Annotated in this window: 205 protein-coding genes and 9 tRNA genes (2 of these 214 running past the window's edge); 69 read left to right on the top strand and 145 right to left on the bottom strand. The window is 64.9% G+C overall.

Translation table 11 applies throughout. The annotated features are described in order from the left end of the window. From PNI01S_RS02615 to PNI01S_RS02645, 7 genes are all read right to left on the bottom strand, one after another. Positions 1-105 carry the beginning of a low molecular weight protein-tyrosine-phosphatase gene (locus tag PNI01S_RS02615; RefSeq protein WP_024766673.1) on the bottom strand. Its footprint begins 360 nt before the window's first position, so the window shows 105 of its 465 coding nt (coding positions 1-105); its start codon is at positions 103-105; its stop codon lies beyond the left edge, outside the window. Then, the gene (gene kdsB, locus PNI01S_RS02620; protein ID WP_084357379.1) at positions 105-869 is read right to left on the bottom strand and encodes a 3-deoxy-manno-octulosonate cytidylyltransferase; all 765 of its coding nucleotides are present in this window, start codon (positions 867-869) and stop codon (positions 105-107) included. Before kdsB ends, PNI01S_RS02615 begins: the two co-directional genes overlap by 1 nt. A 4-nt stretch (positions 870-873) precedes the next feature. Then, complete coding sequence (locus PNI01S_RS02625; protein WP_009621404.1) at positions 874-1059, bottom strand: Trm112 family protein; 186 nt, start codon at positions 1057-1059, stop codon at positions 874-876. Positions 1060-1117: 58 nt separating this feature from the next. Continuing rightward, the gene (gene lpxK, locus PNI01S_RS02630; protein WP_084357380.1) at positions 1118-2116 is read right to left on the bottom strand and encodes a tetraacyldisaccharide 4'-kinase; all 999 of its coding nucleotides are present in this window, start codon (positions 2114-2116) and stop codon (positions 1118-1120) included. Beyond that, positions 2116-2565 carry a flagellar polar localization protein PocB gene (gene pocB / locus PNI01S_RS02635; protein WP_024766674.1) on the bottom strand — a complete coding sequence of 150 codons (450 nt, stop codon included), beginning with the start codon at positions 2563-2565 and terminating at the stop codon, positions 2116-2118. The genes lpxK and pocB overlap by 1 nt, the downstream gene beginning before the upstream one ends. Next, on the bottom strand, positions 2562-3197 hold the full coding sequence (pocA, locus tag PNI01S_RS02640; RefSeq protein WP_024766675.1) for a flagellar polar localization protein PocA: 636 nt from the start codon (positions 3195-3197) through the stop codon (positions 2562-2564). Before pocA ends, pocB begins: the two co-directional genes overlap by 4 nt. Before the next feature lie 71 nt (positions 3198-3268). Next, complete coding sequence (locus PNI01S_RS02645) at positions 3269-5479, bottom strand: DNA internalization-related competence protein ComEC/Rec2 (RefSeq protein WP_084357381.1); 2211 nt, start codon at positions 5477-5479, stop codon at positions 3269-3271. A gap of 162 nt (positions 5480-5641) precedes the next feature. Between PNI01S_RS02645 and PNI01S_RS02650 the strand changes: the two genes are divergently transcribed. Then, entirely contained in the window at positions 5642-6172 is a 531-nt protein-coding gene (locus PNI01S_RS02650; RefSeq protein ID WP_024766677.1) for a DUF2062 domain-containing protein, read from the top strand. A gap of 148 nt (positions 6173-6320) precedes the next feature. Here PNI01S_RS02650 and PNI01S_RS02655 read toward each other — a convergent pair whose 3' ends face one another. From PNI01S_RS02655 to PNI01S_RS02665, 3 genes are read right to left on the bottom strand one after another with little or no spacing between them, the layout of a single operon-like run. Beyond that, complete coding sequence (locus PNI01S_RS02655; RefSeq protein WP_084357382.1) at positions 6321-7568, bottom strand: lipoprotein-releasing ABC transporter permease subunit; 1248 nt, start codon at positions 7566-7568, stop codon at positions 6321-6323. Positions 7569-7579: 11 nt separating this feature from the next. Further along, entirely contained in the window at positions 7580-8269 is a 690-nt protein-coding gene (lolD, locus tag PNI01S_RS02660) for a lipoprotein-releasing ABC transporter ATP-binding protein LolD (protein ID WP_024766679.1), read from the bottom strand. Further along, positions 8262-9515, bottom strand: a complete 1254-nt coding sequence (locus PNI01S_RS02665; RefSeq protein WP_065084897.1) for a lipoprotein-releasing ABC transporter permease subunit — start codon at positions 9513-9515, stop codon at positions 8262-8264. The genes lolD and PNI01S_RS02665 overlap by 8 nt, the downstream gene beginning before the upstream one ends. A 124-nt stretch (positions 9516-9639) precedes the next feature. Here PNI01S_RS02665 and PNI01S_RS02670 point away from each other — a divergent pair, with 124 nt between their 5' ends. Genes PNI01S_RS02670 through PNI01S_RS02680 form a run of 3 tightly spaced genes read left to right on the top strand, consistent with a single transcriptional unit; the run spans position 9640 to position 11263 of the window. Then, a complete protein-coding gene (locus PNI01S_RS02670; protein WP_024766681.1) occupies positions 9640-10215 on the top strand; it encodes a PilZ domain-containing protein in 576 nt (191 codons plus the stop codon). Between the two features lie 14 nt (positions 10216-10229). Continuing rightward, on the top strand, positions 10230-10544 hold the full coding sequence (locus PNI01S_RS02675) for a hypothetical protein (protein WP_024766682.1): 315 nt from the start codon (positions 10230-10232) through the stop codon (positions 10542-10544). Beyond that, entirely contained in the window at positions 10541-11263 is a 723-nt protein-coding gene (locus tag PNI01S_RS02680; protein WP_024766683.1) for a glycerophosphodiester phosphodiesterase, read from the top strand. The genes PNI01S_RS02675 and PNI01S_RS02680 overlap by 4 nt, the downstream gene beginning before the upstream one ends. A gap of 42 nt (positions 11264-11305) precedes the next feature. Here the strand turns inward: PNI01S_RS02680 and sthA are convergent, their stop codons facing one another. The 4 genes from sthA to PNI01S_RS02700 all read right to left on the bottom strand — a co-directional run bounded on the left by sthA (position 11306) and on the right by PNI01S_RS02700 (position 17028). Then, a complete protein-coding gene (gene sthA, locus PNI01S_RS02685) occupies positions 11306-12700 on the bottom strand; it encodes a Si-specific NAD(P)(+) transhydrogenase (protein ID WP_024766684.1) in 1395 nt (464 codons plus the stop codon). 211 nt (positions 12701-12911) lie between these two features. Continuing rightward, positions 12912-13931, bottom strand: a complete 1020-nt coding sequence (locus tag PNI01S_RS02690) for an FAD:protein FMN transferase (RefSeq protein ID WP_084357383.1) — start codon at positions 13929-13931, stop codon at positions 12912-12914. A gap of 121 nt (positions 13932-14052) precedes the next feature. Beyond that, positions 14053-15453 (bottom strand): amino acid permease, encoded by a 1401-nt coding sequence (locus PNI01S_RS02695; protein ID WP_084357384.1) that lies wholly within the window; start codon positions 15451-15453, stop codon positions 14053-14055. 108 nt (positions 15454-15561) lie between these two features. Continuing rightward, positions 15562-17028 (bottom strand): glyceraldehyde-3-phosphate dehydrogenase, encoded by a 1467-nt coding sequence (locus PNI01S_RS02700; RefSeq protein ID WP_037007634.1) that lies wholly within the window; start codon positions 17026-17028, stop codon positions 15562-15564. 140 nt (positions 17029-17168) lie between these two features. On the opposite strand from PNI01S_RS02700, the gene mfd reads away from it, so the two are divergent. Together mfd and PNI01S_RS02710 are read left to right on the top strand one after the other, a co-directional pair. Then, positions 17169-20633, top strand: coding sequence for a transcription-repair coupling factor (mfd, locus tag PNI01S_RS02705; protein WP_024766688.1), 3465 nt, complete (start codon positions 17169-17171; stop codon positions 20631-20633). A 12-nt stretch (positions 20634-20645) separates the two neighbouring features. Continuing rightward, positions 20646-21305, top strand: coding sequence for a CsiV family protein (locus PNI01S_RS02710; protein WP_038803716.1), 660 nt, complete (start codon positions 20646-20648; stop codon positions 21303-21305). 51 nt (positions 21306-21356) lie between these two features. Here PNI01S_RS02710 and PNI01S_RS02715 read toward each other — a convergent pair whose 3' ends face one another. The 4 genes from PNI01S_RS02715 to PNI01S_RS02730 are packed head-to-tail and all read right to left on the bottom strand — an operon-like array spanning position 21357 to position 24411. Next, on the bottom strand, positions 21357-22094 hold the full coding sequence (locus PNI01S_RS02715) for an S-methyl-5'-thioinosine phosphorylase (protein ID WP_037012652.1): 738 nt from the start codon (positions 22092-22094) through the stop codon (positions 21357-21359). Positions 22095-22103: 9 nt separating this feature from the next. Continuing rightward, positions 22104-23102, bottom strand: coding sequence for a beta-N-acetylhexosaminidase (gene nagZ, locus PNI01S_RS02720; protein ID WP_024766862.1), 999 nt, complete (start codon positions 23100-23102; stop codon positions 22104-22106). Positions 23103-23113: 11 nt separating this feature from the next. Beyond that, positions 23114-23638: a L,D-transpeptidase gene (locus PNI01S_RS02725; RefSeq protein WP_084357385.1), complete on the bottom strand. Its 525-nt coding sequence runs from the start codon at positions 23636-23638 to the stop codon at positions 23114-23116. A gap of 56 nt (positions 23639-23694) precedes the next feature. After that, positions 23695-24411, bottom strand: a complete 717-nt coding sequence (locus PNI01S_RS02730; RefSeq protein WP_024766860.1) for a TetR/AcrR family transcriptional regulator — start codon at positions 24409-24411, stop codon at positions 23695-23697. 251 nt (positions 24412-24662) lie between these two features. Here PNI01S_RS02730 and lexA point away from each other — a divergent pair, with 251 nt between their 5' ends. Further along, positions 24663-25277 carry a transcriptional repressor LexA gene (gene lexA, locus PNI01S_RS02735; RefSeq protein ID WP_024766859.1) on the top strand — a complete coding sequence of 205 codons (615 nt, stop codon included), beginning with the start codon at positions 24663-24665 and terminating at the stop codon, positions 25275-25277. Positions 25278-25290: 13 nt separating this feature from the next. Beyond that, positions 25291-25764, top strand: coding sequence for an SOS-induced cell division inhibitor SulA (gene sulA, locus PNI01S_RS02740; RefSeq protein ID WP_065084890.1), 474 nt, complete (start codon positions 25291-25293; stop codon positions 25762-25764). Positions 25765-25808: 44 nt separating this feature from the next. Here sulA and PNI01S_RS02745 read toward each other — a convergent pair whose 3' ends face one another. The 6 genes from PNI01S_RS02745 to fadB form a co-directional block, all read right to left on the bottom strand. After that, positions 25809-26048, bottom strand: a complete 240-nt coding sequence (locus PNI01S_RS02745) for a hypothetical protein (protein ID WP_024766857.1) — start codon at positions 26046-26048, stop codon at positions 25809-25811. Positions 26049-26155: 107 nt separating this feature from the next. Then, on the bottom strand, positions 26156-26677 hold the full coding sequence (locus PNI01S_RS02750; protein ID WP_024766856.1) for a DUF6586 family protein: 522 nt from the start codon (positions 26675-26677) through the stop codon (positions 26156-26158). Between the two features lie 67 nt (positions 26678-26744). Next, positions 26745-29351 carry a type I DNA topoisomerase gene (topA, locus tag PNI01S_RS02755; RefSeq protein WP_084357386.1) on the bottom strand — a complete coding sequence of 869 codons (2607 nt, stop codon included), beginning with the start codon at positions 29349-29351 and terminating at the stop codon, positions 26745-26747. 92 nt (positions 29352-29443) lie between these two features. After that, on the bottom strand, positions 29444-29707 hold the full coding sequence (locus PNI01S_RS02760; protein WP_024766854.1) for a DUF1653 domain-containing protein: 264 nt from the start codon (positions 29705-29707) through the stop codon (positions 29444-29446). Between the two features lie 123 nt (positions 29708-29830). Beyond that, entirely contained in the window at positions 29831-31006 is a 1176-nt protein-coding gene (gene fadA / locus PNI01S_RS02765; protein WP_065084888.1) for an acetyl-CoA C-acyltransferase FadA, read from the bottom strand. Between the two features lie 30 nt (positions 31007-31036). After that, positions 31037-33184, bottom strand: coding sequence for a fatty acid oxidation complex subunit alpha FadB (fadB, locus tag PNI01S_RS02770; RefSeq protein ID WP_024766852.1), 2148 nt, complete (start codon positions 33182-33184; stop codon positions 31037-31039). A 475-nt stretch (positions 33185-33659) separates the two neighbouring features. Here fadB and PNI01S_RS02775 point away from each other — a divergent pair, with 475 nt between their 5' ends. Beyond that, positions 33660-34466, top strand: a complete 807-nt coding sequence (locus tag PNI01S_RS02775) for a hypothetical protein (protein WP_084357387.1) — start codon at positions 33660-33662, stop codon at positions 34464-34466. 5 nt (positions 34467-34471) lie between these two features. On the opposite strand, the gene PNI01S_RS02780 is transcribed toward PNI01S_RS02775, so the two are convergent. Next, positions 34472-34906: a hypothetical protein gene (locus tag PNI01S_RS02780; RefSeq protein ID WP_065084885.1), complete on the bottom strand. Its 435-nt coding sequence runs from the start codon at positions 34904-34906 to the stop codon at positions 34472-34474. Between the two features lie 81 nt (positions 34907-34987). Here PNI01S_RS02780 and PNI01S_RS02785 point away from each other — a divergent pair, with 81 nt between their 5' ends. Continuing rightward, positions 34988-35428 (top strand): universal stress protein, encoded by a 441-nt coding sequence (locus tag PNI01S_RS02785; RefSeq protein ID WP_024766849.1) that lies wholly within the window; start codon positions 34988-34990, stop codon positions 35426-35428. 45 nt (positions 35429-35473) lie between these two features. On the opposite strand, the gene PNI01S_RS02790 is transcribed toward PNI01S_RS02785, so the two are convergent. Next, positions 35474-36160, bottom strand: a complete 687-nt coding sequence (locus tag PNI01S_RS02790; RefSeq protein WP_024766848.1) for a DUF6901 family protein — start codon at positions 36158-36160, stop codon at positions 35474-35476. 62 nt (positions 36161-36222) lie between these two features. Continuing rightward, on the bottom strand, positions 36223-38133 hold the full coding sequence (locus tag PNI01S_RS02795) for an ATP-binding cassette domain-containing protein (protein ID WP_084357388.1): 1911 nt from the start codon (positions 38131-38133) through the stop codon (positions 36223-36225). A gap of 207 nt (positions 38134-38340) precedes the next feature. On the opposite strand from PNI01S_RS02795, the gene PNI01S_RS02800 reads away from it, so the two are divergent. Together PNI01S_RS02800 and PNI01S_RS02805 are read left to right on the top strand one after the other, a co-directional pair. Further along, on the top strand, positions 38341-40266 hold the full coding sequence (locus PNI01S_RS02800; protein WP_024766846.1) for a transglycosylase SLT domain-containing protein: 1926 nt from the start codon (positions 38341-38343) through the stop codon (positions 40264-40266). 65 nt (positions 40267-40331) lie between these two features. Next, positions 40332-40712, top strand: a complete 381-nt coding sequence (locus tag PNI01S_RS02805; RefSeq protein ID WP_024766845.1) for a lysozyme inhibitor LprI family protein — start codon at positions 40332-40334, stop codon at positions 40710-40712. 171 nt (positions 40713-40883) lie between these two features. Here the strand turns inward: PNI01S_RS02805 and PNI01S_RS02810 are convergent, their stop codons facing one another. The 6 genes from PNI01S_RS02810 to PNI01S_RS02835 all read right to left on the bottom strand — a co-directional run bounded on the left by PNI01S_RS02810 (position 40884) and on the right by PNI01S_RS02835 (position 48705). Then, positions 40884-41693: an MOSC domain-containing protein gene (locus PNI01S_RS02810; RefSeq protein WP_024766844.1), complete on the bottom strand. Its 810-nt coding sequence runs from the start codon at positions 41691-41693 to the stop codon at positions 40884-40886. Between the two features lie 180 nt (positions 41694-41873). Further along, positions 41874-42803, bottom strand: coding sequence for a chemotaxis protein CheV (locus PNI01S_RS02815; RefSeq protein ID WP_024766843.1), 930 nt, complete (start codon positions 42801-42803; stop codon positions 41874-41876). Positions 42804-42916: 113 nt separating this feature from the next. Beyond that, the gene (gene yegS, locus PNI01S_RS02820) at positions 42917-43840 is read right to left on the bottom strand and encodes a lipid kinase YegS (RefSeq protein WP_084357389.1); all 924 of its coding nucleotides are present in this window, start codon (positions 43838-43840) and stop codon (positions 42917-42919) included. 102 nt (positions 43841-43942) lie between these two features. After that, the gene (locus PNI01S_RS02825; RefSeq protein ID WP_084357390.1) at positions 43943-45502 is read right to left on the bottom strand and encodes an FGGY-family carbohydrate kinase; all 1560 of its coding nucleotides are present in this window, start codon (positions 45500-45502) and stop codon (positions 43943-43945) included. A gap of 25 nt (positions 45503-45527) precedes the next feature. Beyond that, positions 45528-47105, bottom strand: a complete 1578-nt coding sequence (locus PNI01S_RS02830; RefSeq protein ID WP_084357391.1) for a glycerol-3-phosphate dehydrogenase/oxidase — start codon at positions 47103-47105, stop codon at positions 45528-45530. Between the two features lie 4 nt (positions 47106-47109). Next, on the bottom strand, positions 47110-48705 hold the full coding sequence (locus PNI01S_RS02835) for an FAD-binding oxidoreductase (RefSeq protein WP_084357392.1): 1596 nt from the start codon (positions 48703-48705) through the stop codon (positions 47110-47112). Positions 48706-48861: 156 nt separating this feature from the next. Between PNI01S_RS02835 and gliR the strand changes: the two genes are divergently transcribed. Further along, on the top strand, positions 48862-49890 hold the full coding sequence (gene gliR, locus PNI01S_RS02840) for an AraC family transcriptional regulator GliR (protein WP_084357393.1): 1029 nt from the start codon (positions 48862-48864) through the stop codon (positions 49888-49890). Between the two features lie 30 nt (positions 49891-49920). Here gliR and PNI01S_RS02845 read toward each other — a convergent pair whose 3' ends face one another. After that, entirely contained in the window at positions 49921-51135 is a 1215-nt protein-coding gene (locus PNI01S_RS02845; protein ID WP_084357394.1) for a molybdopterin molybdotransferase MoeA, read from the bottom strand. Continuing rightward, complete coding sequence (gene moaB, locus PNI01S_RS02850; RefSeq protein WP_024767350.1) at positions 51132-51671, bottom strand: molybdenum cofactor biosynthesis protein B; 540 nt, start codon at positions 51669-51671, stop codon at positions 51132-51134. Before moaB ends, PNI01S_RS02845 begins: the two co-directional genes overlap by 4 nt. 71 nt (positions 51672-51742) lie before the next feature. Between moaB and mobA the strand changes: the two genes are divergently transcribed. The 3 genes from mobA to PNI01S_RS02865 all read left to right on the top strand — a co-directional run bounded on the left by mobA (position 51743) and on the right by PNI01S_RS02865 (position 52854). After that, positions 51743-52330 (top strand): molybdenum cofactor guanylyltransferase MobA, encoded by a 588-nt coding sequence (gene mobA / locus PNI01S_RS02855; RefSeq protein ID WP_024767349.1) that lies wholly within the window; start codon positions 51743-51745, stop codon positions 52328-52330. Positions 52331-52421: 91 nt separating this feature from the next. Beyond that, positions 52422-52643, top strand: coding sequence for a YgdI/YgdR family lipoprotein (locus PNI01S_RS02860; protein ID WP_017519306.1), 222 nt, complete (start codon positions 52422-52424; stop codon positions 52641-52643). A gap of 134 nt (positions 52644-52777) precedes the next feature. Then, positions 52778-52854 (top strand) — tRNA-Pro (locus tag PNI01S_RS02865). Positions 52855-52968: 114 nt separating this feature from the next. Here PNI01S_RS02865 and PNI01S_RS02870 read toward each other — a convergent pair. From PNI01S_RS02870 to PNI01S_RS02880, 3 genes are read right to left on the bottom strand one after another with little or no spacing between them, the layout of a single operon-like run. Beyond that, positions 52969-53844: an NAD(P)-dependent oxidoreductase gene (locus PNI01S_RS02870; RefSeq protein ID WP_024765066.1), complete on the bottom strand. Its 876-nt coding sequence runs from the start codon at positions 53842-53844 to the stop codon at positions 52969-52971. Between the two features lie 52 nt (positions 53845-53896). Next, complete coding sequence (locus PNI01S_RS02875; RefSeq protein ID WP_024765067.1) at positions 53897-54136, bottom strand: glutaredoxin family protein; 240 nt, start codon at positions 54134-54136, stop codon at positions 53897-53899. Positions 54137-54164: 28 nt separating this feature from the next. Beyond that, complete coding sequence (locus tag PNI01S_RS02880) at positions 54165-54722, bottom strand: TetR/AcrR family transcriptional regulator (protein ID WP_024765068.1); 558 nt, start codon at positions 54720-54722, stop codon at positions 54165-54167. A gap of 177 nt (positions 54723-54899) precedes the next feature. Between PNI01S_RS02880 and PNI01S_RS02885 the strand changes: the two genes are divergently transcribed. The 3 genes from PNI01S_RS02885 (at position 54900) to PNI01S_RS02895 (ending at position 57870) form a co-directional block, all read left to right on the top strand. Further along, positions 54900-55496, top strand: coding sequence for a glutathione S-transferase family protein (locus tag PNI01S_RS02885; RefSeq protein WP_024765069.1), 597 nt, complete (start codon positions 54900-54902; stop codon positions 55494-55496). Between the two features lie 60 nt (positions 55497-55556). Then, positions 55557-56423, top strand: coding sequence for an MBL fold metallo-hydrolase (locus tag PNI01S_RS02890; protein WP_084357395.1), 867 nt, complete (start codon positions 55557-55559; stop codon positions 56421-56423). Between the two features lie 175 nt (positions 56424-56598). Then, complete coding sequence (locus tag PNI01S_RS02895; protein ID WP_084357396.1) at positions 56599-57870, top strand: OprD family porin; 1272 nt, start codon at positions 56599-56601, stop codon at positions 57868-57870. Positions 57871-57935: 65 nt separating this feature from the next. Here PNI01S_RS02895 and PNI01S_RS02900 read toward each other — a convergent pair whose 3' ends face one another. Beyond that, complete coding sequence (locus PNI01S_RS02900) at positions 57936-59144, bottom strand: ammonium transporter (protein WP_024765072.1); 1209 nt, start codon at positions 59142-59144, stop codon at positions 57936-57938. A gap of 404 nt (positions 59145-59548) precedes the next feature. Between PNI01S_RS02900 and PNI01S_RS02905 the strand changes: the two genes are divergently transcribed. The 5 genes from PNI01S_RS02905 to PNI01S_RS02925 all read left to right on the top strand — a co-directional run bounded on the left by PNI01S_RS02905 (position 59549) and on the right by PNI01S_RS02925 (position 63253). Further along, entirely contained in the window at positions 59549-59866 is a 318-nt protein-coding gene (locus tag PNI01S_RS02905; RefSeq protein ID WP_045211754.1) for an ElaB/YgaM/YqjD family protein, read from the top strand. A gap of 15 nt (positions 59867-59881) precedes the next feature. Further along, positions 59882-60262 carry a phage holin family protein gene (locus tag PNI01S_RS02910; protein WP_089285716.1) on the top strand — a complete coding sequence of 127 codons (381 nt, stop codon included), beginning with the start codon at positions 59882-59884 and terminating at the stop codon, positions 60260-60262. Next, positions 60259-60603 (top strand): hypothetical protein, encoded by a 345-nt coding sequence (locus tag PNI01S_RS02915; protein ID WP_024765075.1) that lies wholly within the window; start codon positions 60259-60261, stop codon positions 60601-60603. The genes PNI01S_RS02910 and PNI01S_RS02915 overlap by 4 nt, the downstream gene beginning before the upstream one ends. Positions 60604-60685: 82 nt before the next feature. Further along, positions 60686-61852, top strand: a complete 1167-nt coding sequence (locus PNI01S_RS02920) for an EAL domain-containing protein (protein WP_024765076.1) — start codon at positions 60686-60688, stop codon at positions 61850-61852. A 69-nt stretch (positions 61853-61921) separates the two neighbouring features. Beyond that, the gene (locus tag PNI01S_RS02925; RefSeq protein ID WP_084357397.1) at positions 61922-63253 is read left to right on the top strand and encodes a deoxyguanosinetriphosphate triphosphohydrolase; all 1332 of its coding nucleotides are present in this window, start codon (positions 61922-61924) and stop codon (positions 63251-63253) included. Positions 63254-63267: 14 nt separating this feature from the next. Here PNI01S_RS02925 and PNI01S_RS02930 read toward each other — a convergent pair whose 3' ends face one another. Both PNI01S_RS02930 and PNI01S_RS02935 read right to left on the bottom strand, forming a co-directional pair. Beyond that, positions 63268-66828, bottom strand: coding sequence for a transporter substrate-binding domain-containing protein (locus PNI01S_RS02930; protein WP_231387395.1), 3561 nt, complete (start codon positions 66826-66828; stop codon positions 63268-63270). A 92-nt stretch (positions 66829-66920) separates the two neighbouring features. Further along, positions 66921-67547 carry a response regulator transcription factor gene (locus tag PNI01S_RS02935; RefSeq protein WP_024765082.1) on the bottom strand — a complete coding sequence of 209 codons (627 nt, stop codon included), beginning with the start codon at positions 67545-67547 and terminating at the stop codon, positions 66921-66923. A gap of 829 nt (positions 67548-68376) precedes the next feature. Here PNI01S_RS02935 and PNI01S_RS02940 point away from each other — a divergent pair. Then, on the top strand, positions 68377-68793 hold the full coding sequence (locus PNI01S_RS02940; RefSeq protein ID WP_024765083.1) for a response regulator: 417 nt from the start codon (positions 68377-68379) through the stop codon (positions 68791-68793). Here the strand turns inward: PNI01S_RS02940 and PNI01S_RS02945 are convergent. After that, complete coding sequence (locus tag PNI01S_RS02945) at positions 68774-69121, bottom strand: YggL 50S ribosome-binding family protein (protein ID WP_024765084.1); 348 nt, start codon at positions 69119-69121, stop codon at positions 68774-68776. The genes PNI01S_RS02940 and PNI01S_RS02945 overlap by 20 nt on opposite strands. A gap of 254 nt (positions 69122-69375) precedes the next feature. Between PNI01S_RS02945 and dacB the strand changes: the two genes are divergently transcribed. Beyond that, complete coding sequence (dacB, locus tag PNI01S_RS02950) at positions 69376-70812, top strand: D-alanyl-D-alanine carboxypeptidase/D-alanyl-D-alanine endopeptidase (RefSeq protein ID WP_084357399.1); 1437 nt, start codon at positions 69376-69378, stop codon at positions 70810-70812. A 39-nt stretch (positions 70813-70851) separates the two neighbouring features. Here the strand turns inward: dacB and PNI01S_RS02955 are convergent, their stop codons facing one another. Further along, positions 70852-73263, bottom strand: coding sequence for a sensor domain-containing diguanylate cyclase (locus PNI01S_RS02955; RefSeq protein ID WP_084357400.1), 2412 nt, complete (start codon positions 73261-73263; stop codon positions 70852-70854). Positions 73264-73364: 101 nt separating this feature from the next. Further along, positions 73365-75548: a bifunctional 23S rRNA (guanine(2069)-N(7))-methyltransferase RlmK/23S rRNA (guanine(2445)-N(2))-methyltransferase RlmL gene (gene rlmKL / locus PNI01S_RS02960; RefSeq protein ID WP_084357401.1), complete on the bottom strand. Its 2184-nt coding sequence runs from the start codon at positions 75546-75548 to the stop codon at positions 73365-73367. A 474-nt stretch (positions 75549-76022) separates the two neighbouring features. On the opposite strand from rlmKL, the gene rmf reads away from it, so the two are divergent. Next, the gene (gene rmf, locus PNI01S_RS02965; RefSeq protein ID WP_081519407.1) at positions 76023-76241 is read left to right on the top strand and encodes a ribosome modulation factor; all 219 of its coding nucleotides are present in this window, start codon (positions 76023-76025) and stop codon (positions 76239-76241) included. Between the two features lie 103 nt (positions 76242-76344). Here rmf and PNI01S_RS02970 read toward each other — a convergent pair whose 3' ends face one another. Continuing rightward, positions 76345-77370: a quinone-dependent dihydroorotate dehydrogenase gene (locus PNI01S_RS02970; protein ID WP_084357402.1), complete on the bottom strand. Its 1026-nt coding sequence runs from the start codon at positions 77368-77370 to the stop codon at positions 76345-76347. Positions 77371-77423: 53 nt separating this feature from the next. Continuing rightward, positions 77424-77645, bottom strand: coding sequence for a DUF2835 domain-containing protein (locus PNI01S_RS02975; RefSeq protein ID WP_024765089.1), 222 nt, complete (start codon positions 77643-77645; stop codon positions 77424-77426). Positions 77646-77794: 149 nt separating this feature from the next. On the opposite strand from PNI01S_RS02975, the gene PNI01S_RS02980 reads away from it, so the two are divergent. Beyond that, positions 77795-78676 (top strand): DUF6685 family protein, encoded by an 882-nt coding sequence (locus PNI01S_RS02980; RefSeq protein WP_024765090.1) that lies wholly within the window; start codon positions 77795-77797, stop codon positions 78674-78676. A 9-nt stretch (positions 78677-78685) separates the two neighbouring features. On the opposite strand, the gene PNI01S_RS02985 is transcribed toward PNI01S_RS02980, so the two are convergent. Then, positions 78686-79099 carry a helix-turn-helix domain-containing protein gene (locus tag PNI01S_RS02985; RefSeq protein WP_024765091.1) on the bottom strand — a complete coding sequence of 138 codons (414 nt, stop codon included), beginning with the start codon at positions 79097-79099 and terminating at the stop codon, positions 78686-78688. A 121-nt stretch (positions 79100-79220) separates the two neighbouring features. Between PNI01S_RS02985 and PNI01S_RS02990 the strand changes: the two genes are divergently transcribed. Further along, positions 79221-79433, top strand: a complete 213-nt coding sequence (locus tag PNI01S_RS02990) for a helix-turn-helix domain-containing protein (protein ID WP_024765092.1) — start codon at positions 79221-79223, stop codon at positions 79431-79433. On the opposite strand, the gene PNI01S_RS02995 is transcribed toward PNI01S_RS02990, so the two are convergent. After that, on the bottom strand, positions 79424-79954 hold the full coding sequence (locus PNI01S_RS02995) for a hypothetical protein (RefSeq protein WP_024765093.1): 531 nt from the start codon (positions 79952-79954) through the stop codon (positions 79424-79426). The two genes, PNI01S_RS02990 and PNI01S_RS02995, sit on opposite strands and share 10 nt — an antisense overlap. A 199-nt stretch (positions 79955-80153) precedes the next feature. On the opposite strand from PNI01S_RS02995, the gene PNI01S_RS03000 reads away from it, so the two are divergent. After that, positions 80154-80369: a hypothetical protein gene (locus tag PNI01S_RS03000; RefSeq protein WP_037012057.1), complete on the top strand. Its 216-nt coding sequence runs from the start codon at positions 80154-80156 to the stop codon at positions 80367-80369. A gap of 472 nt (positions 80370-80841) precedes the next feature. On the opposite strand, the gene PNI01S_RS03005 is transcribed toward PNI01S_RS03000, so the two are convergent. Next, positions 80842-85704, bottom strand: a complete 4863-nt coding sequence (locus PNI01S_RS03005) for an NAD-glutamate dehydrogenase (protein WP_084357403.1) — start codon at positions 85702-85704, stop codon at positions 80842-80844. Positions 85705-86008: 304 nt separating this feature from the next. Here PNI01S_RS03005 and PNI01S_RS03010 point away from each other — a divergent pair, with 304 nt between their 5' ends. The 8 genes from PNI01S_RS03010 (at position 86009) to PNI01S_RS03045 (ending at position 94907) form a co-directional block, all read left to right on the top strand. Continuing rightward, positions 86009-86881 (top strand): DUF1353 domain-containing protein, encoded by an 873-nt coding sequence (locus PNI01S_RS03010; RefSeq protein ID WP_024765095.1) that lies wholly within the window; start codon positions 86009-86011, stop codon positions 86879-86881. A gap of 61 nt (positions 86882-86942) precedes the next feature. Further along, positions 86943-87902 carry an AAA family ATPase gene (locus PNI01S_RS03015; RefSeq protein ID WP_038803712.1) on the top strand — a complete coding sequence of 320 codons (960 nt, stop codon included), beginning with the start codon at positions 86943-86945 and terminating at the stop codon, positions 87900-87902. 1 nt (position 87903) lies between these two features. Beyond that, the gene (locus tag PNI01S_RS03020) at positions 87904-88848 is read left to right on the top strand and encodes a DUF58 domain-containing protein (protein ID WP_024765096.1); all 945 of its coding nucleotides are present in this window, start codon (positions 87904-87906) and stop codon (positions 88846-88848) included. Further along, entirely contained in the window at positions 88845-89342 is a 498-nt protein-coding gene (locus PNI01S_RS03025) for a DUF4381 domain-containing protein (RefSeq protein ID WP_084357404.1), read from the top strand. Before PNI01S_RS03020 ends, PNI01S_RS03025 begins: the two co-directional genes overlap by 4 nt. Further along, positions 89335-90369 (top strand): vWA domain-containing protein, encoded by a 1035-nt coding sequence (locus PNI01S_RS03030; protein WP_024765098.1) that lies wholly within the window; start codon positions 89335-89337, stop codon positions 90367-90369. The genes PNI01S_RS03025 and PNI01S_RS03030 overlap by 8 nt, the downstream gene beginning before the upstream one ends. Next, a complete protein-coding gene (locus PNI01S_RS03035) occupies positions 90366-92126 on the top strand; it encodes a vWA domain-containing protein (protein WP_084357405.1) in 1761 nt (586 codons plus the stop codon). Before PNI01S_RS03030 ends, PNI01S_RS03035 begins: the two co-directional genes overlap by 4 nt. Then, positions 92123-93769 carry a BatD family protein gene (locus tag PNI01S_RS03040; protein ID WP_084357406.1) on the top strand — a complete coding sequence of 549 codons (1647 nt, stop codon included), beginning with the start codon at positions 92123-92125 and terminating at the stop codon, positions 93767-93769. Before PNI01S_RS03035 ends, PNI01S_RS03040 begins: the two co-directional genes overlap by 4 nt. Positions 93770-93806: 37 nt before the next feature. Further along, a complete protein-coding gene (locus tag PNI01S_RS03045) occupies positions 93807-94907 on the top strand; it encodes an alpha/beta hydrolase fold domain-containing protein (RefSeq protein WP_084357407.1) in 1101 nt (366 codons plus the stop codon). Between the two features lie 91 nt (positions 94908-94998). Here the strand turns inward: PNI01S_RS03045 and PNI01S_RS03050 are convergent, their stop codons facing one another. Next, positions 94999-95415 carry a carboxymuconolactone decarboxylase family protein gene (locus tag PNI01S_RS03050; RefSeq protein ID WP_084357408.1) on the bottom strand — a complete coding sequence of 139 codons (417 nt, stop codon included), beginning with the start codon at positions 95413-95415 and terminating at the stop codon, positions 94999-95001. 112 nt (positions 95416-95527) lie between these two features. Between PNI01S_RS03050 and PNI01S_RS03055 the strand changes: the two genes are divergently transcribed. Next, complete coding sequence (locus PNI01S_RS03055; protein WP_169889669.1) at positions 95528-96334, top strand: cyclase family protein; 807 nt, start codon at positions 95528-95530, stop codon at positions 96332-96334. 69 nt (positions 96335-96403) lie between these two features. Here the strand turns inward: PNI01S_RS03055 and PNI01S_RS03060 are convergent, their stop codons facing one another. The 10 genes from PNI01S_RS03060 to PNI01S_RS03105 form a co-directional block, all read right to left on the bottom strand. Then, complete coding sequence (locus PNI01S_RS03060; protein WP_038803711.1) at positions 96404-98785, bottom strand: efflux RND transporter permease subunit; 2382 nt, start codon at positions 98783-98785, stop codon at positions 96404-96406. 14 nt (positions 98786-98799) lie between these two features. Then, positions 98800-99882, bottom strand: coding sequence for a WD40/YVTN/BNR-like repeat-containing protein (locus PNI01S_RS03065; protein WP_084357409.1), 1083 nt, complete (start codon positions 99880-99882; stop codon positions 98800-98802). A 270-nt stretch (positions 99883-100152) separates the two neighbouring features. Beyond that, complete coding sequence (locus PNI01S_RS03070; RefSeq protein ID WP_084357410.1) at positions 100153-101520, bottom strand: DUF1329 domain-containing protein; 1368 nt, start codon at positions 101518-101520, stop codon at positions 100153-100155. Between the two features lie 56 nt (positions 101521-101576). Further along, a complete protein-coding gene (locus tag PNI01S_RS03075) occupies positions 101577-103544 on the bottom strand; it encodes a DUF1302 domain-containing protein (RefSeq protein WP_024765106.1) in 1968 nt (655 codons plus the stop codon). 484 nt (positions 103545-104028) lie between these two features. Continuing rightward, positions 104029-106701: an aminopeptidase N gene (gene pepN, locus PNI01S_RS03080; RefSeq protein ID WP_024765107.1), complete on the bottom strand. Its 2673-nt coding sequence runs from the start codon at positions 106699-106701 to the stop codon at positions 104029-104031. A gap of 148 nt (positions 106702-106849) precedes the next feature. Next, positions 106850-107677, bottom strand: a complete 828-nt coding sequence (locus PNI01S_RS03085) for a DUF2797 domain-containing protein (RefSeq protein WP_024765108.1) — start codon at positions 107675-107677, stop codon at positions 106850-106852. Then, a complete protein-coding gene (locus PNI01S_RS03090; protein WP_024765109.1) occupies positions 107677-107937 on the bottom strand; it encodes a YeaC family protein in 261 nt (86 codons plus the stop codon). Before PNI01S_RS03090 ends, PNI01S_RS03085 begins: the two co-directional genes overlap by 1 nt. 165 nt (positions 107938-108102) lie before the next feature. After that, entirely contained in the window at positions 108103-108975 is an 873-nt protein-coding gene (locus tag PNI01S_RS03095; protein WP_024765110.1) for a rhomboid family intramembrane serine protease, read from the bottom strand. Continuing rightward, positions 108972-109952, bottom strand: a complete 981-nt coding sequence (locus PNI01S_RS03100; protein WP_024765111.1) for a metallophosphoesterase — start codon at positions 109950-109952, stop codon at positions 108972-108974. The genes PNI01S_RS03095 and PNI01S_RS03100 overlap by 4 nt, the downstream gene beginning before the upstream one ends. Then, positions 109952-110839, bottom strand: a complete 888-nt coding sequence (locus PNI01S_RS03105; RefSeq protein ID WP_017519352.1) for an NAD(+) kinase — start codon at positions 110837-110839, stop codon at positions 109952-109954. Before PNI01S_RS03105 ends, PNI01S_RS03100 begins: the two co-directional genes overlap by 1 nt. Positions 110840-110941: 102 nt before the next feature. Between PNI01S_RS03105 and PNI01S_RS03110 the strand changes: the two genes are divergently transcribed. Further along, positions 110942-111880, top strand: coding sequence for a DUF1853 family protein (locus PNI01S_RS03110; protein ID WP_024765112.1), 939 nt, complete (start codon positions 110942-110944; stop codon positions 111878-111880). Here PNI01S_RS03110 and PNI01S_RS03115 read toward each other — a convergent pair. The 3 genes from PNI01S_RS03115 to PNI01S_RS03125 form a co-directional block, all read right to left on the bottom strand. Then, positions 111868-112812, bottom strand: a complete 945-nt coding sequence (locus PNI01S_RS03115; protein WP_038803710.1) for a 1-aminocyclopropane-1-carboxylate deaminase/D-cysteine desulfhydrase — start codon at positions 112810-112812, stop codon at positions 111868-111870. The two genes, PNI01S_RS03110 and PNI01S_RS03115, sit on opposite strands and share 13 nt — an antisense overlap. A gap of 10 nt (positions 112813-112822) precedes the next feature. After that, entirely contained in the window at positions 112823-114283 is a 1461-nt protein-coding gene (locus PNI01S_RS03120; RefSeq protein ID WP_038803709.1) for a chromosome partitioning protein ParA, read from the bottom strand. 286 nt (positions 114284-114569) lie between these two features. Continuing rightward, positions 114570-116603 (bottom strand): NADPH-dependent 2,4-dienoyl-CoA reductase, encoded by a 2034-nt coding sequence (locus PNI01S_RS03125; RefSeq protein ID WP_038803708.1) that lies wholly within the window; start codon positions 116601-116603, stop codon positions 114570-114572. Positions 116604-116813: 210 nt separating this feature from the next. Between PNI01S_RS03125 and PNI01S_RS03130 the strand changes: the two genes are divergently transcribed. Both PNI01S_RS03130 and PNI01S_RS03135 read left to right on the top strand, forming a co-directional pair. After that, positions 116814-117932: a carbon-nitrogen hydrolase family protein gene (locus PNI01S_RS03130; protein WP_084357411.1), complete on the top strand. Its 1119-nt coding sequence runs from the start codon at positions 116814-116816 to the stop codon at positions 117930-117932. Further along, positions 117929-118966: an AraC family transcriptional regulator gene (locus PNI01S_RS03135; RefSeq protein WP_084357412.1), complete on the top strand. Its 1038-nt coding sequence runs from the start codon at positions 117929-117931 to the stop codon at positions 118964-118966. Before PNI01S_RS03130 ends, PNI01S_RS03135 begins: the two co-directional genes overlap by 4 nt. 252 nt (positions 118967-119218) lie before the next feature. On the opposite strand, the gene PNI01S_RS03140 is transcribed toward PNI01S_RS03135, so the two are convergent. The 20 genes from PNI01S_RS03140 to leuC form a co-directional block, all read right to left on the bottom strand. Beyond that, a tRNA-Asp gene (locus PNI01S_RS03140) sits at positions 119219-119295 on the bottom strand. 96 nt (positions 119296-119391) lie between these two features. Beyond that, positions 119392-119468 (bottom strand) — tRNA-Asp (locus tag PNI01S_RS03145). Between the two features lie 15 nt (positions 119469-119483). Continuing rightward, positions 119484-119559, bottom strand: a tRNA-Val gene (locus PNI01S_RS03150). A gap of 198 nt (positions 119560-119757) precedes the next feature. Next, positions 119758-120519: an SDR family oxidoreductase gene (locus PNI01S_RS03155; RefSeq protein WP_084357413.1), complete on the bottom strand. Its 762-nt coding sequence runs from the start codon at positions 120517-120519 to the stop codon at positions 119758-119760. Between the two features lie 2 nt (positions 120520-120521). Further along, entirely contained in the window at positions 120522-121733 is a 1212-nt protein-coding gene (locus PNI01S_RS03160; protein ID WP_084357414.1) for an O-succinylhomoserine sulfhydrylase, read from the bottom strand. 11 nt (positions 121734-121744) lie between these two features. After that, positions 121745-123250: an amidophosphoribosyltransferase gene (gene purF, locus PNI01S_RS03165; protein ID WP_037015408.1), complete on the bottom strand. Its 1506-nt coding sequence runs from the start codon at positions 123248-123250 to the stop codon at positions 121745-121747. 106 nt (positions 123251-123356) lie between these two features. Then, entirely contained in the window at positions 123357-123899 is a 543-nt protein-coding gene (locus PNI01S_RS03170) for a CvpA family protein (protein ID WP_024767274.1), read from the bottom strand. A gap of 104 nt (positions 123900-124003) precedes the next feature. Next, complete coding sequence (locus PNI01S_RS03175) at positions 124004-124672, bottom strand: SPOR domain-containing protein (RefSeq protein ID WP_024767273.1); 669 nt, start codon at positions 124670-124672, stop codon at positions 124004-124006. A gap of 24 nt (positions 124673-124696) precedes the next feature. Beyond that, the gene (gene folC / locus PNI01S_RS03180; protein WP_084357415.1) at positions 124697-125977 is read right to left on the bottom strand and encodes a bifunctional tetrahydrofolate synthase/dihydrofolate synthase; all 1281 of its coding nucleotides are present in this window, start codon (positions 125975-125977) and stop codon (positions 124697-124699) included. Next, positions 125974-126849 (bottom strand): acetyl-CoA carboxylase, carboxyltransferase subunit beta, encoded by an 876-nt coding sequence (accD, locus tag PNI01S_RS03185; protein WP_038803623.1) that lies wholly within the window; start codon positions 126847-126849, stop codon positions 125974-125976. The genes folC and accD overlap by 4 nt, the downstream gene beginning before the upstream one ends. Positions 126850-127087: 238 nt before the next feature. Continuing rightward, on the bottom strand, positions 127088-127711 hold the full coding sequence (locus PNI01S_RS03190; protein WP_065084952.1) for a phosphoribosylanthranilate isomerase: 624 nt from the start codon (positions 127709-127711) through the stop codon (positions 127088-127090). A gap of 57 nt (positions 127712-127768) precedes the next feature. Then, complete coding sequence (gene truA / locus PNI01S_RS03195) at positions 127769-128626, bottom strand: tRNA pseudouridine(38-40) synthase TruA (RefSeq protein ID WP_065084953.1); 858 nt, start codon at positions 128624-128626, stop codon at positions 127769-127771. 19 nt (positions 128627-128645) lie between these two features. Further along, the gene (locus PNI01S_RS03200; RefSeq protein WP_084357416.1) at positions 128646-131531 is read right to left on the bottom strand and encodes a motility hub landmark protein FimV; all 2886 of its coding nucleotides are present in this window, start codon (positions 131529-131531) and stop codon (positions 128646-128648) included. Positions 131532-131698: 167 nt separating this feature from the next. After that, entirely contained in the window at positions 131699-132709 is a 1011-nt protein-coding gene (locus tag PNI01S_RS03205) for an aspartate-semialdehyde dehydrogenase (RefSeq protein WP_084357417.1), read from the bottom strand. Between the two features lie 94 nt (positions 132710-132803). After that, complete coding sequence (locus tag PNI01S_RS03210) at positions 132804-133949, bottom strand: type IV pilus assembly protein FimV (RefSeq protein ID WP_226045366.1); 1146 nt, start codon at positions 133947-133949, stop codon at positions 132804-132806. A gap of 275 nt (positions 133950-134224) precedes the next feature. After that, positions 134225-135337, bottom strand: coding sequence for an aspartate-semialdehyde dehydrogenase (asd, locus tag PNI01S_RS03215; RefSeq protein WP_084357418.1), 1113 nt, complete (start codon positions 135335-135337; stop codon positions 134225-134227). Between the two features lie 80 nt (positions 135338-135417). Next, the gene (gene leuB, locus PNI01S_RS03220; RefSeq protein WP_024766915.1) at positions 135418-136500 is read right to left on the bottom strand and encodes a 3-isopropylmalate dehydrogenase; all 1083 of its coding nucleotides are present in this window, start codon (positions 136498-136500) and stop codon (positions 135418-135420) included. A gap of 87 nt (positions 136501-136587) precedes the next feature. Beyond that, on the bottom strand, positions 136588-137352 hold the full coding sequence (locus PNI01S_RS03225) for a class I SAM-dependent methyltransferase (protein WP_024766914.1): 765 nt from the start codon (positions 137350-137352) through the stop codon (positions 136588-136590). Between the two features lie 35 nt (positions 137353-137387). Further along, positions 137388-138032, bottom strand: coding sequence for a 3-isopropylmalate dehydratase small subunit (gene leuD / locus PNI01S_RS03230; RefSeq protein ID WP_024766913.1), 645 nt, complete (start codon positions 138030-138032; stop codon positions 137388-137390). Positions 138033-138043: 11 nt separating this feature from the next. Further along, the gene (leuC, locus tag PNI01S_RS03235) at positions 138044-139471 is read right to left on the bottom strand and encodes a 3-isopropylmalate dehydratase large subunit (RefSeq protein ID WP_024766912.1); all 1428 of its coding nucleotides are present in this window, start codon (positions 139469-139471) and stop codon (positions 138044-138046) included. Between the two features lie 166 nt (positions 139472-139637). Here leuC and PNI01S_RS03240 point away from each other — a divergent pair, with 166 nt between their 5' ends. Beyond that, complete coding sequence (locus tag PNI01S_RS03240; RefSeq protein ID WP_024766911.1) at positions 139638-140531, top strand: LysR family transcriptional regulator; 894 nt, start codon at positions 139638-139640, stop codon at positions 140529-140531. 112 nt (positions 140532-140643) lie between these two features. Next, a complete protein-coding gene (locus tag PNI01S_RS03245) occupies positions 140644-143517 on the top strand; it encodes a sensor domain-containing protein (RefSeq protein WP_084357419.1) in 2874 nt (957 codons plus the stop codon). A gap of 6 nt (positions 143518-143523) precedes the next feature. On the opposite strand, the gene PNI01S_RS03250 is transcribed toward PNI01S_RS03245, so the two are convergent. Continuing rightward, positions 143524-144147 carry a helix-turn-helix domain-containing protein gene (locus tag PNI01S_RS03250; RefSeq protein WP_037014620.1) on the bottom strand — a complete coding sequence of 208 codons (624 nt, stop codon included), beginning with the start codon at positions 144145-144147 and terminating at the stop codon, positions 143524-143526. A gap of 111 nt (positions 144148-144258) precedes the next feature. Between PNI01S_RS03250 and PNI01S_RS03255 the strand changes: the two genes are divergently transcribed. From PNI01S_RS03255 to PNI01S_RS03265, 3 genes are read left to right on the top strand one after another with little or no spacing between them, the layout of a single operon-like run. After that, complete coding sequence (locus PNI01S_RS03255; protein ID WP_084357420.1) at positions 144259-145371, top strand: NAD(P)/FAD-dependent oxidoreductase; 1113 nt, start codon at positions 144259-144261, stop codon at positions 145369-145371. Positions 145372-145391: 20 nt separating this feature from the next. Next, the gene (locus PNI01S_RS03260; protein WP_024766907.1) at positions 145392-145766 is read left to right on the top strand and encodes a RidA family protein; all 375 of its coding nucleotides are present in this window, start codon (positions 145392-145394) and stop codon (positions 145764-145766) included. 59 nt (positions 145767-145825) lie between these two features. Next, positions 145826-146887 carry a YkvI family membrane protein gene (locus PNI01S_RS03265; RefSeq protein ID WP_024766906.1) on the top strand — a complete coding sequence of 354 codons (1062 nt, stop codon included), beginning with the start codon at positions 145826-145828 and terminating at the stop codon, positions 146885-146887. An 84-nt stretch (positions 146888-146971) separates the two neighbouring features. On the opposite strand, the gene PNI01S_RS03270 is transcribed toward PNI01S_RS03265, so the two are convergent. Further along, a complete protein-coding gene (locus PNI01S_RS03270) occupies positions 146972-147418 on the bottom strand; it encodes an Hsp20 family protein (protein WP_024766905.1) in 447 nt (148 codons plus the stop codon). 147 nt (positions 147419-147565) lie between these two features. On the opposite strand from PNI01S_RS03270, the gene PNI01S_RS03275 reads away from it, so the two are divergent. After that, positions 147566-148312, top strand: coding sequence for an SDR family oxidoreductase (locus PNI01S_RS03275; protein ID WP_084357421.1), 747 nt, complete (start codon positions 147566-147568; stop codon positions 148310-148312). Positions 148313-148351: 39 nt separating this feature from the next. Here PNI01S_RS03275 and PNI01S_RS03280 read toward each other — a convergent pair whose 3' ends face one another. The 11 genes from PNI01S_RS03280 to PNI01S_RS03330 form a co-directional block, all read right to left on the bottom strand. Further along, positions 148352-149311 carry a tRNA dihydrouridine synthase gene (locus PNI01S_RS03280; RefSeq protein WP_084357422.1) on the bottom strand — a complete coding sequence of 320 codons (960 nt, stop codon included), beginning with the start codon at positions 149309-149311 and terminating at the stop codon, positions 148352-148354. A gap of 76 nt (positions 149312-149387) precedes the next feature. After that, positions 149388-149843 (bottom strand): acyl-CoA thioesterase, encoded by a 456-nt coding sequence (locus PNI01S_RS03285; protein WP_024766902.1) that lies wholly within the window; start codon positions 149841-149843, stop codon positions 149388-149390. Further along, on the bottom strand, positions 149840-150490 hold the full coding sequence (locus PNI01S_RS03290; protein ID WP_084357423.1) for a bifunctional 4-hydroxy-2-oxoglutarate aldolase/2-dehydro-3-deoxy-phosphogluconate aldolase: 651 nt from the start codon (positions 150488-150490) through the stop codon (positions 149840-149842). Before PNI01S_RS03290 ends, PNI01S_RS03285 begins: the two co-directional genes overlap by 4 nt. Before the next feature lie 168 nt (positions 150491-150658). Further along, positions 150659-151498 (bottom strand): alpha/beta fold hydrolase, encoded by an 840-nt coding sequence (locus tag PNI01S_RS03295; RefSeq protein ID WP_084357424.1) that lies wholly within the window; start codon positions 151496-151498, stop codon positions 150659-150661. Positions 151499-151512: 14 nt separating this feature from the next. Beyond that, positions 151513-152052, bottom strand: a complete 540-nt coding sequence (locus PNI01S_RS03300) for a TetR/AcrR family transcriptional regulator (protein WP_024766899.1) — start codon at positions 152050-152052, stop codon at positions 151513-151515. Positions 152053-152218: 166 nt separating this feature from the next. Continuing rightward, positions 152219-152294: transfer RNA gene (locus PNI01S_RS03305), tRNA-Glu, on the bottom strand. Between the two features lie 58 nt (positions 152295-152352). Next, positions 152353-152428, bottom strand: a tRNA-Ala gene (locus PNI01S_RS03310). A gap of 44 nt (positions 152429-152472) precedes the next feature. Further along, positions 152473-152548 (bottom strand) — tRNA-Glu (locus tag PNI01S_RS03315). Between the two features lie 52 nt (positions 152549-152600). Beyond that, positions 152601-152676 (bottom strand) — tRNA-Ala (locus tag PNI01S_RS03320). A gap of 281 nt (positions 152677-152957) precedes the next feature. Then, complete coding sequence (gltX, locus tag PNI01S_RS03325; RefSeq protein WP_024767344.1) at positions 152958-154442, bottom strand: glutamate--tRNA ligase; 1485 nt, start codon at positions 154440-154442, stop codon at positions 152958-152960. Positions 154443-154503: 61 nt separating this feature from the next. Beyond that, the gene (locus PNI01S_RS03330) at positions 154504-155424 is read right to left on the bottom strand and encodes a LysR family transcriptional regulator (RefSeq protein ID WP_024767345.1); all 921 of its coding nucleotides are present in this window, start codon (positions 155422-155424) and stop codon (positions 154504-154506) included. A 109-nt stretch (positions 155425-155533) separates the two neighbouring features. On the opposite strand from PNI01S_RS03330, the gene PNI01S_RS03335 reads away from it, so the two are divergent. After that, complete coding sequence (locus PNI01S_RS03335; protein ID WP_024767346.1) at positions 155534-156568, top strand: HlyD family secretion protein; 1035 nt, start codon at positions 155534-155536, stop codon at positions 156566-156568. Continuing rightward, positions 156558-158117: an MDR family MFS transporter gene (locus PNI01S_RS03340; protein ID WP_037017955.1), complete on the top strand. Its 1560-nt coding sequence runs from the start codon at positions 156558-156560 to the stop codon at positions 158115-158117. The genes PNI01S_RS03335 and PNI01S_RS03340 overlap by 11 nt, the downstream gene beginning before the upstream one ends. Before the next feature lie 30 nt (positions 158118-158147). Here PNI01S_RS03340 and uvrB read toward each other — a convergent pair whose 3' ends face one another. Next, positions 158148-160163 (bottom strand): excinuclease ABC subunit UvrB, encoded by a 2016-nt coding sequence (gene uvrB / locus PNI01S_RS03345; RefSeq protein ID WP_084357425.1) that lies wholly within the window; start codon positions 160161-160163, stop codon positions 158148-158150. Between the two features lie 184 nt (positions 160164-160347). Between uvrB and PNI01S_RS03350 the strand changes: the two genes are divergently transcribed. Together PNI01S_RS03350 and PNI01S_RS03355 are read left to right on the top strand one after the other, a co-directional pair. Beyond that, entirely contained in the window at positions 160348-161544 is a 1197-nt protein-coding gene (locus tag PNI01S_RS03350; protein ID WP_084357426.1) for an amino acid aminotransferase, read from the top strand. Positions 161545-161613: 69 nt separating this feature from the next. Next, a tRNA-Asn gene (locus PNI01S_RS03355) sits at positions 161614-161689 on the top strand. 246 nt (positions 161690-161935) lie between these two features. Here PNI01S_RS03355 and PNI01S_RS03360 read toward each other — a convergent pair. The 9 genes from PNI01S_RS03360 to PNI01S_RS03400 all read right to left on the bottom strand — a co-directional run bounded on the left by PNI01S_RS03360 (position 161936) and on the right by PNI01S_RS03400 (position 169605). Then, the gene (locus PNI01S_RS03360) at positions 161936-162283 is read right to left on the bottom strand and encodes a ComEA family DNA-binding protein (protein WP_084357427.1); all 348 of its coding nucleotides are present in this window, start codon (positions 162281-162283) and stop codon (positions 161936-161938) included. A gap of 196 nt (positions 162284-162479) precedes the next feature. Beyond that, positions 162480-164468: a polysaccharide biosynthesis protein gene (locus PNI01S_RS03365; RefSeq protein ID WP_037007446.1), complete on the bottom strand. Its 1989-nt coding sequence runs from the start codon at positions 164466-164468 to the stop codon at positions 162480-162482. 70 nt (positions 164469-164538) lie between these two features. After that, the gene (locus tag PNI01S_RS03370) at positions 164539-165564 is read right to left on the bottom strand and encodes an MraY family glycosyltransferase (RefSeq protein ID WP_084357428.1); all 1026 of its coding nucleotides are present in this window, start codon (positions 165562-165564) and stop codon (positions 164539-164541) included. Continuing rightward, the gene (locus PNI01S_RS03375) at positions 165561-166523 is read right to left on the bottom strand and encodes a UDP-glucose 4-epimerase family protein (RefSeq protein WP_065086060.1); all 963 of its coding nucleotides are present in this window, start codon (positions 166521-166523) and stop codon (positions 165561-165563) included. Before PNI01S_RS03375 ends, PNI01S_RS03370 begins: the two co-directional genes overlap by 4 nt. A gap of 55 nt (positions 166524-166578) precedes the next feature. Further along, positions 166579-167604, bottom strand: coding sequence for a tetratricopeptide repeat protein (locus tag PNI01S_RS03380; protein WP_256576510.1), 1026 nt, complete (start codon positions 167602-167604; stop codon positions 166579-166581). Positions 167605-167722: 118 nt separating this feature from the next. Then, positions 167723-168028 (bottom strand): lipopolysaccharide assembly protein LapA domain-containing protein, encoded by a 306-nt coding sequence (locus PNI01S_RS03385; RefSeq protein ID WP_024765972.1) that lies wholly within the window; start codon positions 168026-168028, stop codon positions 167723-167725. Between the two features lie 33 nt (positions 168029-168061). Continuing rightward, on the bottom strand, positions 168062-168346 hold the full coding sequence (ihfB, locus tag PNI01S_RS03390) for an integration host factor subunit beta (RefSeq protein WP_003091441.1): 285 nt from the start codon (positions 168344-168346) through the stop codon (positions 168062-168064). A gap of 197 nt (positions 168347-168543) precedes the next feature. Further along, on the bottom strand, positions 168544-169143 hold the full coding sequence (locus tag PNI01S_RS03395; RefSeq protein ID WP_037013416.1) for an FMN-dependent NADH-azoreductase: 600 nt from the start codon (positions 169141-169143) through the stop codon (positions 168544-168546). A gap of 147 nt (positions 169144-169290) precedes the next feature. After that, a complete protein-coding gene (locus tag PNI01S_RS03400) occupies positions 169291-169605 on the bottom strand; it encodes a hypothetical protein (protein WP_024765971.1) in 315 nt (104 codons plus the stop codon). A gap of 55 nt (positions 169606-169660) precedes the next feature. Here PNI01S_RS03400 and PNI01S_RS03405 point away from each other — a divergent pair, with 55 nt between their 5' ends. From PNI01S_RS03405 to PNI01S_RS03420, 4 genes are all read left to right on the top strand, one after another. Then, complete coding sequence (locus PNI01S_RS03405) at positions 169661-170587, top strand: PA3225 family LysR-type transcriptional regulator (protein WP_024765970.1); 927 nt, start codon at positions 169661-169663, stop codon at positions 170585-170587. A 31-nt stretch (positions 170588-170618) separates the two neighbouring features. Beyond that, the gene (locus tag PNI01S_RS03410) at positions 170619-171410 is read left to right on the top strand and encodes an alpha/beta fold hydrolase (protein WP_024765969.1); all 792 of its coding nucleotides are present in this window, start codon (positions 170619-170621) and stop codon (positions 171408-171410) included. Positions 171411-171438: 28 nt separating this feature from the next. Further along, positions 171439-171999: a peptidylprolyl isomerase gene (locus PNI01S_RS03415; protein ID WP_024765968.1), complete on the top strand. Its 561-nt coding sequence runs from the start codon at positions 171439-171441 to the stop codon at positions 171997-171999. Between the two features lie 75 nt (positions 172000-172074). Next, entirely contained in the window at positions 172075-173907 is a 1833-nt protein-coding gene (locus PNI01S_RS03420) for an ABC transporter ATP-binding protein (protein WP_084357429.1), read from the top strand. Between the two features lie 213 nt (positions 173908-174120). On the opposite strand, the gene PNI01S_RS03425 is transcribed toward PNI01S_RS03420, so the two are convergent. The 3 genes from PNI01S_RS03425 to zwf are packed head-to-tail and all read right to left on the bottom strand — an operon-like array spanning position 174121 to position 176958. Further along, entirely contained in the window at positions 174121-174768 is a 648-nt protein-coding gene (locus PNI01S_RS03425; RefSeq protein WP_084357430.1) for a bifunctional 4-hydroxy-2-oxoglutarate aldolase/2-dehydro-3-deoxy-phosphogluconate aldolase, read from the bottom strand. 17 nt (positions 174769-174785) lie between these two features. Next, the gene (pgl, locus tag PNI01S_RS03430) at positions 174786-175502 is read right to left on the bottom strand and encodes a 6-phosphogluconolactonase (protein ID WP_084357431.1); all 717 of its coding nucleotides are present in this window, start codon (positions 175500-175502) and stop codon (positions 174786-174788) included. Beyond that, positions 175489-176958, bottom strand: a complete 1470-nt coding sequence (gene zwf / locus PNI01S_RS03435; RefSeq protein WP_024765964.1) for a glucose-6-phosphate dehydrogenase — start codon at positions 176956-176958, stop codon at positions 175489-175491. Before zwf ends, pgl begins: the two co-directional genes overlap by 14 nt. A gap of 186 nt (positions 176959-177144) precedes the next feature. Here zwf and PNI01S_RS03440 point away from each other — a divergent pair, with 186 nt between their 5' ends. Further along, a complete protein-coding gene (locus PNI01S_RS03440) occupies positions 177145-178002 on the top strand; it encodes a MurR/RpiR family transcriptional regulator (RefSeq protein ID WP_024765963.1) in 858 nt (285 codons plus the stop codon). A 109-nt stretch (positions 178003-178111) separates the two neighbouring features. Here the strand turns inward: PNI01S_RS03440 and def are convergent, their stop codons facing one another. Continuing rightward, the gene (def, locus tag PNI01S_RS03445) at positions 178112-178651 is read right to left on the bottom strand and encodes a peptide deformylase (protein WP_084357597.1); all 540 of its coding nucleotides are present in this window, start codon (positions 178649-178651) and stop codon (positions 178112-178114) included. 219 nt (positions 178652-178870) lie between these two features. On the opposite strand from def, the gene PNI01S_RS03450 reads away from it, so the two are divergent. The 3 genes from PNI01S_RS03450 (at position 178871) to PNI01S_RS03460 (ending at position 181515) form a co-directional block, all read left to right on the top strand. Beyond that, positions 178871-179425, top strand: a complete 555-nt coding sequence (locus tag PNI01S_RS03450; RefSeq protein WP_054907316.1) for a hypothetical protein — start codon at positions 178871-178873, stop codon at positions 179423-179425. Between the two features lie 189 nt (positions 179426-179614). Beyond that, positions 179615-181045, top strand: coding sequence for an arginine-ornithine antiporter (gene arcD, locus PNI01S_RS03455; protein WP_084357432.1), 1431 nt, complete (start codon positions 179615-179617; stop codon positions 181043-181045). Positions 181046-181101: 56 nt separating this feature from the next. Beyond that, positions 181102-181515, top strand: coding sequence for a DUF5064 family protein (locus PNI01S_RS03460; RefSeq protein WP_054907314.1), 414 nt, complete (start codon positions 181102-181104; stop codon positions 181513-181515). Between the two features lie 4 nt (positions 181516-181519). Here the strand turns inward: PNI01S_RS03460 and PNI01S_RS03465 are convergent, their stop codons facing one another. Both PNI01S_RS03465 and PNI01S_RS03470 read right to left on the bottom strand, forming a co-directional pair. Continuing rightward, positions 181520-182356 carry a CvfB family protein gene (locus PNI01S_RS03465; protein WP_024765959.1) on the bottom strand — a complete coding sequence of 279 codons (837 nt, stop codon included), beginning with the start codon at positions 182354-182356 and terminating at the stop codon, positions 181520-181522. 170 nt (positions 182357-182526) lie between these two features. Then, positions 182527-184299, bottom strand: coding sequence for an ABC transporter transmembrane domain-containing protein (locus PNI01S_RS03470; protein ID WP_084357433.1), 1773 nt, complete (start codon positions 184297-184299; stop codon positions 182527-182529). 157 nt (positions 184300-184456) lie between these two features. Here PNI01S_RS03470 and PNI01S_RS03475 point away from each other — a divergent pair, with 157 nt between their 5' ends. The 3 genes from PNI01S_RS03475 to PNI01S_RS03485 all read left to right on the top strand — a co-directional run bounded on the left by PNI01S_RS03475 (position 184457) and on the right by PNI01S_RS03485 (position 186623). Then, entirely contained in the window at positions 184457-184657 is a 201-nt protein-coding gene (locus tag PNI01S_RS03475) for a PFL_1563 family small protein (protein ID WP_024765957.1), read from the top strand. A 191-nt stretch (positions 184658-184848) separates the two neighbouring features. Next, entirely contained in the window at positions 184849-185958 is a 1110-nt protein-coding gene (locus PNI01S_RS03480) for an AI-2E family transporter (RefSeq protein ID WP_024765956.1), read from the top strand. Positions 185959-186014: 56 nt separating this feature from the next. After that, positions 186015-186623, top strand: coding sequence for a DUF4893 domain-containing protein (locus tag PNI01S_RS03485; RefSeq protein ID WP_065086067.1), 609 nt, complete (start codon positions 186015-186017; stop codon positions 186621-186623). Positions 186624-186645: 22 nt separating this feature from the next. On the opposite strand, the gene PNI01S_RS03490 is transcribed toward PNI01S_RS03485, so the two are convergent. Beyond that, positions 186646-187269 (bottom strand): hypothetical protein, encoded by a 624-nt coding sequence (locus PNI01S_RS03490; RefSeq protein WP_024765954.1) that lies wholly within the window; start codon positions 187267-187269, stop codon positions 186646-186648. A 104-nt stretch (positions 187270-187373) separates the two neighbouring features. Here PNI01S_RS03490 and PNI01S_RS03495 point away from each other — a divergent pair, with 104 nt between their 5' ends. Further along, positions 187374-188096 carry an RNA pseudouridine synthase gene (locus PNI01S_RS03495; RefSeq protein ID WP_024765953.1) on the top strand — a complete coding sequence of 241 codons (723 nt, stop codon included), beginning with the start codon at positions 187374-187376 and terminating at the stop codon, positions 188094-188096. A gap of 248 nt (positions 188097-188344) precedes the next feature. Then, on the top strand, positions 188345-188611 hold the full coding sequence (locus PNI01S_RS03500; RefSeq protein WP_024765952.1) for a hypothetical protein: 267 nt from the start codon (positions 188345-188347) through the stop codon (positions 188609-188611). Positions 188612-188630: 19 nt separating this feature from the next. Here the strand turns inward: PNI01S_RS03500 and PNI01S_RS03505 are convergent, their stop codons facing one another. The 3 genes from PNI01S_RS03505 to PNI01S_RS03515 all read right to left on the bottom strand — a co-directional run bounded on the left by PNI01S_RS03505 (position 188631) and on the right by PNI01S_RS03515 (position 192125). Continuing rightward, the gene (locus PNI01S_RS03505; protein ID WP_024765951.1) at positions 188631-189455 is read right to left on the bottom strand and encodes an enoyl-CoA hydratase/isomerase family protein; all 825 of its coding nucleotides are present in this window, start codon (positions 189453-189455) and stop codon (positions 188631-188633) included. An 83-nt stretch (positions 189456-189538) separates the two neighbouring features. Then, on the bottom strand, positions 189539-191353 hold the full coding sequence (locus tag PNI01S_RS03510) for a monovalent cation:proton antiporter-2 (CPA2) family protein (protein WP_037007441.1): 1815 nt from the start codon (positions 191351-191353) through the stop codon (positions 189539-189541). A gap of 58 nt (positions 191354-191411) precedes the next feature. After that, positions 191412-192125, bottom strand: coding sequence for a lipoate--protein ligase family protein (locus PNI01S_RS03515; protein ID WP_037013476.1), 714 nt, complete (start codon positions 192123-192125; stop codon positions 191412-191414). A gap of 221 nt (positions 192126-192346) precedes the next feature. Between PNI01S_RS03515 and PNI01S_RS03520 the strand changes: the two genes are divergently transcribed. Next, positions 192347-193549: a GGDEF domain-containing protein gene (locus PNI01S_RS03520; protein WP_065086070.1), complete on the top strand. Its 1203-nt coding sequence runs from the start codon at positions 192347-192349 to the stop codon at positions 193547-193549. A 109-nt stretch (positions 193550-193658) separates the two neighbouring features. On the opposite strand, the gene PNI01S_RS03525 is transcribed toward PNI01S_RS03520, so the two are convergent. The 10 genes from PNI01S_RS03525 to ccmA form a co-directional block, all read right to left on the bottom strand. Continuing rightward, the gene (locus PNI01S_RS03525) at positions 193659-194063 is read right to left on the bottom strand and encodes a hypothetical protein (protein ID WP_037013473.1); all 405 of its coding nucleotides are present in this window, start codon (positions 194061-194063) and stop codon (positions 193659-193661) included. A 23-nt stretch (positions 194064-194086) separates the two neighbouring features. Continuing rightward, complete coding sequence (gene ccmI / locus PNI01S_RS03530) at positions 194087-195298, bottom strand: c-type cytochrome biogenesis protein CcmI (RefSeq protein WP_084357434.1); 1212 nt, start codon at positions 195296-195298, stop codon at positions 194087-194089. Beyond that, positions 195295-195765: a cytochrome c-type biogenesis protein gene (locus PNI01S_RS03535; protein WP_054907303.1), complete on the bottom strand. Its 471-nt coding sequence runs from the start codon at positions 195763-195765 to the stop codon at positions 195295-195297. Before PNI01S_RS03535 ends, ccmI begins: the two co-directional genes overlap by 4 nt. Next, on the bottom strand, positions 195762-196304 hold the full coding sequence (gene dsbE, locus PNI01S_RS03540; RefSeq protein ID WP_037013469.1) for a thiol:disulfide interchange protein DsbE: 543 nt from the start codon (positions 196302-196304) through the stop codon (positions 195762-195764). Before dsbE ends, PNI01S_RS03535 begins: the two co-directional genes overlap by 4 nt. A gap of 2 nt (positions 196305-196306) precedes the next feature. Next, the gene (locus PNI01S_RS03545; protein ID WP_065086074.1) at positions 196307-198280 is read right to left on the bottom strand and encodes a heme lyase CcmF/NrfE family subunit; all 1974 of its coding nucleotides are present in this window, start codon (positions 198278-198280) and stop codon (positions 196307-196309) included. Positions 198281-198282: 2 nt separating this feature from the next. After that, positions 198283-198768 carry a cytochrome c maturation protein CcmE gene (gene ccmE / locus PNI01S_RS03550; RefSeq protein WP_024765946.1) on the bottom strand — a complete coding sequence of 162 codons (486 nt, stop codon included), beginning with the start codon at positions 198766-198768 and terminating at the stop codon, positions 198283-198285. Continuing rightward, entirely contained in the window at positions 198765-198941 is a 177-nt protein-coding gene (ccmD, locus tag PNI01S_RS03555) for a heme exporter protein CcmD (RefSeq protein WP_024765945.1), read from the bottom strand. Before ccmD ends, ccmE begins: the two co-directional genes overlap by 4 nt. Beyond that, positions 198938-199684, bottom strand: a complete 747-nt coding sequence (locus tag PNI01S_RS03560; RefSeq protein WP_089285719.1) for a heme ABC transporter permease — start codon at positions 199682-199684, stop codon at positions 198938-198940. The genes ccmD and PNI01S_RS03560 overlap by 4 nt, the downstream gene beginning before the upstream one ends. A gap of 65 nt (positions 199685-199749) precedes the next feature. Beyond that, positions 199750-200421, bottom strand: coding sequence for a heme exporter protein CcmB (ccmB, locus tag PNI01S_RS03565; RefSeq protein ID WP_037007440.1), 672 nt, complete (start codon positions 200419-200421; stop codon positions 199750-199752). Next, the gene (gene ccmA / locus PNI01S_RS03570) at positions 200418-201071 is read right to left on the bottom strand and encodes a cytochrome c biogenesis heme-transporting ATPase CcmA (RefSeq protein ID WP_065086075.1); all 654 of its coding nucleotides are present in this window, start codon (positions 201069-201071) and stop codon (positions 200418-200420) included. Before ccmA ends, ccmB begins: the two co-directional genes overlap by 4 nt. A 260-nt stretch (positions 201072-201331) precedes the next feature. On the opposite strand from ccmA, the gene fliK reads away from it, so the two are divergent. Further along, positions 201332-202942, top strand: coding sequence for a flagellar hook-length control protein FliK (gene fliK / locus PNI01S_RS03575; protein WP_084357435.1), 1611 nt, complete (start codon positions 201332-201334; stop codon positions 202940-202942). Then, positions 202939-203280, top strand: coding sequence for an EscU/YscU/HrcU family type III secretion system export apparatus switch protein (locus tag PNI01S_RS03580; RefSeq protein ID WP_065086077.1), 342 nt, complete (start codon positions 202939-202941; stop codon positions 203278-203280). Before fliK ends, PNI01S_RS03580 begins: the two co-directional genes overlap by 4 nt. Before the next feature lie 6 nt (positions 203281-203286). Here PNI01S_RS03580 and PNI01S_RS03585 read toward each other — a convergent pair whose 3' ends face one another. Then, positions 203287-203784: a hypothetical protein gene (locus PNI01S_RS03585; protein WP_024765938.1), complete on the bottom strand. Its 498-nt coding sequence runs from the start codon at positions 203782-203784 to the stop codon at positions 203287-203289. A gap of 441 nt (positions 203785-204225) precedes the next feature. Between PNI01S_RS03585 and PNI01S_RS03590 the strand changes: the two genes are divergently transcribed. Next, positions 204226-205626, top strand: a complete 1401-nt coding sequence (locus PNI01S_RS03590; RefSeq protein WP_065086120.1) for an amino acid permease — start codon at positions 204226-204228, stop codon at positions 205624-205626. Positions 205627-205692: 66 nt separating this feature from the next. On the opposite strand, the gene PNI01S_RS03595 is transcribed toward PNI01S_RS03590, so the two are convergent. The 18 genes from PNI01S_RS03595 to flhB form a co-directional block, all read right to left on the bottom strand. Further along, positions 205693-206100, bottom strand: a complete 408-nt coding sequence (locus PNI01S_RS03595) for a DUF2802 domain-containing protein (RefSeq protein WP_084357436.1) — start codon at positions 206098-206100, stop codon at positions 205693-205695. 1 nt (position 206101) lies between these two features. Continuing rightward, the gene (locus PNI01S_RS03600; RefSeq protein WP_015476565.1) at positions 206102-206581 is read right to left on the bottom strand and encodes a chemotaxis protein CheW; all 480 of its coding nucleotides are present in this window, start codon (positions 206579-206581) and stop codon (positions 206102-206104) included. A 72-nt stretch (positions 206582-206653) separates the two neighbouring features. Further along, complete coding sequence (locus tag PNI01S_RS03605; RefSeq protein ID WP_024765936.1) at positions 206654-207598, bottom strand: CheW domain-containing protein; 945 nt, start codon at positions 207596-207598, stop codon at positions 206654-206656. A 97-nt stretch (positions 207599-207695) separates the two neighbouring features. Further along, positions 207696-208484: a ParA family protein gene (locus tag PNI01S_RS03610; RefSeq protein WP_084357437.1), complete on the bottom strand. Its 789-nt coding sequence runs from the start codon at positions 208482-208484 to the stop codon at positions 207696-207698. Positions 208485-208536: 52 nt separating this feature from the next. After that, on the bottom strand, positions 208537-209421 hold the full coding sequence (gene motD, locus PNI01S_RS03615) for a flagellar motor protein MotD (RefSeq protein WP_024765934.1): 885 nt from the start codon (positions 209419-209421) through the stop codon (positions 208537-208539). Positions 209422-209598: 177 nt separating this feature from the next. Further along, a complete protein-coding gene (locus PNI01S_RS03620; RefSeq protein WP_024765933.1) occupies positions 209599-210339 on the bottom strand; it encodes a flagellar motor protein in 741 nt (246 codons plus the stop codon). Next, a complete protein-coding gene (locus PNI01S_RS03625) occupies positions 210339-211457 on the bottom strand; it encodes a protein-glutamate methylesterase/protein-glutamine glutaminase (RefSeq protein ID WP_024765932.1) in 1119 nt (372 codons plus the stop codon). Before PNI01S_RS03625 ends, PNI01S_RS03620 begins: the two co-directional genes overlap by 1 nt. Positions 211458-211519: 62 nt before the next feature. Continuing rightward, entirely contained in the window at positions 211520-213739 is a 2220-nt protein-coding gene (locus tag PNI01S_RS03630) for a chemotaxis protein CheA (protein ID WP_038803629.1), read from the bottom strand. Positions 213740-213770: 31 nt separating this feature from the next. Further along, positions 213771-214553: a protein phosphatase CheZ gene (locus PNI01S_RS03635; protein WP_024764972.1), complete on the bottom strand. Its 783-nt coding sequence runs from the start codon at positions 214551-214553 to the stop codon at positions 213771-213773. A gap of 19 nt (positions 214554-214572) precedes the next feature. Continuing rightward, positions 214573-214947 (bottom strand): chemotaxis response regulator CheY, encoded by a 375-nt coding sequence (locus tag PNI01S_RS03640; protein ID WP_085988857.1) that lies wholly within the window; start codon positions 214945-214947, stop codon positions 214573-214575. Between the two features lie 197 nt (positions 214948-215144). Further along, positions 215145-215894 carry an RNA polymerase sigma factor FliA gene (gene fliA, locus PNI01S_RS03645; RefSeq protein WP_024764971.1) on the bottom strand — a complete coding sequence of 250 codons (750 nt, stop codon included), beginning with the start codon at positions 215892-215894 and terminating at the stop codon, positions 215145-215147. Further along, positions 215891-216718, bottom strand: a complete 828-nt coding sequence (gene fleN / locus PNI01S_RS03650) for a flagellar synthesis regulator FleN (protein ID WP_017520297.1) — start codon at positions 216716-216718, stop codon at positions 215891-215893. The genes fliA and fleN overlap by 4 nt, the downstream gene beginning before the upstream one ends. A 164-nt stretch (positions 216719-216882) precedes the next feature. Next, entirely contained in the window at positions 216883-218193 is a 1311-nt protein-coding gene (flhF, locus tag PNI01S_RS03655) for a flagellar biosynthesis GTPase FlhF (protein ID WP_024764970.1), read from the bottom strand. Positions 218194-218208: 15 nt separating this feature from the next. After that, the gene (flhA, locus tag PNI01S_RS03660) at positions 218209-220332 is read right to left on the bottom strand and encodes a flagellar biosynthesis protein FlhA (protein ID WP_084357438.1); all 2124 of its coding nucleotides are present in this window, start codon (positions 220330-220332) and stop codon (positions 218209-218211) included. Between the two features lie 141 nt (positions 220333-220473). After that, on the bottom strand, positions 220474-221748 hold the full coding sequence (locus PNI01S_RS03665) for a TPM domain-containing protein (protein ID WP_084357439.1): 1275 nt from the start codon (positions 221746-221748) through the stop codon (positions 220474-220476). Further along, positions 221748-222179: a hypothetical protein gene (locus tag PNI01S_RS03670; RefSeq protein ID WP_084357440.1), complete on the bottom strand. Its 432-nt coding sequence runs from the start codon at positions 222177-222179 to the stop codon at positions 221748-221750. Before PNI01S_RS03670 ends, PNI01S_RS03665 begins: the two co-directional genes overlap by 1 nt. 81 nt (positions 222180-222260) lie before the next feature. Continuing rightward, positions 222261-223472, bottom strand: a complete 1212-nt coding sequence (locus PNI01S_RS03675) for a TPM domain-containing protein (RefSeq protein WP_084357441.1) — start codon at positions 223470-223472, stop codon at positions 222261-222263. A 106-nt stretch (positions 223473-223578) separates the two neighbouring features. Further along, positions 223579-224406 carry the 3' portion of a flagellar biosynthesis protein FlhB gene (gene flhB / locus PNI01S_RS03680; protein ID WP_024764965.1) on the bottom strand. The gene runs 309 nt beyond the window's last position, so 828 of the gene's 1137 nt are visible here — the last part of the coding sequence; the start codon falls outside the window, past its right edge; its stop codon occupies positions 223579-223581.

Genomic DNA, 224406 nt, shown 5'->3' on the forward strand with positions numbered 1-224406 from the left:
CTCCACTCGATCCTCAAGGCCCGCCTCGCGGACCTTGTGGCGGAACACGCCTTCGGCGGTGGGAGAACGGCAGATATTGCCCAGGCAGACGAACAGGACCTTCATCAGGCCCCCAGGATGCGCCGCACGCGCTCCAGGTCTTCCGGGGTATCGACGCCGGCCTGCGGTGCTTCCAGGGCGTCCGCCACATGGATGCGCACGCCATGCCAGAGCGCCCGCAGCTGTTCCAGGCATTCGGTGTCTTCGAGCCAGCACGGACCCCAGGCCACGAAATCACGCAGGAAGCGCGCGCGATAGGCGTAGATGCCGATGTGGCGGCGGTAGGGCACATTGGCCGGCAGCGATTCGCGATCCACGGCAAAGGCATCGCGCGCCCAGGGCAGCGTGGCGCGGCTGAAGGTCAGTGCCAGGCCGTTCTTGTCGCTGACCACCTTGACGATGTTCGGGTTGAACAGCGCGGCCGGATCATGGATTTCCTCGCACAGGGTGGCGATGCCCGCTTCCGGGTGTGCCGCAAGATTGGCGGCCACCTGGTCGATGATCGACGGCGGCACCAGCGGCTCGTCGCCCTGCACGTTGACCACGATGGCGTCGTCGGCCAGGCCCAGCGCATCGGCCACTTCCGCCAGGCGGTCGGTGCCGGAGTTGTGGTCGGCGCGGGTCAGCACCACCTGGGCACTGAAGCCTTGGCAGGCATCGAAGATGCGCTGGTCGTCGGTGGCGACCACCACCTGGGTGGCAGAACTTTTGCCGGCCTGTGCCCAGACGTGCTGGATCATGGGTTTGCCGGCGATGTCCTGCAGTGGTTTGCCGGGCAGGCGGGTGGAGGCGTAGCGGGCGGGAATGACGACGGTGTAGGCCTGGCTCATGGGATTACTTGTCCAGACGCTCGTCGACGTTCAGGGTACGCGCCTCGCCTTCGAGCATCACCGGGATGCCGTCGCGCACCGGGTAGGCCAGGCCGTCGGCCTTGCAGATCAGCTCGGACTTGTCGTCGGTGAGCTTGAGCGGGCCCTTGCACAGCGGACAGGCGAGGATATCGAGGAGTTTCGGGTCCATGGTGCGTTCCTTGAGCTTGAAAGGATTGAAAGCTGGCAGCGCAGGTTACGACGGCGGATCAGCGGGCGACCAGGCGCTCGAGCTGGGCGTCGAACCAGGCAACGAAGGCCGGCGAGGGCTGCGCTTCGACGGCGAGGTACCACCAGTCGGGCGCGGCGAAGGACCGGCATTTCACCGCATCCTTCTCGGTCATGACCAGCGGCAGTTCCGGCGTGAAACGCAGCTGCTCGGCAGTGTAGGCCGCATGGTCGGGGAAGGGATGCGGAATCGGCCGCCAGTTTAGCGCCTCGAGCGTCGTGAAGAAACGCTGCGGGTTGCCGATGCCGGCCAGGGCATGGAGTGCCTGACCGGCGGGGAAATGCTCGACGCCACGGCGTTCGCCGCTGGCCAGGTTGATCAAGGCAGATGGTTGCAGGGTGAAGGAGAACGCCCCCGGCGGATCGCTGGGCGCGCCGTTGTACAGCACGGCGTCGACTTCACCCAGGCGCTCGACCGGCTCGCGCAGCGGCCCGGCGGGCAGGCAATGGCCGTTGCCGAGGCCGCGCGCAGCGTCGATCAGCACCAATTCCAGGTCACGGGCCAGGCGGTAATGCTGCAGGCCGTCATCGCAGAGGATCAGGTCCAGCGGTTCTTCGGCCAGCAGTACGCGCACTGCGCTGGAGCGATCCGGGTCGATCATCAGCGGCACGCCGCAACGGCGCACGATCATCAGCGGCTCGTCGCCCGCTTCCGCCGCCGATTGCTCGGCGCGCACGCGCCAGGGCGTCTGCGGCGGCTTGGCGCCATAGCCACGGCTGACCACGCCGACCTTCAGCCCGCGGGCGCGGCACTGCTCGATCAGCCAGAGGATCATCGGCGTCTTGCCGGTGCCGCCGACGGTGATGTTGCCGACCACGATGATCGGCACCGGCGCGCGATAGGCCGGCTTGGCGCCGGAGAGAAAGTCCTGCCGGCGGCCTTGGGCTACTCGCCGGTAGAGGAGTTCGAGCGGTCTGAGCAGGGCAAGGGCCGGGTGGCCCTTGTACCAGGCGTCGAGCAGGCGATCGGAGAACGCCATCAGGGGCTCTTCTTGTCCGCCCGGGACTCGATGGTGGTGATGCGCAGGTGGGTGAAGCCCAGCTTGCCGGCGGCATCCATCGCGGTGACCACGGACTGGTAGTCCACCTTGCCATCGGCGGTGATCACTACCGGCAGGCTGTTGTCGCCGGCGGATTCGCGCTGCATGGCGTTCATCAGGTTTTCCAGGTCGTCGCGCGCCAGGCTCTGACCGTTGAGCGCGTAGTGACCCTCGACGCTGATGGAGATTTCCAGCTGCTTGATCTCGGTGGCTTCGGGCGGCGTGCCGCTGACCGCCTCGGGCAGTTCAACCTTGAGCTGCGACGGCTTGGTGAACGAGGTGGCGACCACGAAGAACAGCAGCAGCACGAAGATCACGTCGATCAGCGACGCCAGGTTGATGAAGACGTCCTCGCGGGCCGCTCCGCCCGCTCTGCGGCGGAATTTCACGCTTTGCCTTCCTCGACGAAGTCGACTTCGCGGTCGCCCTGGGTCACTTCCACCAGCTTGATGGCTTCCTGCTCCATGGCGATGACCAGCTCATCGACGCGGCGCAGCAGGTAACGATGGAAGAATACTGCGGGGATCGCCACGATCAGGCCGGCCGCGGTGGTGATCAGGGCCTTGGAGATGCCGCCGGCGAGCATCGGCGCGTTGGCCATGCCATCGCCCATGAAGGCGCTGAAGATCTGGATCATGCCGAACACGGTGCCCAGCAGGCCGAGCAGCGGCGCCATGGCGGCGATGGTGCCCAGGGCGTTGAGGTAGCGCTCCAGCTCGTGGATCACGCGGGAAGCGGCTTCCTCGATGCACTCCTTCATGATTTCGCGGCCGTGCTTGGAGTTGGCCAGGCCGGCGGCGAGGATTTCACCCAGCGGGGAGGATGCGCGCAGGTCCTTGAGGGCCTGGCTGTTCATCTTCCTGTCCTTGATCTGCTTCCATACCTGGCCGAGCAACTGCGGCGGGGCCACGCGGCTCAAGCGCAAGGTCCAGAGACGTTCGGCGACGATCGCCATGGCAGCGACGGAGCTCAGCAAGATCGGCAGCATCATCCAGCCGCCAGCTTTGACCAGTTCCCACACAGTGGTGAATCCCCTGAAAAAAAGTGGCGCCACTCTAGCACAGGGGCCGTGACGAGCCGACCGCCCCAGGGTCAATTTTCCTGCCAGAAATGTGCGCCTTCCCGCACTCCCCGGAGCTCGCCATGGGCACCAAGCATCAGAGTCAGTGCGCCCTGCTCCGCCGTATCCTGAATCCGGATGCCCAGCGTGCGGAAGCGCTCGACGACCGACGGGTGCGGATGGCCGTAGGGGTTATTGGCACCGCGCGAGATGATCGCGGTGGATGGACGGATCGCCCGCAGGAAGGCCGGCCCGGAGGAACTACGGCTGCCGTGGTGCCCGGCCATCAACCAATCGATGCGCTCGGCCGGATGCGCCGCCAGCCAGGCCAGTTCGGCAGATTGTGGCAGGTCGCCAGTGAGCAGGATGCGCTCGCCATTGGCCTCGACTTCCAGCGCGCACGAGCGGTCGTTGCTTTCCCTGGCGCCTGCCCACGTCCAGCTGGACAGGCGTACGTCATCAACCCTCCATTCCTCGATTCGACAGGGGCTTGCCTGCAACTCTGGCGCCAGTCTTTCCGGCTCGCCACTGATAACCTGCGCAGGCCGGAGTGAATGCTTCACCGCCAACGCACCGCCGGCATGGTCATTGTCCGCATGGCTGAGCATCAGCAGATCGAGCTTGCCGACGCCAAGACTCCGCAAGGTCGGCACTACCACCCGCTCGCCGATATCAAAATCTCCGTTGCGCGCACCAGTGTCGTAGAGCCAGCTCTGACTGCGGGTACGGATCAGCACCGAAAGCCCCTGCCCCACGTCCAGTACGCGGATCTCGGCCATGCCCGACGCGGGCAGCGGAATGCTCGGCCAGAACACCGGCAGGAACATCGCCAGCCCGAGCGAGCGCAGCGGTACTCCCGCCGGCGCCAGCAGCAGGAGCGCACCGAGCATCGCCAGTATCAGCGTCCAGGTTGGCGCCGCCACCGGCTGCCAGGCGGGCGCCAGCTCGGCCATCCATCCGAGCAGACGAAACAGTATTTCCAGCAGGCCGCCGGACACCCAGAGCAGCAACTCCCCCACGCCGGGAACCCCCAGCGCCAGACTGCCCAACAGAGCGAGCGGAACCACGACCAGCTCCACCCAGGGCACCGCAATCAGGTTGGCGGCGACACCGGAAATGCTCAGCGGCAGGCCCAGCGCGATGGACGCCGGCAACAACCCGATCGCCATCAGCCACTGCGCACGCAGCCAGGTGCGCCAGGCCGTCCAGCGTCCCAGGCGGCCGGAGAAGCCGAAGATCAGCAAAGCCACCGCCGCGTAGGACAACCAGAACCCCGGCAGCAACACCACCAAGGGCTCAGCCACCAGCACGGCTAGCAAAGCGCCCAGCAGCGGCGTCCACAATCCCCGATGGCGATAGCGCAAACGCCACAGCAGGACGATGGAGACCATCACGCACGCGCGCTGCAACGGCACCTCGAAGCCCGCCATCAGGCTGTAGGCCCAGGCGCCGCTGGCAGCCAGCAGGCAGGCGCAGGGCAACCAGGGCAGACGGGATGGCCAGCAGCCCAGGCGCGCCAGTCCCGCCACGACGGCGTATAGCAGGCCCGCCAGCAGGGATATGTGTGAGCCGGAAATCACCATCAGGTGCAGGGTTCCGGTGTCCTGCAGGACCTGCCAGTCCGCCGTGGTCAACCCGGAAGCGTCGCCCAGCACCAGCGCGGCAAGCGCACCAGAGCGCCCCTGGGCGTCCACTGCCAGCAGGCGTTGCCTCCAGGCTTCGCGCCAGGCGCGCGGGCCGCTGGAAGCCTCCAGGCGCTGCCCGTCCTTCACGCTGCCGGTGGCGCCGATGCGCTGGGCAGTGAGCCAGGCCTCGTAATCGAAGCCCACGCCGTTGACCATGCCGTGGGGACGCTTGAGCTTCACTGCCAACCGCCAGCGCTCGCCACCTTCTACCGGCGGCCCGCCGAACCAGGACAGGCGCAGTGTTGCCGGAACCTGCGCGCGCGGGCTGGAAACCTCGGAGAGCACGAAGCGCACTGAAGGCCCCGAACGATCCGGCAAGCCCTCTACCCTGCCCTCCAGCCACAGCGTGCGGCCGTCCAGCTCCGGCGCCAGCCGGTCATCCAGCGCCCACTGGGCCGATTGGCAGGCCCAGGCGAAGCCGAGCAGGAACAGCCCGACGAAGTAGCCGCGAGTGAACAACAGAGGCAAAGCGCACAGTGCGAGAAGCAGCAGCACCCAACCAGATGGCAGCTCCGGCAGCCAGCGCAGCGCCAGCAGTCCCAGGGCCAGAGCGAACATCCCTGCAAGTGGCAACGACTTTATCCCCCAGCGCCACCGAGGCCTCGCACGACCACCGATCCGACAGGCCGACGGCGGTTACACACGGACATAGTTGGCAACGAATGACTGTCACCTAGCTAGGCATAATGTGGCGTCGTCCGTCTGCCAGAGATTTCCTTCATGCCGCGCCGAATCTTCAAGCGCTACATGCCGGATCCGGAGAGCATCAGGAACCACAAGGGCCTGCGCTTTCTCGGACCGCTGATCCAGTCGCCCAACCTCTGGCACCTGAATCGCCGCTCCGTGTCCCGCGCCATGGGCATGGGGCTGTTCGCCGCGTTCATCCCGATCCCGCTGCAGATGCTGCTGGCTGCCTCGTTGGCCGTGTGGGTACGGGCCAACCTGCCGATCTCGGTCGGGCTGGTCTGGCTGACCAACCCGATCACCATGCCGCCGGTGTTCTACTGCACCTACAAGATGGGCGCCTGGGTGATGGGCATCCCCGCGCGCGCCCTGCCCGAGCACCTGACCTGGGAATGGATCAGCGGCGAGTTGTCGCTGCTCTGGCAGCCCTTCCTGCTGGGCTCGGTGATCTGCGGCATCCTGGTCGGCCTCCTCGGTTACCTGCTCACCGAGGGGTACTGGCGCTGGTGGATCGGCCGCAGCTGGCGGCGTCGCCGGGCGCTGCGGAATCTGCAGCGCGGGCTTTAGGCACTTCCTTGCAGGAGCGAGCCTGCTCGCGAACCGCCAAGCCCCCGGAGCCGTGGACAGGTTTGTTCGCGAGCAAGCTCGCTCCTGCTGGGTGATCCCTGAAACGAAAAAGCCGCCCCGAGGGGCGGCTTTTTCGTGGGCCGATGAATCACTCGTAACGCAGCGATTCCGCCGGCTGGGTCGAGGCCGCGCGCCAGGCCGGGTACAGCGTGGCGAGGAAGCTCATCGACAGCGCGGCGACGCAGATCAGGACGATATCGCTGATCTGCGGGTCGGACGGCAGGTAGTTGATGAAGTAGATGTCCGAATTGAACACGTGGGTGCCGGCGATGCGCTCCAGGGTCGAGACGATGGCGGTGACGTTGTACGCCGCCAGCACGCCCAGCACGCAGCCGATGACGGTGCCGATCAGGCCGATCACCGTGCCCTGCACCATGAAGATCGCCATGATCTGCTTCGGCGTGGCGCCCAGGGTGCGCAGGATGGCGATATCCGCGCGCTTGTCGGCCACCACCATGATCAGTGTGGCGATGATGTTGAAGGCGGCGACCGCAACGATCAGCAACAGCAGTAGGCCGATCATGGTCTTTTCCATCTTCATCGCGCTGAACAGGCTGCCCTGGGTGTGGGTCCAGTCCACCGAGCGGTAGCCGTCGCCCAGTTGCTTGGCGATGGTCGCACCGACTTCCGGCGCCTGGAACAGGTCTTTCAGGGCGATGCGCACGCTCTGTACCTGGCCCGGTTGCCAGCGCAGCAGGCTGGCGGCGTCGTCCACATGGATCAGCGCCAGGGTGCTGTCCAACTCGGCGCCGACCTTGAAGATACCGACCACGTTCAGGCGCTGCATGCGCGGGGTGATTCCGCCGGGCGCCGTGCTCGGCTCCGGCACGATCAGCAGCAGGCTGTCGCCGACATTGACGTGGAAGCGCCGCGCGGTGATCTCGCCGATGACCACACCGAACTCGGTAGCCTTGAGGTCGTCCAGGCTGCCTCGAACCATGTGCTGGCCGATGATCGACACCTGGGTTTCCAGCGCCGGGTCGACGCCGTCCACCTCGATGGGCTGCATCATCCCCTTATAGGAGAGCATGCCGTCGACCTCGGTGTAGGGCACCGCGCCGACGATCTTCGGGTTCTGCTTCGCCACCTCGGCCACATGCTGCCAGTCATCCAGCGGACCGCTGGTCTTCTGCAACACGGCGTGGGGGACCATGCCGAGGATCCGCGAGCGCATTTCCTTCTGGAAGCCATTCATCACCGAGAGCACCACGATCATTGCCAGCACGCCCAGGGCGAGGCCGATCATCGAGGTCAGGGAAATGAACGAGATGTAGTGGTTGCGTCGCTTGGCCCGGGTGTAGCGGGTGCCGATGAAGACGGACAGGGGTCTGAACATTCCGGTATCCCTCAGGCGGCGACCAGCCGGCCCTCCTCCAGGCGCAGCACACGGTCCATCTGCTGGGCGAGGTGGGTGTCGTGGGTCACCACCAGGAAGGCGGTGCGCAGGGACTGCGACAGCTCCAGCATCAGCTCCTGGATACCGTGGGCGGTGTGCTGGTCGAGGTTGCCGGTAGGCTCGTCGAGCAGCACCAGCTTGGGCGTGTTCACCAGGGCGCGGGCGATGGCCACGCGCTGGCGCTCGCCGCCGGACAGCTCGGACGGTTTGTGGCTCAGGCGATGCCCCAGGCCCACGCGTTCCAGCAACGCCGTGGCGCGCTGACGCGCCTCGGGGATCGGCGTCTTGCCGATCAGCAGCGGCATGCAGACGTTCTCCAGCGCGGTGAACTCCGGCAGCAGGTGGTGGAACTGGTAGACGAAGCCCAGCGCGCGATTGCGCAGCAGGCCGCGCTGCTTCTCGTTGAGCGCCGACAGCTGTTCGCCGGCCAGCCAGACGCTGCCGGTGCTGGGCGTATCGAGGCCGCCGAGCATGTTCAGCAGGGTACTCTTGCCCGAGCCGGAGCTGCCGACGATGGCCACGCGCTCGCCGGGCAGCAGTTCCAGTTGCACGTTGGACAGCACTTCGACCGACTGCGGGCCTTCCTCGTAACGCTTGCCGAGGTCGCGGCAGCTCAGGACGGCCTGATCGTTGTTACTCATAACGCAATGCCTCCGCGGGCTGGGTGCGCGCCGCACGCCAGGCCGGATACAGGGTGGCGAAGAAACTCAGGATCAACGCGGCGCTGCACACCAGGATCACGTCCTCGCTCATCAGTTGCGAGGGCAGGTAATCGATGAAATACACGTCCGCGTTGAGGAATTTGTGGCCCAGCAGCCGCTCCAGCAGAGCGATGGCCGAGCTGACGTTGAGCGCCGCGAGGATGCCCAGCACGCCGCCGATGAAGGTGCCGATGACGCCGATCACCGTGCCCTGGACCATGAAGGTCGCCATGATCTGCCCCGGCGTGGCGCCCAGGGTGCGCAGGATGGCGATGTCGGCCTTCTTGTCGGTGACGACCATCACCAGGGTGGAAATGATGTTGAACGCGGCGACCGCGACGATCAGCAGTAACAAGAGGCCGATCATCGACTTCTCCATGCGGATGGCCTGGTACAGGTTGCCGTGGCTGCGGGTCCAGTCGCGGGCGAAGTAGTCGTTGCCCTTCAGGGTGCGGGCGATTTCCCAGGCGGTGCGCGGCGCCTGGAACAGGTCGTCGAGCTTCAGGCGCAGGCCTTCGACCTGGCCTTCCTTGAGGCGGCGCATGCGCGCCGCGTCGTCGATGTGGACCATGGCGACGTAGCCGTCCAGCTCGCCGGCGCCGACGTGGAAGGTGCCAACCACGGTGAAGCGCTTCATGCGCGGGAACATGCCTGCCGGCGTGACCGAGACTTCCGGAGCGATGAAGGTGACCTTGTCGCCCAGTTTCACGCCGAGGTTCTTCGCCGCCTTGTCGCCGATCAGGATGCCGAACTCGCCGGGTTTGAGGCTCTGCAGCGACCCTTCCTGGAAGAACTGGTCGATGATCGAAACCTTGCTCTCCTCGTTCGGGTCGACGGCGTTGATCAGCACCTTCTGCACCGTGCCGCCCGAGCTGAGCAGGCCCTGCATCTGGATGAAGGGCGCGACTTCCAGCACGTTGGGGTGCTGCGTCTTGATCTGCCCGGCGATGCCTTGCCAGTCGGAAATCGGCTGGTAGGACTCGACCGTGGCGTGGGGCACCATGCCCAGCACGCGGGTACGCATCTCGTGGTCGAAGCCGTTCATCACGGAAAGCACCACGATCATCACCACCACGCCCAGCGCGAGGCCGATCATGGAGGTGAGCGAAATGAAGGATACGAAGTGGCTGCGGCGTTTGGCGCGTGTGTAGCGCGTTCCGATGTAGACGGAAAGTGGTCTGAACATGAGGGGCCGATTGAGAAGATGAAGAGTGCGTCGAGCGTCAGATCCTTCTGGCGTGCGACTTCCGTGTGGCGAGGCCGGGCAGGCGGCTTTACACTCAGACCATCACTGCCGCCGTGGGTTCGCCATGTCCACTCCAGACGCGGATAACCGCCGCGAATACTATCGTATTGAAGATACGCTCGCATTGGAATTTCGCCCGCTGCGCGAGGACGAAATCCAGTCGCAAGAAGTGCTTCAGGATGATTCCGCGCTGTTCAATCTGCTCAGCGACCTGCACCTGGCCGACTTCGAGTCGCAGCACCTGCTGCGTCATATTCACGATCGCGACCGCCCCCTGGCCAGCTATCTCAAGGTGATGAACAAGCGCATCGACCTGATCGCCCAGGCGCTCACCCAGAGCCTGCTCAGCGAGATCGGCCCGGCGCGCCGGGTGACGCTGTCCGAAGGCGGCATCAACTTCCGCGATGCCCAGCCGCTCCCGGTCGGCCAGGACCTGGCGCTGAAGATCGTCCTGCTACCCCACGGCCTGGGCCTGCTGCTGCGCGCGAAGGTCACCCACTGCCAACAGCAAGCCGAGGGCGACTACGAGATCGGCACCGAATTCGAGATGCTCGGCGACGCCCCGCGTCAGCTGCTGGCTCGTCACATCCTCCAGCGCCAGGCACTGGAGCGCCGGCAGGCCAAGGCCCGCGAAGAATGAACAAACGCATCTGCTTGCGCCACCTGCTGCTCCTGTTGAGCCTTGTCACCCCGCTGCCACTGCCGGCCGATATCCTCTCGATACCCGTGGGTGACCAGGGCGATCCGCATATCGTGCTGCCGAACCGCGGCGACAGCCAGAAGGCCGTGCTGGAACGCTTCGGCTTGCCGGACGAGGAACACCCGGCAGTGGGCAAGCCACCGATCACCCGCTGGGACTACCGCGAATTCAGCGTCTATTTCGAGAGCGGGGTGGTGGTCGATGCTGTCCGCCAGCACCGCTCGCAGTACCTCAAGGACCTTTCACCGACTCCCAAGGAGCCCCAGTGACTCTGATCTATGGCCATCGCGGCGCCAAAGGCGAAGCACCGGAAAACACCCTGAACAGCTTCCTGCACTGCCTGGAGCACGGCGTGAAGCGCTGTGAGCTGGACCTGCACCTGTCCCGCGACGGCGAGCTGATGGTCATCCACGACCCGACGCTCAAGCGCACTACCGGTCGCCGCGGCAAGGTCTCCGAGCAACTGGCGGATGACCTGGTGACCATGGACGCCCGCGAAGGCGGCCCCGGCTGGTTGCGCCCCTGCCCTATCCCGCGCCTGGCGGAGCTGTTCGAGCGTTGCGAGTTCGAACACTGGCAGCTGGAAGTGAAAAGCGCGTCGAAGGATCGTGCCAGCCGCACGGTACAGGCCATCCACCAGTTGGTGGGCCGTTTCGGTCTGCGCGACCGGATTACCGTGACATCGAGCTCGCGCACCGTGCTGCGCGCGCTGGAGGAACTGGCGCCGGACCTGTCACGCGGGCTGGTGGCCGAATACGCCTGGCTCGACCCATTGAAGGTCGCCGCGCACTACGGCTGCGATCTGCTGGCGCTGAACTGGATGCTGTGCACCCCGGAGCGCCTGCTGAAAGCGCAGAAGCAGGGGCTGCATGTGTCGGTCTGGACGGTCAACGAGCCGGCCCTGATGCGCCGGCTCGCCGATTTTGGCGTGGATAGCCTGATCACAGACTTTCCCGGTTTGGCCACTGCCACGATCGGGAATCGCTGAGCAGGTTCCCCCCGACCGGCTCAGGCCGCCGGTCGGGGTATTTCAAAAAATCCGGTTCAGGCCGTCGAACGCCGCTACGCGGTAGGCTTCGGCCATGGTCGGATAGTTGAAGGTGGTGTTGACGAAATACTTCAGGGTGTTCAGCTCACCCGGCTGGTTCATGATCGCCTGGCCGATGTGGACGATCTCCGAAGCCTGGTCGCCGAAGCAATGCACGCCGAGGATTTCCAGGGTCTCGCGGTGGAACAGAATCTTCAGCATGCCCACCGGCTCGTTGGATATCTGCGCGCGGGCCATGCCCTTGAAGAAGGCCTTGCCTACCTCGTAGGGAATCTTCGCGACCGTCAGTTCCTGCTCGTTCTTGCCGATGGAGCTGATCTCCGGAATGGTATAGATGCCGGTCGGCACGTCATTCACGAAGCGCCAGCCATCGTGCTCGACGATGTTGCCGGCGGCGGAACGGCCCTGGTCGTAAGCGGCGCTGGCCAGGCTCGGCCAGCCGATCACGTCGCCCGCGGCATAGATGTTCGAGACCGAAGTACGGTAGTTCTCGTCCGTCTCGATCTGGCCGCGGCTGTTGACCTTGATGCCGATATTCTCCAGGCCCAGGCGATCGGTGTTGCCGGTACGGCCGTTGCACCACAGCAGGGCATCCGCCTTGATCTTCTTGCCGGACTTCAGGTGCAGGATCACCCCGTTGTCCAGGCCTTCCACGCGCTCGTATTCCTCGTTGTGACGGATCAGCACGTTGTTGTTGCGCAGGTGATAGCTCAGCGCATCGGAGATCTCGTCGTCGAGGAAGCTCAGCAACTGGTCACGGGTGTCGATCAGGTCAACCAGCACGCCCAGGCCACTGAAGATCGAGGCGTACTCGCAGCCGATCACGCCGGCTCCGTAGATGATCAGGCGGCGCGGGGTGTGGCTCAGCGAGAGGATGGTGTCGCTGTCGTAGACGCGCGGGTGATTGAAGTTGATGTCCGACGGGCGATACGGGCGCGAACCGGTGGCGATGACGAACTGGTCGGCCACCAGGCGCTCCACGGCGCCGCTGGGGGTGACGACTTCGACGGTGCGCTCATCGACGAAGCTGGCGGTGCCGTTGAACATGTCGATGCGGTTGCGCGCGTAGTAGCCGGTGCGCGAGGAAACCTGCTTGGAGATCACCCGCTCGGCGCTTTTCAGTACGTCCGGGAAGGAGAACCAGCGCGGCTCGCCGATCTGGCGGAACATCGGGTTGGTGTTGAACTCGATGATCTGCTTCACCGAGTGACGCAGCGCCTTGGACGGGATGGTGCCCAGGTGCGTGCAGTTGCCGCCGACCACGCGACGGCTGTCCACCACCGCCAGCTTGCGCCCGTACTTGGAGGCGTTCATCGCCGCCCCCTCGCCTGCCGGGCCCGTGCCGAGAATCACCACGTCGTAGTTGTAGACAGCCATGCGTACTCCTTCAGAACAGGCCGGGGCGCCCGCTTGGCGCTCCCGGCGAAGCCCCGGCACCACATGCGCCGAGGCGGATCGAAATCATTGGCGCAGCTTAGCCCTGCGGCAAAAGGCTGCACATTAGCGGTTGGTCGGCAGGTAGGCGAATTTTGCCGCCACTACAAGCCGTGCCCCTCACTGCGGGCCGCCATCATGCCCGCCGAAGCTTTCATTCAGGCGACGGGAACAGCGCTTCGAAGCGCGGCGTCGCGCGGGTCACGAAACCTTCGCCCTGGCGCACGATGAAGAAAGCTGCCAGCCCGTTGCGCTCGGCAAAGGTATAGCCGTCCTCCGGCCCCAGCACCATCAGCAGGGTCGACAGGCCATCGGCACGCAAGGCCTGGGCTTCCGCCACGGTCACCGACGCCAGCGCATGCCGGACCGGCGCGCCAGTGCGCGGGTCGAAGGTGTGCGAATAGCGCTGCCCACCTTCCTCGAAATAGTTGCGGTAGTCGCCCGAGGTGGACAGGCCGAAACCGTCCAGCGCCACCGAGCGCTCCACCTGCCGCTCGCGCTCGCCGCTGGGCACTTCCAGGGCAATGCGCCAGGGCGTGCCATCGGGCTTGTGGCCCACGGCCTTGAGCTCGCCGGTGATTTCCACCAGGTAATCCGTCAGGCCCAACTCCATCAGCCGTGCACTGACCTGATCCACCGCGTAACCGGCGACGATGCTGTCGAAGTCCAGCTGCGCGTCGACGTCCTTGCACAGCTGCTCGCCTTGCAGGCGCAGATGCTGATGGCCAACACGGGCGCGTTCACGCTGCAGATCGGCCGGCGCCGGTACCTGCTCGCGACGCGACTGCGGGCCGAAGCCCCACAGGTTCATCAGCGGCTCGACGCTCAGGTCGAAGGCACCTCCGCTCTGCTGCGACAATTCCTCGCCATAGCGCCAGAGCTTGAGCATGTCCGCCGGCAACGCCATGCAGGCGCCGGCCGGCAGCGCATTAAAACGGGAGACCACGGAATCGTCGCGGTAGGTCGAGAACTGCTCGTCGAGGCTGGCCAGAATCGTATCGACCTCCGCCTTGAGCTTCGCAGCGTCCGGCGCCTTGCCGGTCGGCACGTATTGCACCGTGTAGCTGCTGCCCATGGTCGGGCCACCGAAGCGTTCGATGGACTGCCCGCAGCCAGTCAAGGTCGCGACCAGTAGCACGATCAACAGGCTTGCACGGGACAAGGTCTTCTCCATCAGCCGGCAGGCGCGCGGCGCCGGGCATTCTACCGCAAGCACCCCGCTGCACTGTTTCCGCTGTGACAAAGGTGCATTACCAAAAGAAAACGGGAGCCGAAGCTCCCGTTTCCCGACCGGCTCAGGCGTCAGCCTTGGCCGGAGACTTGCGCTTGAACAGGAAATAGCAGGCGCCCATCAGCACGATCCACACCGGGATCGCATACACCGACACGTCGATGCCAGGGATCTGCAGCATGATGCCCAGGATGAACACCACGAAGGCCAGGCACAGCCAGTTGCCGAAGGGGTACCACAGCGCGCGGAAGAACGGCTGCACGCCCTTGGCCGCCATGGCCTTGCGGAACTTCATGTGAGCCAGGCTGATCATCGCCCAGTTGATCACCAGCGCGGCGACCACCAGGGACATCAGCAGCTCCAGCGCCTGGTGCGGGATCACGTAGTTGACCACGACGCACGCCAGGGTGATGAAGGCCGACACGCCAATGGCCAGCAGCGGTACGCCACGGTCATCGACCTTGGCGAAGGCGCGCGGGGCGTCGCCCTGCTCGGCCAGGCCGTAAAGCATGCGGCTGTTGCAGTACACGCAGCTGTTATAGACCGACAGCGCGGCGGTGAGCACCACGAAGTTCAGGATGTTCGCCGCGTACTCACTGCCCAGCAGCGAGAAGACCTTCACGAACGGGCTGCCGCTGTAGGGGTCGCCAGCGCTGTTGATGCTCTGCAGCAGGGCATCCCACGGGTACAGCGAGAGCAGCACGGCCAGGGCGCCGATGTAGAAGATCAGGATCCGGTAGATGACCTGGTTGATCGCCTTGGGGATCACTTTCTTCGGCTCGGAGGCTTCGGCGGCGGTGATACCGACCAGCTCCAGGCCACCGAAGGAGAACATGATGATCGCCAGGACCATGATCAGCCCCTTCCAGCCATTGGGGAAGAAGCCGCCATGGGCCCACAGGTTGCTCACCGAGGCCTGCGGGCCGCCGGCGCCGCTGACCAGCAGCCAGACGCCGAGCAGGATCATGCCGATGATGGCGACGACCTTGATGATCGCGAACCAGAACTCGGTTTCGCCGAAAGCCTTCACGTTGAACAGGTTGATGGCGTTGATCAGCACGAAGAACACCGCCGCCGTCGCCCAGGTCGGGAAGTCCGGCCACCAGAACTGGATGTACTTGCCGACCGCGGTCAGCTCCGACATGCCCACCAGGATGTACAGCACCCAGTAGTTCCAGCCCGACATGAAGCCGGCGAAGCCACCCCAGTACTTGTGCGCGAAGTGGCTGAAGGAACCGGCGACAGGCTCCTCGACGATCATCTCGCCCAGCTGGCGCATGATCAGGAACGCAATGAAGCCGCCGATGGCGTAGCCGAGGATCATCGACGGGCCGGCGGATTGCAGGACGCCGGCCGAGCCCAGGAACAGGCCGGTACCGATGGCGCCGCCGAGGGCGATCAGCTGGATGTGGCGGTTCTTCAGACCGCGCTTCAGCTCGCCTTCATGCAGATGTTGTCCATCCATTTGAAGTCTTTCCAGGTTCAGGAATTGGCAGATTTTATTGATGATTATGGTGGAGCCAGTAACGAAAAACGGGAGCCCGAGAGCTCCCGTTTATCTAGACCGCCTGGATCAGCGCGGGAAAGCCGGCGGGTTCACGCCAGCCATGTCTTCCATCACGCGGACGACCTGGCAGCTGTAGCCGAACTCGTTGTCGTACCACACGTACAGAACGACGCGGTTGTCGTTGGCGATAGTCGCTTCGGCATCGACGACGCCCGCATGGCGGGAGCCGACGAAGTCGGTGGAGACCACTTCCTGGGAAGCAACGAAGTCGATCTGCTTCTGCAGGTCCGAGTGCATGGCCATCTGGCGCAGGTACTCGTTGATCTCTTCGCGGGTAGTGGCTTTTTCCAGGTTCAGGTTCAGGATCGCCATGGAGACGTTCGGCGTCGGAACGCGGATGGCGTTGCCGGTCAGCTTGCCCTTCAGAACCGGCAGAGCCTTGGCGGCAGCGGTCGCGGCGCCAGTCTCGGTGATCACCATGTTCAGCGGCGCAGCGCGGCCACGGCGGCTGCCCTTGTGGAAGTTGTCGATCAGGTTCTGGTCGTTGGTGAACGAGTGAACGGTTTCGACGTGACCGTTGACGATGCCGTACTGGTCGTTGACGGCTTTCAGCACCGGCACGATGGCGTTGGTGGTGCAGGAAGCGGCGGAAACGATCTTGTCGTCAGCGGTGATATCGCCATGGTTGATGCCATGCACGACGTTCTTCAGCGCGCCCTTGCCCGGAGCGGTGAGGATCACGCGGTCGATACCCGGGCACTTCAGGTGCTGGCCCAGGCCTTCGGCGTCACGCCATTTGCCGGTGTTGTCGACCAGCAGGGCTTTCTTGATGCCGTACTGGGTGTAGTCGATCGACGCCGGGTCGTTGGAGTAGATCACCTGGATCAGGTTGCCGTTGGCAGTGATGGTGTTGTGTTCTTCGTCGATGGTGATGGTGCCATCGAACGGACCATGCACGGAGTCGCGACGCAGCAGGCTGGCGCGCTTGACCAGATCGTTCTCGGCGCCCTTGCGGACGACGATGGCGCGCAGGCGCAGGCCGTCGCCACCACCGGTCTTCTCGATGAGGATGCGCGCCAGCAGGCGGCCGATACGACCGAAGCCGTACAGGACGACATCGGTGCCTTCGCGAGCGCCGCCGTTCTGCTTGCCGACCACGTCGGCCAGCTCGTCCTTGGTGAACTGCTCGATGCTGCGACCGTTACCTTCGGCCTTGAACTTGGCAACCATCTTGCCCAGGTCGACGGAAGCGGCGCCCAGCTTGAGCTCGCTCATTGCCTTGAGGATCGGGAAAGTGTCGTGAACCGACAGCCCGCCTTCTTCGGCCAGGCGGTGACGGGCGAAACGGTGCGCTTTGAGGATCGCGATCACCGAACGGTTGATCAGGCCACGGCCGTAGATCGAGGTCACCACGTTGTTGTTACGGTAGAGTTGGCCGATCAGCGGAATCATGGCTTCCGCGAGGGCTTCACGATCGATCCACTCACCGAGACACTGGTCGGGCTTCTGGGTCACGGGCAATACCTTCCACATGTAGGAGAAGAAAAAAGGGGCTACATTATGACGGCGTGAACAATCGCCGGCAATCCGCAGCGGTCGTATGACTGACATCCGTCAATCGGGATAGTTACAATCCGACCGGTCAAATTCCTCGACCGGAGCCACGAACGCCCGTGTCCGTATTGCGTATCCCTACATTGCCGACAGCTGCCGGCAAGCAATCCTGGGGCAACCTCCCCGGGGCCGCCCTGAGCCTGGCCATCGCTGAAGCGGCCGGCCCAGCCAAACGTTTCACCCTGTTGCTGACCGCCGACAGCCAGAGCGCCGAGCGCCTGGAGCAGGAGCTGCGCTTCTTTGCGCCAGACCTGCCGGTTCTGCAGCTGCCGGACTGGGAAACCCTGCCCTACGACGTCTTCTCGCCGCACCAGGACATCATCTCCCAGCGCGTCGCCGCCCTTTATCAGCTACCCGAACTGCGCCGCGGCGTGCTGGTGGTGCCCATCACCACCGCCCTGCACCGTCTGGCGCCGGCCAAGTTCCTGCTTGGCAGCAGCCTGGTGCTGGACGTCGGCCAGAAGCTTGACGTCGAGCAGATGCGCAGCCGCTTCGAAGCCGCCGGCTATCGCTGTGTGGACACCGTCTACGAACACGGCGAGTTCGCCGTGCGCGGCGCATTGATCGACCTGTTCCCGATGGGCAGCGAACTGCCCTACCGCATCGACCTGTTCGACGACGAAATCGAGACGCTTCGTACCTTCGATCCGGAAACCCAGCGCTCCATCGATAAGGTGGAGAGCATCCGCCTGCTGCCGGCGCGCGAGTTCCCGCTGCGCAAGGAAGCGGTGACCGGCTTCCGCGGCCGCTTCCGCGAGCGTTTCGACGTCGACTACCGCCGTTGCCCGATCTACCAGGACCTGGCCAGCGGCCTGACACCTGCCGGCATCGAGTACTACATCCCGCTGTTCTTCGAAGATGGCGAGACATCGACGCTGTTCGATTACCTGCCCCAGGACACCCAGGTGTTCTCCCTGCCGGGCATCGAAACCGCCGCCGAGCAGTTCTGGACCGACGTACGCAACCGCTACGAAGACCGCCGCTACGACCCGGAGCGCCCGCTGCTGCCGCCCGCTGAAGTCTTCCTGCCGGTAGAGGACTGCTTCGCCCGCCTGAAGAACTGGCCGCGCGTGGTGGTCAGCCCCGAGCCCATCGAGACCGGCGTCGGACGCGAGCGTTTCCCTGCCGAGCCGCTGCCGGAGCTGGCCATCGAGGCCAAGGCCACCGAGCCGCTGGCACGCCTGCGCCAGTTCATCGAGCAGTTCGACGGACGCATCCTCTTCACCGCCGAGTCCGCCGGCCGCCGCGAGGTGCTGCTGGAACTGCTGGCGCGACTGAAGCTGCGCCCGGTCGAGGTCGAAGGCTGGCCGGGCTTCCTGGCGCACAAGGACCGCCTGGCGATCACCATCGCACCGATGGACGAAGGCCTGCTGCTGGACGCAGGCATTGGCCAACCGGGCATCGCCCTGGTGGCCGAGAGCCCGCTGTTCGGCCAGCGCGTCATGCAGCGTCGGCGCCGCGAGAAGACCCGCGACGGTGGCGAGAACGTCATCAAGAACCTCACCGAGCTGCGTGAAGGCGCGCCGGTGGTGCACATCGACCACGGCGTCGGCCGCTACATGGGCCTGATCACCCTGGAGATCGACGGTCAGAACGCCGAATTCCTCGCCCTGCAATACGCCGACGAAGCCAAGCTTTACGTGCCGGTGGCCAACCTGCACCTGATCGCCCGCTACACCGGCAGCGACGATGCCCTGGCGCCGTTGCACAAGCTGGGTTCGGAAACCTGGCAGAAGGCCAAGCGCAAGGCCGCCGAACAGGTCCGCGACGTCGCCGCCGAACTGCTCGATATCTATGCCCGCCGCGCCGCGCGCAAGGGCTACGCCTTCAAGGACCCGCAGGTCGACTACGCCACCTTCTCCGCCGGCTTCCCCTTCGAGGAAACCCCGGACCAGCAGACCGCCATCGAAGCGGTGGTCGCCGACATGCTCTCGGAAAAGCCGATGGACCGCCTGGTCTGCGGCGACGTGGGCTTCGGCAAGACCGAAGTGGCCATGCGCGCGGCCTTCGTCGCGGTGCACAGCGGCAAGCAGGTCGCCGTGCTGGTGCCCACCACCCTCCTCGCCCAACAGCACTACAACAGCTTCCGCGACCGTTTCGCCGACTGGCCGGTAACGGTCGAGGTGATGAGCCGCTTCAAGTCCGCCAAGGAAGTCGAAGGCGCCGTAGGTCAGCTCGCCGAGGGCAAGGTCGACATCGTCATCGGCACCCACAAACTGTTGCAGGACGATGTGAAGTTCAAGAACCTCGGCCTGGTCATCATCGACGAAGAGCACCGCTTCGGCGTGCGCCAGAAGGAGCAGCTCAAAGCGCTGCGCAGCGAGGTGGACATCCTCACCCTCACCGCCACGCCGATCCCGCGCACCCTGAACATGGCGGTCGCCGGCATGCGTGACCTGTCGATCATCGCCACGCCGCCGGCGCGCCGGTTGTCCGTGCGCACCTTCGTCATGGAAGAGCAGAAGTCGGTGATCAAGGAAGCCCTGCTGCGCGAACTGCTGCGCGGCGGCCAGGTGTACTTCCTGCACAACGAAGTGAAGACCATCGAGAAGTGCGCCCGCGACCTGGCGGAGCTGGTTCCCGAAGCGCGCATCGGCATCGGCCACGGGCAGATGAACGAGCGCGACCTGGAACGGGTGATGAGCGACTTCTACCACAAGCGCTTCAACGTGCTGGTGGCCTCGACCATCATCGAGACCGGCATCGACGTGCCCAGCGCCAACACCATCCTCATCGAGCGCGCCGACAAATTCGGCCTGGCCCAGTTGCACCAACTGCGCGGCCGGGTCGGCCGCAGCCACCACCAGGCCTACGCCTACCTGCTCACCCCGCCACGCAAGCAGATGACCCCGGACGCCGAGAAGCGCCTGGAAGCCATCGCCAACGCCCAGGACCTCGGCGCCGGCTTCGTGCTGGCCACCCATGACCTGGAGATCCGCGGCGCCGGCGAACTGCTCGGCGATGGCCAGAGCGGGCAGATCCAGGCGGTGGGCTTCACCCTCTATATGGAAATGCTCGAACGCGCGGTGAAGGCAATCCGCAAGGGCGAGCAGCCGAACCTGGAGCAGCCGCTGGGCGGCGGCCCGGACATCAACCTGCGCGTACCGGCGCTGATCCCGGAAGACTACCTGCCGGACGTTCACGCCCGCCTGATCCTCTACAAGCGCATCGCCAACGCCGCCGACGAAGACGGCCTGCGCGAACTGCAGGTGGAAATGATCGACCGATTCGGCCTGCTGCCAGAGCCGGCGAAGAACCTGATCCGTCTGACTTTGCTGAAACTGCAGGCGGAAAAGCTCGGGATAGTGAAGGTAGATGCCGGGCCCCAGGGAGGCCGGGTAGAATTCGCCGCCGATACCTGCGTCGACCCGCTGGTGCTGATCAAGATGATCCAGAGCCAGCCCAATCGGTACAAATTCGAAGGGGCCACCCTCTTCAAGTTCCAGGTGCCCATGGAGCGCCCGGAAGAACGGTTCAACACGCTGGAAGCGCTGCTCGAGCGCCTCACGCCACAGACTCACTAAGGATTCCGTGCAATGCGCCTGTTCCAACCCCTGCTGCTGTCGCTGGCACTGCTGTCGCCGGCGGCCTTTGCCGAGCCTTACCAGGTAGAGCTGATCCTCTTCCAGCAGTCCGGCGACGTCGTGCTCGCCAGTCGCCCCGCCCCGGATGACTGGGCCAAGGGTGCGCAACCGCCCGGCCCGGACAGCTCGCGCCCTACTGCCATGGACGCCCAGGTCGCCAAGCTCAAGCAGAACGAAGGCTTCCAGGTGCTGATGCACAAGGCCTGGCGCCAGGAGATCGATGCCAACCCGGTGAAGGTTTCCCTGACCGAGGGCGCCCAGCGTGACAGCCACTTCCCGGTGGAAGGTACCGTCACTCTCAGCCAGCAACGCTTCGTGAACACCCAGACCGACTTCTGGATCAACCAGTTCGGCCAGGACGGCCTGCTCGCCGCCAGCCAGCACATGGTCCAGGAAGCCAGCCTGAAGAACAGCGTGCTGACCTACCTCGACCACCCGAGCCTGGGCATGTTGATTAAAGTGACCCCGCTCAACGCCAAGCCGGCCGCCGCCCCGCCGCCGGGCATGGAAGACGAGGCGCCGACCGGCCCGGACGCGCCGCAGCAGCCTGCGCCGGCCGCTCCGGCAGACGGTGGCTTCGACGCCCCGCCGCCGGCCCAGCCCGCGCAATAAAGAAAAAGCCCGGCAATCGCCGGGCTTTTTTTCACCTGCAGGAGCGAAGCGTCAACTCACCAGCACGCGCCCCAGCACCTCGCGCACCTTGCCGATGCCGTCGTGCAGCGCCTGCTCGATCTCGGCCATGGTGATGATGCCGCTGGACTTGCCCGCCGCGGGATTCACCACCAGCGACAGGCAGGCATACGGCAAATCCAGCTCACGTGCCAGCGCGGCTTCGGGCATACCGGTCATGCCGACGATGTCGCAGCCGTCGCGCTCCAGCCTGGCGATCTCCGCCACGGTTTCCAGGCGCGGCCCCTGGGTAGCCGCGTAGACACCATGACTGCTGTACGCATATCCCAACGCCTGCAGTGCGGCGATCAGCTTCTGCCGCAGCGGCTCATCGTAGGGGTGGCTGAAGTCGATATGGGTGACATGGTCAATGTCACCGGCGAAATACGTGTGCTCACGGCCCCAGGTGTAATCGACGATCTGGTGCGGCACACACAGGTGACCACTCCCCATCGCAGCATGGATGCCGCCCACGGCGTTCACCGCAAGCACGGCCTGGGCGCCAGCCTGCTGCAGCGCCCAGAGGTTGGCGCGGTAGTTCACCTGATGCGGGGGGAAACGGTGCGGATGGCCGTGGCGAGCGAGGAACAGCACCTCGCGACCGGCGAACTCGCCGCGCTGAACGGTCGCCGAGGGGGCACCGTAGGGCGTCTCCAGCTCGATGGCATCCTTCAGGGTCAACCCTTCCAATTGGGTCAGGCCGGTACCGCCGATGATGGCGTAGACAGTCATGGCAAATCCTTAGTCGATCAGTTGTGCGGCACGCAATTCGCCGACGGCTTGTTGCCAACGCGGCAGTTGCTTGTATTCGGTGCCCGGCCAAGCTCTGGCACGCATGCGTTCAAGGCGCTGCGGCGCGCTGACCTTCAGGCGCTGCAGGGCACTCAGGGCCAGCTCGGCGGAGGCGCGGTCATTGCACACCAGCCCCATGTCGCAGCCGGCACTCAGGGCGGCCTCGATGCGGTTGGCGGCATCGCCGACCACATGGGCGCCGGCCATGGACAGGTCATCGCTGAAGATCACACCGTCGAAGCCCAGTTCGCCGCGCAGGATGTCCTGCAGCCAGCGACGGGAGAAGCCGGCTGGATTCGGGTCGACCTGCGGGTAGATCACGTGGGCCGGCATCAGCGCATCCAGCTCGCCGGAAAGACGCTGGAACGGCACCAGGTCCACGGCGCGGATCTGCTGCAGCGTGCGCTCGTCCTCGGGAATCCCCACATGGGAATCGACTTCCGCCCAACCATGGCCGGGGAAGTGCTTGCCGGTAGAGGCCATGCCGGCGGCGCGCATACCACGGATGAACGCACCAGCCAGCGCAACGGCACGCTCCGGATTGCCTTCGAAGGCGCGGCTGCCGACGACGGCGTTGCGCTGGTGGTCCAGATCCAGCACCGGAGCGAAGCTCAGGTCGAGCCCTACCGCCAGCACCTCGGTCGCCATCAGCCAGCCGCACTGCTCGGCCAGGCGCTCAGCGTTGGCGTTATCGGCGATGGCACGCATTGCCGGCAGACGCAGGAAGCCCTGGCGCAGGCGCTGCACGCGGCCACCTTCCTGGTCCACCGCGAGCAGCAAATCGGGGCGCACCGCGCGGATGGCGGCCATCAGCTCGCGCACCTGGCGCGGCGACTCGATGTTGCGGGCGAAGATGATCAGGCCACCCACTTCCGGGTGGCGCAGAATCTGGCGGTCCTCGGCGGTGAGCCAGGTGCCGCCGATGTCGAGCATCAGGGAGCCTTGCATATGCATTCCTTTCAATTCAATTGCGCTGCGTGCCACTCAGGGCATGCAGCCTCTTCGATTCGGACCCGGCAATGGAGGGGAACCCGCGGAAAGAGTTCCAGCAGGTCGTCATTGCGCAGGCGGATACAGCCGTGCGACAGCGGGACGGCCATGGGCTCGCAGTCGGGAGTGCCGTGCAGATAGATGTAGCGGCGAAAGGTGTCGACCTCGCCCATCCGGTTGCGGCCCTGTTCGCAGCCGCTGAGCCAGAGAATGCGCGAGAGGATCCAGTCGCGGCCGGGAAACTCTTCGTGCAGCGCAGGCGTCCAGGTTTCCCCGGTCCAGCGCCGCCCCTTCAGCACCGCTCCTTTGGGGAGCCCATCACCGACGCGTGCGCGTATCTGGTGCAGGCCACGCGGCGTGCAGCCGGACCCGTTGCGCTCCCCCGCGCCGTTGACAGCAGTGGATACCTGAACACGGACGACGAGACACCCCGCGGCAAAGCCGTAGAGCATCTGGTCAGCAAGGGAGATATGGAGAAGATCAAGATCGGCCATGGCCGGCTACTGTAGCCGATCGGACCGGCGCAGCCCAGCGCGAAGCCGGGCGCAAATCAGACTTTGGCGGGAGCCTGTGCGGCGCTCGACTTGGTGCGCGGCTTGAGCTGGGCGCCGGCCAGCGACGGATCGCTTACACCGCTATCGGCTCGCATGCCGGCAGCCAGGAACGGCACCATCAGGCGCATCACCTGCTCGATGGAGGTGTTCACGCCGAAATCGTTCTCGGCCATGGCGCGCAACGCCTTGATGCCGGACATGCTGAATACGGCAGTACCCAGCATGAAGTGCACACGCCAGAAGAGCTCCAGCGGCGGCAGACGCGGTGCGGACTCGTTCACCAGCAGCATGTAGCGGCGGAACACCTTGCCATAGACCTCTTCGAGGTACTTGCGCAGGTGCCCCTGGCTCTGGCTGAACGCCAGGCCCAGCAGGCGCATGAAGATGGACAGGTCATTGCCGCTGCGCGGCTTGACGGCCATGGCCTGGACCACGAGCAGTTCGAGCAGCTCTTCCAGCGTGGCACGCGGCGCATCGGGCTTGGCCTGGCGGCGATCCAGCTCCTTCTCGAGACTGGCGCAGAACGGACCGAGGAAGCGCGAGAAGACCGCCTGGATCAGCGCCTTCTTCGAGCCGAAGTGGTAGTTCACCGCCGCGAGGTTCACCCCCGCCTTGCTGGTGATCAGACGCAAGGAGGTTTCGGCGAAGCCTTTCTCCGCGAACAGCTGTTCCGCAGCATCCAGGATGCGTTCGACGGTTTCCGACTGGGCCATGGCTACTCCGCCTGACAAACACTTGTTTGAAACATACGTTTCAGCGTCTTCTATTGTCAAGCAAAGTGCGATGGATTGTTACCAATATCATGGCAATGCGACGAGAGACCGTATGTACAGCAAGACGCCTGCCAGCGTCCAAAGGTTACATGCACGAACGTTCCACCAACAGCCTCGCCCAATAAAAGCATTGCCAGCCCGCTATCACTGTATATAATTCCAGGAACTGTATAAAAAGCCAGAGTATGGACATGCTGAAGCTCACGCCGCGCCAAGCCGAGATCCTCGCCTTCATCAAACGCTGCTTGGAAGCCAACGGCTATCCGCCCACCCGCGCGGAGATCGCCCATGAACTCGGCTTCAAGTCGCCCAACGCCGCCGAGGAGCACCTGAAAGCCCTCGCCCGCAAAGGCGCCATCGAGATGACCCCGGGCGCCTCCCGCGGCATCCGCATCCCCGGCTTCGAACCCAAGGCCGCCGCCAATGACGACGAACTGCCGATCATCGGCCGCGTCGCTGCCGGCGCGCCGATCCTCGCCGAGCAGAACGTCGACGACACCTGCCGAATCAACCCCACCTTCTTCAACCCGCCGGCGGACTACCTGCTGCGCGTTCGCGGCCAGAGCATGAAGGATGTCGGCATCATGGACGGCGACCTGCTCGCCGTGCATGTCACCCGCGAGGCGCGCAACGGCCAGATCGTGGTCGCCCGCCTGGGTGAAGAGGTGACGGTCAAGCGCTTCAAGCGCGAAGGCAGCAAGGTCTGGCTGCTGGCCGAGAACCCGGAGTTCGCCCCCATCGAGGTCGATCTCAAGGAACAGGAACTGGTCATCGAAGGCTTGAGCGTCGGCGTTATCCGTCGCTGAACAGGAGACAACCATGCAGTACCCGCAGCCACAGAACCTGCCGCAACTCCCGCTGTTCCAGGAAGCACTCTGGGCGAGCGGTACTGCCCCCCTGCTCCCTGAACTGCTGGAAGACGAGCCGGTTGCCGACGAGAGTGCCTTCAGCGAGATTGCCCTGCGCGGGCTACCCGGCCAGTGCCTGACGCTGCTGGCGCCAATGCTCCGTGGGCTCAGCGAGGAAAGCGACTCCCGCTGGCTGACACTGATCGCCCCGCCCCCCAGCCTGACGCCGGACTGGTTGCGCAAGGCCGGCCTGAATCGCGAACGTATCCTCCTGCTGCCTGCCCGCGATCACGCCGCAGCACAGGCCCTGGCCTGCGAAGCATTGCGCCTGGGCAACAGCCATACGGTGGTGAGCTGGCTGAATCTCAGCGAAAGCGCGCGCAGGCAGCTTTCCCGCGCTGCCGTTGCCGGCCAGGCGCAGAGCCTGAATATTCGTCTGGGATGAACTGAACAAGAAGCCTCACCGCGAGCGCAGTGAGGCGGCAGAACTCAGTGCAGGACGCGCGGACCTTCGTCGTCCATGCCCATGTCACCACCTTCGGCGAGACGACCGGCCATCTGCACACCGACATTGAACATCGCCTTGGCGATCTCGATGTGCTGGCCCTGCAGGAAGCCCTTGGCATCGGCGGAGAACTCCAGGGTCACCAGCGCCTCCTCCTCGTCCGCGCGACGCAGCACAATGCGCCCGTCAGGCAGCTCGACAATTTCCAGAAATGAGGTTGGCATAGCGAAGTTCTCCACAGCAGAACGCGTAGTGTAACAGCCACACCCACTACGCCCTAGCCAAAGCGCGCATCGGCCGACCAGAAGGCCGGCACAGTGTGAAGCGGGAATCAGAGCTCGGTGAGCGAGGCGCGGAAACGCAGCACCAGATCCTTCAGGGCTTTGCGCCAGGCTTCCAGCTCTTCATTGCCCAGTTCCTCCGGCGTCTCGTCGTCGACATTCACCGCCTGGATCAACGGCTGGGTCGGATCGACCTTGGCTTTCTTCGGCTCGCTCGGGGGCTGGAACAGCGCAGCATAGGCGGCCAGCAGGCGACCCAGCCAGGCTTCGGGCGATTGCGCCAGCTCGACCATTTCGGCCAGCTCCGGGCTTGGAGCGGCGGCCAGCACCTCGGCATTCAGCAGCATATCGACGCGCGGCGCACCAGCCTGGGGCAGGCGGTAGTAACCGGCGATCTCATGGGCCACACCCAGCACGGCACCATAGAGATGGAACAACGCCGCTTCGCGCTCGGCCTGGATGCGCGCCTGGGCATTCATCGCACGCGCCGTTTCGGCGCTGCGCCAGGCTTCCAGAGCAAGGCCGGCGAAGAACAGCTTCTGGTTGGTGCGGGTATAGAGTTCGTTCGCCATGACCGGGCCCTCTGCAGTCGACTTCGGCAGTATAAGCACGCCCCGCCTCAGCGGGGCGCGCCTTCCATCAGCGCTTGTCTTCGACCTTCCACTTGCCGCCGTCGAAGAAGGCACGCCAGCCAGTGGGCTTGCCGTCGACCTCGGACTGCACGTACTGCTCCTTGGTCTTGCGGCTGAAGCGGATCACCGCCGGGCGGCCATCCGGATCTTTTGCCGGCGCGGCGAGCAGGAAGTGGTACTTCGGATCCAGCTCTTCCTTGTGCGGAATCAGCTCGGCCACCAGCGGAGCACGGGTCTCGCGATTCTTCGGGAACTGGCTGGCGGCCAGGAACAGGCCGGAAGCGCCGTCACGCAGTACGTAGATGTCGTCCACCTTCTCGCACTTGAGTTCCGGCATGCGGATGGCGTCCATCTTCGGCGGTGCAGGCTCGCCATTCTTCAGCAGCTTGCGGGTGTTCTTACAAGTCGGGTTGGTGCAGCCGAAGAACTTGCCGAAGCGGCCGGTCTTGAGCTGCATCTCGCTGCCGCACTTGTCGCATTCCAGGCTCGGGCCTTCGTAACCCTTGATGCGGTACTGCCCCTCTTCGATCTCGTAGCCGGCGCAATCCGGGTTGTTACCACAGATGTGCAGCTTGCGCTTCTCGTCGACCAGATAGGCATCCATCGCGGTGCTGCAGATCGGGCAGCGATGCTTGCCGCGCAGCACGCGGGACTCGGACTCGCCCTCGTCATCCGCGGCAATCTCGTCGCCTGGGATCAGGTTCACGGTCGCCTTGCAGCGCTCCTTGGGTGGCAGGCTGTAGCCGGAGCAGCCGAGGAACACACCGGTGGAGGCGGTACGGATCATCATCGGTCGGCCGCACTCGCGGCAGGGGATGTCGGTCAGTGTCGGCTGATTGGCGCGCATGCCGTCGTTGGCGGCCTCGGCCAGGTCGAGCTTCTTGCGGAAGTCGCCGTAGAACTCGTCCAGCACATTCTTCCAGTCGCGCTCGCCCTGGGCCACGTCATCGAGGTTCTCTTCCATGCCGGCGGTGAAGCCGTAGTCCATCAGGTTGGAGAAGCTCTCGTTGAGGCGGTCGGTGACGATGTCGCCCATCTTTTCCGCGTAGAAGCGGCGGTTATGGGTGGTGACGTAGCCGCGCTCCTGGATGGTGGAGATGATCGCCGCGTAGGTGGACGGGCGACCGATGCCGCGTTTTTCCAGTTCCTTGACCAGACTGGCTTCGGAGAAGCGCGCCGGCGGCTTGGTGAAGTGCTGGCTCGGGTCGAGCTTGAGCAGCTTCATCGCGTCGCCCTGGTTCATGACCGGCAGAACGTCGTCCTCGCCCGGCTTGCTCTGCTGCGGCAGCACCTTGGTGTAGCCATCGAACTTGAGGATGCGGCCCTTGGCACGCAGCTCGAAGTCACCGGCAGCGGCGCTGACGGTGGTGGACAGGTACTCGGCCGGCGGCATCTGGCAGGCCACGAACTGGCGCCAGATCAGGTCGTACAGGCGCTCGGCGTCGCGCTCCATGCCCGACAGCTGGGTCGGACGCAGGTTGACGTCGGAAGGACGAATCGCTTCGTGCGCTTCCTGGGCGCCTTCCTTGCTGGAGTAGAAGTTCGGCTTGGCCGGCAGGTACTTCTTGCCGAACTCGCTTTCGATGAAGCCGCGCACCATGTCGATGGCGTCGGCCGACAGGTTGGTCGAGTCGGTACGCATATAAGTGATGTAGCCGGCTTCGTAGAGACGCTGGGCCATCATCATGGTCTTCTTCACACCGAAGCCCAGGCGATTGCTCGCAGCCTGCTGCAGAGTGGAAGTGATGAACGGGGCCGAGGGCTTGCTGGAGGTCGGCTTGTCCTCGCGCTTGGCGATGCTGTAGCTGGAAGCCTTGAGCTTCTCCAGGGCGGCCATGGCCTGCGCTTCATTGAGCGGTTTGAAGGCTTCGCCCTTCTCGCGCACCACCTCGAAGCGGACCTTGTCGTTCTTCGGCGTGCCGAGGTCGGCATGCACTTCCCAGTACTCTTCCGGGACAAAGGCGCGGATCTCGCGCTCGCGCTCCACCACCAGCTTCACCGCCACCGACTGCACACGGCCGGCGGACAGGCCGCGGGCGATCTTCGCCCACAGCAGCGGAGAGACCATGTAGCCCACCACGCGGTCGAGGAAGCGGCGCGCCTGCTGGGCATTCACGCGGTTGATATCCAGCTCGCCGGGCTGGGAGAAGGCCTCCTGGATGGCCTTCTTGGTGATTTCGTTGAAGACCACGCGCTTGTAGCGCGAGTCGTCGCCGCCGATGGCCTCGCGCAGGTGCCAGGCAATGGCCTCCCCTTCGCGGTCCAAGTCGGTTGCGAGATAGATGGTGTCGGCGTCCTTGGCCAGGCGGCGCAGCTCCTCGATCACCTTTTCCTTGCCGGGCAGGATCTCGTACTTGGCCTTCCAGCCGTGCTCCGGGTCGACGCCCATGCGGGTGACGAGCTGGCGCTTGGCCTTCTCCTTCGGCGACAGGGCCGGCGCTTCGGAAGCGGTCTTGCGCGCTTTCGCCGCAGGCTCCTTCGACGCGGACGAGCCGCTGGTGGGCAGGTCGCGGATGTGGCCGATGCTCGACTTCACCACGTACTGGTTGCCCAGGTACTTGTTGATGGTCTTGGCCTTGGCCGGTGATTCCACGATGACCAGCGATTTACCCATGGATCGGAAGATTCCTGCGTCGAAAAGATGAATTTACAAGGAGGGAGGCGCTTGGAGCGGCACCGCTATATATAGTGGCGGTCGCGCCAAGGTCAAGCTTGGGTTTCGCCGGACGGGCCGGTCTGGAGACCCAACGGATCATCTTCGGCGCTGATCAGAGCGAATCGAGGAACCTTCTCGCCATCCACTTCCACCGCCTCGGTGAACATGCTCAGCGGGCGTACCCAGAGGCCGAATTCGCCGTACAGCGCCTGGTAGATCACCAGGTCTTCCTCGGTCTCCGAATGCCGGGCGACGCCGAGCACGCGGTACTGCTGTCCCTTGTAGTGTCGATACAATCCGGGCTGCAAGTGCATGTCGGTTCTCCCTCCGCCGGCCAAAAGGCGGCGATTGTGCTGATTGCGCGGCCGCCGGGCAATCCCCACCCGACAAAAACGAAAGCCGGGGCACAAGGCCCCGGCTCTCCCATCCACGAAAGCTTAGACGCGTTCGAAGACGGTGGTGATGCCCTGACCGAGGCCCACGCACATGGTGGACACACCCAGGGTGCCACTGTTCTGCTTCATCACGTTCAGCAGGGTGCCGGAGATACGCGCACCGGAGCAGCCGAATGGGTGACCCAGGGCGATGGCGCCGCCGTGCAGGTTGACCTTCTCTTCCATCTTGTCGAGGATCTTGAGGTCCTTCAGCACCGGCAGGGCCTGTGCGGCGAAGGCTTCGTTGAGCTCGAAGAAGTCGATGTCGTTGATGGTCAGGCCGGCGCGCTTGAGCGCCTTGTTGGTCGACGGAACCGGGCCGTAGCCCATGATCGCCGGATCAACGCCCGCCACGGCCATTGCGCGAACCACGGCCATCGGCTGCACACCCAGGTCCTGGGCGCGCTGGGCGCTCATGACGATCATGCAGGAAGCGCCGTCGGTGATCTGCGAGGAAGTACCGGCGGTCACGGTGCCGCCCTTGGGGTTGAACGCCGGTTTCAGGGCGGCCAAGCTTTCCAGGGTGGTTTCCGGACGGATGGTTTCGTCGAAGTCGAAGATCTTCAGGAAGCCGTTCTCGTCGTAGCCTTCCATCGGAATGATTTCGTCTTTGAACTTGCCTTCCTGGGTCGCTTTCCAGGCCAGCTGGTGCGAACGCACGCCGAACTTGTCCTGCGCCTCGCGGGTGATGCCGTGCATCTTGCCCAGCATCTCGGCGGTCAGGCCCATCATGCCCGACGCCTTGGCGGCGTACAGGGACATGTGCGGGTTCGGATCGACGCCGTGCATCATGCCTACATGGCCCATGTGCTCCACGCCGCCGATGACGAAGACGTCACCGTTGCCGGTCTGGATCGCCTGCACGGCGGTGTGCAGGGCGCTCATGGACGAACCGCACAGGCGGCTGACGGTCTGGCCGGCGCTGGTGTGCGGGATCTGGGTCATCAGCGACGCCATGCGCGCGATGTTCCAGCCCTGCTCCAGGGTCTGGTTCACGCAGCCCCAGATCACGTCCTCGACTTCCGCCGGGTCGATCTTCGGGTTGCGCGCAAGCACGCTGCTGATCAGGTGCGCGGACATGTTCTCCGCGCGGGTGTTGCGGTGCATGCCACCCTTCGAACGGCCCATCGGGGTGCGGCCGAAGTCGACAATGACGGCGTCTCTCGGATTCAGGCTCATAAATTCACTCTCGCTCTATTCGTTGCGCACTCAACCGAAGAACTTCTGGCCGTTCTTGGCCATTTCACGCAGCTTCGCGGTCGGGTGGTACAGCGCACCCAGGTCGGCGTATTTGTCGGCCAGTGCGACGAATTCGGCCACGCCTATGGAGTCGATGTAACGCAGGGCACCGCCACGGAAGGGAGGGAAGCCGATGCCGTAGATCAGGCCCATGTCGGCCTCGGCAGCGGTCTCGACGATGCCGTCTTCCAGGCAGCGCACGGTTTCCAGGCACAGCGGGATCATCATGTAGTTGATGATGTCCTCGTCGCTCAGCTCGCGCTGTTCGGTGACGATGGACTTCAGCAGCTCATAAGCCTGCGGGTCGGTGACTTTCTTCGGCTTGCCGCGCTTGTCGGTCTCGTAGGCGTAGAAGCCCTTGCCGTTCTTCTGGCCCAGACGGTTGGCGTCGTACATCACGTCGACGGCGGTCTTGCCTTCCACGGCCATGCGGTCCGGGAAGCCTTCAGCCATCACGTCACGGCCATGGTGGCCGGTGTCGATGCCGACCACGTCGGACAGATAGGCCGGGCCCATGGGCCAGCCGAACTTCTCCATGATCTTGTCGATGCGCACGAAGTCCACACCGAAGCCCAGCAGCTTGGAGAAGCCGCCGAAGTACGGGAACAGCACGCGGTTGACCAGGAAGCCGGGGCAGTCATTCACCACGATGGGGTTCTTGCCCATCTTCTTGGCGTAGGCCACGGTGGTGGCGACGGCGACGTCGCTGGACTTCTCGCCACGGATGACTTCTACCAGCGGCATCATGTGCACCGGGTTGAAGAAGTGCATGCCGACAAAGTTTTCCGGACGCTTGAGCGCCTTGGCCAGCAGGTTGATGGAGATGGTGGAGGTGTTCGACGCGAGGATCGCGTCTTCCTTCACTACGCCTTCAACTTCAGCCAGAACGATCTGCTTGACCTTCGGATTCTCGACCACGGCTTCGACGACGATGTCGACGTTGCCGAAGTCGCCGTAGGACATGGTCGGGCGAATGGCGTTCAGTGCCTCGGCCATTTTCGCCGGGGTCATGCGGCCTTTCTCGACGCGCTTGCCCAGCAGCTTCGAGGCCTCGTTCAGCCCCATCTGGATACCCTCTTCGCGGATATCCTTCATCAGGATCGGAGTGCCCTTGGAAGCAGACTGGTAGGCGATGCCGCCGCCCATGATGCCGGCGCCCAGTACGGCGGCCAGTTTCACGTCCTTGGCGATCTCGTCGTACTGCTTGGCCTTCTTCTTCAGATCCTGGTCGTTCAGGAACAGGCCGATCAGGCTCTGCGCAACCGAAGTCTTGGCCAGCTTCACGAAGCCCTGGGCTTCGATTTCCAGCGCCTTGTCACGACCGAAGTTGGCGGCTTTCTGGATCGACTTGATCGCTTCGACCGGAGCCGGGTAGTTCGGGCCGGCCTGGCCAGCAACGAAGCCCTTGGCGGTCTCGAAGGCCATCATCTGCTCGATGGCGTTCAGCTTGAGCTTTTCCAGCTTCGGCTGACGGCGGGCCTTGTGGTCCAGCTCGCCGGCGATGGCGCGCTTGACCAGGTCCAGAGCGGCGGCTTGCAGCTGCTCGGGAGCCACGACGGCATCGACGGCGCCGACTTTCAGCGCGTCTTCAGCCTTGTTTTCCTTGCCCGAGGCAATCCACTCGACCGCGTTGTCGCAGCCGATGATGCGCGGCAGGCGAACGGTGCCGCCGAAGCCCGGGTAGATACCCAGTTTCACTTCCGGCAGGCCGACCTTGGCGGTGGCGCTCATGACACGGAAGTCGGCCGCCAGGCACATTTCCAGACCGCCGCCCAGGGCGATGCCGTTGATCGCGGCTACGGTCGGAACGTTGAGGTCTTCGAAGTCGCTGAAGATCTTGTTGGCTTCGAGGTTGCCGGCCAGCAGCTCTTCGTCAGGCAGCTTGAAGTTGTCGACGAACTCGGTGATGTCGGCGCCGACGATGAACACGCCTTTGCCGCTGGTCACGATCACGCCCTTGACGGACGCATCGGCCTTGATGGTATCGACTGCTTGGCGCAGTTCATTAAGGGTGAGTCGGTTGAACTTGTTGACGGACTCGCCCTTGAGGTCGAAATTCAGTTCGACGATGCCGCTCTCAAGAGCCTTAACCGTGATGGCTTTACCTTGGTAAATCATCAACTGATCTCCACGCTAGGGAAGCTTGAAATCACACGTCGGACACCGTGTATCGGGACGGCCCGGCAGTCGCCGAGGATAGTCCCAAAGCTTGCGGCACACCCGCCGACGCGATAGCCGGGGCGTTCTGATCGAGTCACTGCGCAGGGCAAACGCTCGATTCATACGCCCGTTTGATTTGGGTGCGCCCACCTTCTAGCAAAAGCCAATGCTTGTCAATCGGCGAGACGTAACAGTCGCAAAGCGGCCGGGGCGTCTGGGCCGGAGCATTCAGCGCAGTCCTGATACCCCATTCATCACGCCTATCATGACAATCGCAACCTGGCACCACCGTTCCGACAGCCACTGTTCAAACCCCATGGCCCGCGCTAGAGTCGGGCGCAATGGCGATCTGCCTCCTGCCAACACCGGCGGACGCCTGGAACCTGTGCAAAACAAAACAACAAGAAGCCCATGGCTCCAAGGAGTTGGAACGATGTCCAGCCGTCCGCTCGTGCGTCTGCTGTCCGCGCTCGCGCTCACCGCCCTGCCCCTCATCGCTGCCGCCGATACCGCCAGCGACCTGCTCAACATCCACCAGACGCGCTTGGCCGCCCAGCGCAGCCTCGGCGATTTCTTCATGTTCAACGCGATGGAAGGCGACCAGAAGTACGCCAAGATGGTCGACGCCTCGTCGCAGAGCGCGACTGACGCTCTGGGCAAGCTGGGGGAAATGCCCGGCAACGAATCGAAGAAGCTCAGAAGCGAGCTGCAGGATGAATGGAAAGCCTACGCGGCTCAGTTGCACACCCTCACCGGCGCACTGGACAAGAGCGGCTACACCGACCTGCAACCGGTGGCCGACCTCGCCGCACAGAACCGCAAGCTGCTGGACACCGCCGAGCAGCTCTACGCGAAGATCCAGGAAGAAAGCGGCAACAAGGTCCCGCCGCTGACCCAGCAGACCCGTGAGCAGAGCCTGCTGATGCAGGACATCGCGGTGGACTACGCCTCACGCAATGCCTCGGTGGGCGCCAGCTTCTTCGGCGGCGGCGAGGAACGCCCGCTGGACGACCTCGCCAACCGCTTCGCGATCAACCTGGTGAAGCTGCAGCAGGCGCCGCAGACCACGCCGGAGATCGGCCAGGAGCTGCGCGGCGTGGCGATCAAGTGGCGCTACATCGAAAAATCGCTGCAGAACTACAACCAGAACAGCGTGCCGTTCCTGATCAACAAGTACTCCGACCGCATCATTGAAGACCTGGAGAAGGTCTCCGGCCTTTATGCCGCGCAGCAGAGCTGATCGAATCAGGCATGCTGCCTGAGGAAGGTCGCGACACGCTCAAGATCGCTGCTGTCGCCCCGCTCGCCCCAGTACAACGCCAGGAACTGGGGCGTGGCCTCGACCATGTAGACATCCTTCGGCAGGCTGGCCAGCGCCTGGGCCAGCTCGACCGGGGCGCTCGCCTCGCGCCAGCGGTCCAGCCAGACACCCGGCTCGCTCTGCCAGTAGCACCAGACATCGCGGTTCCTGCCGCGCGCGCGGTGGTACTGGGCGCACTGGCGCGGCGGCTGCCGTTCCAGCCAGTGCGGCCAGTCCTGCTGCGCCATCTGCATGGCCAGGCCCAGGCGCCGCGCCTGCAGGCGCAAGTCCATCTGCCCGCGCTGGCCGCGCGAAGGAATCAGCCAGGTCAGGGGGCTGAGCACCAATGCGATAAGAAGAATTACCATCCACGTGGTCATATCGGGTATACCGGTCAAACAGGTCAAGCACGGCCGTTAGGGCCATACTGATAATTATCGAGTCCCCCGGAGGAGACGCTCATGCCCTACCAACACATTCTGGTCGCCGTCGACCTTACCGAAGAATGCGACCCGGTGATGAAACGGGCGGTCGCGCTGGCCAAGGCCAATGATGCCCGGCTCTCGGCGGTGCATGTGGTCGAGCCCATGGCCATGGCCTTCGGTGGCGACGTGCCGATGGACCTGTCGATGCTGCAACAGCAACAGTTCGACCAGGCCAAGGAGCGCCTGCACCAGTTCACCCTGACCTACGCCGAAATCACCAGTTCCCAGTGCCACCTGGTCTACGGCCAGCCACGCCAGGAAATCCACCGCCTTGCCGATGAACAGGACTGCGACCTGATCGTCGTCGGCAGCCACGGCCGCCACGGTCTAGCCCTGCTGCTGGGCTCTACCGCCAACGACGTGCTGCACGGTGCGCCCTGCGACGTTCTCGCCGTGCGCCTGCAGAAAACCAGCTGAACCAGCTCAAGGTGAGACAGCGGGCCCTGCGGGGCCCGCTTCGTTTCAAGCCCCGAGCATGTCCCCGCTCATCAGCAGTGGTCGCACCTTCTGCAACTGTGCCTCGAGCGAATAGCTCATGCTCGACGCCATGGAGAAGAAGCTGAGGAATGCCTTCAGGTTCGAGTCGCCTTCGCAGGTCTCGTGGATGCGCTGCCAGAACGCCTGGTTGACCAGCTGCAACTGCTGGAACTGCTTAACCAGCCCCTTCAGCTCCCAATCCGCATGCCGCCCTTCGCGGAAGTTGAAGTACTGCCGCATCAGGTAGAGCGACACTGCGCGCAGGATGAACTCCTGGTTGCTGGCGAACGGAAGGTGCTGCTGCGCCATGGGCTTGAGTCGGCCCAGCAGCGGACAGGCGCTGGTGGCCATGATCACCCCCAGCAGTGCACGCAGTCCCTCTTCCAGCCCCGCATGCTTGATGTATTCCCGCTCGGGCGTACGGACCTGCACCGAGACCTTCTTGAAAGCCGGCAAACCACGAAAGTCCTCGATCACCCGGTGCAGATCCACCGCCGCCGGGCAGTGGCTGTATTGCGCCGTGCTCAGCGGGCAATTGCTACAGCGGTTGTTCTCCAGGCGCGTCCAGCGCGGCGCCTGGGCGGCTATCTGCGGATCGTACTGGCGCTCCAGCTCGATGCGGTAACTGAACTCGTGCTCATCATCCAGGGTGATGCGGTACTCGATTGCCATTCGGCCATTCCTAGCAGTCTTTGATCAGCGATATGCACGGGCACATCGCCGGACCGACCGGATTATTCTTCCAGTTCGGCCCAGCGCTCGATCAGCCGGTCCAGCTCTTCCTGCAGGGAGCTCAGGCGCGCCAGGGCGGCCTGGGTTTCGCCCTGCGGGCGCTGGTAGAAATCCGGCGACGCGGTTTCTTCCTGCAACGCTGCCATCTCGCTTTCCAGGGCCTCGATCTGCCCGGGGATGGCTTCCAGCTCGCGCTGCAATTTGTAACTGAGTTTCTTCTTCGGCGCGGCTTCCGCCGGCGCACTGACTGCCACCGGCTGCTCGGCAACGGGGGCAGCAGCGGGCTTGTCACCCTTCTCTTCACCTACACCGAGCAACTTGGGCGAACCGCCCTGGCGCAGCCAGTCCTGGTAGCCGCCGACGAATTCGCGCACACGACCTTCACCTTCGAACACCAGGGTGCTGGTGACCACATTGTCGAGGAAGGCTCGGTCGTGGCTGACCATCAGTACGGTGCCGTCGAAGGTCAGCAGCACTTCTTCGAGCAGCTCCAGGGTTTCCACGTCCAGGTCGTTGGTCGGTTCGTCCAGCACCAGCAGGTTGGCCGGCTTGCTGAACAGCTTCGCCAGCAACAGGCGTGCCCGCTCGCCTCCGGAGAGCGCCTTCACCGGAGTGCGGGCGCGCTGGGGGGAGAACAGGAAGTCGCCCAGGTAGCTGAGAACGTGGCGATTCTGCCCGTTGATCGTGATGAATTCGCGACCTTCGGCAATGTTGTCGATAACGGTCTTTTCCGGCTCCAGCTGGTGACGCAACTGGTCGAAATAAGCCACTTCCAGTCGGGTGCCTTCCTTGACGCTGCCGGAAGTCGGCTGCAGGTCGCCCAGCAGCAGCTTGAGCAGGGTGGTCTTGCCGGTGCCGTTGGCGCCCAGCAGGCCGATGCGGTCACCGCGCTGCAGCACCAGGGAGAAATCACGAATCAGCGCCGGGCCGCCCGGGTGGGCGAAGCCGGCGTTCTCGACGACGATGACCTGCTTGCCGGACTTCTCCGCAGTCTCCAGCTGGAAACTGGCCTTGCCCTGGCGCTCACGGCGATCGGCACGCTCGTTGCGCATCGCCTTCAGCGCTCGCACACGGCCCTCGTTACGGGTACGACGGGCCTTGATGCCCTGGCGAATCCACACTTCCTCCTGGGCCAGGCGCTTGTCGAACAGCGCGTTGGCTGCCTCTTCCGCAGCCAATTCCTGCTCTTTATGCACGAGGAAGCTGGCGTAGTCGCCGTTCCAGTCGATCAGATGGCCGCGATCCAGTTCGAGGATACGGGTGGCCACGGCCTGCAGGAAGGCACGGTCGTGGGTGATGAACAGCACGGCGCCGGGGAAGTCGGCCAGGGCATTTTCCAGCCAGGCGATGGCACCGATGTCCAGGTGGTTGGTCGGCTCGTCCAGCAGCAGCAGGTCGGGCTCGGCCACCAGCGCCTGGGCCAGCAGCACGCGGCGGCGCCAGCCACCGGAGAGCTCGGCGAGGGTCTTGTCGGCCGGCAGTTGCAGGCGCGTCAGTGTGGTGTCCACCAGTTGCCCCAGGCGCCAGCCGTCGCGGGCCTCCAGCTCCTGCTGGACGCGCGCCAGCTTGTTCAGGTCCTCTTCGCTTTCGATGTGCATGCTCAGGTGGTGATAGCGCGCCAGCAGCTCGCCCACCTCGGCCAGACCTTCAGCGACCACGTCGTAGACGGTGCGGTCGTCGGCGCGCGGCAACTCCTGCGGCAGTTCGCCGATCTTCAGCGCCGGGGCGCGCCAGATGTCGCCGTCGTCGGGCTTCTGCTCGCCCTTGACCAGCTTGAGCATGCTCGACTTGCCGGTACCGTTGCGGCCAATGACGCACACCCGCTCACCCCGGGCGATCTGCCAGGACACCTTATCCAGCAGCGGAGTGGTGCCAAAGGCGAGGGACACGTCGGTGAACTTGAGCAGGGTCATTGGGTATCTCCACAAACAGGGCGCGCAGTTTAAGGGAAAGCGCGGAAAAGTCAGAGGGTCGCGCGCAAACTCGCGCAGCGAGACAGGCGTCCGCCTTTGCGCGGTGCATCTGTGGTGGCGCTTTCGCCGCCCTCGCGCAACAGGCTAAGCTACAGGGCAGCGGGCGCGCGCCATCCAGCGCCCACCGATCATCTTCCCGGAAGAGCCATGCGCGGTCGCCTTTTCTCACTGTTCTCCTGCCTGATCCTCAGCCTGTCCGCTTCGACAGCCAATGCAGCGTCCCTGCCCCAGCAGCGCCAGATGTACGACGAGGCGCAGAAGGCACTGGCGCGCAATGACAGCGGCCCGTATTTCCGCTACCAGTCGGCATTGGCCGATTATCCGCTGCAGCCGTACCTGGCCTATGACGAGCTGACCAACCGCCTGAAAAGCGCCAGCAACGCCGAGATCGAGCGCTTCATCGAGCAGCACGGCGACCTGCCGCAGATCAACTGGTTGAAGCTGCGCTGGATGCGCCAGCTGGCCGATCAGGGCGACTGGAACACCTTCGTCCGCTATTACGACCCGAAGATGAACTTCACCGAACTGGACTGTCTCTACGGCCAGTATCAGCTCGGCCATGGCAACAAGGCCGAGGGCTATGCCACCGCCGAGAAGCTCTGGTTGGTCGGCAAGCCGCAGCCCGACGCCTGCGACACTACCTTCGCCATGTGGCAGGCCGATGGCCAGCTCACCGAAGAGAAGGTCTGGAAGCGCCTGAAGCTGGCCGCCGAGAAAGGCAACTACAGCCTCGCCACCGTGCTCTCCAAGCGCCTGCCGACCCTCGGCAGCCAGGGCGCACTGATGGTCAACGTGGCGCAGAACCCCGCGCAGCTGAGCCAGACCACCCGCTTTGGCGCCCGCGACCATGCTACCGCCGACGTCGTCGGCCTGGGTCTGCGCCGCCTGGCCAAGCAGGACCCGGAAAAGGCCATCACCCTGCTGGACTACTACAGTTCGGTGCTGCCCTTCTCCAGCGACGAGAAGGTCTCCATCGCCCGCGAGATCGGCCTGAGCCTGGCGCGCCGCTACGATCCGCGCGCCCTGCCGATGATGGTCAAGTACGACCCGCAACTGCGCGACGACACCGTCACCGAATGGCGCCTGCGCCTGCTGCTGCGCCTGGGCCGCTGGGAAGAAGCCTACGAGCTGACCCGCGCGCTGCCGCCGTCGCTGGCCGAGACCAACCGCTGGAAGTACTGGCAGGCGCGCTCGCTGCAACTGGCGCAGCCGCAGAACAAGCAAGCCGTCAGCCTGTACAAGCCGGTGGCCGACGAGCGTGACTTCTATGGCTTCCTCGCCGCCGACCGGATCAATGCACCGTACCAGCTGAACAACCGCCCGGTTTCGCCGGATGCCGGCACCATGCAACGCGTTCGCAATGCGCCGAGTACCCGCCGCGCGCTGGAATTCTACGCCCGTGGCGAGATCATCAACGCCCGCCGCGAGTGGTACCACGCCGCCCGCCACCTGAGCCACGATGAGCTGCTGGCCCAGGCCAAGATCGCGTACGACATGCAGTGGTACTTCCCGGCCATTCGCGCCATCAGCCAGGCCAAGTACTGGGACGACCTGGATATCCGTTTCCCGATGGCCTACCGCAACACCCTGGTGCGCGAGGCGCGCAACCGCGGCCTGCATTCCAGCTGGGTGTTCGCCATCACCCGCCAGGAAAGCGCCTTCATGTCCGATGCGCGCTCTGGCGTCGGCGCCACCGGCCTGATGCAGCTGATGCCGGCCACCGCCAAGGAAACCTCGCGCAAGTTCGGCATCCCGCTGGCCTCGCCGCAGCAACTGATAGTGCCGGATGTGAACATCCAGCTCGGCGCCGCCTACCTGAGCCAGGTTCACGGCCAGTTCAACGGCAACCGCGTGCTCGCCACCGCCGCCTACAACGCCGGCCCCGGCCGCGTAAGGCAATGGCTGAAGGATGCGCGCCACCTGGCCTTCGACGTCTGGGTAGAGACCATTCCGTTCGACGAGACCCGTTCCTACGTGCAGAACGTGCTGTCCTACGCGGTGATCTACGGACAGAAGCTCAATGCGCCACAACCCATCGTCGACTGGCACGAACGCTTCTTCGACGAGCTCTGACACCCCTCCACCGCCCGGCACCCGCCGGGCGGTTTTCATTCCCTCAAGGAAAAAAGGAAATTTCCATGCGCAAGACCGTTCTCTCCCTTTCCATGCTTGCCGCAGGCCTGCTCAGCGCCGACCTCGCCCTCGCCGCCTGCGAGAAGCCGCGCAACGCCTTCGACAGCGTGTACTGCCTGAGCACCGAGTACGCCCAGGTCGACCGCGAGCTGAACAATGAATTCGGCACCCTGCGCAAGATGCTCAACGACGGCCAGAAGGCCGCGCTGAAGAAGAGCCAGATCGCCTGGATCAAGGACCGCGACGCCCAGTGCAGCTACGAGCGCGACGGCGGTTACTTCGTCAACCTGCAGTGCGCCGTGGACAAGACCAACGAGCGCCTGGCCGTGCTGCGCGAGCGTGAGCGCGAGTGTCAGAGCACCGGTTGCGTCGACAGCAAGCTGTAAGGCGCCGACGGCGAACAACCGTGAAAGTTGTTCGCCCTGCGGTTACCTGCAGGCGCTAGCTTGCTCGCGAAAAGTTTCCGGCGGCACAGGCGGCAGGCGGGTTCGTGAGCAAGCTCGCTCCTGCACGCTGGGGCCAGGCGCACAACCCTACGCGTGATGTGACTATGCGCCCTACTCCAGAACTTCTACTTCCATACCCACGCGCAGTGTCCCGCTGTTCAGGGCGATCAGATTCTCGCCGAACAGCGCCTCGCCATTAACGTTGCGATAACCCAGTAGCGTGGCCAGCGGTTCACGGGCAGCGTCGCGCTCGCCAGTATGCGGGTCGATGGTGGTGAGGATGCAGCGCGCGCAGGGCTTGGCCACCTTGAAGGTGACGTCGCCGATGCGGATGCGCTTCCAGCCGTCTTCCGCAAACGGTTCGGCGCCAGTGACCACCAGGTTCGGGCGGAAGCGCAGCATCTCCAGCGGGCGGCCAACCTTCGTCGACAGGTCGTCCAGCGAGCCCTGGCCGATCAGCAGCAGCGGGAAGCCATCGGCGAAGTGCACGTGCTCGCCGGGCTCGGCGTAGGCGGTGTCCACCTGCCGCGCACGCTGCTCGGGCATCTGCACCAGGCGCACATCACGCTCGAGGAATGCGCTCAGCCACTGCGCGGCGGCATCGCCGGCATCCGGCACCTGCAGCATGTCACGCCAGATCAGCACGCCACGCAGGTTGTCATCGCGTCCCGGCACTTGCACCAGCAGGTCGTCCATGCCCGGTGCACGCAGGCGCAACGCCTGGAATTCGTCCTGCCAGCGCGCCTCGATACGGCCCATCTGCGGCAGCAGGCGCTGGGTGAGGAAGCGCCCGTTGGCGGAGTCGACCACCATCCAGCGTCGATCCCCTTCCAGACCCAGGGCGTCCAGGCGAACGGACTCCAGGGGCTCGTAGGCAGTGGATTTGACCGGGTAGCGGTAGAGCTCGCTGAGGGTGTACATCGGAGGCTTCCTTTCGGGCAGGCGAAAGCGACCTTATACGGTGTGGAACGGGCGTCTAGCAATGGGCACTCTCCTGCAGGAGCGGGCTTGCTAGCGAACAGCTGGATGCCGGTATATCCGACGACGAGCGTTCGCGAGCAAGAACTAGGCGTCCCCCTCGCTCCTACAGGGAGATCGGAGCTAGGCGGGAACTTTCTGCAGGCGGCGGCGTACCACCTCCACCAGCTGGTCCGGCTGGAACTTGGAGAGGAAGTCGTCGCAGCCGACCTTCTTCACCATGGCGTCGTTGAAGCTACCCGACAGCGAGGTGTGCAGCACCACGTAGAGGTCACGCAGGCGCGGGTCGTTGCGGATCTCGGTGGTCAGCCGGTAGCCGTCCATTTCCGGCATCTCGGCGTCGGTGAAGATCATCAGCAGCTTCTCTTCCATGTCCAGGCCTTCATCGGCCCAGCGCTTGAGCTGCTGCAGCGCGCGCAGGCCGTCGGTCGCCACGTGCAGGCGCAGACCGAGCTGGCCAAGGGTATCGCGCAGCTGAGAGATAGCGACACTGGAGTCGTCCACCACCAGCACTTCGCGGCCTCGGGTCTGGCTGAGCAGCGTGTCGTCCAGGCGGTCGCTGGAGACACGGGTGTTCATCGGTACGATCTCCGCGAGCACCTTCTCCACGTCAATAATCTCCACCAGGCGGTCTTCCACCTTGGTGATCGCGGTCAGGTAATGCTGGCGGCCGGCGCCACCGGGCGGCGGCTGGATCGATTCCCAGTTGAGGTTGAGGATGCGCTCCACCCCACCCACCAGGAACGCCTGCACCGAGCGGTTGTACTCGGTAACGATGATGGTGCTGTTGGCATCCGGGGTCAGCGCGCGCATGCCGATGGCGCGCGACAGGTCGATCACCGGCAGCGTCTGGCCGCGCAGGTTGATCACCCCGCAGATCATCGGGTGGCGCTGCGGGATCAGCGTCAGGCGCGGCAGTTGCAGCACCTCCTGCACCTTGAACACGTTGATCGCGAACTGTTGCCGCCCGGCGAGGCGGAAGACCAGGATTTCCAGGCGATTCTCGCCTACCAGTTGGGTGCGTTGATCGACAGTGTCGAGAATACCGGCCATGCCTGCTCCAGATTCGGAATGAGTCGTGCGGGAGAGCTATCGGCCATATCGGCACCAACAAGATACTGGCCGTGCGCCATCATGCACGACTTGTCCGGTCCGGACCAGCGCGATCAGCCTTGTTCGGCAACGAGCCGCCCAGTGGACGAGAGCAGCGGCGAGTCTGCCGGCAGGTGCATGGCGAGCGCTGCCGGGTGCACCTCGAAGCGCAGCTTGCGGCCCTCCAGCGGCTCACCGTCGAGATTGACGTCCAGGCCCTCGCGGGCTTCGACCTCAACCCAGGGCAGGCGCGCCCGGATGAAGACGTCCTGAATGCCGAACCCGCTACTGCCCAGCAATGCGCCCAGCGTACCGACCATGTCCTGCGGGGTGGGCAGGATGCTCACGTCCAGCAGCCCGTCATCCGCCGTGGCCTGCGGGCAGAGCACATGTCCGCCGCCAGCCTGTCGGCCATTGCCGATGCCCAGGGCGAGGAATTCGCCTTCCCACTCGAAATCCGGTCCGGTAAAGCGCCCCTGGGCCGCATGGACTTCAGAAAAGCGCGTCAGGCCGGTCAGCAGGTAGGCTGCGCCCCCGAGCAGCTTCTTCAAGTCTTCCGGGGTGTTGGCGGTGACCTTCGAACCGAAGCCACCCGTGGCCATGTTCAGGAAGAACTGTCCGTCGACCTCCCCAAGGTCGATAGGGCGCGGCGGCACGTCCAGCAAGGCCAGCGCGGCCGCGGGTTCGAGCGGAACGCCGGCGGCGCGGGCGAAGTCGTTGGCAGTGCCCAGCGGTAGGATGGCCAAGCTGGCCTTGCCCCCGGCCTGGACCAGCGCCTCGGCGACGTCGCGCACGGTGCCGTCGCCACCGCCGGCGATCAGCGTGGTGTATCCCGCCGCCAGGCCCTCCTCCACCAGCCGCCGAGCATCACCGCCCTCCCAGGTCACCCTGACATCCAACTGGCGCCCCGCTTCGCGCGTGGCCAGCACGGCGGCACGCACTTCGTCGTTGGCGGCTTGCTTGCCGTGCAGGATCAGCAGGGCCCTGGGCTGGGTCATGGTCGGCTTCCTCGCGAGTAGTCCATTGAGCGTCAACTAATGGACCCAGAGTAGCGCGGGAAAATTTCCTCGCTTTTCATCACTGAATCGGGAATGGGCGGTTCAGGCCGGGTAGCCGGTGATCTCCCGAATGCTCTGGTACAGCGGCTTGAGCTGCTTGTACATGCGCTGGTAGACCTCGTTGTACAGCCGCTCGTAGGTCCGCTGCGCCTCGGGGCGCGGGTGGAAGACGTCGCCGACGCGGGTCATGGCGGCGATGGCGCTGGCGAAGTCCGGATAAAGCTTCAGCCCCACCGCGCAATCGATGGCAGCGCCCAGGCCGGAGGCTTCGTAGACGTGCGGGCGCTCCGCCGGCAGGCCGAAGATGTCGGCAGTGAGCTGCATCGCCGCGTCGCTCTGCGAGCCGCCACCGGCCACGCGCAGGCGCTGGATGCGGGTGCCGGAGCGTTTCTCGATGCGCTCCTTGCCCTGGCGCAGCGCGTAGGCCAGGCCTTCGAGGATGGCGCGGTAGATGTGCGCGCGGGTGTGCACGTCGCCGAAACCGATGATCGAGCCCTTGGCCTCCAGGCCCGGCTCGCGGATGCCCGGCGTCCAGTAGGGTTGCAGCATCAGGCCCATGGAGCCGGCTGGCACGCTGTTGACCAGTTCGTCGAAGAGTTTCTCCGGCTCGACGCCCAGTTCCTCGGCACGCTGCATCTCGCGCAGGCCGAACTCGCGCTTGAACCAACTGACCATCCAGAAGCCGCGGTAGATCATCACCTCGGTGTTGTAGTGATCGGGAATCGCCGCCGGGTACGGCGGGATCAGCGGGATGGTTTCCAGGTAGCGCGAACGGGTGGTGTTGATGGTCGCGGTGGTGCCGTAGGACAGGCACGCCACGGTCGGGTCGATCGCGCCCGCGCCGAGTACTTCGCAGGCCTTGTCGGCACCCGCGGCGATCAGCGGCAGGCCCTCGGGAATACCGGTCAGGCGGCTGGCCTCGGCGGTGATCTCGCCCAGTTTCTCACCCGGCTTGTACAGCTCCGGCAATTGCTCGCGGCGCACGTCGATCGCCTGCCACTTCCAGTCCCGCGGCGCAGCCCAGGCGAGCTTCTTGTAGTCGAACGGCAGGTAGGCAACGCTGCAGGCCACCGAGTCCACGTAACGCCCGCACAGGCGCTGGGTGAGGAAGCCAGAGAGCAGCAGCAGCTTGTGGGTGCGCTGGTGGATGTCCGGCTGCTGCTGGGCCACCCAGTTCGCTTCGGCCTGGGTGCGGAAGTAGTCCACCGCGCCCTGCGCGCCCACCAGCTTGAACAGCCAGCCCCAGGGCCCCTTGATCGGATCGCCCAGCTCCGCGCGGCGCTGGTCCAGCCAGATGATCGCCGGGCGCAGGGCCTGGCCGGCTTCGTCGACGTGAATCACCGTACCGCGTTGGGTAGTCAGCGACACGCCACGAATGCGGCTGCGGTCGATGTCGACACTGGCCCACAGGCGCTTGCACGCCTCGCCCAGCTGCTCCCAGTAATAGTCCGGGTGCTGCTCCGCCCAACCGGGCTGCGAGGAGAAATACGCCTCCAGCTCGACCTTGCCCTTGCCCACCAGGTTGCCCTGGAGATCGAAGAGCAGCGCGCGCACGCTCTGAGTGCCGTTGTCGATGGCCAGCAGGTAGTTGTTGTTATTCATGGGGCTCTTGGTCATGGAGGGTCGGTCAGTGCGGAAGGCTGTAGCTGCGGCGCCACAGCTCCAGGTAGTCCTGTTCTTCCTGTTTCCAGCGCGCGTCGTCCCAGCCCAGGCGGCGCTGACACAAGGCGCGAATCCTCGGCAACTCGGCAGCGCCACCATCGGCCAGCAGCAGGCCAATACGGGTGCGACGCAGCAGCAGGTCGTCCAGGTGAAGCACCAGTTCGCCTTCCGCCGCCCAGGCCAGCTCGGCCCAGAGCGAATCGGTATGGCCGATACACTCGCTGCCCACCTCGTTCAGAAGGCGCGCCAGTTCCGGCAAGGAGCGCCCATGGCGCCCGCGCAGGCGGCGCTGCTGAGGTGGAATGAGGCCCGGCAGGACGACGTCCTCGACGGCCGCGAAGACGTGGTCAGGCGCAGTTTCCAGCTGGCGCTCCAGCATTGGCGCACAAGCGGCAAGCACCTCCAGCGCCAGCAGGCGGAAGGTCGTGAGCTTGCCGCCAGCAAGAGTCACGCACCCGGGCTCGACCCACAGCGCATGCTCGCGTTTTTCATCCGACGGCTTGAGCGAGGGCGTGCCATCGCTGACCACCGGGCGTACACCGGCCCAGGTGGAGCGCACATCGCCGGCGGTGATCTGCGCAGCAGGAAACTGCTGCGCGCAGACAGCCAGCAGGTACTCCAGCTCTTCGCGGCTGATGGCAGCGTCATCGTCCAGGGTTTCCCGGTGATCCAGGTCGGTGGTGCCGACCACGGTCGCCCCTTCCCAGGGGAAGACAAAGACCGGACGCTTGTCCTGCCCGTGCATGAAGCTGAACGCATGGGTGACTGGCAGGCGCCAGGCCGGCAGCAGCAGATGGCTGCCACGCAGCGGTCGGATGTGTTCGCTGCCGTGCTTCTGCCGCAGCGCATCGGCCCAGGCGCCAGTGGCCAAGGCCACGGCGCGGCTACGGAAGGTGAAGCGCTCGCCGCTCTCGCGATCCTCGGCAACCAGCCCCTGAACGCGACCATCGCGGCGATCCAGTTCGATCACCTTCAAACCATTCAGTGCTTCGCCGCCCTCGGCTCGCGCTTCGCCCAGCACACGCATGACCAGGCGCGCGTCATCGGTTACCGCATCCTGGAAGCGGGTGCCGCCCAGCAGGCGATCTTCCTTCAGGCCCGGCGCCAGGTAGCGCAGTTCCTCCAGGCGATGAAACAGGTGATTGCGCCGCCCCGCCAGCGCGTCGTACAGCGACAGCAGGGTGCCGAACACCCGCGGGCCGGGGAAGCCGCCCTGGTAGTGCGGCATGATGAAGCTCAGCGGATCGACCAGCCCCGGCGCCTCGCCCAGCAGGCGCTGGCGCTCGCGCACCGAGTCACGGGTCAGGCCGAACTGGCCCTTGGCGATGTAGCGCAGGCCGCCGTGAACCATCTTCGATGAGCGGCTGGAGGTGCCCCAGGCGAAATCGCGCTGCTCGACCAGCAGGCAGCGCCATCCGCGCCGTGCCGCTTCGCGCAGGATGCCGGCGCCGGTGATGCCGCCGCCGACCACGATCAGGTCCCAGTCGCGTGCCGCCAGCTCCGGCAGCGCCTGCGCGCGCCAGGCCGCGTTCCAGGCAGGCATGGGTTCAGTCCTGCAGCAAGGTGCCGGGGTTCAGCCGGCCGGAGGGATCGAAATGCCCGGCCAGCGTCTTGATCGCCGCCATGCCCAGCGGGCCCTTTTCCACCGGCAGGTAAGGCGCGTGGTCCTTGCCCACGCCGTGCTGGTGGCTGATGGTGCCGCGGTTCTGGGCGATGGTCTGGCTGGCGGCATGCTTGAGCTTGCGCCAGCGCTCGTGTGTCTGCGCATAGCTGGCGGCCGGGCGGAACACGTAGGTGGTGTAGATGCTAGAACCCTCGCCGTAGACGTGCGACAGGTGGGTGAACACGTGCACGCGCTCGCCCTCGGCGGCCAGGCCTTCGCGCAGGCTGGCCTCGATGCGGTTGAGCAGGTTGTCGACGTTGGACCAGTCGGTGGCGGTTTCCAGGGTATCGACCACGTAGCCGTTCTCCCACAGCGCTTCGCGCAGGTAGGGGAAGCGGAAGCGGTTCTGCGCCCATTTCCTGCCCAGCAGGGTGCCGGTGAACACGCCGCCGAAGCCCTTGAGCAGCCGGCGCGCGGCGCGCAGCGACGTCGCGTTCTGCGCGCGGTCACCGGTGACGCCGAAGGTCAGCATGCACTTGCCCTCGGCCGCGCCGCGCATCTTCAGGTAGCGCTCCAGCCAGGCGATCTGCCCCGGATGGCCGGCCAGGGCCAGTTGAGTGGTGGTCTCGATGGCATTCGACAAGCGCAACATCGACAGCGGCACGCGCGCCTGCACCAGAGTGCGGATGCCTTCCAGCGCCTGCTCCCAGGACGGCAGGAACACCGCGTAGAAACGTTCATCGTCGGCGATGCGCGTGACCCGCACCTTCACCGACGAGAGGATGCCGAAGCGGCCTTCGGAACCCATCACCATCTCGCGCAGGTCCGGGCCTGCGGAGGACGCCGGGAAGGTCGGGATCTCCAGGCTGCCGGCGAAGGTTTCCAGTGTGCCGCCGGCGAACAGTTGCTCGATGCGCCCGTAGCGCAGCGACTGCTGGCCACTGGAGCGGCTGGCAACCCAGCCGCCGAGGGTGGAAAGCTCCCAGGACTGCGGGAAGTGGCCGAGGGTGTAACCACGGGCGCGCAGCTGGCTTTCCACCTGCGGGCCGTTGGCGCCGGGGCCAAAAGTGGCGATCAGGCTCTGCTCGTCCAGCTCCAGCAGGCGGTTCATGTGTTCCAGGGAAACGGTGAGCACCGCCTTGTCGGACTCCGGCGGGTTGATATGACCGGCCACCGAAGTACCGCCGCCGTAGGGGATCACCAGGCAGTCCCAGAGCTCGGCGAACTTCAGCAGCTCGCGGATCTGCTCGGCAGTCTGCGGGTAGGCCACGCCATCGGGGAACACACCGAACTCGCCTTCGCGCATCGCCAGCCAGTCCGGCAGGCTCTGGCCTCGGGCGTGCAGCAGGCGGTCGCGGGCTTCGCGCACCACCAGCGGATGCACGGGCAGGCGCGAGGCCGGTACCTTGGCCAGTACCTGCTCCAGCGTCGCGTCCGGCAGCGTCAGGCCCGGGCCGACCAGTTCGGCGAGAAAACCGCGTCCGTTGTCGGGCAGTTCCACCACCGTCGTTTCTTCACCCCAGCCGTTCCAGCGTCGCATGCCCGCTCCTTTTATTCAGGGTCTCTGTCTGCAATTTCGATTGCTATTTCGGTGCCGCTTGATGGCTGCCTATACTAGCCAGCCGCCCTGCCCTGTCACTGTCGGATCAAGACAGGCGCAGTTGCCGATCGAGACACCAGAACAAGAACGAACGCCATGCATTCCCTCGGCTATACCTCCGTCCCCGCATTGCTGAAATACCTGCGCCACGCCGAGTCCCTCGGCATGGACCTGGACGTCGCCCTCAAGGTCGCGGGCCTTGCGCGCTCGCAACTGAGCGACAACAGCCAGCGCCTGCCCAGCGAGGCTCACGAACGCCTGCTGCAGCATTTGTGCGCGCATTCCGGCGACCCGCTGTTCGGCCTGCACTCTGCACGCTTCGTGCAGCCGGGCTCGTGGAGCGTGCTGGGCTACATCACCATGAACTGCGCCAACCTGGGCGAAGCCATGGGCCGCATCATTCCCTACGAGAAGCTGGTCGGCGACATGGGCGTCAGCCGCCTGGAGCCTGGCGGAGACCACATCAAGCTGATCTGGAATTGCCGCCACGAGGCGGCGCAGATCCGCCGGCACATGGTGGAAAACGTGCTGGCGTCCTGGCTGCTGTATGCGCGCTGGATCGCCGACACCAGCGGCTCCCCGCAGGAAGTCTGGTTCGAACACCCACAGCCCGAGGGCACCGATATCGCCGAGTACGAGCAGCTATTCGGCTGCCCGGTGCGTTTCGAGCAACCCTTCAGCGCCCTGCTGGTGCCCCTGCAACTGCTGAGCTATCCCCTGCGCCAGGCCGACGCCAACCTGCTGCGCACCCTGGAAGAGCACGCCCTGGCGCTGATGGCCGAGCTGGACGACGACGAGCCGCTGCCGCTGCGGGTGAAGAACGCCCTGCGCCTGCTGCTCAAGGATGGCCTGCCGCGCAAGGAGCGTGTCGCCGAACGTTTCGAGATGACGGTGCGCACCCTGCAGCGCCACCTGCAGCAGGCCGGCACCAGCTACCAGCAGATCCTCGACGAGCTGCGCCAGGAGCTGGCCGAGCATTACCTGGTACACAGCGACCTGCCGATCCAGGACATCGCCCAGTATCTGGGCTTCACCGAGTCGCGCTCGTTCCACCGCAGCTTCAAGGGCTGGACCGACCAGACACCGGGCGAGTATCGCCAGCAGCATAAGAAAACGCCGGTCTGAGACCGGCGTTGTTCATGGTGCTCCCAGCACTCAGTCCAGCAACTCACTGAAGGGAATGAAGTTCAGCCAATCGCCTTCGGCCAACGTCGTGCCCTCGCGCACTTCCACCAGCCCTTCGGCCCAGGCTGCGCTAAGCAGCACGCCGGAGCTCTGATTGGCGTAGGGCACTGCACGGCCATTTTCCAAACGCGCGCGCAAGTACTCACGACGGTTGCCCGGCTTGGTCCGGTTGAAGCCGGCCGGGACCTGCAGGCGCAGCGGCTCGACCTTCTGCGTGCCGAGGCGGCGCATCAGGTAGGGCCGCGCCAGCAGGGCGAAAGTCACCAGGGTGGATGCGGGGTTACCCGGCAGCCCGATCACCGGCACGCCCTGGTAGTGGCCGACGGTCAGCGGCTTGCCCGGCTTGATCGCCAGCTTCCACAGCGCCAGATCACCTGCTTCGCGCAGGGCCGCTCCGAGGAAGTCCGCCTCGCCGACGGACACGCCACCGGTGGAAAGGATCAGGTCGACATTCGACAGCCCCGCCAGTGCGGCGCGGGTGCGCTCCAGGTCGTCCGGAAGGATGCCAGCGTCCACTACCTCGCAACCCAAGCGCAGCAGCCAGGTGCGCAGCAGGTGACGGTTGCTGTTGTAGATCTGCCCGAGCGCCAGCGGCGTGCCCGGCTCGACCAGTTCGTCGCCGGTGGACAGCAGCGCCACGCGCGGGCGGCGACGTACTTTCAATTCAGCGTGGCCGAGGGACGCGGCCAGGCCGATCTCGATGGGGCCGATGCGCGTGCCGTTGGGCAGCACGCAGTCTCCCTTGCGGGTTTCCTGGCCCTGCGGGCGAATGTGCTGGCCGGCTTCCATCGCTTCGAGGAAGCGCACACGGCCATCCTCCAGCACCTCGGCGTTTTCCTGCATTTCCACGCAGTCGGCGCCTTGCGGCACAGGCGCGCCGGTGAAGATGCGCACACAGGTGCCCGGTTGCAGCGGTTCACCGGCCTGGCCGGCGAAGATCTTCTGGCTTACCGGCAGCGCTTCGCCCCGCCAGTCGGCCAGGCGCAGCGCGTAGCCGTCCATGGCGCTGTTCGGCCATGGCGGCAGGTCCAGGCCGGCCAGCAGCGGCTCGGCCAGCACGCGGCCATCGGCGTCGGCCAACGGCAAGGTTTCGCACTCGGAGACCAGAGACTGTTCGGCCAGCGCCAACAAGCGCGCCAGGGCTTCCTCGACCGGCAGCAGGCCGGGCTTGTCGCAGCAGCTCATCCGCGGCTCTCGCAGGGCGCCGCCTTCTTCAGGTGCGGCACAAAGTTGCAGGGACGATGACTGGCGTCCAGCTGTTCGCCGAGGATGCCGTCCCAGGCAGTGCGGCAGGCGTTGGTGGAACCCGGCAGGCAGCAGACCAGGGTGCCGTTGGACAGCCCCGCCAGCGCGCGGGACTGCACGGTGGAGGTGCCGATGTCGGCCACGGAAATCTGCCGGAACAGCTCGCCGAAGCCGTCCACTACCTTGTCCAGCAGGCAAGTCACGGCTTCCGGGGTGCTGTCGCGGCCGGTGAAGCCGGTGCCACCGGTGATCAGCACGACCTGGACCTCGTCCTCGGCGATCCAGGTCGCGACCTGGGCGCGGATGCGATAGAGGTCATCCTTGAGCAGGACGCGAGCGGCGAGGTTGTGGCCGGCGGCCTTAAGGCGGTCGACGAAGAGCTGGCCGGAGGTGTCGGTTTCCAGGGTGCGGGTGTCGCTGACGGTAAGAACGGCGATGTTCAGCGGGACGAATGGCTGCTCGGCCTTGTGGCTCATGATGAGGGCCCTTGCTTGTGAGGTTGGAATGCGCGGTGTTATATCACAGGCCCGCCCCTGGAGACCCTGACATGCCACAAGCCCCGCTACCCCGCTGTTCCGTCCTGATTCTCGCCGGAGGACGCGGCCAGCGCATGGGTGGCCAGGACAAGGGCCTGCTGGACTGGCAGGGCAAGCCGCTGGTGAGCTACGCCGCCGCCCTCGCCCGCCCGTACAGCGACGACCTGATCATTTCCTGCAACCGCAACGCGAACGTCTACGCGGGCTACGCCGACCGCCTGGTACAGGACGACAGCCCGGACTTCCCCGGCCCGCTGGCCGGCATTCGCGCGGGTCTCGCCGCTGCACGCCACTCACACCTGCTGGTGCTGCCCTGCGATGCGCCGCTGCTGGACACCGATCTGCTGGAGCGCCTGCTGCTCGCATCGGCTGAAGCGCCGGACGTCGTGCACATGCTGCGCTGCGGCACGCAGTGGGAGCCGCTGTTCAGCATCATTCCGGTGGCGACGCGCGAACCGATAGAACAGGCCTGGCACCAGGGCGACCGCAGCCCGCGCCATGTGTTCTCGAACCTGGGGCTGCAGGCAGTGGATTGCCCGGCGAACGACCCGCGCCTGGCCAATCTCAACACGCCAGAGCTGCTCTATCACGCACGATAGCGCCGTATTCGAAAATTTTCCGGGAACTATGCCAAGAAGCACCCTGTCAGACTTTTCGTACCTTTATGTTCGCTCATCAGGAGATTCACTAATGAACAAACGGATGCTTCCCGCCTTCCTGCTCGCCCTGGGCTTCGGAGTGCTCGCTGGTTGCTCCACTCCGTCGGTCATCACCCTGAACGATGGTCGCGAGATTCAGTCGGTCGACAAACCCAAGTACGACGAAGAATCCGGCTTCTATGAGTTCGAACAGCTGGATGGCAAAACCGCCCGCGTGAACAAGGATCAGGTACGGACCGTCAAGGACCTCTGATTCTCCCGGCGGTGAAAACGCCCCGCAGCCCCTGACCGGTCTGCGGGGCGTTCGCGTTTTACCGGGGGGCGAAAAATATTTTTCGCTAACCCCTTGTGCGTCAAAAGTTTTTCGGTAGAATGCGCGCCATCAAACGGAGCGTAGCGCAGCTTGGTAGCGCGTCTCGTTCGGGACGAGAAGGTCGCTGGTTCGAATCCAGTCGCTCCGACCAAATCCCGAAAAACCCGCCTAACGGCGGGTTTTTTATTGCCTGCGATTTTTCATGCAGACCAATCATCAGGCACAAAAAAGCCCGTCCAGCCGGACGGGCTTTTTCATGGACGAATCAGAGCTGCCCGGACTTGCGCAGCGCCACCTGCGATAGCGCGCTCCAGTCCAGATCGCCATCGCCGTGGGCAATGGCTTCGAGCAGGTTGTCACGCAGGACGCTGGCGAACGGCAGCGGCACGCGCTGCTCCTGCCCGGCCGACAACGCCAGCCCCACGTCCTTGAGGCCCAGCACCAGGCGGAACGCCGCCGGATCGAAGCGCTGCTCGGCGATCAGGGCGCCATAGTTGCGATACACCGGCGCGTTGAACAGGGTGTTGCCCATGATCTCCATGAACTCGCCCGGCGCCACCCCGTAGGTTTTCACCAGCGCAGTGCTCTCACCCATCGCCTCGATGGCGCTGGCAATCATGAAATTGCCGGCGATTTTCACCGCAACGGCGCGCAAAGGGTCGTCGCCCAGCGGCCAGGTCTTCTGTCCCAGCACATCAAGGACCGGCTGCGCCTTGGCGATAGCCGTCTCGGGTCCGGCGACCAGGATGTTCAGCTTGCCGGCGGCGGCAACGTCGGTGCGACCAAACACCGGCGCAGCAACGAACTCGACGCCCTGTTCGCGGTGCAACTCCACCAGCTCGGTGACGAGGGCGGTGGACAGCGTGGCCATGCTCAGGTGCACCAGCCCTGCCTTGGCCGAGGCCAGGGCGCCGCTGTCCAGCAGCACGGTGCGGGTGGAGTTGTCGTCGGCCAGCATGGAAATCACCAGTTCGACGTCCAAAGCCTGCACAGGCGTGGTGGCGGCAACGGCACCCAGCGCCACCAGGGGCTCGGCAGCCGCTGGCGAACGGTTCCAGACGACAACCTGGTGGCCGGCCTTGATGAGGTTTGCAGCCATGGCAGCACCCATGCCGCCCAATCCGAGAAATCCGATCTTCATTGCAATGCGCCTCGCATCAGTTGATTGAGGAGAGGAAAAGCCGCCAAAGGCATCAGCGGCGGAGGAAAATGGCGACCTGCTCGGCGTCGAAGGGCCAGTTCAGCTCGGCGCCGGAGTCGCAGCGGCGCAACACGGGAATGCTCAAGCCATATTGCTCGACCCATTCCTCGCGATCGGCGATGTCCACCAACTCGACCAACAGTCCGTGTTCGACAAAGGGCATCAGCACGGCTTCGGCCACTTCGCAGAGATGGCAGCCAAGGGTGCCGAAGAGTTGGCATTCCGGGGGCATGTGAGGCTCCAGGGTTGGCGGCATAGGTTCAGACTCCGGCGTGCTTGAGCAAGGTGTCGGCCATGGCGCGGGCTTCTCGCCCTTGCTGCGCCGGGCCCTGCATATGCGCCATCACCAGCACGCCCTCGAGCAGGTATTGCAGCTGGCGGGCCAGAGCCTCCGGCTCCGCAGCACCAAGGCGCATCAGCTGGGCGGCGAAGAAGCGGCCGAGAAAGGCCTTGTGTTCAGCGGCCTGCTGGTGGATGGGGTGTTCGCGGTTGTGGAATTCGCCCGCGGCGTGGATGAAGGCGCAGCCGCAGAAGTCCGGGCTGTCGAGCACCTCCTGCAGGCCGTCGAAGATCGCCAGGATCGACTCGCGCGGCGCGAGGATGCGTCCGGCCACCTCCATGCGCTCGACCATGCGGGCGTGGCGCTCTTCCAGCGCCGCCATGATCAGCTCGTCCTTGGACTTGAAGTGCTTGTACAGCGTCATCTTCGCCACGCCCGACTCGGCAAGGATGCGGTCGATGCCGGTAGCGTGGTAGCCCTCGCGGTAGAACAGGTCCTGGGCGGTGGTGAGCAGCAGCTCGCGTTTGCTGGATGCCATGGCATTACCTCCTGACCGGACATTATGCGCGAGGCTCGGCGCCCATGGGGAGCCGGAGCGTTGCAGGGAGGACCGCGCAAGTTCCGGTGGGTGGACGGTCATTTCGCTTGAACTATACAGACCTGTCTGTCTAATATCTATTCCGCCGTCCCCACAACAATGCACAGGGCTCTCGCCATGAAACTCCACGACGTCGCGCTTTCCGGTAACTGCTACAAGGTTCGTCTGTTCCTCGGGCTCATCGGCCACAAGGCTGAACTGGTGCAGGTGGACCTGCAGGGCGGTGCGCACAAGCGCCCGGCCTTCCTGACAATCAATCCGCGCGGCCAGGTGCCCGCGCTGGAAGACGGCGAACTGCGCCTGGGCGACTCCCACGCCATCCTGGCCTACCTCGCACGGCAGTACGGCGAGCCGCACTGGCATCCCCAGGACGCCATGACCCAGGGGCGAATCGCCAACTGGCTGAGCTTCTCGGCCAACGAGGTGCAGCACGGCCTGGCCCAGGCACGGGTGATCCAGCTGTTCAAGCGCCCCGGCGACCTGGCCACGGCGCAGGCAAAGGGCCGCCATGCACTGGAACTGCTGGACGCGACGCTGGCCGACCACCGCTGGCTGGCGCAGACGGAAAGGCCCAGCATCGCCGACATTGCCGTCTACCCCTACGTCGCCCTGGCGCCGGAAGGCGGGCTCGAGCCATCCGGCTATCCCTATGTGCAGGATTGGCTGGCCCGCGTGCGCGCCCTGCCCGGCTACGTGGCACAACCCGCCCTCTGAATCTGCGCGCCGCCGCGAACCTGGCGGCGCCCTTCTCCGCTCCACGAAAAGGAAATCTCGATGCGTCTGCCATCCCTACTGCTGGCCGGGCTGTTCGCCCTCGCCGGCCTGAACATCCAGGCCGCCGACCTGCGCTTCTCGTTGATCCGCACCTCCGGCGTAACCACCCTCGATGCATTCACTGTGGCCGGCGGCAACTGGACGCAGAAGGTCCCGCTCAACCACACCGCGGTATTGATCCAGCATCACGCCGCGACCTTGCTGTTCGATACCGGACTGGGCAGCCAGGCGGACGCGCAGTTCAAGCAGGACATGCCCTGGTGGGACAAGCCGCTGTTCCAGTACCACGGGCTGAAGCCGGTGCGCGAACAGTTGCAGGGCAGCGGCATCCGCATCGACCGGATCATTCTCTCCCATGCTCACTGGGACCATGCCTCCGGCCTGTCCGACTTCCCGGACGTGCCGGTCTGGGCGACCTACGAGGAAATCAACTACGCCCACATCGCCCAGCCTCCGGCGGTATTCCCCAGCCAGTTCCGCCATCCACTGAAATGGGTACCGTTCCAGTTCGAATCCGGCCCCTTCCTGAGCTATGACCGCAGCCTCGACCTGTTCGGCGACGGCAGCCTGGTGCTGGTGCCGATGCACGGCCATACCCCCGGCGCGGTCGGCCTGTTCATCACCCTCGACGACGGTCGGCGCTTCTTCTTCAGCGGCGATACCACCTGGCGCCTGTCCGGTTTCACCGGTCCCCGCGAGAAGTTCTGGGTCAGCCGCAAACTGGTGGACAGCGACCGCGAGCGGACCCTGGCCGAAGTGGCCCGCGTACACGAATTGATGCGTGCGTATCCAAAGTTGACCGTCGTGCCTGCCCACGATGCCCAGGTGCAGGACAAACTCGGCTACTACCCCCATTGGATCGACTGAAAGCTACGCCAGCTGTCCCTCGGCGCTTCAATAGCCAGCTCACTAATCAGCGACTAAGGTCTAAGGGTCGTCAACATTCGGTAATGATTTAGTAGGTAGGCTGTAACAGATCGACATGCCGGCCCGATCCACCGGCATCACCGAACTGCCCCAAGCGCTCGAGGAGACAATAACAATGAGCAAGACCCCGATCGCCCGTGCCGTGGCTTTGTCCACGCTGGGTACCAGCTTTATCCTTCCGACACTCGCCCACGCTGACTTCATCAAGGACAGCAAGGCCACCGTCGAACTGCGCAACTTCTACTTCAACCGCGACTTCCGCCAGGACAGCCCGGCCCCTGCCCAGAACAAGGCCGAGGAGTGGGCCCAGGGCTTCATCCTCAAGTACGAGTCCGGCTACACCGACGGCACCATCGGCGTTGGCGTCGATGCCCTGGGCACCCTGGGCCTGAAACTCGACTCCTCGCCTGACCGCAGCGGCACCGGCCTGCTGCAACGCTCCTCCAGCGACAAGCGCGCAGAGGACAGCTATGGCGACCTGGGCGTTACCGCCAAGCTGCGCGCGTCCAAGACCACGCTCAAGGGCGGCACCCTGATGCCGAAGATGCCGGTGGTGCAGTTCAACGACACCCGCCTGCTGCCGCAGACCTTCAGCGGCTTCGCCCTGAACTCCGCCGAACTGGACGGCCTGACCGTCGACGGCGGCCGCCTCTACCAGGTGAACCAGCGCGACTCCTCGGACTACGAGGACATGACCATCACCGGCGGCGGCAAGCGCAACATCAAGCTCGGCGATAGCCTGACGTCCAACAAGTTCCTGTTCGGCGGCCTCACCTACAAGTGGACCGACAGTCTGAGCACCAGCTACCACTACGGCGGCCTGGAAGACATCTACAAGCAGCACTACCTGGGCCTGATCCACGTATTGCCGATCGCCGACAAGCAGTCGCTGAAGTCCGACATCCGCTGGGCCAAGTCCAATGACGACGGCGGCAGCAACGTCGACAACAAGGCGCTCAACGCCATGTTCACCTATGCCCTGGGCTACCACGCCTTTGGCCTGGGCTACCAGAAGATGAGCGGCGACACCGGCTTCGCCTACATCAACGGTACCGATCCCTACCTGGTGAACTACATCCAGATCGGCGACTTCGCCAACAAGGACGAGAAATCCTGGCAGGCGCGCTACGACTACAACTTCGCCGGCCTCGGGATCCCCGGTCTGACCTTCATGACCCGCTATGTGAAGGGCGACAACATCGACCTGATCACCACCGACGGCGAAGGCAAGGAATGGGAACGCGACACCGACATCGCCTACGTCTTCCAGGACGGCCCGCTGAAGAATCTGGGCGTGAAGTGGCGTAACGCGACCATGCGCACCAACTACACCAACGATTATGACGAGAACCGTCTGATCGTCAGCTACACCATGCCGCTCTGGTAACCCTCACGGCATGACGAAAAAGCCCGGCGGATGCCGGGCTTTTTCTTTGTCTCGTCATGGACCGATCAGTCCTGGCTGAGCGCCCCGATCTTGTGGATCGACAGGTCGGCGCCGTAGTACTCCTCTTCCTTCGTCAGACGAATTCCCACTGCTGACTTCACCAGGCCGTACACCAGCAGACCACCGGCGAAGGCCACGACGACTCCCAGCAATGTCCCGATCGCCTGGCTGGCAAGACTCACACCGCCCAAGCCGCCAAGCGCCTGATGCCCGAAGATCCCGCAGGCGATCCCGCCCCAGGCGCCGCACAGGCCATGCAGCGGCCAGACACCGAGTACGTCGTCGATCTTCCAGCGCACCTGGGTCGCGGTAAATGCCCAGACGAACAGCGCCCCCGCCACCATCCCAGTGGCCAAGGCACCGATGGGGTGCATCAGGTCGGAACCGGCACAGACGGCGACCAGCCCGGCCAGCGGGCCGTTGTGCAGGAAGCCCGGATCGTTGCGGCCAACCAGCAGCGACGCCACCGTGCCGCCGACCATCGCCAGCAGTGAGTTCACCGCCACCAGGCCGCTGGCGCCAGCCAGCGACTGAGCGCTCATCACGTTGAAGCCGAACCAGCCAACGATGAGAATCCAGGAGCCCGCCGCCAGGAATGGAATGTTCGACGGCGCGAAGGCCACCAGGCGCCCTTCGCGATAACGGCCATTGCGCTGCCCCAGCAGGACCACCGCCGCCAGCGCTAGCCAGCCGCCAAAGGCGTGCACCACCACGGAACCGGCGAAATCATGGAAAGCCGCGCCGAACTCGGCCTTGAGCCAGTCCTGAAAACCGAAGTTGCCGTTCCAGATCAGCCCTTCGAAGAAGGGATAGACAAAGGCCACGATCAGCGCGGTCGCCATCAGCTGCGGGCCGAACTTTGCCCGCTCGGCGATGCCGCCCGAGATGATCGCGGGAATCGCTGCGGCGAAGGTCAGCAGGAAGAAGAACTTCACCAGCGCGTAGCCGTTTTCGTTCGTCAGTTGCGCCGCCGGCTGCAGAAAAGTCACGCCATAGGCGATCCAGTAGCCGACGAAGAAATAGGCCAGGGCCGAGATAGCGAAGTCCGAGAGAATTTTCGACAACGCATTGACCTGGTTCTTCAGGCGCACCGTGCCAACTTCCAGGAAAGCGAAGCCCGCGTGCATGGCCAGCACCATGACCGCGCCCATCAGGAGGAACAGCGTGTTGGAGCCGTGGACCAGCGTCTCTACGGCACTATTGAGGTTTTCCATCGCTACAGGCAGCCCCGGAGGTCAAGGGGAAAGCACCAAAACGGCTCGCGGCGACCCTGCGCCGCACCACGCTGAAGCAGTGATGCACCGCAGAAGAGCCGAGCGCTGACCCAGACTGGCCCACAGGCCAACCGACCAGCTTCGCAATTTCCTGTACTTCCTTATGTTTTTCAATGATTTGAGCTTATTTTCCGCGCCGGTCAAGACACCGGAAACGCCCCGCCGTGGGGCGCTCTGCTCTCCATGCGCACCAGAGAAATGCAAGCGTCATACCACCAGTCAGGTCATCAACAGCTAGGCTTCATCTCGCACGCAAGAGCGGCCCCGGGGTGAATTTATGAGAAACTTTCCTCCGCCCCCGGGGCTCGAAAACTAGGAACCTCAACCCGCACAAGGAGCATCACATGCCTCGCAAGACCGCAGTGAACGCCGCCAAGGATGAACTCCTGGCCGAATTCCAAGCCCTCGTCAGCGACACCGAGAAACTCCTGCAGAGCTCCGCCGACCTGGCCGGCGCCGAAGCCGACCAGATGCGCGCGCAGATCCACGAGAGCCTCAAGCGTGCCCGCGATGCCATCTACTCCACCAAGGACTCCGTGCGCGACCAGGGCAAGGCCGCCGTGGACGCAACCGAGGACTACGTCGGTGACCACCCCTGGCAGGCCGTGGGTATCGCCGCCGGTGTCGGCTTCCTCCTCGGCTTGCTGGTCAGCCGGCGCTGACCGATGAGCGACGGAATGGACGCCGGGCCGAAGTCCTCGGCCAACTCTCCTTCCCTGCGGCGCTTCGGCGCCGCAGCCCTTGGCCTGCTGCACGGTCACGTCGAGCTGTTGGGCATCGAGCTGCAGGAACAGAAGACCCGTACCGTGCAGATGCTCCTGATGGCCGGCCTCGCTCTGGTCTTCGCCTTGCTCCTGCTGGTTGCGCTGTCGGTGCTGGTGTTGATTGTCTTCTGGGACAGCTACCGCCTGCAGGCCGCCATCGGCCTGTGCCTCTTTTACGTCGGCGGTAGCCTGCTCTGCGCGTGGCGTCTGCACCTGTTGGTCACCGATGAAGGCTCGCCCTTCAGTGCCACCCTCGATGAACTGGCCCGCGACCGGGAGCGCCTGTTGCCATGAGTGAAATGCCGGACGCCCGCAACCTGAGCCGGGCCGAGCTGCGCAAGGCCATCGTCCGCCTGCGCCTGGAAATGCAACGCCAGCAGCTTCGTCAGGAAGGTGAATTGCTGCTGCAACCCCTGAAACAGGCTCGCCATGTCGGCCAAAGCTTGCGTGGTGGACTGGCCGGCAATATCCCGCTGTGGGGCGCCGGCGGCGCCGCAGCCCTGGCACTCCTGTTCGGACGCAAGCGTCGCTGGATACGGCTGCTGCGGCTAGGGATCGCCCTGGCGCCAGTCATCCTGCAGATGCGCAGGAAGCCCGACCATCAGGACCCTCCCGCGCCATCGACGCACCTCTGACGTCCATACTGGCCACATTCTTGCAAAGTGACATGGAGCAGCGCTCCGGCGCTTTCCTGTCACGCCACTAAGGATGTGTCCCTTGATCGACGGGCAACCCATCGCCTGCTTCCAGCCATTCATCGACACCGCGACCGGCCTGATCGCCGGTGTCGAGGCGCTGGGGCGGTTGCGCCAGGACAACGGTGACCTGCAATCGGTCGGCCCGCTGTTCTTCAACCCGCGAGTCGGCCTCGCCGAACTGCGCCGCCTCGACCGGCAAATCCGCGATGCCGCCCTCGCCCGCATCCATGAGGCGCCCAGGGACTGGTTCCTCAGCCTGAACATTTCGCCGCGCTGGATCAGCCGCCTACGCCCGAACCAGCCACTGCCCAGCCTCAAGCAACTGCAACAGCAAGGCGTGCCGCCCGAACGGGTGGTCTTCGAGATCACCGAGCTGGGCGGTGCCCACCAGCGTCTGCCCGAAGTGGTGGCGCGCTATCGAGACGCAGGTGCGCGTATCGCCATCGACGACTTCGGTGCCGGTTACTCGCAGTTGGATCGCGTGCTGGCGCTGCAACCGGACATCCTCAAGCTGGACATGCGCCTGTTCCAGGAGGCAGCACGCGGCGGCCCCAGCGGCGAGGTAGTGAAAGCCCTGGCGCAGATGGCCGAGAAGACCGGCTGCTGGATCATCGCCGAGGGCGTGGAAACCGAAGAGGAAATGGACTTCGCCCTGGAGTGCGGTGCGCGCTATGTGCAGGGCTACCTGTTCGCCAAGCCTGCGTTGGAGTTTCCCGCCAGCGACGCCTTCCGGGCCGCCTTTGCCCAGCGCCGCGACCATTACGTGAATCGCAAACTGCGGGAGCGCGCCAACCTCATCCAGTTGCGGCAACAACTCTCCGAGCTGATGAACATGCTGCGCCCCTGGGCCGAAGGCGGCGCCATGCTCAGCAGCCTGCCACCAGCGCCGGAGTCCTTCAGCCGCCTGCTGCGCATTTACCAGTGCGACCGCCACGGCACCCAGACCTCGCCAAACCTGGAGTGGAACGGCCTGTTCTGGAAGGAAAACCGCCGCTACCTGGGGCACAACTGGTCCTGGCGTCCGTACTTCTACCAACTGCTCGCCGAAGGCTGGGAAGAACGCCGCCTGACACTCTCCAACACCTACCGCGACGCCACCACCAACCAATACTGCATGACTGCCGGGCAGTTCATCGACCAGGGCCGACGGCTTCTGCTCATCGACATCGACGCCGAAGGTCTCTAGCGCCACGATTGAGATTGCCGGCACGAACGGCTAGCGTTGCCGGTAACTCTCTCGATTGTGGAAAGAAGAATGGATTGGCACACCCTGCTCCCTCGAGAACGCCTCGGCAAACCGGTGCACAGCAGCGCCGAACTCGGCCGCAGCGCTTTCCACAAGGACCACGACCGCATCATCTTCTCCGGCGCCTTCCGCCGCCTGGGGCGCAAGACTCAGGTGCACCCGGTATCGAGCAACGACCACATCCATACCCGCCTGACCCACTCCCTGGAAGTGGCCTGCGTCGGCCGCTCGCTGGGCATGCGCGTCGGTGAAATCCTCCGCGATCGCCTGCCTGAATGGTGCGACCCGGGGGACATGGGCGTCATAGTGCAGTCCGCATGCCTCGCCCACGACATCGGTAACCCGCCCTTCGGCCATTCCGGCGAGGATGCCATCCGCCACTGGTTCCAGCAGGCCGCCGGGCGCGGCTGGCTGGATGGGATGAGCGAAGAGGAGAGCTCCGACTTCCTGAACTTCGAAGGCAACGCCCAGGGCTTCCGCGTCCTCACGCAACTCGAATACCACCAGTTCGACGGTGGCACTCGCCTGACTTACGCCACCCTCGGCACCTACCTGAAATACCCCTGGACGGCACGCCATGCCGACTCCCTCGGCTACAAGAAGCACAAGTTCGGTTGCTACCGCAGCGAACTACCGTTGCTGGAGCAGATCACCCAAAAGCTCGGCATGCCGCAATTGGAGGACGAACGCTGGGCGCGGCACCCGCTGGTCTATCTGATGGAGGCTGCCGATGACATCTGCTATGGACTGATCGACCTGGAGGACGGCCTGGAAATGGAGTTGCTCGATTACGCGGAAGTCGAATCGCTGCTACTCGACCTGGTGGGGGATGACCTGCCGGAAACCTACCGCCAGCTTGGCCCGAAGGATTCACGCAGGCGCAAGCTAGCCATCCTGCGCGGCAAGGCTATCGAGCACCTGACCAACGCCGCCGCACGAGCCTTCGTCGAACAGGAACCTGCTCTGCTCGCCGGCAGCCTGCCAGGCGACCTGGTGGAGCACATGCATGGTCCCGCCAAACACTGCGTGCAGCGAGCCAAGGCCATGGCGCGAGAAAAGATATTCCAGGACAAGCGCAAGACACTGCACGAGATCGGCGCCTACACCACCCTTGAAATCCTGCTGAATTCCTTCTGCGGCGCGGCACTCGAGCAGTACGGCCGGAGTACACCGTCATTCAAGAACCAACGCATCCTTGATCTGCTCGGCAACAATGCACCGGAACCGGACTGGACGCTCTATCGCGCGTTCCTTCGAGTCATCGACTTCATCGCCGGGATGACGGACAGCTACGCCACAGAGATGGCTCGCGAGATGACCGGCCGCTCCAGCCCCAGCTGAAGCGGTCGCGCCGACTAGGCGACGAGTGTCCGCAGTTGCGCCAGCAGTTCGTCCTGCAAAAGCGCCATCGCCTGCTCCACCGCCAATGCCCGATTGAGCAACTCCTTGCTGCTCAGGCCATCCTTGCAGCCGCCTTCAAGCTGACCGCACAACTCCTGAAGCGCACCCGCGTTGACCAAGCGAGCGGCACCTTTCATGCGGTGGGCGAGGTCCGCCAGTTGCTTCCAGTCACCCGCCTCCCATAGAGGCCGAACCTGGTCAATATCGAGCCGGTTGCTGCTGTGCAACTCCTCCAGCAGGCGGCGAATCAGACCGGGGTCACCGCCGGTCATCTCCCGCAGGGACTTCAGGTCAACCCCATCGGCTCGCTTGCTCTGGGCGTCTCTTGGTCGGTCATCGGCAGCGGTGATCTTCGGTACTGTTTCCAGCCGTACCCGCAGATTGTCCAGACCAATGGGCTTGAACAGGCAATCGTCCATCCCGGCGCGTCGACAGTTCTCGACCTCGTCCGGTTGGGCATTGGCGGTGAAACCGAAGATCACGCAAGGCTCAGCCTCCATCTCCGCTTCCAGTTCGCGAATTCTGCGCGCCAGGCCATAGCCGTTGAGAACCGGCATGTTGCAGTCGGTAATGACCAAATCAAAATCGCCCGGATGCCATGCCTGAAGTGCCAGAGAACCATCGGACGCCACTTCGACCCGGTGCCCCAGGTGCTCCAGTTGCTGGGTCAGTAACATCCTGTTGGCAGCGTGGTCGTCGACCACCAGCACCTTGAGCGAATGCACAGACCTCGGCACATCCGGCGCCGGACGCACATCTCCTTCGGGCAGGCTCTCGAGTGTTTGCAGCAACAGCCGCACGGTGACCGTCGTTCCTACGCCGGGGCGGCTCTCCATACGCACCGTGCCGCCCATCATTTCCGCTAACTTGCGGCAGATGGTCAGGCCCAACCCAGTGCCGCCACGACTTGCGTGGCTGCTGCGGGCAACCTGGCTGAAGGGCTCGAACAACTGCCGCTGATCCTCTTCGGAAATCCCAATACCGCTGTCTTTCACACTGACTTCGAGGGACAGGCGCTCACCAGCGACCCTCTCTCCGGAGACGTGGATTCGCACATGGCCAATATCGGTGAACTTGATGGCATTGCTGACCAAGTTGGAAAGAATCTGCTTGAACCGCAGCGGATCGATGAGCACGTCACAGGCGGCGTCCGCCTCGATCTCCAGCCGCAGTTCCAGTGCCTTCTGTCGGGCCAGCCCGTCGAACACCCGGGCCACGGACTCCACCAGTTCGCGCAGGTGCGCGCGCTCCGGCAGGAGGGTCAGCCGTCCTGACTCGATCTTGGCCACGTCGAGAATGTCACCGATCAACGTCAGCAGCGAGTGCGCAGAGTCATAGGCTACTTCCACCGGTTCGCGTTCCCAGTGGCCTTGATCGGCGCGAGTCAACGCCAGCTCCAGCATCCCGATCACTGCGTTCATGGGAGTGCGGATCTCATGACTCATGGTCGCCAGGAAGGTACTCTTGGCACGGTTGGCTTCCTCGGCCTGCTCCTTGGCCGCCTCCAGTTGGTGATGCAGGCGCTCTCGCTCGGTCACATCGATCCAACCGGTCACCACGCCGGAGAGCTCCCCACCGGGCCCACGGTATGGCGTCGCCCAGTAATGGATTTCACGAACATTGCCGCAAATCTGCAGCATCAGATCGGAGGCCACTTTGCCATCCTGCTCCATAGCCTGCTGATGAATCAGCTGGAGCGTGGCTGCGTCGCGCGCATCCAGCCACGAGCAATCGGCAACTCGGGTGCCGCCAACCGTGTCGTGGGACATGCCGGTCTCGGTCAGGAATCCGATATTGCAGGTGACAAGACGTCCTTCGCGGTCCCGTACGGCCACCGGCTGGGGAATACCATCGATCAGGGCACGCTTGAATGCGAGTCGGTAATTGAGCTCGCGCTCGGAGTCCTGTCGGTGCCGGACCTTCAACCACAAGCGCCAGTTCCACAACAATAGCAGGAGCAGCAACAGTGTTGCGGCCCACGCGAACTGGATGAATTGCGTGCGATAGCCTTGCCAGATGCTGTCCGGCTTTTCCATGCTGGCGGACCAGCGGGTAACGATGTTGCTCATATCCTCGGGGGAAATGGCGAGGATCGCCTTGTTCAGAATACCGAGAAGCTCCGGGTCCGTCTGGGAAACGGCCAGGGAGAACTGGCCCGGCTCCCGGTCGAGGGCAAGTGCCACACGCAGCTCCGGGTAATAGCGAGAGATCAGGTAATTGGCGGAAGACAGCAGATGAATTCCTGCATCGACCTTGCCTTCGCTGATCATCGACAGATCATCGACGTTGTTTTCGACCTCAACCAGTTTGGCCTGAGGATGATGCATACGCAGAAAGTCGGCGATGACAGAGCCCTTTGGAACCGCTACTCGACGCCCATCCAGATCACCCAGCGAATGTAGCCAGTCACTCTTTCCGGACACCACGACCACGAAGGAGGCGGTCATGTAAGGACGAGTGAAGCCGAGCCACTCTTCACGCTGAGCCGTCGGTGTCAACGCTGAGATGATGTCTGCTTTGCCCGTTTTCACCTGCTCCAGCATTGCCGTGACGCTGGGCTGAGGACGTACCTCGAAGTCGAGGCCAGTGCGGCTCTGGACGAGGTCCAGTACGTCCGCGGCAATGCCGCGGAACTGCCCCTGAGCATCGAAAAATGAGACGGGAGCCAGAGCCTGATCCACGACGACCACCGGGCGCGGATGAAGATCAAGCCAGCGCTGTTCCCGGGGAGTGAGGATGAGTCGCTGATTGACGATCGAGAATGCCCCGCCAGGACTCCAGCGTCGCTGGATTGCGCTCTTGGTCTGGCGTGGAATGGCAGCCAGGGTATGGTTGAGAATATCCAGCAGCTCATGCCCGGAGGAGATGACGGCGAAGCTGAACCCCAGGCCATCGAAGCCGGCGAAATTCAGCGGCTTGAGGTTCGCCAGGTACCCCTGGCTGATCAGATACTGAGCACTGAAGGCATCCCCGACGTAGAAGTCCGCCTGACCGAAGGCAACGGCCTCCAGGGCCCGACGCACCGACTGGTAGCTCTGGATGGTGGTTCCGGAAAGGTATTTGTCGCGCTCATCCACGGAGAAATAGTCGCTGACCACGGCAATGCGCTTTCCCACCAGTTGCGCAGCACTCTCCAGGCGTACGCCCTCCGGGCCAATAACCACAGGCTGATTGGAAAAATAGGGTTGAGTCAGGGTGACTTCGGGCCGCATTGCCTCGTAACGGGTGGAACGACTGAGCATGTCGATATCGCCCTGTTCCAATGCCTTCAGGGCGGTGGTGCGATTCGCATAACGGCGCACTTCGATGTGGACATTGAGCGCGTCAGCAATGACGCCTGCGAAATCTGCCGTGATGCCTTCGAGATCCGTGCCACTGGCCATGATGTCGAAGGGTGCATAGTCCGGCGCGGTCACACCGAGACGCAGCGTGCGCTTGTCCCTGAGCCATTGCCAGTCTGAATCGTTCAATTTCACCTTGACCGGCTCGTCCGTCGAACGAGCCAGCAGGTTCATTGCGGTCCAATCGTGCTGCTCCGCGACTCCCCATCCACAACAGAGGAATAACAACACACTGACGAGCAAGCGGAAGCGGTACATCACACACCTCAGACCAGCGCGTTCCGCTTGGCAAACTCGATCAGATCGACCAAGGAATGGGCGTTGAGCTTCAGCAGCAGTCGGGTCTTGTAGGTGCTGACCGTCTTGTTGCTGATGAACATCTGTTCGGAGATTTCCTTGTTCGAATACCCGTTGGCCAGGTACTGGAGGACGGCCATCTCACGGTCGGAAAGACGCTGAATGAGTTCCTGGTCATCCATCTGCCCGCTGTTGCGGCGGGTCTGGCGAACGGCAGTACTGGGGAAGTAGTTGTAACCGGCAACCACGGCGTTGACCGCACTGATCAGCTCCGCCAGCCCACCCTGCTTGCAGACGAAGCCCGAAGCTCCGGCCTGCATGCAGCGCATGGCGAACAACGAGGCGCTCTGTCCGGTCAGCACCAGGACCTTGAGCGGAAGCTCGAAAGCGGAGATCCGGCTGATGACCTCCAGGCCATCGAGCCGAGGAATACCGATATCCAGAACGACGAGGTCGGGGATCAGATCCTTGACAAGCGAAAGCGCATCCACGCCGTTGTCAGTCTCCCCGACGATAACGTGGCCTTCCTTTTCCAGCAGAACGCGCATTGCCATACGAATGACCGGATGGTCATCGACAATAAGAACTTTGCTCATCAAGCTTCCTCCCACAGACCCATCGAAATTAATATTTGTCCGTAAGATATATGCCAAGCTTGTTCTGTCGAGATTACCCACCCTCATTATTTATCATTAGAGGGTTTTCCTACGTAACATCTAAATAATTCCTACAAGAATCTCCCTCAGCTCCACCACTCGCCTCCCTTCCGCAAGAATATTCCGACTCCAAACAGGAGAAAATCTGACTTGGAGCCCTGATAAACCTCGGCACTATCTCCGCATACTTCATCTAGCTGGCTCCAGGTATGCATTTCTTCTTGTTTACAGGCAACAATGGATACGCCTCTCCACCATGTCGACCTGTAGGATGCCAAAAATCAATCGAAGACCTCTGCCTAGGCCATTCCGGACACGAAGAGGCGTTCGATTCTGCGACCTGTGCGGCAGCAGATGCCAGACTTAAACTCTATCCATCGTGGGGTTATTCACGGAAAAGCCTGATGATTATCACTTTCGCCAGAAAAGCTGGTGAACACTGAATAAAAACTCACATTTCCTAGGAGAGTTGAAGTCCAACCGGCACAGTGCAATAGATAATAGTCAGAGACCATTGAAGATCAGCCAGACCAGATAACAATCACGCTTCGCTCAACACAGAAGCCAAAATAGCTCCAGAGAAATCGACCTAACCTTTCATCCGCAATAGTACCCAGAACAAATACAAAGAAGATATTTAAAACCTGAGCACACATATGAAGGCACACACTAAAACCTCCAAAATAAAATTATTAGACACCTGTGCTTGCCTGTGAAAAAGCATCAGCGAAGTTCATCAGCTGCATCCGGAGTTTTCAAGGAGCTCGTCATGCAGGACAACAAACTCAGCATCCTGGTCGTCGAAGATCATCCCTTCCAGTTAATCGCCACCCAAATGCAATTGAACCGCTTGGGATTCTTCAGGCTGACTCCTGCACTGGACGCCACGGAAGCGCGCGAAGCGTGCGCACGTCGCAGAGAACCATTCGACTTGCTTCTCTGCGACATAAATCTGCCGGACGTCAATGGAATCGAATTGGCCTGCGAGCTGGCCGACGCAGGCAGGGTTCTCCACGCAGTCCTGTTCAGTGGCCGCGAAGAAGATGAGTTGCAGGCCGAGCTAAAAACGCTCAGAGCACGAGGCCAGCCCATCCTGGCCTGCCTGCCGAAACCTCTCGACCCATGGAAACTGATGCAGGTCCTGAGAGCGGAGGAGAGCCTCAAGCTCAACGAGCAGGCGGATTGACCGGCTGGTCCGGGTACCAGGCATCAATCAACGGGCTGACGGTGAACTCCGCCAGCTCGGGCTGCTGCCTCAACCAGCCTTCGACCAACTCGCGCTGCTCGTTGCTCACCGAGCCACGCCGGGCCAGGCAGATGAAGCCGTACTCATCGCACCCACTGTAGACAAGGTCATTGGGCTCGACAGCATCAGCGGCGAAGCGCTTCAAGAAATTGCCGATGGAGTCTTCGTCCTTACCCTCGCGGTACTTGAAGCTCAACTCGAAACCGAGCTCCTGGAACTCATCGACACACAACTTCTTGCGTAAACGACGGGAACGATGGGTGGCCATCTGAATCTCTCCTCATGAGGGCTTCGCCACTCGACGAACAAGTGTGCCCGAGCCAAATACACAACTTGCGCCAGCACAGTCACGCAGTATCTCGTCGAGACGACCGGCTCTCGAAGGCCTGCGCATACTGGAACGGCTTGCGGCATAATGTGCCGCGTCTCCCAGTCCAACAGGGAGTACTTCAACTGTAGTGTTGCGCTTCATCTTTTCATTTTTTCAAGTCAATGCCCGACCACTGGGATGTCATCTTTTCTATGTTCAAGTCTCTGCGCGTCCTCGCTCTCGCCACATTACTGCCCTTTGCCTTACCCGCCGTTGCCCAGATCAACACCACCCTGCCCGAGCGCGTACAGAAGGCGCTGAGAGCCAGCAAGCTCACCGATGACGCTCTCTCGCTGGTGATGATTCCGCTCGAAGGCCCCGGTAACGCCACTTATTTCAACTCCGACGTCTCGGTGAACCCGGCGTCGACCATGAAGCTGTTCACCACCTATGCCGCCCTGGAGATGCTCGGCCCGACCTATCAGTGGCAGACCGAGTTCTACACCGACGGCCAGCTCAAGGACGGCGTCCTGAACGGCAACCTGTATCTGAAGGGCGGCGGCGATCCGAAGCTGAACCTGGAGAAACTCTGGTTGATGATGCGCGACCTGCGCGCCAATGGCGTGCTCAAGGTCACCGGCGACTTGGTGCTGGACCGCAGCTACTTCAATATTCCGCAGTTGCCGGTGTTCAATGACGACGGCGGCGACGACAACAAGCCGTTCCTGGTCGGCCCCGACTCGCTGATGGTCAACCTGAAGAGCGTGCGTCTGGTAATCCGCACCGAGGGCAGCAAAGCCACCGTCCTGATGGATCCGCCGCTGGCGAACGTGCGCATCGACAACCAGATCCAGGTGAGCAAGGCCGCTGCCTGCCCGGCCTGGCCGAAGCTGCGTTTCAATCCGGTGACCCAGTTCGACGGCACCTCGCTGGTCGCCACCGGGCAGATTCCGCAAGGCTGCAGCGCGCAGACCTACATGTCCCTGCTCGAACACCCGGCCTACACCGCGGGTGCCGTGCGCGGTATCTGGCAGGAACTGGGCGGCAGCATCCTGGGCAAGGACCGCGAGGGCAACGTGCCGAAGAACGCCACCCTGGTGGCCCGTGCCATGTCGCCGGACGTCGTGGAAATCATCCGCGACATCAACAAGTTCAGTAATAACACCATGGCCCGCCAGCTGTTCCTCTCGGTCGGCCGCCAGTACCGCAACGGCGCCGACGCGGACGACGCCCAAGCCGCACAGCGAGTGATCCGCCAATGGCTGGCGCGCAAGGGCATTACCGCGAGCCACCTGGTGATGGAGAACGGTTCCGGCCTGTCCCGCGACGAGCGGGTCAGCGCTCGCGAAATGGCTGCCATGCTGCAGGCCGCGTGGCACAGTCCCTACGCTGCCGAGTACATCTCTTCGCTGCCGATCGTGGCGAAGGACGGCACCATGCGCAAACGCCTGCGCGGCACGCCCATGGCCGGCGAAGCCCACGTGAAGACCGGCACCCTGAACACCGTGCGCGCACTTGCCGGCTTCAGCCGCGATGCCAACGGCCGCACCTGGGTGGTGGTGGCAATCCTCAACAGCAACCGTCCCTGGGGCGCCTCGTCGATCCTCGACCAGGTGCTGCTGGATCTCTACAGCAGCACCAAGCACTGATCCAACGCGAACCCCGGCCGACAGGCCGGGGTTTTCGCATCAGGCTTCGACCTTCTCCAGACGATCCCGCCCCAGGCGCTTGGCGCGATAGACCGCACGGTCCACCTTGCGCATCAGATCATCAGCGCTTTCCCCAGGGCACCAGGAGGCAACGCCGAAACTCGCGGTGACCACACCCACTCCTTCCATCGGCTGACCACGCAATGCCTGCCACAACGCCTCGGCCAACTGCCAGGCCTGCTCCGTGGTACTGCCTGGGCAGAGCACCACCAGCTCCTCGCCTCCCAGGCGACAGAATACATCCACCTTGCGCAGGCGCTGGGAAATGCGTTGGCACAAGGTCACCAGCACGATATCCCCAGCCTCGTGGCCAAAGCGGTCGTTGATATTCTTGAAGTGGTCGATGTCGAACATCACCAGCGACAGCGGCTCGCCGCTGCGCGAGCAGCGCGCCATGGCCTGGTCCAGTTGCTCCTTGAAATAACGGCGGTTGTGGATGCCGGTGAGCGCATCGGTGACTGAAAGGCGCCGCAGCTCCAGCTCCGCTTCCTTGCGTCGGGTGATGTCGGTGGCGATGCCCAGGTAACCGGTGGTACTGCCAGATGAGTCGCGCACCCCGGTGATGATCAGATTGATCTTCAGTTGCCGGCCATCTCGACGCACGCAGGTCCATTCGTGCTCCTCGTGCCCCTCGCCGACCAGGGCACCTACCACTTCGAAGCCGCGAATCTCACGGCCGAGGATGCTCGACAGATCCTGCGCGCGACGGCGGATTTCGTCCTTGACGAAGACGTTCTCCGGCACCGGCCTCCCGATCACCTCCTGGGCGCTGTAGCCGAACATGCGTTCGGCCCCCACATTGAAGCTGCGCACGAAACCGCGCAGGTCGGTCGACACGATGGCAACCTGGGTCGCCGCATCGAGCAGGCCGTGCAGACGGCTATTCACCTCGCCCAGTTCCAGCTCGGCGGCCTTGCGCGAACTGATGTCGGTCTGGGTGCCGATCATGCGTCGCGCCGCGCCGTCGTTGTCGCGCTCCACCACCTGCCCGCGATCGAGCACCCAGAGCCAGCGCCCACTCTTGCAGCGCAACCGATGTTCGCTCTGGTAGAGCGAAGTCTCGCCGCGAAGATGCCGGCGCAACGCTTCGCAGCGTGCGGCCTTGTCGTCTGGATGGACGCGACTCAGGCTTTCGTCGGTCGTGGTGCCCACCTCGCTGTCGCGGTAGCCAAGCATCGCTTTCCAGGCGTGGGAGTAGAAGACGCTGCCGCTATCCAGGCTCCAGTCCCATACGCCATGACCGGCACTGTCCATGGCGAAATGCAGACGCGCCTGGTTCTCCTGCAGCTCCAGCTGGTTGGCGCGCAGTTCGGCCGTGCGTTCTCCCACCAGTTGCAGCGCCCGCTGACGCTGGCCCAGCAGGATCAGGACATAACCGGCGAGCAACAGGGAGGTCAGCCCACCCGCGAAGATCACCCACAGCTGAGGATGCCCCTGGTTGCGGCGCAGAAAGTCGCTGGATGGCTCGACGCGCACCAGATAGTCGCGGCCAGCGAATGGCAGGTGGCGCTCGGCCACTAGTCCTGCCGTCTGGTCGGGGGAGACCGGGCTTCGATACAGGGGGACATCCGGGCGCAGGTCGCCGGAATCGCGCAATGTCAGGGCCAGTTGCTCCTCGCGCCCCTCCACGCCCTGCTCGATGAGCAGCCGATAACTGATGGCCGCCAGCAGGATGCCCTGGATCCCGACGCGGGTTTCCGCCGTTGGGCTGGGCGTCACGCTGGTCCGGTAGAAGGGCGCCGCCAGCAGTACCCCGGTGGAATCGGCCGGCGGTGCGCCGGGCAGGACTACCGGGATAGAGGCCGCAACAGCGCGCGTCTTCACTACGCGCCGGGTCAGCTCGCGCCCCGGCAACGTCGAGTTGAGATCCAGCCCCAGCGGCATTTCCTCCAGATACTCGGAGGCACCATAAAGGACAGGGAAGTAGTTGTCCCGGACCTGCGCGGGAATCGGCTGCCCCTGCAGGTTGAGCTCGAACAGCATGTAGTCGAGCATCCCGGCAGCATGAGCGCGGGCTTCGAAAGCCTCCCGGTCGTGCTGCGCCACATGGGGCAGCCAGGCATAGCCCAGCGTGTCGCCCAGCAGGGGACTGACGAAATGCTCGAACTCCTCTCTGGAGACCGACCTGGAATTCTCGAAGAAGCGCTGGATCGACTCCAGTTCACTCTGCTGTATCGTGAACCGCTCGCGGACCCGGTCGATCCGCTCATTGGCGGCCAGGGAGAACTGCTGCTCGAGGGCTATACGGGCGTTACGCCAGACATTCCAGCCCAACAGGGCGGTCAGCAGCAGACCTGCCGCCAGCACCAGGCCGGCGGCGCGCAGAGCCTTCTTCTGGCTGACGACTCCCTGAGCAACGGGCAACTGCTCGTAGGCCGGCAACTGAGTCATGTGAAATCCCGATCTCAGGGTTACTCAGTTTTTATAGCAGCCGATGGCCATTTGCCCAGCGCCCGCGCGACGCACGGCCCCTGCCGCGCGCCACAGGGACTTCAACGGACGGTGATGCGCCAGGCGCGGTGGATCTTGCTGTTGCGGGCAAAATCCTGGTCCAGCGTCTGGGCGCTGATATCCTCGACCTGATAGCGCGCCGACAGCCCTTCATCCAACTCGAACTTGCGGAAGTTGTTGGAGAAGTACAGCACCCCGCCCTTGGCCAGCCGCGCCATGGCCAGGTCGATCAGCTCGACATGGTCACGCTGCACGTCGAACACCCCTTCCATGCGCTTGGAGTTGGAGAAGGTCGGCGGGTCTATGAAGACCAGGTCGTACTCGCCGCGGTCTTCGCGCAGCCATTCCATCACGTCGCTCTGTACCAGGCGCTGCTTGTCGGAGAAGCCATTGAGCGACAGGTTGCGCCGCGCCCAGTCCAGGTAGGTCTTGGACAGGTCAACGCTGGTGGTGCGGCGCGCATCGCCCTTGGCCGCATGCACGGTCGCCGTGGCGGTGTAGCAGAACAGGTTGAGGAAGCGCTTGCCGGCAGCCTCGCGCTGGATGCGCAGACGGATCGGGCGGTGATCGAGGAACAGACCGGTGTCGAGGTAGTCGGTCAGGTTGACCAGCAGCTTCACGCCGCCCTCTTCCACTTCCATGAAGCGGCCTTCGGCATTCTGCCGCTCGTACTGCTTCTTGCCGGCCTGGCGCTCGCGACGCTTGATCACGATGCGCTCGGTGGGAATGCCCAGGGCCTGCGGCAGCGCCGCCAGTGCATCGAGCAGGCGGGTCTGGGCCTTCTCCGGGTCGATGGACTTGGGTGCCGCGTACTCCTGCACGTGCGCCCAGTCACGGTAGAGATCCACCGCCAGGGCGTACTCGGGCATATCGGCGTCATACACCCGGTAGCACTCGATCTTTTCCTTGCGCGCCCACTTGCCCAGCGCCTTGACGTTCTTCTGCAGGCGATTGGCGAACATCTGCCCACCCTCGCTCAGGCGAGCCTGCTCGATCACCGCGGCGCCCTGAACCGGTGACGCTTCGCTACGCTCACCGCGCTCGCCGGTCACGAACTGGCGCGGCTCCACGTCGAGCATGATCAGCTTGCACGGCAATGCGCCGTTGAAGAACGCGTACTGCTTGTGGCTGCGGATACCCATGCGCTTGCCCAGCTCCGGCGCGCCGGTGAACACCCCGGCGCTCCAGCCCAGGCAGCTCTGGCGAAGCCGTTCACCCAGATGCTGGTAGAGGTAGAGCAGGCTGGCCTCATCCCCCAGGCGCTCGCCGTAGGGTGGGTTGCAGATGATCAGGCCCTTCTGGCCCTTGTCCGGACGCGGCTCGAACGTCGCCAGCTCGCCCTGGTAGATCTTCACCCACTCAGCCAGACCCGAGCGCTCGATATTATTGCGCGCCGGCTGGATCAGGCGGGGATCGGCTTCATAGCCACGAATCCACAGCGGGGTCTTCGCCAGACCGACTTCGGCGCGTTGCTGGGCCTCGTCGATCAGCTTCTTCCAGATTGCCGGCACATGGCCCAGCCAGTTGCTGAAACCCCAGCGCTCGCGCTTGAGGTTCGGCGCCACATCAGCGGCAATCAGGCCGGCCTCGATGAGGAAGGTACCGACGCCGCACATCGGGTCGGACAGTGCGCCACCTTCAGCGGCGATCTTCGGCCAACCGGCGCGGATCAGCACCGCTGCGGCGAGGTTTTCCTTCAGCGGCGCGGCGCCTTGCTGCAGGCGATAGCCGCGCTGGTGCAGGCTGTGGCCGGAGAGGTCCAGCGACAGCACCGCCTGGCCACGATCCAGGTGCAGGTGCACGCGGATATCCGGATTGACCTTGTCCACCGTCGGACGCTTGCCGAACTCGGCGCGCAGGTTATCGACGATGGCGTCCTTGACCTTCAGCGCACCGAAGTGGGTGTTATCGATGCCCGAGCCCTTGCCGCTGAACTCCACCGCCAGGCTGCCGTCGGCCTCCAGGTGGTCGCTCCAGGGTACGGCGTTGACGCCCAGGTAGAGGTCTTCGGCATTGCTCACCGGGAAGCGCGACAGCACCAGCAGCACACGGTTGGCCAGGCGCGACCAGAGACACAGGCGGTAGGCCGTCTCCAGGTCGCCCTTGCCGCGAATGGCCGAAACCTGGGCACGCGCCTCGGTCAGCCCGAGCGCCTGGGCTTCCTCCAGCAACAGGCCATCGAGCCCTTTCGGGCAGGTGAGGAAGAGATCGTGCAAATCCGCCATGCAAATAGTTCCCGGGCCGCAGCCCTTTCAGCAAAGCCGCTTACGGCCTTGTCGGCCACCTTTTTATTCGACCAAGGCGACCCGTGTATTCATTTTCAGGGATGGACCGGCGAACCGACCTGCGGCCTCGCGTCGCAGAAAGTCATCCCACTCGTCGGAACGAGAGATGGTCTCAATTAGACACACATTCCTCTTGATCCTCGGCAAGCTCCCGCCCCTGGCGGGTTATGCCGTACTGGCATTTTGCAAACCGGGCGAACCTTATGGCTTGAACCCATAAGAGTTACGTCCTTATGACAAATTGGTCATTCACAGCCCCGGAACCTTTCGATAGAACTCGGGGTAATCCTTCACCGCAATGGTGTCGGGCGGGGCGCGTCACGCCGGCAATGCGCCCCATTTGGCGGAACATTCCGCCCGGCCTCCCTGGGGGGCCAACGGGACATAACAGTCAACAAGTGAGGGCAACACCCTATGAGAAGACTTAAGCGTGATCCGTTGGAAAGAGCCTTTTTGCGCGGTTATCAGCACGGCATTACTGGAAAATCTCGCGACCTCTGTCCGTTTACCCATCCCACTACCCGGCAATCCTGGCTCAACGGCTGGCGTGAGGGCCGCGGTGACAACTGGGATGGTTTGACCGGCGCCGCCGGTATTCAACGAGTGAACCAATTGCAGCACGCAACAGGCTGAATCCAGGGTCACCCACGACTTCCCCAAGCCGCCCCATCCGGGCGGAAAAGGGCGCAAGCCCAAGGGCTCCGAAAGGAGCCCCACTTATTTCTGCTCCCCGTCCTTACACCCGCTTGGCCGCTGCAATAGCGTCCACTGCCTCGCGAATCAGCGCCGGGCCCTTGTAGATGAAGCCGGAATAGATCTGCACCAGGCTCGCCCCCGCAGCGATCTTCTCCGCTGCATGCGCGCCTTCGGTAATACCGCCGGCCGCGATGATCGGCAGGCGACCACCCAGTTCGCCGGCCAGTACCCTGACGATGTGCGTACTCTTCTCGCGCACCGGAGCGCCCGACAAGCCGCCCGCCTCGTTGCCGAACGGCAGGTGCTCGACGCCTTCGCGGCCAAGGGTGGTGTTGGTGGCGATCACCGCATCCATGCCCGATTCGATCAGCGCAGCCGCGACCATCGCGGTTTCCTCGTCGCTCATGTCCGGGGCGATCTTGATCGCCAGGGGCACACGACGGCCATGTTGCACGGCCAGGTCTTCCTGGCGCTGGCGCAGTGCTTCGAGCAGCTGCTTGAGCGAATCGCCGAACTGCAGGCTGCGCAGGCCGGGGGTGTTCGGCGAGCTGACGTTGACCGTGACATAGCTTGCGTGGGGGTAGATCTTGTCCAGGCAGATCAGGTAGTCATCCACCGCGCGCTCGACCGGGGTATCGAAGTTCTTGCCGATGTTGATGCCCAGCACGCCCTTGTACTTCGCCGCCTTGACCCGCTCGATCAGGTGATCGACGCCGTGGTTGTTGAAGCCCATGCGGTTGATGATCGCGGTGGCTTGCGGCAAGCGGAAGATGCGCGGCTTGGGGTTGCCCGGTTGCGGACGCGGGGTAACGGTGCCGATCTCGACGAAACCGAAGCCCAACTGGGCGAAGCCATCAATGGCATCGCCGTTCTTGTCCAGGCCGGCCGCCAGTCCCACGGGATTGGCGAACTCCAGGCCCATCACCTTCACCGGCAGGCTCCTGGGCGCCTGCGCCAGCAGGCCATTGAGGCCCAGGCGGCCGCCGGCACCGATCAGGTCGATGGACAATTCATGGGAGGTTTCCGGGGAGAGCTTGAACAGGAGCTCGCGGGCCAGGCTGTACATGGTCGGGCATCGGTCGGCAAAATGGGGCGCTATTATAGCCAGCCTGCCCTCGCTCAAGCGAGGCGACGCAGCGCCAGCAGCCGCCCGGAATCATCGAATTCCAGCTCGAAGCTGCCGTGCACTCCGGAGTGAGTGACGAATGGACGCAGGTGATGCGCAGGCAGGTTGACCTGCCGGCCATCGCGGCTACGTACCTGTACCCGGTTGGCATGCCCGCGATAGAGCGCCTGCAGCCGATCCGCCGACAGAGAAATATCCAGCACAACGCAAGCCATGGAGGCCTCCCGGAAGTGAAGGAAAGAATTTTGCCACAACGCATGCGCCCAACGGCGCCAGGGTTTTCTATGCTTAGGGCAATACGCCGCGCATCCGGCCCGGCGCTTCCTGCACTGACCAGTCGGCCATCGGGAGTCTTGCGTCGTCCATGAGTCAACCACCTCGCCCCCGCAGCGTGACCAGTCGGCTGGCTGCCCTTGCCCAACGCCTGGGCATCGGCAGTGCCGATGGACGGAACATCGTCGAACGCAGCCGGAGCCTGTCCCTGCCCTTCGAACCGCTACCCGACTGGCCCGCCGGCCTCGGCTGGCAGTCCGGGCCGCCGCTGTACCGACTGATTGACCTGCCGCGCGGAGCGCTCTCCGGCCCCGTGCAGGAGGACAAGGCGCGCATCCACGCCGTACTCAAGCGCCTGGTAAGCAGCCGCCACGAGGAACATCCCGCAGTCGACATGCGCAGCATCGACGGCTTGTGCTGCCGCGGCCTCATCGACAGCCCGCTTGCAGGGCTGGAGGAGCTTTCCAACTGCGAGCAGTGCCGCAAGGTGCGCATCATCAGCTACAACGATTTCACCAAGGTCCTGGGCGTGGCCCTGCCCGGCTTCGAACGCAAGACGCAACTGCAGTTACGCAGCGCCGGCTGGCACGGTGAGCGCTTGTTCTGGGACGACGATAATCACCCCTGCGAACTGGCCAACGCGGTGGTCTATGCCCGCCGCCGCGGGCTGGAGATCGTCCTGCCCGCGCGAATCCAGCGCTTCGCGTTGCAGGCTTCTGTCCTGGATGAACTGCAGCGCGACTTCCACATGCTGGCCATGCCGTCCAGAGCCTGGAGCGACGCCGCTTTCATGGAGTTGCTGCTGGAAACCGGCATGCCCTATGCGCGCTTCGGCCTGTTCAACTCGGAAACTCCGGAGAGCCTCCTGTTGCCCAGGGACAATCCAGCATCGGATGCCTTCGGCCAAGGACTGCAAGAGGCCGGAGCACAGGATGTGATCACTTACCTGCGCGATGTCGGCAGCAAAAACTGACCCGCGGCGTCACACCTCAGGCGCATCCTCGTGGAGATGACGCTCTTCCTCGTCCAGGCTTTCCAGCATCGTATGATGCCTGGCCTGCCACTCCTCGAGACTGAGTCCCGCCGTCGCCAACAGCTGCGGATTGCGCTTCACCAGGTAGACCGCTGCCCGCTGAGCGGAATCTTCCACCTTCCAGCTCACCTCGGCCGGATCGATCGGCCCTTCATAGGTGATCCAGCGGCTGAAATCCGGATACACACTGCAGACCTTCTGGAAATCCAGGTCCCGCATGCGCTGGTTGCCATACTCGATGTTCTCCACATCCTTGGCCTTCATGCCGACCGTCTCGGCGAAGGCGCGGCGCGACAACCCCGTCAGCGAGCGCAGCGCCCGTAGTCTCTCTCCTGCGGTGAACAGGAAACGTTTCTTTATCATGTGTCGTCCATCTCCGAGACTGCGAAGGCCCCGAAAAACACCCCAACTACTAGGATAAATTGGCTATCCAGACCGAGGCGCAAGCCCGTGGATCAAGGGGCATGATGGTGCGGGACACGAGATGAGGCAGGGAAGAGGATTCACCCCGGACTTGCTCGCGGGTGGCTATTACGTGACGCCGCAGCGCTTTGCACAGCTGATCGGCCTGGGTGATCGCCAAGCCATTGTGCAACGCTGGATCGAGCAGGGAGACCTTCCCTCGCGCTGCATCGGTGGCCAGACCCTGGTGGACCTGGCCGCCCTGCTCCTGATGACCCAGGCGGATCAGTCCTGATCCGCTTCCTGGGCGGCCTGCAACGCTGGCTTGGCAGGAATGCCGATTTCCACGCAAAGTGCCATGAAGCGCTCAAGGTCGTTTCGATACACCAGCACGCATTGCAGTTCGGTATCTAGCGGCTCGCTGAAATCCACCAGCACGTACCCGCCCTTTTCCGGATACAGCGCGCCGAGCTGGGTCTGGATGCGATTCAGCGCGGTGAGCGGATCCGCCTTGCGCAGTTGCTTGGCCTGCAGCACGAAATTGACGCTGGGGTCGAAGGAGGCGCGGATCTCGCCGAACAGCTCCTCGTAGCTGTCGCCCATGAACAGCACGATTTCCGGCAGGCTGCCGACCACGACCCATTCGCCCAGGGGAATGGGGAAGCTGTCGTCGTAGTTGATGTCTGCATTGGCCGCGAGGAAGGCGGCCGGATCGGCATAGGCCTGCGAGGCCTCGTCGGCGATCTGCTGGATCTCTTCCTCCGCCAGGCAGCCGGAGCTGATCAGCGTGAGGAGTTCGACGAGTTGCGCTTTCATGAGGGAGTCCTGAAGAGAGATGAACAGCCGGAAAGCATATCTGCATTCGCCGTAAAACACCGCAGGCAGGGAACTTTCCGTCAGACAAAAGCGTCCGAAGTTGCCAGAAACGATACCCACTATCGAACGGGATGATTTCTGCTCACCTCGAGCGGTTGATAGCCTGACAACCATCCCGAACCAGCCTGCGTGTGAATCCATGAACCGTGCCCTCGCCCTTCTCTCCCTGACCCTGCCCCTGTGGCTGGTGGGTTGCGCCAGTCAGCCCGCGCCGCAGCAGGAGCCCTACAGCAACGAACAGGTGAAGTCCTTCGCGCTGAAGATGCTGGGAACCAGCAACATGTCCGATGAGCTGTACGCCAAGTACCGCCGGGCTCTCACCGAGCCCCGCGAGGATGGGCGGAGCGGGAGCTGATTTCGCGTTCTTCGTGTTCCTGACTACCGCTGGACGCCCCCGACGGGCCAGTGCTGTCGTTCTGCCTATCCGCGATGCTCTTGCTTCTGATGGGGGGGGGGTGCGCCCCTTTGAAAGGCGCGCAGCGTCCGTGTCATGTCCCCTGCCTGGCCAAGCGACGTAAGCTAGGCAGGTTTCTCGCCCCTCCATCCCGTTTTGCGCTTCGCGAGCAATACCCGGGCCCTTCCGCCTCCTGCAAGGGACACTTCGGCCCGCCCGGACATTTGCCTGGAAATCCTTCAGAGCCAAAGCCCTAAGAACTGTTCGCGAGCAGGCTCGCTCCTACAGCCCAGTCAAACTGCGGAACGCTCTTCGCAGAAGCGCTTGCCTGCGAATACGCCCCGTTCCCGGGCTGGCAGACGTGCAGATCCAGGCAAAAAAAGCCCCGCACTTGGCAGGGCTGGAGCATCAAAACGTCAATCAGGCTGGCGCATCACACAGGGCACACACCCTGCTGGTTGCTCTGCGCCAGGTCGAGCAGCTCGCGGTTAGCCACGGCGTACATGGCGTAGTCCGTGCTGGTGGAAGCACGCAGCTCGACGAGCATGGCGCGCCAGCGGGCGACCATCGGGGCGTGCTGTTCCAGCCAGAGTGCCACGCGCGCATCGATTTCCGCCGGACCGTCCTGCATCTGCAGCACGGAGACGGTGATTGCCCGCTGCTGCCAGTCCAGGTCGTCGCGGAAGGCCTCGCGGGCCAGCGCCTGCCAGTTGTTCTCCACCGGCAGGGAGCTGAGCTGCTGCAGGTACCAGGTCAGTTCCAGCTCGCTGCCCAGGGCGAAGTAGGCGCGCGCCACGTCGGCCGGGTCGCGGCCGGTGACGTCGGCCGCTTCGACGATCGGCAGCAGGGTGTAGAGATGGCTGGTGCCGGCGACCATGCGTGCCAGCAGCTCCGGCACACCGGCGTCAACATAGGCCTGGTAACGCGCCTGCCACAGCTCGCGGGTCGGGCCTTCGAGCAGTTCGTTGAGCTTCAGGCCAAGGGCGGCGATGCGCGGACCGAAATGCGCCACGTCACGGGCGGCATCCTGCTCGTTGCGGCGGCTGCGCAGGAACCAGCGCGTTGCGCGGCGGCCCAGGCGCATCAGTTCGTCCATCAGGGTCAGTTGCACTTCCGCCGGCACCTGGTAGTCCAGCGCCTCGATCTGGCGGAACCAGTGCGGCAGGTGGAAGACATCGCGCACGATCACGTAGGCACCTGCCACATTCGCCGGCGTCATGCCGGTGGACTCCTTCAGGCGCTGCACGAAGGTAATGCCCATGTGGTTGATCAGGTCGTTGGCGATCTGCGTGCTGACGATCTCGCGCTTCAGGCGGTGCCTGCGCATGGCCGGGCCGAAGGTGTCGACCAGGGTCTGCGGGAAGGCCGTTTCCATGTCGCGGGTCAGGTAGTCATCGTCCGGCACCAGCGAGCCCAGCAGCTGCTCCTTCAGATCGATCTTGCTGTAGGAAATCAGCACGGACAGTTCCGCCCGAGTCAGGCCCTGCCCGGCGGCGATGCGTTCGGCGAGCCCCTCGTCGGTAGGCAGGAATTCCAGCGCGCGGTCCAGCTTGCCGCGGCCTTCCAGGTCGCTCATCAGGCGCTTGTACTCGGCGATGCGCTCGCGGGCACGGCGCTCGGCCAGGGACAACGCCTGGGTCTGCTTGTAGTTGTTGCCCAGCACCAGGTCGGACACCTGGTCGGTCATTTCCGCCAGCAGCTTGTTGCGCTGCTTGCTGGTCATGTCCCCGGCGGTCACCACCTCGTTGAGCAGGATCTTGATGTTCACCTCGTGGTCGGAGCAATCCACACCACCGGCGTTGTCGATGAAGTCGGTGTTGCACGCGCCGCCATTGAGGCCGAATTCGACCCGCGCCAGCTGCGTCATGCCGAGGTTGCCGCCCTCGCCCACCACTTTCACCCGAAGGTCGCAGCCGTCCACGCGCAGGCCATCGTTGGCCTTGTCGCCGACGTCGGCATGGGTTTCATCGCTGGATTTCACGTAGGTGCCGATGCCGCCGTTCCACAGCAGGTCCACCGGCGCCTTGAGCAGCGCGTGGATCAGCTCGGTCGGGGTCAGGCGCTCGGCGTCGATGTCGAAGCGCGCGCGCACTTCCGGGGTCAGGGTGATGCTCTTGGCGCTGCGCAGGAAGATGCCGCCGCCGGCGGAGATCAGCGAGGCGTCGTAGTCGGCCCAGCTGGAGCGCGGCAGGTTGAACAGCCGCTGGCGCTCGGCGAAGCTCGCCGCCGGGTCCGGATTGGGGTCGAGGAAGATGTGCATATGGTTGAAGGCCGCGACCATCTGCAGCTTGTCGGACATCAGCAAACCGTTGCCGAACACGTCGCCAGCCATGTCGCCGATGCCGATGACCGTGACGCTGTCCTTCTGCACGTCGATGCCGCGCTCGCGGAAGTGGCGCTGTACCGAGACCCAGCCGCCGCGGGCGGTGATGCCCATGCCCTTGTGGTCGTAGCCGGCGGAGCCACCGGAAGCGAAGGCGTCGCCGAGCCAGAAGTTGTAGTCGGCGGAAATGCCGTTGGCGATGTCGGAGAAGGTCGCGGTGCCCTTGTCCGCCGCCACCACCAGATAGGGGTCGTCCGGGTCTTGGCGGACCACGTTGGCCGGCGGCACGACGTTGCCTTCCTTGAGGTTGTCGGTGATGTCCAGCAGGCCGGAGATGAAGATGCGGTAGCAGGCGATGGCCTCGGCCTGGATCTCATCGCGCGAACCACCCAGCGGCAGGCGGCGCGGGATGAAGCCGCCCTTGGCGCCGGTGGGCACGATCACCGCATTCTTCACCTGCTGCGCCTTCACCAGGCCCAGCACTTCGGTGCGGTAGTCCTCCTCGCGGTCGGACCAGCGCAGGCCACCACGGGCCACGTCGCCGAAGCGCAGGTGCACGCCTTCCACCCGCGGGCAGTAGACGAAGATTTCGAACTTGGGCGTGGGCCGCGGGATTTCCGGAATGGCCTTGGGGTTGAACTTGAAGCTGAAGTAGCTCTTGTTCTGCCCGGCGGCGTCGGGCTGATAGAAGTTGGTACGCAGGGTCGCCTTGATCAGGTCGAGGTAGCGCCGCAGGATGCGGTCCTCGTTGAGCACCTGGACGTTGTCCAGGGCCGCGAGAATCGCCTGTTCCAGCTTCTGCTGCTTGTCTTCAAGGTCCTCGGCGGTGAGCTTGCGGGCCAGGTAGAAACGGGTCTTGAACAGGCGCACCAGTTCGCGGGCGATGTCCACGTGGGCGTTCAGCGCGCTGGCGATGTAGCCCAGGTCGAAGCCCAGGCGAATCTGCTTGAGATAGCGCGCGTAGGCGCGCAGCAGGGCTACGTCGCGCCACGGCAGGCCGGCGGTCAGCACCAGGCGGTTGAAGGCGTCGTTCTCCGCATCGCCGTTGACGATGTGGACGAAGGCGTCCTGCAGGGTCTCGTTGAGTTCCTGGATGTTGACGTCCAGGCCCTCGGCGTAGGTGAAGGCGAAGTCGTGGATCCAGTACTCGCGGCCATTGGTGTGGCGCAGGCGGTAGGGGAACTCGCCGAGTACGCGCAGGCCGAGGTTCTCCAGGATCGGCAGGACGTCCGACAGGGCCAGCGGCGTGTCGGCGTGGTAGAGCTTGCAGTGCAGCTGCTGCTCACCCTGGGCCAGCGGCTGGTAGAAGCTCATCACCAGCGGGCGGCTGTCGCCCAGGCTGGACAGGTGCTGCAGGTCCACCACGGCGAAGTGCGGGGCGAAGCGCTCGCGATAGCCGGCCGGGAAGCCTTTGGGGAAGTCTTCCAGCAGGTTGTTGCCCTGCCCTTCGCCGAAGTTCTCCAGCACCAGTGCGGCGTAATCGTCCTGCCAGGAACGGCAGGCCTGGATGGCTTCCTGCTCCAACTGGGCAGCATCGACGTCGATGCGGTTCTTCGGGTCGACGCGCAGGATGAACTGCACGCGGGCCAGGGTGGATTCGGAGAAGAAGGTCCAGAACTCGCAGTCGCTGGCCTTCAGGCGCTCCATCAGCACCTGCTGGATCTTCATCCGCGTTTCGGTGGAGTAGATGTCGCGCGGCACGTAGGCCAGGCAGTAGGCGAAGCGACCGTAGGGGTCCTTGCGCAGGAACAGGCGGATCTTGTTGCGTTCCTGGATCTGCACGATGGACATGGCGGTGGCATACAGCTCGTCCACCGGGGTCTGGAACAGGTCGTCGCGCGGCAGCACTTCGAGAATCTGCGCCAGTTCCTTGCCCAGGTGCGCCTTGCTGTCGAAGCCGGAGTTCTTCAGGACGGCGGCGACCTTGCCGCGGATGAACGGGATGTCAAACACGCTCTCGGCGTAGACCGCCGAGGTGTACAGGCCGAGGAAGCGGAACTCGCGGACGACCTTGCCCTTGGCGTCGATCTCGCGGATCGATACGTAGTCCGGATAGGCCGGGCGGTGCACGCGGCTGGGCTGGGAGGCCTTGGCGAAGGACAGCAGCACCGGCTCGCGCAGGTAGGCCACCGCGTAGTCCTCGATGTGCAGGTCTTCCTTGTTAAGGCCGGCGCGCAGCAGCTTGGTCAGGCCGAGGAAAGCCTTGTCGTCGTACACCAGGTGGCCGCCATCGGCCTCCTCCTGCACGGTGAATTCTTCATAGCCGAGGAAGGTGAAGTGGTTGTCCAGCAGCCATTCGAGGAAGGCACGCACTTCGGCGGTCTCTTCCGCGCGGGCCTTGACCTTGGACTTGCCCAGCCAGGCCAGCAGCTCCTCGGCCTTGCTGCGCATGGCCGGGAAGTCGGCGACCGCCAGGCGGACTTCGCCGAGCACTTCCAGCAGGGCCTTCTCCAGGGTGCGCAGTTCGCCGGTCTGGGAGACGCGGTCGATCTCCAGGTACATCAGCGATTCCTGGTGCACGTCCTTGCCGGTGCTGTTCTTGGGCAGGATCTCCAGCAACTCGCCCTTGGCATTGCGGCGCACGCTGAGCACGTTGGTCTGCAGGGTGTGGATGCTGTAGCCGCGGCGGTTCAGTTCCATGCGCACCGAGTCGACCAGGAACGGCTGGTCCGGGTGCAGCACCTGCACGGCGGTGTGGGTCGACTGCCAGCCGTGCTTTTCATAGTCGGGGTTGTACACCGCGACGATCGGCTGGGCGGGGTTGAAGCGTTCCAACAGGCGCCAGGAAGACAAGGTGCAGCCGACCAGATCGGACAGCCTGCGCTGGGTCAATTCGTCGAGGGAGATGAAGCCGAAGAACTGCTCGGCGAACAGGGCCACTTGTGGCAGACCCTTGTCGTCGACGTGCTGCGCCAGGGCCGCTTTCAGTTGTTGCTGGAAGTCGGCTTTGCTGGCTGCGGTGAAGAACGCCATGTTGTTACTCCGCTGGGCTCGAATTATTGGATTGAGCGTAGAACGCATATCGTCTTGTGTCGGGCCACAGGTATAGCCGGGCAGTGTGACCCTCGACTGACAGCCCCGACCGGGCGGTCACCGATCCCACCGAGCTTATCGGGACTGGGCCGCCGCTGGCTTACGGGGCTGCGACATATTCGTTCAACGGCATGCAGCCACCACGCTCTGGGGAAACGACAGAATTTGCGGCACGATCGTTCCGCAACTGCCCGAGGAAATATCAAAGCGCTATCATGGCGGCCCCTCGCCTGGAACGGACGCCATGCAACGCCACCCTCCCCTGCGCCGCCCGCTGCTGCGCCATCTGGACAACCTGCTGGTCACCCTGCTGGGCGCGGCGCTGCTCGTGCTGGCCTGGCTGTTCCTCGATGAAGCCGTGCGGCCGCTGCTGATCGGCGCGGTCCCGGTCTATCTCGGCGTGCTGCTGCCGCGCATCGTTGGCCGGGACGAACGCCTGCGCCGGGTGCAGGCTGCGCGGGAACGCTCGGTGGACGAGTGGGGTTTCTGCAGCCGCGACCGCAACGGCCCGTGGATCAACTACATCGATTTCCCGCTGGTCCGCGAAGCTCCGCTGTTCAGAGGCCGCTACTTCTATAGCGAATGGCTGGTGGTGCACGACGGGCGCATCGTCATCAACCCCGGCCCCGCCCATGTCGACCTGAGCGCCGGCACCGTGAGCTACGACTTCGGCTGCACCCGCACCTATGCCTGGGACGGCTGCTCGCCGAAAGTGCCGTTCTTCTGGATGGCGACGCTTGGCACGCCGGACTGGTGGGAGCATCTGGAAAGCGTGCAGTGCCTGCGCCACGGCCAGCAGCAGGAACGCGAGATGTTCTGGCCGGTGGCGCACCACGCCAGCCTGGTGCATGACGCGCTGTACCAGTTCCTCAATGTCGCCCCGGTGACCAAGGCCGAGGCGGACGAGCTGTTCCACCGCATGCTGCTGGACGCCGGCATGCCGCGCCTGGTGGCCTGGGTCTACCGCTTCGCAGTGGTCCACGGCGGCGCACGCGACATGCGCCGCCAGCTCAACCCCAATACTTCCCTGCGCCTGCTGACCCCGCTGCCTGGCGGCCGGGCAACTCAGGAACCACTAGCGCCGCACAAGGCTCGAAGCGCAGCGCTGCAAGAGTGACGGCCGATGCAGTAAAGTAGGCGGCCCGACAGCCCCACCCTTCGTCCAGGAAATCCACGCGATGGAACATCGTGAGTCGCTCCTTGCACTGCGCCAGTATCTCTCCAGCCAGATCCTCGGCCAGGAAAAGCTCATCGAGCGGCTGCTCATCGCCCTGATCGCCGACGGCCACCTGCTGGTGGAAGGCGCACCGGGCCTGGCCAAGACCAAGGCGATCAAGGACCTGGCCGAAGGCCTGGAGGCCGAGTTCCACCGCATCCAGTTCACCCCCGACCTGCTCCCGGCGGATATCACCGGCACCGAGATCTATCGCCCGGAGAACGGCAGCTTCGTGTTCCAGCAGGGGCCGATCTTCCACCACCTGGTGCTGGCCGACGAAATCAACCGCGCGCCGGCCAAGGTGCAGTCCGCGCTGCTCGAAGCCATGGCCGAGCGCCAGGTCAGCGTGGGCCGCAGCACCTACGACCTGCCACCGCTGTTCCTGGTGATGGCCACGCAGAACCCCATCGAGCAGGAAGGCACCTACCCGCTGCCCGAGGCCCAACTCGACCGCTTCCTGATGCACGTGAAGATCGGTTATCCGGAAGCCTCCGTGGAGCGCCGCATCCTCCAGCAGGCCCGAGGCGAAGCGCTGAACGGCGAAACCAAGCCCGAGCGCCGGGTCACCCAGGAAGCCATCTTCGCCGCGCGCCATGAAATCCTTGGCCTGTACATGGCCGACGCCGTGGAGGAATACCTGGTCCAACTGATCATGGCCACACGCACCCCGGCCAAGTACGACGCCGAGCTGGCCGAATGGCTGTCCTACGGCGCCAGCCCGCGGGGCTCCATCGCGCTGGACCGTTGCGCGCGTGCCCACGCCTGGCTGGCCGGCCGCGACTTCGTCAGCCCCGAGGACATCCAGGCGATGCTCTTCGATGTGCTGCGCCACCGCCTGATCCTCACCTTCGAGGCGGAAGCTGCCGGGATCGACCAGGACCGCGTGGTCCAGCGCATCCTCGACGTAGTCGCCGTCGCCTGACATGCACAATGTCCTGGCGCCTGGCGTCGCGATTTCCCTTGGCGAGCTGATCGAGATCCGTCACCGCCTGCACGAAGTCCAGCTGTTTTCCACGCCTTCGCGGCGCAGCCCGTTGATCGGCCTGCACCACTCGCGCCTGCGCGGCCGTGGCGTGGACTTCGACCAGGTGCGCGTGTACCAGGCCGGCGACGATGTGCGCACCATCGACTGGCGCGTCACCGCGCGCACCCAGGAGCCGCACACCAAGCTGTTCCATGAAGAGCGCGAGCGCCCGGTTTACGTCCTGGTGGAACAGAGCGCGCGGATGTTCTTCGGCTCCGGGCAGTCGTTCAAGTCCGTGCTCGCCGCCCGTGCCGCGGCCTTCGTCGGCTGGGCCGCGCTGGCGCACAACGACCGCATCGGCGGGCTGGTGTTCACCGACAGCGAATGCCACGAGATCAAGCCACGGCGCAGCAAACAGAGCCTGCTGCAGTTGTTCAACCTGATCGTGCGCGCCAACAACGCCCTGCTCGCCGGCTCCAACCTCAGCCACAACGGCGACGGCTTCGGCATGGCCCTGCGCCGCGCCCGCGAGGTGCTGCGTCCCGGCAGCCTGATCATGGTGATGTGCGACGAGCGCGCGCTCAGCGACGTGGCCGAGCAGCAATTGTCCCTGCTGGCGCGGCACACCGACCTGGTGATGCTGCCGGTATCCGACCCGCTCGACCACGCCCTGCCCGCCGCCGGATTGCTGAGGTTTGCCGAGGGCCAGGCACAGCTGGAACTGGACACCCACATCGACGAGCAGCGCCTGGCCTACCGCGCCCTCGGCGAGGCCCGCCGCGAGCGCTGGCAGCGCCTTGCACTGCGCCTTGGCGTGCCGCTGCTGCCGCTGACCACCCAGGAAGAACTGGTGGAGCAGCTGCGCAACCTGCTGGAACAGCATCAGCCGGGTTATGCCAAATGAATCCCCTCGACCAACTGCAACCGCTGATCGAACCGGCGACGGTGCCCTGGTGGCCCCCGGCGCCTGGCTGGTGGCTGCTCGCCGCGCTGCTGCCGCTTCTGCTCTGGCTGCTGTGGCGCAATCGCCAGCGCTGGTTGCCCAGACGCAAGGCCAAGGTGGCCACAGAAGCCCCGCTGGACCCGCTGCGCGAAGCCGCCCTGGAAGAACTCAAGCGCCTGCCGCGCCCCTATGACCGCGCGCCGGCCGGCGCCTGGCTGCAATCGCTCAATGGCCTGCTCAAACGACTGTCGCGCGCCCGCTGGCCGGACAGCCACAGCCATACCCTGAGCGGCCGTGCCTGGCTGGCCTTCCTCGACACCCGTTGCCCGGCCGCCGGCCTGACCCGCTGGATGATCCTGGTGGAAGGCGGCTACCGCGCCGAGTGCAAGCTGGACGACAAGGCCATCGACGGCCTCGCCGCCGCCGTGGAAACCTGGGTGCGCAAGCATGTTTGAATTCGCCTGGCCGTGGATATTCCTGCTCGCCCCGCTGCCCTGGGTGATGCGCTTCATCCTGCCGCCGGCCGACAATGGCGAGGCGGCGCTCAAGGTCAGCTTCCTCAAGGAACTCGAAGGGCTCGCCGGCCGCCGTGCCCGTGCGCGCCTGCCGGCCTGGCGCCAACAGGCGCCTTTCGCCCTGCTCTGGCTCTGCCTGCTGCTGGCCGCGGCGCGCCCGCAGTGGGTCGGCGAGCCACTGCCGATCCCCGCCACCGGCCGCGACCTGCTGCTAGCGGTGGATGTCTCCGGCTCCATGGACTACGCCGACATGACCTGGGACGGCGCGGAAGTCAGTCGCCTGCACGCCGTGCAGAAACTGTTCGGTGATTTCATCGAAGGTCGCCGGGGTGACCGCGTCGGGCTGATCCTGTTCGGCACCCGCGCCTATCTGCAGGCGCCGCTGACCTTCGACCGCCACACCGTGCGCATCTGGCTGGACGAAGCGCTGATCGGCATCGCCGGCAAGGACACCGCCCTGGGCGACGCCATCGGCCTGGCGGTCAAGCGCCTGCGCCAGCGCCCGGCCGAGAGCCGCGTGCTGGTGCTGATCACCGATGGCGCCAACACCGCCGGCGAGATATCCCCGCAGACCGCCGCACGCCTGGCCGCCGACGAGCACGTGAAGGTCTACACCATCGGCATCGGCGCCGATCCCAAGCAGGGCGGCGTCGCCGGACTGTTCGGCCTCAACCCGGGCTTGGACCTGGACGAGCCGGCGCTCAAGGCCATCGCCGAAAGCACCGGCGGCGAGTACTTCCGCGCACGCAATGGCGAAGAGTTGCAGCGCATCTCCGACAGCCTCGACCGGCTCGAGCCGGTGGAACAGAAGCCGACCCAGGCGCGCCCGGCCATCGCGCTGTACCGCTGGCCGCTGCTGCTGGCACTGCTGATCAGCGCAGCGCTGGTGGTGGGCACGCTGTGGCCGCCCGAGGACTGGCGCTGGCCGGCCTGGATGGCGCGCCTGAAGAAGGAGCGCCGGCCATGAGCAACCTTTGGCCGCACCTGCTGCACCCGCTGTGGCTGATCCTGCTGCTGCCGCTCGGCTGGCTGCTGTGGAAGCTCTGGCACCGTGAGCGCCGCGCCGGCCGCTGGCAGCTGCTGCTGCCCCAGGCCTTCCACCCCTGGCTGCTGGCCGGCGGCAACGGCCGTCATGAACGCCGCCCATGGATCTACCTGGGCATCGCCTGGCTGCTGGCGGTGCTTGCCCTGCTCGGCCCGAGCTGGCAGCAGGTGGAGCAACCGACCATGGAGCGCAGCGACCCGCTGGTGGTGGTGCTGGAACTCACACCGCAGATGCTCGCCACCGACCTCAAGCCGACGCGCCTGCAACAGGCCCGGCGCAAGCTGCTCGACCTCCTGCAGGCACGCAGCGACGCGCAGACCGCCATCGTCGTCTACGCCGGCAGCGCCCACACGCTGGTGCCGCTGTCCAATGACCTGGGCACCGCACGCAACCTGCTCGACGCCCTCAAACCCTCGATCATGCCCGAGCCCGGCCAGCGCGCCGACCTTGCCGTCGCCCAGGCGCGACGCCTGCTCGACAACGGCGCTGAGGGCAACGGCCGGATCCTGCTGCTCACCAGTGCGCTGGACGCCCGCGAACGCCAGGGCATTCGCCAGGCGCTCAAGGGCAAGGGCAAGGATCTGCTGCTGCTCGCCGTGGGCACGCCCGGCGGCGCCCCCATCGCCCAGGAAGACGGCACCTTCCTCAAGGACGACCAGGGCAACATCCTGGTGCCACGCCTGGACGAGAATGGGCTGCGCGTCTTCGCCACCGACATGGGCGGCCGCTTCCAGCGCCTGCGCGCCAGCAGCGGCGACCTGCGCTCCCTCGGCCTGCTGGATAACACCCAGGGCCTGCAGGTCAGCGAGGAAGATGCACTGCTACGCCTGCAGCGCTGGGCCGACCAGGGCTACTGGCTGCTGTTGCCACTGCTCCTGCTCGCCGCCTGCGCCGGGCGGCGCGGCTGGCTGTTCAGCCTGCCGCTGTGGCTGCCGCTGCTCTGGGCGCCGCCGCAGGACGCCAATGCCTTCGAGTTGAACGATCTCTGGTTGCGCCCCGACCAGCAGGGCCAGCGCCTGCTCGACGCCGGCAAGCCGGCCGAGGCGGCCGAGCGCTTCGCTGACTTCCGCTGGAAGGGGCTGGCCCTGTATCGAGCCGGCGATTATGTCGACGCCGCCCAGGCCTTCGCCCAGGGTGACGAGGCCGCCGACCACTACAACCGCGGCAACGCCCTGGCGAAACAGAACGAGCTGGAAGCCGCGATCGACGCCTACGACCAGGCACTTGAACGCAACCCCGACCTGGAGGCCGCCAAGCGCAACAAAGCCCTCCTCGAAGACCTGTTGCGCCAACGCAAGGACAATCCGCCCGGCGACGGCACCGACCAGCCCCCCGAAGAAAACCACGACGCCGGACAGAGCAGCGATCCCCAGGCCGCCCAGCCTCAGGATCAGCAGCACGAGGAGGACAACGCCGGCGAACGTGACTCGCAACCGGCACCGGCGGCGAAGACCCCATCGCAGGAAGCCGACAAACCCACCACCAGCCAGGCCGACAAGCCCGACGGCGACGTTCGCGAAGATCAGGAAACCAACCCGGAAGATGCCGGTCCACTGGGAGACGAGCGCCGTCAGGCCCTGGAACAGTGGCTGCGGCAGATTCCCGACGATCCGTCCGAACTGTTGCGTCGCAAGTTCTGGTACCAGCAACAGCAGCAGCGCCAGGAACCCAACCCATGAAAAGGCTGATCTGCCTGACCCTGCTCTGCCTCGCCGCCTTCCGCGCCGAGGCCAGCTTCACCGCCAGCGTCGACCGTGCGCGCCTGAACCAGGGCGAGAGCGTCGAGCTGACGCTGGAGTCCGATGACCCGACGCTGTTCGGCAAGCCCGACCTGAAACCGCTGGACGAGCACTTCGTGGTCCTGGGCACCCGCCAGGTCAACCGCCTCACCACACTCAACGGCAAGGCCCAGGCCACCACGCGCTGGATCATCACCCTGCAGCCACGCAGCGAAGGCAAGGTGGAAATCCCGCCGATCCACCTGGGCGGCAACGCCAGCGAGCCGATCAGCCTCGATGTGCTCAAGGCCGAGGACAGCGCCGAGGGACAGAAGCTCGCGCCGGTGTTCATCGACGCCAGCGTCGACCACGAGGAAAGCTGGGTGCAGGCCCAGGTCATCCTCACCCTGCGCATCTACCACTCGGTGTCGTTGTACGACGACAGCAGCCTCAGCCCGCTGCGCATGAACGACGCCCGCGTCGAGCAACTGGGCGAGCCACGCACCTACGAGAAGGACATCAACGGCGTTCGCCATGGCGTGATCGAAGTGCGCTACGCGATCTTCCCGCAGAAGAGCGGCACCCTGGAGATCCCCGGCCAGACCTTCAAGGCCACTCAGGTTGCCCAGCGCCGCAACGACGATGACTACAACCCGTTCGGCCCGCAGCCGGGCAAGCAGGTGCTGGTCACCTCGCCGAGCATCCCGTTGCAGATCGACCCCAAGCCCGCGGACTACCCGAAGGACGCACCCTGGCTGCCGGCCCGCTCGCTCAGCCTGAGCGAGACCTGGAGCCCGCAGCCCGAGGAAGCCAAGGCCGGCGAATCGCTGACCCGCAACATCATGCTGCGCGTGGATGGCCTGTCCGGCGCCCAGTTGCCGCCGCTGCCGGTCACCCTGCCCGAAGGCCTGCGCCATTACCCGGACCAGCCGCAGCTGGCCAACGAAAGCAGTGACCAGGGCATGATCGGCAGCCGCGAGGAACGCGAAGCGCTGATCGCCGACAAGGCCGGCCCGGTCGAGCTGCCGCCGGTGGAAGTGGTCTGGTGGAATACCCAGGAGCGCCGGGTCGAGCGCACCAGCCTGCCGGCGCGCACCCTGCAAGTCGCCGCCAATGCACAACTGGAAGAACACATCGAGCCCACCGCAGCCCTCAGCGAAGCGGCAGTCAGCGACACGCTGCTCTGGCCCTGGCAGCTCGCCTGCGCACTGCTCAGCCTGACCACCCTGCTCGGTTTCGCCCTGTGGTGGCGCGCCCGCAGCCAGCCGGCGGTCATTCGCGTGGCGCAGGCCGGCCCGAGTACTCGCACCCTGCTGGATGAATTGCGCCGCGCCTGCCAGGCCAACGACTCGCATGCCACCCGCCAGGCGCTGGATGCCTGGGCCCGGCAACAACCGGAAACCCTGGCCGACATGGCAGCGCGCTTCGTGCCGTTGTCCGATGCGCTGGATGGCCTCAACGGTGCGCTCTACAGCGACAGCGAAGGCGGACGCAACTGGCAGGGCGAAGACCTTTGGCGCGCCATCCGCACCCTGCCCGGTGCCGACCCGGACGCACCGCCGGCGCCGGAGGCCAGCAGCCTGCCGCCGCTCTATCCGCGCTGACGGCTATGCTGGTGGCATCCCCGCCAGAGATGCGTCCATGCCCGCCCACCGGCTGATTCCGGCGCTGGCCGCCGGCCTGCTGCTGATCTGCAACCTCCTCGTGGCCGGCCCGCTGCAGGCAGCCGAGGCCCTGCCACCGACCCAGCCGTTGCAGGGCCCCGGCGGTTCGAACTACGCCCATGCCGACGTGCACCAGTGGCACTTCTCGGCCGAGGGCAACGAATACTGGGTGTTCACTCCGGAGCGGCCCGCCCCCGCCAGCGCGCCTGTGGTGGTCTTCACCCACGGCTGGAGCGTCATGCAGCCGGACCTCTATCGCGCCTGGATCGAGCACATCGTCCGGCGTGGCGCCATCCTCATCTACCCGCGCTACCAGGCGACGCTGAAGACGCCAGCGGCGGAGTTCCTGCCCAACGCAGCCGACTCCGTGCGCCGCGCCATCGCCGATCTGCAGGCGGGCAAGCTGGGAGTGAAGCCGGAGCTGGAGCACGTCGCCTACGTCGGCCATTCGGCGGGTGGCCTGATCGCCAGCGGGCTCGCCGCCTCCTGGCAACGGATGGGCATACCGGAGCCGCGTGCGCTGATGGCGGTGGAGCCGGGCAAGAGCAGTGGCCCACGCTGGCGCCAAGTGCCACTGGAACCGCTGGCCAACATCCCCGCCGGCACCTTGCTGCTGGCGCTTTGTGGTGATGAGGACGAGCGCGTTGCCTGCGATGACGCTCAGCGCATCTACTCGGAAAGCACCCAGGTCGCGCCGCGCAACAAGGACCTGCTGCTGCTGCGCAGCGACCGCCACGGCAGCCCGCCCCTGCTGGCCAACCATGCGGCGCCGACCGCACCGCGCTTCGATCCGCGCTACCCGCCCAGCGACTCTTCCAGCTGGTTGCTCAACCGCGTGCAGGAGCGCGTGAAGCAGCGTCTGAAACAAGGGCAACCCTCAGCCCACAACGCCCTGGCGACCGATGCGATGGACTGGTTCGGGCCGTGGAAGCTGTTCGATGCGTTGTGCGATGCGGCCTTCTACGGCCAGGACCGCGACTACGCGCTGGGCGGGGGGCCGGCGCAGCTGTCCATGGGGCGCTGGAGCGATGGCACACCGGTGAAGGCGATGCAGCGGTTGTCGGCACCAGTACCCTGAGCATCCATCGCAGGCCTGGGTTCGCGAGCAAGCTCGCTCCTACAGGCACGCGCCGGAGCGCTTTTGGTAGGAGCGAGCTTCGCGAACAATCTCAACTGCCGCTGTGCTCCATCACCGCCCCCTTGAACACATCGTCCAGCGGCACCTGGTAGCCAATGGCAAGACGGTTGGTCTCGTTGGCCATGGCCACCACGGCCATCAGCTCGCCGAGCATCGCGTCGTCCATCCCGGCCTTGCGCGCCGCCGCGCCGTGGGAGCCGATGCAGTAGTTGCAGTTGTTGGTGACGCTGACGGCAACGTAGATCAACTCCTTCACCAGCGGATCGAGCTGACCCGGCCCCATCACCTCCTTGAGGCTTTCCCAGGTGCGCCTGAGGGTCTGCGGGTGGTTGGCCAACGCTTTCCAGAAGTTGTTCACCCAGTCGATCTTGCGTGTCTCCATGATGTCGTCATAGACAGCGCGGACTTCTGGGCTGGCTTCGGCGTACTCGATGAGCTGGAAGGACATGAGGTCTCCTAACGAAAATGAATAAGAAAAGCAGAATTCAGAATTGGATGATTGGACAAGCGATGGAGAAAGATAAGGCGTTCTCTCCCATCCCCGTCAAGGAATCAGACCCATGCAACGCCGCCCCACCCTGCTATTCGCCGCCACCCTGCTGCCATTTCTCGCGCTGTCGGCCCACGCCGCCCAGCCGGGTCTGTGGGATACCTACGCCAGCCTCAGGCAGCACGACTGGGTCGACCTGACCCACGCGTTCGACAGCAATACACCGCACTGGAAAGGCTTCGAGCCCATGGGCCGCAAGACGCTCTACACCGTGGACAAGGACGGTTTCCAGGTGGAGCTGTACAGCCACGTCGGACAGTGGGGCACCCACGTCGACCCGCCGGTGCACTTCCACAAGGGCCTGCGCAGCGTCGATCAACTCGACGTGAAGGAGCAGTTCCTGCCGCTGGTGGTGTTCGATATCCATGAGCAGGTGGCGAAGAACCCCGACTACGTGCTGACCCTGGCCGATGTGAAGGCCTGGGAAGCCAAGCATGGCCCGGTACCAGAAGGCTCCTTCGCGGCGCTGCGCACCGACTGGTCCCAGCGCTGGCCGGACCAGGCGAAGATGCAGAACCAGGACGCCAAGGGTGTGGCGCACTATCCGGGCTGGAGCAAGGAGGCGCTGGTGTATCTCTACGAGACGCGCAAGATCACTGCCTCCGGCCACGAGACCACGGATACCGATCCCGGCATCGCTACCAGCAAGGACGACTATTCGCTGGAGTCGTACATCCTGGGCACCAACCACTACCAGATCGAATTGCTCGCCAATCTCGACAAGGTGCCCGAGGCCGGCGCGCTGGCGGTCGTGAGCTTCCCGAAGATTGCCCAGGGCACGGGCTTCCCGGCGCGGGTCTTCGCCATCCTGCCGTGATCCGCCCTGCGCGTAGGAGCATAAAAAAACGCGGCCCGAGGGCCGCGTTTTTTATTGCTCGAGCGTCGATCAGTGAACCAGGATCGAAGCCTTCTTCTGACGCACCTTCTCCGGGTTGATCAGGAAGCGCGCCAGAGCCGGCAGCAGCCAGAGGGCGCCGAACATGTTCCAGAGGAGCATGAAGGTCAGCATCAGACCCATGTCGGCCTGGAACTTGATCGCCGAGAAGATCCAGGTAGCCACGCCGATGGCCAGGCACAGGCCGGTGAACAGCACGGCTTTACCCGTGGACTTCAGCGTCTCGTAGTAGGCCTCCTGCAGGGACAGGCCCTGGCGCAGGAAGGACTCCAGGCGGGTATAGATGTAGATGCCGTAGTCCACGCCGATACCCACGCCCAGCGCGATCACCGGCAGGGTCGCCACCTTCACGCCGATGCCCAGGGTGGCCATCAGCGCGTTGCCCAGCACCGAGGTGAGGATCAGCGGCAGCACGATGCACAGGGTCGCGGCGAAGGAACGGAAGGTGATCAGGCACATCACTGCCACGCAGATGTACACCAGGATCAGGATGGTCAGTTCCGAGTGCTTGATCACGTCGTTGGTGGCGGCCTCGATACCGGCGTTACCGGCGGCGAGCTTGAACTTCAGGTCATCCTTCTCGTTGGCCTTGGCGAAGTCCTGCACGACGGCCACGGCGCGGTCGAGGGTCTCGGCCTTGTGGTCGTTGAGGAACACCAGAAGGGGTGCCAGCGAGCAGTTGCTGTTGAACAGACCTTCGGCGCGGCTGATGGAGTTGTTCAGCACGTCCTGGTTGCGCGACAGCGACTCCCACTTCAGGTTGCCTTCGTTCATGCCCTTGATCATCTGCTTGGAGACGGTGACCAGGGAGATGGCCGACTGCACGCCCTGGGTGTTCTCCAGGCGCCAGGCCAGCTCGTCGATGGCGGACAGGGTCTTGTGGGTGGAGCAGCCTTCGGCCTCGGACGCCACCATCACCACCAGCACGTCGGAGCTGGTCGAGTAGTTGCGGATGATGAAGTCGTTGTCCAGGTTGTAGCGCGAGTCCGGACGCAGTTCCGGCGCGCCCTGGTCGAGGTCACCGATCTTCAGGTGATGGCCCTGCCACATGCCGCCGGCGAACATCGCCAGGGCGATGACCACGGAGATCGGCGCCACGGACGGGCTGGCGAAGTTGGACAGCGCGCGCCAGAAGGGATGGTCGCGCACGGCGTCTTCCTTGCTGCGCTGCACCGCCTTCTTGCTGATGCCGATGTAGGAAATGGCGACCGGCAGCAGGATCAGGTTGGTGAACACGATCACCGCCACGCCGATGGACGCGCCGATGGCCAGTTCGCGGATCACGCCGATGTCGATCACCAGCAGGGTGATGAAGCCGACGGCGTCCGCGAGAATGGCGATCATGCCCGGCAGGAACAGCTGGCGGAAGGTGCGGCGGGCGGCCAGCAGCGGGGTTTCCGCATCACTGGACTGCAGGGCGATACCGTTGATCTTCTGCACGCCGTGGGAAATACCGATGGCGAAGATCAGGAACGGCACCAGCATCGAGTACGGGTCCAGTCCGAAGCCGATGATGTGCAGCAGGCCCAGTTGCCAGATCACCGCCACCAGGGTGGTGGACAGCACGGCAATGGTGGAGCGCACGCACTTGGTGAACCACAGCAGCAGCACCAGGGTGATGACGAAGCAGATGCCGAAGAAGCCGACCACCATCAGCAGGCCGTCGATCAGGTCACCGACCTTCTTGGCGAAGCCGGTGATGTGGATCTTCACGTTGGGGTTCTGCAGCTGGTACTTGTCGCGGATCTTCTCTTCCAGCTCATGGGAGAACTGGCGGTAGTCCAGCTTCATCAGCTTGCCCTGGTCTTTCGGGTCCGGGTAGACCTCCAGCAGCGGCACGTCGACGATGCTCGACTTGAAGTTGTTGGCCACCAGGCGGCCGATCTGGCCGGACTTGAGCACGTTGTTGCGCAGCAGGTCCAGGGCCTTGGCGGAACCGTCGTAGGTCTGCGGGATAACCTCGCCACCGGCGAAGCCCTCCTCGGTCACTTCGGTCCAGCGTACGCTCGGGCTCCACAGCGACTTCATGCCGGAGCGGTCGACGCCGGGAATGTAGAAGACCTCGTCATGGATCTGCCGCAGCGTCTCCATGTATTCCTTGGTGAAGATGTCGCCGTTCACCGCTTCCACCGAGATGCGCACGGTGTTGCCGAGGTTGGCCAGGTCGTTGCGGTGCTCCAGCATGTTCTGGATGAACGGGTGCTGCAGCGGGATCATCTTCTCGAAACTGGTGGACGGGCGCACTTGCGTGGCCGACCAGGCGAGGAAGACGGTCACCAGCAGGCACGCGATGATCACGAACGGCCGGTGGGTGAAGATGATGCGTTCCAGGAAAGTCGCCTTGTCCTGTTCGTGCTTGTTCAGAGCGTTCATTGCGGCTCCCTGGCTTATTGTTGTTCTGTCAGCTCGGCACCGGTCGCCGAAGCCAGGTGGATACCGCCCTGGCCGACCAGCACCAGGTTGCCATCGCCGGCCGCGCTCACGCCCGCGAGGGAGAGGCGGTCCGGACGGTTGACGACGCTGAAGCTGACGCCGTCGTCCTTGCTTTCCAGCACGCTGCCGCCGTGGCCGACGACGACGATGGTGCCGTCATCCAGCAGGCTGCCTTCGGAGAGGCCGAACTCCAGCGCTCCGCCATTGGCGGTGGGCAGGCTGACCTGCTGCCAGGTGCTGCCGAAATCGGTCGAGCGGAACAGGTGGCCGCGCAGGCCGTAGGCCAGGACGGTGCCGGCCTGGGTGGTGCCGGTGGCGCCGAACAGCGAGCCCTCGTAGGGGCCCTGGAGTTTTTCCCAGGTCTGGCCCCAGTCCTTGGAGCGGAACATGCTGCCCGCCTCGCCGACCACGAACAGGCCGGAATCCTTCACCGCCGTGATGGCGTTGAGGTGGTACTGGTCTTCGTTGTCCAGGCGATCGCTGACGTCTTCCCAGCTCTTGCCGCCATCGGTGGTTTCCAGCAGCGCGCCATAGGCGCCCACGGCCACACCGTGGTTCTCGTCCTGGAACCAGATGTCCAGCAGCGGCGCTTCGCGCTTGAGGTCCTCGAACTGGCGCACCCAGGTGGTGCCGCCATCGGTAGTGGCCAGGACCTGGGCGTCGTGACCGACGGCCCAGCCCTTCTTGTCGTTGACGAAGAACACCGAGGTCAGCAGCTGGCGGGTCGGCACGGTGGCCTGGGTCCAGCTCTTGCCTGCGTCGTCGGAATAGAGGATGTGCCCGTGGTCTCCCACCGCGACCAGCCGCTTGCCGGCATGGGCGATGCTCAGCAGCAGGCTGCTGGAGGCCTTGGCGGAAATGATCGAGTTGGCATCGCTGGCGGCGTCCGTTGCGGCGACGGCATGCAGCGGAGCCAGGGACATCATCAGGAAGGAAAACGCGCCGAGCAGGGAAATCGACTTGCGCGACATCGGGAAGGAGCTTCGCACTCCCGATACGGGCTGCTCGCTCGAAGTGCGCCACAGGGGCTCACGCATATGCCTTTACCTCTTTTTCTTATGCAGGCGGTATGTAGTTTGGAGCTATATAGCCAGCCTTTTCCGGGGCTGACAATTAACGGCACGTTATCTTTTGTTAAGCCCCGGGCGCCTCACTCGAAAGGATGAGTGCATTTTGCCATCTCGCCCGAAAGGCGCGCGGGTGGCGGCTTCCCGCGGGTGGAGCGGTAACACTTTCACGCCCTCACGCTTTCGCGCAGGTATAAAAAAGCCCGCCATGGGGCGGGCTCTTTCACGCACGAAGCGAACTCAGCGGGTGCCGCGGCGACGCAGTGCGGACGGGCTGAAGTAGGAGTCGTCCGGTACGGCCTGGCTGAAGTCGATGGTGGTCGGCTCTTCGTTGTCCAGGTTCTGTACGTGGTAGCGACGGGCCTGCAGGTCGTGGAAGGTATCCAGAGCGGTCCAGGTGGTGGGCAGCTCGTAGTAGTTCTTCAGGTACGCCAGCGATACGCGCCACAGTTCGCCGCGACCGTCGTACTGGTCGACTTCGGCGGCGCCCCAGCTGTCCTCGTCGAGGAACAGTACGCGCTTGGAATAGATGTGGCGTGCGCCCGGCTTCAGGGTGCCTTCCACGATCCACACGCGGTGCAGTTCGTAGCGGGTGTATTTCGGGTTCAGGTGGTTGGGGGTCAGCAGATCCTTGTACTTAACCTCAGGGCTGGAAACCTTGTAGTTGTTGTACGGGATGTACATTTCCTTCTTGCCGATCAGCTTCCAGTCGTAGCGGTCCGGCGAGCCGTTGAACATGTCGGTGTCGTCGGCGGTACGCAGGCCGTCGGCGGCGGCGATCGGGGTGTCGTAGGCCAGGTTCGGCGCACGGCGCACGCGGCGCTGGCCGGCGTTGTAGCCCCAGGCCTGGCGCGGCTCCTTCACCTGGTCGAGGGTCTCGTGGACCAGTGCGGCACCACCGGCCAGGCGAGCCGGGCTCTTGGTGAACGACAGGTAGTAGAACAGCAGGTTGTTCAGGTCGGCGAAGCTCTTGCCCTGGATGTAGTACTTGAACAGCGCTTCCTGCTGCGAGGTCACCAGCGAGTAGTCGCCGTTACGCTGCACAGCCACTTCGGAGGCGCGACGCACGACGTAGGTGCCGCGGTAGCGGGCGATGTGGTTCCACACCGCTTCCACGCCGTTCTGCGGGATCGGGAACGGGATGCCGCCGAAGGCATCGACGAAGCCGTTGCCGCCTTCGGCCAGCTTGGCGCTGGTGGCATTCTTCAGGGTGTTGTCGTACACCCACTGCGGCGCCGAACCGCTGCGGCGGCTCGGGTACACCGGCATCTGGAAGGTGTCCGGGTAGGTGGCGAACAGCGCCAGGGTGCCCGGAGTCAGGTTGGCCTTGTACTGGTTCAGGTTCGCCTTGGTGATGGTATACAGCGGCTTGTCGGCGGCGAACGGGTCGATATGGTGCTGGCCCGGCTTGTAGCCGGCCGGTGCCTGGGTGATGCCACCGGTCCAGGCCGGGATGGTGCCGGCGGCGTTGCCGGCCTTTTCCGCGCCCAGCGGGGTCAGGCTCGACTGCAGCTTGGCCGCGTCCTGCGGGGAAACCGCCGCCAGGGCGCTGCCGGCGGACAGGGCCAGGGCCACTGCGGCGCCGACCAGGGTACGCATGTTGCGCATGGTGATTCTCCGTGAAGTTCACGCGCCGGCCCGTGTGGGCCGACGCGAGCTTGTCGTTAGAAGGAGTACTTGACGTTGAAGCCGACGTTGTCGCGGTCGCGGCTGGCGTTGTTCTGCCCGGCGCCGTAGAACTCGGTGTACTGCAGTTCGGCTTCCAGGGCGTTCAGGTAGGTAGCCTTGACGCCCAGGGTGTAGGCCTTGCGGCCTTCGATGAAGTTGCCGGTCTGGTAGGAGTTGCCTTCGAAGTCGTCCTTGTAGACGGCGTAGGGCGAGATGTTCACGCCGGCGAAGACGTCGTTCCAGGTACCCGACAGCAGCAGGGTGTAGCCGTAGGCGTTCTTGTTCACCTGATCGTCGCGGTCATAGCCGGAGATGTAGGCGCCGTTGCCACGGCCGGAGTAGTAGCGGGTGCTGCCGTCGTACGCGGTGTACTGCAGGTCACTGCCGCGCAGGTGTTCGGAGGCCAGTTCCGCCACGCCCATCAGCGAGTCGAAGGACAGCGACGGGCCGAAGTTGTAGATGGTGCCCAGCGAGGTGTTGAAGGCTTCGACGCGCTCGTAGTTGTGGATCTGGTCGCGAATCGAGACGTCACCGCCACCGATGTTCACGGTCTTGCCGCTGGCCAGCGCCGGGGCCTGAACCAGCAGGTCGCCGAGCAGGTCGTTGGTGGTGGCGATGCCGATCGGCAGGTTCGGGCGGTAGGCCAGCTCACCGAACACCGAGGCGTCGCCCACGGTGGTGTTGAAGCTGAAGCCGTACATGCGGATGTTTTCCACATATTCACGGCGGGCGTTGACCTGGTTGGCGACGTCCACGGAGGTCGCGCCATTCACCAGGCTCAGCACCTGGCCGGCCATGGCATTGCCGCTGCCTGCGGCGCTTACCAACTGGTCGTAGGAGGTGAAACCGCCAACGCCGGCGAGCTGGTCGAGATCCACGCCAGCGTAGTCGCTGTTCAGGTCGGCGTAGATGGTCGGCTCTTTGGAGTGATAGTTTACGAAGTAGAAGCCGAACTCGGTGGAGTTCAGTTCTTCAGCCACGTAGTGGAAGGCCACACCGAACTGACCATCGTTCTTGGCGTTGATGTCCTTGCCGACATTGGCGACCTTGAACACACCGTTGGAGTCCAGGTACTGAGTACCCTGCAGGCCGCCCACATGGGCTGCGGAAAGCTGCGGGTAGAGGCTCTGGAACAGCGGATTGGAGAGCGCGCCCACGGTGGTGTAGGCAGTGTTGCCGCCATCGGCGAACAGGTCGGTCTCGGAGAAGAAGGTGCCGACCGGGTCGATGCGGGTCTCTTTCCAGTTCCACTGGTAGAAAGCGTCCATCGACAGGTTGTCGGTCAGGCCGATGTTGAAGCTCGCGGCCTCCACCGGCATCAGCACTTCCTTCAGCTCCGAGCCCGGCAGGCGGAACTTGGCGGCGTCCACCGGGTTGGTGGTGTTCACGCCACCGCGGTAGAAGATGCCTTCGCCCCAGTTGAATACCTGACGACCCAGGCGCGCGGTCAGCGGGTGATCGGCCACGTCCCAGTTGCCATAGACATAGGCATCGAGGATCTCGGCGCGGTTGCCGGCGGCGTCGCGGGTCTCGCTGGTGAAGCGGTCGCTGTTCGGATAGGTCTGGCTCGGCTGCGCCGGGTGGTTGTTGTCGTAGTAGTCGTTGCGCTTGTCCATGATCTGGGTGTCATAGAAAGCCGAGCCACGCACGAACAGGCCGTAGTTCTTGTAGGTCGCTTCCAGGTCGGAAGTGATCTTGTACACCTCGGAAACCAGGCCAGTGTCGAAGTTGCGATTGCCGTCGTTGCCGTTGATGTCGTTGTTGGTCTTGTCCTGGCCTTGCACGCGCCACAGGGCGCCGTAGGACACGGTGCTGTCCAGCGAGCCGGTGACTTCGTTATCGAGGAAGCTGAACTCGACCGCCGTTGCCTGGGCAGACATCAGCAGGGGCAGGATGCCGGCCAGGGCGAAACCGGCACGAGCAGGCGCATAACGCAAGACAGGCTTGCGAACTGGGATTTCCATTAGGACTCACTCCATGGACTGATCATTCTTTAGCGGCGCCGCCAGTGCGCGGTACGCCTTGTCAGCCGTTACTCCACGGCCTTGTTGTCGTCGATCTGAAGGAAACTCCCCCAAGGTGCTCGACACGCCTCCCGTCCCAATGGACGGGTAAAGGCTAAGCAGCGTCCGCCGGTGCAACCCCGATGCCAGAATTCAGATGCGTCTGATTCTGCTTACAAAAAATAAAGAATATGTGCGCTACTTTTTGTGACTGGTCGTTCACTGATCAAATCAAGTGGCCGATTGCGCCATTCACCACTGCAAATGGCGCAATCGGCCCCTCGAGGCTCGACGCAGACACATCGGGCTTTTTCGCTCAATAGCGAGCAGCGATAAGCGAGACATCGATTAATTTCGATAGGTAACAAAAAGGTGTTACCAACAAGAGCTGGTAACACCTTTTTGAAAGTTGCTTGCGCCCCCGGGACGGGACGCGGCGGGTGTGCTAAGCGAGGCTCTTGCTCACCACTTCGTATACATCGCTGGACAGCTCGCCCGACGCCAGGATGCGCTCCAGCTCGGCCTTCATCAGCGCCTGGCGCGCGGGCGCGTACTTGCGCCAGCGGGTCAGCGGCGTGAGCAGGCGCGAGGCGATCTGCGGGTTGAGTGCGTTGAGGGTGATGATCTGGTCCGCGAGGAAGCGGTAGCCGGCGCCATCCGCGCGGTGGAAGTTGATCGCGTTCTGGTTGGCGAAGGCGCCGATCAGCGCGCGGATCTTGTTCGGGTTCTTCAGGGTGAACGCCGGATGGCTCATCAGCGCCTGTACGCGCTCCAGCCCGCCCGGCAGGGTGGAGCCGGCCTGGACGCTGAACCACTGATCCATCACCAGCGGGTCATCCTTGAAGTAGTCGGCGAACATCGCCAGCGCCTCGGCCTTCTCCTTGTCGAAGGAAGAGTTGACCAGCACCGCGAGCGCGGTCAGGCGCTCGGTCATGTTGTCGCAATCCTTGTACTGCTCCTGGCAGGCGGCGAGCACTTCGGGCTTGGCGCTCTGAATGAGGTAGGACAGCGCGATGTTCTGCAGGCTGCGGCGGGCAATGTGCGAGGCCTCGGCAACGTAGGCGGTCTCGCGGGATTGCGTGCGGTTGGCCTGGTAACGCTCCCACAGCTGTTCGTGCAGCGCCGCGCCGATCTGCTGGCGCGCGAACTCACGGGCCGCATGGATCGCCTCGACATCAGCCACTTCGCTGATCTCGGTGAGATAGGCCTCGCTGGGCAGCGAAAGCATCTCGGCGACCATGGCCTGGTCCAGGCCGGTGTCCAGCAGCAAGGTGCGGAAGGCGGTGATCAGACGCTGGTCGAGCACCAGCTTCTCGCCACGCTGGTGCTGGCCGATCAATTCCTGCAGGACCTGCACGGACAGCTGCTGGCCGGCTTCCCAGCGATTGAAGCCGTCCTCATCAAACTGCATGAGGAACATCAGCTGGTCGCGGTCGTAGGGGAAGCTCAGCTTCACCGGCGCGGAGAAACCACGCAGCAGCGACGGCAGCGGCTTCTCGGCGAGGCCGACGAAGGTGAAGGACTGCTCCGCCTCGGTGACCTGCAGCACACGGTCGCTGCCATGGGCGTGCTCTTCGCCCTTGAGGCGCAGCGACAGGGCGTTGCCCAGCTTGTCGATCAGGCCCATCTGCACCGGGATGACGAAGGGCAGCTTCTCGCTCTGCCCCGGCGTCGCCGGGCAGCTCTGGCGGAAGGTCAGGGTGTAGCTCTGCGCGGCGGCATCATAGCTCTCCTCCACCGCCAGGCGCGGAGTACCGGACTGGCTGTACCAGCGCTTGAACTGGGTCAGGTCGACGCCGTTGGCGTCTTCCATCGCCTTGACGAAATCGTCGCAGGTCACGGCCTGGCCGTCGTGGCGCTCGAAGTACAGGTCGGTGCCCTTGCGGAAGCCATCGGCGCCCAGCAGGGTGTGGATCATGCGCACCACTTCCGAACCCTTCTCGTAGACGGTCAGGGTGTAGAAGTTGGAAATCTCGATGAAGGAATCCGGGCGCACCGGGTGCGCCATCGGGCCGGCGTCCTCGGCGAACTGGTTGGTACGGAGGAAGGCCACGTCCTCGACGCGCTTGACGGTGCGCGAGTTCATGTCAGCGGAGAACTCGCTGTCGCGGAACACGGTGAAGCCTTCCTTGAGCGACAGCTGGAACCAGTCGCGGCAGGTCACGCGGTTGCCCGACCAGTTGTGGAAGTACTCGTGGGCAACCACGCCTTCGACGCGCTGGTGCGCAGCGTCGGTGGCGGTCTCGGCCTTGGCCAGCACGCAGCTGGAGTTGAAGATGTTAAGGCCCTTGTTCTCCATGGCGCCCATGTTGAAGTCGTTGACCGCGACGATCATGAAGATGTCCAGGTCGTACTCGCGGCCGTAGACCTTCTCGTCCCAGCGCATGGAGTTCTTCAGGCTGTCCATGGCGTGCTGGCACTTGTCGATGTTCTCCGGCTCGACATAGATGCGCAGGGTGACTTCGCGCTCGCTCATGGTGGTGAACTGGTCTTCCACGCACCAGAGGTCACCGGCGACCAGGGCGAACAGGTAGGCCGGCTTCTTGAACGGGTCCTGCCAGGTCGCCCAGTGGCGGCCGCCCTCTTCCGAGCCGCTGGCGACCGGGTTGCCGTTGGAGAGGAGCACCGGGTACTGGTGCTGCTCGGCCGACAGTGTGGTGGTGAAGCTGCTCATCACGTCCGGGCGGTCGAGGTAGTAGGTGATCTTGCGGAAGCCTTCGGCCTCGCACTGGGTGCAGAACATCTTGCCGGACTTGTACAGGCCTTCCAGCGCGGTGTTGCTTTCCGGGTGGATGCGTACGGTGCTGTCGACGGTGAAGGTCGCCGCCGTCGGCTGCAGGGTCAGGTGGTTCTCGTCGAGCTGGTACTGGCCGGCCTCAAGGGCCTGGTCATCCAGCGCCACCGACAGCAGCTCCAGTTGCTGGCCGTCGAGCACCAGGGGCGGCAGGTCGTCGCCCGGAGCGCCGGCCGCACGATCCGGGTTGCGGCGCATCACCAGCTGAGCGTGGACCAGGGTGTGGTCCTCATACAGCTCGAAGGTCAGGTTGGTCTCGTCGATCAGGTACTCAGGCGCCTGATAATCCTTGAGGTAGATGACTTTCGGTTGCTCGGTACGCATGGCTTTTGGCCCCTTGGCAGGCGGCCGGCGCGGTGGGCCGGCCGGAGGAATCTGGTACTGACTCTAGCGAGCTAGAGCGAAGCGGGCGAGTCGTGCGCGAATCTATCCCTAGATGCGTGCCACGAGCCGGAAATTCAATGCGGTGCGATCAGGCGCTGATGGCCAGCTGGTACGCGGTGAACTTGCGCACGTTGATCACGCCGGTATCGAAGATCAGGTACTGGCCCTTGATACCCTGCAGGGTACCCTCGACCACCGGCGTCTTGTCCAGATCGAAGCTGGTGATCTTGGCCAGGTAGGCCTCCACCGGATAGCGGATCTCGATGGGCTCCATGTCGATCACCGGCTGGATCGCCTGCAGGCCGAAGCGCTGCTGCAGCCCGACGATACCCTCGGCACAGGCGTCGAATATCTGCTCGCGAATCGCCACCAGGTCCAGTGGTTCCGCCTCGCCCTTGAGCAGCGCGCGCCAGTTGGTGCGGTCGGTGACCTGGCTGCGCAGCAGATCCTCGACGAAGCCGGACTGCTGGCGGGTGGCTACACGCATGATCGGCAATGCCTGGCGCGCGCCCTGGTCGATCCAGCGGGTCGGCACCTGGGTGGCGCGGGTGATGCCCACCTTCACGCCCGAGGAGTTGGCCAGGTAGACCACGTGGTCGGTCATGCAGAAACGCTCGCCCCACTCCGGATCACGGCAGGAGCCGTCCTCGAAGTGGCACTTCTCCGGGCTCATGATGCAGCTGTCGCATTGCGCCAACTTGGTGAAGCACGGGTAGCAGTAGCCCTGGGCGAAGCTTTTCTTGGTCTTGCGGCCGCAGTGGCTGCAGAAGATTTCGCCCAGGTACTCCAGGCGCACCGTCTTGCCGATCAGCGGGTTGACCGGGACCTGCGCCTCGCCGAGGCGGAAGGCGTACTGCACGGGGCTTTCCAGGCGCGCCGACATCTTGTCCAGGGCGCCGCGTCCAATCTCTTGCATCAGTGCAGGGAGTTGGAGGAGAAGATCATATTCGGGATCGGCTCAGCGTGGGAGGCGCATTCCTGCGGGCCCATGTAGCCGGTGCGCTGGTCCTCGGGCAGGTTGTCCATCTCCCAGGCGATCATGGCCTGCAGCGACAGCTCCTTCTGCTCCTGGGACAGTTTGCGGCCGTCCGGCCACTTGCCGATTTCCACGGCCAGCTTGAGGCTCTCGTAGATTTCGGGGGTGATGTTCTGGATCATTTCGGCGAAGGACGACATGGGCCGGCTCCTGCAGGGGAAAACGAAGCGGGCATTCTACCGGGCCGAGCGCCCGGGCGCACGAACGCTGGTCAATTAGGGCGATAGCTGTTCGTAGGATGAGCCTAAGCGATACCCATGCTGTCGGTGCACTGATCGATGGGTATCGCTACGCTCCACGCCATCCTACGGCGCGGGCGCGTGTCGCCGCGCCAGCAACCCACCAACCAGGCCGCCCAGGCAACCCGCCACCAGGCCGCCGACGTGGGCGCCGTTGGCGATGGAACCGAAGCCGAGCAGGTCGATCACGCCCGAGAGACACACCAGCAGCCAGATCAGCATCATCGCCACCACACCCTTGGGCAGGTTGTAGGCCGGCGTCGGCGCCATGCGCTGGAAGATCCAGCAGTGTCCGAGCAATCCGTAGAGCACGCCGGACAGCCCGCCGAACAGGCTCGGGCCACTGACGCCGTACTGCACGACGTTGGAGATCAGGCCAAAGCCCAGACTCAGCCCCAGCAACAGCCACGGCCCCTGGCGGTACTCGATGCGCCGCCCCAGCTCCCAGTACCACATGGCGTTCATCGCCAGGTGCAGCCAGCCGAAGTGGATCAGCATGGGCGTGAACAGGCGCCACCACTGCCCCTGCGCCAGCGAGTCGGACAGCGGATAGAACAGCGCGCGATCCTCGCCGACCAGCTGGAAGTTCTGGAAGGTGAACCAGCGCAGCGTCTCCGGCGAGGTACCCAGCAGGGTGACGGCCGCAACCACGAAGGTCACCAGCAACACCGCCGCCGTCATCCGGCTCATCTTCAGTTGCTGCACGAACCCCGGCCCACGGCGCTGGGGTTCGGCCTGCACGGTGAACTCCGGGTCGCCCTGCGGGTAGCGCTGGTAGAGGCTGCGAACCTGCTCGGCCAGCTGCGAATTGGGCACCCAGAGCACCTGTTCACCGGCCTCCTCGCTGACCCGGAACGGCACGTTCAGTCGGCGCAGCAGGCCAACGAACTCCCCCAGATCGACTGCCGCCGGCAACCGCATCGCTTCAATGGCACTCACTCATCGCCCTCCGGACGCTTGACGTCCACCCACACGAACTTGTTGCGGTCCAGCCGCGTTTCCTCGTCCAGCCGGTAGGCCGCGAGCTTGCCGTACATCACCGCGCTGTAGTCCAGGCACGCGAGGTTCGGGCGGATCGGCGCCGGCGTGCCGCGCCGCCAGTAGTGGCCGACGAACAGCAGCGGCTCGTCGGCGCCGTAGGTCAGCAGGCGCGACTTCTGCTCCTCGCTGAGGCGTTCGCTGGCCACTTCGTCGGGCAGCGCGTCGGGCTGGAACACGATATCGCCGTAGGTCTCCGGCGCACGGTCCTCTTCCCAGAACTTGGTACGGAAGGCCGAGCGGGTGAAGCCGTCGCTGCCGGTCAGGGTCATGCCGTTGGGCAGGCGCATGTCGGTGCCGCGCAGCAGGCGGTCACAGGCTTGCTGGGCAAAGCTGCCGGGCTCGGCACTGGCCTTGAGGAAGGCCTCGTCGATGCGCCCGCTGGGGAACTGCTGGCGCAGCGTATCGATCACGTCGTGATCCCAGCAGGCGTGGACCATGCGGAAGCGCCCGGCATCGAGGAACAGCGGCATCTCCTGGAACCAGCCGAGGAAGTCGCGCCAGTCCGCCGGGTGGCCTTCGAACTGTTCCAGGGTTTCCTTGATCAGCCGGGCATGGCGCGGCGTGTGTTCGCGCACGTACTGCCGACCGCTGCCGGGCGCGGCGGGGGTCGACCAGCCCAGGGCATTGAACTCGTGATTGCCCATGATGCACAGCGCCTCGCCAGCGGCGACCATGTCGTGCACCCGGTGCAGGGCCTCGCGGATGCGCGGGCCACGGTCGATGATGTCGCCGAGGAACAGCGCCTGCCGCCGTGCATGTCGCCAGACACCGCCCTGCGCGCGATAGCCGAGGCGCTCCAGCAGGTGATCGAGGGTATGCGCGCAGCCGTGGATATCGCCGATCAGGTCGTAGCCGCGTGCCGGGTCGAGTTCCATCACTCGCTGCTCCCCAGACGGCTGCCCCAGCCCAGCTTGGTCCGGCAGACCTCGTAGTAGTTGTGGTCGATGGGATGGATCAGGCGCAGCTTCTGCGGCTTCTTGCTCACCGTGACGGTGTCGCCCGGCGCGCAGGTGAAGTGGTTCTGCCCATCACAGGAAACCTGCGGGTAGATCTGCATGTTCGGCGAGACGACGATCTTCAGCTCGCTGTTGCCGTCCACCACGATGGGCCGGCTGGAGAGCATGTGCGGGTACATCGGCACGACCACGATGGCATCCAGCTTGGGATGCATGATCGGCCCGCCGGCGGACAACGCGTAGGCGGTGGAGCCGGTCGGCGTGGCGACGATCAGGCCGTCGGCCTTCTGGCTGCAGACGAACTGGCCATCGATGTACAGCTCGAACTCGATCATCCGCGTGGACTTGCCGGGGTGCAGCACCACGTCGTTCAGCGCATCGCCCTGGCCGATGGACTCGCCATGTCGGCGCACCAGCGCATCGAGCAGGAAGCGGCTCTCGACTATGTACTGGCCGCCGAGCACTTCGGCGACCTTGGTCTCCAGCTCGTCGGGGCGGATATCCGTGAGGAAGCCCAGGCTCCCGCGGTTGATTCCCAGCACCGGCACCTTGTGCCGTGCCAGGGCGCGCGCGGCGCCGAGCATGCTGCCGTCGCCGCCGACCACGATCACCAGGTCGCAGATCTCGCCCATGATCTTCCGCGAGCAGGTCTGCAGGCCGTGGCCGGGCAGGACCTCGGCGATGGTGTCCTCGAGGATCACATGCAGGTGTCGCTCGGTGAGGAACTTCTTCAGCCGACGGATGGTTTCCAGGACCTGGGTGCTGCCCAGGCGGCCGATGATGCCGATATTGCGAAAGGGTTCCATGGGACTCCGGACGGCGTTGCGGGTACTCGAATCTCGGAATTATGGGCGAAAGGCTCAGGCAGCGGCAAACCGCAGCGCGGGCATAGCGGCTAGGCTTGGGGCATGACCGACTTCACCGCCCTGCTCGACGAGCTGCTGATCGACCTGCGCCAGCCGCAGGTCCGCGACCTCGCCTGGACGCTGCTCTCCCCGCCCCTGCTGCAACCTGGCAGCCCCGCCCTGCGCCATCCGCTCAGCGCCAGTCGCTGGCACGCGCAGCCCCGGCTGCTGGCCGACTGGCTGCGCAGCCAGGAACACTCGCCGGGCGAGCTGCTGGCCCAACTCGAAGCCGCGCCGCACCAGCGTCTGGGACGCTACTACGAACGCCTCTGGCAGTTCGCCCTGGAGCGTGCGCCGGATCTGCGCCTGCTCGCCGCCAACCTGCCGGTGCGCGACAACGGCCAGACCCTGGGCGAGCTCGACCTGCTGGTGGAAGACGACGCCGGGCTGCATCACCTGGAGCTGGCCATCAAGCTCTACCTCGGCCCCAGCGACGACGGCCCCGATTCCTGGCTCGGGCCGGGGGCCGAGGACCATCTGCTGCGCAAGATCGAGCACTTCTACCAGCACCAACTGCCGCTCTCGGCCACCGCGCAAGGGCTGGCCGTGGTCCGCGAGCACAGCGACGCCATGCCATCCCCCGGCCTCTGGCTGGGCGGCTACCTGTTCTACTCCTGGCCCACGCCCTGCCCGCCGCCTGTCGGCGCCAGTGACAACCACCGGCGTGGTCGCTGGCTGCACCGACGCGCCTGGCCGGCCTACCAGGCACAGCACCCGCAGGGTTGGCAGGCGTTGTCGCGCAAGGGCTGGCTCTCCCCGGCCGCCGAGGACGAATGCTGGAGCGCCGAGCGCTTCGCCGCCTGGCTGGAGGAGTTGCCGGAAGACGGCTTCCCGCAAATGCTGGTGCGCTTGGAGTTCCGCGAAGGGCGCTGGCGGGAGCAGGAGCGTCTGTTCCTGGTGGGCGACCGCTGGCCGCGGGTGCACAGCGGTTATTCGCGCTGAGTGGCCAGCGCCGTCAGCTTATCGTCCAGCGCTCGGCGCCCCTGCAAGCCACCACTGTGGACGGCGACGATACGAGCACCACGGTCAATGCGCCCCGCTGCAATCTCATCGTGCAGCGCCAGCAGCAGCTTGCCGGTGTACAGCGGTTCCAGCGGTACGCCGCACTCGGCCTCGGTCGCCAGAATGAAGCGCGCCAGCGTCGCGTCGATCCGCGCAAAACCACCGCGGCTGGCGTCGACCAGACGGTAACCGGCATCGGGCACACCGCCCGCTCTCAACAGCTCAGGCACCTGCGTTTCGACGCCATGCCCCGGCGGCACCGCCAGGGCACCGACCACGCAATGCGCGCCCTGCTCGCCGAGCACAAGGCCGGCCAGGGTCGTACCGGTACCGCAGGCAACCCAGAGCTGCTGATAGTCCTTCCAGCCCAGGTCGCCGAGCTGCTGGCGAATAACTCCGACCAGGGGTGAGCAGCCCTGTGCGCCGGGGAGCCCGCCGCCGCCCTCGCCTACCGCGAGCAACTGGGGGTAGCGCTCGCGCCAGGGCATCCAGAAATCAGCTGCGTGGCGCCGGCGATAACCGCCGTAGCCGAGCCAGTGGAGCTGCATGCCGAGCTGGCGCAGGTCGGCCACTGTCGGGTTGTCCTGCTCTTCCCCGCGCAGCAATCCCACGGTTTGGAAACCGAATCGTGCACCGGCCGCCGCGACCGCGTGGAGATGATTGGAATGGGCGCCGCCCAACGTCATCACGCCACTCAGCCCCAGGTCGGCGGCCTGCTTCAGGTATGGCGCGAGCTTGAACCATTTGTTGCCGGAGACGAGGGTATCCACCCGATCCAGGCGCAACAACGCCAGCTCGACGCCGGCGCGATCCAGCCATCCCAGATGAATGCGTTGCAGTGGTGCTTCCGGGCGCCAGTCGGGAAACAGCAAGGCGCCCTGCTCAGCCGGTGGTGACGCTGCGCAGGCGGCCGGCGGTCTTGTGCCGGGAACAGCAGTTGCTGTCGCCTTCGACAAAGCGGCCGGGGGTTTCCACGCGGTCGATGGGCATGGCGCAGCGCTCGCCGTTGGACAGCCGTCCTTCGCAGGCGGGTTGCTGGTAATGGGCAAGCCAGCTGCGGTACTGGTCTTCGGCGACGAAGCACTTGGCAGCGGCGTAAGCCATGGGGTTTTCCTGGTAACGGGCGACATCCTGAAGCGACAGGGTCAGATGACCGGCGCCGGGATGGTACACCACGAAGATCACCCCCAAGCCGGCCAGACGCTCCAGCGCCGAGCCGTCTGCCGCCCTGGCCGACAGTGCGTCGAGCTCCAGGCGCAGACTTTCGGCGCCCTGCTGCAGCTGCGTGGCAACCTGGCGCAGCTGGGCGGTTTCCTCGCGCAGCTGGTCGGCTTCCCGGCGCAGTTGCTGATTCTCCTGCTGTAGCTGCTGGTCCAGCTCGTTGCGGTAGCCCAGCTCGACATCGCGGACGGAAATCTGCTCCTTGTAGCGAGCCTCCAGGCTGGCCATGCGGGTGCGGGACTCTTCCTCGATCTGCTGGCGCAGTTGCTCCAGCTCGTCGCGGCCGCTCTGTTCGATATGGCGCAGTTGCGCGGTCAGTTCCTCGCGGCCGCGCTGGAACCCGTTGGCCTGGCCATCCAGTTCGCGGCGCAGGCCGGCATTGATCTCTTCCTCGCGCTTGAGCCCTTCGCGCAGGGAGGCAAGTTCAGCTTGCAGCACCTTGACCTGCTCCTGCGCACCGAGCTTCAGGCGGCTGAGCTCCTGCTCGTGCTGCTGGCTGACCTGCGAAAGACGGGCCTCATGCTGGCCGAGCAGCTCAGCGGTCTTCTGCTGGTGCTCCTCGAGCATCGCGCGGGCCAGCTTCTCGACCTCCTCGCGGGACTCTTCGGCGGGTGCATACCACTGGTGCTCGTCGGCCATCTGTAGACGCGCCAGCTCCACGGCGGCCGGTTCTTCCTCCACCAGCACGCCAAGGTTGTTGCGCTTGATCGATTCCCGCAATTGCACCAGATGGTTCTGGCTGGCGTCCAGGGTCGGGTCCCACAGATGCATCTGATGCCAGGAGACCGGGCACTGGCTGCGACAGGCCAGGCGAATGGGACCGGCCCCCATGTCGGGGCCGCGGCCTGCACGGTCGGCGAGATTGCGCAGCGGCAGGTTCCAGCCGCGGTCCGCCTCGCCCTTCTCGTCGAAGTCCAGATAGAAGAACACCACCGCCTTGACCAGCAGGCGCGGGTTGATCAGCACATAGGCGAGCTGCATCTGCTGATCGGCGTACTCCGGCATCTGCACGACGTTGTCGAGCAGCGCCTCGAATTCGGGGTAGAGCATTTCCCTGCAGACGCCACGGTCATTGAAGAAGACCACGGCTTCCACCATTTGAGGCTTCTTCTGCATGCTCATCGATTGACCTCTGGGCTGGTGCGGGAGGAAGTCTGGAAAAGGGTCTGTCAGAAATGCAGCACCCAGACAGCGGGAAAATCCCGACATCCGAGCAAGTCTAGGGGAATTAATGTCGCAGGCAATGTGACTCGGTTGGCACCGGCCCCGGCGGTCTGGCCGGGCGGTTAACCGGTTGGATAATTCTGTGACGCGGTTGGATTTTCGGAAGGATATCCGGGCCCGGAAGGGAACTTTTCCGGGCCCGGTTTTGAGACCTGAATCTCAGCCGGCTCAGGTCTCAGGCGCTTCAGATCTCGGCAGCGAGGCGCGAGCCCTGGTTGATGGCGCGCTTGGCGTCCAGCTCGGCAGCCACGTCGGCGCCGCCGATCAGGTGCACGCTCTGGCCGGCAGCGACCAGGCCGTCATGCAGCTCGCGCAGCGGCTCCTGGCCGGCGCAGACAACCACGGTGTCCACCGGCAGCACCTGCGGCTCGCCGCCGGCGATGCTGATGTGCAGGCCGTCGTTGTCGACCTTGAGGTACTCGACGCTGTTGAGCATCTGCACCTGCTTGTTCTTCAGCCCGGTGCGGTGGATCCAGCCGGTGGTCTTGCCCAGGCCGTCACCGACCTTGGACTTCTTGCGCTGCAGCAGGAACACCTGGCGCGCCGCCGCATGCGGGTGCGCCTGGATACCGGCGATGCCGCCACGGGCCTCCAGCTTCTCGTCGATACCCCATTCCTGCCAGAAAGCGTGGCGGTCCAGGCTGGTGGATTCGCCGGCATGGGTGATGTATTCGGAGACGTCGAAGCCGATGCCGCCGGCGCCGATCACCGCGGCGGTCTTGCCCACCGGCTTGCGTTCGAGGATTGCATCCAGGTAGCTGATCACCTTGGCATTCTCGATGCCCGGGATGGCCGGGGTGCGAGGCACGATGCCGGTGGCCAGGATGATCTCGTCGAAGCCGCCCTTGACCAGGTCGTCGACGCTGACGCGGGTATTCAGGCGCAGGTCGACGCCGGTGGTTTCCACCTTGCGCTTGAAGTAGCGCAGGGTCTCGTAGAACTCTTCCTTGCCCGGTACGCGCTTGGCGACGTTGAACTGGCCACCGATCTCGCCGGCGGCGTCGAACAGGGTCACTTCATGGCCACGCTCGGCCGCCACGGTAGCGGCGGACAGCCCGGCCGGACCAGCGCCGACCACGGCGATCTTCTTCACGTGGGTGGTCGGGATGTAGTTCAGCTCGGTCTCGTGGCAGGCACGCGGGTTGACCAGGCAACTGGTCAGCTTGCCGCCGAAGGTGTGGTCCAGGCACGCCTGGTTGCAGCCGATGCAGGTATTGATTTCGTCGGCACGGCCTTCGGCGGCCTTGTTGACGAAGTCCGGATCGGCGAGGAACGGACGGGCCATGGAGACCATGTCGGCATCGCCTTCGGCCAGTACCTGCTCGGCCACTTCCGGGGTGTTGATGCGGTTGGTGGTGACCAGCGGGATACCGATCTCGCCGCGCAGCTTGGCGGTTACCTTGGTGAAGGCCGCGCGCGGCACCTTGGTGGCGATGGTCGGGATACGTGCTTCGTGCCAGCCGATGCCGGTGTTGATGAGGGTCGCGCCAGCCTTCTCGATGGCCTTGGCCAGCAGGACGATCTCGTCCCAGGTGCTGCCGCCTTCCACCAGGTCGAGCATCGACAGGCGATAGATGATGATGAAGTTCGGGCCGACGGCCTCGCGCACGCGGCGGACGATTTCCACCGGCAGGCGCATGCGGTTCTCGTAGCTGCCACCCCAACGGTCGGTGCGGTGGTTGGTGTGGGCGGCGAGGAACTGGTTGATGAAGTAGCCTTCCGAACCCATGATCTCGACGCCGTCATAGCCGGCCACCTGGGCCAGGCTCGAGCAATTGACGAAGTCGGCGATCTGCTTCTCGATGCCCTCTTCATCCAGCTCGCGCGGCTTGAACGGGTTGATCGGCGCCTGGATGGCGCTGGGCGCGACGGACTTGGGGCTGTAGGCGTAGCGGCCGGCGTGAAGAATCTGCATGCAGATCTTGCCGCCCGCCTCGTGCACGGCCTGGGTGACGATCTTGTGCTTCTCGGCTTCTTCCGGCGTGCTCAGCTTGGCTGCACCGGAATAGACGCCACCTTCCTCGTTCGGGCCGATGCCGCCGGTGACCATCAGGCCGACGCCGCCGCGGGCGCGCTCGGCGAAGTAGGCCGCCATGCGCTCGAAGCCCTGGGGCTTCTCTTCCAGGCCGGTGTGCATGGAGCCCATCAGGGTGCGGTTGCGCAGGGTGGTGAACCCCAGGTCCAGCGGCGCGAGCAGGTGCGGATAAGTGGCGGTCATGGTTCCTCCGGCATTCACGATGATGCCGCGCCCTCAGCCTGCGGAACGGCGAGGCATGGGGCGCGGTCGGTATGGGGCAGACTTTAGGCAGCGCGCACCCGCCGCTCAATGATCGAAAATGACAAGTTACTGACCAAAGATGACACGCTGTCTTGGCAATACCCGGCGCAGCCCCTACCCTGTGGGGCACCCCATGAGTACCCATCCTTTATGCGCAAGCTGATCTTCCTCGTTCTGGTCATCCTCTTCGCCGGTTATGCCGGCTGGGCGGAGCGTCGCCCGGTGGGCCACTACCTGTCCGACCTGCGCAGCCAGGTGGTGCTCAACCAGGGCCAGCCGTCCGAGCGCGGCAACCTGCTGGGCGTCCAGCCGGAACTGTTCACCCAGGACTACCAGAGCGCCGAACGCCTGCGTCTGAAATTCCACGCCTACCTGGCCAAGGCCCGCGACGAAGGGCTGATCAACCCGCGTACCGTCGTGGTGTTCCCCGAGCACATCGGCACCTGGCTGGTGGCCGCCGGCGAGAAGCCCGAGGTCTATCAGACCGAGCACCTGACCGAAGCCATGGAATGGATGGCCGCCAGCAACCCGCTCAAGCTCGCGCGCGGCTGGCTCGGTGCCAAGGGCGAGGACCGCATGGCGGACGCCCTGTTCCGCATGAAGGCGGTAGACATGGCACATGACTACCAGACACTGTTTGGCGGGCTGGCCAAGGAATTCGGCGTGACCATCGTCGCCGGGTCCATCGTGCTGCCCAACCCGCGCATCGTCGAAGGGCAGATCCGTACCGGCAACGGCCGCCTCTACAACGTCAGCCAGGTCTTCGGCAGCGACGGCCTGCCGCTGGGCAAGCCGCAGCGCAAACTCTTCCCCATCGACGACGAGAAAGGCTTCACCCGCGGCGGCGATCCCGACGACCTGCAGGTCCTGCAGACCCCGGCCGGACGCCTGGGCGTGCTGGTCTGCGCCGACAGCTGGTTCCCGGCGAGCTACGAGGCGTTGGCGACGAACAAGCCCGATATCGTTGCCGTGCCTGCTTTCCTCACCGGCAACGGCAACTGGAGCAAGCCCTGGAAGGGCTACAACGGCGCGCCGACACCGAGCGATGTGACGCTCAAGCCCGGCGAACTGACCGAGGGCCAAGCCTGGGAACGCCTGGCCCTGGCCGGCCGCCTCGGCGAAAGCGGCGCCCATGCCGGTATCACCGTGTTCATGCGCGGCCACTTGTGGGACCTGGGCAGCGACGGCCGCAGCCTGGTGGTCAGCGGCGACAGCCACACCCTGGCGCCCGACGGGCCCGGCGCGCGCCTGATCAACCTCTGGCTATGAGCCGCCCGACCATGCGGCTGGGCGATCTGTCGGTGGGCTTCGTCCACAGCCTCGCCGATGCGTTGGCAGAAAGCGGCGTTCCGCCACAGCCATTACTGCAGCAGTACGGGCTGGACGCCGCACGCCTGGGCGAACCGGGCGCTCGCCTGTCGATCCCGCGCTACATGCGCCTGGGCCATGCGGCCATCCAGCAGAGCGGCAACCCCGCCCTCGGCCTGCGCATGGGCCAGCTGAGCCGACCGAGCCAGAGCGGCCTGGCCGGTGTCACCGCCGCGCAAGCGCCCAACCTGCGTGCGGCGGCCCGTGCGCTGATCCGCTTCGAGCCGCTCTACGCACAGAACTACCGCGGCCAGAGCAGCTTCATCGAGGACGCCAGCGGTGCCTGGCTGCGTTTCTACTCCATCAGCCCGTACAACGCCTACAACCGCTTCGTGGTGGATTCGGTGCTGGCTGGCTGGGTGAGCATGCTCGGCAGCATCGGCGCACAGCCGCTGCGCCCGGAGAAGATCGAGATCGAGTATGCGGCGCCCGCCTGGGCCCCGCGCTTCGAGGAGCTGCTGGGTTGCCCGGTGGAGTTCGGTGCGGCGCACAACCAGTTGCGCCTGGACCAGTCGACGCTGGCACGCGGCAACCCGGACCACTGCCCGAGCACCTGGCGGCAGCTGCTGGATATCTGCGAAAAGGAACTGGAACAACTGACCCGCACACGCAGCCTGCGCGAGCGCGTCGCCCAGTTGCTGGGGCCGATGCTCAACGGACGCGAGCCGGACCTGGAGGAAGTCGCCGCCCGCCTGAAGCTGCCGACCTGGACGCTACGCCGCAAGTTGGCGGAGGAAGGCACACAGTTCCGCAGCATCCTCAACGACACCCGTCGCGACCTGGCGATGATCTACATCCGCGACACCGACCTGGCCTTCGGCGAGATCGCCTACCTGCTCGGCTTCGCCTCCGCGGAGGCTTTCCAGCGCGCCTTCAAGCGCTGGAGCGGGCAAACGCCGGGGGAATTCCGCCGCGCCCAGCGCCACAGCGCCTGATCACATCTCGGTGGCGTCGTCGGCCGGCTCCGGCAGATCCTGTTCCACGGCATGCAGCTCCAGCAGTTCTTCCTGATAATCGTCCATTGGCTTTTCTCCTGACCGTTCGATCCGGTTTTAGCAAAGACCACGAGGAAAAATCTAGACGCCAAAGGTGAACGACCTGTGACAGCGTCTTACAGAGCAACGTCAGGACTTTTCGGACGGAAACAAAAAATCCCCCAGGTATCGCTACCTGAGGGCTTTCGAATATGGCGCAGCGGACGGGACTCGAACCCGCGACCCCCGGCGTGACAGGCCGGTATTCTAACCGACTGAACTACCGCTGCGTGTCGGTTGGACTTTCGTCCGGTACAGCAACCTCCTTGCGCCTGGAGTGAATCACTCGACAAGCCGGTTCGGGGTAGGAACCAAGGAGGGGGAAATGGCGCAGCGGACGGGACTCGAACCCGCGACCCCCGGCGTGACAGGCCGGTATTCTAACCGACTGAACTACCGCTGCGCGTAACTGCGAGAGTGGTGGGTGATGACGGGATCGAACCGCCGACCCTCTGCTTGTAAGGCAGATGCTCTCCCGGCTGAGCTAATCACCCTTCGTCTCGAAGTGGGGCGCATTCTACAGCCGACGAATCCTAAGTCAATGCCCTGATTGAACTTTTTTTCATTTTCCGCAAAAAAAGTTCGGCGTGCGGTTAGCGCCCCCGGCGCGGCTTCATGTTCGCGCTCAGAGTCGGAAAGCCACAAAAGAAAAAGGGCGACCGCGGGCCGCCCTCCTCTTCCACACTCGACACTCAGTCGAGATAGATCATCTTGCGCGTCATGCCGCCGTCGATCACCAGTTCCTGGCCGGTGACGAAACCGGCATCGCCATTGACCAGCCAGGACACCGCCGCGGCGATATCCTCCACCGTCCCCACACGGCCAACCAGGTGCTGGTCGTGGTCCAGTTCGGTCAGCGGCTCAGCCTCGCGCTCGCGCAGGTCGCGAGCGTCGATCCAGCCGGGGGAAATCGCGTTGACGCGAATCTCCGGGCCCAGGCTGCTGGCCAGGGCGTGGGTCAGCGACAGCAACCCGCCCTTGCTCGCCGCATAGGCTTCGGAATTCGGCTCGGACTGGTGCGCGCGGGTGGAAGCGATATTGACGATGACACCGCTGTGCGCACGCAGATAGGGCGCACAGTGCTTGGCCAGCAGCATCGGCCCCGTGAGGTTCACCGCCAGCGTGCGGTTCCACTCGTTCAGACCCAGGCTTTCGAGCGCCGTATTATGTGGCCGCGCGATAGCGGCATTGCTCACCAGCGCGTCGAGACGACCGAACTGGCCGATCAATTCGGCCACCGCTGCTGCAACCTGCGCTTCATTGGCCACGTCCAGGGCGATGAAGCTGGCGCGCTCGCCGAGCGCTGCGGCCACTTTCGGCCCGCGCTCACGATCAATATCCGCCAGCACCACCTGCCAGCCCTCGGCGACCAGCCAGGCGGCGATGCCCAGGCCGATGCCATGCGCCGCCCCGGTGACCAGGACGACACGCCCGTTGCCGAGGATGTCAGCCATGCTCACAGTGCCGCCAGGCCTCGCGCCAGATCGGCCTTGATGTCGTCGACATCCTCCAGGCCAACGGCAACGCGGATCAGGTTGTCACGGATGCCGGCGTTCTCGCGCTCGGCCGGCGAAAGGCGGCCGTGGGAGGTGGTAGCCGGGTGGGCGATGGTGGTCTTGGTGTCACCCAGGTTGGTGGTGATGGAGATCATCCGGGTAGCATCGATGCAGCGCCACGCCGCGTCCTTGCCACCCTTCACCTCGAAGCTCACCACCGCGCCGAAGCCCTTCTGCTGACGCCTGGCCAGCTCATGCTGCGGATGACTGGGCAGGCCGGAGTAGTAGACGCGCTCGACGCCCGGCTGTTGCTCCAGCCATTCGGCGATTTGCTGGGCCGAGGCACTGTGGGCCTGCATGCGCACACGCAGTGTTTCCAGGCCCTTGATGAAGATCCAGGCGTTGAACGGGCTGAGGGTCGGGCCGGCGGTGCGCAGGAAACCGACGACGGGCTCCATCTGCGCGCGGCGACCAGCCACCACGCCACCCATGGTGCGGCCCTGCCCGTCGATGTACTTGGTCGCCGAGTGGATCACCACATCCGCGCCCAGCTTCAGCGGTTGCTGCAGCGCCGGGGTGCAGAAGCAGTTGTCCACCGCCAGCAGCGCGCCTTTGGCATGCGCGATCTCGGCCAGCGCGGCGATGTCCACCAGCTCGGCCAACGGGTTGGACGGCGATTCGACGAAGAACAGCCTGGTGTTCGGCTTGCAGGCCGCTTCCCAGGCTTTCAGATCGCTCAGCGGCGGGTAGTCCACCTCGATGCCGAAACGCTTGAAGTACTTCTCGAACAGGCTGATGGTCGAGCCGAACACACTGCGCGAGACCAGCACGTGGTCGCCGGCACTGCACAGGCTCATCACCAGGGAAAGGATCGCCGACATGCCGGTGGACGTGGCCACCGCCTGCTCGGCGCCTTCCAGCGCGGCGATGCGCTCCTCGAAGGTGCGCACCGTGGGGTTGGTGTAGCGCGAATAGACGTTGCCCGGCACTTCGCCGGCGAAACGCGCGGCCGCGTCGGCCGCGCTGCGGAACACGTAGCTGGAAGTGGTGAACAGGCCCTCGCCGTGCTCACCTTCCGGGGTGCGGCGCTGGCCGGCACGCACCGCCAGGGTGTCGAAACCGACACCCTCGAGGTCGCTGTCCAGCCGGCCGGCTTCCCAATCCTGAGCCATGCCTGCTCTCCTTAGTCGTTATACAGATCGATGATGGCGCTGACGGCGGCGACCTTGGTCTTGGTCGCGTCGTTGCGCGCCTGCTCGATCTTGTTCAGATAGGCCTCGTCGACGTCGCCGGTAACGTACTCACCGTTGAACACGGCACAGTCGAAGTGCTCGATCTTGATCTTGCCGCCCTCGGTGGATTCGATCAGGTCCGGCAGGTCCTGATACACCAGCCAATCGGCGCCGATCAGCTCGCCGACTTCCTCGGTGCTACGGTTGTGCGCGATCAGTTCGTGGGCGCTCGGCATGTCGATGCCGTAGACGTTGGGATAGCGTACGGCGGGAGCGGCGGAGCAGAAGTAGACGTTCTTCGCGCCGGCCTCTCGGGCCATCTGGATGATCTGCTTGCAGGTGGTGCCGCGCACGATGGAGTCGTCCACCAGCATCACGTTCTTGCCGCGGAACTCCAGTTCGATGGCGTTGAGCTTCTGGCGTACCGATTTCTTGCGCGCGGCCTGGCCAGGCATGATGAAGGTACGGCCGATGTAGCGGTTCTTCACGAAGCCTTCGCGGAACTTCACGCCCAGGCGGTTGGCCAGCTCCAGCGCGGCGGTGCGGCTGGTATCCGGGATCGGGATGACAACGTCGATGTCGTGGTCCGGACGCTCGCGAAGGATCTTGTCGGCCAGCTTCTCGCCCATGCGCAGGCGTGCCTTGTAGACCGAGATGCCATCGATGATGGAGTCCGGGCGCGCCAGGTAGACGTGCTCGAAGATGCACGGCGAGTACTGCGGGTTGGCCGCGCACTGGCGGGTGTAGAGCTTGCCTTCCTCGGTGATGTACACCGCTTCGCCCGGCGCAAGGTCGCGGATCAGGGTGAAGCCGAGGACGTCCAGCGCCACGCTTTCCGACGCAATCATGTATTCCACGCCGTTTTCGGTGTGGCGCTGGCCGAAGACGATCGGGCGGATGGCGTGCGGATCGCGGAAACCGACGACGCCGTGGCCGGTGATCATCGCCACCACGGCGTAGCCGCCGACGCAACGCGCATGCACGCCGGCAACGGCGGCGAAGACGTCTTCCTCGGTGGGCTGCAGCTTGTTGCGCACCGCCAGCTCATGGGCGAACACGTTGAGCAGCACTTCCGAGTCGGAGTTGGTGTTCACGTGGCGCAGGTCGGATTCGTAGATTTCCTTGGCCAACTGCTCGACGTTGGTCAGGTTGCCGTTGTGCGCCAGGGTGATGCCGTACGGCGAGTTGACGTAGAACGGCTGGGCCTCGGCGGAGCTGGAGCTGCCCGCGGTCGGGTAGCGCACGTGGCCGATACCGATCTTGCCGACCAGGCGCTGCATGTGGCGCTGCTGGAAGACATCACGGACCAGGCCGTTGTCCTTGCGCAGGTACAGACGGTCGTCCTGACAGGTGACGATCCCCGCAGCGTCCTGGCCACGATGCTGGAGAACGGTGAGGGCGTCATACAGCGCCTGATTGACGTTCGACTTGCCCACGATACCGACGATGCCACACATGCGACGCAACCCCTAGTTGGTGTTCAGGCTAAAACAATTCCGTATTCGGCAGTATCCACCGGACCTGCCATGGCGGCGACGGCTACCCGTCGCCTCTGCCCGCCCGTCATTGGGCCGGCAGCAAAGACCCCACTCCGGACGGCGGAGTGATGGTCACGCCGGACATCCACTGCCCGGCGAAAGTCAGGATGAAGTTCTTCGACCAGTCGGCGACCAGCAGGAAATGCGGCAGCAGCACCGATTGCTGCCACCACGGATCCTGTTGCACCGGCGCCAGGCTCAGCAGGCCGACCAGCAGAACCACCAGCAGCACGCCACGGGCGCCGCCGAACACCATGCCGAGCACACGGTCGGTGCCGGACATGCCGGTCACCCGCACCAGCTCGCTGATGAGGAAATTGACGAGTGCACCCAGCAACAGCGTGACGACGAAAAGAAGAGCGCAAGCAGCGATGACGCGCCCCGAGGGCAGCTGAATATAGGGTGCGAGATGCTCGGCCAGCGCGCCGCCGAACATCCAGGCGACCGCACCGGCTACGATCCAGGTGACCAGCGACAGGGCTTCCTTGACGAAACCACGGCTCAAGCTGATCAGGCTGGAAATGACGATGATGCCGATCATCGTCCAATCGACCCAGGTAAATGCCACGTTGCGGCCCAGAAACGGAAAGGCCCCGCATTTTAGCAGAGGCCTTCGATTTAGAAGAGCCCCAGTTTGCCATGGGGCTGATTGAGAGAAGCTAACGAACCAACTCAGCCACGTTCAGGCTGGAACCGCACCACGAAACCGTTGAGCTTCTGCTGCTTGCCGAGCTGATCGCGCAGGCGGTCTGCCTCGGCGCGCTCGACCACCGGTCCGACGAACACCCGGTTCATGCCGTCGAAGCTGCGAACGTAGGCGTTGTAGCCCTGGCTGCGCAGTGACTTCTGCAGTTCATCGGCGCGGGCGCGGTTGGACAGGCTGGCCAGCTGCACCGACCAGCTCACCGGCAGGTTGTTGCTGTCCAGACGCTGGGCCGGCTGTTGCGCAGGCGCAGCCGGAGCGGCACTGGCCTGGGCGGGCTGTTGAGCGGGCGCAGCAGGCTTGGGCGCAACTGGCTGCGGAGCCGGAGCCTTGGGCTGAGCGGACTGGGACTGCTGGGCTGGCGAGCTGGCGATCGGTGCGGAAGGCGCCTGCGCGGCCGCCGTCTCGGCAGGCGGCACACCGTTTTCGGCGTCTTCGGCCTGTGGCTCGGGAACCTCGGTGGGTTGCACCTCGACCGTCGGCATGGCCGGCGGCTTGGGCATCACCGGCGCCTCGACCACGACCTGGCGTACATCATCCTCGCGGGAGAACAGCATCGGCAGGAAGATGACCGCCAGTGCCAACAGCACCAGCGCTCCGACTACCCGCTGCTTGAGCCCCTTATCGAGCAACGCCATGCAACAACTCCCCTTGGGTCTACCTTATTGAGCAGCCTTGGCGAGCCACTCCAGGGCATCCGCCACGCTGTAGAACGAACCGAACACCAGAATCTCGTCATCGGTGCTTGCTGCATCGCACTGCGCTACCAGCGCCGCGGCGATATCGCCATGACAACTGACCTGCGCCCCGCGAGCCTGCAATGCCGCCTGCAACTCTCCAGCAGGACGGCTGCGGCTGGTGGGCAACGGTGCGACGGCCCAATCCTGCACCAAGCCGAGCACAGGTTCCAGTACGCCGTCGAGATCCTTGTCCGCCAGCAGGCCGAATACCGCGTGGCGCACGCCCTTGGGCGGCGCCGCACGCAGGCGACTGGCCAGGTATTGCGAGGCGTGCGGATTATGCCCGACGTCGAGCAGCAAGTGGCGCTCTTCGCCGTGCCATTGCACGGTGCGCCGATCCAGGCGCCCGGTAACCCGGGTACGCAACAGCGCGGCGGCCAGGGAATCAGGCTGCCACGGCAGGTCCAGCAAGGCATAGACCTGCAGGGCCAGCGCCGCGTTCTCCATCGGTAGTTCGAGCTGCGGCAGGTTGTGCAGGCTCAGCGCTTCACCCGAAGCGGAGCGGCCACGCCAGTGCCAGTCGCCCTCGCCCATTGCCAGGTCGAAATCGCGGCCGCGAAGGACCAGCGGCGAACCCAGTTGGCGAGCCTGCTCCAGGAGCGGTGCTGGCGGCTCGAGGTCGCCACACACGGCAGGCTTGCCAGCGCGGAAGATACCGGCCTTCTCGAAGGCCACGCTTTCGCGGGTATCGCCCAGCCAGTCGGCATGGTCGATGCCGATGCTGGTGACCACGGCAACATCGGAGTCGATCAGGTTGACCGCATCCAGGCGGCCGCCCAGGCCGACTTCCAGCACCACCGCATCGAGGTTGGCGCGCTCGAACAGCCAGAAGGCCGCGAGAGTGCCCATCTCGAAGTAGGTCAGGGAGATTTCGCCGCGCGCCGCCTCGACGGCGGCGAAGGCTTCGCACAGCGTTTCATCGCTGGCTTCGGCGCCATCGATGAGCACGCGCTCGTTGTAACGCAGCAGGTGCGGCGAGCTGTACACGCCGACCCGCTGGCCCTGCTCGCCGAGCATGGCGGCGAGGAAGGCGCAGGTGGACCCCTTGCCGTTGGTGCCGGTGACGGTCACCACGCGGGGCGCGGGGCGTCCCAGGCCAAGCCGGCCGGCTACTTCACGGGAGCGGTCCAGCCCCATGTCGATCGCCGTGGGGTGGAGTTGTTCGAGGTAGCTGAGCCAGTCGGCAAGGGTACGTTGGGTCATCCTGCGAGCGCGGTACTTGGAGTGTGGGTGAACTTGGCGAGCACCTTGGCCAGGCGCGGACGCAGCTCGGCACGGTGAACGATCATGTCGATGGCGCCGTGCTCCAGCAGGAACTCGCTGCGCTGGAAGCCTTCGGGCAGCTTCTCTCGCACGGTCTGCTCGATCACGCGCGGACCGGCGAAGCCGATCAGGGCGCGCGGCTCGCCGACGATCACGTCGCCGAGCATCGCCAGGCTGGCGGAGACGCCGCCGTAGACCGGGTCGGTCAGCACGGAGATGAACGGGATGCCCTCTTCGCGCAGACGGGCCAGCGCGGCGGAGGTCTTGGCCATCTGCATCAGGGAGATCAGCGCTTCCTGCATGCGCGCGCCACCCGAGGCGGAGAAGCAGATCATCGGGCAACGGTTTTCCAGGGCGTAGTTGGCGGCGCGCACGAAGCGCTCGCCGACGATGGAGCCCATGGAGCCGCCCATGAAGGAGAACTCGAAGGCACTGACCACCACCGGCATGCCCATCAGCTTGCCGCTCATGGAGATCAGCGCGTCCTTCTCGCCGGTATCCTTCTGCGCAGCGGTCAGGCGGTCCTTGTACTTCTTGCTGTCGCGGAACTTCAGGCGGTCCACCGGCTCCAGCTCGGCGCCCAGCTCCTCGCGACCTTCCTCATCGAGGAAGATGTCGATGCGCGCACGCGCGCCGATACGCATGTGGTGATCGCACTTGGGGCAGACGTCGAGGGTCTTTTCCAGCTCGGGGCGGTACAGCACCGCTTCGCAGGACGGGCACTTGTGCCACAGGCCTTCCGGCACCGAGCTCTTCTTAGCCTCGGAACGCATGATGGAAGGGATCAGCTTGTCTACCAGCCAGTTGCTCATGCTTACATCTCCAGTGCAGGGGCGCGGTGCGATGGACGGCGCCTGCCCCTGAGCAAATTCATCGTCGCGGTACCGACCTCAAGGCCGGAACCCCTCGCAAACAAAGGCGCCGCCGAGGCGTCGCCATGAATACACCACTGGGTCGCCGACGGCAGCCGCCAGCGAGTCCCAACGCTGCCGTGCAGCGATTGGGTAGTGGACGGCGGCGGGCCGCTCGTCGTCACATGAAGATTCCGCGTCAAGCCACCGACCGGCACTGGGCGATGAAATCGCGGATCTTCTGCGCATCCTTGATTCCCTTGCTCGCCTCCACCCCGCCGCTCACATCCACGGCGTATGGCCGCACCTGGGCGATGGCCTCGGCCACGTTGGCCACCGTCAGGCCACCCGCCAGGATCAGGGGGCGCTGAACATCCTTCGGCACCAGGGACCAATCGAAAGCCTGCCCGGTTCCACCAGGGACGCCCTCCACGTAGGTATCGAGAAGGAAACCACTGGCCTGTGGGTAGTTCGCGATCTGCGCCGCCACGTCGTCGCCCGGCTTTACCCGCAGGGCCTTGAGGTAACGCTTGTGCCAGCCGGAGCAGGCTTCGGGCGTTTCGTCGCCGTGGAACTGCAGGACGTCCAGCGGCACCGCATCGAGGATCTCCCCCAATTCGCAACGGCTGGCATCGACGAACAGGCCGACGGTGCTGACAAAGGGCGGCAACGCGGCAACGATTGCCCTGGCCTGCTGGATGCTCACCGCACGCGGGCTCCTGGCGTAGAACACCAGACCGATGGCGTCGGCGCCCGCCTCGGCGGCTGCCAGGGCATCCTCGACTCGGGTAATACCGCAGATTTTGATGCGAACGGCAGACAAGATGCAGCAACCTTCAGGCAAGTGATCGATCGATGGTAGCAAATGCCCCCGGCAACGTCAGCCAACGACATCCGGCAAACTTGAAAGGAAATGTGGCCCCAGGTAGCGCTCGGGCAACACGAATTCCTCCGGGTACTCCACGCGCACCAGGTACAACCCGTAAGGGTGCGCTGTGACGCCCCCGGCACGGCGATCGCGTGCCGCCAGCACTTCGGCCGCCCACTCCGACGGCCGCTCACCGGCGCCGATGGTCATCAGCACACCGGCGAAGTTGCGCACCATGTGGTGCAGGAAGGCGTTGGCGCGAATATCCAGCACGATGAAGCGGCCGTGCTCGATCACCTCCAGGTGATGCACGGTTTTCACCGGCGACTTGGCCTGGCACTGCACGGCGCGGAACGAAGTGAAGTCATGGGTGCCGACCAGCGCCCGGGCCGCTTCGCGCATGCGCGAGGCGTCCAGCGGACGGTGGTTCCAGGTCACCTCTTCGGCCTGGTGCGCCGGGCGGATCTGGTCGTTGTAGATCACGTAGCGGTAACGCCGCGCCAGGGCACTGAAGCGCGCATGGAAGTGCGCCGGCATCACCTTCGCCCAGGTCACGCTGATATCGCCCGGCAGGTTGGCATTGGTGCCCATGATCCAGGCCTTGAGCGGGCGCTCGACCGTGGTGTCGAAATGCACCACCTGCCCACTCGCATGCACCAGAGCGTCGGTACGGCCCGCGCACATCAACGAGACGGGATGATCGGCCACCCGGGACAGGGCTTTTTCCAACGCCCCCTGTACGGTCGGCACACCATCTTCCTGGCGCTGCCAGCCGCGATAACGCGAGCCTTTGAATTCGACGCCCAGGGCAATCCTGGAAACGCCAACGGCGGCCGATTCGGCCGCCGCTGAGAGTACTGCTTCAATCATCTATCTGGAGCCTTCCGGCTCAGGCGATACGCCCGAGCAGTTCACGCGCTTCCTGCTGCTGGTTGTCGTTACCCTCGGTGAGCACTTCATCGAGGATGTCGCGGGCGCCTTCGGTGTCACCCATGTCGATGTAGGCACGCGCCAGGTCGAGCTTGGTGGCCGCTTCATCGGCGCCGGAGAGGAAGTCGAAATCGTCTTCGTCATCTGCCCCTTCGCCCGGCAGGGCAAGGTCGCTCGCGAGGAAGCTGTCTTCAGCCAACGGCGCGGCAACCGGAGCTTGCGCCTCGTCATTCTGCGACGACAGGCGATCCAGCTCGGCGCTGACCTCGTCCAGTTGTGCGGCGAAACTATCGGCGGCCTTGGCCGGCACCGGCTCGTCGTCCGCCAGGGACAGGTCGAAGTCGTCCGGCAGGTCGTCGGCCTGCGGCGCCTTGCTGTCGATATCCAGGCTGAACTCTTCGGGACTCACTCCGGACAGCGAAGCGGTGTCGTCGTCCAGGCCCAGCAGGAAGTCGTCTTCCGCCGATGCCAGGGTAGCGTGGGTGTCTTTCTCCAGATCCTTGTCCAGGTCCAGGGAGAAATCGCCCAGATCGTCCGCCAGCGACGGAGCCTCAACCTTGGCAGCCGACTCTTCCGGCAGGTCGAGGTCGAAGGCGAAGTCGTCCTCGGCCTTGGCGCTCGGCGCCTCGGCCGGCGAACCGCCCAGGCTCAGGTCGTCATCCAGGTCGAAACTGCCGAAGGACAGATCGTCGTTCTGCTGGGTGGCCGGAGCGGCAGGCTTGTCTTCGCCCAGATCAAGATCGTCCAGCGCCAGGTCAAAGGCATCGTCCAGGTCGCCATGGGGCTGCGCAGCGGGCTCCGCAGCGGCTGCCGGGGAATCGATGGTGAAGTCGTCCAGGCTGAATCCGTCGAGCTCATCGTCGGAAGCCGCTGCCGCTGCGGCCAAGCCGCCACCCACTGCAGCCAGGGTGACCATGCCCGGATAGCGGGATTTCAGCTGTTCCACCTGCGGTTCGGCGCCGCCGATCTCGCGCAGCTCGTTTTCCTGGCGGGCGAAGCCTTCGCGATCACCGATCTCGGCATAGACCTCCATCAGCTTCAGGCGCAGGTCGGCGCGCTGCGGCTCGTCGTAGATGGCGCCCTGCAGCAGTTCGGCAGCCTGGTTGAAGCGGCCGTAGGCGATGTAGATATCCGCCTCGCCCAGCGCATCGCTGGTCTGCGCGGCAACGCGCTCGGGCGCAGCTTGTGTCGGGGCGGCGACTTCGGCGGCCTGCGGCACGTCGAGGGTATCCAGCTCGCTGCCGGCGAGGGCCAGGTCATCGTCCAGGTGCGGCTCGTCGTCGCCGGCGTAGGCAGCGAGGCTTTCCTGCTCCTTGGCGGCGCGGCGACGGGAAATGATCATCAGCAGGACCAGCAGGGCCAGCAGTGCGCTGCCGGCAATTGCACCCAGCCAGATCGGGTTGGCGAGGATCTCGTCGACGATGCTGGTCTGGGCCTGCTCGACCGGTGCAGCCACTGGAGCAGGCGCCGGCTTGGGCTTCTGCGCCTCGGGCGCGGGAGCAGGGGCGACCGGAGCGGGCGTCGGTGCCGGTTGCGGCTGCGCCTCGGCGGCCGGTGCCGGCGGGGTGCCCGCATCGCCAGCGGGAGCCGGGGCGACCGGTTGTTCAGCGACCGCCGGAGCCGGCGGAGTTGCGGGCTGAGCAGCCGGTTCGGCGCCCGGCACCGGAGCCGGCACGACAGCGGCGCCGTTGGCTGCAGCCTTGTCGTTGCCCAATTCGTTCTGCAGCTTCGCCAGCTGCGCATCCTTCAGCGCAATCAGCTTCTGCAGCTTGTCCATCTGGCTCTGCAGGTCGGTCATGCGACTGCTCAGCTCGTCATTCTCGCGACGGGTGCTGTCGAGACTCTCCTTGGTGACGGCCAGCTTGTCGGCGACGGCCTGACCATCCTTGCTGCCCTTGTCGCCACCCTTGGCCTTGCCGTTCTCGCCGGAGAGCAGGCGCAGGCTGTCCTTGGTCTCGGCCTGGGCCGGAGCGTTACCGGCGTTGGCGCGGGGAGTGGCGTCCAGCTGACGGGTACCGCCGGCCGGCAGGCTGCGGCCCTCGCGCCAGGCGGTGTACTGCTGTTTGACTTCGGCCTCGGCGGTCGGCTGGGTGCGGGCCTTGATCTGCTCCGCATCGGGCAGGCGCAGCACCTGGCCGCTCTTCAGGCGGTTGATGTTGCCACCGAGGAAGGCGTCGGGATTGAGATCCTGGATCGCCAGCATGGTCTGCTGGACGGATACGCTGCCGTCCGGGCGCGCACGGGCGGCGATGTCCCAGAGGGTGTCATTCTTGCCGGTGCGGTATTCGTTGCCGTCCAAGCGGCGCGACGCGGCAGCCGGGGCCGGAGCGGCGCTGCGGGCGGGAGCGGCGGCAGGACGGGGCGCAGCCGTGGCGGACGGGCGCACGGCGGGTGCGGGGACGGCCATCGGCGCGCGCGGCACGGCGGCGGCGGTCTGCGGGGAATACAGCGGCGGGTCCAGCAGCACGGTGTATTCGCGCAGCAGTCGACCATTGGGCCAGAGCACTTCCACGAGGAAGTTCAGGTAGGGTTCCTGCACCGGCCGGTCGGAGGTCACGCGAATGACGCTCTTGCCGTTGGGCTTGACGATGGGGGTGAACTTCAGCCCGGTCAGGAAGTACTGACGGTCGACGCCGGCCTTGTTGAAGTCTTCCGGCGAAGCCAGCTTCGGGATCACCTCGGCCGCGGACAGGTCACGAACTTCAACCAGTTCGATTTCGGCATCCAGCGGCTGGTTCAGCGCCGAACGCAGGTGGATGTCTCCCAACCCCAGCGCATGCGCCATGCCCGAGGTCAGTGCCGAAGCAGCTGCGATTGCCTGCACCAGTTTGCGAAGCCGGACCATATATTAATCCCTTGTTTTAATAGCTTTTTTCTGGATTAGAACAACGTCTATCGGGCGCCGCTGCCCACTACACCCGCCGTTTTCACGGCAGTGCTTCCCCTGTCAGCGACGTTCCCGGCCAGTATTGCCAAGCTAGAATACTTCTTCAAATATTCGGTAAGTATCTTTTACAGATAGTGTTTTATCAACAATTCGCCCAAGTTCACAGCATTTAGGGCTGCGCCTTTTCTCACATTATCTGACGCAATCCACAAATTCAGTTCGCACGAATCTGTCAGACCGTTCCGTAGGCGACCGACGTAAACCCTATCCTGCCCCTGTGCATCGCCGATGACAGTCGGGTAATCGTCTTCCACCAGCTCAATGCCGTCAGCCGCCTCAAGAGCTGCACTGACGTCGGGCAGGGAAACCGGTGTCACAGTCTTGATGGTCAGCATCAGGGCATCACCGAAGAAAACCGGGGCCACGCTGCAGGTCACGCTCAGGCCATGCTCCAGCTCGGGGAACAGCCTTGCGAGCTCCGCCGCGATGCGACGCTCTACCGCGGAATGGCCCTGTTCGTCGACGCCACCCAACTGCGCGAGCATGTTGAAGGCGAACTGGCGATCCACCAGGCGTGGCTCCAGCGGGCGCGCATTGAGCAGCTCGGCAGTCTGCCGAGCCAGCTCCTGTACCCCCTCGCGCCCTAGCGCAGAGGCAGACAGGCAGGCAGCCACATTGACCTGGCGAAGCTCCAGCACGCCGCGCAGCGCGGCGAGCACCTCGGCCACCTCGGCGGCGGGCGCTGCCGGTGCTGCAATCAGGGCGGGGAGCTGCAGGGTTTCGATGGCATCGCCATTCACGCAGGCCTGGGCCAACAGTGCGGCGGCATTGTTCAGCGCGGCACCACTGAGGTCGATCACACTGCAGCCTGCCTCGCCGGCGCGGGCGGCACAGTCGGCAGCAGCTTCGGCGCCCACGGAGAGGAAAGCCAGGCGCACCTTGGCGAAGTCGAACTCATCGAGCTTGCCGACCCGGATGTTGCGCCCACGGAAGCCTATCGACTTGCCGGCGGATTCGCCGCTGGCCAGCAGATACAGGTTGGCGACGGGGAAGTCGCGCTCTTCCAGCAGTTCGACCAAAGCCTCGCCAACGAGTCCTGTGGCGCCAACTACGGCAATGTCGAGTGTTTCAGGCATCGGGGTCTCACAATCGGTGGGAAAAGTAGCGCAGCACTTTACTGCCCCCACCGGCGGCGAAGCAATCGAGCGCCCCGCCGCCTATCGCCGCAGCTCAGGGGCGCGGCTCGCCCCCGGCGGCCTGAGCGGTCAACCCTGCCGATGCCTGGGGATTGCCGGCTGGCGAGGCGGCCTGGGCCTTGGCGCGATCCTGCTCGGCCAGTCGCGCGATCAGGCCGGCGATCTGCGAGTCTTTCAGCTCGATCAGCTTGTTCAACTTCTGGGTCTGGCTTTCCAGGTCGGAAATCCGGCTGCGCAGCTCCTCGCCTTCGCGGCGTGCGCTGTCCAGGCCTTCCTGGGCAACGGCCAACTGCTCGGCCTCCACCTTGCCTTTATCTTTACCCGGCTGACCGGAGACCAGGCGCAGGTTGTCGCGCTCTTCGGCCTTCGCCGGCGCACTGCCCGCCTCGGCCTTGTGGGTCGCGTCCAGTTGGCGCTCCTGCTGCGCCAGTTGCGGATTGCGCTTGGCCTTCCACTGCGAATTCTGGGTTTCCACGTGGGCCACTGCCTGGGCATGGCTCTGCTCGCGAACCTGTTGCTCGCTGGGCAGACGCAGTACCTGGCCGACCTTCAGGCGATTGATATTGCCGTCGACGAAGGCATCGGGGTTCATCCGCTGCATCGCCGCCATGGTCTGCATGACCGAGACGCTTCCGGATGGGCGATTGCGCGAGGCGATGTCCCACAGCGCGTCGTTGCGCTGGATGCGATAGCTGTCAGTCGGCGCATTGGCCACAGAAGGCGTCAACGGTTGCGCTTGCGGCGCGCGGACGGCAGCAACCGGCGCAATGGCCGGCGGCGTCACGGGGCTGGCTACATAGGACGGCGGATCCAGCAACAGGGTGAACTCACGAACCAGGCGCCCCTGCGGCCAGACGACCTGCAGGACAAAGTTCACGTACGGCTCGCGAATCGGCCTGTTCGAGCTGACATGAATGACGCCACGGCCGTTCTTGCCGATATCAGGGGTGAATTTCAGCCCGCTGGTGACCACGTTGCGGTCCACCCCGAGGCGCTCGAAGTCCTCGGCCGAGGCCAGGCTCACCACGACGTCTTCGGAGCTCATGTCAGCCGCACCGCGCAGATCGATATTGGCCGAAAGGTTCTGCCCCAGCGCCGCCCGCGAGGAAATGTCGCCCAGCTCAAGGGCGCCCGCCATGCCCGGCAGGAAAGCCGCCGCCACCGCCGTTGCCAACCACAATCTGTGTAACCGAGCCATCCTCTCCCCCGCTGCTTGCTTGCCGTCGGCCGGCGCGAAAGGGCGCGCCAGAACCTGTCCCCATGGACGGGCAGCGAGGATAGCGACTGGTTCCCGGTGGCTTTTGCGGGTGCGTCACAGAAACTGGCGCCAAAGAGCCGGCAGCAACACAGGCTGGCGTTTTTGTGCGGCGGTTCACCTACACAAGGGGAACTTCTCGTGTTCCAGAAAGCACAACGCCGGCACTGGGCCGGCGTTGTGAGGTGACGCAGAGCGGATCAACGCTCGAGCAGGATGCGCAGCATACGGCGCAGCGGCTCGGCAGCGCCCCACAGCAGTTGGTCGCCGACGGTGAAGGCACCGATGTACTGCGAGCCCATGTTGAGCTTGCGCAGACGACCCACCGGAACGCTCAGGGTGCCGGTAACGGCCGCCGGAGTCAGTTCGCGCATGCTGATCTCGCGCTGGTTGGGGATCAGTTTCACCCAGGGATTGTGCTGGCTGATCATGCCTTCGATGTCCGCGATGGGCACATCCTTGTTCAGCTTGATGGTCAGCGCCTGGCTGTGGCAGCGCATGGCGCCGATGCGCACGCAGATGCCGTCGACCGGAATCGGGTTCTTGAAGCGACCAAGGATCTTGTTGGTTTCCGCCTGGCCTTTCCACTCTTCGCGGCTCTGGCCGTTGGGCAGTTCCTTGTCGATCCACGGGATCAGGCTGCCGGCCAGCGGTGCGCCGAAGTTCTCGATCGGCATGGCGTCGCTGCGGATGGCCTCGGCGACCTTGCGATCGATGTCGAGGATGGCGCTGGACGGGTTGGCCAGGTCATCGGCAACGGAGGCGTTGATGGCGCCCATCTGCTTGATCAGCTCGCGCATGTTCTGCGCGCCGGCGCCGGAGGCCGCCTGGTAGGTCATGGCGGACATCCACTCGACCAGGCCAGCTTCGAACAGGCCGCCCAGGGCCATCAGCATCAGGCTGACGGTGCAGTTGCCGCCGATGTAGTTCCTGGTGCCGGCGTCCAGCGAGTTGTCGATGACCTTGCGGTTGACCGGGTCGAGGACGATGACCGCGTCATCCTGCATGCGCAGGCTGGAGGCGGCGTCGATCCAGTAGCCCTGCCAGCCGGCTTCGCGCAGCTTGGGGAAGACTTCGCTGGTGTAGTCGCCGCCCTGGCAGGTCAGGATGACGTCGAGGGTTTTCAGTTCCTCGATGCTGTAGGCGTCCTTGAGGGGGGCAATGTCCTTGCCAATGGACGGGCCTTCGCCACCCACGTTGGAGGTGGTGAAGAACACCGGCTCGATCAGGTCGAAGTCCCGCTCTTCCAGCATCCGCTGCATGAGCACCGAACCCACCATGCCACGCCAACCGATCAGACCTACACGCTTCATCGCTACTACACCTTCAAATATTTAGAGGGCCGTCGTTCCCGCTTTCCTACAAGAGCGCGGGAACGAGCGAGCCGGACAGATTACAGATTCCGCAGAGCCGCGACTACCGCATCGCCCATTTCGCGGGTACCGACCTTGGTGCAGCCTTCGGACCAGATGTCACCGGTGCGCAGGCCCTGGTCGAGGACCAGGCTCACGGCCTTCTCGATGGCGTCGGCGGCGGCGCCTTCGTTGAAGGTGTAACGCAGCATCATCGAGACCGAGAGGATGGTCGCCAGCGGGTTGGCGATGCCCTTGCCGGCGATGTCCGGCGCGGAACCGTGGCAAGGCTCGTACATGCCCTTGTTGTTCGAATCCAGCGACGCAGAAGGCAGCATGCCGATGGAGCCGGTGAGCATGGAAGCCTCATCCGACAGGATGTCGCCGAACATGTTGTCGGTCACCATCACGTCGAACTGCTTGGGCGCACGGACCAGCTGCATCGCAGCGTTGTCCACGTACATGTGCGACAGCTCGATGTCCGGGTAGTCCTTGGCGACTTCCTCGACCACTTCGCGCCACAGCTGGCTGGACGCCAGGACGTTGGCCTTGTCCACCGAGCACAGCTTCTTGTTGCGCACGCGGGCCATGTCGAAACCGACGCGGGCGATGCGGCGGATTTCGCTTTCGCTGTACGGCAGGGTGTCGTACGCCTGGCGCTCGCCGTTCTCCAGTACGCGCTGCTCGCGCGGTTGGCCGAAGTAGATGCCGCCGGTCAGCTCGCGGACGATGAGGATGTCCAGGCCGGCGACCACTTCGGGCTTCAGGCTGGAGGCATCGGCCAGCTGCGGGTAGAGGATGGCCGGGCGCAGATTGCCGAACAGGCCCAGTTGCGAACGGATCTTCAGCAGGCCGCGCTCGGGGCGGATGTCACGCTCGATCTTGTCCCATTTCGGGCCGCCCACGGCGCCCAGCAGGACGGCGTCGGAGTTGCGCGCGCGCTCCAGGGTCTCGTCGGCCAGCGGTACGCCGTGCTTGTCGATGGCGGCGCCGCCGATCACGTCTTCGGTCAGTTCGAAGCCCAGGGCGAACTTGTCGTTGGCCAGCTCCAGCACCTTGACCGCTTCGGCCATGATTTCCGGGCCGATACCGTCGCCGGGGAGAACCAGAATCTGTTTGCTCATCTCTCTGCTCACTTTATAAAAGTCGCTTGGCAAAAAACGTAACGCTCCGGGCGGCTCGCGCCACCCGGAGCGGTCAAAAAGCTGAAATCAGCGCTCGGCCCAGAGCACCAGCACGTCGGTGCTGAAAGAGCCCTCGGCGTCGATCTCGAAATACTCGCGCACCTCAATGCCCATCGAAAGCTGCAGGGCACGAATGGCCTGGCGCATCACGTCGGGCGTACGCATGCGCTCGACCCAGGACGTGAACTCCAGGCGCAGGCGCTGGCGCTTGGCAGCGGTCACCGCAAGCCCCGCCTCGCCAACCAGGCGCGCCCACTCCGACGGCGAGTAGTCACGCACGTGGCTGGTGTCGCGCAGGACCTCGACAGTCTGCAGATAGGTGTCCAGCAGAGGCAAGCCCGGCGCCGCGACATCGATGAAGCAGGCCACGCCGCCCGGCTTGAGCACCCGGCGCACTTCGCGCAGCGCCTGGCCAACATCCCGCCAGTGGTGCGCGGAATAGCGGCTGAAGACGAAGTCGAACTCCCCCTCTTCGAACGGCAGCTGCTCGGCGGCGCCACAACGCGTGGAGATGTTGCCCAGGCCGCGCTCGGCGGCGGCCGAAACCACCACATCGAGCATCTGCTGGGACAGGTCGTAAGCCACCACCTCGCCGGCCAGCGGCGCGACGTTGAAGCTTACATGCCCTGCCCCGCAACCCAGGTCCAGCACACGCGCACCAGTGGTCGCCGACAGTCGCTCACGCAGTTGGGCGAATTCTTCGCCCTGGGCGTGGACGGCACTGGTCAGGTAAGCGTTGGCCTGGGCGCCGAACTGGCGCTGGACCACTTGCTCGTGGCGACTCTGGGTCATGGCTTTCTCCTTGGCTTGCGGTTGCTGCGGCGCCATCAGGCGTCGCGGAACAACCAGGGTTGCTGCTGTTTATAGCCACCTTCGAAACTGCGGATGGCGTCGGCGTCCTGCAGGGTCAGGCCGATGTCGTCCAGGCCGTTGAGCAGGCAGTGCTTGCGGAACGCGTCCACTTCGAAGCGGTACTGCTTGCCATCCGGACGGGTCACGGTCTGTGCGGCCAGGTCGACGGTCAGCTGGTAACCCTCGGTGGCTTCGCACTGGGCGAACAGTTCGTCCACTTCTTCGTCCTTCAGAATGATCGGCAGCAGGCCGTTCTTGAAGCTGTTGTTGAAGAAGATGTCAGCGAAGCTCGGCGCGATCACGGTGCGGAAGCCGTACTCGTCCAGCGCCCACGGCGCGTGCTCGCGGGAGGAGCCGCAGCCGAAGTTCTCACGGGCCAGCAGCACGCTGGCGCCCTGGAAGCGCGGGAAGTTGAGGACGAAGTCCTTGTTCACCGGACGCTTGGAGTTGTCCTGGTTCGGCTGGCCGACGTCCAGGTAGCGCCACTCGTCGAACAGGTTCGGGCCGAAGCCGGTGCGTTTGATCGACTTGAGAAATTGCTTGGGAATGATCTGGTCGGTGTCGACGTTGGCGCGATCGAGCGGCGCGACGAGACCGGTGTGCTGGGTAAAGGCTTTCATGTTCGGTCTCCTCAGGCCTGCATCAATTCACGTACGTCGATGAAACGACCGGTCACCGCAGCGGCAGCGGCCATCGCCGGGCTCACCAGGTGAGTACGACCACCGGCCCCCTGGCGGCCTTCGAAGTTGCGGTTGGAGGTGGAAGCGCAATGCTCGCCGCTCTCCAGGCGGTCCGGATTCATCGCCAGGCACATGGAGCAGCCCGGTTCACGCCACTCGAAGCCGGCTTCGATGAAGATCTTGTCCAGGCCTTCCTGTTCGGCCTGCGCCTTGACCAGGCCCGAGCCCGGCACGACCAGCGCCTGCTTGACGGTGGCGGCAACCTTGCGACCCTTGGCCACGGCGGCAGCGGCGCGCAGGTCTTCGATGCGCGAGTTGGTGCAGGAGCCGATGAACACGCGGTCCAGCTGGATATCGGTGATCGCCTGGTTGGCGTTCAGGCCCATGTACTTGAGGGCGCGGGTGATGGAGTCGCGCTTGACCGCATCGGCTTCGGCAGCCGGATCCGGCACGTTCTGGTCGACGGCCAGGACCATCTCGGGCGAGGTGCCCCAGCTGACCTGCGGCTTGATGTCCTCGGCACGCAACTCGACGATGGTGTCGAAGTGCGCATCGGCGTCGGAAACCAGGTCGCTCCAGGCCTCCACGGCCTTGTCCCAGTCGCTGCCTTGCGGCGAGAACGGACGGCCCTTCACGTACTCGATGGTCTTCTCGTCGCACGCCACCATGCCGACGCGGGCGCCCGCCTCGATGGACATGTTGCAGATGGTCATGCGGCCTTCCATGGACAGGTCGCGGATGGCGCCGCCGGCGAATTCCAGGGCATGGCCGTTGCCGCCCGCGGTGCCGATCTTGCCGATCACCGCGAGGACGATGTCCTTGGCTGTCACGCCGAAGGGCAACTTGCCCTCTACGCGAACCTGCATGTTCTTCATCTTCTTGGCGACCAGGCACTGGGTGGCGAGCACATGCTCCACCTCGGAGGTGCCGATGCCGTGGGCCAGCGCACCGAAGGCGCCGTGGGTCGAGGTGTGCGAGTCGCCGCAGACCACGGTCATGCCCGGCAGGGTCGCGCCCTGCTCCGGGCCGACTACGTGGACGATGCCCTGGCGGACGTCGTTCATCTTGAATTCGAGGATGCCGAAGTCATCGCAGTTCTCGTCCAGGGTCTGGACCTGGATCCGCGACACTTCGTCGGCGATGGCCTGGAGGCCGCCCTTGCGCTCGGCCTGGGTGGTCGGCACGTTGTGGTCCGGGGTGGCGATGTTCGCATCGATGCGCCACGGCTTGCGACCCGCCAGGCGCAGGCCTTCGAAGGCCTGCGGGGAAGTCACTTCGTGAAGGATGTGGCGGTCGATGTAGATGAGCGACGAACCATCGTCACGGCGCTTCACCTCGTGCATTTCCCAGAGTTTGTCGTAGAGCGTCTTGCCGGCCATCAGAGAGTCCTCATCAGCGTCTTTCTATGCCCCTAGGGCTTGTGAGGATGATGCTATGGGTTGTCGTCGAATAACTCAAATTCATATTTTTTATCCAAAGGATTCCCACGAGGAATACGGTGCGATATAAAAGTCTGGCGCCGTATCCAGAGCGCAGGGAGTCGACATGGACCTGACCAGCCTCAACACCTTCCTCGCCATCGCCGAGTCCGGCAGCTTCTCCGAAGCCGGCGAGCGCCTGCACCTGACGCAGCCCGCGATCAGCAAGCGCATCGCCGCCCTGGAGAACCAGTTGGGAGTGCGCCTGTTCGACCGCGTAGGCCGCGAGGTGACCCTGACCGAATCCGGTCGCGCCCTGCTGCCCCGTGCCTACCAGATCCTCAATGTGCTGGACGACACCCGCCGCGCCCTGACCAACCTCAACGGCGAGGTGAGCGGCCGGCTGGTCCTGGCCACCAGTCACCACATCGGCCTGCACCGCCTGCCGCCGCTGCTGCGCGCCTTCACCAAGGCCCACCCGCAGGTCGCGCTGGATATCCAGTTCTGCGACTCGGAAGTAGCCTACGAAGAGATTCTCCATGGCCGCGCCGAACTGGCCGTGATCACCCTGGCACCGGAAACCGCCGAGCCGGTGCGCGCCGTGCCGGTCTGGGATGACCCGCTGGACTTTGTCGCCGCCCCCGAGCACCCGCTGTCGGTACAGGGCCCGGTATTCCTCGCCGACGTGGCGCGGCACCCGGCGGTGTTCCCCGGCGGCAACACCTTCACCCACCACATCGTGCGGCGCATGTTCGAAGCCGAAGGCCTGACGCCGAACATCGGCATGAGCACCAACTACATGGAGACCATCAAGATGATGGTCTCCATCGGCCTGGCCTGGAGCGTACTGCCGCGTACGATGCTGGATGACAGCGTCGTACGCCTGCCGCTGCAGGACATCCAGCTCAGCCGTCAGCTCGGCTACATCCTGCATACCGAGCGCACCCTGTCCAACGCCGCGCGGGCCTTCATGCGCCTGCTCGACGCCCAGGCGGCGGGGCTTGCACCCGTCGCGGCCTAACCTCTATTGTTCTGACAGAATTAGAAGAAGGGGCCCGAATGCCCGTCCGCACGCCACCATGCGTTAGCCGGCCCCACTTGGCCGGTGCCGCCAGCTGCCGGGGAAGCGCCGCATGAGCCGCGTTCCGCGCACGCCCCCGTTCGCTACCGACGGCCAGGACCAGTTCGCCAAAGCCTTTCACACCGCGCCCGACGCCATGGTCATCACCGACCGGGACAGCGGAAAATTCCTCGAACTCAACGCCAGTTTTGTCGACCACTTCGGCTGGAGCCGCGAGGAAGCGCTCGGCCGCACCTCGGTGCAGCTCGGCCTGTGGCGCAGCCTCGACGAGCGCCAGCGGATGCTCGACAGGATCGCCGCCGAGCAACAGCTCGACGGCTTCGAAGTCAACCTGCTGACCCGTACCGGCGAAGTCCGCAGCGCTCGCGTCTACGGCTGCCAGATCGAACTGGACGACCATCCCTGCCTGGTCCTGACCGTCCGCGACATTACCCGTGTGCGCGCCCAGGAACAGGCCCTGCGCGACAGCCAAGAGCGCCTCGACCTGGCGCTGGACTCCGCACAACTGGGCATCTGGGACTGGCATATTCCCAGCGGCCTGCTCTACGGCTCCGCCCGCGCCGCCGTTCTGCACGAATTGCCTGACCGGGATTTCCACGGGCCCTTCGGCGAATTCTTCGCCTGCGTCGACAAGACCGACCGCGCGCGCATGCGCCAGGCCTACGCCCGCCTCGCCCGCGGCCCGGAGAACGACTACCAGTTCACCTACCGCGCCCAGCTCGACTCCGGCGAAGTCCGCTACCTGGAGAGCCGCGCCCGCCTCTACCGCAATACCAGCGGCAAGCCGCTGCGCATGGCCGGCACCCTGCTCGACATCACCGAGCGCGTGCTCCGCGAGCGCAGCCTGCAAGCCTCGGAGGAGAAGTTCGCCAGTCTGTTCCAGGGCAGCCCGGACCCGATCTGCGTCTCACGAGTGCGCGACGGCGAGTTCGTGGAAGTGAACCCGAGCTTCTGCAGCACTTTCGGCTGGCTCGCCGAGGACATCATCGGCCGCTCGTCCCACCAGGTCACCTTCTGGGCCGATCATCACCAGCGCTCGCGCCTGTTCGAGCAACTGATGCGCGACCACGCGCTGCAGAATGTCGAAGTACAGTTCCTCACCCGCGAAGGCCAGACCATCACCTGCATGGTCGCCAGCCGGCTGATCTGGGTCGACCGCCAGTTGTGCATCCTCTCCAGCTTCCGTGACGTCACCCGGCGCCTGCAGGCCGAGGCCGCGCTCAAGGCCAGCCAGGAGAAGTTCGCCAAGGCATTCCACTCCAGCCCCGACGCTATCACCATCACCGAGCGCGACACCGGCCGCTACATCGAGGTCAACGAAGGCTTCCACCGCCTCACCGGCTACCGCACCGAGGAGGTTATCGGGCAGACGGCACTGGGCATCAATATCTGGGCCGACCCGGACGAGCGCCTGAACATGATCGCCGCGCTCAACCGCGACGGCTTCGTCCACCATCTGGAAATGCGTGGCCGCCACCGTGACGGCACGATCAAGACGGTCGACGTGTCGGTGGAACCGATCGAACTGGGCGGCGTGAATTGCCTGCTGCTCACCGCCCGCGACACCAGCGAGCTGCGCGAGGCCGAGGCACGCATCCAGCACCTCGCCTACCATGACGCCCTGACCGACCTGCCCAATCGCGCCCTGCTGATGGATCGCCTCAAGCAGCAGATCGCCCTGCTCCAGCGCCACAGCCTGCGCGGTGCGCTGCTGTTCCTCGACCTGGACCACTTCAAGCACATCAACGATTCCCTCGGCCACTCCGTCGGCGACTCCATCCTGCAGATGGTCACCGCGCGCCTGGAGGCCAGCGTGCGCCAGGAAGACACCGTGGCCCGCCTGGGCGGCGACGAGTTCGTGGTGCTGATCACCGGTATCGAAGGCAGCCGACTGGAAACCGCCCAGCAGGTGCGCCAGCTGGCAGAAAAACTGCGCGACCTGCTGGCCGAGCCGATGCTGCTCGACGGCCACCGCCTGCAGATCACCCCGAGCATCGGCATAGCGCTGATCCCCGACGACGGCGCCACCCCGGACGACCTGCTCAAGCGCGCCGACATCGCCATGTACCGCGCCAAGGACGCCGGGCGGAACACCGTGCAGCTGTTCCACGAATCCATGCAGCAGGCCGCCAGCGAGCGCCTGCGCCTGGAGAACGGCCTGCGCATGGCCCTCGCCCGGCGTGAATTCAACCTGCACTACCAGCCGCAGGTGGACACCCGCGATTCACGCATCGTCGGCGCCGAAGCATTGCTGCGTTGGCGCCACCCGATTCTCGGCCCGCAATCGCCGGCCAGTTTCATCCGCGTACTGGAGGACAGCGGGCTGATCGTCGAAGTCGGCCAGTGGGTCATCGAGGAAGCCTGCCGTACCGGCGCGCAGCTGCTCGCCGAAGGCCGCATCGACATCGAGAATTTCAGCCTGAGCGTGAACATCAGCCCGCGGCAGTTCCGCCAGAGCGATTTCGTCGAGCGCCTGCTGGCGCTGCTGCACAAGACCAGGCTGCCGCCCAGCCTGCTCAAGCTGGAGATCACCGAGGGCATCGTGATCCAGCAACTGGACGACACCATCGCGCGCATGCAGCGCCTGCGCGAGGCCGGCGTGCGTTTCGCCATGGATGACTTCGGCACCGGCTACTCATCGCTCACCTACCTCAAGCGCCTGCCGGTGGACAGCCTGAAGATCGACCAGAGCTTCGTGCGCGACGCGCCCAACGACAGCAACGATGCGGAAATCGTCCGCGCCATCATCGCCATGGGCCACAGCCTCGGACTGGAACTGGTGGCCGAAGGGGTGGAAACCCCGGAGCAGCTGGCGCTGCTGGCCGAGCAGGGTTGCCACCTGTACCAGGGCTACCTGTTCAGCCGCCCGGTACCGCTGGAGGAGTTCATCGCGCTGCTGCCCAGCCGCGAGCAACAGGCGACCTGAAGCCCGCTACTCGGCGGGCCGCGACTCCGACATCACGACCATCACCTGCGCCTCGTCGGCCTCGCCATCGTTGAGATAAAGATGGCCGACGCTGCTGTCGAAATAGGCCGTCTCGCGCAGGCCGATGCTCACCGACTCGCCCGTCTCGAACTGGATCCGCACGCGGCCGGCCACCACCATGGCGAACTCCTGACCGGGGTGGCGAACGTAGTCGTCGAATTCGCCGACCTCGCGGGCAAAGATGCGCGCGTACAGCGGCGTCATATTGCGCTGTGGGAAATCGCCGGCAATCGGGTAGTACTCATACCCCCCAGTGTCGTAGCCGGCAGCATCGTCGACGCGAGTCTTCACGAAAGTCTTAAGACCCGCCAGGACGCCGACGGCCGGCAGCGGGCGGAACAACTGAGCGATATCCACCTGCAGCGCGCGGGCGGCGGCAGCCAGCTTGTCGTAGCTCACCGCGACCTGCGCCAGCTCCATCTTCGACAAGGTGGAAACCGCTACGCCAGACAGGTCGGAGAGCTGTTTCAGGGTCAGCTTCTGTTGCTTGCGAACTGCCCGCAGACGCGCTCCGACTTCGTCTCGATCCAGCTGCTGGGGCTTGGGTAGTGCTTGGGCGGTTTCGCTCATGGGACTTCTCGTGAGGGGGCCGACGAAAGTTTACCGGGCCTTGCCTTTGTCGCAAAAATTCTCATATCTTAGATTTCTCACATAAGAGAAATCACTCAGAAGGCCCTTGCAGTGAGCCATTTCGATTTCGTCATCATCGGCGCCGGCATTGCCGGAGCCTCCCTCGCCTACCGCCTGAGCGAGACGCACAAGGTGCTGGTACTGGAACGCGAAGAACAGCCCGGCTACCACGCCACCGGGCGTTCGGCCGCCATGTTCATGGAGGCCTACGGCACGCCGCAGATCCAGGCGCTGACCCGTGCCAGCCGCGCCTTCTACGAGCATCCGCCGGCCGGTTTCAGCGAGCACCCGATCCTCACCCCGCGCGGCTGTCTGTACATCGGCGGCCCCGAGCACATCGAGTTGCTGAACCAGGCCGAAGCTACGCCCGGCGTGGAGCGCATCAGCACCGAAGAAGCCCTGGAGCGCCTTCCCTGCCTTCGCGCGGACGCGATCATCGGTGCGCTCTACGAGCCCGACGCCCGCGATCTCGACGTACACGCCCTGCACCAGGGCTATCTGCGCGCGCTGCGCCAGCGCGGTGGCGAGCTGCGCTGCAACCGTGAGCTGCTGTCGGCTGACTATGCGGATGGCGCGTGGACGCTCGAACTCAGCCAGGCCGAAACCGTCCACGCCACGCAACTGGTCAATGCCGCCGGCGCGTGGGCCGACCATGTGGCCGAGCGCTCAGGCATCCGCCCAATCGGCCTGCAACCCTGCCGCCGTACCGCCTTCACCTTCCCGGCGCCCGACGGCGCGGACATCAGCCAGTGGCCGACGGTGATCGGCATCGACGAAAGCTTCTACTTCAAGCCCGATGCCGGCCAATTGCTCGGCTCCCCCGCCAACGCCGACCCGGTGGAAGCGCAGGACGTGCAGCCCGAGGAACTCGATATCGCCCTGGGCGTGTACCACATCGAGGAGCACACCACCCTGGCGATCCGTCGGCCGAACCATAGCTGGGCCGGCCTGCGCTCCTTCGTCTCCGACGGCGATCTGGTGATTGGTGCGGATGCACAGAACCCGGCGTTCTTCTGGCTGGCCGCCCAGGGCGGCTACGGCATCCAGTCCGCCGACGGCGTTTCGCGCCTGGCCCAATCGCTGCTGCTCGGCCAGCCGCTCCCCGAATCCCTGCGCCAGGAAGGCGTCGATCCCCAGCGCCTGGACCCGGCGCGCCTGCGTTGAATTCCCCCGGAGACTTACCCATGAGCGATATCCAGCGTTACCCCAGCAGCCTGCCCTTCCCCTTCTCCCGCGCGGTGAAAGCCGGCGGCTTCCTGTTCCTCTCCGGACAGGTGCCGATGACCGCAGACGGTCAGGTGGTGAAAGGCGACATCCAGACCCAGACCGAGGCAGTGATGACCCGCATCGCCGAGAGCCTGGAAGCCTGCGGCGCGAACTTCTCCCAGGTGGTGAAGGCCACCGTGTGGCTGTCGGACATGTCCCACTTCGCCGGATTCAACGAAGTCTACAAGCGCTACTTCGACCAGGGCCTGCCGGTGCGTTCCTGCGTGGCGTCCGCCCTGGCACTGGGCGTGGACGTCGAGGTGGAAATCCAGGCCTACGTCGGCCAGGCGTAAGCCCTTTTGAGGTCCGGCGCTGAGCCGGGCCGCCCCATAACAACAACAGAGTCTCGATCATGAAAACCAGTCTCAAGCTCGGCGGTGCGTACATCGGCCTGGTGGTGGGCGTCGGCTTCGCCTCGGGCCAGGAGATCCTCCAGTTCTTCGGCGGCTTCGGCATCATGGGCCTGGCCGGCGGCCTGGTGGCGCTGGCGCTGTTCGCCTTCCTGCTGATGAACCTCTACCAGATCGGCAGCCGCCTGCAGACCCAGTCGCACAAGGAAGCCATGGAGTTCATCTGTGGCAAGCCGCTGGGCCGTGTCGTCGACCTGATGCTGACCTTCTTCCTGTTCGGCACCATGGTGGTCATGTTCGCCGGGGCGAACTCGTCCTTCGAGCAGCAACTGGGCATCGGTCATTCCATCGGCGGGATCGTCCTCGGCGTGCTGACCATCATCACCGTGTGCATGGGCCTGAAGCGGGTGATCACCCTGATGAGCCTGATCACCCCGGTACTGATGATCATCGTCGCAATCATCGCCATCTACGCGCTGACACACATCCAGAAGCCGCTGGCGGAGCTGGAGCAGATCGCCCTCGCCGTGCCGCACCCGGCGCCCAACTGGCTGCTCGGCGCGTTGCTCTACGTCTCCTACAACGTCGCCGCCACCGCGGCCGCCGTGGTGGTGATGGGGGGCAGCGTGGCGAACCTGCGCACTGCCGCGCTGGGCGGCGTGTTCGGTGGTATCGGCGTCGGCGTGCTGATCCTCGCCATGGCGCTGGTCATGCTGGTGCAGATCGACGTGATCGGTGGCAGCGCCATTCCCACCCTGCTGCTGAGCAACAACATCGCCCCCTGGTTCGGCGACGTGATGCTCGCCCTGCTGCTGGTGAAGCTGTATTGCACCACCAGCGGTTTCGCCTACACCCTGGCCGCGCGCTGCGCTGCCTACGGCGTGCCCTTCCGCGTGGCGACCGTGGTCGCGGTGGTGCTCGCCTTCATCGCCAGCCAGGTCGGCTTCGTCAGGTTGGTGGGGCTGGTCTACCCGGCCATGGGTTACCTGGGCTTCGTGCTGATGGCAGCCATCGTCATCGCCTGGTGGCGCAATCGCTCGGCGCCGCTGGAGCAAAATGCCTGATCGAGGCACGAACGAAAACGCCCGTCTCTGTCGAGACGGGCGTTTTGCTTTGCGGCTACGAACCGGCTAGCGCCGGGGCGTTGCTCAGCCTTCGATGGCCGGGCGCTGGCCGTTGATGGCAATCCGCTTGGGCTTGGCTTCTTCCGGAACGATACGCACCAGCTCGACGCTGAGCAGGCCGTTCTTCAGCGACGCGCCCTGGACCTCGATATGGTCGGCGAGGCGGAACGACAGCTTGAAGGCGCGCTGGGCAATGCCCTGGTGCAGGTAGGTGACGCTCTCGGAAGCCTTTTCGCGCTTGCCGCCGTTGACGGTCAGCACGCCGCGCTCCACTTGCAGCTCCAGGTCTTCCTCCTGCAGGCCGGCAGCGGCGATGACGATGCGGTACTGGTCGTCACCATGCTTCTCGACGTTGTAGGGCGGGTAGGAACTGCCGCTTTCACTGCGCAGGGCGGATTCGAACAGATCGTTGAAACGATCGAAGCCGACGGACTGGCGGAACAGCGGGGCGAGGGAAAGGACGTTGCTCATTGCGAATCTCCTGAAAATTTCAGCAAGGTATGATCGGGAGCCTGTCTTCAGAACTCCGTTGCGGGACCCGACTTCGGCCTCCCGCAGGAACATAGATTGGGCTGCTCGAATCCATTTCAAGCCCCCTTCGCCACAGGACGATTTTCCATGCTCAAGGTCATGCTGATCACCGGCGCCAGTCGCGGCATCGGCGCCGCCACCGCCCTGCTCGCCGCGGAGCGCGGCTACGCCGTGGCGATCAATTATCGTCGCGAACGCGAGGCCGCCGATGAGTTGGTGACACAAATCACAGGGGCTGGCGGCAAGGCACGCGCCTTCGCCGCCGACGTGGCGAACGAGAGCGATGTGCTGCAGCTGTTCCGAGAAGTGGACGAAGCCTTCGGCCGCCTCGACGTGCTGGTGAACAACGCCGGCATCCTCGAGCGCCAGATGCGCCTGGAAGACATGGACGTGGCGCGCCTGCAGCGGGTATTCGCGGTGAATGTCACCGGCACTTTCCTCTGCTGCCGCGAGGCGATCAAACGCATGGCGCGCAAGCACGGCGGCAACGGTGGCAGCATCGTCAACGTATCGTCCATGGCCTCGCGCCTGGGCTCGCCCAACGAGTACATCGACTACGCCGCCGCCAAGGGCGCCGTGGACAGCCTGACCATCGGCCTGGCCAAGGAAGTGGCGGCAGAAGGCATCCGCGTGAATGCCGTGCGGCCTGGGCTGATCAAGACCGAAATCCATGCCAGTGGCGGCGAACCCGGGCGTGTGGAGCGCCTGCAAGCGGCGATTCCGCTGGGGCGTGGCGGTGAGGCTGAGGAAGTGGCGCGGGCGATCCTGTTCCTCGCCTCGGACGAGTCCAGTTATTCCACCGGCAGTTTCGTCGACGTCAGCGGCGGCCGCTGATTCGGTGTAATCGTGGCGCTCGCTCCTGCGAAGAGCAGATCAGGCGGCCGCTTCGATCTCGACCTGCAGCATCCGATCCAGCACGTCGCAATCGTGCTCGCGGCGTACCTGGGCGAATAGCTCCACGGCCTCGGGATAACTGCGGGTAAGCATCCCCAGCCACTGCTTCAGGCGCCCGGGCGCATAGCGCGGTGCCAGCTTGCGCCGGGCCTGGCGCCAGAAGTCGTCGAGCAGCACGCGCACTTCCGACCAGGGCATCGGCACCACCTCGCGGCCGTCACGCCACGCGGCGATCTGCCGGGCCAGATCGGGGCGCGAAACCAGCCCACGGCCGAGCATGATGTCCGCCACGCCGCTGATGGAACGGCAGCGATGGTAATCCTCGAGCGTCCAGACTTCGCCATTGGCGAACACCGGAACCTTCACCGCATCCGCTACTTTCGCCACCCACTCCCAATGCGCGGGCGGCTTGTAACCATCGGCCTTGGTCCGGGCGTGTACCACCACATGGGCGGAACCGGCGTCGGCCAGGGCGCGGGCGCAATCGATGGCGCCGTCCGGGCTGTCGTAGCCCAGGCGCATCTTCGAGGTCACCGGAATGTGCGCAGGCACCGCACGGCGCACGGCCTCGATGATGCTGAACATCAGCTCGGGCTCCTTGAGCAGCACCGCGCCGCCACGGGAGCGGTTCACTGTCTTGGCCGGGCAGCCGAAATTCAGGTCGATCACCGGCGCACCCAGTTCGCAGGCCTGCACGGCGTTCTCCGCCAGCAGTTGCGGGTCGGAGCCGAGCAGTTGCACACGCATCGGCACGCCGGCGCGCGTCTTGCTGCCGTGCACCAGTTCCGGGGCGAGCGCCAGGAAGGACGACGGCGGCAGCAGTCGGTCATTGATGCGGATGAATTCGGTGACGCACCAGTCGATGCCGCCGACGCGGGTCAGCACATCGCGGAGGATGTCATCTACCAGCCCCTCCATCGGGGCCAGGGCGATCTGCACGGGGGAATCTCGGGCTATGGCGAAGGCCGCGGATTGTAGGGAATGCGCCGCGCCGGGAAAAGCGCGGCGCGACGGATCACGCGCCAGCGGCCAGGGTGTCCGGGGAGAGCAGAGCGCGGCCGTAACCTTCGATGAACTCCGCTGGCATGCGCTTGGGTTTGCCGGTGGATAACTCGATGCAGACGAAGGTGGTCTGCGCGCGCAGGAGGGTCAGGGCGTCCGCCGGGCGCACCAACTGGAAGTAGCGGGTCATCTTCAGGCGCTGGTCTGACTCGACGATCCAGGTCGCCAACTGCAACTGATCACCTTCGTAGGCGGCGGCCAGGTAGTCCACTTCGTGGCGGACCACGGCCATGGCGCGGTCCAGCCGGCGATACTCGGCCAGGTCCAGCCCGAGTTTCTGCGAATGCCGCCAGGCGCAGCGCTCCAGCCAGCTGACGTACACCGCGTTATTGGCGTGACCGAGACCGTCGATGTCCTCGGACTTGACCTCGATATCGATGACGAACGGATCGGGTAACCGCCAACTCATGAAGCATGCTCCAGGCTTGCAGCCAGCGCGCGCGCCTCGCTGGCCAATTGGGTGATCTGATCCCAGGCGCGGGCGCGTACCAGGCTGGGCGGTGCGATCCAGGTGCCTCCGACGCAGGCGACATTGGGCAGGCGCAACACGTTGAGCAGGTTTTCCTGGGTAATCCCGCCGGTCGGGCAGAAGCGGATGCCGGCGAAGGGTGCCTTGAGGCTCTTGAGCATCTTGATCGCGGCATTGCCGTCGGCGGGGAAGAGCTTCAGCGAGCGATATCCGTACTCCAGCGCCACCAGCACCTCGGAGGGCGTCATCACGCCCGGCAGGAACGGCAGCTTCGCATCGTCGGCGGCGGCTACCAGGCGCGGCGTGCAACCGGGGCTGACGGCGAACTGGGCGCCGGCATCGCGGGCTTCCTGGAATTGCTCGGTGTGGATCAGGGTACCGGCACCGACGATCATCTCCGGCAGCTCGCGGCGGATCTCCGCGACCGCATCCAGCGCCTGCGGCGTGCGCAGGGTCACTTCCAGCACCCGTACACCCCCCTCATACAGTGCACGGGCCAGGTCGGCGGCCAGCGCCACATCGTCGATCACCAGCACCGGCATGACAGGGCGTGCCTTCTGCAGTACCCAATCCAGCGACAGATTCATGCATTCCCCCCAATCGACCACCCGCGTGCGCAAGACCTCGCGCCCAGGCCGGGGCGGCCGGAAATGCCCGAAAGTCTACGCCAGCGCGCCGGGCCTGACGACCCGCAAGGGGCCATCACGAAACGAAAACGGCGGCCTGTAGCCGCCGTCATCACCAGGGTGAATGACTCAGGAAACCAGGGCCAGGGGCAGCGGCTCCTCGACCGCTTCCAGCAACTCGAGGATCGCGTCGATGACGGCTGCGTCCGCCATCACCCGGTGATGTCCGCCAGCGGGCAGGCGCAGCAGCCGGCTTTGCGGCCAGGCTTCATGGATGGCCACCGCCTCGCTCACGCGCACGTAGCGGTCATCCTCGGCGTGAACCACCAGGCCAGGAAAGTCCAGCTGATAGCGCGCCACATCCAGTTGTCTGGCGGCAATCCCCGCGCGGCTTTCGATCATCCGGATGAAGCGCGAGCGCGCTACCGGCGGCAAGCCGACGACGCTGGAGAAACCCCGCAGGACGCCGAGCACATTGCTGGGTGCACCGATGGTGACCAGCGTTTCGGTACGCAAGCCCATCTGGGTGGCCAGCAAGGCGCTGGCGCCGCCCATGGAATGGCCGATCACGGCGCGCAGCGGAGGCAGCTCGCCAGCCGCCTCAAGGAGCGCACGGGCGAACAGCACGATATCCGCTTCCCGACCGGGCGAGCGCCCATGCGCCGGTCCGTCCAGGGCGATCACGCCATAACCGGCCCCCACCAGATTCTCGATCAGCGTGGCGAACTGGGTCGGCCGCCCTTCCCAACCGTGCATCAGCAACACAGCCGGCCCTTCTCCCCAGCGCAACGCGGACAAACCAAAGCGCAGGGTCACGCGCTCCGAGCTGGCCAGCAGCGGCAGCTCCCAGTCACGCGGCGCATGTTCATTAGGCGTCACGAACAGCTCACGCATGCGCCCCGCCGCCCATTGCGGCGCCACGCGCCCCAGGGTGGCATTGATGCCTCGAACCCAGCTCAGGCTATTCATTTTTTCGCACCTCCTCAGACCACCGCTTTCTTCGCGGCACGCAGGACGCGATCGGACAGGTCGCCGTCGCCCAGGGCCCGTGCCAGCGCCAAGCCACCAATCATCAGGGCCATGTCGCTGAGCACCGTGTCGATCTCTTCAGGACGCCCGGCCAAAGCCGCGACCATCAATTCCACGTGCTCTTCCAGGGTCTGGCGGAAAGCTTCCGGGAGGTTGGCCACCTCGTTGAGCGAACTGGGAATCGGGCAACCCTCCTCCTCGGTATCGCGATGCTTGCGCGACAGGTAGAACTGCGCCGTCAGCGCGCGGCGCTCTGCGAAGCTCAACTTCGGATCGAAGCGCTTGAGCCCTTCGCGACGCTTGGCAAGCAGTTCGCGGAAGGCTTCCAGCATCAGCGCATCCTTGCTCTCGAAGTGCGAATAGAAACCGCCCACCGTCAGCCCCGCCGCCGACATCACCTCGCCCACGCTCGGGCCGACCGGGCCACGCTGCAGCAGCGCGCTGGTGGCGGCAGAGAGGATGCGTTCGCGGGTCTGGGCTTTCTTGTCGCTCATGGCGGGCCTCCGGCTGAAATATTATGGATAGAATATTATTCACATAATAAAAATCGGCAAGCAGAAGTTGCGACCGCCGGTCGGGAGAAATTTTTCGGAGAGGGATAAAAACAAAAGGGCCACTGAAAGTCTCAGTGGCCCTATAGGCATCGCAGAGCGATAAAAATGGCGTCCCCTAGGGGACTCGAACCCCTGTTACCGCCGTGAAAGGGCGGTGTCCTAGGCCACTAGACGAAGGGGACATATCCTTCGAAGAAACCCACCAGGCGGTGGATTCTGGCTTCATCCCGTATGGGAATTTGGTGGAGCTAGACGGGATCGAACCGTCGACCTCTTGCATGCCATGCAAGCGCTCTCCCAGCTGAGCTATAGCCCCAGATGACTCTGGCTGACGACGCGAACGCATCGTCGCTGGAATAGTGGCGTCCCCTAGGGGACTCGAACCCCTGTTACCGCCGTGAAAGGGCGGTGTCCTAGGCCACTAGACGAAGGGGACGCAAAACCTTCGATTTCAGCTCCGCTCGGACAAACGAAGCTTACTGGTAATTTGGTGGAGCTAGACGGGATCGAACCGTCGACCTCTTGCATGCCATGCAAGCGCTCTCCCAGCTGAGCTATAGCCCCAAAGTACCGCTGGATCTACCGTTCCGCTTCGCTCTGTCAGTTCAGTTCGTCGCTGGAACGGGGCGCATCTTAGGGGCGAGGCGAACCCCTGTCAACAACATTTTTTCAGATTTCTTATTTTTTTCTCCCACAGAACAATCACTTAAGTGACCACCGCGGTTTCCGGCCGGCGAAATCCGCGGCTCGCCTGCCCTCCCCCGGTACGTCCGCAATCAACGACGCCGGTGTGAAAAAAGGCCGGAGCTTTGCAGCGTCCGGCCTTTTTCAGTGGAGGAAAGAACTCAGGAGCCGATGGCGTCGCGAATCTTTTCCCACTCCTTGGCTTCTTTCTTCGACGCACCACCCAGCAGTTCCAGGGCCTGGCGCAGGCGATAGCGCGACAGGTCGGCGCCGAGGATTTCCATGGCGTCGAGCACCGACACCGAACTGGCCTGACCGGTGATGGCCGGGAACATCAGCGGCATCACGTCACGCAGCTTGAGACCCAGGTGTTCGGCCACCGCCTGGATGGTCGCGGTGATGCGATCCTTTTCCCACTGGCGCAGCGCTTCGAGCTTCCACAGGACCAGTTGCAGCACCTGGCGAACCTGGGTGGCATCGAGTTTCTTGTGCTCGAATAGCTTGGCGTCCAGCGGCACGCCGCCGCTGAAGAAGAAACCGGCCAGCGGAGCGATCTGGCTGAAGTTCTCCACGCGGCCTTGCACGTGCGGGGCGATCTTCATCAGGTACTCGGGGTTGAGCGCCCACTTCTGCACTTCCTTCGCGAAGTCCTCGACGGACAGCTCGCGGATCCACTGGCCGTTCAGCCAGGAGAGCTTCTCGATATCGAAGATCGGCCCGCCCAGCGACACGCGGGACAGGTCGAAATGCTCGATCATCTCCGCCAGGCTGAACTTCTCGCGCTCGTCAGGCATGGACCAGCCCATGCGGCCGAGGTAGTTCAGCAGCGCCTGGGGCAGCAGGCCCATGCGCTCGTAGAAGGTGATGGAGGTAGGATTCTTGCGCTTGGACAGCTTGCTCTTGTCCGGGTTGCGCAGCAGCGGCATGTAGCACAGCACCGGCTGTTCCCAGCCGAAGTACTCGTAGAGCTTGATCAGCTTGGGCGCCGAAGGCAGCCACTCTTCGCCGCGCAGGACGTGGGTGATGCCCATCAGGTGGTCGTCGACCACGTTGGCGAGGAAGTACGTGGGCAGGCCGTCGGCCTTCATCAGCACCTGCATGTCCATGCGGTCCCACGGGATTTCCACGTCGCCACGGAGCATGTCCGGCACCACGCAGACGCCCTCGGTCGGCACCTTCATGCGCACCACGTGGGACTCACCGGCGGCGATGCGCTTGGCCGATTCCTCTTTCGGGATGTGCATGCAATGGCCGTCGTAGCGCGGGGTTTCCTTGCGCGCCTGCTGCTCGGCACGCAGCGCGTCGAGGCGCTCGGAGGAGCAGAAGCAGGGGAAGGCGTGGCCCTTGTCGACCAGCTCGTCGCTGTACTGCTTATAGATGGCGCCGCGCTCGCTCTGCCGATACGGGCCGTGCGGGCCGCCGACGTCCGGGCCCTCATCCCACTCGATACCCAGCCAGCGCAGTGCGTCGAAGATCTGCTGTTCCGACTCGCGGGTCGAACGCACCTGGTCGGTGTCCTCGATACGCAGGATGAACTGACCGCCGTGCTGGCGGGCGAAGCAGAGGTTGAACAGCGCGATATACGCGGTGCCGACGTGCGGGTCACCGGTGGGAGACGGCGCGATACGGGTGCGGACTGTGGTCATGAAGGCTCTCGTGTGCAGCAATTCTTCGTGTGAAGCGGACAGCGCGCGACGGCGCACGCGCTCATGGGTGCGATGGTATCAGGCGGGCCGCCTTCGGCTCCAGCCAGCGACCGGGATCGATGGGCAGGTTGTTGATCAGGAAGTCGAGGAAGGCCTTCACCTTCATCGCCTGGAAGCGCCGCGACGGGTACACCGCGTACAACTCGCCCACCGGCAGCTGGATCTGCGGTAACACCCGGACCAGACGCCCGCTGGCCAGCTCCTCGTCGACGATGAGTTCCGGCAGCGAGGCGATTCCCGCCCCCGCCAGCACGGTTTCGCGGGCGAAGGTGATGTTGTTGCAGGACAGCACCCGGTGGCACGGCACGGTTTCCCCGCGCAGTGGCCAGTAGCGCTGGGAGTCGGCCTGCAACAGCACGGCGCGGTGGCCGGCGAGCTCCTCGACGGTCTCGGGGCGGCCGTGCAGCTCCAGGTAATCCGGGCTGGCGCACAGGCAGCGGTTGGTGGTGAGCATGCGCCGGGCGATCAGCGTCGAGTCTTCCGGCTGGCCGACCATGATGACGATGTCCACGCCCTCCTCCAGCGGATCGACGTTGCGCGAGGTCAGCTCGACCTCGGCGGTGATCTGTGGATAAAGGTTCATGAAATCGCCCAGCACCTTGGCCAGGTACATCTGGCCGAACTCGATGGGCGCGGTGATTCGCAACAATCCCGAAGGCGCCTGCTGCAACTGCATCACCGCCTGCTCCGCCTCAGCGAAGTCGTGCATGATCTGCCGGCAGCGGTCGTAGTAGGCCTGACCCACTTCGGTCAGGCGCAGCTTGCGGGTGGTGCGGTTGATCAGGCGCACGCCCAGGCGCTCCTCCAGCAGCGCGATACGCCGGCTCACCGTCGACTTCTGCATGCCCAGGCTGTGCGCGGCCTGGGTGAAACTGTGCAGCTCCACGACGCGGGTGAAGATCAGCGCATCATCCAGCCCCATGATTGTTCCCTATAAGCAACAAAGTTTCCGAAGTGTAGCGGCTACGTGCTGCCACGGAACACTGTTACATTGGCAAACATTTTTTGGCCAACCAAACGCTCGTTTACCTATGCCCGCACAATTACAACGCCGCCTGACCGTGTTCTTCGTCATCCTCGCCGTGGTCGCCCTCGCCTTCCTGGCGCGCTGGTACTTCATCGGCCGCTTCGTCGAGACCACCGACAACGCCTACGTGCAGGGCGAGATCACCCGCATTGCCAGCCAGCTCGGCGCCCGCGTCGACGAGGTACTGGTGCAGGACAACCAGCACGTGGAGAAAGGTCAGTTGCTGGTGAAGCTGGAAGCTGCTGATTTCCAGCTCGCCCTGGACCGCGCCAAGGCCACCCTGGCCACCCGCGAGGCGGAGCTGGAGCAGGCGCGCAGCAAGCTCAAGGGCCAGACCAGCATGATCGCCGCCAGCGCGGCCGACGTGAACGCCAGCCAGGCCACCCTCGGCCGCACCGAAGTCGATCTCGGCCGCGCCCAGGCGCTGCGCAAGCCCGGCTACGTGTCGGAAGAACGCGTCACCACCCTGGCCGCCGACTCCAACGTCGCCCGCTCCCAGGTGGCCAAGGCCCAGGCCGACCTGCAGGCCCAGCGCGTACAGCGCGAAACCCTGGGCACCGATGTCCAGCGCCTGCAGGCGCAGATCGAAAGCGCCCGCGCCGACATCACCCAGGCCGAGATCAACCTCGCCCGCACCGAAATCCACGCGCCGGTCAGCGGCCTGGTCGGCCAGCGCGGCGCCCGTGTCGGCCAGTACGTGCAGGTTGGCAGCCAGTTGCTGTCGCTGGTGCCGGACGACGGCATCTGGGTCCAGGCCAACTTCAAGGAAACCCAGATCGGCAAGATGCGCCCCGGCCAGACCGCCAGGCTGGTGTTCGACTCCTTCCCCGACCAGCCCATCGAAGGCCAGGTACAGAGCCTGTTCGCCGCCTCCGGCGCGCAGTTCAGCCTGCTGCCGCCGGACAACGCCACCGGCAACTTCACCAAGGTGGTGCAGCGCATTCCGGTCAAGATCACCTTCGCCGACGACAACCCGCTGAAGGGCCTGATCCGCCCAGGCATGTCCGTCGAGGCCGAGGTCGAGCTGCGTGTCCGCTGATGCCCTGGTGCGGCCAGTCGGGGAGCCGACCCGCCGCGACTGGATCGCCGTGTTCAGCGCCATGCTCGGCGCGTTCATGGCGGTCCTCGACATCCAGATCACCAACTCCTCGCTGAAGGATATCCAGGGAGCGCTGGCCGCCACCCTGGAAGAAGGCTCGTGGATTTCCACCTCCTACCTGGTGGCGGAAATCATCATGATCCCGCTCACTGCCTGGCTGGTGCAGTTGCTCTCGGCGCGCCGGCTGGCGTGGATGATCTCGGTCGGCTTCCTGTTCTCCTCGCTGCTCTGCTCGTTCGCCTGGAACCTGGAGAGCATGATCGTGTTCCGCGCCATGCAGGGCTTCACCGGCGGCGCGCTGATCCCGCTGGCCTTTACCCTGGCGCTGATCAAGCTGCCGGAACACCACCGTCCCAAGGGCATGGCGCTGTTCGCCATCACCGCTACCTTCGCGCCCTCCATCGGGCCAACCCTGGGCGGCTGGCTGACTGAGAACTTCGGCTGGGAGTACATCTTCTACATCAACATCCCGCCGGGCCTGTTGATGATCGCCGGCCTGCTCTACGGCCTGGAGAAGAAGCCGCCGCACTGGGAGCTGCTGAAAAGCACCGACTACGCCGGCATCGTCACCATGGCCATCGGTCTGGGCTGCCTGCAGGTGTTCCTGGAAGAAGGCCACCGCAAGGACTGGCTGGAATCGAACCTGATCGTCAGCTTGGGCAGCATTGCCCTGGTCAGCCTGATTCTGTTCGTGATTCTGCAGACCTCGCGGCCCAACCCGCTGATCAACCTGGGCATCCTGCGCAACCGCAACTTCGGCCTGTCGAGTATTTCCAGCATCGGCCTGGGGATGGGGCTGTACGGTTCGATCTACGTGCTACCGCTGTATCTCGCGCAGATCCAGGGCTACAACGCCATGCAGATCGGCGAGGTGATCATGTGGATGGGCGTGCCGCAGCTGTTCCTCATCCCGCTGATCCCCAAGCTGATGAAGATCATCGAGCCGCGCCTGCTCTGCGCCATGGGCTTCGGCCTGTTCGGCATGGCGAGCTTCTTCTCCGGCGTGCTCAACCCGGACTTCGCCGGCCCGCAGTTCAATCAGATCCAGCTGTTGCGCGCCCTTGGCCAGCCGATGGTGATGGTCACCATCTCGCTGATCGCCACCGTCTATCTGCAACCGCAGGACGCCGGTTCGGCCTCCAGCCTGTTCAACATCCTGCGCAACCTCGGCGGCGCCATCGGCATCGCGCTGCTGGCAACCCTGCTGGATAGCCGCGCCAAGGTCTATTACGACTACCTGCGTGAAGCGGTGGTGCCGGTGAACGGTGCAGTGGACGAGCGCCTGGCGCAGCTGACCTCGCAACTGGGAACGCAGCAGGCGGCGCTGGGCAAGATCAGCGAGATCGTCCACCAGCAGGCGGCGATCATGGCCTACAACGATGCCTTCCATGCCATTGGCATTGTGCTGGCAGTCAGCATGGTGGCAGTGTTGCTGACGCGCCCGCTGCCGGCGGGCGTGGGTTCTGGAGCTGCGGCCGGGGCGCACTGAGTCCCAAGCCTCGCTCCTACAAAGAGTCGATCAGCCCATCGACACGATGCGGTCGCGCAACTTGCCGATCTCGTCACGCACGCCAGCGGCGGCCTCGAACTCCAGGTCGCGGGCCAACTGGTACATGCGCTCTTCCAGCTGCTTGATGCGTTTGCCGATCTCTTCCGGCGTACGCGGCTCGTTGTCGTAGCGGCCGCTCTCCTCCGCGACTTTCGCCAGGCTGCGGCGCTTGCCCTTGGCGCCCGGCACCACGGCACCTTCGAGGATGTCCTTGATATCCTTGGTGACGCCCTTGGGCACGATGCCGTGCGCTTCGTTGAAGGCCACCTGCTTGGTGCGGCGGCGCTCGGTCTCGTTGATCGCCCGCTGCATCGAGCCGGTGATGTTGTCGGCGTAGAGGATCGCCTTGCCGTGCAGGTTCCGCGCGGCGCGGCCGATGGTCTGGATCAGCGAGCGCTCGGAACGCAGGAAGCCCTCCTTGTCCGCATCGAGGATGGCCACCAACGCCACTTCCGGCATGTCCAGCCCCTCACGCAGCAGGTTGATGCCCACCAGTACGTCGAACTTGCCCAGGCGCAGGTCGCGGATGATTTCCACCCGCTCCACGGTGTCGATGTCCGAGTGCAGGTAGCGCACGCGCACGTCGTGGTCGCCCAGGTAGTCGGTCAGATCCTCGGCCATGCGCTTGGTCAGGGTGGTGACCAGTACGCGCTGATCCAGTGCCACACGCTTGCCGATCTCAGAGAGCAGGTCGTCCACCTGGGTGGTCGCCGGGCGGATTTCCACCTCCGGATCGACCAGGCCGGTGGGGCGCACCACCTGCTCGATCACACGACCAGCGTGTTGCTCTTCATACGGGCCGGGCGTCGCCGAAACGAAGATGGTCTGCGGGCTGATCGCCTCCCACTCCTCGAAGCGCAGCGGCCGGTTGTCCAGCGCCGATGGCAGGCGGAAGCCGTATTCCACCAGGGTTTCCTTGCGCGAGCGGTCGCCCTTGTACATGGCGCCGACCTGGGGAACGCTGACGTGGGACTCGTCGATCACCAGCAGGGCGTTATCAGGCAGATAGTCATAAAGAGTCGGAGGCGGCTCGCCAGGACCACGCCCGGAGAGGTAGCGCGAGTAGTTCTCGATACCGTTGCAGTAGCCCAGTTCGAGGATCATCTCCAGGTCAAAGCGCGTGCGCTGCTCCAGTCGCTGGGCTTCCACCAGCTTGTTGTTGGTGCGCAGGTAGTCCAGGCGCACCTTCAGCTCGGCCTTGATCTGCTCCACCGCCTCCAGCAGCGTCTCCCGCGGGGTCACGTAGTGGCTCTTGGGGTAGAAGGTGAAGCGCGGCAGCTTGGTGAGCACTTCGCCGGTCAATGGGTCGAAGGCGGCGATGTTCTCCACTTCGTCGTCGAACAGCTCGACGCGGATGGCCTCCAGGTCCGACTCCGCCGGGAAGATATCGATCACGTCGCCGCGCACGCGGAAGGTCGCGCGGGCGAAATCCATGTCGTTGCGGGTGTACTGCAGGCTGGTCAGGCGGCGCAACAGCTCGCGCTGATCCATCTTGTCGCCGCGATCCAGGTGCAGGACCATCTTCAGGTAGGACGCCGGGTCGCCCAGGCCATAGATCGACGACACGGTGCAGACGATGATCGCGTCCTCGCGCTCCAGCAGCGCCTTGGTCGCCGACAGCCGCATCTGCTCGATGTGGTCGTTGATCGAGGAATCCTTCTCGATGTAGGTGTCCGAGGACGGCACATAGGCCTCGGGCTGGTAATAGTCGTAGTAGGAGACGAAGTACTCCACCGCGTTGTTCGGGAAGAAGGTCTTGAACTCGCCGTACAACTGCGCGGCCAGGGTCTTGTTCGGCGCCAGCACCATGGTCGGGCGCTGTACCTGGGAAATGACGTTGGCGATGCTGAAGGTCTTGCCGGAGCCGGTCACCCCCAACAGCGTCTGGTGCGACAGGCCCGCTTCCAGCCCCTCAACCATCTGTCGGATGGCTTCTGGCTGATCGCCAGCGGGCTTGAAGCGCGAATCCAGCTGGAATAACGACATGGGAACCTCGCTTTGACGTGTGACGCTTCGGTCGCCAAAGCGTCATACCAGTCGAAAAGCATGCGCGACAACTCGCCGCCTGCCATAGAGGCCTATATAATACCGGCCCGTCGACGCAACCCCCAGCGCCGTGAGCGGGTGGGTTGCAATTGCACTTCACTCCCGCCTTAGAGCTGCTGCCAAAATGAGTCTGTTCTCCGCTGTCGAAATGGCCCCCCGCGACCCGATCCTGGGCCTGAACGAAGCTTTCAACGCCGATACCCGTCCGGGCAAGATCAACCTGGGCGTGGGCGTGTATTACAACGAGGAAGGTCGCCTCCCGTTGCTGCGCGCCGTCCAGGCCGCGGAGAAGGCCCGCATCGAAGCCCACGCTCCGCGCGGCTACCTGCCGATCGAAGGCATCGCCGCCTACGATTCGGGCGTGCAGAAGCTGCTGTTCGGCACTGATTCCGAGCTGCTGGCCGAAGGCCGCGTGGTCACCACCCAGGCCGTCGGCGGCACCGGCGCGCTGAAAACCGGCGCCGACTTCCTCAAGCGCCTGCTGCCCAACGCCACCGTCGCCATCAGCGACCCGAGCTGGGAAAACCACCGCGCCCTCTTCGAAGCCGCCGGCTTCCCGGTGCAGAACTACCGTTACTACGACGCCGCCACCCACGGCGTGAACCGTGCCGGCCTGCTGGAAGACCTCAACGCCCTGCCCTCGCAATCCATTGTCGTTCTGCACGCCTGCTGCCACAACCCGACCGGCGTCGACCTGACCCTGGACGACTGGAAGCAGGTGCTGGACGTGCTCAAGGCCAAGGGCCACGTGCCGTTCCTCGACATCGCCTACCAGGGCTTCGGTGACGGCATCGACGAAGACGCCGCCGCTGTGCGCCTGTTCGCCCAGTCGGGCCTGAACTTCTTCGTCTCCAGTTCCTTCTCCAAGTCGTTCTCGCTGTACGGTGAGCGCGTTGGTGCCCTGTCGGTCGTGACCGATAGTCGTGAGGAATCCGCCCGCGTCCTGTCCCAGGTCAAGCGCGTGATCCGCACCAACTACTCCAACCCGCCGACCCACGGCGCCAGCGTCGTCGCTTCCGTCCTGAACAGCCCGGAGCTGCGTACGGTATGGGAAGAAGAACTGGGCGAGATGCGCACCCGCATTCGTGCCATGCGCGAAGCCATGGTCGCCCAACTGGCAGCCCAGGGCGCCAAGCGCGACTTCGGCTTCGTTGCCCAGCAGCGCGGCATGTTCTCCTACTCCGGTCTGACCGCCGAGCAGGTTGAACGCCTGAAGAACGAATTCGGCATCTACGCCGTCGGCACCGGCCGCATCTGCGTGGCCGCGCTGAACAACGGCAACCTGGACACCGTCACCCGCGCCATCGTCCAGGTGCTGTAAAAAATTAAGGGGAAGTCATCGCCTGATTGTTGACTTCCCCTTCTTAATCAGTAAGATACGCACCGTTGTTCCGCGATAGCTCAGTCGGTAGAGCAAATGACTGTTAATCATTGGGTCCCTGGTTCGAGTCCAGGTCGCGGAGCCAAATTCTAAGCCCTCGGCACATGCCGGGGGCTTTTTTATTGGGCCTCCGGACTCCTCGGGACTACGTCCCAGGCAATTCCCCCTTCGAGGCCGCGCTGAAGCGCGTTCGGCTGACGCCGTCGAGTCCAGGTCGCGGAGCCCAAATTCGCAGCCCTCGGCACATGTCGTGGCTTTTTCTTTGGACTCGAAAAAGTCTTCAATGAAAAAGCCGGTCGACGACCGGCCTTTTCATTCCAACTGGCAAAGCTCAGAGCGAAATCTTGTCGCGATTCTTGTCCAGCGTACCCTTGCCGATGCCCTTTACTTCCAGCAATTGATCGACCGTGGTGAACGGCCCGTTGGTTGTGCGGTAGTCAACGATAGCCTGTGCTTTCACCTTGCCGATGCCTTTCAGGGAATGCTGCAACTCTTCAGCCGATGCAGTGTTGATATTCACGGCCGCCATCTGGGCAATAGGCGCCTTCTCGGCCGAAACTGTGGTTTCGGCTGAGGGTTTTACGGCCGGAGCCCCATTGGTGGCTGCCAGAGCGGCTCCACCGAACGAGAGGCCCGCCAACAGAATCAGACTTGTAACGGAAAGCAGACTCTTCTTCATGGATCGTTCCTTGATGCAACAGGTTTCGAGGCAGGCGCGATTGCGCTGCCTGGAAAACATATCGCCAGGAACACCGGTGAAAACGCCGGTTTAGAGAGTCGGCGGCAGATTCCGGCGCCGCCGACAGTTCACCAAGAAAGGACTGACATGACTCGCAGACGCAGCAGCGGCGCTGTCTGCTAGGTAGCCCACCGACTCAGGGCTCCATTCGCCGCTGCTGATGGATCAGGTCGACGATCTCACCCTCGGGGCAATAGCCGCTGACGGTTTCCCGCAGTAGTTGCCGCACACGTGCGTAATTGCCCTGCTCTACCGCCTTGAGCAGATCAGCCAGGACGAGCTTGAAGCCCTCCCAGTGCATCAGCTCCTCGTTGGCCTTCATGATCATGGGATGCTCGGTGGCGCTGACGTTGTCGCCGATCAGCAACTCCTCGTAGAGCTTTTCGCCAGGCCGCAGGCCGCTGAACTCGATGGAAATGTCACCCTGGGGATTGCGCTCGGAGCGGACGCTCAGGCCGGACAGGTGGATCATCCGCTCGGCCAGCTCGAGAATCTTCACTGGCTGCCCCATGTCCAGCACGAAAACGTCGCCGCCGCGCCCCATGGAGCCCGCCTGGATCACCAACTGGGCCGCTTCCGGGATGGTCATGAAGTAGCGGGTGATGCCCGGATGGGTCACGGTAACCGGACCACCGCGCTTGATCTGCTCGCGGAACAGCGGAATGACCGAACCGGAGGAGCCCAGCACATTGCCGAAGCGAACCATGGTGAACCGGGTCTTGTTAACCTGGTGCACGCCGGACTTGTCGCCGAACAGCACCGGCGCGGACTCCTGGCTCAATGCCTGCAGAATCATCTCCGCCAGGCGCTTGGTGCTGCCCATCACATTGGTCGGGCGCACTGCCTTGTCGGTGGAAATCAGCACGAAGTGCTCGACGCCGGCCTGCACCGCCACCTGGGCGGTATGCAAGGTGCCCATCACATTGTTCAGGACGCCTTCGGAGATATTGTGCTCGACGATGGGCACATGCTTGTAGGCCGCGGCGTGATAGACCGTCGCGACCTTCCAGGTGCGCATGACATCGAGCAGGCGCTCAGCACTGCGCACGGAGCCGAGGATCGGCACCAACTGCACCGCGAGGGACTCGCGCTTGACGCGGTTCTCCAGCTCCTGGTGCACCCGGTAGAGGTTGTATTCGCTGTGTTCGAACAGCACCAGCACGGTAGGCGACGAGCCCAGGATCTGTCGGCAAAGTTCGGAGCCGATGGAGCCGCCTGCGCCAGTGACCATCACCACTTCGCCGCGGAGACAGTGTTCGAACAGCTCCTTGCGCGGCTCGACCGGGTCACGCCCGAGGAGGTCAGCGATGTCCACTTCCTGGATGTCGTCTACCCGCACCCGGCCGTTCGCCAGCTCGATGAATCCCGGCACGCTTCGCACGTGGACCGGGTAGGGCTCGAGCAAGCCGAGAATTTCGCGGCGGCGGGCGCGCGTCGCAGAGGGAATCGCCAACAGCACTTCCTGCACGCCGGTTTCGTCGATCATCTGCTGGATATGCTTGGGCTTGTAGACGCGCAGGCCAGCAATGATACGGTTGGCTATCTCGTCATCGTCATCGATGAAAGCGACCGGACGCATCGCGCGACCGAGGCGCAAGGCGGCAACTAATTGGTTGCCGGCAGAGCCCGCGCCATAGACGGCAACCTTCGGCAAGCCGTCCTGTTGTTTGAGGAACGGGACCGCCTGCACGGTGCTGTACCAGTCCCCCATGAAATACTGGCGCATGGCCAGACGTAGTCCGCCGATCATCAGCAGGCTCAGCCACCAGTAGTTCAGGACCAGCGAACGCGGAACCGCCTCGATTACCGAGCGGTTCCAGTAAACCACCAGCGACAACAGCAGCGCCGAGATGGTCACCGCCTTCCAGATCGCGATCAGCGCGTCGTTGCCGAGGTAGCGCATGACCGCGCGGTACATGCCGAAACGGATGAACAGCGGAATCGCCACCGCCGGGGCAGCAAAGAACAACCAGCCGTGCACGCGGAACGGGTACTCCAGATCGTCCGTACCCAGTCGCACGATGAACGCCAGCCACAGCGCAAACCACACCAGGCAAATATCGGTGGTGACCTGCAGTAACCGTTTGTTTCGTCTCGGAAGCCTCAGCAGGCGTTCTCGAAGCATCAGCGCTTGTCCTTATCCCGAGCAGAGGAAGTTTTCCACCCGCTACATTGACCACCCAATCCGGCGGAGTTCAGCTCACATCCTGTTCATCCGGACGACCTGCACCCAGATGAGCTACGACAAGCACCAATGGAGCATAGGCGACAATCAGCGCCAGCAAGCCTGAAACATGCCCCAGCGCGACCAGCAGCGCCAGCGGCAGGAGCCAGAACACGTTGATCGCAGTTACCGCCAGCGATACCCGCAGATGACTGCCGAAGCGTCGCGAAGCGCGTTGGTAGGCATGGCTGCGATGCGCTTCGTAGACGCGTTCGCCGCGCATCAGCCGATGAATCAGGGTGAACGTCGCGTCGACGATGAAAACGCCCAGGAGAATCAACCAGCTCCAGATCAGCGGCGGGGCCACCGAGGAGGCCTGCAGCGCCAGACCGCCGAGGATCAACCCGAGAAAACCACTGCCCGCATCGCCCATGAAAATTCGCGCGGGAGGGAAATTCCAGACCAGGAAGCCCGTCGCCGCCAGGCCCAGCAGCAACGGCAGCCAGACCTGCTCCACCGCCCCGAACGCCCAGCCGCAGAGGGCTCCACCCAAACAGACGCTGATGGCCTCCAGGCCGGCAATACCGTCGATGCCGTCCATGAAGTTATACAGGTTGAGTAGCCAAACCAGGAACACCACTCCCAGGAGGTCACCTGCCAGGCCCAGGTCCAGCGCGCCCCAGGGCAACGGCAACACGGGCACGCCACCCAGCCAGCAGAGCAGCCAGAGCGCCGCGACAAAATGCCCCAGAAGCCGCCAGCGTGCCGGAATATGGCGGTGATCGTCGAGGAAGCCAATGGCCGCAACCAGAGCGCCGGCCGGCAGCAGGGCCACCAGGCTGGCTCCGCCGACCATCCCGAGCACGGCCGCCAAGGGCAGGCTGCCGAGAAAACCCAGTACAATCGCAACACCACCACCGCGCGGCGTGGGAATCCGGTGCGAACTGCGGGCGTTCGGAATATCCATGATGCTGCGCGCCAGCGCGTAGCGACGAACACCCGCCGTCATGGCCCAGGACGCAATGAACACTGCCAGAAGCAGCAATGCCGCACTCATCTTCTCTGCTCCTGACCGTATCCCTGCACTGTTTCCAGCAGGGCCTGTTCGACGCTCACGGGGGGAGCCCAACCCAGCCGGCTGCGGGTTGCGGAAATATCCACCTGCAGGCATCCCAGCAGGCGCTGGATCTGTTGGCCTCGCCCGGCCAGCAGCCCCAGCAGGCGCAACAACCCCGCCGGAACCGGCAGAAGTCGAGGCTGCAAGCCCATGGCCCTGCTCAGGCCGCGACACAACTGGGCCGTGGACAGGTCTTCTCCATCACTGACCAGGAACACCTGCCCCGCCGCTGCGGGGTGGCGCGCGCACAGCACCAACAGGTCGACCAGATTATCCCGGGCCACCAGGCTACGGCGATTGTCGATGGAGCCGAAGGGCAGCGGCAGACGGCGCTGCAAGGCGCGCATCAGACTGGCGAAGTTGGCCTTGACCCCGGGGCCATAGACCAGTGGCGGGCGCACCACCACGACCTCCAGTCCCGTCTGCCGGGCAATCTCGAACAAGGCTCGCTCGGCCTCGAGCTTGGATTGACCGTAAGGGTCCTGCGGCTGCGGCTCGGCATCGGCCGTGAACGGCCGACCAGGCGTGGTTTCCTCGCCATTGACCTTGATCGAACTGACAAAGACAAAACGCCTCACGCCCGCCGCCGCAGCCTGCTGCGCCAGATGCCGGGTCGCCTCGACATTCACCGCGCGAAACTCGGCGAGTGGATCGGCAGCCAGCTCGTCCATGACGTGAACCCGGGCAGCGCAATGAATCACGGCATCGATCCCTTGCAGGGCCGGCGTCCAGGATTGCGCCACGCTCAACCCGTCGATGAGCGCCACCTCGACACCTTCCGGAAACTGCGCAACGGCGCCACGCTGGGCGACGCGAATCTGCACATCATCTTCCTGGCACAAGCGAGCCAGCACGCCTCGGCCGACAAAACCGCTCGCGCCCGTGAGTAGAACCTTCAATCCAGCACCTGCAGAACCTGACGCCAGCGGCGCCTTCCATGTTTGAGCGAACGCGTCAGAGCGGCGAGATGACCGGTCGCAGCGCATTCCAAGCGTGACAGCTGGGACATTGCCAGTGCAGTTCGCGGCCGGCGAAACCACACTTGCCGCATCGATAGCGCGGCATTGTCTTATACAAACCGATGATTATTGGAGCGATTTTTCCGGCTGCCGAGTCTTTTTCGCCATCGTTTCCGACTACTTCAAGGTACTCGCCGACTCCTTGCCAGGAAGGATGACGCTCCACCCGCTCCAGCAGGCTCTCGCGCCAACCGGACGCTCCCGCTGGCAGCTCGTTTTGCGCCAGTAGGGCGAGGATTGCCGGCGGCACTTCCTCGCCAGCGGCCAAACCCCGCAGGCACGCCAGCAACTCGGGCCGGGCAAGGCCATCATGGCGACGCAACAGCGGCACGATCTCGCCCAGGAAGGCCTTGGCATCGCTCGCCAACTCGCCGACGGTAGCCACGGCAGCGACCTGATCCTTGCGCCACAACTCGCAGTCCAGCCGCATCAGCAGAGCGCGCACGCAGCGCTTGTCCACACGGCGAGCCTCACGCAGCAGCTCCTGCATGGCACTGCGATCGCCGGTCCTGCCCTTCTCCTGGGCGAGTTCGCAGTAGTAGTTGGCCAACGCCGCGCTCAGTTCGGGGCGACTTGCGACCAGGCGCGAGGCCAACTCGATGGCGCGCGACCAGTTCTTCTCGCGTTCGCAGATCAGCCGTTGTTCATCCAGCGCTTCCAGGGAGATGGGTTCATCGCGTTGCTGCGTCAGCTCGTCCAGCAGTTCCTCGGCGCTACCCAACAGGCCGCCAGCGATGTAATCGCGCGCCAGTTCCAGGCGCACCTGTGCCACCAGCGAACCATCTTCGCCGGCGCGGCCCAGCAGTTCCTGGTGAATGTGGATGGCTTTCTCGATATCGCCGCGACGGCGAAACAGGTTGCCGACGTGCAGGTGGCTTTCGAGAGTCTCCGGGCTGACGACCAAGCCTTGGGACAAGCTTTCCAGCGCATCGTCGGAGTGTCGCTCCAGCAGATTGTGCATGCTGTGGACACGGCTCCGAAGGTGGGTTTCGGAGGCTTCCCGGGGTCGGGAAAGAGAACGACGCCCCATCCACCAGCCGATGGCCAGGGCGCAGAAGAAGAACAGCGTGGCGATGACGCTAGGCATGGTCCGTCAGCGACTTTTCACGCAGCGCGTCATTCTCCTTGCGGAAACGAGTGACTTCGGAGCGCAGGCCGCTCATGCGGGCATGCGCCTTTGCCCGGAAGGGAATGCTCAGCAGCAGGCCGATCACGCCACCGACGATGAAGGCAAGGGAAATGAAGACCACCAGCGGCCACTGCGGCGATTGCCAGCCGAGGAAGGTCAGCTGTGCGGACTGCAGGTTCTCCAGGACGAAAACCACAACGATGGCGGCCAGGACGACCAACGCCAGAATCAGCAGGAAACGTTTTGCCCGAAGCATGGACACTCCTTCTTGAAGACGGATACCCCGGGGTCACTCGGGTTCGTTGACGCGGTCGCGCAGCTCCTTGCCGGGCTTGAAGTGCGGGACGAACTTGCCGTCCAGGCGCACGGACTCGCCGGTTTTCGGATTACGCCCCACGCGCGGTGCGCGGTAGTGCAGAGAGAAGCTGCCGAACCCCCGGATTTCGATGCGATCCCCCGTCGCCAGAGCCTGGGACATTTGCTCAAGCATGGTCTTGATCGCCAGCTCCACATCCTTTGCGGAAAGCTGCCCCTGATGGGTGACGATTCTCTCGATCAACTCCGACTTGGTCATGGTTTTCCCTTCTTTTTCAAGCGGCTAGATCAGCTCTAGGTTCTTTTAGCATGCTGATCATGCTTTGAACAGCCCGAACGGAAAGGATGTGTTTTCTGCCGGTCAAGTAGCCGGCGAATAAAAAATGGCCGACTCCCAGGCAGGGAATCGGCCACGGTCGCGTCCAGGAGCGGTAGGATGCGCAAGGGGGAAGCGGATCAGGCGATGGCGGCGAGCTGCGCCTTGGCCTTGGCCAGGCCTTTCTCGGCGAATTCACCGCCCATGTTCAGGCCTTCGGCGTGGATGAAGGTCACGTCATGGATGCCGACGAAGCCCAGCGCCTGGCGCAGGTAGGGTTCCTGGTGATCCAGCGCGCCGCCGGCGTACACGCCGCCACGGCTGGTCAGAACGAAGGCGCGCTTGCCGGTGAGCAGGCCCTGCGGGCCGGTCTCGGTGTATTTGAAGGTGACGCCGGCGCGCAGCACATGGTCGAGCCAGGACTTCAGCGTGCTGGGGATGGCGAAGTTGTACATCGGCGCGGCCAGCACCAGCACATCGGCGGCTTGCAGTTCGGCCGTCAGCTGGTTGGAGCGCTCCAGCGCGATGCGCTCGATCTCGCTGTGCTCCTGGGCCGGCTTCATCCAGCCACCCAGCAGGTTGGCATCCAGGTGCGGCACCTGCTCGATGGCCAGGTCGCGAACCTGGATCTCGTCCGCCGGGTGCGCCGCCTGCCACTGCGCGATGAAATCGCGGGTCAACTGGCGGGAAACGGAACCTTCCTGGCGGGCACTGCTTTCGATGACGAGAACGCGGGACATGGACTGGACCTCCATCGGTCATTGAATGTGTCGATGGAGGCCATCCTAGAGATGAATAAATCGATAAAAAAGCGCAAATAATCGCTTCTAATTATCGAATAAATTGATTTCTCGCAAAACTGCTTCTAGTCTTGTCCGGCAGAGTACTCAACCCGGCACGCAGGTGAGCTTGATGCGCAGCTTGATCACTGCGCGACTGAAGCTGGAAGTCAGGTTCGCTTCCTTGCCCGGCGCGATGGAAGCCTTGCGGACATGCGGAGTTTCCGGGCCATTGACGAAGACTGCGGTGCAGGTCGCCTGTTCCTGACCATTGTTGCGCAGGATGATGGCACCCATCTGGTCGCCTATGTCCTGGGTGTCATAGTCCACCTGGGTGCCCTTGAGGGATTTCTCCACTTCAATGGGATAGGCCAGGGCGGTCAGCGGCAACAGTGCCAGAACGGCACAACAGAATTTTTTCATGGCGGTCTCTTGTTGGTCTTCTGCGGACCGCCAGATTAGACAAGAGGAAGCGAGGATGAAAGCGCCCCGCGTTACCCTGGATCAGTGGAGAACCCTACAGGCCGTGGTCGATCACGGCGGCTTCGCCCAGGCGGCGGAAGCCCTGCATCGCTCACAGTCGTCGATCAGCTATACCGTGGCGCGCATGCAGGAGCAACTCGGCGTACCGTTGTTGCGCATCGACGGGCGCAAGGCGGTGCTCACCGAGGCCGGTGAAGTGCTGCTGCGTCGCTCCCGGCAGCTGGTGAAATCCGCCGGCCAGCTGGAAGAGCTTGCCCATCACATGGAGCAGGGCTGGGAGCCGGAAGTACGCCTGGTGGTCGACGCCGCCTACCCCACCGTGCGCCTGGTGCGCGCCCTCTCCGCCTTTATGCCGCAGAGCCGCGGCTGCCGCGTGCTGTTGCGCGAGGAAGTGTTGTCCGGCGTGGAAGAAGCGCTGGTGCAAGGGCACGCCGACCTCGCCATCAGCGGCCTGAACATCCCCGGCCACCTGGGCGCCGACCTCTCCATCGTCGACTTCGTCGCCGTTGCCCATCCCGATCACCCGCTGCACCGACTGCAACGCGAAGTCACCCACCAGGACCTGGAAACCCAGATGCAGGTGGTGATCCGCGATTCCGGTCGCCTGCAGCCGCGCGACGTCGGCTGGCTCGGCGCCGAGCAGCGCTGGACGGTGGGCAGCCTGGCCACCGCCGCCACGTTTGTCAGCAACGGCTTGGGCTTCGCCTGGCTGCCGCGGCACATGATCGAGCGCGAGCTGCGCGACGGCCAGGTCAAGCCACTGCCGATGAAACAGGGCGGCGTGCGCGAGAGCCGGTTCTATCTTTACCCGAACAAGGAAAAGCCCCTGGGCCCGGCCACGCAGATCCTCGTAGAACTGCTGACCACCTTTGCCAATGTGCCACTCGACGCCCATTTCGCCGCCCCCGAAAGCCCGGTCTGAGCATATAGGCCGCACGAAAAAGGAGCCCGTCATGCCGTTCTTCGACCACGCCGGCCACCGCCTGCACTATGAGGAAAGTGGTTTCGGCACGCCGGTCCTGCTGGTGCACGGGCTCGGCTCCAGCACCCGCGACTGGGAGTTTCAGGTGCCGGAACTGGAAAAGCGCCACCGGGTGATCGCCCTCGATGTACGCGGCCATGGCCAGTCGGACAAGCCTCGCCAGCGCTACAGCATCGGCGCCTTCGCCGAGGATGTGATCGCCCTGCTCGACCACTTGCGCCTGGGCCGCGTGCACCTGGTGGGCATCAGCATGGGTGGCATGATCGGCTTCGAACTGGCCACCCGCTGGCCGGAGCGGCTGAACAGCCTGACCATCGTCAACAGCGCGCCGGAGGTAAAGCCACGCAGCCCTCGCGAGTACCTGGAAGTGGCGCGCCGGCTGTTCCTCGCCCATGTGCTGGGCCTGGATACCGTGGGCAAGGCACTGGGCAAGATGCTCTTCCCCAAGCCAGAACAGGGCGACCTGCGCCGCAAGATCCAGCAGCGCTGGCCGCAGAACGACAAGCGCGCCTATCTGTCCAGCCTGCATGCCATCATCGGCTGGGGTGTGCAGGAACGCCTGGCGCGCATAACCTGTCCAACCCTGGTGATCAGCGCCGACCGCGACTACACCCCGGTTTCGCTCAAGCAGGCCTATGTCGGGCAGATGCCCAACGCACGCCTGGTAGTAATCGAGGATTCGCGCCACGCGACGCCGCTGGACCAGCCCGAACGCTTCAACACCACCCTGCTCGACTTCATCGATCAGGTCGACCATCCCTAGAACCTCAGGAAACATCCACCAAATGACCCTGTTCAAACGCTTCCTGCTCGCTGCCTGCTCCCTGGTCCTGGCCGGCTCGGTGTTCGCCGCCGACAGCAAGAACCCGCATGTGCTGTTGTCCACCACTTCGGGCGAAATCGAAATCGAGCTGTACGCCGACAAGGCGCCGATTTCTGTGAAGAACTACCTGTCCTACGTCGACAGCGGCTTCTACAACGGAACCATCTTTCACCGCGTCATCCCCAACTTCATGATCCAGGGCGGCGGTTTCACCGAGGCCATGAAGGAGAAGGACACCCAGGCGCCGATCAAGAACGAGGCCGACAACGGCCTGCTCAACGAACGCGGCACCCTGGCCATGGCACGCACCAGCGACGTGAACTCCGCCACCAGCCAGTTCTTCATCAACCTGACCGGCAACGACTTCCTCAACCACGGCGCCCGCGACTTCGGCTACGCCGTATTTGGCAAGGTCGTACGCGGCATGGGCGTGGTCGACCAGATCGCCGGGGTCAAGACCGGCAACCGCGGCATGTTCCAGGACGTACCGACCACCCCGGTGGTCATCCTCTCCGCCAAGCGTCTGTGATTCTGCGCAATCACGGCTGACGGAGGCCATTCAAGGCGGGGCCAGGACGGCCCCGCCGACAACCCGAGAGCTATCATGCTTTACCGTCGTTTCGAGCGTCTGATCGATCCCTTCCGCGACGTCCCCGAGCGCATGCCGCCGTCCGATGTCATCCGCTTCTACGTCTATTACCTGCGCCAGGTCTGGCCGGTCTTCCTCGCCCTGCTCTTCGTCGGCCTGATCGTCGCCCTGATCGAAGTCGCGCTATTCAGCTACCTGGGGCGCATCGTCGACCTCGCGCAAGGCACCGTGCCCGCGGACTTCTTCACCCTGCACGGCCGCGAGCTGATCTGGATGGCCGTCGTCGCGCTCATCCTGCGCCCGGTGTTCAACGGCCTGCACGACATGCTGGTGCACCAGAGCATCAACCCCAGCATGACCAACCTGATCCGCTGGCAGAACCATCGCTACGTGCTCAAGCAGAGCCTGGGCTTCTTCCAGAACGACTTCGCCGGGCGCATCGCCCAGCGCATCATGCAGACCGGCAACTCCCTGCGCGATTCCGCCGTGCAAGTGGTGGATGCCATCTGGCACGTGGTGATCTACACCGTCAGCGCCCTGGTGCTGTTTGCCGAGGCCGATTGGCGCCTGATGATCCCGCTGCTGCTGTGGGTCGTCGGCTACGTCGGCGCGCTGGGCTACTTCATTCCCCAGGTGAAGCATCGCTCGGTGGTCGCCTCGGACTCGCGCTCCAAGCTGATGGGCCGGATCGTCGACGGCTACACCAACATCACCACCCTCAAGCTGTTCGCCCACACGCGCCAGGAAGAGGACTACGCCCGCGAAGCCATCGACGACCAGACCCGCAAGGCCCAGCAGGCCGGACGCGTGGTGACCTCCATGGACGTCACCATCACCGTCTTCAACGGCCTGCTGATCGCCGGTACCACCGGCCTTGCCCTGTGGCTGTGGACCCAGTCGCTGATCTCGGTCGGCGCAATCGCCCTGGCCACCGGCCTGGTCATCCGCATCAACAACATGTCCGGCTGGATCATGTGGGTGGTCGGCGGCATCTTCGAGAACGTCGGCCAGGTGCAGGACGGCATGCAGACCATCGCCCTGCCCCGCCAGGTGAACGACCAGCCCGGAGCCAAGCCGTTGGTGGTGAGCCATGGCGAAGTGCGCTTCGACCAGGTGGATTTCAGCTACGGCAAGGGCGGCGGCCTGATCAGTGGGCTGGACCTGACCGTACGCCCCGGCGAGAAGATCGGCCTGGTCGGGCCGTCCGGCGCCGGCAAATCCACCCTGGTGAACCTGCTGCTGCGCCTGTACGACCTCGAGGGCGGGCGCATCCTGATCGACGGCCAGGACATCGCCCACGTGACCCAAGAAAGCCTGCGCGCGCAGATCGGCATGGTCACCCAGGACACTTCGCTGCTGCACCGTTCGATCCGCGACAACCTGCTCTATGGTCGCCCGGACGCCAGCGAGGCGGATTTGCAGGACGCCATCCAGAAAGCGCGCGCCTCGGAGTTCATTCCGCAACTGAGCGACGCCGAGGGTCGCTTCGGCCTTGACGCCCACGTCGGCGAGCGCGGCGTGAAGCTCTCCGGCGGCCAACGCCAGCGCATCGCGATCACCCGCGTGCTACTCAAGGACGCGCCGATCCTGATCCTCGACGAGGCCACCTCGGCGCTGGACTCCGAGGTGGAAGCGGCGATCCAGGAAAGCCTGGAAACCCTCATGCAGGGCAAGACGGTAATCGCCATCGCCCACCGGCTTTCCACCATCGCGCGCATGGACCGGCTGGTAGTGCTGGAGCACGGCCGCGTGGTCGAGAGCGGCAGCCATGCCGAGTTGCTTGCCCATGGCGGGCTCTACGCGCGGCTGTGGCGGCACCAGACGGGCGGGTTCGTCGGGGTGGATTGAAGCCCGAGGGTCACGCGCGACCCTTTCGCGAACAGCCCCGCGTCGGGGTTTGTTCGCGAGCAAGCTCGCTCCTGCTGGGAGCAGTCCTGCACCGGGCGCGTTTTTCTGTAGGAGCGAGCTTGCTCGCGAACCCGCACGGCAACTCTGCTCAGCCGCAGAAGCCCCCATAAAAAAGCCCGGCACAAGGCCGGGCACGTCCAAATCCAGGACAGCTCAGTGTGTGTCCAGTAGCGCCAGCGCCTCACGACTCAGGCGTTCGACCGTCGACCAGTCGCCGCCGTCGACGGCGGCCTTGGGCAGCATCCAGCTGCCGCCCACGCACATCACGTTGGCCAGGCGGTAATAGTCATTCAGGTTGTCCGGGCCGACGCCGCCGGTAGGGCAGAAACGGATGTCCGGGAACGGACCGCCGAAAGCCTTGAGCGCTTCCACGCCGCCGGCGACCTTCGCCGGGAACAGCTTGAAGCGGCGCAGGCCATGGCGATAAGCGGCCATGATTTCCGACGCGGTGGCAACGCCCGGCAGCAACGGCACAGGGCGAGTCCCCGCGTACTGCAGCAACTCCTCGGTGCAGCCGGGCGTGACGATGAACTTCGCCCCCGCCTCTTCCGCCTGGGCGAAAGTTTCCGGGTCGAGCACGGTGCCGGCGCCGACGATCAGCTCCGGGCGTTGCTCGCTCAACTGGCGGATCGCGGTGAGACCCAGCGCCGTCCGCAAGGTCACTTCCAGAACGGTGATGCCGCCGGCTGCCAGAGCATCCGCCATGGGCAGGATGTCTGCCTCGCGGTCGATGGTGATCACCGGCAGGATGCGCGCACGCTGCACCAGGGCATCGATCTGCTGGATGTGTTGTTCAGGCATAGCGGTAACTCCGTGCTTCAGGGGCACCAGTGGATCGAAAGAGGTGAACGCAGGAACGCATTGACCGGCATGCGCTGGTCGTCGTTATCGCTGAGCGCCTGACTCAGCGTGGCCAGCTTGGACTCGCCCTGGATGGCCAGGATCTGCACCCGCGCGCCCTGCAATACGGCTCGGGTGAGGGTCAGGCGCTGGTGCGGCACGGTCGGCGCCCACATCGGCAGGCATCGGCGTGTGCCGGCCGGGTCGAGCGCCTCGACCAGGTTGGTGCTGCCAGGGAACAGCGAAGCCGTGTGGCCATCGTCGCCCATGCCCAGCACCAGCACATCGATGGGCAGCGTCAGCTCGTGGAGGAAGCGATCGGTCTTGTCGGCCGCCTCCTCAAGGCTGCTCACCGGCTGATACAGGCCGATGAACTGCGCCTTGCCCGCCTCGCCCTTGAGCAGATGGCGGCGCAGCAGGCCTGCATTGCTGTCAGGGTGCGACTCGGGCACCCAGCGCTCGTCGGCGAGGCTGACGGCGACTTTCGACCAGTCCAGTACCGCGCCGCTCAGGGCCTCGAGGAAAGCCACCGGACTGCGCCCGCCGGACACCACCAGCAATGCGCGGCCGCGCTCGATCAGCGCCTCGCGCAGCGCGCCGGCTACCGCTTCGGCGAGGCCGCGGGCCTGCTCGGCGGCGTTGTTCCAGGTCTTCCAGGCCATGCCTTCTTTCAGTGTCGGTTCAAAGATCGCCATACCAGTCCCTCCCGTCGCGAGCGATCAGGGCAACCGACGCCTGCGGTCCCCAGCTTCCGGCCGGGTAAGGCTTGGGCTCCTCGCCCAGGCGGCCCCAGCCGTCGATCAGGCCATCGCACCATGTCCAGGCGGCCTCGATCTCGTCCTTGCGGACAAACAGGTTCTGGTTGCCCTGGGTGACTTCCAGCAACAGTCGCTCATAGGCATCCGGCGTACGGGCGGTCTGGAAGGTTTCGGAGAAATTCAGTTGCAGCGGGCCGGTACGCAGTTGCATGCCCTTGCCCAGGCCTTGGTCCTTGGTCATCACCTGCAGGGAAATGCCCTCGTCCGGTTGCAGGCGGATGATCAGCCGGTTGCTGATCAACGAGCGCTGCTCCGGGGCGAAGATGTAGTGCGGCGGTTCCTTGAAGTGGATGACGATCTGCGAGTGCTTCTGCGGCATGCGCTTGCCGGTACGCAGGTAGAACGGCACGCCGGACCAGCGCCAGTTGCGGATATCCACCCGCAGGGCGACGAAGGTCTCGGCGTCGCTGTTGGGGTTGGCATTTTCCTCGGCGAGATAGCCCGGCACGGGCTTGCCGTCGATGTAGCCGGCCGTGTATTGGCCGCGCACCACGCGGGTCGCCAGTTGCTCGGGAGCGATGGGCTCCAGCGCGCGCAGCACCTTCACCTTCTCGTCGCGAATGCTGTCGGCGGTGAGGTTGGCCGGCGGGTCCATGGCGATCAGGCAGAGCAGTTGCAGCAGGTGGTTCTGCACCATGTCGCGCAGTTGGCCGGCCTTGTCGAAGTAGCCCCAGCGGCCCTCGATGCCGACCTTCTCGGCCACGGTGATCTCCACGTGGGAGATGTGGTTCTGGTTCCACTGGGTCTCGAACAGGCTGTTGGCGAAGCGCAGCGCGATGAGGTTCTGCACCGTCTCCTTGCCCAGGTAGTGATCGATCCGGTAGATGCGGTTTTCCGGGAAGAAACGTGCCACGGCGTCATTCACCGCGCGGGACGATTCCAGGTCGTGGCCGATGGGCTTCTCCAGCACCACCCGGGTGCGTTCGGCGAGGCCGGCAGCGGCAAGGTTCTCGCAAATGCCGCCGAACACCGAGGCGGCGGTGGCGAAGTAGGCGACCAGGGTCTTCTCGTCGCCCACCAGCTCGGCCAGCGCCTGGTAGGAGCCGGCGTCGAGGAAGTCCATGCTCAGGTGATGCAGGCGCGCCTGGAAGCGGGCCCAGACCTGTTCATCCCACTCTTTCGCCGGGACATACTGGCGCAGACGGCGTTCGATGGTAGCCAATGGCGCTTCCGTGGCGCCGTCATCGCGGGCCAGGGCAAGAATGCGGGTATCGCGGTGCAGCAGGTCTTCGCGGTCGAGCTGGTAGAGCGCCGGCAGCAGTTTGCGCAGGGCGAGATCCCCCAGGGCGCCGAACAGCGCAAGGGTGCAGGGCAGAACGCGGACTTCAGGCATTTGTTGTTACCAACCAAATTTTGAACGATAGTTAGCCTTCTACGCCGGCATTAAGACAAATATGTAGTAATTAAACAACATATTTCTGCCATCTCGCGCCGTTGTTGGTCGCTTGCCAGCCTGACGTTAGGATAGCGCCGCTGGCCGCACCTACCCGGTCAACCGTCGATTGCCCAAGGAGCACGGATGAAAAACCTGCTGGAGCAGATCCAGAGCCGTCTGGAAGAGCTGAACAAGGCCGAGCGCAAGGTCGCCCAGGTGATCCTGCACGACCCGCAGCAGGCCACGCGCTTCAGCATCGCCGCGCTGGCCCAGGCATCGAGTGTCAGCGAGCCGACGGTGAATCGCTTCTGCCGCTCCTTCGGCATGAGCGGCTATCCGGAGCTAAAGATCCAACTGGCGCAGAGCCTGGCCAGCGGCGCAGCCTTCGTGACCCAGGCCGTGGCGGCCGACGACGGCCCCGAGGCCTACACGCGCAAGATCTTCAGCAGCACCATCGCCTCGCTGGACAGCGCCCACAAACTGCTCGACCCGAAGGTGATCGACCGCGCCGTGGACCTGTTGATCCAGGCCCGGCAGATCCACTTCTTCGGCCTTGGCGCGTCCAGCTCGGTGGCCCTCGACGCGCAGCACAAGTTCTTTCGCTTCAACCTGGCGGTGTCAGCGCAGAGCGATGTGCTGATGCAGCGGATGATCGCCTCGGTAGCACACACCGGCGACCTGTTCGTGGTGATTTCCTACACCGGGCGCACCCGCGAGCTGGTGGACGTGGCCCACCTGGCGCGACAGAACGGCGCCTCGGTGCTCGGCTTGACCGCCGCGGACTCGCCGCTGGCCCGCGCCAGCACCTTGAGCCTGGACATCCCGCTGCCCGAGGACACCGACATCTATATGCCGATGACCTCAAGGATCATCCAGCTCACCGTGCTCGACGTGCTCGCCACCGGCGTGACCCTGCGCCGTGGCGTGGATTTCCAGCCGCACCTGCGCAAGATCAAGGAGAGCCTGGTGCCGACCCGTTACCAGCTCGACGAGGAAAGTTGAGGGCGGCGCCGCCCTCGGCTCTGGAAAAGCCCGCTCCTGCAAACGCGCGCAGAACCATCACCTGCTGTAGCAGCAAGTTCGCTGCTACGGAGAACAGCTCGAGCTGGTGTCAGTCATCCGCGCTCGGATCGAGCCCCGGGAACAGCACCTCGGTAAAGCCGAACTTGCTGAAATCGGTGATGCGCGACGGATACAGCCGGCCGATCAGGTGGTCGCACTCGTGCTGCACCACCCGCGCATGGAAGCCTTCCACCGTGCGGTCGATGGGCTGGCCCTGGGGATCGACGCCCTGGTAGCGGATGCTCCGGTAACGGTCCACTGCGCCACGCAGGCCCGGCACCGACAGGCAGCCTTCCCACCCCTCCTCCAACTCGTCGCCGACAGGCGTGATCAGCGGATTGAGCAGGATGGTCGGCGGCACTGCCGGTGCATCCGGGTAGCGCTCGCTGCGCTCGAAACCGAAGATCACCAGCTGCAGGTCCACGCCGATCTGCGGCGCGGCCAGGCCAACTCCACCAACGTGATGCATGGTCTCGAACATGTCGTCGATCAGTTGCTGCAGCTCGGCGCTACCGATCATCGACTCGGGCACTGGCGGGGCGATGCGCAGCAGGCGCTCGTCGCCCATCCTGAGAATCTCGCGGATCATCTTGGCCTCGTCGCCAGGGAGTGAGACCGGCATCCTCTGCCCTCCCACGCCGCATGGCAAGCCCGCGACCGCCCGGCAGCGCCCCGCGAGCCACGCCCCCCGGTGTTAGACTGGTGCATGACGACATTCTTCGAACGCCGGAGATTTGCCGGGAAACGCGGCAGATCACGGACGAAACCCTGGGGGGATCTTTTATTTCCGAGGGGCGCGAGGTTCGTCATGAACAGGCATTACTACATCAGCGACAACCTGGACGACCTGGAACAGGTCGAGCAGGAGCTTTCCGAAAGCGGCATCGGCATCGAGCAGATGCATGTGCTCAGCGACAGCGACGCGGAACTGGAAGAGCACCGCCTGCATGAAGTGCCGTCGGTGATGAAGAAAGACGTGGTGCACTGGGGCAAGATCGGCCTGGTGATCGGTGCCGCACTGGCCGTGCTGGTACTGGTGGTCGGCTACCTGAGTGGCTGGACGCAGACGGCGGCAGGCTGGATCCCCGTGGTCTTTCTCGCCGCGGTGCTGCTGGGCTTCAGCCTGTGGGAAAGCAGCTTCTTCGGCCTGCAACGCCCCAGTGGCGACGTGCGCCGCTTCCAAGGCAACCTGCAGCAAGGCCGCCACGTGTTCTTCGTCGACGTGAAGCCCGAGCAGGAACCGGTGCTGGACATGGTGGTGCGCCACCACCCGCGCCTGGAGATCGCCGGCTTCGGCAGCGCCATGCCGGCCTGGTGGCTCTCCGTCGAGCAGGCCTGGAATCGCTTCCGCCACATGATGTAGCGGCAAGCGCCAGCCTCTTCTCCGCGGCTCTGGTGACCCGCGGCCTTAGCCCTGCGCGCTGTTGAACCGCAACAGAACTCGTTCAGGGTCGGTTCAGAAACCGTTAGCCTGCTATTGATATACATCAGCCGAGTGCCTCCGAGCGGATTCGAAAATATGCGAATCCATTCACATTCAGGAGGCTGGGAAATGCCCACATCGCCCAACCAGAAACTCGGCCTGGCTGCACTCACCGCCCTGGTGGTCGGCTCCATGATCGGTGGCGGCATCTTCTCGCTGCCGCAGAACGTCGCGAAAAGCGCCAGCCCCGGCGCTGTTCTCATCGGCTGGGCCATCAGCGGTATCGGCATGCTGATGCTCGCCTTCGTCTTCCAGAGCCTGTCCAACCGCAAGCCGGAACTCGATGCCGGCGTCTACGCCTACGCCAAGGCCGGCTTTGGCGACTACATCGGCTTCAATTCGGCATGGGGCTACTGGCTCAGTTCCATGCTCGGCAATGTCAGCTACTTCGTGCTGATCTTCAGCGCGCTGGGCTACTTCTTCCCGGTGTTCGGCGAGGGCAATACCGCCATTGCCTTCGTCTGCTCATCCCTGCTGCTATGGAGCCTGCACTTCCTGATCCTGCGCGGGATCAAGCAAGCGGCCTTCATCAACCAGATCACCACGGTCGCCAAGGTCGTACCCATCGTCCTGTTCATCCTGATCGGCCTGGTGGCGTTCGACATGGACCTGTTCACTGCCGATTTCTGGGGCCACGGTCATGTCGATTTCGACAGCGTGATGAGCCAGGTACGCAACATGATGCTGATCACCGTCTGGGTGTTCATCGGCATCGAGGGCGCCAACCTGTACTCAGGCCACGCGAAGAAGCGCTCGGATGTCGGCACCGCCACGGTGATCGGCTTCGTCTCGGTGATGGCGCTGCTGGTGCTGGCGAACGTGCTGTCCATGGGCATGATGAACCAGGCGCAACTGGCCGGCTTGCCCAACCCGTCCATGGCCTACGTACTGGAACACGTGGTCGGTCACTGGGGCGCCGTGCTGATCATCGCCGGGCTGGTCGTCTCGCTGTTCGGCGCGCTACTGGCGTGGATTCTGCTGAGCGCGGAAATCATGTTCGCCGCTGCCCAGGACCACACCATGCCCAGGTTCCTCGCCCAGGAGAGCAAAGCGGACGTGCCGGTCAACGCGCTGTGGCTGAGCAACGCCACGGTGCAGGTATTCCTGATCGTCACCCTGTTCGCCGCCAGCACCTACACCAGCCTGGTGTACCTGGCCGCATCCATGGCGCTGCTGCCTTACCTGTTCTCCGCCGGCTACGCCGTACTGCTGTGCCTGCGCGGGGAAAGCTATGAAGGTCTGCTGCGCGAGCGCCGCAAGGACCTGGTAATCGGCGCCATCGCCCTCATCTACAGCCTGTGGCTGGTGTATGCCGGCGGCATGGATCACCTGCTGCTCTCGGCGCTGCTCTACACCCCGGGCGTGGTGCTGTTCATCATGGCCAAGCGCGAGCGCGGCGAACGCGTGTTCAGCAAGGCGGAAGGGCTGATCTTTGCCGTCCTACTGGCCGCAACACTGGGCGCCGGCTACGGTCTCTATTCCGGACAGCTGAGCCTCTGAGCCCAATATCGAACGCCCGCGGCTTCGGTCGCGGGCTGGCGTTACCAGGAGAAAAAATGACCGTTCCCGCTCAGGTCACCATCCACTCCACCGCCGGCCTCGATCGGCAGCAGTACCGTATTCGCATGAGCTACGTCGTGGAAAATGCCGCCAGCCGTGATGCGACAGTGAAATTCGAGCTGGATGGCGAAATCGACGGCCAGCCCTTCAATGACGGCTTCGAACTCCCCGGCGATCTCGCCTTCAACTTCGCCGGCAGCGCCACGCGCATTTTGCGACGGCACGGCCTGCGGGTCTGCAGCGGGCCGGTACTGCGCTTTCGCAAGGAGCATGACCGGGTGTTCGACGACCTGCGTCGCCAGCTGAAGGCCGAGCCGGGCACGCCGGTCGACCTGCAGCGCATGGGCTCGCTGGCCCCGGCCGAGCCGCGTTGCGCGGTGGCCGAGTCCATCGTCCGCGGGCGCGGCTGAGCCGTCAGGCCAGCTCGATGCGATCGTCGTGGATGACGATCAGGCCCTGCTTGAACAGGCCGCCGATGGCCTTCTTGAAGTTGCCCTTGCTGACGCCGAACTGCTGCGCGATCAGCTCTGGCGGGCTCTTGTCGCTGATCGCCAGCTTGCCGCCGGCATCGCGCAGAGCCTGGAGGATCTTCTCGCTCAGGGCATCCGAGAGCCCCGCGCCGGCCGGCTGCAGGCTCAGGCTGATCTTGCCGTCGGCGCGCATTTCCTTGATGTAGCCCTTCTCACGCAGGCCGCCACGCAGGAACTTGAACGCTTCGTTCTTGTGGATCAGCCCCCAGTGCTTACCTTCGATGATCGCCTTGTAGCCCAGGTCGGTGCGCTCGACGACCAGCAGGTCGACTTCCTGGCCGGCCTTGTAGTTCGCCGGGGTGTTGTCCAGGTAGCGGTCCAGGCGCGCGGTGGCGGTGATGCGGCGGCTGCGCTCGTCGAGGTAGACGTAGACCACGCAGTAATCGCCAACCTGCAGCGGACGCTTCTCTTCCGAGTGCGGCAGGAGCAGGTCCTTGGGCAGCCCCCAGTCGAGGAACAGACCGATGCGATTGACCTCCACCACCTTGAGGCTGGCAAAACCGCCGACCTGCACCTTGGGCTTCTGGGTGGTGGCGATCAGTCGGTCTTCGCTGTCCAGGTAGATGAACACGTTCAGCCAGTCGCCCACCTCGGTGGGTTCGTTCTTCGGCACGTAGCGCTTGGGCAGCAGGATCTCGCCGTGGCTCTCGCCATCCAGGTAGAGACCGAAATCGGTGTGCTTGGCCACCTGCAACGAATTGAACCGACCTATGACTGCCATGACGCTTACCTCGTGAACGGGGCGAGCATTCTACGCGCATTGGCGCAAGGATGCGCCTCAAGCCGCCGAACGCCGGCTTCATGTAGGACCGAGGGGGGCGCCCAGCCCTTGCTCGCGAACCAGGCTGTGCAGCAGCTCCGGAGTTAAGCAGTTCGCGAGCAAGTTCGCTCCTAAAGGCTGTGTTCCTTCTGGCCGAACTGGAGTTCCGCAAGGCGCGCATACAGGGGGCTGCTTACAACCAACTCGGCGTGCCGCCCCAGCGCCACCAGGCGACCGTGCTCGATCACCGCGATACGGTCGGCATTGAGCACCGTGGCCAGGCGGTGGGCGATCACCAGCGTGGTGCGGTCACGCATCAGCCCCGGCAACGCCTGCTGGATCAGGTGTTCGCTCTCGGCATCCAGCGCGCTGGTGGCTTCGTCCAGCAACAGGATAGGCGCGTCCACCAGCAACGCGCGGGCAATCGCCAGGCGCTGGCGCTGCCCGCCGGAAAGCCCCTGGCCGCTCTCCCTCAGATGAGTCTGATAACCCTCGGGCAGACGCAGGATAAATTCGTGGGCGTGGGCTGCACGGGCGGCAGCCTCCACTTCGGCATCGCTGGCGCCGGGGCGGCCGTAGCGGATGTTCTCCTCCACCGTGCCGAAGAACAGCGCCGGGTTCTGCGAAACCAGCGCGAAGCTGCGGCGCAGGTCCGTCGGATCGAGTTGGGCGATGGGCTGGCCGTCGATCAGGATGCGCCCCTGCTGCGGGTCGTAGAAGCGCAAGAGCAGGTCGAACAGAGTGGACTTGCCCGCGCCCGACGGCCCCACCAGCGCCAGGGTTTCGCCCGGCTCCACGTGCAGGTCGATGCCATCGATGGCCCATTGCTCCGGGCGCGACGGATAGGCGAAATGCACGCCCTGCAGATCGATACTGCCGACGATGCGCTCGGGCAAACGCAGCAAGTCGCTGGCCGGTGCGTGGATTTCACTGCGCGCCCGCAATAGCTCGGCGATACGCTCGGCCGCACCGGCGGCGCGCTGCAGCTCTCCAATCACCTCGCTCAGCGTGCCGAAGGCCATGCCGACGATCAGGCTGTAGAACACGAAGGCAGCGAGGTCGCCGGGGCTGATGCGCCCGGCGATCACGTCCATGCCGCCGACCCAGAGCATCACGCCCACTGCGCCAAGTACCAGCAGGATCACCACGCTGACCAGCCAGGAGCGCTGCATGATGCGCTTGCGCGCGGTGTCGAAGGCGTCTTCCACCGTGCGCCTGAAGCGTGCGCGGTCCTGCGCCTGGTGGTTGTAGGCCTGTACCGTCTTGATCTGGCCGAGGGACTCGCCGACGTAGCTGCCGACATCCGCCACGCGATCCTGGCTGAGCCGCGACAGGCTGCGCACGCGGCGGCCGAACAGCAGGATCGGCGCAATCACCAGCGGCAGCGAAGCAACCACGATGCTGGTCAACTTGGCGTTGGTGAAGAACATCAGGATCACCCCGCCCAGCAGCATCAGAACATTACGCAGCGCCATCGACAGCGAGGAGCCGATCACCGACTGCAGCAGCGTCGTGTCGGCGGTCAGCCGCGACTGGATTTCCGAGGCGCGGTTGTTCTCGTAGAAGCCGGGGTGCAGTTCGATCAGGTGGTCGAACACGCGCTGGCGGATGTCCGCGACGAACCGCTCGCCAATCCACGACACCAGGTAGAAGCGCACGAAGGTACCCACCGCCAGGCACAGCACCAGGGCGAAGAAGATACCGATGGCGCGGGTGAGCAGCTGTTCGGACTGGGTGATGAAGCCCTGGTCCACCAGCAGGCGGATGCCCTGTCCCAGGGACAGGGTGATGGCGGCGGTGAACAGCAGCGCCAGCAACGCGCCAAGGGCACGCCAGCGGTAGGGAGCGAGGAACGAGCGAGCCAAGCGCAAGGCATTGCGCTGGCGGGACGACAGCAGGGACATGGCGGGCTCTGAAAGGCCGGAGTGCGCAGAGGGTAGCACTGCCGCCACACCGCGGGCGAAGGACGATTCAGGCAGCCGAATGAGACCGTTCGTTCCATGACCGCCCCGAAACCTGCTCGTTTGATGTACAATGGGCGGCCAATTTGCGCAGACAGGTATGGCAGATATGACTACCAAGCCCTCCACCCGCCAGAAAGCCGCCCCCAAGGCTCCCGCCGCTACCGCGACCAGCGAAGCCCTGGAAGCCCAGATCGCCGCCTTCCTGAACTCCGGCGGTGAGATCCAGCAGATCGCCAAGGGCGTGACCGGTCAGAACTACGGCGCACCGAGCCGCCACATCAGCCTCGGCAAGAAGTAATACCCGCTGGCAAGCCTGCCGAACCTCGGCAGGCTGCCCGCCTCCCCCCGCTTCACCTCCGCGCTTTTCACGCTTTTCACGATCTCCCCGCAATACCGAACTTCCTTTATTGCCTGAATACCTTGCACTCGGGCAGAGTCCGCCGATAGTTAAGGACTGGGCCACGTCGCGCCCGCTGCAAGGAGCACCCCATGCTGCCCTCCCCGGAAAAGCTGCTGTCGCGCAACCTGCTCGATGTGCTGATCCGCGCCGGCCTGATCCTGTTGCTGGCCCTGTTCTGCTTCCGCATCTTCCATCCCTTCCTCGACCTCATGCTCTGGTCGGTGATCCTCGCCATCACCCTCTACCCGTTGCATCAGTTGCTCAGCGGCTGGCTGGGCGGACGGCCCAACAGCGCGGCGACGCTGATCGTGATCCTCGGCCTGGTGATCCTGCTGGTGCCGGTGGTGGTGATCGGCATGTCGATGGCCGATTCGGTGCGCGACCTGGTGCACGCGATCCAGAACCGCACCCTGCAGATACCTCTGCCACCCGACTCGGTGCAGACCTGGCCGGTGATTGGGCAGTACATCTATCCCTTCTGGACACGCGTGGCCACCGACTTCATGGGCGTGGTGCACCAGATGGCCCCGCACCTGCAGGGCGTCGCCAAGACCCTGGCGGGTCAGGCGGCGGGTGCGGGCATGGGCCTGATGCAGTTCCTCGCCGCGTTCGTCATTGCCGGGGTGATCATGGCCTACGGCGAACTGGGCAGCCGAACCTCCTGCGATATCGCCATCCGTATCTCCGGCCCGGAGCGCGGACCGGGGCTGGCCGAGCTGTGCACCGGCACCATCCGTGCGGTAGCCCAGGGCGTGGTCGGCGTGGCCTTCATCCAGACCATGATCCTCGGCCTGGGCTTCGTCGTCATGGGCATCCCCGGCGCCGGCCTGCTGGCCCTGGGCGTCCTGTTGCTGGGCATCACCCAGTTGCCGGTGGTGCTGATCACCATCCCGGCGATCATCTATGTATTCATGACCAACGATTCGCTGCTGGTCGCCATCCTGTTCACGATCTGGACCATGGCCGGCGGCCTCTCCGACAACGTCCTCAAGCCGCTGATGTTCGGCCGCGGCGGCAAGGTGCCGATGCCGGTGATCCTGATCGGCGCCCTGGGCGGCATGCTCAGCAATGGCATCATCGGCCTGTTCGTCGGCCCGGTGGTACTGGCGCTGGGCTACGAGCTGTTCATGTCCTGGGTCCACGAGCGCGAGGCGCCCGTCGCTCCGCCCATCGAGCCAACAGTTCGGGACGCCCCCTGAAACCTCTCGCCCGCGGCGCGCGCCGCGGGATTTCCCCCTGCAATGGAATGCACAAGATGTCGAAACGCTGCTCCCTCACCGCTGCCCTGCTCACCGCCGGCCTGCTGCTCTCCCCGTTGGCCTTCGCCGACGACACCGCGACCGTCTGGCCCGCCGCGGTCAACGCTGCCGACCAGCAGCGCCTGACGACCCTCGATGGCGAGGTCAAGCGCCTGCTCGACCAGCTCCAGCAGAGTGAAGACGAGACCACCCGCAACGAAGCGCTGAATCTGTACCGCATCGTGCTGGAAGATCCCGAACCACTGGCCGACGCGGCCCTGACCGGGAACTGGAAATGCCGCTCGGTGCAGATCGAAACGGAAGCACTGTACGGCTACCCGAATTTCAAATGCTCGGTGCGGCAAACGCCCAAGGGCCTGTACCTGGAGAAGACCAGCGGTTCGCAGCGCATCAGCGGCTATCTGCAACGCCTGGACGACAAGCGGCTGGTATTCGTCGGCGGCGCTTCGGTGAACGACGACCCGCAGGTGGGCTACAGCGGCCTGGAGCAGGCGGCGGCGCGCGAGACCGACGTGGTCGGCGTGGTGCGCAACTCGCACGACGGTTTCGTGCTGCTGGTGCCCGAGCAACTGGGTGGCTACAACCTGTTCCGCTTCACTCGCTGAACCCTGCCACACCAGCAAAGGCCTAGAGCAGCGCCACCATTTCCTTGAGCGTCACCGCCCAGGTACCTTTCGCGTTGAGGTAGCGATAACCGAAGCGCGAGCCATTGGCCTGGGTGGTGAGCACCGCGTTCCAGGCCAGCCCGCGCTGCAGGTCGTGCGCCGGGTCGAGAAGGAAGAAGGCGTCGTCGCTCATCCCCACCGCCAGGCACCAGTGGCGGATATCGCTGTCCTTGCGGCCGTGGAAGCCCAGCACCACCGGGATGTTCTCGTCGAGGTGCCGCCGGGTCAGCTCGACCATCCGCGTACCGTTGCCGCGTTCGACGCGGTATTCCTTGTCGCTGATGACCTTGAGCAGCTCCAGCAGATCCGCGCCGGTGGTGCCAACGCGCACCAGGGTCTCGTGCGCGTTCAACGCCTCCATCAGCCGCCCGTAGCGGGTGCGCGAATCCACCGGCGCCAGGCCCTTGGCCGCGCGCCGGCCGAGCTGGTTGCGCGCCAGCATCGCCATCACCAGGCAGTACGGTCCGCACGCGCCGTCCATGTCGCCCTGGCGCAGGTGCACCTTCTCGCCACGCTTGTTGATCAGGCCGCCGCTGCCGTGTTCGTCCAGGTCCCAGCCCAGACCGTCGATCAGGGTGATCCGCATCGCGCTTCCTCATTGCTTGCTCTGCAGTTGTGACCGGAAGCCGCGCGGATCATTCCGCCGGCTTGCGGTTACAATGATCGCTTTCCCCTGCCTGGTTACCCGAAATGTCCGAAGCCATCCGCCTGTCCAAGCGCCTCGCCGAGCTGCTGCCCTGTTCGCGCCGCGAAGCCGAGCTGTACATCGAGGGCGGCTGGGTCACGGTGGACGGCCAGCGCGTGGAAGAACCGCAATTCAAGGTCGACGCCCAGCGGATCGAACTGCTGCCGGGTGCCTCCGCCGACCCGATTCCGCCGGTGACCATCCTGGTGCACAAGCCGGTCGGCCTGGGCAGCGGCAACGGCGCCAACTCCGCCCAGCAACTGCTGACGCCGGACAAGCGCTGGGCCGAGGACAACCTGCAGCAGCGCCTGCTGCGCAAGCACTTCGGCCACCAGTTCAACACCACGGTGCTGGAGACCGACGCCAGCGGCCTGCTCGTCTACACCCAGAGCCGCGGCGTGCAGCGCCGGCTGGTGGACGAGGCGGACAACATCGAACACGAGTACGTGGTCGAGGTCAGCGGGCAGATTGCCGACAATGGCCTGAAGCGCCTGTGCCGTGGCCTGGTCATCGACGGCCGCGAGCTGCCGTCGCTGAAGGTCAGCTGGCAGAGCGAAAACCGCCTGCGCTTCGCCGGCAAGCAGTTCCGCCCTGGGCAGATCGGCGCCATGTGCCGGGCCGTCGGTCTGCATGCCCTGTCGATCCGCCGCCTGCGCCTGGGCGGCGTGGCCATGGGCAAGCTGCCGGTTGGCCAATGGCGCTTCCTGCAGCCGGGCGAGAAGTTCTGAGCGTCTACGAGACCAAGGTCGCAGGCGCCCGAAAATAACCTGGGCGCCTCTCTAAACTGAGGCTTCCAGCCGTTATCGATAACGTCGATAGTCACCAGTCGGCGCATTCAGTTCTCTTGATAGTCCGTGCGCGGCATCTTTGCCCCATCAACTCGCTGGCAGGAGATTCGCCGGCCCCGCAGTCGGGCCGCAGGGGCGAACGAGCTACTCGCGAGACGCCCCCAACGGATCGTCAAGAGGACACCACCATGCAAGTCATTCTCGATTTCCTGCTGCTCGTTGGCTCCCTGGTGGAGCTGCTGCTGTATGTCGCCCTGGCCAGCATCGTGCTCGCCGCCGTGGTGCTGCTCAGCGTCATTGCCGTGCTGACCCTGCGCTCGCCGGGCTCGGCCGTGGTCATCCCCGACCGTCGCCCCTCGGTCAGCCGCCAGCCGCGTCCGGCGGTCAAGCATCAATTGGCCCGGCCGATACTGGTCGCCGTGGCGAACGAGCCGATCCTGGCGAAGACCGCGTGACGCCGTCCTCGCCAGCGGTTCAGGCCGGGTAGCGCCCGAGCGCTGCCCCCAGTTCGCGTTCGAGTTCCCCGTCCCGCTGGCCACCGTTGTCCATCATCCAGCGCACCCGCTCCACCGTCGCGGGTGCGGACATGTCACCGACGAAGCGCTGCGATTCATCCACCAGCGCCGCCTGGTCCGCCGCCGTCACCTGATCCACCACCGCCTTCACATGGACGATGCCTGCCGCCGGGAAGGCCGCGATCCGTCGCGCCAGGGCCTCGCAGAATCCTTCCAATTCCGCATCCGCCAGTGCCCGGTTTATCCAGCCGTAGCGCTCTGCCGTGTCCGCATCGAAGTCCTCGCCACCCAGGCAGACTTCCAGCGCCCTGCCCCGCCCGAGCATCTGTGCCAGGCGAACCGTACCGCCCGCGCCAGGCAACAGGCCGACCGCCACTTCCGGCTGGCCAAGCAGCGCGCGTTCGCGGGAGGCGAAGCGCATATCCAGCGCCAGGAGGAATTCGCTGCCGGCGCCACGCGCGCGGCCGCGCAGTTCACCAATGGTCACCTGCGGCAACCGGCTGAAACGGCTGAGCAGCGCGCTGAGCGGGCTGGCCATGCCGGCGGGCAGCTTCATCGGCGGCGCGTCCAGCTGGCTGCCGAGATCGTAGTGGGCAAGGAAGAAGTCCGGGTTGCTGCTGCGGAACAACACCACACGGATATCGGCGTTGCGCTCGAGCTCATCGGCCAGATGCAGCAGGTCGATGACCATGGCGCGGTCGATCAGGTTGATCGGCGGATGACGGAAGCTCACCACGGCTACGCCGTCGCGGTCCTCCCGGGTAAAGGTGCGGTAGTCGCTCATCGATGGGGCCTCCATTGCGAAGACCCGAGGATGCGCCGGGGCGGGCAGCCCACCCCAGCACTATCGATGCGCGGAATGGCCCGTCAGTGGTGGCCGATACCCTGGTCTTCCAGGTGGTCAGCCTCGAACAGGGTTTCCAGTTCCTTGCGTGCCTCGCGTGCAGTCTGGACTACGGCTTTCTCGTCGTCGTAGACGCGGTACTGGGCCATCAGCACCGCCTCGTCGTGGCGCTTGAAACGGCGGATGCGCGCGCCGACCTGCTCCTCGTTCAAGCCCAGGCCGGTGAGCAGCAGGCGGCTCATTTCCAGGCTCGAGTGGAAGGTTTCGCGCACCGGCGTCGCGTCGGCGTCCAGCAGGTGATAGACGTGCTGGCGGTTGCGCGCCCGGCCGATGACCTTGATGTGCGGGTAGAGCTTGCGCACCAGGCGCGCGGTCTCGATGTTGGTCTGCGGATCGTCGGTGGCGACGACGAAGAACTCGGCCTTCTCCACCTGGGCGGCACGGAGGATCTCCGGGCGCAGCGGGTCGCCGTAGAAGATCGGGATATTGCCATAGCTGCGGGTCAGTTCGATGGTATCCACCGAGGTGTCCAGCGCGACGAAGGGCACGCCCTGGGCGCGCATGATACGGGCGACCACCTGGCCCATCCGGCCCATGCCGGCGATCACCACGCGCGGCGCGTCGTCCGGCAGTTGGCGGTATTCCGGCGGCGGTTCGCGCAGTACCGCGGGCTTGGGTTTGATGCTACGTGCAAGGGCCAGCACCATCAGCGGCGTCATCGCCATGGACAGCGTGATGCCCAGCACCAGCAGTGAATGCATGTCGGCGTCCATCAGTCCCTGCGCCGCCGCCAGCTTGAACACCACGAAGGCGAATTCGCCGCCGGCGCCGAGCAGCACGCCCAGGCGCAGCGCCGACACCTTGTCCAGGCCACCGGCCAGACGGCCGATGACGAACAGCAGCGGCAGCTTGATCGCCACCAGCAGCAGGGTCAGGCCAATGACCCGGAACGGCTCGTTCTTGAGCAGGCCGAGGTCAGCGCTCATGCCCACGCTGATGAAGAACAGCCCCAATAACAGGCCCTTGAAGGGCTCGATCTGCGCTTCCAGTTCATGGCGGTACTCGGAATCCGCCAGCAGCAGGCCGGCGAGGAAGGCGCCCAGCCCCATGGATACGCCGGCCTCCTCCATCAACCACGCCGTACCGACCACCACCAGCAAGGCAGTGGCGGTGGACAGGTCCGCCTGGCCGGTACGCGCCACCGAGCGGAACACCGGGCGCAGCAGGAAGCGCCCGCCGATCACCACCACGGCGATGCTGCCCACCACTTCGATCACATGGGCGACATCGCCACCGGGCGCGAGGGTGTCGGCGCGGGCGCCCAGCAGCGGGATCATGGCGATCAGCGGGATCGCGGCGATGTCCTGGAACAACAGGATGGCGAACGCCAGGCGTCCATAGGGACTGTTGAGTTCCTTGCGCTCCGCGAGGATCTGCAGGCCGAAGGCGGTGGACGACAGCGCCAGGCCGCCACCGATCACCACGGCGGTATTCACCGGCAGCTCGAACACCAGCACGGCGAGGCTGCCCAGTGCCAGGGCGGTCAGCAGCACTTGCGCCAGGCCCACGCCGAATACCTGCTTGCGCATCACCCAGAGGCGCTTGGGCGACAGCTCCAGCCCGATGATGAAGAGCAGCAGCACCACGCCAAGCTCGGAAAGACTGGCGACGCTTTCCGGGTTGTCGATCAGGCCCAGCAGGTATGGCCCGATGATCACCCCGGCCAGCAGGTAGCCCAGCACAGCACCGAGTTGCAGGCGCTTGGCCAACGGCACCATGAACACCGCGGCGATCAGGAAGACCACCGTGGATTGCAGGTAATTCGTCCCATGTTCCATGTATCAAGACTCCTTGGAAGGGTTGGGGCGAAGCGAAGATCCACCCACGTCGTTCGTATCACACATCCAGCGCCACACCCTCGGCCAGCAAGTGCCGCTGGAACTGCCCGGCCAGGGCGTCAACCTGGTCCCAGGGCTGTTCGTACAACTCATCCAACGCCACGTGGCTGGTGGCGCGCACGCGGGCGTCGAGCCCACAATTCTCGTAGAAGGCGTTCACCGCATCGACCATCGGCTCGCGCTGGTTTTCCATCAGGATCGCGCCGTGGGCCAGGACCACATAACGCCCGTCGCTGGGCCGGCGACGCCAGCGCTGGGCGGTGCCCACCAGCTTGCGACCGCCCAGGTTGACGTTGTAGCGGCCATCGCAGAAGGCGCCCTCCACTTCCCCCAGGCCCGGATCGAGGCCGAGGGCGGCCAACCAGTCGCACAGCGGCTGGCACAGGCGCAGGTAGGCGGTTTCGATACGCGTCTGCTCGTTATCGCCCGGCGGGATCGCATAGACCAGTGCGACATTGAGCACGCCAGGGGACTGCGGTACCGGTTCGCCACCGGTGTCGCGCAGGGCTATCGGCCACCCCAGCCCGGCACACGCGGCCTCGGCGGCAGAAAAGCCTTCCAGTCGGCTCAGCCGGCGCGGCATCACCAGGGACTGCTCCAGTGGGCGCCAGAACAGCAGGCCGCTGTCACGCTGGCCGGCAAAGGTGGCGTCCAGCAGCGTGCGCTCAGCATCCAGGCCCTGCTCCGTCGGCAGTCTTTGCACTCTATTCATGACGCATATCCTTGAGCGAACCGGGTTGCGGACTATGCCCGCAGAGGGCTTATCCGACAATGTTCCAGGCCAATTCGTTGCCAGGGTCGGAAATTTATCGATAGCGGTCTGTGACTCCCTCAATGCGAGGCCAGGTCACGTCAGGCTCGATCGCCACGACAGCGTGGCAGCGGCTGACTATTCTGCAACTGCCCGGCACTTTGCGCAGGAGGCCAGAGCCCGTGTCCAGGACGTTGCTCCAGCGACTGCACCACGCCATCGCGGTCAACGACGCGCTGGCGCTGCCGATCGCCCGGGAAAACCTCAGGCGGCTGTATCTGTCGGCACCGCTGGCCGTGCTGTTCGATCTGATCCACATCATCGTGTTCAAGCTCAATCTGCAAGGGGCGAGCGCGGCGCACGACGGCTGGAGGATGGACATCATCCGCGTGCATGCCACGGTCGCGGTGCTCTTCTCCCTGCTCGGACTGCTGGCATGGCTCGCCTTACCCCCCAGGCGCAGCGCGCCGCTGTGGTACATGCAACTGCTGACCATCCTGGGCAGCGCCTTGTTGCTGGGCTTCGGCGTCGCCATAACCGGCGCAGACCAACAGGTCACCAGCAGCATCACGCCCTTCCTGATGGCCTCGGTGGCCGCCGCCCTGATCCTGCTGATGCGCCCCCGACTGGCGGTCACCCTCTACATTCTCGCCTTCGCCGCCTTCGAACTGACGATCGGCCTGACCCAGGCTGATCCGCAGCTGCGCCTGTCCAATCAGATGGGCGGGCTGACCATCTGTGGCATCGGCGTGATCCTTTCGCTGATCCTCTGGCACGGCCATGTGCGCAACCTGCGCCAGCGCGAGTTCCTCCGCCAACAGCGGCTGGAACTGGAGGAAAAGAACCGCCAGCTGGAATACCTCGCCGGCCACGACCCGCTGACCGGGTTGTTCAACCGCCGCCAGTTCGACCAGTTGGTGAGCATGGAACTGTCCCGCGCCGCGCGCCAGCCGGCGCCCATCAGCCTGCTCATGGTGGACCTGGATCATTTCAAGTTCATCAACGACCGCTATGGCCATCCACTGGGCGATGAAGTCATCCGCCACACCGCCACGCTCCTGCGCAACTACACACGCACCGGCGACAGCGTGGCGCGCCTGGGTGGCGAGGAGTTCCTGCTGCTGTTGCCCGACACCTCGCAGCCGCAGGCGCGCACCATCGCCGAAAAGGTGCGCCGCCTGTTGGAGGAAACCCCGTTGCCGATGAAGGACGGCCTGCTCTACCTCACCGCCAGCTTCGGCATTGCCTGCCTGGAAGCGGGCGTTCCCGGCACCTACGAGGGACTTTACGCAGCAGCGGACAAGGCGATGTACAAGGCCAAGGCCAGTGGGCGCAACCGGGTGGAAGTGATAGAGCTGGGGACGGAGATGGGGACGTTCGATTGAGCGCCGCCTCGGTGGAACCTGTAGGAGCGAGCTTGCTCGCGAACGAGACTCCCGGCGACACCGGCGTCAAGCGGTTCGCGAGCACGCTCGCTCCTACGAAAAGTCCGCGTTATTGCGCGTACTTGCGCGTCAGCCCCGGCGGCACGCCGCTGCTGTCGGTTTCGGTCCATGGGCCTTGCGGGCCGACGCCCCAGTACCAGCCGTTGTCCCAGTGGTAATAGGTACGCTGGCGGTAGTAGAGGTCCTTCTGGCCCTGGATCACGTAGACGCCCAGGCTGGCATCCCAGCGCCCCTTGCCACCGGGCGGCGGGGCGAACTGGGTCGGGCGCTTGGCAGCCGGTGCGGAGCTCGGCTGCGGGGTGATCGGCGAAGACGACTGCTTGGGCGGCGGTGTCGGGGTAGTCGGATGCGCAGGCGGAGACGTCTGTTGTGGCGGCTGCTCAGGTTGCTGCGGCTGCACCACGCAACCACCCAGTACCAGCATGGCGCCCAGCGCCAGCACTCTGCCCTTCATCGCTCAACCCTCTCTTGTTCGTCTTACTTCTGATCCGGGCTGTCGATGGTGATGCTCTGCTCGCCCGCGTTGGCAGTAGACAACGCTTCGCTGCGTCCGATCCATTCGCCGGTGATGGCATTGCCGGCACGGGAGATCCGCGCGACGAGCTGCACCTGCGGGTGCTGCGAGAGCTTGAGCTGCGGCATCATCGCGTCGGCATCACTGAGGGAAACCTCGCTGGGCAGGTCGGAGACCTTCAGGCGCTTCACCGCCAGCGGCATCGGCGGGCCGCTCACTGCGCGGGCGAAGACGAACACGCTGTCGTCCGGCTTGACCTGGCCCTTCACGGCAGCGGTCAGGTCGACCTTCACTCTCAGGGTCACCCCGGCAGTCTGCGCAGCGGCAGGAGCCTCCGGCGGGGTCTCGCCCTTCTCGACCATGCGCTGGCGGGCGCGCTCGATGCCACCGGCAATGGCGCTGCGGGACGGATCGTCCTGCGGCAGCACGGCAACCAGGCGGCCCCAGTAGTCGATGGCGTCGGCGTACTTCTCGTCCTCGAAGGCGGCGATGCCGAGCAGACCGAGGGTGGTGACTTCCTGCGGGTCCTTCTTCAGGGCTTCGTCGGCCAGCTCGCGGACCTGCTGGGTCAGCGCCTTGTCACCGGCGAAATACAGCGCCTGGGCCCACTGGCCGAGCACTTCCGGCTGGCGCCCGGAGAGGCGCGCGGCCTGCTCGAAAGCCTTGGCAGCGTCGCCGGCTCGGTTCTGGGTCATGTAGGTGCGGCCGAGGAAGTACCAGCCTTCGGCGGAATCCGGCTGGGCCTGAACCGCACGCTCCAGGCGAGTGGTCATTTCTTCCATGGAATGCGGCGCGGTGGCGAATTCGCGGGCCAGGGCGACCTTGTCGCTGGCGCCCCAGTGCAGATACAGGCCCAGGGCGAGGAATGGCAGGACCAGCGCGACGATCATCGGCGCCGCACGGCCCAGGCGCGAGCGACGGTCCTCGCTGGCACCGTCGGTATCGGAGAGCAGCTCGCGGGCCGCTTCGGCGCGGCCGGCTTCGAGCTGAGCGTCGTCGAGGGTCCCGGCGTCACGCTGGGCGGTCAGCTCTGCCAGACGTTCCTGGTACAGGGCGACGTTGAGGGCGGTGCGGTCTTCCTCGGCCTGGGCCTTGCGGCCACGCAGCAGAGGGACGAGGAGAAATGCCAGGGCTACCAGCAACAGCAGGCCGGCAGCGAGCCAGAAATCGATCATTTGTCTTGGTTATCCAGCAATTGGTCGAGACGCGCCTGCTCCTCGGCGGACAGCGTGGTGGAAGTGGCAGCGGCCGGGCGACGGCGGCGCACGACGATGGCGCCGATGATGATCACGCCCAGCCCCAGCAGCGCGGCGGGGCCGAACCAGAGCAGCCAGGTGCGCTCGCTGACTTCGGGCTTGTAGCGCACGAACTCGCCGTAGCGGTCGACCATGTAGTCGACGATCTGCTGATTGCTCTTGCCGGCCGCCATCTGGGTGTAGATCTGCTTGCGCAGGTCGGCGGCGATCGGCGCGTTGGAGTCGGCGATGTCCTGGTTCTGGCACTTGGGGCAACGCAGCTCGGTGGTCAGGTCGCGGAAACGTTCGCGCTCGGCGTCGTTGGCGAACTCGTAGGTGTCGATGGCCGCGTGGGCGATACCGGTGAGAGCCAGGCCCAGCGCTGCGGCGGCAAGAAGTCGCTTCATTTGCCTTGCGCCTCGTCGACCAGCCCCTGGTAGATCGGCGCCAACTGCTCGCGCCAGACCTTCTCGTCGACGGCACCAACCAGCTTGTGGCGGATGATGCCGTCTTTGTCGATGATGTAGGTCTCCGGCGCGCCGTAGACACCCAGGTCCAGGCCGAGGGTGCCCTGTGCGTCGGCGATGTTCAACAGGTAGGGGTTGTGCAGCTCCTTGAGCCACTTCTGCGCGGCGGCGCCGTCATCCTTGTAGTTGATGCCGTAGATCACCACGCCCTTGGCGGCGAGGTCGGTCAGCACCGGATGCTCGAAGCGGCAGGTCGGGCACCAGGTGCCCCAGACGTTGACCAGCGCCGGTTTGCCCTTGATATCGGCCTCGGTGTAGGTCTTGCCCGGCTCGGTGACGCTGGGCAGGGAGAACGCCGGGAACGGCTTGCCGATCAGCGCCGAGGGCAGCTCGCTGGGGTCCAGCCACAGGCCACGGAAGAGGAATACCGCGACGACCAGGAAGATCGCCAGGGGCAACAGCAGGATCGCACGCTTCACACTCAGGCTCCCTGTCCGGCGAGGCCCAGGGCCTCGCGTACACGCGTTTTCACTTTCAGCCGGTAGCGACGGTCGAGCGCCGCCAGCACGCCGCCCAGGGCCATCAGCAGGCCACCGAGCCAGATGAAGCGCACGAAGGGCTTGATGTGCACGCGCACGGCCCAGGCGCCGTTATCCAGCGGCTCACCCAGGGCGACATAGAGGTCGCGGGTCAGGCTGCCGTGGATGCCGGCCTCGGTCATCATCGAGTTCTGCACGCTGTACAGGCGCTTCTCCGGGTGCAGCGTGGCGACTTCCGAACCATTGCGGGTCACGACGATGGTGCCCTTGTCGGAGGTGAAGTTCGGCCCTTCGAAGTGATGGGTGCCCTCGAAGCGGAACTGGTAGCCGGCCAGCTCGACCGACTCGCCCGGCGCCATGCGCAGGTCGCGCTGGGCGCTGAACTGGCTGGTGAGCACCACGCCGATGGCGCAGATGGCGATACCGAAGTGCGCCAACTGCATGCCCCAGTAGCTGCGGTTCAGGCCCGCGGCACCGGCGATCACGCCCTTGTGGCGGACCTTGTCGAAGAAGTCACGCACACCGGCCAGCACCACCCAGGCCGCCAGCATGAACACGGCGAGCACTTCCCAGTGCAGCTCGCCATACAGGAAGCTGCCGAGGCCACCCAGCACCACGGTGCCGATCAGCACCGGGGTGAGCATGTTGCGCAGCCAGCGGGTCGGAGTGTCCTTCCAGCGCACCAGCACACCGACCGCCAGGGCCAGCATGAGGATGGCGATCAGCGGCACGAACAGGGCGTTGAAGTACGGCGGGCCGACCGACAGCTTGGCGCCGCTGATGGCGTCGAGCACCAGCGGGTAGAGGGTGCCCAGCAGGATCATCGAGGCGGTGACCACCAGGATCAGGTTGTTCAGCAGCAGCAGGGTCTCGCGGGACCACAGGGCGAAGCCGACCTGGCTCTTGACCACCGGCGCGCGCAGGGCGAACAGCGTCAGCGAGCCACCGACCACCACCAGCAGGAAGGCCAGGATGAACACGCCACGCTCGGGGTCCGAGGCGAAGGCGTGTACCGAGGTCAGTACACCGGAACGGACCAGGAAGGTGCCCAGCAGGCTCAGCGAGAAGGCCGCGATGGCCAGCAGCACGGTCCAGCTCTTGAACACGCCGCGCTTCTCGGTCACCGCCAGCGAGTGGATCAGCGCGGTGCCCACCAGCCAGGGCATGAACGAGGCGTTTTCCACCGGGTCCCAGAACCACCAGCCGCCCCAGCCCAGTTCGTAGTAGGCCCACCAGGAGCCCAGCACGATACCGACGCCGAGGAAGGTCCAGGCCACCAGCGTCCAGGGCCGCGACCAGCGCGCCCAGGCGGCGTCGAGTCGACCGCCGAGCAGCGCGGCAATAGCGAAGGCGAAGGCCACCGAGAAGCCCACGTAGCCCATGTAGAGCATCGGCGGGTGGATGATCAGGCCCGGGTCCTGCAGCAGCGGGTTGAGGTCGTTGCCGTCGGCCGGCACCTGCGGCAGCAGGCGGCTGAAGGGGTTGGAGGTGATGATCAGGAACAGCAGGAAACCGGTGCTGATCATGCCCATCACGGCCAGCACGCGGGCCAGCATCACTTCCGGCAACTGGCGGGAGAACACCGAGACAGCGAAGGTCCAGCCGCCGAGGATCAGCGCCCAGAGCAGCAGCGAGCCTTCGTGGGCGCCCCACACGGCGCTGAACTTGTAGTACCAGGGCAGCGCGCTGTTGGAGTTGCTGGCGACGTAGGCCACCGAGAAATCATCGTGGAGGAAGGCCCAGGTCAGGCAGCCGAAGGAGAACAGCAGGAAGGCGAACTGCCCCCAGGCTGCCGGGCGCGCCAGGCTCATCCACTGGCGATCGCCGCGCCAGGCGCCGATCAGCGGGAAGAACGACATCACCAGCGCCATGCACAGCGCGAGGATCAGCGAGAGGTGGCCGAGTTCGGGGACCATCGTCAGTTGCTCCCTTGTTGCGGCGCGGCATTGCCGTTCTGGCTGGCTTCGTAGTGCTCCAGCTTGCCGCTGTCCTTGAGTGCCTTGGTGACTTCCGGCGGCATGTATTTCTCGTCGTGCTTGGCCAGCACTTCATCGGCGGTCAGCACGCCGGCCTCGTTGATCTTGCCGAGGGCGACGATGCCCTGCCCTTCACGGAACAGATCAGGAAGGATGCCGCGGTACTTCACCGTGACTTCCTTGGCGAAGTCGGTGACCACGAACTCCACGTCCAGCGAATCCGCCGAACGCTTGAGCGAGCCCTTCTCCACCATGCCGCCGGCGCGGATACGCGTGTCGTGCGGCGCTTCGCCGTTGGCGATCTGGGTCGGGGTGTAGAACAGGTTGATATTTTCCTGCAGGGCCGACAGCGCCAGGCTGACGGCGACACCGACACCGGCAACGATGGCGAGAACGATGTACAGACGCTTCTTGCGGACCGGATTCACTTGCTGGCCTCCCGGCGCAGACGACGCGCCTCTTCTTGCAGGTAACGCCGGCGCGCCACGATGGGCGAGACGACGTTGATCGCCAGGACCACCGCGCAGATGGCGTAGGCGGACCACACGTAAGGGCCATGGTGCCCCATGGCGAGGAAATCGGAGAAAGACTCGAAACTCATAGCACGCGCTCCACCTCGGCCTTCACCCAGCTCGCGCGGGCTTCGCGCTTGAGCACTTCCAGGCGCATGCGCATCAACAGCACCACGGCGAAGAAGCAGTAGAAACCGGCGACCATCATCAGCAGCGGAATCCACATCTCCGGCGGCATTGGCGGCTTTTCGGTCAGGGTGAAGGTGGCCGGCTGGTGCAGGGTGTTCCACCAGTCCACCGAGTACTTGATGATCGGGATGTTCACCACGCCGACGATCGCCAGCACGGCGCAGGCCTTGGCGGCGCTGTCGCGGTTGGTGATGGCCTGGCCCAGGGCGATGATGCCGAAATACAGGAACAGCAGGATCAGCATCGAGGTCAGGCGTGCGTCCCAGACCCACCAGGCGCCCCAGGTCGGCTTGCCCCAGATGGCCCCGGTGACCAGCGCGACGAAGGTCATCCAGGCACCGATGGGCGCGGCGCACTGCACAGCGACGTCGGCGATCTTCATTTTCCAGATCAGGCCGATGGCGCCGGCCACGGCGAGCATGACGTAGCAGGACTGGGCGAGGAACGCCGCCGGTACGTGGATATAGATGATCCGGAAGCTGTTGCCCTGCTGGTAGTCCGGCGGTGCGAAGGCCAGGCCCCAGACGGTGCCGGCAGCCATCAGCACGATTGCAGCGACGGCGAACCACGGCAGCCAGCGTCCGCTGATCTCGTAGAACCACTTGGGCGAGCCAAGTTTGTGAAACCAAGTCCAGTTCATCATCAGGCTCTGTATTTCAAAGCTCTAGTCTGCCGCCGGTGCCGCTTCCCAGCCCGGCGATCGTTCGTTCACTCGCCGACGCTGATCTTCAGCCCGGCGGCGATGGCAAAGGGCGTCAGCGTCAATGCTAACGCCGTCAGGCTGGCCAGCCACAACAGGTGCCCGGCGGTGGGCAGCCCCTGCAGCGACGCCTGAAGCGCTCCGCTGCCCAGGATCAGCACCGGAATGTAGAGCGGCAGAATCAGCAAGGCCAGCAGCAGGCCGCCACGCTTGAGCCCGACGGTGAGTGCAGCGCCAACGGCGCCCAGCAGGCTCAGCACCGGCGTACCCAGCAGCAGCGACAGCAGCAGGTCCGCCAGGCAGCGCGCCGGCAGGCCCAGCATCAGGGCGAACAGCGGCGACAACAGCACCAGGGCCAGCCCTGAAACCAGCCAGTGTGCCAGCACTTTGGCCAGGACCAGTAGTGGCAGGGGGTGCGGCGAAAGGACCCACTGCTCCAGGGAACCATCCTCGAAATCGCTGCGGAACAGGCCGTCCAGCGACAGCAGCACCGCCAGCAATGCCGCGACCCAGACGAGGCCGGGCGAAAGGTTCTTGAGCATTTCCGATTCGGGGCCGACCGCCAGCGGGAACAGCGCGATGACGATGGCGAAGAACACCAAAGGATTAGCCAGCTCCGCCGGACGGCGGAACAGCAGGCGCGCTTCGCGGGCGAGCAGCAGGGTGAAGACGTTGCTCATCGCGCCGCCTCCCGTGCGTGCTGACCCAGGTCGAGGGCGCGATAGCCTGAAGGCATACGCTCCAGGGTGTGGTGGGTGGTCAGCACCACCAGGCCACCGCGCTCGCAATGGCCGGCGAGGTGTTCTTCGAGCTGCGCCACGCCCTGTTTGTCCAGGGCCGTGAAGGGTTCGTCGAGGATCCACAGCGGCGGCGCGTCGAGGTAAAGACGCGCCAGGGCCACGCGGCGCTGCTGGCCGGCGGACAGGGTATGGCAGGGAACGTCCTCGAAACCGCGCAGGCCGACGGCCTCCAGCGCTTGCCAGATGGCATCGCGGTTGGCCGGCTGGTGCAGCGCACAGAGCCAGGCGAGATTCTCTTCGGCGGTGAGCAGGCCCTTGATGCCGGCGGCGTGGCCGATCCACAACAGCAGCCGGGCCAGCTCGTGGCGTTGCTCGGCGAGCGGCTTGCCGTTGAGCAGCACCTCACCGGCGGTGGGCTGCATCAGCCCGCTGAGCAGGCGTAGCAGGCTGGTCTTGCCGCTGCCGTTGGGGCCGACGATCTGTAGCATCTCGCCCGCGCCCAGTCGCAAATCGAGACGCTCGAACAGCATGCGCCAGTCCCGCTCGCAGGCGAGCGCCACGGTTTCGAGGAGGGGATGGTTCAAGGGCATCGGCAACCGTCGGGCAGAAAACAGTCAGTGGTGCAAAAAAGCGGCCATACCGTCCGGACCGCCAAGCGCAGCCTCGGGCGGCGCATTATACACAGCCGTTCCTAAGCCCGACGTCAGGTTTTTCGACAGGGTGTAACGTCAAATCAGCGCACCCTGCCAGCCTCAAGCGCCCTGCCCCGCGGCCGCCGGACGGTCTAAAGTCCCTGCAATCGCCGCCGATACACTGGGCGTAATCCCGTCACGCCGCCTACAGGTCCCCGATGCCAAGCGAAATTGGCGCTTCCCGTCCGCTACCGCCTACGCCGTCGCTGCGCAGCACGCAGAACGCCGCCGAGCTGACGCTCAAGCTCGCGCAAAGCCTGGGCGATCTGCTGCCGCCGGGGGAAAAGGCCCATGCGGAAGTGCTGGCGGTACGTGACGGGCAGGTGAGTTTCCAGTTGCTGCTGCGCCTGACCATGGCCAGCGGCCAGCAGGCGCTGGTGGTGGCGGAAAGCTCCCAAGCGCTGCCCAAGGGCAGCACCCTTCAGCTGTCGACTCTGAACCAGACCAGCCTCGCCGCCACCCTGCTGACCCAACCAAGCCTGGGCTCGCTGGGCCTGGGCGGCGCCAGCCAGACACCGCTGGGAAGCCTCGACCTCGACGTATTGCCGGTCGGCACGCTGATCCAGGGCAAGGTCGATGCCAGCCAGTTGGTCGCCCTCGGCAAGGCCGAACAGGTGGTTTACAAGGTCCTGGTGACGCTGCTCAACACTCCGCTGGCCGGGCGCCAGCTGAGCATCGAATCGCCCAACCCGCTACCGCTCAACAGCCTGCTCAGCGCCCGTGTGCAGGACCAGCAGGCCTTGCAGTTCCTGCCGATGAATGCCCGCCTGGAACAGCTCAACCTGAGCCTGCAACTCAGCGCCCAGCAGAGCCGCCAGGGCCCGCTGGACGGACTGCTCAAGGCGCTGCAGGGCGCTGGCAGCAACCCGGACATCAGCCCAGAACTGCGCCAGTCAGTGGATAAGTTACTGGGGGCGCTGCCGGACGTGCGCCAGCTCAGTGACGCCAAGGGCGTGGCCCAGGCCTTCCAGCAGAGCGGCGCGTTCCTCGAAGGGCAGATGCTGCGCGGTGTCGAAAGCCTTCCCCTGGACCTCAAGGCCAACCTGCTACGGCTGATCGCCCAGTTGCTGCCTGCCGTGCAAGGCGGCACGGCGGCGGCCGTGCTGAACAATCTGCCGGGCAACGCCATGGCCGGTGCCAGCAATCTGGCGCAGGCCATGCCGGCCTTCGTGCGCAACGCCCTGGGTGTCATCGGCCAGACCAGCGGGCGCACGCCGTCAGCGATCAGCTTTCCGCTCCCCAGCCGGCTTGCCAGTGAACTGGAGCAGGAGGGTGATCTCGAATCGCTGCTCAAGCTCGCCGCGGCCGCGGTTTCGCGCCTGCAGACACACCAGTTGGGCAGCCTGGCGCAAAGCGACGTTCTCCCCGACGGTACGGTGGTGAATACCTGGCAGCTGGAAATCCCCCTGCGCCATCAACATCAGATGGTGCCGATCCAGGTGCGTATCCAGCAGGAAGAAAAGGACAGCCCGGCCAGCGAGCGCGAGCAGCAGACCCGCGACATGCTCTGGCGCGTCGACCTGGCATTCGACCTGGACAGCCTCGGCCCGCTGCAGGTCCAGGCCACCCTGGCCCACGGCAGCATCGGCACCCAGCTGTGGGCCGAGCGCGACACCACCGCCAACCTCATCGATGGCGAACTGGGCACCCTGCGCCAACGCCTGAGCGACGCCGGCCTGACCGTGGGCGAGCTGAGCTGCCGCCAGGGCAAGCCGCCCCAGGGGGCGCGGACGGCCGTGGAACAGCGCTGGGTGGATGAGACCGCATGAAGAAGGCCAGGAAAGCCCCACACCAGGTGATCGCGCTCAACTATGACGGGCAGAGCGCGCCGACCCTCACTGCCAAGGGTGACGACGAACTGGCGGAAACCATCCTCGCCATCGCCCGCCACCATGAGGTGCCGATCTACGAGAATGGTGAACTGGTGCGCCTGCTGGCGCGCCTGGAGCTGGGCGACGCGATTCCCGAGGCGCTCTACCGCACCATCGCCGAAATCATCGCCTTCGCCTGGTATCTCAAGGGCAAGAGCCCGCTGAACGACACGCCAGGGGCGCCGCCGGACGCGATGCCCCTGTTGCTGGAAGGACCGGACTTCCGGCGCCAGTGACCAGCCTCAGCTGCGACACTCGCAGCCGAGCTGGGCCGGCGGATGATCGCCTGCCGGGGCGAAATCGCAGAACTCGCGAACCGATTGACGGATTGGCTGCCGGTCCTCGCTGTGATAGAGCACCATGCCGCTGGTCACTTCGCGCAACTGCGCCAGCGACAGCGGCTTGTCCAGCACATCCAGCAGCGGTACGCGGTTGGCCCAGGCCCATTGCATCAGCCCGCGCTTTTCCTCGGCACTGTAGTGCCCGACCAGCAGGAACTGGCGGAAGGTATTGCTCTGACTCAGCGCCTTGAGGCTCAGCAGCTCGCCGGGCCCCGGGCGGAAGTCGTCATGGATGAACAGGCTGTAGCGTTGCCGGGTGGCGAGCGCCTTGCGTACTTCATCCAGGTTCAGGCACAGGCTCAGGTGATAGAACTCCAGACGATTGAGCAGCACGCTGTAGTTCAGCAGCCGACCGGGATGCGAGCACAGCACCATGGCACGTCGGGAAATGGTCGCCATATCGATGGCCTCGGGAGAAGTTTTGACGAGGCCAATTTAGCGACGATTTGACGCCTTTCTTATCAGATAAATCCGAATCACCCGTCAGCTTAATCCCACAAAATCCTGATCAGATGGATGGTAGTCCGCCGCTATCGCCCAACATCGGCACGGAACTGCCCCCCAGCTTTCGCCATCCATGCAGTCCGGATCGGAATATGGAACCTGTTCAACTTTGAGAGCCAGCCCGGCGACAGGTGGGCAAAAGCACATGAAGTCGCCGTCCTCTTCGGCTACACACAACCGTCAAGCTGTGCAGTGACCGGAACCGAACCGGCAGTCACCAGTGTCAATTGGACGACGGGGCGCCGGAAGGACGAGTTCTCGGTGATTCGATTGGCAAGCACCTCCATCCGTTCATGCCGTCCACCGTGCGGCAAGGGAAGTCTGATTTTGAGCAAGATGAATGATCTGGCCAGCGAGGCCCCCAGCACCGAACTCAAAGGCGGCCTGAAGTCCCGCCATCTGACCATGATGTCCATCGCAGGAGTGATCGGCGCGGCGCTTTTCGTCGGCTCCGGTAAGACCATCGCCATGGCGGGGCCGGCTGCGGTACTAGCCTACCTGGGCGGCGGCATTCTGGTGGTGCTGGTCATGCGGATGCTCGGCGAAATGGCCGTCTCGCAGCCCGATACCGGATCGTTCTCCACCTACGCCGACCGCGCCATCGGACGCTGGGCCGGTTTCACAATCGGCTGGCTGTACTGGTACTTCTGGGCTCTCCTGATGGGCTGGGAGGCCTTCGTCGCCGGCACCATCCTCAACAGCTGGTTCCCGATGATTCCGGGCTGGAGCTTCGCCCTGATCGTCACGCTGGCGTTGATGCTGGTGAACTTCATGAACGTGCGCAACTACGGCGAATTCGAGTTCTGGTTCGCCCTGATCAAGGTCGTTGCCATTGTCCTATTCATCTGCATCGGCGGCTTGGCGATCGCCCACCTGTGGCCATGGGGGAACACCAGCGGATGGTCGAACCTGACCGCCGTCGGTGGCTTCATGCCCAATGGCGGGCAGGCCGTGGTGGTAGCCCTGCTAGGCGTGATGTTCGCATTCCTCGGCGCCGAGATCGTCACCGTAGCCGCAGCCGAGTCGGCCAATCCCGGCAAGGAAATCATCAAGACGACTAGATCGGTGGTCTGGCGCATCTGCCTGTTCTACATCGGCTCGATCTTCATCGTGGTGGCCCTTGTGCCCTGGAACAACCCGCACCTTGGCGATCCGACCTGGGGTTCGTATCGCGTCACCCTGGATATGCTGGGTATTCCCCACACCGGTCTGATCGTCAATTTCATCGTCCTGACCTCGGTGTGCAGCTGCTTCAACTCGGCGCTCTACACGGCCTCGCGCATGCTCTACTCGCTGTCGCGACGCGGCGATGCCCATCGCATCATGCAGATCACCGGGCGCAGCACCGGCACCCCCTACGTGGGCGTGATGATCTCCAGCATCTTCGCCCTGGTGGCGATATTCCTGTCGGCCATGCACTGGATGGACGTGTATGACGTGCTGATGCAGGCCACCGGCACCATCGCCCTGTTGGTCTACCTCGTCATTGCGTTCTCCCAGTTGCGCATGCGCCGAAAGCTGGAAGCCGAGGGCCGGGACATCCAGCTCAAGGTCTGGCTGTTCCCGTGGCTGACCTATGCAGTGATCGTGTTCATCATCGGCGCCTTCATCATCATGGTCTGGGAAGGAACCTACTTCTACGAAGTCGTCTACACCCTGCTGCTGGCAACAGTCATCGTCGTCATGGGCATCGTCGCGCAGACGTTCAACATCGGCACGAACAGTCGCAAGCACTGAGTACGGCGACAATCACCACGCCCCACTTCCGGGGCCTGATTCATTTTCGGGCTAGATGCCCGGCACTCAGTCGCGCACCTTGCCCTGATGCAGGCGGGCGACCAGCTCGGCCTCGGCCTGGGACAGGCCGCAGCTCTGGGTCAGGTCTTCGGGGCTGGCGCCCATGCCGACCAGGCGCGCGGCCTGGCTGAAGGACAGGCTGGTGGGGTCGCGCTGCTCGATGCGCACCAGGCGCTCCGGCAGCGGCGCGACCTGTTTGGTCAGCTCGCGCAGCTCTTCGCCCATGCGGATATTGATCTGCTGGTACGACTCGATGCGCTTGCCCTGCTCTTTCAGGCGCTGCTCGAACACTGCCAGCTGCTTGGCCAGTTCGGCGGCCTGCGCCTGCTGGTCGCGCTGCCGGCCGGACAGCCAGACGCAGGCCAGCGCCAAACCGGCGCAGACGATACTGAGTACCACCAGGGCGATCAGCACCTCAGATGCTCTCCAGCTCCGACCACTCTTCCTCGGTCATCATCTTGTCCAGCTCGACCAGGATCAGCAGCTCGCCGTTCTTGTTGCAGACGCCCTGGATGAACTTGGCCGATTCCTCGTTACCGACGTTCGGCGCGGTCTCGATCTCGGACTGGCGCAGATAGACAACCTCGGCAACGCTGTCGACCAGGATGCCCACGACCTGCTTGTCGGCCTCGATGATGACGATGCGGGTATTGTCCGAGACCGGCGCCGGGTCCAGGCCGAAACGCTGGCGGGTGTCGATCACGGTGACCACGTTGCCGCGCAGGTTGATGATGCCCAGCACGTAGCTCGGGGCACCGGGGACCGGCGCGATCTCGGTGTAGCGCAGCACTTCCTGGACCTGCATCACGTTGATGCCGTAGGTCTCGTTGTCCAGGCGGAAGGTGACCCACTGCAGAATCGGATCTTCGGCACCTTGCGCTGACGTTTTCTTCATATCCCCTCGCCTCTTCTGGTACCGCGCCGCCTGCGGCGCGATGGTTGTCTTTCAATAAGGTAGCGCCCGGCCTCAGGGCTTCAGGTGCTTCGCCGCGCCGCTGGCGATCAGTTCGGCCAGGGCCGAGACATCCAGCAGCGCGCACATCTGGTCGATCACCGTGCCGGCCAGCCACGGGCGCTGCTGGCGCTGGCTGCGCCACTTCACCTCGGACGGGTCGAGGCGAACCGAGCGGCTGACCTGGTGCACGGCCAGCCCCCACTCGTAGCCCTGCACGGAAATCACGTACTGCAGCCCCTCGCGGTAGTCGTCGCGGTAGCGCTCGGGCATCACCCAGCGCGCGGTGTCGAGCACCTTGAGGTTGCCGTTCTGCCCCGGCAGGATGCCAAGGAACCAGTCCGGCTGGCCGAACAGCGGGGTCAGGTCGTGCCCCGCCAGCGGATAGATCGAGCCCAGGCAGACCAGCGGCACTGCCAGGGTCAGGCCGGCGACGTCGAACAGCAGGCACTCGAACGGCTCGGCAGCCCATACCGGACGACCATCGTCGAGCAGCTTCAGCGGCGCGGCGGGCATCTCGGCGCTGCCGGGCTGGTGCAGGTCGATGACCTGGCCGATCTGCGCCGGCGGCTCGTCGGCGATCGGCGCCTCGATGACCGGGGCGACCGGTTCGGGCAGCAGGGCTTCGATGACCTTGGGTTCAGCAACTGACGCGCGGGCGACGCCGCTCAGGCGCGCATCACGAACCTGCTCTTCGAGCACGGCCGCTTCGAATTCGTCGAGGCTGACGCTGGTTTCCGGCGCCTGCATCACCGCTGCCTGAGGTTCGGCGGTGAGTGGCTCCACCGGCTCGCTGACCACCAATGCCACCGCGGCGACCGGAACCGGTGCAACGGGTGCGGCAACGGGCTGCGCCAGCGGCTCCACGGCGAAGTCTTCGAAAGTGGCCTCCTGCAGCAGCGCATCCAGGTAGGACTGCAGCGCGAGCTGGGGGCGAGTGGCGGTAGCGGAACGACTCATGATGGATAACCGCGCAAGGTAACTGTCCAGCCTATCGGCAGCGGATGCGCAGGACTTGAACACATCCGTCGGATTCTTCTGTGGGTGCCAGCCATGCTCAGGCTACCTGGCTCGCCGGCACATGGGCCAGCAGATGCTTGAGCAACGCACGGTAGGCGATCACGCCCCGGCTGTTGCTGTCGTTGCGCGACGGCACCATGCCCAGGCGGCTGGCGTCGCGCAGCTTGGTGTCCACCGGGATGAAGGCTTGCCACAGCGTGTCCGGGTAGGTATCGCGCAATACCCGCAGGGTGCCCAGGGACGCCTGGGTACGGCGGTCGAACAGGGTCGGCACGATGGTGAACGGCAGCGCCTGCTTGCGCGAGCGGTTGACCATCTTCAGGGTGTTGACCATGCGCTCCAGGCCCTTGAGGGCGAGGAACTCGGTCTGCACCGGGATCACCAGGTGCTGGCTGGCCGCCATGGCGTTGACCATCAGCACACCCAGCAGCGGCGGGCTGTCGATGATCGCGTAGTCGAATTCGTTCCACAGTTGCGCCAGGCTCTTGGCGATCACCAGGCCCAGGCCGTTCTGCCCCGGCGATTGGCGCTCCAGGGTGGCCAGCGCGGTGCTCGATGGCAGCAGGCGGATGTTCTCGTGGCTGGAGGGCAGCAGCAGTGACTCGGGCAGTCCCTCGGGCACGTTGCCCTGGTGCAGGAACAGGTCGAAAACGCTGTGCTCCAGGCTGTCCGGGTCATGGCCGAAATAGCTGGTCATCGAGCCGTGGGGGTCCAGGTCGACGATCAGCACGCGCTTGCCGGCATCCGCCAGCAGGCCCGCCAAGGCGATGGAGGAAGTGGTCTTGCCGACGCCACCTTTCTGGTTGGCTACCGCCCAGACTTTCATAGTGCGCGCTCCCCGGTGGCACAGCATCGGCTCAGGATCGTAGTCATGGTTCTCATTGCCCTGTGGCCGATGACGAAGAATTGACGGCACCACTGGCGGGCGCCTCACTGGCAAGCACTGGTGCAGGTTGCGTGCCAGCATGCCGCAAGGCCGGATCGGGCTGTGCCTTGCCGCTACCGACACCGCTGATGCTGCGGCGCACCTCCAGGTTGCGGGAGATCACCAGCACCACCCGGCGGTTGCGTGCGCGACCATCCGCCGTGGCATTGTCCGCCACTGGCTGGAATTCGCCATAGCCCACCGCTGCCAGCCGACCGGCGTCGAGGCCGTCCTGGGCGAGCATGCGGACGATGCTGGCGGCACGGGCCGCGGACAACTCCCAGTTGGTCGGGTACTGCGAATTATGGATCGGCACGTTGTCGGTGAAGCCTTCGACATGCACCGGGTTGCGGTAAGGCGCCAGAATCCTGGCGACCTTCTCGATGATGGCGAAGGCAGCGTCATTGGGGATCGCGTCGCCGCTGGGGAACAGCAGGCTGGAATTGAGGGTGATCTCGATCCAGAACTCGTTGCCGCGCACCGACAGCTGTTCGCTGGAGATCAGGTCGCCGAACGCCTGGCGCACGCTGTCGCTGATCTGCTGCAGGGTATCGGGGCTGCCCTGGGCCTGTCCTTCGTCCTGCGGTTCGGTGATCGACTGGTCCGGCTGCTGGGTGCGCGGGCGCTCCTCGCCGACGGGAATCGGGCGGATCGAACGGTCCGGCTGGTTGAACACGCCGGTCAGGGTTTCCGAGAGGATCTTGTACTTGCCCTCGTTGATCGAGGAGATCGAGTACATCACCACGAAGAAGGCGAACAGCAGGGTGATGAAGTCCGCGTAGGACACCAGCCAGCGTTCGTGATTCTCGTGTTCCTCGTGGCGTCTGCGGCGAGGCATGTCAGTGGCCTGCGCGATCGATTGACGAGATCAGCGTTGGATGCCTGGGGCTTCCAGACAGGGCGGCGAGACGAGCCATAGTTACTCTATGGCGAGGAGCGCCAACGCAGTATGGGAGACTCTGGCGCCGAAGATGGCTTGGCGAATCGGTCAAGCAGGCCACTTTGTCCCTCCCCCTCAGCCGACGAAGCCTTGCAGCTTCAGCTCGATGGAGCGCGGGTTCTCGCCTTCGGCGATGGACAGCAGGCCCTCCATCAACATTTCGCGGTAACACGACTGACGCAGCACGATGCTCTTGAGCTTGTTGCCGATGGGCAGCAGCAGGAGGTTGGCCAGGCCGACGCCATAGATGGTGGCGACGAAGGCCACGGCAATGCCGTTGCCCAACTGGCTGGGGTCGGCGAGGTTGCCCATCACGTGGATCAGGCCCATCACCGCGCCGATGATGCCGATGGTCGGCGAATAGCCGCCCATGGCTTCAAATACTTTGGCCGCCGCGAGGTCGCGGCTTTCCTGGTTGTACAGGTCGACTTCGAGGATGCTGCGGATGGCCTCGGGCTCGGTGCCGTCCACCAGCAGTTGCAGGCCCTTGCGCGCATAGGGGTCACGCTCGGCGTCGGCGACGGTTTCCAGGCCCAGCAGGCCTTCCTTGCGCGCCGTCATGCTCCAGCCGACCACCTGGTTGATGCCGCCGACCAGGTCCACCTTGGGCGGCAGGACCATCCAGCGCAGCATGGTCAGCGCCCGCTTGAGCACTGCCACCGGGGTCTGCAGCAGCGCGGCGGCCAGGGTGCCGCCGACCACGATCAGCGCCGCCGGGCCGTTGGCCAGGGCACCGACGTGCCCGCCCTCGAGGAAGTTGCCACCGATGATGGCAACCAGCGCGAGGATCAGGCCGACCAGGCTGAGGACATCCATCAGCCGCAGGCCTCGGTCAGGTGGCGACCGATGTCGTCCAGGCTGTACACCGCATCGGCCAGGCCGGCCTTGGCGATCGCCATGGGCATGCCGTAGATCACGCAGCTGGCCTCATCCTGCGCCCAGACCTGGGCGCCGCCCTGCTTGAGCATGCGCGCACCTTCGCGGCCGTCGGCGCCCATGCCGGTGAGAACCACCGCCAACACCTTGTCGCCATAGGCCTTGGACGCGGAACCGAAGGTCACGTCGACACAGGGCTTGTAGTTCAGGCGCTCGTCGCCGGGGAGAATGCGGATAGCGCCGCGAGCGTCGACCATCATCTGCTTGCCGCCGGGAGCCAGCAACGCCACGCCGGGACGCAGTATGTCGCCATCCTCGGCTTCCTTGACGGTGATCTTGCACAGCTTGTCCAGGCGCTCGGCGAAGGCCTTGGTGAAGGCCGCCGGCATGTGCTGGATCAGCACCAGCGGCGCGGGGAAGTTGGCAGGCAGCTGGGTCAGGACCCGCTGCAGCGCCACCGGCCCACCGGTGGACGTACCGATGGCTACCAGCCGGTAGGGCTTACGCTTTGGGGCGACGGAAGTCGTCGGCGCCGGAGTCGCTGGCGCATGGCTGCTGCCCGAGGAAGCGGGAGCGACATGGCGGGCGGCGCTGCTGGCCGCCGGTGCGGCTGAAGTCGGCGTGCTGGAGGAATAGGACGAGTACGCGGCAAAGCGGCGATTGCTCTTGGCGATGGTGTGGACCTTCTCGCACAGCAACTGGCGGACCTTGTCCGGGTTGCGCGAGATGTCCTCGAAGTTCTTCGGCAGGTAATCGACGGCGCCGGCGTCCAGCGCGTCCAGGGTCACCCGCGCGCCCTCGTGGGTCAGCGAGGAGAACATCAGGACCGGCGTCGGGCAGCGCTGCATGATGGTCCGTACGGCGGTGATGCCATCCATCAGCGGCATCTCGTAGTCCATGGTGATCACGTCGGGCTTGAGCGCCAGCGCCTGATCGATCGCCTCGCGGCCGTTGGTCGCCGTGCCGACCACCTGGATCTGCGGATCAGCCGAAAGAATCTCCGAGACGCGGCGGCGGAAGAACCCCGAATCGTCCACCACCAGGACTTTGACAGCCATAGACACTCCTGAAAAAAACTTCTTCCATCACGGGCGCGGGCCTCGCGGCTCGCGCACGGCGGTCAGATACGACGGGCGTAGCGCTTGAGCATGCTCGGCACGTCGAGGATCAGCGCGATGCGCCCGTCCCCGGTGATGGTCGCTCCGGCCATGCCCGGCGTGCCTTGCAGCATCTTGCCCAGCGGCTTGATCACCACCTCCTCCTGACCCACCAGTTGGTCGACCACGAAGCCGATGCGCTGGGTGCCCACGGAGAGGATCACCACGTGGCCCTCGCCCGGCTCGTCATGCTGCGCGCCCGGCACCAGCCAGCGCTTGAGGTAGAACAACGGCAGGGCCTTGTCGCGGACGATCACCACTTCCTGGCCGTCGACCACGTTGGTGTTCGACAGGTCGAGGTGGAAGATCTCGTTGACGTTGACCAGCGGGAAGGCGAAGGCCTGGTTGCCCAGCATCACCATCAGGGTCGGCATGATCGCCAGGGTCAGCGGGACCTTGATGACGATCTTCGAGCCCTGGCCCTTGGTCGAGTAGATGTTGATGATCCCGTTGAGCTGGGAAATCTTGGTCTTCACCACGTCCATGCCGACACCGCGGCCGGAGACGTCGGAAATCTCGGTCTTGGTCGAGAAGCCCGGCGCGAAGATCAGGTTGTAGCAGTCGGACTCGGACAGGCGATCGGCCGCGTCCTTGTCCAGCAGGCCCTTCTCCACCGCCTTGGCGCGCAGCACGTCCGGGTCCATGCCTTTGCCGTCGTCGGAGATCGACAGCAGGATGTGGTCGCCTTCCTGCTCGGCGGACAGCACCACCTTGCCCGAGCGCGACTTGCCGGCGGCTTCGCGCTCGTCCGGGCCTTCGATGCCGTGGTCGACCGCGTTGCGCACCAGGTGCACCAGCGGGTCGGCCAGGGCTTCGACCAGGTTCTTGTCCAGGTCGGTTTCTTCGCCGATCAGCTCGAGGTTGATCTCTTTCTTCAGGTTGCGCGCCAGGTCGCGGACCTGCCGCGGGAAGCGGCCGAAGACCTTTTTGATCGGCTGCATGCGGGTCTTCATGACCGACGACTGCAGGTCGGCGGTGACCACGTCGAGGTTGGAGACGGCCTTGGCCATCGCCTCGTCGCCGCTGTTCAGGCCCAGGCGCACCAGGCGGTTACGCACCAGCACCAGTTCGCCGACCATGTTCATGATCTCGTCCAGGCGGGCGGTGTCCACGCGCACGGTGGTTTCCGCTTCGTTGGCCGGCTTCTCTGCGGCGGCGGCCGTGCTGGGCTTGGCCGCGGCAGGCTTGGCGGCAGCAGCCGGTGCGGGCGCGGCGGCGGGCTTGGGCGCCGGCGCAGCAGGCTGGGCAGCCGGCTTGGCGGCCGCAACCGGCTCTTCCTTCGCGCCGGTGAACTGGCCCTTGCCGTGCAGCTCGTCGAGCAGCTTCTCGAATTCGTCGTCGGTGATGTTGTCGTCGCCGGAGGCCGCCGGAGCTTCCTCGGCCCTGGCCGCGGCAGCAGCCTCGACGGGAGCGGCGGCTTCTTCCTTCGCGCCGGTGAACTGGCCTTTGCCGTGCAACTGGTCGAGCAGCGCTTCGAACTCATCGTCGCTGATCTCGTCACCGCCACTGGCGGCCGGAGCCTCGGCCAGCGGAGCCGGGGCGGACTTGGCGGCTTCCTTGGCGCCGGCACTGAACTGGCCCTTGCCGTGCAACTGGTCGAGGAGTGCTTCGAATTCGTCGTCGGTGATGTCGTCGCCACCCGCGCCAACCGGTGCGGCAGGCGCATCAGCGGTGGGCTCGAGGGCATCCATCAGTTGCTCGAACTCGGCGTCGGTGATGTCGCCGTAAGCGGCTGGAGCTTCTTCCGCCACTGGCTCGGCCACGGCCGGAGCAGGAGCTTCGGCCGGGGCGGCGTTCGGATCGGCCAGGCGCGACAGGGCAGCGAGCAGCTCGGGCGTCGCCGGAGTCGGCTCCTGCGCGTCACGCACCTGCTGGAACATGACGTTGACGGTATCCAGCGCCTGCAGCATCACGTCCATCAGCTCGGCATCCACGCGGCGTTCGCCCTTGCGCAGCATGTCGAACACGTTTTCGGCGATGTGGCAGCACTCCACCAGCGCGTTCAGCTGGAGGAAGCCGGCACCACCCTTGACGGTGTGGAACCCACGGAAGATGGCATTGAGCAGGTCCATGTCTTCCGGGCGGCTTTCCAGCTCGACCAGTTGCTCGGACAGTAGCTCGAGAATCTCGCCGGCCTCCACCAGGAAGTCCTGGAGGATTTCGTCATCGGCGTCGAAGCTCATTCGGTGCTCCCTCTACAGCGTCAGGCGACGCTTAAAAACCAAGGCTGGACAACAGGTCGTCGACATCGTCCTGACCGGACACGACGTCCTTTCTTGTATCGGCAGCAATCTGCGGACCTTCACCCTTGGACGATCTTTCTTTTTCCACCGCGTCGCGCATGCCGTCGTGGTCATGCTCGATACCGGCGTAGCGATCGACCTGACCCGCCATCCAGACCAGCTTGACCAGGTTCGACTCGACCTCGGTCACCAGCTTGGTGACGCGCTTGATCACCTGCCCGGTGAGGTCCTGGAAGTCCTGCGCCAGCAGGATGTCGTTCAGGTGGGCGGAGAGCTTGCGGCTGTCCTGGGCGCTGATGTAGAGGAACTGCTCGACGCGCTTGGCCAGGTCGCGGAAGGCGTCGGCGCCCAGCTCGCGGCGCATGAAGCGCGACCAGTCTTCCTGCAGCTCCTTGGCCTGGGTCTCGATGTGCATGACCACCGGAGTGCACTCCTCCACCAGGTCCATGGTGCGATTGGCCGCTTTCTCGGTCATCGTCACCACGTAGGACAGGCGGTCGGTCGCGTCGGCGATCTGCGACATCTCCTCGGCGTGCCGGGAGTTGGGATCGATCTGGAAGTTGACGATGGCGTTGTGCAGCTCGCGGGTGAGCTTGCCGACCTCCTGGTAGAGGCCTCGGTCGCGCGCCTGGTTAAGCTCGGAGATCAGTTGCACGGCGGTCTGAACGTCGCCGCGTTCGAGGCAGTCGACCAATTCGCGCGCGTGTTTTTTCAGGGTCGACTCGAAGTCACCCGCGGATTCGTTGAAATCCATGACGCCCTCTATGCCGGCCTTAGCTGCCGACCCGCTCGAAAATCTTCTCGATCTTTTCTTTCAGCACCTGAGCGGTGAAAGGCTTGACCACATAGCCGTTGACCCCGGCCTGGGCCGCTTCGATGATCTGGTCGCGCTTGGCTTCGGCGGTGACCATCAGCACCGGCAGGTGCTTGAGGCGCTCGTCGGCGCGGACCGCACGAAGCAGGTCGATGCCGGTCATGCCGGGCATGTTCCAGTCGGTCACGAGGAAATCGAAGTTGCCGCTGTGCAGCATCGGCAGCGCAGTGGTGCCGTCGTCGGCTTCTGCGGTGTTGGTGAACCCCAGGTCTCGCAGGAGGTTCTTGATGATGCGCCTCATCGTGGAAAAGTCGTCCACGATGAGAATTTTCATGTTCTTGTCCAAACCTGCCTCCATCGATACCAAACGCGCCCTGGCGGGCGTGCCGTCAATTCATTGAGCGCCGTGCGCTCTTTGGGGTGGATGCGTCAAAGGAACGTCACCCAAAAATTCGTAAGCCTATAACTTGCCTAAGGAAATTCCTTTCAGGCTTTCCGCTCAGAACAAGCAGCCGCGAAACTACCCGATGCTCAGCGCGCGCGCCACTCCGCCAGTCGCGAGCGCAGGCGCGCGGCGCACTGGCTGTGCAACTGGCTGACACGGGACTCGCTGACGCCCAGTACTTCGCCGATCTCCTTGAGGTTGAGTTCCTCGTCGTAGTACAGCGCCAGCACCAGCCGCTCGCGCTCGGGCAGCTTGGTGATGGCGTCGGCCAGCGCCGCCTGGAAGCGTTCGTCTTCCAGGCCGTGGGACGGCTCGTTGTCGTGGTGGGATGCGTCTTCGGCAAGGCCACCGCCCTGTTCACCGTCCTGCAACATGTCATCGAAGCTGTACAGCCGGCTGCCCTGGGTGTCGCTGAGGATGCCGTAATAATCTTCGAGGCTCATATTGAGTTCGGCAGCAACCTCCTGATCTTTAGCGTCGCGTCCGGTGCGCGCCTCGACGGCGCGGATGGCGTCGCTGACCATACGGGTGTTGCGGTGCACCGAACGGGGCGCCCAATCGCCCTTGCGCACCTCGTCGAGCATGGCGCCACGGATACGGATGCCGGCGTAGGTCTCGAAGCTCGCGCCCTTGCCCGCGTCGTACTTCTTCGCTGCCTCCAGCAGGCCGATCATCCCTGCCTGCATCAGGTCTTCCACCTGCACGCTGGCCGGCAGGCGGCCCAGCAGGTGGTAGGCGATGCGCTTCACCAGTGGTGCGTGTTTCTGGATCAGCAGTTCCTGGGAGTTGTGCGCCTGTGCCTTGCTGTACATACGCGCTCCGGAGGCCGCGGTCATACGGCCGAACCCGTGGGATGTTGCACCAGGCGCTCGACGAAGAACTCCAGGTGCCCTCGTGGGTTGGCCGGCAGCGGCCAGCTGTCGACCTTCTGCGCCACCGCCCGGAAGGCCAGGGAAGCCTTGCTGCGCGGGAACGCCTCATACACCGAACGCTGCTTCTGCACCGCCTTGCGCACCGACTCGTCGTAGGGAATGGCGCCGACGTACTGCAGCGCCACGTCGAGGAAACGGTCGGTGACCTTGGTCAGCTTGGCGAACAGGTTGCGGCCCTCCTGGGGGCTGTGCGCCATGTTCGCCAGCACGCGGAAACGGGTCATGCCGTAGTCGCGGTTGAGCAGCTTGATCAAAGCATAGGCATCGGTGATGGACGTGGGTTCATCGCAGACGACCAGCAGTACTTCCTGGGCCGCGCGAACGAAGCTCACCACCGAGTCGCCGATGCCGGCGGCGGTGTCCACCACCAGCACGTCGATGTTGTCGCTGATGTCGCTGAAAGCCTGGATCAGACCGGCATGCTGCATCGGCGTGAGGTGCACCATGCTCTGGGTGCCCGAGGCCGCCGGGACGATGCGGATGCCGCCGGGCCCCTGGAGGATCACGTCGCGCAGGTCGCATTCGCCTTCGATCACGTCGGCCAGCGTGCGCTTGGGCGACAGGCCCAGCAGCACGTCGACGTTGGCCAGGCCAAGGTCGGCGTCCAGCAGCATGACGCGGCGACCAAGATCGGCCAGCGCCAGCGACAGATTCACCGACACGTTGGTCTTGCCCACGCCACCCTTGCCACCGGTGACTGCGATTACCTGAACGGGATGCATGCCCATATCAATACCTTGTCTCGTCGTTCGACCGTCACGCTTCTGGCGTTCCGGCTAATCCGGCTGCGGTGCTCCACCGCTTCCGGTGCTCGCGGATCATCTTGCAGAGCATCCGCATCGCTTGGGCGGCCCAACCGGCCGCCCCACGCCCCACCCGGGGCTCACAATCCTCAGCTGGCGCGACGCACCGGCTGCTGGTAAAGGCCGGCGAACATGTCGGCCATGGCGTCCTCGCTGGGCTCTTCCGGCGACTGCAGGCTCACCGCACGGCTGACCAGTTGGTGCGCGCGTGCCACATGCAGGTCATCCGGGATCTTCGGCCCGTCAGCCAGATAGGCTACCGGGAGATGCTGGCTGATAGCCAGAGCCAGAGCTTCGCCGAGGCTTCCCGCTTCGTCCAGCTTGGTCAGGATGCACCCGGCCAGCCCACAGGAACGATAGTTCTGCCAGGCGGACTTGAGCACCTGGCTCTGGCTGGTCGCGGCCAGCACGAGGTAATTCTTCACGTTCAGGCTCAGCGACGACAGCGCTTCGAGCTGCATGCGCAGCGCCGGATCGTTGGCCGGCAGGCCGGCGGTGTCGATCAGCACCAGACGCTTGCGCGCCAGCGGCGCCATCGCCTGGATCAGCGACTGGCCAGGATCGACCAGGGTCACCGGCACATTGAGGATACGGCCCAGGGTCTTGATCTGCTCCTGGGCGCCGATGCGGAAGCTGTCCATGGACACCAGGGCAATGCTCTGCGCGCCGTACTTGAGTACGTAGCGGGCAGCCAGCTTGGCCAGGGTGGTGGTCTTGCCCATGCCGGCCGGGCCGACCAGGGCGATCACGCCGCCCTGCTCCAGCAGGTCGGTTTCCGGGGTGTTGATCGAGCGCGCCAGGTGCGCCAGCAGCATGCGCCAGGCCTGCTTCGGATCGGCGATGGAGGCTACGCGCTCCAGCAGGCTGCGCGACAGGTCGGCCGGCAGGCCCATGCGCTGCAGGCGACGCCACAGGTTGGCCTGCTTCGGGCGCTGGTTCTGCAGCTGGTTCCAGGCGATGGAGCCCAGTTGCACTTCAATCAGTTCACGCAGGCCGTTGAGCTCGAAGCGCATGGCTTCCAGCGCCTGCTGGCCGGCGGCAGCCGGCGTCGGGGTGGCCGGCGCGGCCATGGCTTCGGCCAGGGTCTCGGCAGCACTGCGGCGCGGCGCTTCGGTGCCGTACATTTGACGGTCCTTGCGCACGCCATCGGTTGCGCGGGCCGGGGCCGACAGGTCCGCCTTGGCCTGGGCGATTTTCGCCTGGGTCTTGCGCAGCTCGGCTTCCAGCGCCGGGTTCGGCTTGCTGGCGGCCACCGGTGCCTGGTAATCCAGCGCGGCGGTCAGCTCCACGCCGCCGGCGACACGGCGGTTGCCGATGATCGAGGCATCCGGGCCCAGCTCGTCACGGACCAGTTTCATGGCCTGACGCATATCGGCGGCGAAGAAGCGTTTTACCTGCATGGCCTTGGACCTCAATCAGTTCTGCCCAACAGTGGCGACAATCGTGACTTGTTTGTTGTCCGGGATTTCCTGGTAAGCCAGCACGTTCATGGTGGGAACCGCCATCCGGGCGAATCGCGACATCATCGCGCGGATGGGACCCGCCACCAGCAGAATCGCCGGCTTGCCGAGCATCTCCTGACGCTGCGCCGCTTCAACCATCGAGCGTTGCAGCTTTTCGGCCATTCCGGGTTCCAGCAACATGCCGTCTTCGGAGCCCTGTCCGGCCTTCTGAAGACTATTGAGCAATATCTGTTCCAACCTGGGTTCCAGAGTGATCACAGGCAGCTCCGGCTCTAGTCCCACAATGGTTTGCACGATTGCGCGAGACAGCGCGACGCGGACCGCCGCCACCATCGCGGCGGGATCTTGACTCTTCGCCGCCACGTTGGCGATGGCCTCGGCGATGGTGCGGATATCGCGTACCGGCACCTGCTCCTGCAGCAGCGCCTGCAGCACCTTGAGCAGGGTCGACAGGGAAATCAGCCCCGGCACCAGCTCTTCGGCGAGCTTGGGCGAGGTCTTGGCCAGCAGTTGCATCAGTTGCTGGACTTCCTCGTGGCCGAGCAGCTCGTGGGCATGCTTGTGCAGCACCTGGTTCAGGTGAGTGGCAACCACGGTGCTGGCATCCACCACGGTGTAGCCCAGGGACTGCGCCTGGTCGCGCTGCGAAGCCTCGATCCAGACGGCTTCCAGGCCGAAGGCCGGGTCCTTGCCGGCGATGCCGTTGAGGGTGCCGAACACCTGGCCGGGGTTGATCGCCAGGTCGCGATCCGGATAGATCTCGGCTTCGGCCACGCTGACACCCATCAGCGTCAGGCGATAGGCGTTGGGCAGCAGGTCGAGGTTGTCGCGGATATGCACCGACGGCATCAGGAAGCCCAGGTCCTGGGACAGCTTCTTGCGTACGCCCTTGATCCGCGCCAGCAGCTGGCCGCCCTGATTGCGGTCCACCAGCGGAATCAGGCGGTAGCCCACTTCCAGGCCGACCATGTCCACCGGCGTCACGTCATCCCAGCCCAGTTCCTTGGTCTGCTCGGCGCGCTGGGCGGGCAGCAGTTCCTGCTGGGTCTGGGCTTCCTGCTCGGCCTTCTGGCTGGCCTTGCGCTGGCGACTCCAGATCATCCAGGCGCCGCCGGCAGCCAGGCCACCCAGGCCGACGAAGGAAACGTGCGGCATGCCGGGCACCAGGCCCATGGCGATGAGGATGGCGGCAGAGATGGCCAGCGCCTTGGGCGAGGCGAACATCTGGCGGTTGACCTGGGCCCCCATGTCCTCGGAGCTGGACACACGGGTCACCATGATCGCGGCGGCGGTGGACAGCAGCAGCGAGGGCAACTGCGCCACCAGACCGTCACCGATGGTCAGCAGGGCGTAGACCTTGCCGGCATCGCCGAAGCTCATCGAGTGCTGGATCACCCCGATGGCCACGCCACCGATGAGGTTGATGAACAGGATCAGCAGGCCGGCGACGGCGTCGCCGCGGACGAACTTGCTGGCACCGTCCATGGAGCCGTAGAAGTCGGCTTCCTGGGCCACTTCGGCGCGGCGCTTCTTGGCTTCCGCCTGCTCGATCAGGCCGGCATTGAGGTCGGCATCGATGGCCATCTGCTTGCCGGGCATGGCGTCGAGGGTGAAACGCGCACTCACCTCGGAGATACGCCCGGCGCCCTTGGTGACCACCACGAAGTTGATGATCATGAGGATCGCGAAGACCACGATGCCGACGACGTAGTTGCCGCCGATCACCACCTCGCCGAAGGCCTGGATCACCTTGCCGGCGGCCGCGTGACCGTCGTGGCCGTGCAGCAGCACGACGCGGGTGGACGCGACGTTCAGCGCCAGGCGCAGCAGGGTGGCGACCAGCAGGATGGTCGGGAAGACGGCGAAATCCAGCGGGCGCAGGGCATACACGCTGACCAGCAGGACGACGATGGACAGCGCGATGTTGAAGGTGAACAGCACATCCAGCAGGAACGGCGGGATGGGCAGGGTCATCATCGCCAGCATCGCCAGCAGCAGCAGCGGCACGCCGAGGTTGCCTCGGCTGAGCCCTACCAGGTTGCTGCGAACAGTGCCGATCAGTTGCGTACGATCCACCCGAATTTCCCCTGCGCGTGGGTGGCCGAGGCAGCCACCGGATCAAACTTTTGACGCCGAGACCGGCGTCCGCACAGGGTTTTGCAGGAAGCGTTCCAACTTCTTCGAACCGCGATAAATGCCCGACTCAGAGCGGCCGGATCACCAGCTTCCGGAAGCGCCGCCACCGCCGCTGGAACCGCCACCGCCGGAGTAACTGCTGCCGCCGCTGGACGACGAACTGCCGCCGCCGGAGCTTGAATCCGAGCCGGACCCGGAACCGGAGCTGCCGCCGGCCAGGAAAGCGACCAGCATCGGCACGTACAGCATCGGAATCAGCGCCAGCGAATCGGGAAGCACCCAGGGCCACAGCGGAACTCCCGTCGCATAGACCACGAACCCGGCGATACCGCCGGCCAGCGCCAGGCGAATGCAGAATTCCAGACGACTGCGCTTCCAGGTGCCGTAGGCGAGGAAGAACGGCAGGCACAGGAAGATCAGCGCGACGGTCCCACCAATGGGAGCCGCCAGGCCGTAGAGCGCGACGTCTCCCCCGTCGAAATGCGAGGCGAGCAGCATCAGCGCCACCAGGTAACCGATGATCCCGCACACCACCCAGGCTGCCTTGCGCGAAGAGGCAGCCAGGGCGCCGATGCCGCCACCGGTGAACAGGCAGAACGGCAGGACGAAGAGCAGCATCGGCGCGGCGTCCAGGCCGGAGCTGAACGCCAGCAGCAGCGCCAGGCACGTGGACGCAAGCAGCACGGCGCGAACGCTGAACCAGCGCCGGCGCAAGGCAATGCCTGCTACGGCGCCGGCGCCCAGGCCGATCAGCAGCAGCCAGCCCTCGAGCGTCAGGCCGCCCTGCTGGCGTTCCTCCGGCAGTGTCTCGCCATCGATCAGACGCTCCAGGACCTCGACCGCCCGCTGGATGCCGCCGGCGAAGTCACCGTCGCGGAAAGACGGAACCATGTATTCCCGGATGATCCGCGCGGCACTCACATCCGGAATCGCGCCTTCCAGCCCATAGCCGACCTCGATGCGCATAGTCCGGTCGTCCTTGGCCACCAGCACCAGCACGCCATCATCCACCCCCTGCCGCCCCAGACGCCATTGCTCGAAGACGCGGGTGGCGTACTGCTCGATGCTGTCCTCGCCGGTGCTGGGTAGCATCAGAATGGCGATCTGCGAGCCCTTGCGCTGCTGCAGCGCCAGCAGGCGCTGACCCATCGAGGCGACCCAGTCGCTATCCAGCGTGCCGGTGAGGTCGGTGACCGGGCTTGCCAGCCGAGGCACGGCCACCGCGGCAGGCGCTTGCTCCTGCAGCGCATCGGCGACATCTACGCTGGCCGCAGCCCTATCAGCCTGGACAGCCTGCGTGAGCGGCGCGCCCGACAGGAGGAACAGGCACAGGAAGCCGAGAATCCAGGTTCTCATCAGGCAGCCGCCCTCGGCCGTCCGCGCAGGGCCTGCAGAATCCCCATGGACAGCTTCGGATCGTGCAACTGGCCGCGCCAGGCACGAACGACGCTGAAGGCAGAGCTGACGAGGACGTATCCCGTGATCAGCAGACTGAACACAACCACCAGCACGGACTTGATCTGAGGCCAGAGCTTGATCTCGCCATCGTTGGCAACCACGCCCAGCGAACCGATCAACAGCACGACAGCCACGAAGATCAGCGCCAGGGACAAGTACAGGTCCAGCACTCGCAGCGTCACTTCGCGGACCAGCGGCGGAGCCCTGCGCCCCAGCAACAGATAGCCCAGCACCAGCAAGGGGATGAACCACAACGAAACGTAGATCACCGGTAGCGTGACAAGGGGAATGGCGGCAGCAATGCGGCGGTCGCGAACGGTGCTGTCCATGGCGTGCTCGGTGCCTCCTGGCAAATGGGTGTCGAGATGCTAGTTGAATGCGCTCAACGCGCAAAGCCGCGGGGCGCTGCGCTACCAGCTGCCGGACGCCCCGCCGCCGCCGCTCGACCCGCCACCGCCGGAGAAACCGCCACCGCTGGAACCGCCACGGGAAGAGCCGCTGCCCGAGCCGGACCCGCCAGCCCCCTTGCCCGAACCGAATATCAGCAGCCCGGGGAGCGCCATGAACGGCAGCACCGCCAGCCCGCTCAGCGGCACGGCCGGTACGCCCGCGAAGAACGCCACCACCAGGTAGAGCCCCGCCAGGATCAGCAAGCGCAGGTAGAAACCCTGGCGCCCCTTGCGCCAGGTATCGCGCATCATAGAGATAACCAGCCACCAGAGGCCAAGCACGAACAGCAGGCCCACCGGCGCGGCCAGCGCATAAATCCACAGCACGCCGCCAAAGCGCGGCGTCAGGAAGCCGAGCAGGATGCAGTAGACGATCAGCCCGAGCACCCCGTAGAACATCACGCGAACCGTCCACAGCGCGCCGAAGGTAGCGCCACCCATCAGCAAGCAGAGCGGCGAAATCGCCACGGTCACCAGGGCATCGGTGCCGCTGGCGAGTACCGCCACCAGCGCAACGATTGCGGCGCCGATCGTCAGGGCACCACGCCAGCGCAGGCGATGGGCGGCCAGCAATACACCGCCAATCCCACCCGCCACGAAGGCCACCAGCAGCAGCCAGGCTTCCAGCGGCACCCGCAACGGGGCGGGCGCGGCCAGCGGTTCGCCGTCGACCAGGCCGATCAGCGCATCCACCGCCGCATCGAGACCGCCGGCGTAATCCCCTTCGCGGAACGCCGGCGCCATGCGCTCGCGGATGATGCGCCCGGCCAGCACATCGGGAATCGTCCCTTCCAGGCCGTAGCCCACCTCGATGCGCATCAGGTGGTCGTCCTTGGCCACCACCACCAGCACGCCATCGTCGATGCCCTTGCGGCCGAGCTTCCACAGGCTGAACAGTTTGTTGGAAAACGCCTCGATGCCCATCTTGCCGACCGAGGGCAGCATCACCACGGCGATCTGCGCACCGCGCCGCCCCTCCAGGGCCGTGAGCTTGTCGATCAGGCGGGCCTTGGCGGAGGGGTCGAGCGTGCCGGTGACGTCGACCACGCGTTCGCCCAGCGGCAGCAGGACGCCGCCTTCGGCATCCGAAGCCGCCCAGGCGAACTGGGAACAGAACAGGCAGAGCAGAAACCAGAGCGTCGAGCGCCAGCCGGCGGAGAATCCATGAAGCATCGAAGTGTCCCTTCGCGATCCTTGCAGCCGGAGCATGCAACCCCGGCCATGAACCGCCCATGCTACTGCGGTCGGAAGGGCGAGATATAGCGGACGCGGTCCTGCATCACTCGTCGCGGCGCAAATCCGGCGGAATCGGCAGGTCCGGCATCGGCCCCGGGCGTTTGCCCTTGCCGGCGCGGTACTGCTTGAGCTGGTAGACATAGGCCAGCACCTGGGCGACCGCCAGGTAGAGGCCGGCGGGAATCTCGTGATCGAGTTCGGTGGAGTAGTACACCGCCCGCGCCAGCGCCGGGGATTCGAGCACGGTGACCTTGTGCTCCTGGGCGATCTCGCGAATCTTCAGGGCCATGAAGTCGTTGCCCTTGGCCAGCAGGCGCGGTGCGCCGCCCTTCTCGGCGTCGTACTGCAGGGCCACGGCGAAGTGGGTCGGGTTGGTGATCACCACGTCGGCCTGGGGCACCGCCTGCATCATGCGTCGGTTGGCCATCTCGCGCTGCATCTGGCGGACCTTGGCCTTGACCTCCGGCTTGCCCTCGGAGTCCTTGTACTCGTCCTTGACCTCCTGCTTGGTCATCATCAGCTTCTTGCGGTTGTCCCAGAGCTGGAACGGAACGTCCGCGGCGGCGATGAAGATGATGCTGCAGGCCAGCCAGAAGGCGCTCCAGCCCACGACCTTGGCGCTGTGCACCATGGCCTGCTCCAGCGGCTCGTGGGACATCGCCAGCAGGTCGTCCTGGTCGGACTTGAGCACCAGTATCGCCACGATCAGCACCAGCACGAACTTGGCCAGCGCCTTGAGCAACTCGGTCAGCGAGCGCAAGGAGAACATGCGCTTGAGTCCCGCCAGCGGGTTCATCCGGCTGAACTTGGGCGCCAGCGCCTCGGCGGAAAACAGCCAGCCGCCCAGGGCCACCGGCCCGATCAGCGCAGC

Source organism: Pseudomonas nitroreducens NBRC 12694 (assembly GCF_002091755.1).
GTDB lineage: Bacteria > Pseudomonadota > Gammaproteobacteria > Pseudomonadales > Pseudomonadaceae > Pseudomonas > Pseudomonas nitroreducens.

Coding starts and splice junctions, on each gene's coding strand:
- kdsB (WP_084357379.1), bottom strand. CDS start 869: ATGAGCCAGGCCTACACCGTCGTCATTCCCGCCCGCTACGCCTCCACC.
- PNI01S_RS02625 (WP_009621404.1), bottom strand. CDS start 1,059: ATGGACCCGAAACTCCTCGATATCCTCGCCTGTCCGCTGTGCAAGGGC.
- lpxK (WP_084357380.1), bottom strand. CDS start 2,116: ATGGCGTTCTCCGATCGCCTGCTCGACGCCTGGTACAAGGGCCACCCG.
- PNI01S_RS02645 (WP_084357381.1), bottom strand. CDS start 5,479: ATGTTCGCTCTGGCCCTGGGACTGCTGGCGCTGCGCTGGCTGCCGGAG.
- PNI01S_RS02650 (WP_024766677.1), top strand. CDS start 5,642: ATGCCGCGCCGAATCTTCAAGCGCTACATGCCGGATCCGGAGAGCATC.
- PNI01S_RS02655 (WP_084357382.1), bottom strand. CDS start 7,568: ATGTTCAGACCCCTGTCCGTCTTCATCGGCACCCGCTACACCCGGGCC.
- lolD (WP_024766679.1), bottom strand. CDS start 8,269: ATGAGTAACAACGATCAGGCCGTCCTGAGCTGCCGCGACCTCGGCAAG.
- PNI01S_RS02665 (WP_065084897.1), bottom strand. CDS start 9,515: ATGTTCAGACCACTTTCCGTCTACATCGGAACGCGCTACACACGCGCC.
- PNI01S_RS02670 (WP_024766681.1), top strand. CDS start 9,640: ATGTCCACTCCAGACGCGGATAACCGCCGCGAATACTATCGTATTGAA.
- sthA (WP_024766684.1), bottom strand. CDS start 12,700: ATGGCTGTCTACAACTACGACGTGGTGATTCTCGGCACGGGCCCGGCA.
- PNI01S_RS02690 (WP_084357383.1), bottom strand. CDS start 13,931: ATGGAGAAGACCTTGTCCCGTGCAAGCCTGTTGATCGTGCTACTGGTC.
- PNI01S_RS02695 (WP_084357384.1), bottom strand. CDS start 15,453: ATGGATGGACAACATCTGCATGAAGGCGAGCTGAAGCGCGGTCTGAAG.
- PNI01S_RS02700 (WP_037007634.1), bottom strand. CDS start 17,028: ATGTGGAAGGTATTGCCCGTGACCCAGAAGCCCGACCAGTGTCTCGGT.
- PNI01S_RS02710 (WP_038803716.1), top strand. CDS start 20,646: ATGCGCCTGTTCCAACCCCTGCTGCTGTCGCTGGCACTGCTGTCGCCG.
- PNI01S_RS02715 (WP_037012652.1), bottom strand. CDS start 22,094: ATGACTGTCTACGCCATCATCGGCGGTACCGGCCTGACCCAATTGGAA.
- nagZ (WP_024766862.1), bottom strand. CDS start 23,102: ATGCAAGGCTCCCTGATGCTCGACATCGGCGGCACCTGGCTCACCGCC.
- PNI01S_RS02725 (WP_084357385.1), bottom strand. CDS start 23,638: ATGGCCGATCTTGATCTTCTCCATATCTCCCTTGCTGACCAGATGCTC.
- PNI01S_RS02730 (WP_024766860.1), bottom strand. CDS start 24,411: ATGGCCCAGTCGGAAACCGTCGAACGCATCCTGGATGCTGCGGAACAG.
- lexA (WP_024766859.1), top strand. CDS start 24,663: ATGCTGAAGCTCACGCCGCGCCAAGCCGAGATCCTCGCCTTCATCAAA.
- sulA (WP_065084890.1), top strand. CDS start 25,291: ATGCAGTACCCGCAGCCACAGAACCTGCCGCAACTCCCGCTGTTCCAG.
- PNI01S_RS02745 (WP_024766857.1), bottom strand. CDS start 26,048: ATGCCAACCTCATTTCTGGAAATTGTCGAGCTGCCTGACGGGCGCATT.
- PNI01S_RS02750 (WP_024766856.1), bottom strand. CDS start 26,677: ATGGCGAACGAACTCTATACCCGCACCAACCAGAAGCTGTTCTTCGCC.
- topA (WP_084357386.1), bottom strand. CDS start 29,351: ATGGGTAAATCGCTGGTCATCGTGGAATCACCGGCCAAGGCCAAGACC.
- PNI01S_RS02760 (WP_024766854.1), bottom strand. CDS start 29,707: ATGCACTTGCAGCCCGGATTGTATCGACACTACAAGGGACAGCAGTAC.
- fadA (WP_065084888.1), bottom strand. CDS start 31,006: ATGAGCCTGAATCCGAGAGACGCCGTCATTGTCGACTTCGGCCGCACC.
- fadB (WP_024766852.1), bottom strand. CDS start 33,184: ATGATTTACCAAGGTAAAGCCATCACGGTTAAGGCTCTTGAGAGCGGC.
- PNI01S_RS02775 (WP_084357387.1), top strand. CDS start 33,660: ATGTCCAGCCGTCCGCTCGTGCGTCTGCTGTCCGCGCTCGCGCTCACC.
- PNI01S_RS02780 (WP_065084885.1), bottom strand. CDS start 34,906: ATGACCACGTGGATGGTAATTCTTCTTATCGCATTGGTGCTCAGCCCC.
- PNI01S_RS02785 (WP_024766849.1), top strand. CDS start 34,988: ATGCCCTACCAACACATTCTGGTCGCCGTCGACCTTACCGAAGAATGC.
- PNI01S_RS02790 (WP_024766848.1), bottom strand. CDS start 36,160: ATGGCAATCGAGTACCGCATCACCCTGGATGATGAGCACGAGTTCAGT.
- PNI01S_RS02795 (WP_084357388.1), bottom strand. CDS start 38,133: ATGACCCTGCTCAAGTTCACCGACGTGTCCCTCGCCTTTGGCACCACT.
- PNI01S_RS02800 (WP_024766846.1), top strand. CDS start 38,341: ATGCGCGGTCGCCTTTTCTCACTGTTCTCCTGCCTGATCCTCAGCCTG.
- PNI01S_RS02805 (WP_024766845.1), top strand. CDS start 40,332: ATGCGCAAGACCGTTCTCTCCCTTTCCATGCTTGCCGCAGGCCTGCTC.
- PNI01S_RS02810 (WP_024766844.1), bottom strand. CDS start 41,693: ATGTACACCCTCAGCGAGCTCTACCGCTACCCGGTCAAATCCACTGCC.
- PNI01S_RS02815 (WP_024766843.1), bottom strand. CDS start 42,803: ATGGCCGGTATTCTCGACACTGTCGATCAACGCACCCAACTGGTAGGC.
- yegS (WP_084357389.1), bottom strand. CDS start 43,840: ATGACCCAGCCCAGGGCCCTGCTGATCCTGCACGGCAAGCAAGCCGCC.
- PNI01S_RS02825 (WP_084357390.1), bottom strand. CDS start 45,502: ATGAATAACAACAACTACCTGCTGGCCATCGACAACGGCACTCAGAGC.
- PNI01S_RS02830 (WP_084357391.1), bottom strand. CDS start 47,105: ATGCCTGCCTGGAACGCGGCCTGGCGCGCGCAGGCGCTGCCGGAGCTG.
- PNI01S_RS02835 (WP_084357392.1), bottom strand. CDS start 48,705: ATGCGACGCTGGAACGGCTGGGGTGAAGAAACGACGGTGGTGGAACTG.
- gliR (WP_084357393.1), top strand. CDS start 48,862: ATGCATTCCCTCGGCTATACCTCCGTCCCCGCATTGCTGAAATACCTG.
- PNI01S_RS02845 (WP_084357394.1), bottom strand. CDS start 51,135: ATGAGCTGCTGCGACAAGCCCGGCCTGCTGCCGGTCGAGGAAGCCCTG.
- moaB (WP_024767350.1), bottom strand. CDS start 51,671: ATGAGCCACAAGGCCGAGCAGCCATTCGTCCCGCTGAACATCGCCGTT.
- mobA (WP_024767349.1), top strand. CDS start 51,743: ATGCCACAAGCCCCGCTACCCCGCTGTTCCGTCCTGATTCTCGCCGGA.
- PNI01S_RS02860 (WP_017519306.1), top strand. CDS start 52,422: ATGAACAAACGGATGCTTCCCGCCTTCCTGCTCGCCCTGGGCTTCGGA.
- PNI01S_RS02870 (WP_024765066.1), bottom strand. CDS start 53,844: ATGAAGATCGGATTTCTCGGATTGGGCGGCATGGGTGCTGCCATGGCT.
- PNI01S_RS02875 (WP_024765067.1), bottom strand. CDS start 54,136: ATGCCCCCGGAATGCCAACTCTTCGGCACCCTTGGCTGCCATCTCTGC.
- PNI01S_RS02880 (WP_024765068.1), bottom strand. CDS start 54,722: ATGGCATCCAGCAAACGCGAGCTGCTGCTCACCACCGCCCAGGACCTG.
- PNI01S_RS02885 (WP_024765069.1), top strand. CDS start 54,900: ATGAAACTCCACGACGTCGCGCTTTCCGGTAACTGCTACAAGGTTCGT.
- PNI01S_RS02890 (WP_084357395.1), top strand. CDS start 55,557: ATGCGTCTGCCATCCCTACTGCTGGCCGGGCTGTTCGCCCTCGCCGGC.
- PNI01S_RS02895 (WP_084357396.1), top strand. CDS start 56,599: ATGAGCAAGACCCCGATCGCCCGTGCCGTGGCTTTGTCCACGCTGGGT.
- PNI01S_RS02900 (WP_024765072.1), bottom strand. CDS start 59,144: ATGGAAAACCTCAATAGTGCCGTAGAGACGCTGGTCCACGGCTCCAAC.
- PNI01S_RS02905 (WP_045211754.1), top strand. CDS start 59,549: ATGCCTCGCAAGACCGCAGTGAACGCCGCCAAGGATGAACTCCTGGCC.
- PNI01S_RS02910 (WP_089285716.1), top strand. CDS start 59,882: ATGGACGCCGGGCCGAAGTCCTCGGCCAACTCTCCTTCCCTGCGGCGC.
- PNI01S_RS02915 (WP_024765075.1), top strand. CDS start 60,259: ATGAGTGAAATGCCGGACGCCCGCAACCTGAGCCGGGCCGAGCTGCGC.
- PNI01S_RS02925 (WP_084357397.1), top strand. CDS start 61,922: ATGGATTGGCACACCCTGCTCCCTCGAGAACGCCTCGGCAAACCGGTG.
- PNI01S_RS02930 (WP_231387395.1), bottom strand. CDS start 66,828: ATGAACCTGCTGGCTCGTTCGACGGACGAGCCGGTCAAGGTGAAATTG.
- PNI01S_RS02935 (WP_024765082.1), bottom strand. CDS start 67,547: ATGAGCAAAGTTCTTATTGTCGATGACCATCCGGTCATTCGTATGGCA.
- PNI01S_RS02940 (WP_024765083.1), top strand. CDS start 68,377: ATGCAGGACAACAAACTCAGCATCCTGGTCGTCGAAGATCATCCCTTC.
- PNI01S_RS02945 (WP_024765084.1), bottom strand. CDS start 69,121: ATGGCCACCCATCGTTCCCGTCGTTTACGCAAGAAGTTGTGTGTCGAT.
- dacB (WP_084357399.1), top strand. CDS start 69,376: ATGTTCAAGTCTCTGCGCGTCCTCGCTCTCGCCACATTACTGCCCTTT.
- PNI01S_RS02955 (WP_084357400.1), bottom strand. CDS start 73,263: ATGACTCAGTTGCCGGCCTACGAGCAGTTGCCCGTTGCTCAGGGAGTC.
- rlmKL (WP_084357401.1), bottom strand. CDS start 75,548: ATGGCGGATTTGCACGATCTCTTCCTCACCTGCCCGAAAGGGCTCGAT.
- rmf (WP_081519407.1), top strand. CDS start 76,023: ATGAGAAGACTTAAGCGTGATCCGTTGGAAAGAGCCTTTTTGCGCGGT.
- PNI01S_RS02970 (WP_084357402.1), bottom strand. CDS start 77,370: ATGTACAGCCTGGCCCGCGAGCTCCTGTTCAAGCTCTCCCCGGAAACC.
- PNI01S_RS02975 (WP_024765089.1), bottom strand. CDS start 77,645: ATGGCTTGCGTTGTGCTGGATATTTCTCTGTCGGCGGATCGGCTGCAG.
- PNI01S_RS02980 (WP_024765090.1), top strand. CDS start 77,795: ATGAGTCAACCACCTCGCCCCCGCAGCGTGACCAGTCGGCTGGCTGCC.
- PNI01S_RS02985 (WP_024765091.1), bottom strand. CDS start 79,099: ATGATAAAGAAACGTTTCCTGTTCACCGCAGGAGAGAGACTACGGGCG.
- PNI01S_RS02990 (WP_024765092.1), top strand. CDS start 79,221: ATGAGGCAGGGAAGAGGATTCACCCCGGACTTGCTCGCGGGTGGCTAT.
- PNI01S_RS02995 (WP_024765093.1), bottom strand. CDS start 79,954: ATGAAAGCGCAACTCGTCGAACTCCTCACGCTGATCAGCTCCGGCTGC.
- PNI01S_RS03000 (WP_037012057.1), top strand. CDS start 80,154: ATGAACCGTGCCCTCGCCCTTCTCTCCCTGACCCTGCCCCTGTGGCTG.
- PNI01S_RS03005 (WP_084357403.1), bottom strand. CDS start 85,704: ATGGCGTTCTTCACCGCAGCCAGCAAAGCCGACTTCCAGCAACAACTG.
- PNI01S_RS03010 (WP_024765095.1), top strand. CDS start 86,009: ATGCAACGCCACCCTCCCCTGCGCCGCCCGCTGCTGCGCCATCTGGAC.
- PNI01S_RS03015 (WP_038803712.1), top strand. CDS start 86,943: ATGGAACATCGTGAGTCGCTCCTTGCACTGCGCCAGTATCTCTCCAGC.
- PNI01S_RS03020 (WP_024765096.1), top strand. CDS start 87,904: ATGCACAATGTCCTGGCGCCTGGCGTCGCGATTTCCCTTGGCGAGCTG.
- PNI01S_RS03025 (WP_084357404.1), top strand. CDS start 88,845: ATGAATCCCCTCGACCAACTGCAACCGCTGATCGAACCGGCGACGGTG.
- PNI01S_RS03030 (WP_024765098.1), top strand. CDS start 89,335: ATGTTTGAATTCGCCTGGCCGTGGATATTCCTGCTCGCCCCGCTGCCC.
- PNI01S_RS03035 (WP_084357405.1), top strand. CDS start 90,366: ATGAGCAACCTTTGGCCGCACCTGCTGCACCCGCTGTGGCTGATCCTG.
- PNI01S_RS03040 (WP_084357406.1), top strand. CDS start 92,123: ATGAAAAGGCTGATCTGCCTGACCCTGCTCTGCCTCGCCGCCTTCCGC.
- PNI01S_RS03045 (WP_084357407.1), top strand. CDS start 93,807: ATGCCCGCCCACCGGCTGATTCCGGCGCTGGCCGCCGGCCTGCTGCTG.
- PNI01S_RS03050 (WP_084357408.1), bottom strand. CDS start 95,415: ATGTCCTTCCAGCTCATCGAGTACGCCGAAGCCAGCCCAGAAGTCCGC.
- PNI01S_RS03055 (WP_169889669.1), top strand. CDS start 95,528: ATGCAACGCCGCCCCACCCTGCTATTCGCCGCCACCCTGCTGCCATTT.
- PNI01S_RS03060 (WP_038803711.1), bottom strand. CDS start 98,785: ATGAACGCTCTGAACAAGCACGAACAGGACAAGGCGACTTTCCTGGAA.
- PNI01S_RS03065 (WP_084357409.1), bottom strand. CDS start 99,882: ATGCGTGAGCCCCTGTGGCGCACTTCGAGCGAGCAGCCCGTATCGGGA.
- PNI01S_RS03070 (WP_084357410.1), bottom strand. CDS start 101,520: ATGCGCAACATGCGTACCCTGGTCGGCGCCGCAGTGGCCCTGGCCCTG.
- PNI01S_RS03075 (WP_024765106.1), bottom strand. CDS start 103,544: ATGGAAATCCCAGTTCGCAAGCCTGTCTTGCGTTATGCGCCTGCTCGT.
- pepN (WP_024765107.1), bottom strand. CDS start 106,701: ATGCGTACCGAGCAACCGAAAGTCATCTACCTCAAGGATTATCAGGCG.
- PNI01S_RS03085 (WP_024765108.1), bottom strand. CDS start 107,677: ATGCAAGAGATTGGACGCGGCGCCCTGGACAAGATGTCGGCGCGCCTG.
- PNI01S_RS03090 (WP_024765109.1), bottom strand. CDS start 107,937: ATGTCGTCCTTCGCCGAAATGATCCAGAACATCACCCCCGAAATCTAC.
- PNI01S_RS03100 (WP_024765111.1), bottom strand. CDS start 109,952: ATGGAACTCGACCCGGCACGCGGCTACGACCTGATCGGCGATATCCAC.
- PNI01S_RS03105 (WP_017519352.1), bottom strand. CDS start 110,839: ATGGAACCCTTTCGCAATATCGGCATCATCGGCCGCCTGGGCAGCACC.
- PNI01S_RS03110 (WP_024765112.1), top strand. CDS start 110,942: ATGACCGACTTCACCGCCCTGCTCGACGAGCTGCTGATCGACCTGCGC.
- PNI01S_RS03120 (WP_038803709.1), bottom strand. CDS start 114,283: ATGAGCATGCAGAAGAAGCCTCAAATGGTGGAAGCCGTGGTCTTCTTC.
- PNI01S_RS03125 (WP_038803708.1), bottom strand. CDS start 116,603: ATGACCGCCACTTATCCGCACCTGCTCGCGCCGCTGGACCTGGGGTTC.
- PNI01S_RS03130 (WP_084357411.1), top strand. CDS start 116,814: ATGCGCAAGCTGATCTTCCTCGTTCTGGTCATCCTCTTCGCCGGTTAT.
- PNI01S_RS03135 (WP_084357412.1), top strand. CDS start 117,929: ATGAGCCGCCCGACCATGCGGCTGGGCGATCTGTCGGTGGGCTTCGTC.
- PNI01S_RS03155 (WP_084357413.1), bottom strand. CDS start 120,519: ATGGCTGACATCCTCGGCAACGGGCGTGTCGTCCTGGTCACCGGGGCG.
- PNI01S_RS03160 (WP_084357414.1), bottom strand. CDS start 121,733: ATGGCTCAGGATTGGGAAGCCGGCCGGCTGGACAGCGACCTCGAGGGT.
- purF (WP_037015408.1), bottom strand. CDS start 123,250: ATGTGTGGCATCGTCGGTATCGTGGGCAAGTCGAACGTCAATCAGGCG.
- PNI01S_RS03175 (WP_024767273.1), bottom strand. CDS start 124,672: ATGGCGTTGCTCGATAAGGGGCTCAAGCAGCGGGTAGTCGGAGCGCTG.
- folC (WP_084357415.1), bottom strand. CDS start 125,977: ATGACCCAACGTACCCTTGCCGACTGGCTCAGCTACCTCGAACAACTC.
- accD (WP_038803623.1), bottom strand. CDS start 126,849: ATGAGCAACTGGCTGGTAGACAAGCTGATCCCTTCCATCATGCGTTCC.
- truA (WP_065084953.1), bottom strand. CDS start 128,626: ATGATTGAAGCAGTACTCTCAGCGGCGGCCGAATCGGCCGCCGTTGGC.
- PNI01S_RS03200 (WP_084357416.1), bottom strand. CDS start 131,531: ATGGTCCGGCTTCGCAAACTGGTGCAGGCAATCGCAGCTGCTTCGGCA.
- PNI01S_RS03205 (WP_084357417.1), bottom strand. CDS start 132,709: ATGCCTGAAACACTCGACATTGCCGTAGTTGGCGCCACAGGACTCGTT.
- asd (WP_084357418.1), bottom strand. CDS start 135,337: ATGAAGCGTGTAGGTCTGATCGGTTGGCGTGGCATGGTGGGTTCGGTG.
- leuB (WP_024766915.1), bottom strand. CDS start 136,500: ATGAGCAAACAGATTCTGGTTCTCCCCGGCGACGGTATCGGCCCGGAA.
- PNI01S_RS03225 (WP_024766914.1), bottom strand. CDS start 137,352: ATGACCCAGAGTCGCCACGAGCAAGTGGTCCAGCGCCAGTTCGGCGCC.
- leuD (WP_024766913.1), bottom strand. CDS start 138,032: ATGAAAGCCTTTACCCAGCACACCGGTCTCGTCGCGCCGCTCGATCGC.
- leuC (WP_024766912.1), bottom strand. CDS start 139,471: ATGGCCGGCAAGACGCTCTACGACAAACTCTGGGAAATGCACGAGGTG.
- PNI01S_RS03240 (WP_024766911.1), top strand. CDS start 139,638: ATGGACCTGACCAGCCTCAACACCTTCCTCGCCATCGCCGAGTCCGGC.
- PNI01S_RS03245 (WP_084357419.1), top strand. CDS start 140,644: ATGAGCCGCGTTCCGCGCACGCCCCCGTTCGCTACCGACGGCCAGGAC.
- PNI01S_RS03250 (WP_037014620.1), bottom strand. CDS start 144,147: ATGAGCGAAACCGCCCAAGCACTACCCAAGCCCCAGCAGCTGGATCGA.
- PNI01S_RS03260 (WP_024766907.1), top strand. CDS start 145,392: ATGAGCGATATCCAGCGTTACCCCAGCAGCCTGCCCTTCCCCTTCTCC.
- PNI01S_RS03265 (WP_024766906.1), top strand. CDS start 145,826: ATGAAAACCAGTCTCAAGCTCGGCGGTGCGTACATCGGCCTGGTGGTG.
- PNI01S_RS03270 (WP_024766905.1), bottom strand. CDS start 147,418: ATGAGCAACGTCCTTTCCCTCGCCCCGCTGTTCCGCCAGTCCGTCGGC.
- PNI01S_RS03275 (WP_084357421.1), top strand. CDS start 147,566: ATGCTCAAGGTCATGCTGATCACCGGCGCCAGTCGCGGCATCGGCGCC.
- PNI01S_RS03285 (WP_024766902.1), bottom strand. CDS start 149,843: ATGAGTTGGCGGTTACCCGATCCGTTCGTCATCGATATCGAGGTCAAG.
- PNI01S_RS03290 (WP_084357423.1), bottom strand. CDS start 150,490: ATGAATCTGTCGCTGGATTGGGTACTGCAGAAGGCACGCCCTGTCATG.
- PNI01S_RS03295 (WP_084357424.1), bottom strand. CDS start 151,498: ATGAATAGCCTGAGCTGGGTTCGAGGCATCAATGCCACCCTGGGGCGC.
- PNI01S_RS03300 (WP_024766899.1), bottom strand. CDS start 152,052: ATGAGCGACAAGAAAGCCCAGACCCGCGAACGCATCCTCTCTGCCGCC.
- gltX (WP_024767344.1), bottom strand. CDS start 154,442: ATGACCACAGTCCGCACCCGTATCGCGCCGTCTCCCACCGGTGACCCG.
- PNI01S_RS03330 (WP_024767345.1), bottom strand. CDS start 155,424: ATGGGGCTGGATGATGCGCTGATCTTCACCCGCGTCGTGGAGCTGCAC.
- PNI01S_RS03335 (WP_024767346.1), top strand. CDS start 155,534: ATGCCCGCACAATTACAACGCCGCCTGACCGTGTTCTTCGTCATCCTC.
- uvrB (WP_084357425.1), bottom strand. CDS start 160,163: ATGTCGTTATTCCAGCTGGATTCGCGCTTCAAGCCCGCTGGCGATCAG.
- PNI01S_RS03350 (WP_084357426.1), top strand. CDS start 160,348: ATGAGTCTGTTCTCCGCTGTCGAAATGGCCCCCCGCGACCCGATCCTG.
- PNI01S_RS03360 (WP_084357427.1), bottom strand. CDS start 162,283: ATGAAGAAGAGTCTGCTTTCCGTTACAAGTCTGATTCTGTTGGCGGGC.
- PNI01S_RS03365 (WP_037007446.1), bottom strand. CDS start 164,468: ATGCTTCGAGAACGCCTGCTGAGGCTTCCGAGACGAAACAAACGGTTA.
- PNI01S_RS03370 (WP_084357428.1), bottom strand. CDS start 165,564: ATGAGTGCGGCATTGCTGCTTCTGGCAGTGTTCATTGCGTCCTGGGCC.
- PNI01S_RS03380 (WP_256576510.1), bottom strand. CDS start 167,604: ATGCACAATCTGCTGGAGCGACACTCCGACGATGCGCTGGAAAGCTTG.
- PNI01S_RS03385 (WP_024765972.1), bottom strand. CDS start 168,028: ATGCTTCGGGCAAAACGTTTCCTGCTGATTCTGGCGTTGGTCGTCCTG.
- ihfB (WP_003091441.1), bottom strand. CDS start 168,346: ATGACCAAGTCGGAGTTGATCGAGAGAATCGTCACCCATCAGGGGCAG.
- PNI01S_RS03395 (WP_037013416.1), bottom strand. CDS start 169,143: ATGTCCCGCGTTCTCGTCATCGAAAGCAGTGCCCGCCAGGAAGGTTCC.
- PNI01S_RS03400 (WP_024765971.1), bottom strand. CDS start 169,605: ATGAAAAAATTCTGTTGTGCCGTTCTGGCACTGTTGCCGCTGACCGCC.
- PNI01S_RS03405 (WP_024765970.1), top strand. CDS start 169,661: ATGAAAGCGCCCCGCGTTACCCTGGATCAGTGGAGAACCCTACAGGCC.
- PNI01S_RS03410 (WP_024765969.1), top strand. CDS start 170,619: ATGCCGTTCTTCGACCACGCCGGCCACCGCCTGCACTATGAGGAAAGT.
- PNI01S_RS03420 (WP_084357429.1), top strand. CDS start 172,075: ATGCTTTACCGTCGTTTCGAGCGTCTGATCGATCCCTTCCGCGACGTC.
- PNI01S_RS03425 (WP_084357430.1), bottom strand. CDS start 174,768: ATGCCTGAACAACACATCCAGCAGATCGATGCCCTGGTGCAGCGTGCG.
- pgl (WP_084357431.1), bottom strand. CDS start 175,502: ATGGCGATCTTTGAACCGACACTGAAAGAAGGCATGGCCTGGAAGACC.
- zwf (WP_024765964.1), bottom strand. CDS start 176,958: ATGCCTGAAGTCCGCGTTCTGCCCTGCACCCTTGCGCTGTTCGGCGCC.
- PNI01S_RS03440 (WP_024765963.1), top strand. CDS start 177,145: ATGAAAAACCTGCTGGAGCAGATCCAGAGCCGTCTGGAAGAGCTGAAC.
- def (WP_084357597.1), bottom strand. CDS start 178,651: ATGATCCGCGAGATTCTCAGGATGGGCGACGAGCGCCTGCTGCGCATC.
- PNI01S_RS03450 (WP_054907316.1), top strand. CDS start 178,871: ATGAACAGGCATTACTACATCAGCGACAACCTGGACGACCTGGAACAG.
- arcD (WP_084357432.1), top strand. CDS start 179,615: ATGCCCACATCGCCCAACCAGAAACTCGGCCTGGCTGCACTCACCGCC.
- PNI01S_RS03460 (WP_054907314.1), top strand. CDS start 181,102: ATGACCGTTCCCGCTCAGGTCACCATCCACTCCACCGCCGGCCTCGAT.
- PNI01S_RS03465 (WP_024765959.1), bottom strand. CDS start 182,356: ATGGCAGTCATAGGTCGGTTCAATTCGTTGCAGGTGGCCAAGCACACC.
- PNI01S_RS03470 (WP_084357433.1), bottom strand. CDS start 184,299: ATGTCCCTGCTGTCGTCCCGCCAGCGCAATGCCTTGCGCTTGGCTCGC.
- PNI01S_RS03475 (WP_024765957.1), top strand. CDS start 184,457: ATGGCAGATATGACTACCAAGCCCTCCACCCGCCAGAAAGCCGCCCCC.
- PNI01S_RS03480 (WP_024765956.1), top strand. CDS start 184,849: ATGCTGCCCTCCCCGGAAAAGCTGCTGTCGCGCAACCTGCTCGATGTG.
- PNI01S_RS03485 (WP_065086067.1), top strand. CDS start 186,015: ATGTCGAAACGCTGCTCCCTCACCGCTGCCCTGCTCACCGCCGGCCTG.
- PNI01S_RS03490 (WP_024765954.1), bottom strand. CDS start 187,269: ATGCGGATCACCCTGATCGACGGTCTGGGCTGGGACCTGGACGAACAC.
- PNI01S_RS03495 (WP_024765953.1), top strand. CDS start 187,374: ATGTCCGAAGCCATCCGCCTGTCCAAGCGCCTCGCCGAGCTGCTGCCC.
- PNI01S_RS03500 (WP_024765952.1), top strand. CDS start 188,345: ATGCAAGTCATTCTCGATTTCCTGCTGCTCGTTGGCTCCCTGGTGGAG.
- PNI01S_RS03505 (WP_024765951.1), bottom strand. CDS start 189,455: ATGAGCGACTACCGCACCTTTACCCGGGAGGACCGCGACGGCGTAGCC.
- PNI01S_RS03510 (WP_037007441.1), bottom strand. CDS start 191,353: ATGGAACATGGGACGAATTACCTGCAATCCACGGTGGTCTTCCTGATC.
- PNI01S_RS03515 (WP_037013476.1), bottom strand. CDS start 192,125: ATGAATAGAGTGCAAAGACTGCCGACGGAGCAGGGCCTGGATGCTGAG.
- PNI01S_RS03525 (WP_037013473.1), bottom strand. CDS start 194,063: ATGAAGGGCAGAGTGCTGGCGCTGGGCGCCATGCTGGTACTGGGTGGT.
- ccmI (WP_084357434.1), bottom strand. CDS start 195,298: ATGATCGATTTCTGGCTCGCTGCCGGCCTGCTGTTGCTGGTAGCCCTG.
- PNI01S_RS03535 (WP_054907303.1), bottom strand. CDS start 195,765: ATGAAGCGACTTCTTGCCGCCGCAGCGCTGGGCCTGGCTCTCACCGGT.
- PNI01S_RS03545 (WP_065086074.1), bottom strand. CDS start 198,280: ATGGTCCCCGAACTCGGCCACCTCTCGCTGATCCTCGCGCTGTGCATG.
- ccmD (WP_024765945.1), bottom strand. CDS start 198,941: ATGAGTTTCGAGTCTTTCTCCGATTTCCTCGCCATGGGGCACCATGGC.
- PNI01S_RS03560 (WP_089285719.1), bottom strand. CDS start 199,684: ATGATGAACTGGACTTGGTTTCACAAACTTGGCTCGCCCAAGTGGTTC.
- ccmB (WP_037007440.1), bottom strand. CDS start 200,421: ATGAGCAACGTCTTCACCCTGCTGCTCGCCCGCGAAGCGCGCCTGCTG.
- ccmA (WP_065086075.1), bottom strand. CDS start 201,071: ATGCCCTTGAACCATCCCCTCCTCGAAACCGTGGCGCTCGCCTGCGAG.
- fliK (WP_084357435.1), top strand. CDS start 201,332: ATGCCAAGCGAAATTGGCGCTTCCCGTCCGCTACCGCCTACGCCGTCG.
- PNI01S_RS03580 (WP_065086077.1), top strand. CDS start 202,939: ATGAAGAAGGCCAGGAAAGCCCCACACCAGGTGATCGCGCTCAACTAT.
- PNI01S_RS03585 (WP_024765938.1), bottom strand. CDS start 203,784: ATGGCGACCATTTCCCGACGTGCCATGGTGCTGTGCTCGCATCCCGGT.
- PNI01S_RS03590 (WP_065086120.1), top strand. CDS start 204,226: ATGAATGATCTGGCCAGCGAGGCCCCCAGCACCGAACTCAAAGGCGGC.
- PNI01S_RS03600 (WP_015476565.1), bottom strand. CDS start 206,581: ATGAAGAAAACGTCAGCGCAAGGTGCCGAAGATCCGATTCTGCAGTGG.
- PNI01S_RS03605 (WP_024765936.1), bottom strand. CDS start 207,598: ATGAGTCGTTCCGCTACCGCCACTCGCCCCCAGCTCGCGCTGCAGTCC.
- PNI01S_RS03610 (WP_084357437.1), bottom strand. CDS start 208,484: ATGAAAGTCTGGGCGGTAGCCAACCAGAAAGGTGGCGTCGGCAAGACC.
- motD (WP_024765934.1), bottom strand. CDS start 209,421: ATGCCTCGCCGCAGACGCCACGAGGAACACGAGAATCACGAACGCTGG.
- PNI01S_RS03620 (WP_024765933.1), bottom strand. CDS start 210,339: ATGGATGTCCTCAGCCTGGTCGGCCTGATCCTCGCGCTGGTTGCCATC.
- PNI01S_RS03625 (WP_024765932.1), bottom strand. CDS start 211,457: ATGGCTGTCAAAGTCCTGGTGGTGGACGATTCGGGGTTCTTCCGCCGC.
- PNI01S_RS03630 (WP_038803629.1), bottom strand. CDS start 213,739: ATGAGCTTCGACGCCGATGACGAAATCCTCCAGGACTTCCTGGTGGAG.
- PNI01S_RS03635 (WP_024764972.1), bottom strand. CDS start 214,553: ATGGATTTCAACGAATCCGCGGGTGACTTCGAGTCGACCCTGAAAAAA.
- PNI01S_RS03640 (WP_085988857.1), bottom strand. CDS start 214,947: ATGAAAATTCTCATCGTGGACGACTTTTCCACGATGAGGCGCATCATC.
- fliA (WP_024764971.1), bottom strand. CDS start 215,894: ATGACCGCGGCCTCCGGAGCGCGTATGTACAGCAAGGCACAGGCGCAC.
- fleN (WP_017520297.1), bottom strand. CDS start 216,718: ATGGGCATGCATCCCGTTCAGGTAATCGCAGTCACCGGTGGCAAGGGT.
- flhF (WP_024764970.1), bottom strand. CDS start 218,193: ATGCAGGTAAAACGCTTCTTCGCCGCCGATATGCGTCAGGCCATGAAA.
- PNI01S_RS03665 (WP_084357439.1), bottom strand. CDS start 221,748: ATGAGAACCTGGATTCTCGGCTTCCTGTGCCTGTTCCTCCTGTCGGGC.
- PNI01S_RS03670 (WP_084357440.1), bottom strand. CDS start 222,179: ATGGACAGCACCGTTCGCGACCGCCGCATTGCTGCCGCCATTCCCCTT.
- PNI01S_RS03675 (WP_084357441.1), bottom strand. CDS start 223,472: ATGCTTCATGGATTCTCCGCCGGCTGGCGCTCGACGCTCTGGTTTCTG.